Origin of the sequence: Bacillus sp. FSL R5-0447, from assembly GCF_038606125.1 — a bacterium.
In the GTDB taxonomy this organism is placed as follows: Bacteria; Bacillota; Bacilli; order Bacillales; family Bacillaceae; genus Bacillus; species Bacillus velezensis.
The window spans coordinates 1336682-1567367 of record NZ_CP152012.1; the positions used below are offsets into that span (position 1 = coordinate 1336682).

Annotated in this window: 221 protein-coding genes, 2 pseudogenes and 7 riboswitches (2 of these 230 cut by a window edge); of the genes and pseudogenes, 168 read left to right on the forward strand and 55 right to left on the reverse strand. The window is 45.8% G+C overall.

Annotation, left to right across the window (positions count from 1 at the left end):
- On the forward strand, positions 1–216 hold the 3' portion of the coding sequence (locus NYE68_RS06990) for an altronate dehydratase family protein (protein ID WP_033574555.1). It extends 1278 nt beyond the left edge of the window; the window shows 216 of its 1494 coding nt (coding positions 1279–1494); its start codon lies beyond the left edge, outside the window; the stop codon is at positions 214–216.
- Between the two features lie 33 nt (positions 217–249).
- Here NYE68_RS06990 and NYE68_RS06995 read toward each other — a convergent pair whose 3' ends face one another.
- Both NYE68_RS06995 and NYE68_RS07000 read right to left on the reverse strand, forming a co-directional pair.
- Complete coding sequence (locus NYE68_RS06995; protein WP_007610763.1) at positions 250–1014, reverse strand: sulfite exporter TauE/SafE family protein; 765 nt, start codon at positions 1012–1014, stop codon at positions 250–252.
- A gap of 144 nt (positions 1015–1158) precedes the next feature.
- Positions 1159–1626: a DinB family protein gene (locus NYE68_RS07000; protein WP_015417279.1), complete on the reverse strand. Its 468-nt coding sequence runs from the start codon at positions 1624–1626 to the stop codon at positions 1159–1161.
- A gap of 205 nt (positions 1627–1831) precedes the next feature.
- Here NYE68_RS07000 and NYE68_RS07005 point away from each other — a divergent pair, with 205 nt between their 5' ends.
- The 3 genes from NYE68_RS07005 (at position 1832) to NYE68_RS07015 (ending at position 4188) form a co-directional block, all read left to right on the forward strand.
- Positions 1832–2968: a Rap family tetratricopeptide repeat protein gene (locus tag NYE68_RS07005; RefSeq protein WP_087920760.1), complete on the forward strand. Its 1137-nt coding sequence runs from the start codon at positions 1832–1834 to the stop codon at positions 2966–2968.
- On the forward strand, positions 2958–3092 hold the full coding sequence (locus tag NYE68_RS07010; protein ID WP_003154881.1) for a PhrA family phosphatase inhibitor: 135 nt from the start codon (positions 2958–2960) through the stop codon (positions 3090–3092). Before NYE68_RS07005 ends, NYE68_RS07010 begins: the two co-directional genes overlap by 11 nt.
- 142 nt (positions 3093–3234) lie before the next feature.
- Positions 3235–4188, forward strand: a complete 954-nt coding sequence (locus NYE68_RS07015) for an N-acetylmuramoyl-L-alanine amidase (protein ID WP_015417280.1) — start codon at positions 3235–3237, stop codon at positions 4186–4188.
- Positions 4189–4225: 37 nt separating this feature from the next.
- Here NYE68_RS07015 and NYE68_RS07020 read toward each other — a convergent pair whose 3' ends face one another.
- Positions 4226–4603: a PH domain-containing protein gene (locus NYE68_RS07020; protein ID WP_007610770.1), complete on the reverse strand. Its 378-nt coding sequence runs from the start codon at positions 4601–4603 to the stop codon at positions 4226–4228.
- A gap of 109 nt (positions 4604–4712) precedes the next feature.
- On the opposite strand from NYE68_RS07020, the gene NYE68_RS07025 reads away from it, so the two are divergent.
- Together NYE68_RS07025 and NYE68_RS07030 are read left to right on the forward strand one after the other, a co-directional pair.
- Positions 4713–5315 (forward strand): poly-gamma-glutamate hydrolase family protein, encoded by a 603-nt coding sequence (locus tag NYE68_RS07025; RefSeq protein WP_015417281.1) that lies wholly within the window; start codon positions 4713–4715, stop codon positions 5313–5315.
- 70 nt (positions 5316–5385) lie between these two features.
- Complete coding sequence (locus NYE68_RS07030; RefSeq protein ID WP_015417282.1) at positions 5386–6222, forward strand: manganese catalase family protein; 837 nt, start codon at positions 5386–5388, stop codon at positions 6220–6222.
- Between the two features lie 21 nt (positions 6223–6243).
- Here the strand turns inward: NYE68_RS07030 and NYE68_RS07035 are convergent, their stop codons facing one another.
- Entirely contained in the window at positions 6244–6834 is a 591-nt protein-coding gene (locus tag NYE68_RS07035; RefSeq protein WP_032866122.1) for an ImmA/IrrE family metallo-endopeptidase, read from the reverse strand.
- Between the two features lie 148 nt (positions 6835–6982).
- A complete protein-coding gene (gene xre, locus NYE68_RS07040) occupies positions 6983–7321 on the reverse strand; it encodes an HTH-type transcriptional regulator Xre (RefSeq protein ID WP_003154871.1) in 339 nt (112 codons plus the stop codon).
- A 190-nt stretch (positions 7322–7511) separates the two neighbouring features.
- On the opposite strand from xre, the gene NYE68_RS07045 reads away from it, so the two are divergent.
- The 36 genes from NYE68_RS07045 (at position 7512) to NYE68_RS07220 (ending at position 34279) form a co-directional block, all read left to right on the forward strand.
- Complete coding sequence (locus NYE68_RS07045; protein ID WP_031378816.1) at positions 7512–7691, forward strand: hypothetical protein; 180 nt, start codon at positions 7512–7514, stop codon at positions 7689–7691.
- Positions 7681–8508, forward strand: coding sequence for a hypothetical protein (locus tag NYE68_RS07050; RefSeq protein ID WP_040238252.1), 828 nt, complete (start codon positions 7681–7683; stop codon positions 8506–8508). The genes NYE68_RS07045 and NYE68_RS07050 overlap by 11 nt, the downstream gene beginning before the upstream one ends.
- Entirely contained in the window at positions 8408–9208 is an 801-nt protein-coding gene (locus tag NYE68_RS07055; protein WP_031378815.1) for an ATP-binding protein, read from the forward strand. Before NYE68_RS07050 ends, NYE68_RS07055 begins: the two co-directional genes overlap by 101 nt.
- On the forward strand, positions 9208–9375 hold the full coding sequence (locus NYE68_RS07060; protein ID WP_095352209.1) for a hypothetical protein: 168 nt from the start codon (positions 9208–9210) through the stop codon (positions 9373–9375). The genes NYE68_RS07055 and NYE68_RS07060 overlap by 1 nt, the downstream gene beginning before the upstream one ends.
- A 96-nt stretch (positions 9376–9471) precedes the next feature.
- Positions 9472–9813: a hypothetical protein gene (locus tag NYE68_RS07065; protein WP_007407281.1), complete on the forward strand. Its 342-nt coding sequence runs from the start codon at positions 9472–9474 to the stop codon at positions 9811–9813.
- A complete protein-coding gene (locus tag NYE68_RS07070) occupies positions 9803–10006 on the forward strand; it encodes an XtrA/YqaO family protein (protein ID WP_007407280.1) in 204 nt (67 codons plus the stop codon). Before NYE68_RS07065 ends, NYE68_RS07070 begins: the two co-directional genes overlap by 11 nt.
- Before the next feature lie 113 nt (positions 10007–10119).
- On the forward strand, positions 10120–10632 hold the full coding sequence (locus NYE68_RS07075; RefSeq protein ID WP_012117362.1) for a sigma-70 family RNA polymerase sigma factor: 513 nt from the start codon (positions 10120–10122) through the stop codon (positions 10630–10632).
- Between the two features lie 112 nt (positions 10633–10744).
- The gene (locus tag NYE68_RS07080; RefSeq protein WP_053573484.1) at positions 10745–11542 is read left to right on the forward strand and encodes a terminase small subunit; all 798 of its coding nucleotides are present in this window, start codon (positions 10745–10747) and stop codon (positions 11540–11542) included.
- On the forward strand, positions 11539–12837 hold the full coding sequence (locus tag NYE68_RS07085; RefSeq protein WP_053573485.1) for a PBSX family phage terminase large subunit: 1299 nt from the start codon (positions 11539–11541) through the stop codon (positions 12835–12837). Before NYE68_RS07080 ends, NYE68_RS07085 begins: the two co-directional genes overlap by 4 nt.
- A 48-nt stretch (positions 12838–12885) precedes the next feature.
- Positions 12886–14277 carry a phage portal protein gene (locus NYE68_RS07090; protein WP_324636978.1) on the forward strand — a complete coding sequence of 464 codons (1392 nt, stop codon included), beginning with the start codon at positions 12886–12888 and terminating at the stop codon, positions 14275–14277.
- Between the two features lie 19 nt (positions 14278–14296).
- Positions 14297–15142, forward strand: a complete 846-nt coding sequence (locus NYE68_RS07095; RefSeq protein ID WP_015417286.1) for an XkdF-like putative serine protease domain-containing protein — start codon at positions 14297–14299, stop codon at positions 15140–15142.
- 26 nt (positions 15143–15168) lie between these two features.
- A complete protein-coding gene (locus tag NYE68_RS07100; RefSeq protein WP_324635929.1) occupies positions 15169–16104 on the forward strand; it encodes a phage major capsid protein in 936 nt (311 codons plus the stop codon).
- A gap of 16 nt (positions 16105–16120) precedes the next feature.
- Positions 16121–16504: a DUF3199 family protein gene (locus tag NYE68_RS07105; RefSeq protein WP_015417287.1), complete on the forward strand. Its 384-nt coding sequence runs from the start codon at positions 16121–16123 to the stop codon at positions 16502–16504.
- Positions 16501–16857 carry a DUF3599 family protein gene (locus NYE68_RS07110; RefSeq protein WP_053573486.1) on the forward strand — a complete coding sequence of 119 codons (357 nt, stop codon included), beginning with the start codon at positions 16501–16503 and terminating at the stop codon, positions 16855–16857. The genes NYE68_RS07105 and NYE68_RS07110 overlap by 4 nt, the downstream gene beginning before the upstream one ends.
- Entirely contained in the window at positions 16854–17357 is a 504-nt protein-coding gene (locus NYE68_RS07115; protein WP_015417288.1) for an HK97 gp10 family phage protein, read from the forward strand. Before NYE68_RS07110 ends, NYE68_RS07115 begins: the two co-directional genes overlap by 4 nt.
- Positions 17354–17800 (forward strand): hypothetical protein, encoded by a 447-nt coding sequence (locus tag NYE68_RS07120; RefSeq protein WP_015417289.1) that lies wholly within the window; start codon positions 17354–17356, stop codon positions 17798–17800. The genes NYE68_RS07115 and NYE68_RS07120 overlap by 4 nt, the downstream gene beginning before the upstream one ends.
- Complete coding sequence (locus NYE68_RS07125; protein ID WP_007610809.1) at positions 17797–18006, forward strand: hypothetical protein; 210 nt, start codon at positions 17797–17799, stop codon at positions 18004–18006. The genes NYE68_RS07120 and NYE68_RS07125 overlap by 4 nt, the downstream gene beginning before the upstream one ends.
- A complete protein-coding gene (locus tag NYE68_RS07130; protein ID WP_007610810.1) occupies positions 18006–19403 on the forward strand; it encodes a phage tail sheath family protein in 1398 nt (465 codons plus the stop codon). The genes NYE68_RS07125 and NYE68_RS07130 overlap by 1 nt, the downstream gene beginning before the upstream one ends.
- Before the next feature lies 1 nt (position 19404).
- A complete protein-coding gene (locus NYE68_RS07135; protein ID WP_003154837.1) occupies positions 19405–19848 on the forward strand; it encodes a phage tail tube protein in 444 nt (147 codons plus the stop codon).
- A gap of 77 nt (positions 19849–19925) precedes the next feature.
- Positions 19926–20372: a phage portal protein gene (locus NYE68_RS07140; RefSeq protein ID WP_003154836.1), complete on the forward strand. Its 447-nt coding sequence runs from the start codon at positions 19926–19928 to the stop codon at positions 20370–20372.
- 41 nt (positions 20373–20413) lie between these two features.
- A complete protein-coding gene (locus NYE68_RS07145; RefSeq protein WP_015239684.1) occupies positions 20414–20566 on the forward strand; it encodes a hypothetical protein in 153 nt (50 codons plus the stop codon).
- Positions 20554–25437 carry a transglycosylase SLT domain-containing protein gene (locus NYE68_RS07150; protein ID WP_342494074.1) on the forward strand — a complete coding sequence of 1628 codons (4884 nt, stop codon included), beginning with the start codon at positions 20554–20556 and terminating at the stop codon, positions 25435–25437. The genes NYE68_RS07145 and NYE68_RS07150 overlap by 13 nt, the downstream gene beginning before the upstream one ends.
- Positions 25430–26089, forward strand: a complete 660-nt coding sequence (locus NYE68_RS07155; RefSeq protein WP_031378812.1) for a LysM peptidoglycan-binding domain-containing protein — start codon at positions 25430–25432, stop codon at positions 26087–26089. Before NYE68_RS07150 ends, NYE68_RS07155 begins: the two co-directional genes overlap by 8 nt.
- Before the next feature lie 13 nt (positions 26090–26102).
- Positions 26103–27080 carry a hypothetical protein gene (locus NYE68_RS07160; RefSeq protein WP_015239687.1) on the forward strand — a complete coding sequence of 326 codons (978 nt, stop codon included), beginning with the start codon at positions 26103–26105 and terminating at the stop codon, positions 27078–27080.
- On the forward strand, positions 27080–27346 hold the full coding sequence (locus NYE68_RS07165; RefSeq protein ID WP_007610818.1) for a DUF2577 family protein: 267 nt from the start codon (positions 27080–27082) through the stop codon (positions 27344–27346). Before NYE68_RS07160 ends, NYE68_RS07165 begins: the two co-directional genes overlap by 1 nt.
- 103 nt (positions 27347–27449) lie before the next feature.
- A complete protein-coding gene (locus tag NYE68_RS07170; protein WP_015417292.1) occupies positions 27450–27875 on the forward strand; it encodes a DUF2634 domain-containing protein in 426 nt (141 codons plus the stop codon).
- Positions 27868–28914 (forward strand): baseplate J/gp47 family protein, encoded by a 1047-nt coding sequence (locus NYE68_RS07175; RefSeq protein ID WP_015417293.1) that lies wholly within the window; start codon positions 27868–27870, stop codon positions 28912–28914. The genes NYE68_RS07170 and NYE68_RS07175 overlap by 8 nt, the downstream gene beginning before the upstream one ends.
- Positions 28898–29476, forward strand: a complete 579-nt coding sequence (locus tag NYE68_RS07180) for a YmfQ family protein (RefSeq protein WP_324635926.1) — start codon at positions 28898–28900, stop codon at positions 29474–29476. The genes NYE68_RS07175 and NYE68_RS07180 overlap by 17 nt, the downstream gene beginning before the upstream one ends.
- Entirely contained in the window at positions 29473–29745 is a 273-nt protein-coding gene (locus NYE68_RS07185) for a hypothetical protein (protein WP_060674884.1), read from the forward strand. The genes NYE68_RS07180 and NYE68_RS07185 overlap by 4 nt, the downstream gene beginning before the upstream one ends.
- A gap of 2 nt (positions 29746–29747) precedes the next feature.
- A complete protein-coding gene (locus tag NYE68_RS07190) occupies positions 29748–31337 on the forward strand; it encodes a hypothetical protein (protein WP_053573489.1) in 1590 nt (529 codons plus the stop codon).
- 12 nt (positions 31338–31349) lie between these two features.
- The gene (locus tag NYE68_RS07195; protein WP_053573490.1) at positions 31350–31775 is read left to right on the forward strand and encodes a hypothetical protein; all 426 of its coding nucleotides are present in this window, start codon (positions 31350–31352) and stop codon (positions 31773–31775) included.
- 4 nt (positions 31776–31779) lie between these two features.
- Positions 31780–31977, forward strand: a complete 198-nt coding sequence (locus tag NYE68_RS07200; protein ID WP_012117366.1) for an XkdX family protein — start codon at positions 31780–31782, stop codon at positions 31975–31977.
- 56 nt (positions 31978–32033) lie between these two features.
- Entirely contained in the window at positions 32034–32795 is a 762-nt protein-coding gene (locus tag NYE68_RS07205; RefSeq protein WP_053573491.1) for a hypothetical protein, read from the forward strand.
- Positions 32796–32846: 51 nt separating this feature from the next.
- The gene (locus NYE68_RS07210) at positions 32847–33110 is read left to right on the forward strand and encodes a hemolysin XhlA family protein (RefSeq protein ID WP_003154815.1); all 264 of its coding nucleotides are present in this window, start codon (positions 32847–32849) and stop codon (positions 33108–33110) included.
- A gap of 13 nt (positions 33111–33123) precedes the next feature.
- The gene (locus tag NYE68_RS07215; RefSeq protein ID WP_003154813.1) at positions 33124–33387 is read left to right on the forward strand and encodes a phage holin; all 264 of its coding nucleotides are present in this window, start codon (positions 33124–33126) and stop codon (positions 33385–33387) included.
- Positions 33388–33400: 13 nt separating this feature from the next.
- Positions 33401–34279: an N-acetylmuramoyl-L-alanine amidase gene (locus tag NYE68_RS07220; RefSeq protein WP_007407257.1), complete on the forward strand. Its 879-nt coding sequence runs from the start codon at positions 33401–33403 to the stop codon at positions 34277–34279.
- 35 nt (positions 34280–34314) lie between these two features.
- Here the strand turns inward: NYE68_RS07220 and NYE68_RS07225 are convergent, their stop codons facing one another.
- The 6 genes from NYE68_RS07225 to NYE68_RS07250 all read right to left on the reverse strand — a co-directional run bounded on the left by NYE68_RS07225 (position 34315) and on the right by NYE68_RS07250 (position 38789).
- Entirely contained in the window at positions 34315–34440 is a 126-nt protein-coding gene (locus NYE68_RS07225) for a hypothetical protein (RefSeq protein ID WP_023356844.1), read from the reverse strand.
- A gap of 96 nt (positions 34441–34536) precedes the next feature.
- The gene (locus NYE68_RS07230) at positions 34537–34707 is read right to left on the reverse strand and encodes a type II toxin-antitoxin system SpoIISB family antitoxin (protein WP_003154807.1); all 171 of its coding nucleotides are present in this window, start codon (positions 34705–34707) and stop codon (positions 34537–34539) included.
- Entirely contained in the window at positions 34708–35454 is a 747-nt protein-coding gene (locus NYE68_RS07235; RefSeq protein WP_007407256.1) for a type II toxin-antitoxin system SpoIISA family toxin, read from the reverse strand.
- 104 nt (positions 35455–35558) lie between these two features.
- Positions 35559–36557, reverse strand: a complete 999-nt coding sequence (locus NYE68_RS07240) for an inorganic phosphate transporter (protein ID WP_003154805.1) — start codon at positions 36555–36557, stop codon at positions 35559–35561.
- 12 nt (positions 36558–36569) lie between these two features.
- Positions 36570–37187, reverse strand: a complete 618-nt coding sequence (locus NYE68_RS07245) for a DUF47 domain-containing protein (RefSeq protein ID WP_003154804.1) — start codon at positions 37185–37187, stop codon at positions 36570–36572.
- Between the two features lie 285 nt (positions 37188–37472).
- A complete protein-coding gene (locus NYE68_RS07250) occupies positions 37473–38789 on the reverse strand; it encodes an amino acid permease (protein WP_007610842.1) in 1317 nt (438 codons plus the stop codon).
- 322 nt (positions 38790–39111) lie between these two features.
- Here NYE68_RS07250 and NYE68_RS07255 point away from each other — a divergent pair, with 322 nt between their 5' ends.
- From NYE68_RS07255 to NYE68_RS07265, 3 genes are all read left to right on the forward strand, one after another.
- Positions 39112–40062, forward strand: coding sequence for a ring-cleaving dioxygenase (locus NYE68_RS07255; protein WP_031378808.1), 951 nt, complete (start codon positions 39112–39114; stop codon positions 40060–40062).
- 183 nt (positions 40063–40245) lie between these two features.
- On the forward strand, positions 40246–42393 hold the full coding sequence (locus NYE68_RS07260) for a glycosyltransferase family 39 protein (RefSeq protein ID WP_031378807.1): 2148 nt from the start codon (positions 40246–40248) through the stop codon (positions 42391–42393).
- Positions 42394–42404: 11 nt separating this feature from the next.
- Positions 42405–43376, forward strand: a complete 972-nt coding sequence (locus tag NYE68_RS07265; protein ID WP_007610846.1) for a glycosyltransferase family 2 protein — start codon at positions 42405–42407, stop codon at positions 43374–43376.
- A gap of 362 nt (positions 43377–43738) precedes the next feature.
- On the opposite strand, the gene NYE68_RS07270 is transcribed toward NYE68_RS07265, so the two are convergent.
- The gene (locus NYE68_RS07270; protein ID WP_152600986.1) at positions 43739–45088 is read right to left on the reverse strand and encodes a trypsin-like peptidase domain-containing protein; all 1350 of its coding nucleotides are present in this window, start codon (positions 45086–45088) and stop codon (positions 43739–43741) included.
- A gap of 286 nt (positions 45089–45374) precedes the next feature.
- Between NYE68_RS07270 and NYE68_RS07275 the strand changes: the two genes are divergently transcribed.
- The 10 genes from NYE68_RS07275 (at position 45375) to NYE68_RS07320 (ending at position 56456) form a co-directional block, all read left to right on the forward strand.
- Complete coding sequence (locus NYE68_RS07275; RefSeq protein ID WP_324635925.1) at positions 45375–46934, forward strand: MFS transporter; 1560 nt, start codon at positions 45375–45377, stop codon at positions 46932–46934.
- A gap of 155 nt (positions 46935–47089) precedes the next feature.
- A complete protein-coding gene (locus NYE68_RS07280) occupies positions 47090–47914 on the forward strand; it encodes a M55 family metallopeptidase (protein WP_007407248.1) in 825 nt (274 codons plus the stop codon).
- A 14-nt stretch (positions 47915–47928) separates the two neighbouring features.
- The gene (locus tag NYE68_RS07285; protein WP_015417304.1) at positions 47929–48855 is read left to right on the forward strand and encodes an ABC transporter permease; all 927 of its coding nucleotides are present in this window, start codon (positions 47929–47931) and stop codon (positions 48853–48855) included.
- Between the two features lie 5 nt (positions 48856–48860).
- A complete protein-coding gene (locus NYE68_RS07290) occupies positions 48861–49808 on the forward strand; it encodes an ABC transporter permease (protein ID WP_031378804.1) in 948 nt (315 codons plus the stop codon).
- A gap of 5 nt (positions 49809–49813) precedes the next feature.
- Positions 49814–50842 (forward strand): ABC transporter ATP-binding protein, encoded by a 1029-nt coding sequence (locus tag NYE68_RS07295; protein WP_324635924.1) that lies wholly within the window; start codon positions 49814–49816, stop codon positions 50840–50842.
- Positions 50839–52458, forward strand: coding sequence for a peptide ABC transporter substrate-binding protein (locus NYE68_RS07300; protein WP_031378803.1), 1620 nt, complete (start codon positions 50839–50841; stop codon positions 52456–52458). Before NYE68_RS07295 ends, NYE68_RS07300 begins: the two co-directional genes overlap by 4 nt.
- 75 nt (positions 52459–52533) lie before the next feature.
- Positions 52534–53481, forward strand: a complete 948-nt coding sequence (locus NYE68_RS07305) for an LD-carboxypeptidase (protein ID WP_254003815.1) — start codon at positions 52534–52536, stop codon at positions 53479–53481.
- Between the two features lie 6 nt (positions 53482–53487).
- The gene (locus NYE68_RS07310; RefSeq protein WP_254003678.1) at positions 53488–54585 is read left to right on the forward strand and encodes a dipeptide epimerase; all 1098 of its coding nucleotides are present in this window, start codon (positions 53488–53490) and stop codon (positions 54583–54585) included.
- On the forward strand, positions 54582–55481 hold the full coding sequence (locus NYE68_RS07315; RefSeq protein ID WP_254003679.1) for a C40 family peptidase: 900 nt from the start codon (positions 54582–54584) through the stop codon (positions 55479–55481). The genes NYE68_RS07310 and NYE68_RS07315 overlap by 4 nt, the downstream gene beginning before the upstream one ends.
- 3 nt (positions 55482–55484) lie before the next feature.
- Positions 55485–56456: an oligopeptide/dipeptide ABC transporter ATP-binding protein gene (locus NYE68_RS07320; RefSeq protein WP_007610864.1), complete on the forward strand. Its 972-nt coding sequence runs from the start codon at positions 55485–55487 to the stop codon at positions 56454–56456.
- 27 nt (positions 56457–56483) lie between these two features.
- Here NYE68_RS07320 and NYE68_RS07325 read toward each other — a convergent pair whose 3' ends face one another.
- Both NYE68_RS07325 and NYE68_RS07330 read right to left on the reverse strand, forming a co-directional pair.
- On the reverse strand, positions 56484–57533 hold the full coding sequence (locus tag NYE68_RS07325) for a lactonase family protein (RefSeq protein WP_031378799.1): 1050 nt from the start codon (positions 57531–57533) through the stop codon (positions 56484–56486).
- Positions 57534–57603: 70 nt separating this feature from the next.
- Positions 57604–58464 carry a dimethylarginine dimethylaminohydrolase family protein gene (locus NYE68_RS07330; RefSeq protein WP_254003680.1) on the reverse strand — a complete coding sequence of 287 codons (861 nt, stop codon included), beginning with the start codon at positions 58462–58464 and terminating at the stop codon, positions 57604–57606.
- A 189-nt stretch (positions 58465–58653) separates the two neighbouring features.
- Between NYE68_RS07330 and NYE68_RS07335 the strand changes: the two genes are divergently transcribed.
- The 8 genes from NYE68_RS07335 (at position 58654) to NYE68_RS07370 (ending at position 64898) form a co-directional block, all read left to right on the forward strand.
- Entirely contained in the window at positions 58654–59172 is a 519-nt protein-coding gene (locus NYE68_RS07335) for an acyl-CoA thioesterase (protein WP_007407238.1), read from the forward strand.
- Between the two features lie 99 nt (positions 59173–59271).
- On the forward strand, positions 59272–59817 hold the full coding sequence (locus NYE68_RS07340) for a GNAT family N-acetyltransferase (RefSeq protein WP_101311930.1): 546 nt from the start codon (positions 59272–59274) through the stop codon (positions 59815–59817).
- A 12-nt stretch (positions 59818–59829) separates the two neighbouring features.
- Positions 59830–59938, forward strand: a riboswitch (guanidine-I (ykkC/yxkD leader).
- A gap of 66 nt (positions 59939–60004) precedes the next feature.
- Positions 60005–60343 carry a multidrug efflux SMR transporter gene (locus tag NYE68_RS07345; protein WP_007407236.1) on the forward strand — a complete coding sequence of 113 codons (339 nt, stop codon included), beginning with the start codon at positions 60005–60007 and terminating at the stop codon, positions 60341–60343.
- Positions 60343–60657, forward strand: coding sequence for a multidrug efflux SMR transporter (locus tag NYE68_RS07350; RefSeq protein WP_007407235.1), 315 nt, complete (start codon positions 60343–60345; stop codon positions 60655–60657). The genes NYE68_RS07345 and NYE68_RS07350 overlap by 1 nt, the downstream gene beginning before the upstream one ends.
- Positions 60658–60730: 73 nt before the next feature.
- On the forward strand, positions 60731–61633 hold the full coding sequence (gene purU, locus NYE68_RS07355) for a formyltetrahydrofolate deformylase (RefSeq protein WP_007407234.1): 903 nt from the start codon (positions 60731–60733) through the stop codon (positions 61631–61633).
- Positions 61634–62002: 369 nt separating this feature from the next.
- Positions 62003–63115, forward strand: a complete 1113-nt coding sequence (gene proB / locus NYE68_RS07360) for a glutamate 5-kinase (RefSeq protein WP_095352200.1) — start codon at positions 62003–62005, stop codon at positions 63113–63115.
- Positions 63112–64359 (forward strand): glutamate-5-semialdehyde dehydrogenase, encoded by a 1248-nt coding sequence (gene proA / locus NYE68_RS07365; RefSeq protein ID WP_012117384.1) that lies wholly within the window; start codon positions 63112–63114, stop codon positions 64357–64359. Before proB ends, proA begins: the two co-directional genes overlap by 4 nt.
- A 113-nt stretch (positions 64360–64472) precedes the next feature.
- A complete protein-coding gene (locus tag NYE68_RS07370) occupies positions 64473–64898 on the forward strand; it encodes an organic hydroperoxide resistance protein (protein ID WP_039251715.1) in 426 nt (141 codons plus the stop codon).
- A gap of 27 nt (positions 64899–64925) precedes the next feature.
- On the opposite strand, the gene NYE68_RS07375 is transcribed toward NYE68_RS07370, so the two are convergent.
- Positions 64926–65435, reverse strand: coding sequence for a MarR family transcriptional regulator (locus NYE68_RS07375; protein WP_015417314.1), 510 nt, complete (start codon positions 65433–65435; stop codon positions 64926–64928).
- 75 nt (positions 65436–65510) lie between these two features.
- On the opposite strand from NYE68_RS07375, the gene NYE68_RS07380 reads away from it, so the two are divergent.
- The 4 genes from NYE68_RS07380 (at position 65511) to NYE68_RS07395 (ending at position 68261) form a co-directional block, all read left to right on the forward strand.
- Positions 65511–65921 carry an organic hydroperoxide resistance protein gene (locus NYE68_RS07380; protein WP_015417315.1) on the forward strand — a complete coding sequence of 137 codons (411 nt, stop codon included), beginning with the start codon at positions 65511–65513 and terminating at the stop codon, positions 65919–65921.
- A gap of 140 nt (positions 65922–66061) precedes the next feature.
- The gene (locus tag NYE68_RS07385) at positions 66062–66646 is read left to right on the forward strand and encodes a hypothetical protein (RefSeq protein WP_342494075.1); all 585 of its coding nucleotides are present in this window, start codon (positions 66062–66064) and stop codon (positions 66644–66646) included.
- Between the two features lie 21 nt (positions 66647–66667).
- Positions 66668–67129: a hypothetical protein gene (locus NYE68_RS07390; RefSeq protein ID WP_032866098.1), complete on the forward strand. Its 462-nt coding sequence runs from the start codon at positions 66668–66670 to the stop codon at positions 67127–67129.
- A 4-nt stretch (positions 67130–67133) separates the two neighbouring features.
- Positions 67134–68261, forward strand: a complete 1128-nt coding sequence (locus NYE68_RS07395; protein WP_020955708.1) for a glycosyltransferase — start codon at positions 67134–67136, stop codon at positions 68259–68261.
- A 20-nt stretch (positions 68262–68281) separates the two neighbouring features.
- On the opposite strand, the gene NYE68_RS07400 is transcribed toward NYE68_RS07395, so the two are convergent.
- Together NYE68_RS07400 and NYE68_RS07405 are read right to left on the reverse strand one after the other, a co-directional pair.
- Positions 68282–69307 (reverse strand): hypothetical protein, encoded by a 1026-nt coding sequence (locus NYE68_RS07400; RefSeq protein WP_064107718.1) that lies wholly within the window; start codon positions 69305–69307, stop codon positions 68282–68284.
- A 295-nt stretch (positions 69308–69602) separates the two neighbouring features.
- Positions 69603–70787, reverse strand: coding sequence for an MFS transporter (locus tag NYE68_RS07405; protein WP_015417320.1), 1185 nt, complete (start codon positions 70785–70787; stop codon positions 69603–69605).
- Positions 70788–70868: 81 nt separating this feature from the next.
- Between NYE68_RS07405 and yeiL the strand changes: the two genes are divergently transcribed.
- Positions 70869–71540: a transcriptional regulator YeiL gene (gene yeiL, locus NYE68_RS07410; RefSeq protein WP_039251696.1), complete on the forward strand. Its 672-nt coding sequence runs from the start codon at positions 70869–70871 to the stop codon at positions 71538–71540.
- A gap of 50 nt (positions 71541–71590) precedes the next feature.
- Here yeiL and metE read toward each other — a convergent pair whose 3' ends face one another.
- Positions 71591–73879, reverse strand: coding sequence for a 5-methyltetrahydropteroyltriglutamate--homocysteine S-methyltransferase (metE, locus tag NYE68_RS07415; RefSeq protein WP_324635922.1), 2289 nt, complete (start codon positions 73877–73879; stop codon positions 71591–71593).
- A gap of 83 nt (positions 73880–73962) precedes the next feature.
- A riboswitch (SAM riboswitch) is annotated at positions 73963–74117 on the reverse strand.
- 139 nt (positions 74118–74256) lie between these two features.
- The gene (locus NYE68_RS07420) at positions 74257–75216 is read right to left on the reverse strand and encodes a S8 family peptidase (RefSeq protein ID WP_042635138.1); all 960 of its coding nucleotides are present in this window, start codon (positions 75214–75216) and stop codon (positions 74257–74259) included.
- Between the two features lie 219 nt (positions 75217–75435).
- On the opposite strand from NYE68_RS07420, the gene NYE68_RS07425 reads away from it, so the two are divergent.
- Positions 75436–76269, forward strand: a complete 834-nt coding sequence (locus tag NYE68_RS07425) for an STAS domain-containing protein (protein WP_095352195.1) — start codon at positions 75436–75438, stop codon at positions 76267–76269.
- Positions 76270–76314: 45 nt separating this feature from the next.
- Here NYE68_RS07425 and NYE68_RS07430 read toward each other — a convergent pair whose 3' ends face one another.
- Genes NYE68_RS07430 through NYE68_RS07440 form a run of 3 tightly spaced genes read right to left on the reverse strand, consistent with a single transcriptional unit; the run spans position 76315 to position 79274 of the window.
- Positions 76315–77076: an energy-coupling factor transporter transmembrane component T gene (locus NYE68_RS07430; RefSeq protein ID WP_022553447.1), complete on the reverse strand. Its 762-nt coding sequence runs from the start codon at positions 77074–77076 to the stop codon at positions 76315–76317.
- Positions 77051–78688: an energy-coupling factor transporter ATPase gene (locus NYE68_RS07435; protein ID WP_324635921.1), complete on the reverse strand. Its 1638-nt coding sequence runs from the start codon at positions 78686–78688 to the stop codon at positions 77051–77053. The genes NYE68_RS07430 and NYE68_RS07435 overlap by 26 nt, the downstream gene beginning before the upstream one ends.
- On the reverse strand, positions 78675–79274 hold the full coding sequence (locus tag NYE68_RS07440; protein WP_003154744.1) for an ECF transporter S component: 600 nt from the start codon (positions 79272–79274) through the stop codon (positions 78675–78677). The genes NYE68_RS07435 and NYE68_RS07440 overlap by 14 nt, the downstream gene beginning before the upstream one ends.
- A 179-nt stretch (positions 79275–79453) precedes the next feature.
- Positions 79454–79567, reverse strand: a riboswitch (TPP riboswitch).
- A gap of 148 nt (positions 79568–79715) precedes the next feature.
- Here NYE68_RS07440 and NYE68_RS07445 point away from each other — a divergent pair.
- The 3 genes from NYE68_RS07445 (at position 79716) to mgtE (ending at position 83065) form a co-directional block, all read left to right on the forward strand.
- Entirely contained in the window at positions 79716–80978 is a 1263-nt protein-coding gene (locus NYE68_RS07445) for a glycoside hydrolase family 18 protein (protein ID WP_095352191.1), read from the forward strand.
- Positions 80979–81065: 87 nt separating this feature from the next.
- Positions 81066–81203 (forward strand): transcriptional regulator SplA domain-containing protein, encoded by a 138-nt coding sequence (locus tag NYE68_RS07450; RefSeq protein WP_003154740.1) that lies wholly within the window; start codon positions 81066–81068, stop codon positions 81201–81203.
- Positions 81204–81309: 106 nt separating this feature from the next.
- Positions 81310–81475: riboswitch (M-box (ykoK) riboswitch) on the forward strand.
- 234 nt (positions 81476–81709) lie between these two features.
- The gene (mgtE, locus tag NYE68_RS07455; RefSeq protein ID WP_012117400.1) at positions 81710–83065 is read left to right on the forward strand and encodes a magnesium transporter; all 1356 of its coding nucleotides are present in this window, start codon (positions 81710–81712) and stop codon (positions 83063–83065) included.
- 35 nt (positions 83066–83100) lie between these two features.
- Here the strand turns inward: mgtE and tnrA are convergent, their stop codons facing one another.
- The gene (gene tnrA / locus NYE68_RS07460) at positions 83101–83433 is read right to left on the reverse strand and encodes a MerR family transcriptional regulator TnrA (RefSeq protein WP_003154734.1); all 333 of its coding nucleotides are present in this window, start codon (positions 83431–83433) and stop codon (positions 83101–83103) included.
- 194 nt (positions 83434–83627) lie between these two features.
- Here tnrA and NYE68_RS07465 point away from each other — a divergent pair, with 194 nt between their 5' ends.
- The 4 genes from NYE68_RS07465 (at position 83628) to NYE68_RS07480 (ending at position 85395) form a co-directional block, all read left to right on the forward strand.
- The gene (locus NYE68_RS07465) at positions 83628–83783 is read left to right on the forward strand and encodes a hypothetical protein (RefSeq protein ID WP_003154733.1); all 156 of its coding nucleotides are present in this window, start codon (positions 83628–83630) and stop codon (positions 83781–83783) included.
- 88 nt (positions 83784–83871) lie between these two features.
- Complete coding sequence (locus tag NYE68_RS07470; RefSeq protein WP_003154731.1) at positions 83872–84054, forward strand: Fur-regulated basic protein FbpA; 183 nt, start codon at positions 83872–83874, stop codon at positions 84052–84054.
- A gap of 142 nt (positions 84055–84196) precedes the next feature.
- Entirely contained in the window at positions 84197–84661 is a 465-nt protein-coding gene (locus tag NYE68_RS07475; protein WP_007610911.1) for a MarR family transcriptional regulator, read from the forward strand.
- A 179-nt stretch (positions 84662–84840) separates the two neighbouring features.
- Positions 84841–85395 (forward strand): hypothetical protein, encoded by a 555-nt coding sequence (locus NYE68_RS07480; protein WP_015417328.1) that lies wholly within the window; start codon positions 84841–84843, stop codon positions 85393–85395.
- A 9-nt stretch (positions 85396–85404) separates the two neighbouring features.
- On the opposite strand, the gene NYE68_RS07485 is transcribed toward NYE68_RS07480, so the two are convergent.
- Positions 85405–87240: a DNA ligase D gene (locus tag NYE68_RS07485; RefSeq protein ID WP_053573374.1), complete on the reverse strand. Its 1836-nt coding sequence runs from the start codon at positions 87238–87240 to the stop codon at positions 85405–85407.
- Between the two features lie 2 nt (positions 87241–87242).
- On the reverse strand, positions 87243–88124 hold the full coding sequence (locus NYE68_RS07490) for a Ku protein (RefSeq protein WP_007610913.1): 882 nt from the start codon (positions 88122–88124) through the stop codon (positions 87243–87245).
- A gap of 533 nt (positions 88125–88657) precedes the next feature.
- Here NYE68_RS07490 and NYE68_RS07495 point away from each other — a divergent pair.
- From NYE68_RS07495 to NYE68_RS07510, 4 genes and pseudogenes are all read left to right on the forward strand, one after another.
- On the forward strand, positions 88658–89293 hold the full coding sequence (locus NYE68_RS07495; RefSeq protein WP_172437942.1) for a DedA family protein: 636 nt from the start codon (positions 88658–88660) through the stop codon (positions 89291–89293).
- A gap of 25 nt (positions 89294–89318) precedes the next feature.
- A pseudogene (locus tag NYE68_RS07500) lies at positions 89319–90321 on the forward strand (TerC family protein).
- Between the two features lie 276 nt (positions 90322–90597).
- The gene (sigI, locus tag NYE68_RS07505; RefSeq protein WP_003154719.1) at positions 90598–91353 is read left to right on the forward strand and encodes an RNA polymerase sigma factor SigI; all 756 of its coding nucleotides are present in this window, start codon (positions 90598–90600) and stop codon (positions 91351–91353) included.
- A complete protein-coding gene (locus NYE68_RS07510) occupies positions 91350–92519 on the forward strand; it encodes an anti-sigma factor domain-containing protein (RefSeq protein ID WP_007407209.1) in 1170 nt (389 codons plus the stop codon). Before sigI ends, NYE68_RS07510 begins: the two co-directional genes overlap by 4 nt.
- 6 nt (positions 92520–92525) lie before the next feature.
- Here NYE68_RS07510 and NYE68_RS07515 read toward each other — a convergent pair whose 3' ends face one another.
- Positions 92526–92720 carry an alpha/beta-type small acid-soluble spore protein gene (locus NYE68_RS07515; protein ID WP_003154717.1) on the reverse strand — a complete coding sequence of 65 codons (195 nt, stop codon included), beginning with the start codon at positions 92718–92720 and terminating at the stop codon, positions 92526–92528.
- A gap of 135 nt (positions 92721–92855) precedes the next feature.
- The gene (locus NYE68_RS07520; RefSeq protein WP_015417331.1) at positions 92856–93557 is read right to left on the reverse strand and encodes a DUF1836 domain-containing protein; all 702 of its coding nucleotides are present in this window, start codon (positions 93555–93557) and stop codon (positions 92856–92858) included.
- A 147-nt stretch (positions 93558–93704) separates the two neighbouring features.
- Between NYE68_RS07520 and htpX the strand changes: the two genes are divergently transcribed.
- From htpX to NYE68_RS07540, 4 genes are all read left to right on the forward strand, one after another.
- Positions 93705–94598 carry a protease HtpX gene (gene htpX, locus NYE68_RS07525; RefSeq protein ID WP_007407207.1) on the forward strand — a complete coding sequence of 298 codons (894 nt, stop codon included), beginning with the start codon at positions 93705–93707 and terminating at the stop codon, positions 94596–94598.
- 158 nt (positions 94599–94756) lie between these two features.
- Positions 94757–96109, forward strand: coding sequence for a TrkH family potassium uptake protein (locus NYE68_RS07530; RefSeq protein ID WP_015417332.1), 1353 nt, complete (start codon positions 94757–94759; stop codon positions 96107–96109).
- Positions 96110–96203: 94 nt separating this feature from the next.
- Positions 96204–96878, forward strand: coding sequence for a YetF domain-containing protein (locus NYE68_RS07535; RefSeq protein WP_021493789.1), 675 nt, complete (start codon positions 96204–96206; stop codon positions 96876–96878).
- 1 nt (position 96879) lies between these two features.
- Complete coding sequence (locus tag NYE68_RS07540) at positions 96880–97050, forward strand: hypothetical protein (RefSeq protein ID WP_007610936.1); 171 nt, start codon at positions 96880–96882, stop codon at positions 97048–97050.
- Positions 97051–97091: 41 nt separating this feature from the next.
- On the opposite strand, the gene NYE68_RS07545 is transcribed toward NYE68_RS07540, so the two are convergent.
- Positions 97092–98114, reverse strand: coding sequence for an acyltransferase family protein (locus NYE68_RS07545; protein ID WP_007408475.1), 1023 nt, complete (start codon positions 98112–98114; stop codon positions 97092–97094).
- A gap of 255 nt (positions 98115–98369) precedes the next feature.
- Between NYE68_RS07545 and NYE68_RS07550 the strand changes: the two genes are divergently transcribed.
- The 3 genes from NYE68_RS07550 (at position 98370) to NYE68_RS07560 (ending at position 101293) form a co-directional block, all read left to right on the forward strand.
- Positions 98370–100589, forward strand: coding sequence for a PAS domain-containing sensor histidine kinase (locus NYE68_RS07550; RefSeq protein WP_015417334.1), 2220 nt, complete (start codon positions 98370–98372; stop codon positions 100587–100589).
- The gene (locus NYE68_RS07555) at positions 100586–101083 is read left to right on the forward strand and encodes a methylated-DNA--[protein]-cysteine S-methyltransferase (RefSeq protein WP_064116113.1); all 498 of its coding nucleotides are present in this window, start codon (positions 100586–100588) and stop codon (positions 101081–101083) included. The genes NYE68_RS07550 and NYE68_RS07555 overlap by 4 nt, the downstream gene beginning before the upstream one ends.
- Positions 101084–101173: 90 nt before the next feature.
- Entirely contained in the window at positions 101174–101293 is a 120-nt protein-coding gene (locus NYE68_RS07560) for a hypothetical protein (protein WP_007408472.1), read from the forward strand.
- 31 nt (positions 101294–101324) lie between these two features.
- Here NYE68_RS07560 and mtnA read toward each other — a convergent pair whose 3' ends face one another.
- The 3 genes from mtnA to NYE68_RS07575 all read right to left on the reverse strand — a co-directional run bounded on the left by mtnA (position 101325) and on the right by NYE68_RS07575 (position 104713).
- On the reverse strand, positions 101325–102386 hold the full coding sequence (mtnA, locus tag NYE68_RS07565; protein ID WP_061861413.1) for an S-methyl-5-thioribose-1-phosphate isomerase: 1062 nt from the start codon (positions 102384–102386) through the stop codon (positions 101325–101327).
- A 6-nt stretch (positions 102387–102392) separates the two neighbouring features.
- Complete coding sequence (gene mtnK / locus NYE68_RS07570) at positions 102393–103577, reverse strand: S-methyl-5-thioribose kinase (protein ID WP_094032388.1); 1185 nt, start codon at positions 103575–103577, stop codon at positions 102393–102395.
- Between the two features lie 109 nt (positions 103578–103686).
- Positions 103687–103841: riboswitch (SAM riboswitch) on the reverse strand.
- Between the two features lie 92 nt (positions 103842–103933).
- On the reverse strand, positions 103934–104713 hold the full coding sequence (locus tag NYE68_RS07575; RefSeq protein WP_324635920.1) for a carbon-nitrogen family hydrolase: 780 nt from the start codon (positions 104711–104713) through the stop codon (positions 103934–103936).
- 91 nt (positions 104714–104804) lie between these two features.
- Here NYE68_RS07575 and NYE68_RS07580 point away from each other — a divergent pair, with 91 nt between their 5' ends.
- From NYE68_RS07580 to NYE68_RS07605, 6 genes are all read left to right on the forward strand, one after another.
- Positions 104805–106001 (forward strand): pyridoxal phosphate-dependent aminotransferase, encoded by a 1197-nt coding sequence (locus NYE68_RS07580; RefSeq protein WP_324635919.1) that lies wholly within the window; start codon positions 104805–104807, stop codon positions 105999–106001.
- 36 nt (positions 106002–106037) lie between these two features.
- Positions 106038–106137: riboswitch (SAM riboswitch) on the forward strand.
- Between the two features lie 81 nt (positions 106138–106218).
- A complete protein-coding gene (mtnW, locus tag NYE68_RS07585; protein WP_015239734.1) occupies positions 106219–107433 on the forward strand; it encodes a 2,3-diketo-5-methylthiopentyl-1-phosphate enolase in 1215 nt (404 codons plus the stop codon).
- Positions 107430–108134: a 2-hydroxy-3-keto-5-methylthiopentenyl-1-phosphate phosphatase gene (gene mtnX / locus NYE68_RS07590; RefSeq protein WP_015417340.1), complete on the forward strand. Its 705-nt coding sequence runs from the start codon at positions 107430–107432 to the stop codon at positions 108132–108134. Before mtnW ends, mtnX begins: the two co-directional genes overlap by 4 nt.
- Positions 108092–108721, forward strand: a complete 630-nt coding sequence (locus tag NYE68_RS07595; protein ID WP_031378783.1) for a methylthioribulose 1-phosphate dehydratase — start codon at positions 108092–108094, stop codon at positions 108719–108721. The genes mtnX and NYE68_RS07595 overlap by 43 nt, the downstream gene beginning before the upstream one ends.
- Before the next feature lie 15 nt (positions 108722–108736).
- Positions 108737–109273 carry a cupin domain-containing protein gene (locus tag NYE68_RS07600; RefSeq protein ID WP_007408465.1) on the forward strand — a complete coding sequence of 179 codons (537 nt, stop codon included), beginning with the start codon at positions 108737–108739 and terminating at the stop codon, positions 109271–109273.
- A 279-nt stretch (positions 109274–109552) separates the two neighbouring features.
- Positions 109553–109813: an aspartyl-phosphate phosphatase Spo0E family protein gene (locus NYE68_RS07605; RefSeq protein ID WP_003154690.1), complete on the forward strand. Its 261-nt coding sequence runs from the start codon at positions 109553–109555 to the stop codon at positions 109811–109813.
- Positions 109814–110023: 210 nt separating this feature from the next.
- On the opposite strand, the gene NYE68_RS07610 is transcribed toward NYE68_RS07605, so the two are convergent.
- The gene (locus NYE68_RS07610) at positions 110024–111541 is read right to left on the reverse strand and encodes an ATP-binding protein (protein ID WP_046559543.1); all 1518 of its coding nucleotides are present in this window, start codon (positions 111539–111541) and stop codon (positions 110024–110026) included.
- A 198-nt stretch (positions 111542–111739) separates the two neighbouring features.
- Between NYE68_RS07610 and NYE68_RS07615 the strand changes: the two genes are divergently transcribed.
- Complete coding sequence (locus NYE68_RS07615) at positions 111740–112186, forward strand: MarR family transcriptional regulator (RefSeq protein WP_003154686.1); 447 nt, start codon at positions 111740–111742, stop codon at positions 112184–112186.
- Positions 112187–112221: 35 nt separating this feature from the next.
- On the opposite strand, the gene motB is transcribed toward NYE68_RS07615, so the two are convergent.
- The 3 genes from motB to clpE form a co-directional block, all read right to left on the reverse strand.
- Positions 112222–113013, reverse strand: coding sequence for a flagellar motor protein MotB (motB, locus tag NYE68_RS07620; RefSeq protein WP_014417581.1), 792 nt, complete (start codon positions 113011–113013; stop codon positions 112222–112224).
- Entirely contained in the window at positions 112985–113800 is an 816-nt protein-coding gene (gene motA / locus NYE68_RS07625) for a flagellar motor stator protein MotA (protein ID WP_003154684.1), read from the reverse strand. Before motA ends, motB begins: the two co-directional genes overlap by 29 nt.
- 168 nt (positions 113801–113968) lie before the next feature.
- Entirely contained in the window at positions 113969–116065 is a 2097-nt protein-coding gene (clpE, locus tag NYE68_RS07630; protein ID WP_342494076.1) for an ATP-dependent protease ATP-binding subunit ClpE, read from the reverse strand.
- A gap of 401 nt (positions 116066–116466) precedes the next feature.
- On the opposite strand from clpE, the gene NYE68_RS07635 reads away from it, so the two are divergent.
- The 6 genes from NYE68_RS07635 (at position 116467) to queF (ending at position 121309) form a co-directional block, all read left to right on the forward strand.
- Positions 116467–117504 carry a hypothetical protein gene (locus NYE68_RS07635; RefSeq protein WP_109566902.1) on the forward strand — a complete coding sequence of 346 codons (1038 nt, stop codon included), beginning with the start codon at positions 116467–116469 and terminating at the stop codon, positions 117502–117504.
- A 97-nt stretch (positions 117505–117601) separates the two neighbouring features.
- A complete protein-coding gene (locus NYE68_RS07640) occupies positions 117602–118723 on the forward strand; it encodes a hypothetical protein (RefSeq protein WP_324635917.1) in 1122 nt (373 codons plus the stop codon).
- Between the two features lie 108 nt (positions 118724–118831).
- Positions 118832–118876: riboswitch (PreQ1 riboswitch) on the forward strand.
- A 96-nt stretch (positions 118877–118972) separates the two neighbouring features.
- Positions 118973–119632, forward strand: a complete 660-nt coding sequence (gene queC / locus NYE68_RS07645) for a 7-cyano-7-deazaguanine synthase QueC (protein ID WP_003154679.1) — start codon at positions 118973–118975, stop codon at positions 119630–119632.
- Entirely contained in the window at positions 119633–120073 is a 441-nt protein-coding gene (gene queD, locus NYE68_RS07650; protein WP_003154678.1) for a 6-carboxytetrahydropterin synthase QueD, read from the forward strand.
- On the forward strand, positions 120066–120797 hold the full coding sequence (queE, locus tag NYE68_RS07655; RefSeq protein WP_003154676.1) for a 7-carboxy-7-deazaguanine synthase QueE: 732 nt from the start codon (positions 120066–120068) through the stop codon (positions 120795–120797). The genes queD and queE overlap by 8 nt, the downstream gene beginning before the upstream one ends.
- A gap of 17 nt (positions 120798–120814) precedes the next feature.
- Positions 120815–121309 (forward strand): preQ(1) synthase, encoded by a 495-nt coding sequence (queF, locus tag NYE68_RS07660; protein WP_003154673.1) that lies wholly within the window; start codon positions 120815–120817, stop codon positions 121307–121309.
- Positions 121310–121728: 419 nt separating this feature from the next.
- Here the strand turns inward: queF and NYE68_RS07665 are convergent, their stop codons facing one another.
- Positions 121729–122085, reverse strand: a complete 357-nt coding sequence (locus tag NYE68_RS07665) for a winged helix-turn-helix transcriptional regulator (protein WP_015417346.1) — start codon at positions 122083–122085, stop codon at positions 121729–121731.
- A 168-nt stretch (positions 122086–122253) separates the two neighbouring features.
- On the opposite strand from NYE68_RS07665, the gene NYE68_RS07670 reads away from it, so the two are divergent.
- The 6 genes and pseudogenes from NYE68_RS07670 to NYE68_RS07695 all read left to right on the forward strand — a co-directional run bounded on the left by NYE68_RS07670 (position 122254) and on the right by NYE68_RS07695 (position 126828).
- Entirely contained in the window at positions 122254–123000 is a 747-nt protein-coding gene (locus tag NYE68_RS07670; protein WP_015417347.1) for a glucose 1-dehydrogenase, read from the forward strand.
- Between the two features lie 135 nt (positions 123001–123135).
- Positions 123136–123347 (forward strand): annotated as a pseudogene (locus NYE68_RS07675) (NADPH-dependent 7-cyano-7-deazaguanine reductase QueF); the annotation flags it as partial.
- Between the two features lie 316 nt (positions 123348–123663).
- The gene (gene ykvP / locus NYE68_RS07680; protein WP_053573382.1) at positions 123664–124863 is read left to right on the forward strand and encodes a spore protein YkvP; all 1200 of its coding nucleotides are present in this window, start codon (positions 123664–123666) and stop codon (positions 124861–124863) included.
- 15 nt (positions 124864–124878) lie between these two features.
- Complete coding sequence (locus NYE68_RS07685; protein ID WP_039062980.1) at positions 124879–125106, forward strand: LysM peptidoglycan-binding domain-containing protein; 228 nt, start codon at positions 124879–124881, stop codon at positions 125104–125106.
- Positions 125107–125202: 96 nt separating this feature from the next.
- Positions 125203–126138 carry a glycosyl hydrolase family 18 protein gene (locus tag NYE68_RS07690; protein WP_053573383.1) on the forward strand — a complete coding sequence of 312 codons (936 nt, stop codon included), beginning with the start codon at positions 125203–125205 and terminating at the stop codon, positions 126136–126138.
- A gap of 414 nt (positions 126139–126552) precedes the next feature.
- Positions 126553–126828 (forward strand): DUF3219 family protein, encoded by a 276-nt coding sequence (locus NYE68_RS07695; protein ID WP_015417351.1) that lies wholly within the window; start codon positions 126553–126555, stop codon positions 126826–126828.
- 72 nt (positions 126829–126900) lie between these two features.
- Here the strand turns inward: NYE68_RS07695 and NYE68_RS07700 are convergent, their stop codons facing one another.
- Positions 126901–127086 carry a YkvS family protein gene (locus NYE68_RS07700; protein WP_003154669.1) on the reverse strand — a complete coding sequence of 62 codons (186 nt, stop codon included), beginning with the start codon at positions 127084–127086 and terminating at the stop codon, positions 126901–126903.
- A 163-nt stretch (positions 127087–127249) separates the two neighbouring features.
- On the opposite strand from NYE68_RS07700, the gene NYE68_RS07705 reads away from it, so the two are divergent.
- The 6 genes from NYE68_RS07705 (at position 127250) to NYE68_RS07730 (ending at position 133720) form a co-directional block, all read left to right on the forward strand.
- Complete coding sequence (locus NYE68_RS07705) at positions 127250–127444, forward strand: hypothetical protein (RefSeq protein ID WP_007409591.1); 195 nt, start codon at positions 127250–127252, stop codon at positions 127442–127444.
- A 275-nt stretch (positions 127445–127719) separates the two neighbouring features.
- Positions 127720–128343: a cell wall hydrolase gene (locus NYE68_RS07710; RefSeq protein ID WP_015417352.1), complete on the forward strand. Its 624-nt coding sequence runs from the start codon at positions 127720–127722 to the stop codon at positions 128341–128343.
- Between the two features lie 115 nt (positions 128344–128458).
- Positions 128459–129799: a polysaccharide biosynthesis protein gene (locus tag NYE68_RS07715; RefSeq protein ID WP_007409593.1), complete on the forward strand. Its 1341-nt coding sequence runs from the start codon at positions 128459–128461 to the stop codon at positions 129797–129799.
- A gap of 62 nt (positions 129800–129861) precedes the next feature.
- Entirely contained in the window at positions 129862–130356 is a 495-nt protein-coding gene (gene stoA / locus NYE68_RS07720) for an endospore biogenesis thiol-disulfide oxidoreductase StoA (RefSeq protein ID WP_007409594.1), read from the forward strand.
- A gap of 242 nt (positions 130357–130598) precedes the next feature.
- Complete coding sequence (locus NYE68_RS07725) at positions 130599–132512, forward strand: heavy metal translocating P-type ATPase (protein ID WP_053573384.1); 1914 nt, start codon at positions 130599–130601, stop codon at positions 132510–132512.
- A 113-nt stretch (positions 132513–132625) separates the two neighbouring features.
- Positions 132626–133720: a Xaa-Pro peptidase family protein gene (locus tag NYE68_RS07730; RefSeq protein ID WP_324635916.1), complete on the forward strand. Its 1095-nt coding sequence runs from the start codon at positions 132626–132628 to the stop codon at positions 133718–133720.
- A gap of 57 nt (positions 133721–133777) precedes the next feature.
- Here NYE68_RS07730 and NYE68_RS07735 read toward each other — a convergent pair whose 3' ends face one another.
- Positions 133778–133903, reverse strand: a complete 126-nt coding sequence (locus NYE68_RS07735; RefSeq protein ID WP_014721086.1) for a hypothetical protein — start codon at positions 133901–133903, stop codon at positions 133778–133780.
- A 97-nt stretch (positions 133904–134000) separates the two neighbouring features.
- Here NYE68_RS07735 and NYE68_RS07740 point away from each other — a divergent pair, with 97 nt between their 5' ends.
- From NYE68_RS07740 to NYE68_RS07780, 9 genes are all read left to right on the forward strand, one after another.
- Positions 134001–134966: a LacI family DNA-binding transcriptional regulator gene (locus NYE68_RS07740; RefSeq protein WP_015417354.1), complete on the forward strand. Its 966-nt coding sequence runs from the start codon at positions 134001–134003 to the stop codon at positions 134964–134966.
- A gap of 50 nt (positions 134967–135016) precedes the next feature.
- Positions 135017–135883: a ptsGHI operon transcription antiterminator GlcT gene (gene glcT, locus NYE68_RS07745; protein WP_012117426.1), complete on the forward strand. Its 867-nt coding sequence runs from the start codon at positions 135017–135019 to the stop codon at positions 135881–135883.
- A 230-nt stretch (positions 135884–136113) separates the two neighbouring features.
- Entirely contained in the window at positions 136114–138210 is a 2097-nt protein-coding gene (ptsG, locus tag NYE68_RS07750; protein WP_007409599.1) for a glucose-specific PTS transporter subunit IIBC, read from the forward strand.
- Between the two features lie 96 nt (positions 138211–138306).
- Positions 138307–138573, forward strand: coding sequence for a phosphocarrier protein HPr (locus NYE68_RS07755; protein ID WP_003154654.1), 267 nt, complete (start codon positions 138307–138309; stop codon positions 138571–138573).
- The gene (gene ptsP, locus NYE68_RS07760) at positions 138573–140288 is read left to right on the forward strand and encodes a phosphoenolpyruvate--protein phosphotransferase (protein ID WP_015417356.1); all 1716 of its coding nucleotides are present in this window, start codon (positions 138573–138575) and stop codon (positions 140286–140288) included. The genes NYE68_RS07755 and ptsP overlap by 1 nt, the downstream gene beginning before the upstream one ends.
- A gap of 87 nt (positions 140289–140375) precedes the next feature.
- Positions 140376–140615, forward strand: a complete 240-nt coding sequence (locus tag NYE68_RS07765) for a transcriptional regulator SplA domain-containing protein (protein ID WP_003154646.1) — start codon at positions 140376–140378, stop codon at positions 140613–140615.
- Between the two features lie 84 nt (positions 140616–140699).
- Positions 140700–141728 carry a spore photoproduct lyase gene (gene splB / locus NYE68_RS07770; RefSeq protein ID WP_003154644.1) on the forward strand — a complete coding sequence of 343 codons (1029 nt, stop codon included), beginning with the start codon at positions 140700–140702 and terminating at the stop codon, positions 141726–141728.
- Positions 141729–141854: 126 nt separating this feature from the next.
- Positions 141855–143822, forward strand: coding sequence for a methyl-accepting chemotaxis protein (locus NYE68_RS07775; RefSeq protein ID WP_060675363.1), 1968 nt, complete (start codon positions 141855–141857; stop codon positions 143820–143822).
- 80 nt (positions 143823–143902) lie between these two features.
- Positions 143903–144769, forward strand: coding sequence for an NAD(P)-dependent oxidoreductase (locus tag NYE68_RS07780; RefSeq protein WP_025284653.1), 867 nt, complete (start codon positions 143903–143905; stop codon positions 144767–144769).
- Positions 144770–144804: 35 nt separating this feature from the next.
- Here the strand turns inward: NYE68_RS07780 and NYE68_RS07785 are convergent, their stop codons facing one another.
- Entirely contained in the window at positions 144805–145590 is a 786-nt protein-coding gene (locus NYE68_RS07785; protein ID WP_039251620.1) for a CAP domain-containing protein, read from the reverse strand.
- A gap of 340 nt (positions 145591–145930) precedes the next feature.
- Here NYE68_RS07785 and NYE68_RS07790 point away from each other — a divergent pair, with 340 nt between their 5' ends.
- Positions 145931–148063, forward strand: a complete 2133-nt coding sequence (locus NYE68_RS07790) for a penicillin-binding protein 2 (protein WP_324675025.1) — start codon at positions 145931–145933, stop codon at positions 148061–148063.
- 177 nt (positions 148064–148240) lie between these two features.
- Positions 148241–150061, forward strand: coding sequence for a PAS domain-containing protein (locus NYE68_RS07795; protein ID WP_094032395.1), 1821 nt, complete (start codon positions 148241–148243; stop codon positions 150059–150061).
- Between the two features lie 24 nt (positions 150062–150085).
- Here the strand turns inward: NYE68_RS07795 and NYE68_RS07800 are convergent, their stop codons facing one another.
- Together NYE68_RS07800 and NYE68_RS07805 are read right to left on the reverse strand one after the other, a co-directional pair.
- Positions 150086–151255 carry an aminotransferase A gene (locus tag NYE68_RS07800; RefSeq protein WP_015417364.1) on the reverse strand — a complete coding sequence of 390 codons (1170 nt, stop codon included), beginning with the start codon at positions 151253–151255 and terminating at the stop codon, positions 150086–150088.
- Between the two features lie 200 nt (positions 151256–151455).
- Positions 151456–151617 (reverse strand): hypothetical protein, encoded by a 162-nt coding sequence (locus NYE68_RS07805; RefSeq protein WP_324635915.1) that lies wholly within the window; start codon positions 151615–151617, stop codon positions 151456–151458.
- Positions 151618–151805: 188 nt separating this feature from the next.
- Between NYE68_RS07805 and cheV the strand changes: the two genes are divergently transcribed.
- Positions 151806–152717 carry a chemotaxis protein CheV gene (gene cheV, locus NYE68_RS07810; RefSeq protein WP_039251615.1) on the forward strand — a complete coding sequence of 304 codons (912 nt, stop codon included), beginning with the start codon at positions 151806–151808 and terminating at the stop codon, positions 152715–152717.
- A 43-nt stretch (positions 152718–152760) separates the two neighbouring features.
- On the opposite strand, the gene NYE68_RS07815 is transcribed toward cheV, so the two are convergent.
- The 4 genes from NYE68_RS07815 to NYE68_RS07830 all read right to left on the reverse strand — a co-directional run bounded on the left by NYE68_RS07815 (position 152761) and on the right by NYE68_RS07830 (position 156148).
- On the reverse strand, positions 152761–153225 hold the full coding sequence (locus tag NYE68_RS07815; RefSeq protein WP_003154622.1) for a YkyB family protein: 465 nt from the start codon (positions 153223–153225) through the stop codon (positions 152761–152763).
- Positions 153226–153347: 122 nt separating this feature from the next.
- Positions 153348–154640, reverse strand: a complete 1293-nt coding sequence (locus tag NYE68_RS07820; RefSeq protein WP_015239757.1) for an MFS transporter — start codon at positions 154638–154640, stop codon at positions 153348–153350.
- A gap of 75 nt (positions 154641–154715) precedes the next feature.
- Complete coding sequence (locus NYE68_RS07825) at positions 154716–155210, reverse strand: L,D-transpeptidase family protein (protein ID WP_095284082.1); 495 nt, start codon at positions 155208–155210, stop codon at positions 154716–154718.
- Between the two features lie 74 nt (positions 155211–155284).
- Positions 155285–156148: a metallophosphoesterase gene (locus NYE68_RS07830; RefSeq protein ID WP_324635914.1), complete on the reverse strand. Its 864-nt coding sequence runs from the start codon at positions 156146–156148 to the stop codon at positions 155285–155287.
- A gap of 144 nt (positions 156149–156292) precedes the next feature.
- Here NYE68_RS07830 and fadH point away from each other — a divergent pair, with 144 nt between their 5' ends.
- The 14 genes from fadH (at position 156293) to NYE68_RS07900 (ending at position 166587) form a co-directional block, all read left to right on the forward strand.
- Positions 156293–157057: a 2,4-dienoyl-CoA reductase gene (gene fadH, locus NYE68_RS07835; protein WP_003154618.1), complete on the forward strand. Its 765-nt coding sequence runs from the start codon at positions 156293–156295 to the stop codon at positions 157055–157057.
- A gap of 113 nt (positions 157058–157170) precedes the next feature.
- Positions 157171–157719 carry a hypothetical protein gene (locus NYE68_RS07840; protein ID WP_040238195.1) on the forward strand — a complete coding sequence of 183 codons (549 nt, stop codon included), beginning with the start codon at positions 157171–157173 and terminating at the stop codon, positions 157717–157719.
- A 141-nt stretch (positions 157720–157860) separates the two neighbouring features.
- Positions 157861–159081, forward strand: a complete 1221-nt coding sequence (locus NYE68_RS07845; RefSeq protein ID WP_007409615.1) for an EAL-associated domain-containing protein — start codon at positions 157861–157863, stop codon at positions 159079–159081.
- Between the two features lie 442 nt (positions 159082–159523).
- Positions 159524–159763: a DUF1797 family protein gene (locus NYE68_RS07850; RefSeq protein ID WP_003154613.1), complete on the forward strand. Its 240-nt coding sequence runs from the start codon at positions 159524–159526 to the stop codon at positions 159761–159763.
- Positions 159764–159885: 122 nt separating this feature from the next.
- Positions 159886–160404 carry a ribonuclease H-like YkuK family protein gene (locus NYE68_RS07855; protein ID WP_007409617.1) on the forward strand — a complete coding sequence of 173 codons (519 nt, stop codon included), beginning with the start codon at positions 159886–159888 and terminating at the stop codon, positions 160402–160404.
- Between the two features lie 140 nt (positions 160405–160544).
- The gene (abbA, locus tag NYE68_RS07860; RefSeq protein ID WP_003154609.1) at positions 160545–160736 is read left to right on the forward strand and encodes an antirepressor AbbA; all 192 of its coding nucleotides are present in this window, start codon (positions 160545–160547) and stop codon (positions 160734–160736) included.
- Between the two features lie 143 nt (positions 160737–160879).
- Positions 160880–161323: a cyclic-di-AMP-binding protein CbpB gene (gene cbpB, locus NYE68_RS07865; RefSeq protein ID WP_324635906.1), complete on the forward strand. Its 444-nt coding sequence runs from the start codon at positions 160880–160882 to the stop codon at positions 161321–161323.
- Between the two features lie 139 nt (positions 161324–161462).
- The gene (ccpC, locus tag NYE68_RS07870; RefSeq protein ID WP_007611101.1) at positions 161463–162344 is read left to right on the forward strand and encodes a transcriptional regulator CcpC; all 882 of its coding nucleotides are present in this window, start codon (positions 161463–161465) and stop codon (positions 162342–162344) included.
- A 111-nt stretch (positions 162345–162455) separates the two neighbouring features.
- On the forward strand, positions 162456–162929 hold the full coding sequence (locus NYE68_RS07875; protein ID WP_012117440.1) for a flavodoxin: 474 nt from the start codon (positions 162456–162458) through the stop codon (positions 162927–162929).
- A complete protein-coding gene (locus tag NYE68_RS07880) occupies positions 162919–163812 on the forward strand; it encodes a sialidase family protein (RefSeq protein WP_061890570.1) in 894 nt (297 codons plus the stop codon). Before NYE68_RS07875 ends, NYE68_RS07880 begins: the two co-directional genes overlap by 11 nt.
- A gap of 26 nt (positions 163813–163838) precedes the next feature.
- Entirely contained in the window at positions 163839–164294 is a 456-nt protein-coding gene (locus NYE68_RS07885; RefSeq protein WP_033574618.1) for a flavodoxin, read from the forward strand.
- A gap of 81 nt (positions 164295–164375) precedes the next feature.
- Positions 164376–165086, forward strand: coding sequence for a 2,3,4,5-tetrahydropyridine-2,6-dicarboxylate N-acetyltransferase (dapD, locus tag NYE68_RS07890; RefSeq protein WP_007409623.1), 711 nt, complete (start codon positions 164376–164378; stop codon positions 165084–165086).
- 70 nt (positions 165087–165156) lie between these two features.
- Entirely contained in the window at positions 165157–166281 is a 1125-nt protein-coding gene (locus NYE68_RS07895; RefSeq protein WP_012117444.1) for an N-acetyldiaminopimelate deacetylase, read from the forward strand.
- 60 nt (positions 166282–166341) lie between these two features.
- On the forward strand, positions 166342–166587 hold the full coding sequence (locus NYE68_RS07900; protein WP_003154596.1) for a YkuS family protein: 246 nt from the start codon (positions 166342–166344) through the stop codon (positions 166585–166587).
- A gap of 33 nt (positions 166588–166620) precedes the next feature.
- Here NYE68_RS07900 and NYE68_RS07905 read toward each other — a convergent pair whose 3' ends face one another.
- Entirely contained in the window at positions 166621–167427 is an 807-nt protein-coding gene (locus NYE68_RS07905; RefSeq protein WP_015417373.1) for a mechanosensitive ion channel family protein, read from the reverse strand.
- A 288-nt stretch (positions 167428–167715) separates the two neighbouring features.
- On the opposite strand from NYE68_RS07905, the gene NYE68_RS07910 reads away from it, so the two are divergent.
- Positions 167716–168174: a TlpA disulfide reductase family protein gene (locus tag NYE68_RS07910; RefSeq protein ID WP_060675395.1), complete on the forward strand. Its 459-nt coding sequence runs from the start codon at positions 167716–167718 to the stop codon at positions 168172–168174.
- Positions 168175–168625: 451 nt separating this feature from the next.
- Positions 168626–169222, forward strand: a complete 597-nt coding sequence (gene rok / locus NYE68_RS07915; RefSeq protein ID WP_229041455.1) for a transcriptional regulator Rok — start codon at positions 168626–168628, stop codon at positions 169220–169222.
- Positions 169223–169242: 20 nt separating this feature from the next.
- Here the strand turns inward: rok and NYE68_RS07920 are convergent, their stop codons facing one another.
- Positions 169243–170235, reverse strand: coding sequence for a hypothetical protein (locus NYE68_RS07920; protein WP_007409627.1), 993 nt, complete (start codon positions 170233–170235; stop codon positions 169243–169245).
- A gap of 145 nt (positions 170236–170380) precedes the next feature.
- Between NYE68_RS07920 and NYE68_RS07925 the strand changes: the two genes are divergently transcribed.
- From NYE68_RS07925 to lepB, 14 genes are all read left to right on the forward strand, one after another.
- Positions 170381–170983 carry a molybdenum cofactor guanylyltransferase gene (locus tag NYE68_RS07925; protein WP_225046246.1) on the forward strand — a complete coding sequence of 201 codons (603 nt, stop codon included), beginning with the start codon at positions 170381–170383 and terminating at the stop codon, positions 170981–170983.
- A gap of 51 nt (positions 170984–171034) precedes the next feature.
- Positions 171035–172054, forward strand: coding sequence for a molybdopterin-synthase adenylyltransferase MoeB (locus NYE68_RS07930; protein WP_007611113.1), 1020 nt, complete (start codon positions 171035–171037; stop codon positions 172052–172054).
- Positions 172055–172071: 17 nt separating this feature from the next.
- Positions 172072–173364 carry a gephyrin-like molybdotransferase Glp gene (glp, locus tag NYE68_RS07935; protein WP_015417375.1) on the forward strand — a complete coding sequence of 431 codons (1293 nt, stop codon included), beginning with the start codon at positions 172072–172074 and terminating at the stop codon, positions 173362–173364.
- The gene (gene mobB, locus NYE68_RS07940) at positions 173325–173846 is read left to right on the forward strand and encodes a molybdopterin-guanine dinucleotide biosynthesis protein B (RefSeq protein WP_007409631.1); all 522 of its coding nucleotides are present in this window, start codon (positions 173325–173327) and stop codon (positions 173844–173846) included. The genes glp and mobB overlap by 40 nt, the downstream gene beginning before the upstream one ends.
- The gene (locus NYE68_RS07945; RefSeq protein ID WP_007611116.1) at positions 173847–174317 is read left to right on the forward strand and encodes a molybdenum cofactor biosynthesis protein MoaE; all 471 of its coding nucleotides are present in this window, start codon (positions 173847–173849) and stop codon (positions 174315–174317) included.
- Positions 174314–174547, forward strand: a complete 234-nt coding sequence (gene moaD, locus NYE68_RS07950; RefSeq protein ID WP_007409633.1) for a molybdopterin converting factor subunit 1 — start codon at positions 174314–174316, stop codon at positions 174545–174547. Before NYE68_RS07945 ends, moaD begins: the two co-directional genes overlap by 4 nt.
- A gap of 323 nt (positions 174548–174870) precedes the next feature.
- Complete coding sequence (locus NYE68_RS07955) at positions 174871–175569, forward strand: Yip1 family protein (protein WP_015417378.1); 699 nt, start codon at positions 174871–174873, stop codon at positions 175567–175569.
- Position 175570: 1 nt separating this feature from the next.
- Positions 175571–176707, forward strand: a complete 1137-nt coding sequence (locus NYE68_RS07960) for an efflux RND transporter periplasmic adaptor subunit (protein WP_012117453.1) — start codon at positions 175571–175573, stop codon at positions 176705–176707.
- The gene (locus tag NYE68_RS07965; protein ID WP_007409637.1) at positions 176708–177400 is read left to right on the forward strand and encodes an ABC transporter ATP-binding protein; all 693 of its coding nucleotides are present in this window, start codon (positions 176708–176710) and stop codon (positions 177398–177400) included. It begins immediately after the preceding gene.
- On the forward strand, positions 177397–178590 hold the full coding sequence (locus NYE68_RS07970; protein WP_015417379.1) for an ABC transporter permease: 1194 nt from the start codon (positions 177397–177399) through the stop codon (positions 178588–178590). The genes NYE68_RS07965 and NYE68_RS07970 overlap by 4 nt, the downstream gene beginning before the upstream one ends.
- A gap of 282 nt (positions 178591–178872) precedes the next feature.
- A complete protein-coding gene (locus NYE68_RS07975) occupies positions 178873–179628 on the forward strand; it encodes a DeoR/GlpR family DNA-binding transcription regulator (protein ID WP_015417380.1) in 756 nt (251 codons plus the stop codon).
- Positions 179625–180536, forward strand: a complete 912-nt coding sequence (gene pfkB, locus NYE68_RS07980; RefSeq protein WP_003154572.1) for a 1-phosphofructokinase — start codon at positions 179625–179627, stop codon at positions 180534–180536. Before NYE68_RS07975 ends, pfkB begins: the two co-directional genes overlap by 4 nt.
- Positions 180537–180550: 14 nt before the next feature.
- A complete protein-coding gene (locus NYE68_RS07985) occupies positions 180551–182455 on the forward strand; it encodes a PTS fructose transporter subunit IIABC (RefSeq protein WP_061862145.1) in 1905 nt (634 codons plus the stop codon).
- A gap of 130 nt (positions 182456–182585) precedes the next feature.
- Positions 182586–183167: a signal peptidase I gene (gene lepB / locus NYE68_RS07990; RefSeq protein ID WP_003154568.1), complete on the forward strand. Its 582-nt coding sequence runs from the start codon at positions 182586–182588 to the stop codon at positions 183165–183167.
- Positions 183168–183204: 37 nt separating this feature from the next.
- Here lepB and NYE68_RS07995 read toward each other — a convergent pair whose 3' ends face one another.
- Complete coding sequence (locus NYE68_RS07995; protein WP_007409641.1) at positions 183205–183474, reverse strand: hypothetical protein; 270 nt, start codon at positions 183472–183474, stop codon at positions 183205–183207.
- 159 nt (positions 183475–183633) lie between these two features.
- Between NYE68_RS07995 and NYE68_RS08000 the strand changes: the two genes are divergently transcribed.
- Complete coding sequence (locus tag NYE68_RS08000) at positions 183634–185253, forward strand: ATP-binding cassette domain-containing protein (protein WP_015417383.1); 1620 nt, start codon at positions 183634–183636, stop codon at positions 185251–185253.
- Positions 185254–185365: 112 nt separating this feature from the next.
- Positions 185366–186274: a ketopantoate reductase family protein gene (locus NYE68_RS08005; protein WP_324635887.1), complete on the forward strand. Its 909-nt coding sequence runs from the start codon at positions 185366–185368 to the stop codon at positions 186272–186274.
- 31 nt (positions 186275–186305) lie between these two features.
- Here NYE68_RS08005 and NYE68_RS08010 read toward each other — a convergent pair whose 3' ends face one another.
- The 3 genes from NYE68_RS08010 to mreBH all read right to left on the reverse strand — a co-directional run bounded on the left by NYE68_RS08010 (position 186306) and on the right by mreBH (position 188852).
- Entirely contained in the window at positions 186306–187538 is a 1233-nt protein-coding gene (locus NYE68_RS08010) for an aminopeptidase (protein ID WP_007409644.1), read from the reverse strand.
- A 100-nt stretch (positions 187539–187638) separates the two neighbouring features.
- A complete protein-coding gene (locus NYE68_RS08015) occupies positions 187639–187773 on the reverse strand; it encodes a protein YkpC (RefSeq protein ID WP_003154559.1) in 135 nt (44 codons plus the stop codon).
- A 71-nt stretch (positions 187774–187844) separates the two neighbouring features.
- On the reverse strand, positions 187845–188852 hold the full coding sequence (gene mreBH / locus NYE68_RS08020) for a cell shape-determining protein MreBH (protein WP_003154558.1): 1008 nt from the start codon (positions 188850–188852) through the stop codon (positions 187845–187847).
- Between the two features lie 270 nt (positions 188853–189122).
- Between mreBH and NYE68_RS08025 the strand changes: the two genes are divergently transcribed.
- From NYE68_RS08025 to ade, 5 genes are all read left to right on the forward strand, one after another.
- Positions 189123–189407, forward strand: coding sequence for an AbrB/MazE/SpoVT family DNA-binding domain-containing protein (locus NYE68_RS08025; protein WP_003154557.1), 285 nt, complete (start codon positions 189123–189125; stop codon positions 189405–189407).
- 172 nt (positions 189408–189579) lie between these two features.
- Complete coding sequence (locus NYE68_RS08030; protein WP_064108138.1) at positions 189580–190884, forward strand: ATP-binding protein; 1305 nt, start codon at positions 189580–189582, stop codon at positions 190882–190884.
- A 1-nt stretch (position 190885) separates the two neighbouring features.
- Positions 190886–191713 (forward strand): gamma-glutamylcyclotransferase family protein, encoded by an 828-nt coding sequence (locus NYE68_RS08035; protein WP_015239773.1) that lies wholly within the window; start codon positions 190886–190888, stop codon positions 191711–191713.
- 40 nt (positions 191714–191753) lie between these two features.
- Complete coding sequence (gene ktrC, locus NYE68_RS08040) at positions 191754–192419, forward strand: Ktr system potassium transporter KtrC (protein ID WP_003154554.1); 666 nt, start codon at positions 191754–191756, stop codon at positions 192417–192419.
- Positions 192420–192567: 148 nt separating this feature from the next.
- Complete coding sequence (gene ade / locus NYE68_RS08045) at positions 192568–194301, forward strand: adenine deaminase (protein WP_061861425.1); 1734 nt, start codon at positions 192568–192570, stop codon at positions 194299–194301.
- Between the two features lie 32 nt (positions 194302–194333).
- On the opposite strand, the gene rnjA is transcribed toward ade, so the two are convergent.
- Both rnjA and NYE68_RS08055 read right to left on the reverse strand, forming a co-directional pair.
- Positions 194334–196001: a ribonuclease J1 gene (rnjA, locus tag NYE68_RS08050; RefSeq protein ID WP_003154550.1), complete on the reverse strand. Its 1668-nt coding sequence runs from the start codon at positions 195999–196001 to the stop codon at positions 194334–194336.
- A gap of 5 nt (positions 196002–196006) precedes the next feature.
- Positions 196007–196216 (reverse strand): DNA-dependent RNA polymerase subunit epsilon, encoded by a 210-nt coding sequence (locus NYE68_RS08055; RefSeq protein ID WP_003154548.1) that lies wholly within the window; start codon positions 196214–196216, stop codon positions 196007–196009.
- Positions 196217–196570: 354 nt separating this feature from the next.
- Here NYE68_RS08055 and NYE68_RS08060 point away from each other — a divergent pair, with 354 nt between their 5' ends.
- Positions 196571–197344 (forward strand): Cof-type HAD-IIB family hydrolase, encoded by a 774-nt coding sequence (locus NYE68_RS08060; RefSeq protein ID WP_324635882.1) that lies wholly within the window; start codon positions 196571–196573, stop codon positions 197342–197344.
- Between the two features lie 34 nt (positions 197345–197378).
- Here NYE68_RS08060 and def read toward each other — a convergent pair whose 3' ends face one another.
- Both def and NYE68_RS08070 read right to left on the reverse strand, forming a co-directional pair.
- A complete protein-coding gene (gene def / locus NYE68_RS08065; RefSeq protein ID WP_003154544.1) occupies positions 197379–197933 on the reverse strand; it encodes a peptide deformylase in 555 nt (184 codons plus the stop codon).
- 111 nt (positions 197934–198044) lie between these two features.
- Complete coding sequence (locus NYE68_RS08070) at positions 198045–198224, reverse strand: YjcZ family sporulation protein (RefSeq protein ID WP_007409651.1); 180 nt, start codon at positions 198222–198224, stop codon at positions 198045–198047.
- Between the two features lie 244 nt (positions 198225–198468).
- Between NYE68_RS08070 and NYE68_RS08075 the strand changes: the two genes are divergently transcribed.
- The 6 genes from NYE68_RS08075 to NYE68_RS08100 all read left to right on the forward strand — a co-directional run.
- Complete coding sequence (locus NYE68_RS08075; RefSeq protein ID WP_119001991.1) at positions 198469–199107, forward strand: YkyA family protein; 639 nt, start codon at positions 198469–198471, stop codon at positions 199105–199107.
- A 456-nt stretch (positions 199108–199563) separates the two neighbouring features.
- Positions 199564–201870, forward strand: coding sequence for an ACP S-malonyltransferase (gene fabD, locus NYE68_RS08080; protein WP_227051263.1), 2307 nt, complete (start codon positions 199564–199566; stop codon positions 201868–201870).
- Positions 201871–201891: 21 nt separating this feature from the next.
- Entirely contained in the window at positions 201892–214152 is a 12261-nt protein-coding gene (locus tag NYE68_RS08085) for an SDR family NAD(P)-dependent oxidoreductase (RefSeq protein ID WP_324635880.1), read from the forward strand.
- Positions 214152–218924 (forward strand): type I polyketide synthase, encoded by a 4773-nt coding sequence (locus NYE68_RS08090; protein ID WP_324635879.1) that lies wholly within the window; start codon positions 214152–214154, stop codon positions 218922–218924. The genes NYE68_RS08085 and NYE68_RS08090 overlap by 1 nt, the downstream gene beginning before the upstream one ends.
- 47 nt (positions 218925–218971) lie before the next feature.
- On the forward strand, positions 218972–227680 hold the full coding sequence (locus NYE68_RS08095) for a type I polyketide synthase (protein WP_324635878.1): 8709 nt from the start codon (positions 218972–218974) through the stop codon (positions 227678–227680).
- On the forward strand, positions 227673–230686 hold the 5' portion of the coding sequence (locus NYE68_RS08100; RefSeq protein ID WP_324635877.1) for an SDR family NAD(P)-dependent oxidoreductase. It continues 3991 nt past the right edge of the window; 3014 of the gene's 7005 nt are visible here — the first part of the coding sequence; the start codon lies at positions 227673–227675; the stop codon falls past the right edge of the window. Before NYE68_RS08095 ends, NYE68_RS08100 begins: the two co-directional genes overlap by 8 nt.

Sequence of the window (230686 nt, forward strand, 5' to 3'; positions counted from 1 at the left end):
ACTGTGAAAGTATCAACAAATACCGATTTATTTCAATCAAAGCCTCATTGGATTGATTACAACGCGGGGAGATTGGCGGAAGACCAAACAACAGAAGATCACATTATAAGAGATTTTATTCAATACATCATCAAAGTTGCAAGCGGAGAATTCGTCAATAACGAAAAAAACGATTTTCGGGAGCTTGCAATCTTTAAGTCCGGTGTGACGTTATAAGGGAAAAGGCGATCTGACAACAGACCGCCTTTTTTATATTAGTTTTATTCCGCTGATTAAAATAATCGCCGCCATCACAAACTGCAGGGGGCGCGGTGAGAATTTCGGCGAAAAGAAGCTGCCGAGAAGCACACCCGGCACAGAGCCGATCAACAGATTCAATACAAGCAGGTAATCGACGCTTCCAAAGCTTGCGTTTAACAGACCGGCAGCAGTTACGAGCAGAAAGGCATGTGCGATATCCGTTCCCACCACTTCTGCCGTTTTCATTCTGAACAGGTATAACATGGCGATCGCAAATAATGAGCCGGATCCAATAGATGTCAGGCCGACGATGAAGCCGAAAATGACGCCGATCAGTATCATGAGTGTCCGCTTTTCTTCAAGCGTTTTTTGCTGCCAGCGGTTCGGCCGCAGTTTTTTATCGAAAAAAAGGCGGGCGATAATGGAAATGGCGACAAGGGTCAGTACGTAGCCGAGCGCCTGTTTGATAATCTGCTCCTGATGCTGGTGAAAAGCGGGAAACAAGTGAAGAACACCGATGGCGGCTGTTGCGCTGGGAATGCTTCCGAGCGCCAAGTAACCGACAAGTTTAAATTGAACGGTGCGCTGCTTCCAATGAGAAACGACACCGAACAGTTTGGTGATGGAGTTATATAAAAGGTCAGTGCCGACGGCGATTGAGGGGTTGATCCCCAAAACGATCAGTAAAGGAGTCAAGAGCGCTGCTCCTCCCACACCCGTCAATCCGACAAGCGTTCCGACAAAGAAACCCATAAACACAATGCTTACAGTCATCTGTGTGCCTCCTGAATAATCCTACTATTTTTATCAGATTATATATGATTAAGAGGCGGTAATCAATTAAATTTTCGGAAAATTTTATGCAGAACAAAAAATCCGCCAGCCTGCTGTTATGTCGCAGACCGGCGGATGGCCGGATTATGATTTTTGCTGATAAAACGGAAGTTCCGTGTGGCCCATTTCTCTGACATACACGAAAAGATTGCCTTTATGATGAATTTCATGCTCCATGGCAAGCTGAAGGAGAGCCGCGCCGGTCACTTTTCTGCCGAAAGAGGCGGTCAGGTCAATTTCGCGGTTCAGCTGCTCTTCTGTCAGCTGTGACAGGATGTTTGTCGTTTTTTCAGTACACGTTTCAGCCAGTTTGACGAGGTCTGTTTCTGCTTCTTCTTTCGGTTTGTTCTGGATGGCTGATGCGTTTCCGTCGTTAATGACGTTTGCAAACATAAGAAAAGAATAAACCATGTGTTTTACAAGTTCCTGAGCGGACATTGATGTCTCTGCCGGCTTGTAATCGTAATGTTCGCGGCTGATTTTTTCCGCCAGCTCAATCGTTACGTTTCGATGTGACAGAAAGTGGCTGACCAACTGATTTTGTGCTGTCATGTGAAAACCCCCATTTAATACAGAATAAAAAGCTGCAAGGATATGCTATATCAACGGCACGGAAGAAACAAGCAATAAGCTTGTGACGGAGATAAATCGTTGCGGATATCCGAAATTCGACAATTGCGGTCTTTTTGCGTTCTTCTTTTTCTAGCAAATATGATAAAATATGACATATCTCGGTCATTCCAAAAGGGGGGATTTATTGAGGATGAAGCAGACTATTCCGTCCTCTTTTGTCGGGCTCAAAATTAATGAATGGTATACCCATATCCGGCAGTTTCACGTTCTTGAGGCGGAGCGCGTCAAACGTGAAGTAGAGAGAGAGATCGAGGATATGGAAGAAGATCAGGATCTGCTGCTGTATTATTCATTAATGGAATTCAGACACCGTGTCATGCTGGATTACATCAAGCCCTTAAAGGAGGACCCTTCTCAGCCTGAGTTTTCAGAATTATTGGAAGACATTGAAGGCAACCAGTATAAACTGACAGGACTGCTTGATTACTACTTTAATTTTTTTCGAGGAATGTACGAATTTAAACAGAAAATGTTCCTAAACGCCATGATGTATTACAAACGGGCTGAAAAAAACCTTGCACTCGTTTCTGATGACATCGAGAAAGCTGAGTTTGCTTTTAAAATGGCCGAGATATTTTACAACCTGAAACAAACCTACGTCTCCATGAGTTATGCCGTTCAAGCCCTTGAAACGTACCAATCGTATGAGACGTACAACGTCCGCAGAATCCAATGTGAATTCGTTATTGCAGGGAATTATGATGACATGCAGTATCCAGAAAGAGCATTGCCCCACTTAGAACTTGCTTTAGATCTTGCAAAACAAGAAGGCAATCCCCGTCTTATCAGTTCAGCCTTATATAATCTCGGAAACTGTTACGAAAAAATGGGAGACCTCTCTAAAGCAGCCGAATATTTTGAGACATCCGTTTCCATTTGCAGGTCAGAAAAGTTCGATAATCTTCCGCATTCTATTTACTCATTAACACAGGTTCTTTATAAACAGAACACTACAGCCGAAGCAGAGAAGCAATACCGTCTCGGGCTCAGTATCGCCCGCGAATACAATGATGAATTGTTTGTGAATCTGTTCCAATTTTTACATGCGTTATACGGCAAGGAAATGGATAACGCATCCGTCAGGCACACGTTTGATTTTCTGGAAGAACACATGCTGTATCCGTATGTGGAAGAATTGGCGCATGATGCTGCCAAATTTTACATGAAACACGGACAGCCTGAAAAAGCGCTCACGTTTTATGAAAAAATGGTGCACGCCCAAAAACAAATCCAGAGAGGAGATTGTCTATATGAAATCTAAACTGTTGTCAGGATTGCTGCTTGTTGCTGTCGGATTCAGCTTTACACAGGTGATCGGCCATGAAAGCCATTTGGAAAACCAAGCGGACGGCACATTCCATATTGCCGCGCGCAACCAAACATAACATAAAGACCCTTCTTTGGAAGGGTCTTATTTTTTGCATGCGTATCCATTCCATTTTTATCCGAATACAGGGTCTATGTGCTCAAGTTATCTGTCCTACGAATGCCACCTATTGATGAAAAAGGCATAAGGAGAGATGAAGAGTGGGGATTGAAGTGAAAAAACGGCTCGTATCGGCTGATAAATATGCGTTAAAATGTCCGAATCCGATGACGCCGGAGTATATTACCATTCATAACACGGCAAACGACGCATCCGCCGCTAATGAAATCAGCTATATGACGGGAAACAGCGAATCAACGAGCTATCATTTTGCGGTTGATGACAAAGAAGTGATCCAGGGAATTCCGTTGGACCGGAATGCCTGGCATTCGGGAGACGGCACGAACGGTACCGGAAACCGAAAGTCGATTGCTATAGAAATCTGTTACAGCAAGTCAGGCGGCGAACGGTACAGAGCCGCAGAAGAACTGGCGATTGCGTTCGCGGCGCAGCTTTTGAAAGAACGGGGCTGGGGGATTGACAGAATCAGAAAGCATCAGGACTGGAACGGAAAGTACTGCCCGCACCGCATTTTGTCTGAAGGCCGCTGGGATGAAGTGAAGGCGAAGATTGAAAAGAAATTAAGCGGGAGTATGCCGGCGAAAAAAGCCTCTATTGCTTCTTCCGCGTCTGAATACCATGTGAAAAAAGGCGACACCTTATCGGAAATCGCCGCATCGCACGGTGTCAGCGTAAAATCGCTGCAAAGCATCAACCATATCACCGATCCGAATCACATTACAGTCGGACAAGTGATCAAGCTCGCTCAGACGGGTTCTTCTTCAAAAAGTCAGGCTGTGTCTTCCTATCCGCTTCCATCCGGTGTGATCAAAGTGACGAAACCGCTGACGAAAGGGACAAACGTAAAACAAGTGCAAAACGCTTTATCCGCTCTTTATTTTTATCCCGATAAAGGAGCAAAAAATCATGGGGCGGACGGCGTTTACGGTCCGAAGACGGCAAATGCCGTAAAACGTTTTCAATCCGTCAGCGGATTAACGGCAGACGGAATTTACGGCCCGAAAACGAAGGCGAAAATTGAAGAAAAACTGTAATCAATAAAACGGAAGCTCCCCGGGCTTCCGTTTCTTCTTACATACAAACTGCTGCAAGGGCCTTTTGAATATCATAAATGCTTTCATCTTTTTTAAACTGCTTTGAGACAGCGGGAAGTTCCGCGCCTGAAATCCAAATTTTCAGCTCTGAATCAAGGTCAAAGCGGCCGGCGGTTTCTACGCTGAATCTGGAAATGCTCTTGTACGGAATGGATTGAATCTCCGTTTTCTTCCCCGTGAGTCCCTGTTTATCAACAAGAATAAGACGCTTATCCGTAAAGACAATGATATCCCGGACGAGCTTAAATGCGGCGTTGACATTCTCACCTTCCAGCAGAATACGAGCCAGTTCTGCTTTTGCTTCAGCCGTCGATATTGTCGACGCATTGCCCAGCAATCCATTGATGAATCCCATGATATATCCCCCCTGATACGTATTCTATCAAATCATACTATAAAAAGGTTTCCATTCCCAGATGAGTAGAGTAAACTGGTGCTGACTGGAAAAGGAGAGCATGCTACACATGAAAGATAGATATGACAATTTCGCAGCCCTTTCTGCTGCTGAATCGGAATACAGAATTATTTATGAAGAAAAAGAGGGAAGTAAATGTATCGTCCTCGCTCCCCACGGCGGCAGGATTGAGCCGGGAGTCAGTGAGCTGGTGCGGGCATTTTCTGACCAAAGCTCAATTTATTTATTTGAAGGAACGAAGCGGTGCGATAACCGTTCTCTCCATTTGACAAGCACACGCTTTGACGAACCCCTGGCTTTAGAAAAAGTGACCGCCCATCATTACGGATTGGCTTTTCATGGGTATCATGATCTGAAAAAGGCAAATACACTCGTCGGGGGCGCGGATCTGGAAAAAGCAAGACTGATTTGTGATCTGCTGCGTGAAGCGGGATTTGATGCCGAGCTGACAGAGAAGAATGATCGGCTGGCAGGTGTAAATCCCGGCAACATTGTCAATCGGACAAAAAGGAAAATGGGGCTGCAATTGGAAGTGAGCACGGCGCAGAGACACGCGCTGTTCAGCAATTTTGGCTGCCGGGGAGAAAAATATACGCCAACCGATCTGTTTTTTCGGTATGTAGAAGCCGTAAAGGCCGGTTTTTATGAGTGAAGAAACGGACTCGCACCGCCTGCCCATTCTTTCATACACTAAGATTGTTTGAAAGAATGGGGGAATGAGTATGTTTTATCATATTAAAGAGCTTCAATACCGCGCAAAGCCGTCTTGTCCTGATCCGGCTTACGCGAAAAAGCTTCAAGAAGTGCTTGGAGGGCAGTACGGTGAGATCAGCGTCATGATGCAATATTTGTTTCAAGGCTTTAACTGCCGTGCCGATGAAAAATATAGAGATTTGCTGCATGATGTCGGAACGGAAGAGATCGGGCATGTGGAAATGCTTGCGACGATGATTTCAAGGCTCTTGGACGATGCGCCGGCTGATGTGCAGGAAAACGCCTATAAAAGTGACCCGGCCGTCGCGGCTGTTATGGGGGGAATGAATCCGCAGCACGCCATTGTTGCAGGTTTAGGCGCAATGGCGGCTGACGCTGAAGGATACCCTTGGAATGCGAAATACATTATTTCCAGCGGGAATTTACTTGCAGATTTTCGGGCAAATTTAAATGCGGAATCCCAGGGACGTCTTCAGGTGACCCGGCTGTATGCGATGACTGACGATCCGGGTGTCAGGGATATGCTGTCCTTTTTAATTGCAAGAGATACGTATCATCAAAATATGTGGTATGCGGCGATAAAAGAGCTGGAAGAAAGAGAACGGGACATTGTTGTACCTGTGACGTTTCCGCGTGAACTCGAAAAGCAGGAAGTGTCGTATGACCTGTTTAACTTTTCCAGAGGAGATGAGAGTTCACAAGGAAGATGGGCCCGCGGTGAAGCCTTTGACGGACGGGGCGAGTTCAGATATATTTCGGCCCCGGTCGCGTTCGCATCTGCGCCTCATCTTAAACCAGCGCCAATGTGGCTTCACAATACTCTTCCTCCGATGTCAAAATGCTGACACTCTGCCGGCGGAGTATCGCTAATTTTCAATAAAATACGGCGTTTTTTCGTCAGCGGCATGCAAGTGTGTCTGTCCGCTTTCATAATACACATTCGGCCGCTTGTCGGATAACAGACAAGCGAGCCGCTTCTGAAATTGAATACCTGCTTTACGCCGTTCAAACAGCTCCAGCCTTTTTTCCGCAAATGATGCCGTCACCCGGAAAGCGGCTGCGATTAAAATAACGGCATGGCTTCTCCGTTGGGGAAGCTCCATGTTTAACAGCATAAAGGTCGGCACACAGAAGTGGTACATAAAATGGTTGGCCTGAAATTCCTGCAGTTCCCTGAACAGCTTGTTCATATGAAAATGGTTGCCGGTATGCTTCAGCACATGGCACAGTTCGTGCGCAAAATCCTGCCATTGCTCTTCGGGTGACTTTTTTTGATTCAGGACGATGCTGTACATGCCGTCCCGCTTCAGCATCATACTGTGCGTATCTTCAAAATGAATCCAAATGTCAAGCTCCTTGGCAATCATCTGCATATCAATATGGAGAGGGGCGGTCATTCCCATGCGGCAATATAAGTTTTTGACGTATTCCTCAAGATGTGTTAAAAAATCGCCCAATTGAATACACCCTTTCGAACATATGTTCTTTTTTAAGCGAGAAAGAAAAGCCCTGATCGGACTTTGAATCAATTCCCTTTTCTTTTAAAAATAAACATTCAGCTTTTATATCGGCTGAACGTTAAGCAATTTAAAGGAAAAGAGCGGATTATTTATGTTTCGGCCTGCGGTTTTTCTCTTTTTCTTTTAAATAATTAATGAATTCAATGGCCTGCTGCTTGCTTTCCGGGGAAAAGTCCTGCATGTCCCGATATGCGATCTGCAGGTCGGGATCGGCAAACATGTCTTCATCTGAAGGTTCTTTTCCGGTTAACAAATAATCAGTCGACACTTTGAAATAATCCGCAAGCTTTTGCAGCGTGTCGTAATCGGGTTCAGATCGGCCGTTTTCATAATGAGAATATCTGGCGCGCGAGACACCGATATGATTTGCGACTTCTTCCTGTGTTTTCTTTCCTCTGAGACTCTTTAATCTTCCGCCTATCATCCGAATGACCTCTCTTTTTTCAACACCCTAAGTTACTTATGATTATAGATACAAAATGTATCAAAATAAAGAGATGATAAAAAAAGTATCAAAAAGGTCTTGATGATACGAAAAGTATCGTATATAATCAACATCATAAGGATACGAAATGTATCAAAATACGATAAGAAATTGATCAGGAGGGTGAGAGATGAAGCCGATAATCATCCGTTTCAGCAGCAATCCGGCTGACCAGAGATGTTTAGGAAAAGCAGGCGGTTCGATATCTTTTACCGCTTGCGGACTTCCGGTATTCCGATTTGATAACCGATTGCAGTATGAACGCTATATAGGTCTGAAGAAAAACGGAGACGTCCCTTATGAGTCGTAAAAGCTACCCGTTTTTCATCTATTCCGGATTATTGAATTCAGAACATTACGACAAAATAGGATCCGCCATTTGGCTGTTTTTATGGTTCATCAGCTCAACGACAAAGGAACACGTAAAAGACGGTGTAAAGTGGGGGATCGTCCTTGGTCATAAGCCCGTAAAAGCAAGAGAGATGGCCGATGTATTTGCCGTCAGCGAAAAAACCGTCAGACGGTGGCTTGAGGTTTTGGAACAGCATGAATATATCAAAACCGTACGCGCCCCTTACGGACTCATCGTCTCCGTAAAGCACTCGAAAAGATTCACGCCGAAAAAGACATTGACCCGCCCGGAAGCAACTGACCGGACAATATCGGCGGATCACCGGGACAAAAATGTCCGGAGAGAAATAGATATAACAAAAAATCATACTGCTGAAGAAGCGATTAACGACATTGCCGCCCATTTTATCAGATTAAGGTCTGTACAGGAGGGGCGGAGCGTATACCCGTCGCCCCGGGATTATCAGGCCATCGCCCGTATTGTTTCCCTCGGTGCGTCAGCACAAGAAGCAATCAAATGGCTCGGCGAATGCTTTACCGCTTTTGAACAGCGGCGTACATCTTCAGCTGAAACGATCAAGGCTTTCAGCTATTGCGCCAAGTATATGGAAGACCGCTTGAATGCACGAATTGCGGGAAGGACAATCACAACAAAAAAAGAGAGGAATACGATACATGACAAAACGAACGATCGAGCAGATACTGGCCGACCTGAAAAACGGAAAACGTCCATTACTGGCGGACAGACCGGAAGAATCAGACGAAAGCCGCTTTGACTGTCCGCTCTGTAAAGATCAGGGCGGTTATCTCAAAAACCAGCTGGGAATGGATGTGTGGGTTAAGTGCCGCTGCGCCGCCGAACGAAAAGCAGAGCGCATCCTCAGCGCAAGTGAGATTACAGGCGCCTTTCGGAAGCTGGACTTCAAAGGATTTATCACGCGGGGCAAGCCTCAGGCAGTCGTCGACGCATATGAGTGCGCCCTTGAATATGTTGAAAACTTCGACAAGATTAAAAACTGCCGGAAAAACAGCATTGCCCTTTTAGGGCGTCCGGGGTCGGGAAAAACCCATCTTTTGACCGCTCTCAGCAATTATGTCATGAGACAGATGCAGACACCCGTGCTGTATTTTCCTTTTGTGGAGGGCTTTACGGATTTAAAAAATGATTTTGATCTGCTTGATGCAAAGCTTGGCCGTATGAAACAGGCGGATGTGCTTTTTATTGACGATCTGTTCAAACCGCTGAACGGAAAACCCCGGGCGACCGATTGGCAGATTGAACAAATGTACGCCGTCGTGAATTACCGTTATTTAAACCATAAGCCGGTTCTTATCTCGAGCGAGCTGGCCTGTGACGGGCTGGTGCAGGTTGATGAAGCCTTGGGCACAAGAATTTATGAGATGTGCAGCGATTATTTAGTCATCATTAATGGCAATTCATTTGACGTAAACCACAGATTAGAGGGGGCGAGATAATGTGTAAGCTGTGCGGGCCGAAGAAGGTCATTGTGACGGAAACGGGTTTCGGCGCTGTCTTTCACCCTTGCCCGAACTGCAAAACAGGCACTGATTTAACGCCGGTCATTAAACGTCTTGAGCGAATGGTTCAAGACGCAAAAGCGAGGCTTGATCTACGTGTATAAATATATTAAATGGCTTTTTTGCCTGCTGTTCAGGGCGAAACGGATAGAAAAGCAATTGAAGCATGGCATGAGGCTGATGGAAAGTGAGGATAACCATTGCAAGAAAAACACAGCCCCGCTCCATGGCGGGCCGTACACAGCGGAAAAGAAAAACCCATTTACATTTATTCCGCTTACAGCGAAGCGGATAAAGAGAAGTTCCCTTATTCAAACGGAAGGCTCATCGCGGCCGTTTTCAACTTAAGTTCATACTCTCAGCAGATCAACGCGGCATTGATGGCAAAAGCCCCGGAACTTTTTGAGGCGGCCGAAACGGCTCTCCGCCTGCTCCGGGGAGAAAGTTCTGAAGAAAAAGAAGCGTTCATAAATGAGCTCGGAAGCCTCATACATGAAGTAAACATCCTGAAAAAAACGGAGGACGTAAAACATGAATCCTAAAAAACTGACTGACATTGAACATACAACATTACAAAGCCAGCTGGAAGAAGGCAAGGTGCGGGTCATCATTGTAGACGGACTGAAGAAGGAAGCATGGCTCGCCGAAGCGCCGGAGCACGGCAAAACGCTTGTCGAAACGCGAAAAGGGGATCTGGCCCGGGTCGAATATGAAATCGGCTTTAAATTGAATTAATCGAAAAAAACAGAATACGTCCAAGACGGAAAGCCTGCGGACACTGATCAATCGCGTATATGCTGCGCATTGGTTGGTGTCCTTTTTTTGTTCCGAAAAAGAGGAGGATCTGCATGGAAGACTTACTATTTGAATATAAACGCACGCTGAAAGAGACGAAAAAGTGGTACAAGCAGCTGGAGGAAGCCGATGAAACGGTGCTTACTTCAGAAGAACTGAAAGATAAAAAAATCATCAGAACGATCATTACAGATGTGGAATATGTCATCGAATGGCTTGAAAAAGGCCGGCAGCCCGGCATAAGAAGAGCGATAGACCGAAGAGACGCTTATCAGAGAATGCTGATTAAAGATCCTAGAATCATAGAAACCTATTCGCAGGCGCTGATGTTTGAACCTTCCGCAAATGTGACTGAAGAAGACAGAATCAGACTGCGGGACGCATTAGCCGTTTTAACGGATAGAGAAAAAGAAATGCTGCTGCTCCACAAAGCGGAATGCTTTTCATATGAACGGATCGCCGCCTTGCTGAACGTAAAGAAATCAACCGTACAGACGACGGTCAAACGGGCGCTTCTGAAAATTCAAAAACAGCAGGAACAAAGAAATCAATCGCCTGCTTCATAAGTTGTCATACGTTTGCCACCTAGAAGTGAACAGACGATCACAAAAAGCGGCCCGATTAGAAGCCGCTTTTTATTATAGACAATCATGTCGGAGGTGGCGGTGATGCCGTAGCATGAAAAACGCAAAAAGAAAACAGGCATTTACAATCTATCAGTCTCATAAAGGCCGCATCACAAATCGCGCCCTTGCCGGCAAATCAGGCGTATCCGCAAGAACGATCGGCAGATGGAAAAAAGAAGGGCGCTGGGACGAGGCGCTTCATAAGAATGCGGAAAGCGGCGGAAAAAACAACCCGGGCGAAGGTGATGAGTTAAACGAACGCCAGCGGCTGTTTTGTCTTTATTATGTGAAAAGCTTTAACGCCACCCAATCTGCGATAAAAGCCGGGTATTCACCGGAAAGCGCGCATGTGACGGGAAGCAGGCTGTTAAAAAACGAAAAAGTCGCCAAAGAAATCAGCCGCATGAAAAAGGAAATGGTTAATAAAGTGTTTGTCGAAGCGATGGACGTTCTTCAAGTCTATGTGAAAATCGCTTTCGCCGACATTACCGATTATGTAACCTTCGGAAAAAAAGAGGTTCAGGCCTTCGGAAAATCAGGGCCGCTCTTTGACGAAAATGATCAGCCGATTATGCAGGAAATCAGCTACGTTGACGTTAAAGATTCGCACCTTCTGGACGGAACCATCGTTACAGAAGCAAAACTCGGAAAAGAGGGCATTGCAATCAAGCTTGCCGACAAGATGAAGGCTCTTGAAAAGCTGTCCTTGTACTTTGACCTTTTCCCTGATCAATTTAAACAAAAAATCGAAAATGAAAAATTAAAGCTGGCACAGCAGAAGATGGAAAAAACAGAAGACAGCCAAAAGCCGATTGACATTGTCATTACGCGGAAAGAGGAACGGTCATGATTGAAAAAGCGGTCAACCCGCGCTTTGAAGATTATTTGTTCAATTGGAATGAAACGTACCAATTTCTCGTCGGAGGCTACGGCTCGTCAAAAAGCTATCATACCGCGCTGAAAATCATCCTGAAGCTGCTTCGTGAAAAGCGGACGGCGCTTGTCGTGCGGGAAGTTTTCGATACGCACAGAGATTCTACTTTTGCCTTGTTTGAAGATATTATCGGGGAGCTTGAGCTGGGACATGCCGTAAAGGCCGTGTCTTCACCGATGCAGCTGAGATTTTCAAACGGAAGCCGGATTATGTTTAAAGGGATGGACAACCCGGCCAAATTGAAATCCATTCATCATATTTCACTGATTTGGATTGAAGAATGCTCTGAAGTGAAGTATGAAGGCTTTAAGGAGCTGATCGGGCGTCTGCGCCATCCCGAGCTTTCGCTTCATATGATATGCACCACAAATCCCGTCGGCACCTCCAATTGGACGTACCGGCATTTTTTTCGTGATGACCAAAAAAAACGGTTCGTATTGGATGATCAGACGCTGTATGAAAAAGGCACCGTCGTTAAGGGAGATACGTATTACCACCATTCCACAGCGTGCGATAATCTGTTTTTGCCGAAAAGCTATATTAAGCAGCTGGACAGTTTACGGCATTACGATCCCGATTTATACCGGATCGCCCGCAAAGGACAGTTCGGCGTCAATGGCATCCGCGTGTTTCCGCAGTTTCAGGTCATGGAGCACAACGAAGTAACGGAGCGGATTGCTTCCATCAGACGCCCCCTGTTTCGGACCGGCATGGATTTCGGATTTGAAGAGTCATACAATGCGGTCATCCGGCTTGCCGTCGATCCGGATCAAAAAGAGCTTTATATTTTCTGGGAGTATTACAAAAACAAAATGACCGATGATCAGACAGCTGAGGAGCTTCAGGAATTGGCGGAACAAAAAGAGCTGATCAAAGCGGATTCGGCTGAGCCGAAAAGCATCCAATATTTTCGCAGGCAGGGCTTTTACATGGTTGCGGCCAAAAAGTTTCCGGGCTCAAGACTTCAGTATACAAAAAAACTGAAACGGTTCAAACACATCTATTGCTCAGACAGCTGTCAACATACGATCCGCGAATTGCAGAACTTAACGTACGCAAAAAACAAAAACGGCGTTCTGTCGGAAGATGAGTTTTCAATTGATCCCCACACACTTTCAGCCATTTGGTATGCGCTGGATGACTATGACGCGGCGGATTTGAAAGATGCATCACAAAAACGGAGACGTCCGAATCGGGAAAGGAGGAGGTAGGCGTTGCCGAACTATCAAAACGTTAGAGCCACCGTCTTTAAATCAAAAATGGCCGCGCCGCAGGCAAGGCAGATGAACGAAGATCAATTTGCCGATCTGTACGGCGAAGACATCATTTCACCGCCCTATAATCTCATTGAACTGAAAACAATCGCCGAATACTCGACGATTCTTCAGCAGTGCATTGACGCGTATCGGGTCAATATTACGGGTTTTGGGTTTGATGTGGAATATACCTTTGATGTAAATAGCCCGGATTGCTCCCCGTCAAAAAAGGCCCGAGCCGAAAAAAACTGGATGAAGCTGGAGAGCTTTTACAAATGTCTTCATTTTGATGAATCGGCCGAGACGATCCTCGGATATGCGATAGAAGACCGTGAAAAAACGGGCAACGGTTTTCTCGAAGTGCTTCGGGACGGGGCGGGAAAACCGGCGGGGATTGAATATCTGGATGTGAAACATATGCGCGTGTGCGGTGTGACTGATCCTGTTGAAGTCACATTTTCATATGAAGAAAACGGCGCATCCAAAACGATTAAAAGGCAAAAACGGTTCCGTAAATATGTTCAGATGCTGAACGGTCGGAAAGTGTTTTTTAAGGAATACGGCGACCCCCGCATGATGGACATGAGAACCGGCGAATACGTAAAGACCCTGTCTGAAGAATACCGGGCAAATGAAGCCATTCACTTAAAAATCGGCAGCGGCACTTACGGAATTCCGCGCTGGGTCGGCAATATCGTCAATCTGTACGGCGCCCGGAAAGCGGAAGAACTGAATTTTATGTATTTCAAGCAGGGCCGTCACGTGCCGGCCGCCATTACGGTTGAAAACGGCATGCTGTCAGAAGCATCGTACAAAGAGCTCCAGGATTATATGAATGACCTGGAAGGGGTGGAAAACGCCCACAAGTTTCTGCTGATTGAGGCGGAAGGCATTGCGAAGGAAAAAGACCTTCACGGAGGCGAAGACATTACGCCCGTGTCTGTGAAAATTAAATCACTTGCGGAAATTCTGCAGGATGATGCGCTGTTTCTTGAATATGACGACAAAAGCAGAAATAAACTCCGTTCCGCTTTCCGTCTCCCGCCGCTTTATACGGGCGAGGCGCAGGAATACAACAAAGCCACCGCCGATACGGCACGGAAAATAACGGAGGAGCAGGTGTTTCAGCCGGAGCGGAAAACGCTGATTAATAAGCTCAACACGTTATTTTTGCCTGAACTGGGTCTCCACGATGTACAGCTCACATTAAAAGGGCCTGATTTTCGCGATCCGCTTGAAATTGCGAAGGTGCTTACGCCATTTATTTCCGCCGGCGCGGTCTCTCCTAATGACCTCCGTGATCTGGCCGGAAGAGTGCTCGGCAAGACGCTTGAGGAATGGCCTGAAGAGTACTACAGCCGGCCGGTGCTGAAAGGGAAAAAGGAGCAATCCTGAAAGGGGGTGAAAACATCTCGTGCCGAGAGAATTGAGAAATGCCGTCATCAGTTTTGTGAGCTATGTCGATAAGGCGGCGAACCAAACGGAATTCTTTTTTACAAAATCAGCCGGAGGCCTTCCGTCATTTGAAAAAAAGGTGCAGGTGTTTACAAAAAACGAATCGGATGAGCAGAAGCTTGTTTACGGCATCGTTTACGAGCCGGATGTCCCGGATGCCCATGGCGATTATATGACGGCTGAAGAGATTGAAAAGGCCGCTCACGGTTTTTTGGCGGACGCCCGCAACATCGATACAAATCATAATTTTGAAGGCGGGACCGGCGAGGTGGTGGAGTCGTACGTCGCCCCGGATGACTTTGAAATCGGGAATGCTGTGATCCGGAAAGGATCTTGGGTGCTTGTCACCAAAGCTTCCGATGAAGTATGGGATCAGATTAAAGCCGGTATCATTACGGGCTACAGCATGGCGGGAACCGCTGACGTTTACGAAGAGCCGGCAGAAAAGCAAGCCGGCTTATTCGGCGCGGTCAAGCAATTTCTCGACCGTGACCGCAAATCAAGAAACCGCAAGGGAGAGGACTTGAACAAGATGAGAAAAGAAGACGTAAGAGAATCGATTGAACACGCGCTGCACCCGCTTTTAAAGCGGCTTGACAGTTTGGACCAAAACACGGAAGACAAAGACGGGGCGGCTGCGCCGTCTGATGAAGAAAAGCTGAAAACGCTTGTTGAGGACATGCTCGCGCCGATTATTAAACGCATTGAAGCGCTTGAAAAAGTAAGAGGCGCATCAAAGCAGCCGGAAGAAGAGACGGGCGGCCAAGAGCCTGTTAAAAAATCCATTTGGAGCGGACTGCTTTAAGCCCAGTCAGAAGGAGGAACTGTAGAGTGAGAAATCAAGATATCATCAGAAAGGCGGAAATGTCACTTTCCGCTTTAAAAAGCGGCGGTTTAATGAACCCCGCACAAGCTTCAGCATTTATCCGCATGGTGCAGAACACGCCGACCATTTTCAGCGAATCGCGTGTGATTCAAATGGAAAATGACTCGCAGAAATTTGAAAAAATCGGTTTCGGCCAGCGGATTCTGCGTGCCGCTGAGGAAGGAAAAGCCTTAACTGACGATCAGCTGACCGTCCCGGCAACAAGTACGGTGCAGCTGAATACGAAAGAAGTCATTGCGGAAATTAATATCACCTATGACACGCTTGAAAACAATATAGAAAAAGACGGCCTGCAGCAGACGATCATGCAGATTTTGGCGGAGCGGGCGGCAGTCGATATTGAGGAGCTTGTCGTAAACGGCGATACATCTTCTTCTGATCCGTACTTGGCACAGCTTGACGGAATCCGTAAGCAGACTGTATCTCACGTCATTGACGGAAACGGGGAAGAGCTGTCCAGAGCCACATTTAAAAAAGGCTTAAAAGCCATTCCGGCAAAATATTTGCGCCTGCCTCAGGAATTCAGATTTTACACATCTCAAGGCATGGAGATTGAATGGAAAGACCGTGTGGCTGACCGTCAGACCAACCTGGGGGATCTTGCGGTGCAGGGCGGTTTGTCTTCAGCATTCGGCGTTCCGGTCAAAGGAGTGTCCAATCTGCAGCCGTACTCGGTCGGAGAAGGTGACTCCCAATACGATACGTCTGACATCATTTTGACTCACCCAAAAAATATCATTCTCGGTTTTTCACGGAATATCCGAATCGAAGTAGATAAAGATATTCGCAGCCGCAAATTTATTATCGTACTGACGGCTAAACTTGACAGCAAATTTGAAGAAGAAGATGCAAGCGCCAAAATCGTAAACGTTAAAGAATAAGACGGGGGTGGCAGTTATGTTAATTCAGCCGTCTGACGTTGTTTCATATTCAGTTTATGATCAAGTCAAAAACAGGCCGGAGCCGCTTCTTATACAGGACATTCTGGAGGCGGAGGCGGAAGCGGCAAGAATGGCGGGGCATTCGTTCACTGACCCTATTTACTCACCGCTTCCCGAAAAGATTAAGCTTGCGTTATTAAAGCTTTCTCAATATTTTGCGCTGATCAACCAGAATGAAGCAGCCGCTTCCGCCTATCAATCTGAAAAGATAGGCGACTACTCGTATACGGTGGCAGGTGAAGGCGGAATCCGAAAACCGGCGGTGCGCCATCTTCTCTGTGAATATATCACGCCGGGTTATTCCCCGGTTTCTGCAAACGCAAAGGTGAGACCTTTATGAGCTACGAACGGCTGCTCACTGACAGATGCGATATTTATCATGAGACGGTGTCAGTTCCGAAGGCCGGACGCTTCGGGATTCCCGCCGAAAAGCTCCAGCCTGTCTTTTCTTATCCGGAAGTGCCCGACGCTGAAGACATGCCGTGTCTGTTTGTTGAAAAACAGCAGCAGCTTATTCAGCTTGCGCCTGATCATAAGGTATATCAGCGGTTTCTCGTTCATTTTCCGAAAGAGGCCGCTGTGCGTGTCAATGACAAAATCATTTGGGAAGGACAGGCGTATATTCTGGAAATGCCGAAGAAAGCAAGACAGCACCATTGGGAGGTTATCGCTGTGAGAGATGACAGACTATGAGCATAAAAAACCTTGAACAATGGAATCGGTCGCTGCAAAAGGCATCATCCGGAGAATTTGCCCGTCAGGCAGGCGGATGGCTGGAACAGTCAGGGGAGGATTTTCTCGACATGGTAAGGGAGGAGCTTATTCATTCGGGAGGAATTGAAACAGAAAACCTGCTGTCTTCTTTCCGAAAAGGAGCGCAGGATCATGTATGGATCATTGAAAACGGGGGACTGACCCTTGAAATCGGCACCAATGTAGAGTATGCCTCATTCATAAATGACGGACATTGGACCGTCTCAGATGAAAATGTCAGATGGGTGCCCGGGTATTTTCAAGGCTCCCGGTTCATCTATGATCCGTCAGCTTCAACGGGAATGGCGCTCAAAAAACAGTGGATCAGCGGGAATGGGTTTTGGGACAAAGCCCTTCTTTTGTATGAAACACTCTTCGCCGAATCGCTGGACAAGCGTTTCAATCAGTGGCTTAACACGTTGGGGGGAGATATCGGATGAATCGCGAAACCGGTTCAATCGCCGCTTTTTTGTATCAGCAGTGCGGCGTGCCCGTATATGAAAATGAACTGCCTGAACAATTTCAGGTGCCGTCACTATACATTCCGCCCCCATTTGTTTTTGACGAAAATGATACAGTCTCCACTTATAAGAAAACGTACAGTCTGAATGTGAAGCTGTTCCATGCCGACTCGGTGCAGGCGCTCTATGCAGCCGACCGGATCGCCGATGCGGTGAGAGAATCAAGACAGCTGATTCCGCTGCTTACGGAATCAGGGGAGGATACCGGTGATTTCGTCCGCATCAGCCGTATCGAAACAAGAGTCGGAGACAAAGGCGAGGCAGTGATCACAATCCGCTGGACGAGCCGCTACTACTATCAGAAACAAACATCTCCCGCACTGCGGGATGTGGACATTAACAGCGGGGTGAAAGAAAAGTGAAACAACATAAAAAGAAAAATGCCGCAGCGGCGGAACGAGCGGTTCTTTATGACACGGCGGATTTAACAAAGCACGCGAAGGAGCTTTTCGGCGTAAAACCTGAGATTCTCCAGGGGGCTTTATTCGGCGTGAAGCAAAAACAAATGACAAAAGCGCAAGCCAAGTCTTACATTGAAGCATTTTTAACCAAGGAGGTCATGCAATAATGAACGGCGGAACATTTACGCAAGGAAAAGAAAAAGAACGTGCCGGAATCTATTTTAACTTTAAAACAACCGCCCAGGAGCGGGTATCGATCGGTGAACGCGGGATTGTCGCCCTTCCCGTCGCATCCGGCTGGGGGGAAGCGAAAACATTCGTTTCCATTTCAAGCATTGAAGATTTGAATAAAAAAGTGGGGCTCAGTATTGAAGATCCGTCACTGATTCTGCTTCGTGAGGCGAAAAAGAAAGCAAAAACCGTTTTGATGTACCGTCTGACAGAGGGAATCAGAGCGAGTGCCGATCTTTCGCAAGGTGTTAAAGCAACCGCTTTGTACGGCGGTTCAAAAGGAAATGACATCATCATCCGCATCAGTGAAAACGTCCTTGATCAGACCGCTTTCGATGTGACCACTTACATGGATGAAGCGGAAGTTGACAAACAAACGGTGAAAAAAGCCGAAGAATTAAAAGCAAACGGCTATGTCACATTTACGGGAACGGGCGAACTGTCGGCTTCCATCCCGCTGACAGGCACTGAGGAAGAATCCGGGGAAACGTTAAACCCGCAGGCAGGCATCCGTCTCGCGGGCGGAACTGATAAAGCACCGGTCAACTCAGACTATACGGATTTTTTAGCTGCGGCTGAAACGGAGAATTTCGATGTCATCGCTCTTCCTGTCGCGGAAAACGATCAGCTGAAAGCGACATTTGCCGCATTCATTAAACGCCTTCGCGATGCGCAGGGACAGAAAGTGCAAGGGGTGACCGCCCATTACAGCGGCGATTATGAAGGCATTATCAATGTGACTGAAGGTGTGCTGCTGGAAGACGGAACCGAGATTAAAGCTGAAGATGCGACCGCCTGGGTGGCAGGCGCAAGTGCCAGCGCCGCATTTAATCAATCCTTAACATTCGTTGAATACGAAGGCGCCGTCGATGTGCTGCACCGCCTGACTCATGATGAAGTGATCGAACGTCTTTCCAAAGGTGAATTCCTTTTCTCTTATGATGCCCGTGATAAGTCAGTCAGCGTTGAAAAAGATATCAACTCATTGGTGACATTTACGGCAGAGAAAAACAAAAAGTTCGCGAAAAACAAAATCGTCCGTGTGCTTGATGCGGTGAATAACGATTTGACACGTGAACTGAAAGCCTTAATTAAATCGAAAAAAGGCACGGGCAGCGATCTTCCTGCGACAAATGACGGTCTTCAATTCGTTAAAACGATGATCATTCAATATTTGACTACGCTTCAGGATGCGGGCGGCATCGCCAACTTTGATTCAGACAAAGACATTACAATCGGGCTGAATGAAGACCGCGACGGCTTTTTAATTGATCTCGCCGTACAGCCTGTGGATGCGGCAGAAAAATTCTACTTTAACGTGGAGGTAAACTAAGATGGCATTAAAAGCGCAAAACACGATTTCAGGAAAAGAAGGCCGTTTATTTCTCGACGGAGAAGAGATGGCGCATATTAAAACGTTTGAAGCAAACGTGGAAAAAAACAAATCAGAAGTAAACATCATGGGCCGCCGCATGACGGGACATAAAACAACAGGCGCCAACGGAACGGGCACGGCAACATTCTATAAGGTCACATCCAAATTCGCCGTTCTTATGATGGATTACGTCAAAAAAGGCAGCGACCCGTATTTTACGCTGCAAGCCGTTCTTGATGACAAATCATCGGGCCGCGGAACAGAACGCGTCACTCTGTATGACGTCAACTTTGATTCTGCAAAAATCGCCGGACTGGACGTAGACTCAGAAGCACTCGAAGAAGAAGTGCCGTTTACTTTTGAAGATTTCGATGTGCCGGAAAAGCTTTCTGAAACGTTTTAATTAAGATCGGTATGAGTGAAACAGGCCTTTTTACAGGCCTGTTTTTTATAAAAAAAAAGAGTAAGGGAGTTTTCATCATGAGCGAAAAAAACGAACAAGTATATGATCTGTCATTCTTTATGCCGGGTAAAACAGTCGAGGCTGAGGAGATTCGGGTTCCGCTTTCAAAGCGTTTTGTCGATAAAAAAGGAAACATCGTGCCTTTTATTTTTAAAGCCATTACGACTGAGCGCATTGATGAACTGGAGAAGGAAAGCACGACATATAAAAATGTGAAGGGCAGAGGCCGAGTAAAAGACTTAGACAGCCAGCGCTTTTATGCGCGGATCGCGGTTGAATCTACGATTTACCCTGATTTCCGGTCTAAGGAGCTCCGCGACGCTTACAAAACGGCAGATCCGGTCGAGGTGGCAAAACGCGTGCTTTCAGTCGGCGGTGAGTATGCAAATTGGCTGAATAAAGCGATTGAGATCAACGGTTTTGAAGATGAATTAGAAGATCTGGAGCAAGAAGCAAAAAACTGATAAAAGATGGGAATAAGGAAGCCGTGTATCTCTATTACGCGATGCATGAGCTTCATTATTCTCCATCAGAACTGAAAGAGTTATATGAAGCACCGAGACATTTTAAGGCGCTGTTGTACGGTTTAATCGGTTACAAGCTGGACATTCTTGAAAAACAAGCGAAGAAAGGGGGAGCGACATCATGGCAAAGCTGACCGCCCGTTTTGAATTGGAAGATCGGGTTTCAAAGAAAATAAGGAAAATCCAAAATGGCTTCAGAGCGCTTGAGAAATACAGGAAAATGACAAAACGCCAAAGTGAAATTGATATACGCAAAGAGAGTAAATCTGTTTTAAGAACAATTGACCGCATCCAGCGCTCTATGAAAAGAAAGCTGGGCGCACAAATGATCTCTATTTCAGCTGAAGACGGAGCCAGTGCCGTCATTCAAAAGGTGCAAACCCAATTAGCGGGTCTGCCTGCGTCTTTAACCATTAAAATAGGAGCAAAAGACAGCGCGACAGCGGCATTTGAGAGATTGCGGGATCTGGCTGCCGGTTTTAAAGGATTTACCGTTTCACTGTATGCGTCAGACGAAGTGACCCCTGCCATGGAACGTATCAAACGCTATATGCAATCTGCGTTAAAGAACGGGTACTCTGTCACTATACGCGTCATAGATCACGTCATGAAAACAGTCGGCCGAATTTCAGCGGGCATTGATTCGCTGACGGGAAAAAACAATGTTATTCAATTATCGTTAAACGAAAAGGTGACAGCACAGCTGGCTGCAATGCAAAAGAATATGCCGGACGTCGGAAAAGCTTCTGCATCTGCTGCTCCTGCTTCGCCGAAATACGATTTTTCAATGCTTGACTCCATTGCAGACACCTTCATGAAAAAAGTCAATGACATCGCATCCAAATTTTATCCGGAAACAATCATAGCGGAACTGGATAAATTTGCTGCAAGCTTTATGAAGAAAGCGGACGAAATTGCAAGCAAATTCAGCCCGGAGACGATTTTAGCAGAGCTGGACAAGTTCACAACGTCATTCATGGGAAAAGCGGACGAAATCGCAAGCAAATTCAGCCCGGCAACGATTTTAGCAGAGCTGGACAAGTTCACAACGTCATTCATGGGAAAAGTGGACGAAATCGCAAGCAAATTCAGTCCGGCAACGATTTTAACCGAACTGGATAAGTTCACAACGTCATTTATGGGAAAAGTGGACGAGATCGCAAGCAAATTCAGCCCGGCAACGATTTTGGCAGAGCTGGACAAGTTCACAACGTCATTCATGGGAAAAGTGGACGAGATCGCAAGCAAATTCAGCCCGGAGACGATTTTAGCAGAGCTGGATAAGTTCACAACATCATTCATGGGAAAAGTAGACGAAATCGCGAGCAAATTCAGCCCGGCAACGATATTAACCGAACTGGACAAATTCGCTGATTCGTTTATGAAAAAGGTAGACGGCGTCGTGAGTAAATTCAGTCCGGAAGCCATATTGAAAGAACTGGATAAATTCGCTGATTCATTTATGAAAAAGGTAGACGGGGTTGTGAGTAAATTCAGTCCGGAGACCATATTGAAAGAACTGGATAAATTCACTGATTCATTTATGAAAAAGATAGATGACGTTGTCAGCAAATTCAGTCCGGAGACCATATTGAAAGAGCTGGATCATTTTACTGATTCGTTTATGAAGAAAGTCGACGACGTTGCCGGTAAATTCAGTCCTGATAAGCTAATCGACCGCGCCGAACAATTTGTAAATGACACGATTGACCGAATTTCTGAGAAATTCGATTTTCTCAATCCGGATAAGATTTTGGAAAAAGTGGAGCAGTTTACATCCTCACTGTTCGGAGGCATTGATAAAAAGTTCGGCAAATTCAGTCCTGATGCGATCATCGAAAAAGCTGAGGCATTTGTTGATAAAATTGTCAGCAAGATTGCCAAGAAATTTGAGAAATTCAGCCCGGACAAAATCATCGAAAAAGCCGGGGGATTAATAGAAAAAATATTTTCAGGAATCGCTGAAAAATTAGGCAAACTCAATATCGGCGGATTATTAGGAGGCGGCACGAAAAAAGAAAAGAGTAAGGGCGGCCTTACTGCCGGCGGCTCCAACGGCCCGAAGCGTCCAGATCTGACAAAGGGTTCACAGCGCACGGTAACAGCGCCAAAATCTTCAGGAAAGTCAGCCAAAAAAACCGGCGGGGCTTTGGGGGGCTGCTGCTGCTGTACCGGAGTGACGAGGGGCAAAAGCAGTAAAGTCGAAGGGCGAAATAAATCCTCGAAAAGAGGTTCCTCCGTAAAGGAAAGCAAACAGGCATCCGTAAACACGCCGAAAACAAAAGGGGCAGGTAAAGGCATCGGCGCGCTTTTGAAAGGCTTAGGAGATTCAAAGGCGCTAAAAGGCGGTATGAAAGGGTTAAAAGGTGCCGCTAAAGGAATTCCCGGCATAGGTGAATTGTTATCACTTACTGATTTAGCCGGCATCAATAAAGATAATGCAGGAGAGAAGGTCGGCTCAGCAGGCGGCGGTCTTGCCGGAGCCGCGGCCGGAGCGGCAATCGGCAGCGTTGTTCCCGGAGTGGGCACATTAATCGGCGGCGCGGTAGGCGGCATCGCCGGCAGTTTAGGCGGTTCCAGCTTGGGAGAGGCCTTTGATTCAGGAGCTTTGAAAGACACGTGGAATGATATTTCCAAAGCGGCGCAAAGTGCTTGGACAACAATACAAGATACTTGGGGAAGCGTTTCATCCTGGTTCATGGAAAATGTATGGACGCCGGTTTCATCGGCTGTCGTCGGAGTGGCGACAAGCATCTGGTCAAATATCGTGAATGCGTGGACGACGATTCAAGGGATTTTCAGCACGGTGTCATCCTGGTTCATGGAAAATGTATGGACGCCGGTTTCATCGGCTGTCGTCGGAGTGGCAACCAGCATCTGGTCAAATATCGTGAATGCGTGGACGACGATTCAAGGTGTCTTCAGCACAGTATCCGGCTGGTTTATGAGCACGGTGTGGGGCCCCGTAAAATCGGCTGTCGTCGGAGTGGCGACGTCCATTTGGAGTAAAATCACAGGAGCTTGGGATAAAATTAAATCCGTTTTCAGTACGGTTTCCGGCTGGTTCATGGATACTGTCTGGAATCCGGTGAAAGACATGGTGAAAAATGTCGGTAAAGGAATATCAGATGCTTTCAAGACTGCTTTAGATACGGTAAAGAATATATGGAAAGGGTTAAGCGGCTGGTTTGAGAAACATATAAAAGAACCTCTTGTAAAAGTGGGAACGGCCATATCAGATGCTTTTTCTGCAGCATTCGACTGGGTGAAAAAGATTTGGGATAAAACCGGCGGCAAAATGATTTCAGGCATAATGAACTTTGTCACAGGAGGCGGCGGAGATAAAAAGAAAAAAACGGACAAAAACGCCACAGGCGGCTACATTACAAAGCCGACCATTTCCTGGATCGGTGAAGCCGGTAAGGAATTTGTCATTCCCGTCGACAACAATCGCGGACGCGGAAAGATGCTGCTTTCACAAGCTGCGTCTAAGCTCGGCATGCGTGTTGTCGATGATATGGGCGCGGCTTCGGCTCAGTCTTCTGCTGTTCCGGCGGGAGCGGGCGGTGTTTCTTCTTCTGCATCTGTATCGGCCGCAGCGTCTGTAGAGACATCCGGACTTGGCGGGACGGCTTCATCACTCGGCAAACAGTTTACTGAAGGCTTTGACAGCGGAATCAGCAAAAAAGCGGTGGATATGGACGGCTGGAAGGAAAAAAACATCGGAACGCCGTTCAATGCCCTCATTTCGTCTTCATCCGGTTACGGAAAGCAAGTCGTTGCGGGCTATGCGAAAGGTCAGAATACTTCGCCGACGGGCACCGATTCATTTTTAAAAACAAAGGTGAAAACACCTTATCAATCGGCGGTTAATCAATCGTCATCATGGGGCGCCGCAACGGTGAAAGGATATTCGGCCGGACAGAATGCAAAAGATACGGGAACGTCGCAATACGTAAGCACACATATCAATAAACCGTTTGTGCAATCAAGAGATTCCGCGAACGGCTGGGGGTCAGGCCTGATCGGACACTTCGTATCAGGGATGACTGCAAAAGGGAGCGAAGTCAAACAGGCGGCCAAAGATATGGCGAAAAAAGTCGAGGACGCATTCAGAGAAGAGCTTGATATTCATTCTCCTTCCCGTGTCATGATGAGCCTCGGGCGCTTTGCTTCAGTCGGCGTCGTCAAAGGTCTCGGCTCAGTTGACGTAAAAAAATACGCCGAAAAACAGGCAGGCTCGCTTGCAGCAGCCTTTTCCGGCATGGGTGCAGCGGGAGGAAGCGTCAAAGAGTGGCTTTTGGCCGCAATGAAAGCAACCAATACGCCGATCAGCTGGCTTCCGGGATTAATGACGATCGCACAGCATGAGTCAGGCGGCAACCCTAATTCCATTAATCTATGGGACAGCAACGCCAAAGCCGGACACCCGTCACAGGGGCTTATGCAGACGATTCCGAGCACCTTTGAAGATCACAAAGCGCCGGGCATGAATGATATCAGAAATCCAATTCACAACGCCGCTGCCGCTATCGGCTATATTAAAAGCCGATACGGCTCGATCAGCAATGTCCCCGGGATTAAAAGTATGGCTCACGGAGGCCCTTACGTCGGTTATGCCAATGGGGGTCTGATTACCAAGGAGCAGATCGCCCGTGTCGGCGAAGGGAACAAACGGGAGTGGATCATCCCTGAAGAGCGGGGCATCCGCGGCCGTTATCTGCTGCAAAAAGCCGCTCAGGCGCTCGGCATGGAAGTGTCCGATCCGTCCCAGACGGAACCGGCGGCACTTTCAGCCGGCACGGTTTCCGCAGCCGTTAAAGGCGGCGGACAAACCGTTCAAAAAACGGGAACAAAAGAAATTAAAATCGAATTCAGCGGCGATCAGCATTTCCATAACGGACAGGACGCCGACAGCCTCGCCGCCAAAATCAAACAGGCGCTGATTGATGAACTGCAAAAAGACATTTATACCGGAGCAAAGGGGGCCGTTGCTTTTGACTAAATCTGTTTACGAATTTTGGCTGTCTCAGGGGAAGGACAAGCTCCGGCTTCCCGTTCTCCCTGAAGCGATTGATATCGCAAACAGCGTGCAGAATGATTCCGTGAAAGTCACCGGACTTGGAGAGGTGACGTTTATCGAAGAACCGGGAGCGAAAGAAATTTCGTTCTCTTCTTTTTTTCCGAAACGGTACAGCCCGATTGCCGAATATCAAAGCATCCCTTCGCCGGAAAAAGCCATTTCAGCCATTGAAGCATGGATGAAAGCGAAAAAACCCGTTCAGTTTTTGATTACAGGAACAAAAATCAATGTCACATGCAGCATTGAAAGCTTTAATTACAGCGAAGGTGACAATGAAATCGGCGACCGGAATTTTGATATCGTACTAAAAGAATATAAAACCGCTTCGCCAAGAAAAATCAAACAAAAGAAAAAAACGAAAGCGAAGCGCCCGTCCAAAGCTTCACCCAAAACATATACCGTCAAAAAAGGGGATACGCTTTGGGACATCGCCGGCAAGTTTTACGGAAAACACACGGAGTGGCGGAAAATCTGGAACACGAATAAAACCGCCATGATTAAGCGCAGCAAACGGAATATCCGGCAGCCGGGGCATTGGATCTTCCCGGGGCAGAAGCTGAAGATACCGCAATGAAACGGGTGAAAAGATGATTGAACTATTTGTCATAAAAGAAACGGAGTGGCTCGAGCTTGTCACAGAAAGCGTAACGCTGGAAGGACACAGATATCAGGCGCCCCGCTCCATCGAAGCGACGATTGTCGTAAAGCAGGGCAGCCAGACGTATTACGGCGTATCAGAAGGGGATACGGTTTTGTTCAAATGGAACGGAAAAGAGCTGTTCCGCGGCGTTGTTTTTGCAAGAACGCCCGATGAGCATACCGTCGCCTTCACCGCATACGATATGCTTCAATACCTTGTGAAAAACCAGGACGTTTACGTGTTTTCCAACAAGCGCGCCGATCAAATATTAAAAAGGATCGCCAGTGATTTTCAAATTCCCGTCACATCCATTGCCAACACAGGCCATACCATTAAATCACTTGTTTTTAAAAATGATACAAGCCTTTACGATATGATGCTAAAAGCGTTAAAGCAGACAAAAAGCCAGACGGGACGCAATTATCAGCTCTATTCAGAAAAAGGCAGGCTCGGCTTGCGTGAATGGCCGGAGCCGTCTGACATATGGGTGCTGGAAACAGGAGTTAATATCACAGGGTATCAATACAGCACCTCAATTGATGACACCGCAACCCGTGTCGTCATGCGGCTGCAAAAAGACAATAAAACGATAAAGGCTTCCGCGTCAGACAGCGCGGGCATGAAAACATTCGGCGTTTTGCAGTATACCGAAACGGTTTCTGACGACATTAACGAAGCCCAGCTGAAACAGCGCGCAAAAGTGAAGCAGGCTGAGAAAAAAGGCGTTAAGAAAGAGCTGAAAAATATACAGGCGATCGGTATTCCTGGGTTGGAAAGCGGATTGCCTGTCTATATCTCAATTCCGGAAATCGGGCTGAAGAAAACCTATTATGTAGATACGGACCGCCATGAATTCCAAGGAACAAAACATACCATGACGATTGACGTCACGGAGAAAAATTCACTTCCGGAGGGGACATCCTGATGAGATTAAGTGATGCCATTAAACATTTAGCCGTCGGAGCGGTTGACGCCGAAGCACCGGTAGAGCTGATGCCGGCCGAAGTGACCTCCGTTTCGCCGCTTGAGCTGAAACTGAAAGATCACGACAAACTTTTGATTCCGTCTGATGCACTCATTGTGCCGAAGCGGCTGAGATCCGGAGAAGATGATCAGCTCCAGGCGGGAGATCGGGTGATGACCGCCGCTTTAACAGGAGGGCAGTCTTTCTTTGTACTGGACAAAATTTAACCGGCGTTCGGACGGAAATGTAAGAGAATATCAGCCTATTAAAGCCGCTTCATCATCCGAAGAGGGCTTTTTTACATGATCAAATCTAAAAGGAGCGGGTGCAATGGCCCTGACACCGGAAATCGAATTTGAAGATTTGGAGGATGCGAGTGAGGCCATTGAAACTTCACAAACCTACCGAATTGATTTTGAAAACAACCGGATTACCAATGAACTGATAAACGGACTGGACGCAATCAGACAATTCGTCTATATCGCTCTTCACACAGAACGGTATTCATATTCGGTTTTCAGCCATGATATCGGAAATGAACTGCAGGAAGTGCTTTCAGATCAGAACACGACGGATGCTTATAAAAAAATGGAGATTCCAAGACTGATAGAAGAAGCCTTGCTGTATGATGACCGTATTTTGGCTGTTACCAATTTTGAGATTGAGAAAAAAGATGATGCCTTCACCGTCTCTTTTACCGTTGAAACTGATGAGGGCATGCTTGAGATAGAGGAGGTGCTGGGTGAGGATGTTTGAAGCTCAGACGTTTGACGACATTATGGACAGAATGCTGACGCGCATTACGGCAGATATTGATACGAGAGAAGGCAGCGTCATTTACAATGCGCTCGCGCCTGCGGCCGCTGAGCTCGCAAAGTCTTATATTTGGCTTGATACCGTGCTGGAGCTCGTGTTTTCCGATACGGCTCAGGGAGAATTTCTGGACAGGCGGGCTGCTGAAGCGGGAATTGAACGAACACCTGCCACAAAAGCGGTCAGAGCCGGAGAATTCACAGCGGGCATCACCATTCCGCCAGGCTCTCGTTTCTTCGTTGATAACCTGTATTTTCAATATACGGGGGATGGAACGCTTGAATGTGAAACAGCCGGTGAAGCGGGCAATGCCGGCATTTCAGGGCAGAACCTGCTGCCGCTTGATACGATACCCGGGCTTGAGAAAGCAGTCGTGCGCGATATATTAATTCCCGGCCGTGAGGAAGAAGATGACAACAGCTTAAGGGCGCGCTATTTTACCCGTGTCCGCCGGGAAGCAGTCAGCGCAAATAAACAGCACTATAAACAATGGGCCGAAGAGGTGGACGGCGTCGGCAGGGCGAAAATCTTCCCGCTTTGGAACGGAGCCGGAACGGTGAAGGTTGTCATCACAAATGCGAATTTGGAACCGGCATCAGATATTCTGATCAAGAAAGTAAAGGATTATATTGATCCGGACGAAGGGCAGGGAGAAGGACAGGCGCCGATCGGAGCGGCAGTAACGGTGGAAAGCGCCGTATGGAAAGAAATCGAAATCTCCGCTTCCGTGCTGCCTGAGCTGAACAGCTCGATCGATGACGTGAAAGCGGAGATTGAAAAAGGCGTCCTGAATTTATTTAAGAAAATGGCCTTCGAAGAAAACACCGTCCGTTTATCACAAATTAACAACATCGTTTATAACTCGGCATCCGTCAGTGACTATGCCGATATCAAAATGAACGGTGCGGCGGAAAACCTCGTGCTCAGTGACGTGGAAATTCCTAAACTCAAAGAGGTGACAATCCTTGAGCAGACTCGATGAGATGACGGCGTACCTCCCGCCGTTTTTAACCCGATTAAAGGAAATGGCACAACTGCTTGAGGCGGAAGCTCCCGAGTTTGAGCGGCAGAATAACAATATTTTCGATTTGACAGATCAGCTCTTTATCACGACGGCGACGTGGGGGCTTGAACGCTGGGAAAAAATATTAAAAATACCGCGGGAATCAGGTGACACGGAGGATATGAGACGGCTCAGGCTGATTTCAAAGATGTCGAATATTCCGCCCATCACACATCAAGCGATCGAGCAGGCGCTAAACCGTTTTTTAAAACATCCGTCAGCTTACGTTCGGATGTTTCCGGGGCAGTATCGTTTTTATGCCGATATCGGGCTTGATGACCTGCAGCACATGAACGAGCTGATTGAAACGCTTGAAAAAATCAAACCCGCTCATTTGGCGTATACACTGAGAGCTGCATTAAACGAAACACTGGAAATCAAAGACCGTGTCATTCTCAACAATCGGAGATACCGAAAAGTCAGTGAACTGAAGGTCGGTTATTCCGTCACACTCAACAATAACGAGGTGGTCTTACCATGATATCAGCCGCTTACAGACAGCGTGCCGCAGCCGATCTGAAAAATAGGATCACAAAAGTGCTGTTAAACGGAAAAGAAACTCCGATTGCGGACATTTCCGTAAAAGAAGCCGCAGTCACCGTTCTCACACGCAGGGAAGAAGACGTCAAACACATTGAAACCGTGCAGATGCTTGACGAAACAGGAAGCGTCATTACAGAACGAAAAACAAATTTAGATCTCAGCAATAACAGAACGCTTGATTTAAGATTTACCTTTGAGGTGGTGTAACGATGGCTTACGAAGAAAAAACAGACTGGCTTCCGGACGATCCGATTAACGAAGATGACGTCAACCGCTGGGAAAAAGGCATAAATGACGCACACACGGATCTGGCGGCCCATAAAAACGACATGAACAACCCGCACAAAACGACAAAGGCGCAAATCGGCCTCGGAAACGTAGACAATGTCCAGCAGGCAGCAAAGAAAGATTTTGACCGGCACAATCAAGATCTGGACCGGCATGTGACGAAGGAAGAGCGACAGAAGTGGAATAACGGGCAGTTAACAAAGCTGACGGATGATTCAGGGAAATATTTAATAAGTATACAAGATGGCTTGGATTTTCATCAAATTGTAGACCAGCTTAATCAATCTTTTTTCTTTTACACAAATAACACGGGAGTTCATACTCCTCCGCTTTCCACCAGAGGCTTATATATCGGATTCAAGTCTTATGGTGAGGCTCTGGCAATGGATTATGAAGGAGGCACATGGAGAAAAACCCTTAAAGCTTCCGGCTGGTCTGATTGGGTTCAGTTAGAAACTTCGGAAGGCGCCCAAAAAAAAGTCGATGCCCACACAAATCAGACTGATATCCATGTAACGAAAGCTGAAAAGGATACATGGAATGCAGGGCAGCTGTTTAAAATCACCGCTGATAACGGCACGCAAAAAATCAATTTAACTTCCGGCTCGTTTTATGACTCGTTAAAAGATGTTGGTTCTGTAACTTTTTACGGAACCAATGCAGTAACAGACAACCCGTCAAATACGAGTCTCCGAGGTATGCAGTTAGTGGGGCAGCCGGGAATAGGTAATGGTTATGCTGTAGACGTGAAGGGTAATGCATGGTGGTTTTATTATAACACTAATCAAACAGCAATCAATTGGTATCCAATTGAATCCATAGCTGGAGCGCAGTCAAAGGTCGATGCACATGCGATAGATTCATCAATTCATATAAGTCCTATCGAAAGAGACAAATGGAACGGCGGCCAGTTGGCGAAATTGACAAAGGATGATGGGAAACGGACACGCTTAGAAAGCGGATCAGACATACTGGCACTGAGCTCGGGGTTTTATTATGGAATGGGTGCTCAGCTGAAAAACAATCCGGTTGAAAATGATAATTCCTTGTTTAACTATGATGTGATTGAGAGTGAGTCAGGTAGAAAGTCGATTTTGGCTTGGAGAAGTTACGATAATAATGTATGGATCGCGACTGTTCATACAGACGGTGTTTTTAAGGGGTGGAAACGTCTATTTACTGAAGAAGAATTTAATAAAATGACCTGGTATGATTTAACACTAATTAATGGGCATAAGGCTGGCGCAAGAAATCCTCAGTATGCAGTGTGGGGCAACCAAGTATTCACACGTGGTGAAGTGGTTCCCCCAGATTTCGACAGCGTTTTTGCTGTACTTCCTTCTGAAGCTCATCCTTCAACACAGAAATCAATGGCTGCCCCACTCTTTGGAACAACCGGGATAACAAAATATTATGCCGAACCAACGGGAGAACTGAGAATTAACGGGAAATATGCCAAAATAGAGGGGAATATTACAGGGATTTCAATAGATAATAATTTCACTTTGTAATGGGGGATGAATATGCAAGTCTTTTTGTATGATGAGAATTTTTATTTTCAAAGGCCTGAAATCTTAGACAGTACATCAAGTATAATGCCGCAAAACTCAACAACCATAAAACCTCCGGACGGCTTATGGAGGCCGCAGTTTGATGAAGTAAATAAAATTTGGAACGAATCTGCTGATCAAGAATATAAGGAAAATCAAAAAAACAAGTATCAGGATGTGGGGGAGCCGGATCCCATTGTGGAACAGTTGAAAGAAATCGGACAGCAACTGGCAGATGAAAAACTAGCGAGAAAACAAGCAGAACAAGCTCAAAATGCTTTAGGTGTACAATTGTCTGCCGAAGTGGTAGCAAGGGAGAAAACAGAGATGTTGAATAAAACTTTAGGTGAACAAATAGCGTCTTTAAAACTGGAACTCTTAAACGTAAAAGGAGAATGAAAAAATGAAGAGACTTAACTTTTGGGTTTACGCTTTGTTTTATAAGTGGGCCACAATAGAAATGGTAAAACAGGCTATGGGCTATGATGACTGCTCTGCCGAAGATCTGGCTGAAGGTGTGGCCGCGAAGTATATCACGCCTGAGGAATTTCAAGAAATAACGGGTGAAACATACGAAAATTATAAAAATGCTGTGTCATAAGCCAAACGGCTTTTTTTATTTGTCGTTTTTAATAAATGAGAAAAGGAGGACGGCCAATGAAAAAGCATTCATTTGAATTTCCCGCCGATCAACTTGGCAGGCCCGGCGCCGTAAAAGCTTATCGCGGTAACAAAAACGATTATGTCACACCTGTTGCTGATTTGTCCGGAATGGCAGAGCTTCTTACCAATACGCCGCTAGAAGCGATTGAAGTTTACAGCCAATTCGGACAAGACCGTTTAGGAGCCGTCTTAATAGACAGAGCACAGGGGTGGGCTTATTCGGACCGCAGCGGAACTCTTTTTATCGAAGAGAGCGAGGATAACAATTCGTGGACGGCTTCACATTCTGTCGCAGTAAAAGGCGGAGTGCTGACCGCTTCGGGTTGGGTCAGCCTGACAAAAAGATATTATCGGTTCCGTTTTGAAAATGGAAATCAAAAACAGTCCGAATTTGTTTTATACCAATCTGTCGGTTCGGGCGGTGACATGGCGTTTTCATATACAGATGTGATTTTTCATGAAAATGCAGCAGAGGCGGGCGAGGGAAGCATCTTCTCGGCGGGCGCTTGGAAAAAACTTCTCGTCGAAATCACCGGCACCGCTGAGTCGGGCCATGTCGCCTTTTGGGGGAGATCCATCTCGGGAAAAAACGTGCCGATCAGAGGAATCAAGTCTGATGACGGGACATCAGCCGCCGGTACGTCAGGCACAGAAGAAGTGTGGTCATTTGATATTGCCGGCTTTAAGGAAATCGTCATGGAAATCAAAAGCATTTCCGGCGGGAGCCTTTCTGTCAAAGGCACGGCATTTTCGTAAGAATGAAGCTTCCGAAGGGAGGTGAGAACAATGTAAGAGGGGGGAGCTGAAGTGCTTCTGGATGAACAAGCGGTGCAAAAAGAATTCGCAGGCATCAAAGGTGAACAAAAGGTGCTTGAACAGCGGGTGGCCGCATTAGAGCGGGTATCCGACCGGCAGGATCAGCAAATCATGACGCTGAATGAAAAACTGAACAAAATTGACGAAAACACAACATGGATTAAGCGGACCATTACAGGAGCGATCGTGACAGCAATCTGCACGGGCGTCATTGGCGGAGCCATCGCCATCATGTACAATCTGCTGCAAAAGTAAGGGGGAAACCGATATGAAATTCGCGGACAAAGGCACGGTCGTCAGGACGGTGCTTCTTTTGCTTGCTTTATTGAATCAAACTTTGCTGATGTTCGGCAAATCGCCGCTGAATATTCAGGAGGACCAGGTCAGCCAGCTTGCAGATACGCTGTATGCCGCCGGGTCGGCCGTTTTTACAATCATAACGACTGCCGCCGCCTGGTTTAAAAACAATTACGTTACAGCAAAAGGGAAAAAACAGCAGGCTTTATTAAAAATAAACAATTTATCGAAATAGGAGAGATGAGAATATGGTAAAAATCACACAGGATTTTATCCCGGCAGGAAACAATAACCGTCCAGGCTATGCAATGACACCGATTTACATTACGGTGCACAATACAGCCAATACCGCAGTCGGAGCTAACGCCAAAAGTCACGCAAGCTATGTGAAAAATCCCGATACACCGACAAGCTGGCATTTCACAGTCGATGATACGGAAATTTATCAGCATCTTCCGCTGAACGAAAACGGCTGGCATGCCGGTGACGGAAACGGGGACGGCAACCGTAAATCCATCGGTATTGAAATTTGTGAAAACGCAGACGGCAACTTTTCACAGGCCGTGGCAAACGCCCAATGGCTCATCCGCACATTAATGACCTCGCACGGCATCCCGCTTGCAAATGTCGTTGCGCACAAGCATTGGTCAGGAAAGCTTTGTCCGAGAAGACTGTTGGATACATGGGATGAGTTTAAAGCGGGAATCGGTTCTGGGGAAAGACAGACGTATACCGTCCAAAAAGGAGATACGCTGTCGGCGATCGCGCGGAAATTCGGCGTCAGCGTGGCCGATCTGCAGAAATGGAATAACATCGCTGACCCGAACCTGATTAAAGTCGGACAAGTACTGATCGTCAGCCCGCCGGTTGAAGCACTGTATTCTCTTCCGGACGAGGTGATTCAGCTGACAGAGCCGTACACGTCCGGCGAAAAGGTATACCAGGTGCAAAACGCGCTCGCCGCGCTTTACTTCTATCCTGAAAAAGGAGCTGTCAATAACGGCATTGACGGTATCTACGGTCCGAAAACGGCAGATGCCGTGGCCCGCTTCCAATCTGTAAACGGACTGACGTCTGATGGCGTCTACGGTCCCGCTGTAAAAGCGAAAATTCTGATGCAGCTTTAACAAAAAAAGGCTGAGTCCCGTTCACATTGCGGGATTCAGCCTTTTTTCTTTTTTAACCGGTTCAATAGCCTGAGATTCCTCGCCCGCATCCTCAGCGAATAAGCGGAAAGCCCGAAGCGTCCGTAATCCACAAACTTTACGCGCCTGACAATTTTCTTCACATCATCACCTGTCGCATCTCTTTGTTGGTTTTATTATATGAAAGATATGGAAAAAAGGAATAAGGACAAGAGCCGTGTCTCCTGTCCTTAGTGTAATCAAGCTTTTTTTTGTTTATACTTGTCAATCAGCCGCTCGTTTTCTTTGAAAATTCTGGCGGTATGAGGGCTGACCTGGTAACTTGCGATACTTGTCATTGAACGTTTTTTAAACATTTTGAACGGTTTCGCTCTTTGTTCCGGCTGCCCGTTTTGAAATGCCTGCTCCATTTAACCGTCACCTTCCTCTTCTATTGGCAGCATTAAATCATAAATGCTCGTTAGCGATGTGAAAAGCAAATAATCGAATTCCGTCAACAGGTTTTCCGACGTGAGTTTGATCACGTAATGGCGGTTCTGGACTGTAAACGGAATAAGCACAAGCCTGCCTTTTTGATCATAGTAGACGTCTTTACGGTTAAGACGGGACTGAACGTCCGCCGCATCAGGCATATGCTCCGTCAAGCGGTCCTTATCCGATTGTGCGGAATAGTCGCACAAGGAAGCCGTGACATTCATTTTTTCGGCATAAGCGGCCAGCAGTCTGCTGATGCCTTCCGCATAAGCTTCTGTACTTCCATAATATACATGGATCGGTTCATTTTTCAACAGATATTGATAGGTTTTCAGTTTTTCAAGATAGGAGTGAAGCATTTCGTTATTTTCTTCTAAAATTTCCCGCGTATCCGTCTCTAATTCATTGCCGGCGAGCTTTTTGATATACGCGCTCAAAAAGATAAACGCATCAATAAGGGCAAAGCAGACGGCAACAATCAAATATTGTCTCCATGCGGCAAAGAGCGATTCGGGATCATATGTCCAATAGACCATGGAGCCCAGTACAAATAGTAAATACCACGTTTTACGGATGGCAAACATTTTTTCTTTTACCTTTGCCTCATACCGCCAGGATGCGTACACATATAAAATGAGCGCGGCCGCCATCGTCCACACCATAATCTGAAAAAACAAAAGCATGAGCATCCCTCACAATTTGAAAAATGGTCTGCTATGTTCATTCTATGTCATGACATCATTTTCCTGTCACAAAAAAAACCGCTTCTGTAAAGAAGCGGATGTCATCAGAAAAAGAGATCTAGGATGAAAAAGGCGATGGCGCCGAGTGTACCTGCAATCGGCAGGGTGATGACCCATGTAATGAGCATCCGTTTAGCCGTTCCCCAGTTTACGCCTTTTACGCGGTGGGAAGCGCCCACACCGAGAATGGAAGACGAAATGACGTGCGTCGTGCTGACAGGGAGATGAATAAACGTGGCCCCGAAAATAATGGCTGCGCCGGTTAAGTCGGCAGATACGCCGTTTACCGGACGGATTTTCATAATTTTTCCGCCGACGGTTTTAATGATTTTCCAGCCGCCGATGGATGTGCCGAGACCCATTGCCAGGGCACAAGAGAGCTGCACCCAAAAAGGAATGGCATCACTTTTATGTAAATTGGCCGTCATAAGCGCCATCGTAATAATACCCATCGCTTTTTGCGCGTCGTTCGTTCCGTGTGTATAGGACTGAATGGCAGCCGTCAAAATCTGCACTCTGCGGAAGCGTTTATTTGTTTTCGCCAAATTGCTGTCTTTAAAAATCAGCTTCACGATCGAATATACGATAAAGCCGAGAACAAAGGCGATGATCGGTGATAAAATAAGTGCTTCGATAATTTTAATGAACCCTTTATAATTAAGCGTCGCAAAACCTGACGCTGCAATGGCCGCTCCGGCGATCGCTCCGATAATCGCATGTGAAGAGCTGCTCGGAATGCCGAAATACCATGTGATCAAGTTCCAGGCGATTGCGGCGAGTAGAGCCGCAAGAATGACAACTGACCCATTGTCTAATGTATAAGGATTCACAATGTCCTTTGTAATGGTTTTCGCCACACCGGTAAATGTCATTGCTCCGAGAAAGTTCATGATGGCGGCCATGACGATTGCGTGCCGCGGCTTCAGCGCTTTTGTCGAAACTGAGGTGGCGATTGCGTTTGCGGTATCGTGAAATCCGTTAATGAAGTCAAATACCAAAGCGCATATGACAATTAATATCGTTAAAAGTAATAGAGTATCCATTATAACCCCTCGTTACGCGTTTTTCATAATAATGGTTTCAAGGTTATTGGCAACGCTTTGGCAAGAGTCGGCAATTTCCTCAAGCGTTTCGTAAATTTCGCGGTACTGAATCACTTTAATCGGATCGGTTTCTGTGCCGAACAGATTTTTTAATGATTTACGGTGCAGGTTATCACAGCTGTGCTCGTATTCCTTAATTTTAATGGCGTGAGGGTGAATGTCCTTCAATCGGTTTTCTGCAAGCAGTTCAATCGTGATTAAAATTTCCTTCGCGCACTCTCTGATGTATCCGCTGAACTTATCGATATGCTCATCGGAAGAAGTGATCGAGAAAATCTCCATCATTGCTGAAAAATGTTCGATTCCGTCAAGCACGTCATCGAGGCTGTTTGTCAGCTCAAGGATGTCTTCACGTTCAATGGGAGTGATAAAAGCTTTGTTCAGCTCTTTAATCATGACATGAACATGATTATCTCCTTTTGTTTCAAACTCTTTTAACGTATCGGCAAATTCCTTTAAAGTCGTCTGGTTCGTCACTTTAAAGTTGACAAAATATTCTGCGGTTTCGTCTATGTTTTTTGCGATTTCTGTTAAAAGGAGTGAGAACTTATCTTTTTTTCTTTTTATCATTAAAAACCCTCCATTGTTTGAATGAGACAATGCACACATCAAATTATTATATAGCCTTTTGTCGAAAAAAAACAGATAAAGTCGAAAAAAACGCCTCTTGATTTTTTCGTAAAAACGTGTCTCATCCTGTTTTTCTTATGTTACCCACTTCGCCAAAAAAACGTAACATACTTCGAATTCAGACATCTTGCTTAAAAAGTATAACAAAAGATGTGAATTTGCTGTCAACTTTTGCACGTGATTTTGCCAGAAAAAAAACGGCTCCCGTAAAAGGAACCGTTTTTGTCAGTTTTTTCTGCCGTTTTTCAGCCAAAAATAGAGCGGCAGCCCGGCGAGGCCGATCAAGAGGGACAGCGCGCAGCTCAGTGTATCTGTAATGATCGTGCTGATCAGCACAAACAGTGAACCCGCGATGGCCAAAACAGGAATGATCGGATACAAAGGCACGCTGTAGGCGCGCGGTTTTCCGCCGCTTTTTTTTCTGAGGATAAACACGGCGAAAAAGGCCATGACGTAAAAAATATAAATCATGAAAATAGAGATTTCAGACAGCTTATCGGGATTGCTGGCGATCATAAAAATAATGGCCAGCGCGATCTGAAATGACACGGCAATCCACGGGGTGCGGAACGTCGGATGCACCCGCGAAATCTGCCCGGCAAACGGCAGCTGTTTCCGTTCCGCCATCGCAAACGAGACACGCGGAAAAGCGAGAATCTTTCCGTTTAAACAGCCGAAGATGCTGACGATGATTCCGACGCTGATCAATTTTCCTCCGATGTCGCCAAACAGCATTCCGGCAGCGGTGCCGGTCGCATTTTCACCGAGTTTGACGATGTCGGTCGCAGGAAGAATGTGCAGCAACGCAAAGTTAATGAAAAGATAAATGGCGGTGACGACCAGCAGTCCGCCCGTCATCGCTCTCGGGAGCAGCTTTTCCGGATTTTTCATTTCGCCGCCGAGTGCCGCAAGCAGAATCCATCCGTCATAAGCAAACAAGGTGGCCAGTATGGCAGCGCCGAAATTCATGTCCGACATGCTGCTTGTGACGGCTGTGAAAATATGCTGATCGCCTTTCCAAAGGCCGAACACGATCATGCAGATAATCGGAATCAATTTGCCGACAGTCGTAATTCCCTGGACGATGCCGCCATATTTCGTTCCGATAATGTTAATGATGCTTAAAAACAAAACGGCTGAAATCCCGATCAATTTAGACCAGCCGGAATCCCAATTGAACAAGTGCGCCATCAAAGAGCCGAAATACAAGCCGATTGCTCCGATAATGGCGGGGCCGTAAATGATAATTTGAACCCATCCGCACAAAAAGCCCCAAAATTCGCCGTACACTTCTTCGAGATATGTATAAAGTCCGCCCGTTTTCGGAATCTGAGTGCCGATTTCCGCAACGGTCAAGCCGCCGGCAAGCGTCAAAATGCCTCCTAACAGCCACGCGATAAGCGCGGTTTTCGCATCACCGGAGTAGGCAAGCACGGCGCCTGGTTTCATAAATACGCCGGAACCGATGATGGTGCCGATAACAAGTGAGAGGGCGATGGTAAGGCCGATCTCTTTTTTAAGTCCGTTCTCTTCAATCTGCATATCCTATCCCTCCAGATGTAAAATCGTCATGCTGAAAAAACTATTTTCCATATTGTAAACCCTAATTGCTGAAACACGAATAAAATAAATTTTCTGATTTTGTTGTTTTCCCTAAAAGATAAAGGTTTCTGCTTTTGAGAAGGAAAAAATACCGTTTTAAAAGCGAACATTAATGGTTTTTTAATATTGAAGGTTCGTTATTTGGGGAGCGGCAGTCTGCAGACCGTCTGTGAAGCAGATGGGTTGACTTTGCGATCCGGATAACATAAATTGTATATATAAAATATCTCGAAATCGAGATAATTGACTGGAGGATAACATAATGAAAGTTAATGGAATACACCATGTATCAGCATTGACGGCTGATGCGCAGAAAAATTTAGATTTTTATCGGAACATCCTGGGACTGAAGCTTGTGAAAAAGTCCGTAAACCAGGATGAACCGACGATGTATCACTTATTTTACGGTGATGAAGCAGCCAATCCGGGATCGGAATTGACGTTTTTCGAAATTCCGCGGATTGCGCCGTTTCATGCGGGAACAAACAGTATTTCTTCAATCGGCCTGCGTGTCCCGGATGCACAAGCGCTGCAATATTGGAAAAAACGATTCGAAGAGCATCAGGTCGCTCATGGCGGCATCATGACAATAGCGGGCAGAGAGACACTCGCTTTTTGGGATCATGAAGGACAGCGGCTTGTGCTGACAGCTGACGAAAAAGGAAAAGACATCGGTGAAGCGGTGAAGCAAAGCGGCATACCGGAAGAATATTCTTTCCGCGGTCTTGGTCCCGTTGAATTGACCGTCCCGTATGCAGAACCGACGCTGCGTGTGTTAACCGATGTGCTGGGCTTCACTGAAATCGGGAAAGAAACGCATGAAGACCGGGGCACGGTTACGGTGCTCGAATCCGGAAACGGAGGCGCGCGTACAGAAGTCCATCTCATTGAAAGAAACGATCTTCCGCGCGAGCGTCCGGGGAAAGGCAGCGTCCACCATGTGGCCTTCCGCGTTCAGAATGAAGAGGAGCTTGCTTTATGGCACCGCATCATTACGAAAGAAGGTTTCAGCAACTCAGGCATTGTAGAGCGTTATTATTTCAAAGCGCTGTACTTCCGGGAGCCGAACGGAATTCTGTTTGAATTGTCAACGGACGGTCCGGGATTTATGGTTGATGAAAAACCTGAAGAGCTAGGCAAAACGGTTGCGCTCCCGCCTTATCTCGAACACCGCCGTTCTGAAATAGAAGCACGGCTGAAACCGATACAGTAAATCAGAAATCATGACAGATGCCTCCCGGCTTGACGGGGGCATCTTTTTTTTGCTTTTTTACCTGTTTTGTCATTCTTTTTACCTATTTGTAAACGGCAAAATAATTGTCTTTGTTTATTAATAAATTTTTCACATTTGGTTGTTACACTTGTTCAAAGTTAAACAAAAGGAGTGAAAACACAGGTGAAAATGAAAAAACGCGAGATAGACGCAGTCTTCATTCTCATTTTACTCGCTTCCGCATTCTTGAATATGTACAACATCTGGAATGACGATACGGTGAATCCTTATTACACCGCAGCGGTAACGAGTATGCTTCAAAGCTTTCATAATTTCTTTTACGCTTCATTTGACGCAGCCGGGTTTATCACGGTAGATAAACCGCCTGTTACATACCAGATTCAAACGATCAGCGCGCTGATATTCGGTATGCACGGGTGGAGCGTCATCCTGCCTCAGGCATTGGCGGGTGTAGGTTCAGTTCTATTCATGTACTTATTAATAAAGCCGACGTTCGGAAAAACGGCGGCGCGCATCGCCTCATTTGTCATGGCGTGTACACCGATCGCAGTAGCGGTCGCGCGGACGAACAATGTCGATGCTTTACTGGTCTTTTTCCTCTTGTTCGCCACATGGCTTCTCTTTAAAGCGATCAGAAAAGGCAGACTGATCTGGCTTTTGGCGGCATTTTTTGTCGTCGGAGCAGGCTTTAACACAAAAATGCTTCAGGCTTATATGATTTTGCCGGCCTTCTTGCTGTTCTATATGATTGCGGCAAACACCACGATTAAGAAAAAAATCATTTCATTGGTAAGCGCGTTAGCCGTTTTAGCAGCCGTTTCATTGTCATGGCCGCTCATTGTTGACAATATTCCTGCCGGCAAACGGCCATATGTCGGAAGCAGCCAGACAAACTCCGTGTTGGAATTGGCTTTCGGATATAACGGGATTCAGCGGCTGACAGGGCAAAGTTCCGGCGGCGGCCAGGGCGGGCCGGACGGAAACGCATCGAAAGAGATGTCTTCTTCCGATGGTTCTTCACAAATGCAAAAACCGCCTGGCCAGTCTTCAAGCAGCAGTTCAGCAAGCGGAGACAAACCACAAAACGGCAGTATGACGGCACCTCCATCTAACGGGAAAATGCCAAGCGGCGGTCAAGGAGGTCCTCCAAGTGGCGGAGGCGGTCCCGGCGGCGGAGGAAAAAGCGGTACAGGCACCGGCTCGAAAATGCAATCAGGTTCAGGAATGTTCGGAACGGGAACTCCTGGTCCGCTGCGCCTTTTCCAATCGGAATTATCTGATCAGATCAGCTGGCTCCTGCCGTTTGCGATTTTTGGAATGGCCGGTTTATTGATCGCCGGGGCGAGAGAAAGAAGACGATTATCAGCAGAACAGAAGGAAACGATCTTTTGGGCAGCGTGGCTTGTGCCGATTGCCGGATTCTTCAGTGTGGCGGAATTTTTCCACCATTATTATCTCATTATGCTGGCGCCTCCGATCGCGGCACTTGTCGGTGCGGGATGGGTCGCACTCGTTCATCTGTACCGCAAGCAGGCGGGATGGAAAACTTGGCTATTGCCGGCCGCTATTCTTGTGACAACCGGATTTGAGCTGTTTATCCTCAGAAACTACAATGATCAAATCGGCGCAGGCTGGAGCATCGGAGCAGGCGTTCTCGGCGCAATGGCAGCAATCGCCCTGTTCGTATTCAAACAGCGCCAAAAACCGCTAAGTTATTATGTTTCACTTGCAGCCCTTCTCGTCTTGATGGTCATGCCGATTTATTGGGCGAGCACACCGCTTCTGTACGGAGGCAACAGCTCATTGCCTGAAACAGGCCCTCAGCTCGCTTCAACAAGCGGAAAAGGCATGGGAATGGATAACGCATCTGTCAATACAAAACTGATCAACTATTTAGAGAAACACAACGCCGGAGCGGACTATCTATTTGCTGCAACCGATTCCAATACGGCGGCGCCTTACATTATTAAAACGAAAAAAGCGGTCATGGCGATCGGCGGATTCAGCGGGTCTGACCCGGCCATTACGCTGACTCAATTTAAAAAGCTCGTAAAAGAAGGGAAAGTAAAATACTTCTTAACATCCGGAATGGGCAAAGGCGGAAATAACGATATTGTGCAGTGGGTTGAGAAAAACGGAAAGAAAGTATCTTCAGATAAATGGCAATCAAGCACAGATCAGAAAACGAAAAATAGTGATCCGGCTGATACAAAAAGCAGCAAGGCCGCGGGTAAAAACAGCCGAATGAGCGGCGGGCCGGGCGGAATGAATCAGTCAGCTTCACTATACGAACTTCAATCTGATGAATAGGAGGAAAAAACATGAGCAGACATATTCAATATTCAATAGTCGTCCCGGTTTATAACGAGGAACTCGTCATTCAGACAACCTATCAGCGCCTGAAAGAAGTCATGGATCAAACAAAAGAGCATTATGAATTGATCTTTGTCAATGATGGAAGCAAAGATCGCAGCATTGAGATTTTAAGAGAGCAAAGTCTGATTGATCCGAGAGTGAAAATTATTGATTTTTCCAGAAACTTCGGACATCAGATCGCGATCACGGCGGGTATGGATTATGCAGAGGGGAATGCAATCGCCGTCATTGACGCCGATTTGCAGGACCCTCCTGAATTAATCCTTGATATGATTGAGCAGTGGAAAGAAGGCTACGATGTGGTGTACGCCGTCAGAACGAAACGAAAGGGAGAAACCTTTTTCAAGAAACAGACGGCCTCTATGTTTTACCGGCTGCTGCGGAGCGTGACTGATATTGATATTCCGCTCGACACCGGAGATTTCCGCCTGCTGGACAGAAAAGTCTGTGATGAGATGAAAAGATTAAAAGAAAAAAATCCTTTTGTCAGAGGACTCGTCAGCTGGGTCGGCTTTAAGCAGACTGCTGTAGAATATGAACGTGATGAGCGGCTTGCGGGGGAAACGAAATACCCGCTTAAAAAAATGCTGAAGCTTTCCATGGACGGGATCACAACGTTCTCTCATAAACCGCTCAAGGCGGCAAGCTATGCGGGAATGATCATGTCCGGAGCGGGTTTTCTCTATATGTTTATCGTTTTATACATGAAGCTGTTTACGAACAGCACCATTACGGGCTGGTCCTCTCTGATTGTGATACAGCTGTTATTCAGCGGAATCGTTCTATTAATGCTCGGAATGATCGGCGAATATATCGGAAGGATTTATGACGAAGCAAAAGACCGTCCGCTCTATATCGTGCAAAAAGCGTATGGCATGAAAAACGAAAAGATTTATCGGGACCAGCATATGTCTTAACCGAAACACCCTGTCCGGCCAGACAGGGTGCTTTTATGTCAGAAATAAAGGCCGCGGGATGACAGAATGTCCCGCGGCTTTTTTCATTCATCTGCGGCCGGTCTGCGTGTGCAGAGAGCGCATGATCAGTCCGGTTCCCGAAAGGTTCAGTAAAATGCTTGCACCCAGCGTCATTCCCCAAGCAGCGTTTTGCTGAGGAAGCTAATGCTCAGCTGCAGCAAGATCAGTCCGGTAACGACCAGCAAAAGTCCGGTTTGTTTCATGTGTATGTATCCTCCTTTGTACACTAAGTCATACGGCTGATCCAGGCCTAAAGTTTCAGCTGTATATAAAAAATCCAAGGCGGCTGCCTTGGATTTTTGTTAAGAAGATGTTTCTTCTTTTTGAGTCAGTTTCATTTTTTTCGTCATTTCCTTGCCGTCTCTGATAATCTTCACGTCAACGGTGCTGCCGACTTTCGTATTCTTGTAGAGAATATTGCGAAGTTCGCTGCCCGTGCCGGTTTCTTTCCCTTTTAAGCTGATAATGATGTCTTCTGCTTTTAATCCGGCTTTGGCAGCAGGTGAGCCCTGCGCCACTTCGCGAATATAAACGCCTTTATTCAGCTGTTTGCCGAAAAGCCCGAGTGTGCCTTCCTGATAGTTTTGCGGCACTTGTTCCAAGTCGATCATGCTCACGCCGATATAAGGGCGCTCCACCTGTCCTTTCGTGAGAAGCTCTTCGGCGATCGGTTTTACATCGTTGCTCGGGATGGCAAAGCCGATGCCTTCTACATCACTTTCGCTTATTTTCATGCTGTTGATGCCGATGATTTTGCCGTCTGTATTCAAGAGCGGTCCGCCGCTGTTTCCGGGATTGATGGCGGCATCGGTTTGGATGACGTTGATGCTTGACTCACCGGCTGACGTAGAGATCGAGACGGTTCTGTTTAAGCCGCTCACGATGCCTTGTGTGACGGTGCGGGAAAGGTCTTTTCCGAGCGGATCACCGATGGCGATGACGGATTCACCCGTTCTGAGAGCGGATGAGCTGCCGAAGCTTGCCGTTTTTGTCACGTGTTTATCACTGATTTCTAAAACGGCCAAGTCTGTCAGAGAGTCGCTGCCGACGAGTTTAGCTGTTACATCGGTGCCGTCATATAATGACACTTTAAGGGAAGAGGCGCCTTCGACCACGTGGTTATTCGTAATGATATACGCTTTGCCGTTTGCTTTCTTAAAAATAACGCCTGAACCCGATCCGGTTTCCGCATCATCACCCGACGAATTAGAGTTTGAATCTGAGCTTGATCCGAATCCGAATAAATCGGAACTGCTTTGCTGCTTCTGCAGATTGGTGATCCCGACGATCGCCGGTGAAATGTCTTCCACCATATTCGAAATGCTGCTTGAATTTGCCGATGAGCTGTTAGCCGATTTGCCGCTGTCTGATTCAGAAGATGTCTGCTTGGCGGTTACCGATGACGTTTCCTGAGCGGGAGCCGGATTGGAAGTATCTTGAGTCTGATGGTCTCCAAGCGGCGTAAATGTATAGATGCCGAGGGCGAGCCCTCCGCCGATCACTCCGCCGAGAAGCGGTCTGAACCAGCCGAAGCTTCGTTTTTTCTTGTCCTCGTCCGGCGCGGAATATCCGGCCGGCTGCGGGTTTTCTTTTACTAAAAGGACTTCCTGTTCTTTTTGGTCTGTCCGATTTTCATCACGATAGTTATCCATCATGTTCACTCCGTTTCTCTATTTCATCATAGCATGATTTGCCTATTATTACTGACTCCATCTTAAACAAAAAGTGTGGGATAATAATGAAAAGATTGTGGGAAATTGTGAAAAAGGCGTAATCGGACGGCGGCGCTTTATATTGACAATTTCCATCGGATTTGAAATAATAAATGAGATATTATGTTCAATCCTTCACATGAAAAGATATGAAAATTCTGTCAAGCTAATGGGGGAGATCTGTTAGCTTTTTCACTTTGTCAAATAGTCAGAAAGGAGCTGTCACATGAAAGAAAAACATCACTGGATTATTTCTCTGCTCGCTGTATTGGCGGTCGGGCCGGGGCTGATGTCGAATACCGCTCTTTCGGCTGTCCAAAGCCTTGTCCGGCAGACGGTCGGCGGGGAAAACTTTGACTCTTTTCATCCGATTATTATCGGTAATATGGCATTTGCCTTATTCGTGCCGGCGGGGCCGTATTTAAGAAAAAGATTCGGCTCCCGGCCTGTCTATATGATTTCGATGGCCGCGGGTGTCATCGGAGCGCTCCTTGCTGCTGTGACAAATGATATTTATCCGCTCGCCGCGGGCCGTTTTTTACAGGGAGCTGCGGCGGGTACTATGCTGATGATTATGATTCCGATGCTGGTGCTTTCGTTTCCGATTGAGCGCCGGAATTACGCATTATTTGTGTTAATCGGCGGATTTTACGGGTCCGTTATTATGGGGACCGTTTTAGGCACGGCGGCGGCAAGCGCCGGCCATTGGCATTGGCTGTTCGGCATTTTTGGCCTGCTGTCTTTTTTCGGCCTCATTTTCAGTTATATGTGGCTGCAGGATGACGCTCATAAAAATGCTGAAAAATCTCCATTTGACGGCATCGGTTTTCTGTTAGCGGGTGTATCAGCCGTGCTGACCGCCTATACATTTATTCATCTGCCGAAATGGGGCTTTTCATCATGGCAGACATTGGCGGGATTTGGAGGAAGCATCGCCATTCTTCTCATCTTGCTGATCATGCAGTACAGAAACGAACATGCGCTGATTTCGATTAAACTTATGCTGATTCCAAAGCCGATTCTGGGTGTTTTCATGATCGCTGCGGGCAGTATTTCCATAGCGGTCAGTCTTTCTGCATTTCACGGGGAGCTTCAGACCGCATATCATATGTCACAAACTCAACTGATATTCCTTTATGCGAGCCTTTTGGGAGGCGTGGCCATCGCCGCTGTCATCAGTGCATTAGCATATGATAAAGTCGGTCCGGGCATGCTCGGCATAACAGGCTCTGTTATACTGGTGTTCGTGAATTTCCAATGGATGACGGCGGATCATCATATACCGCTTATTCTATTTGCGGGGCTTTTCGTGATGCTGGCGGCCGGGACAGGGCTTATTGTGGCAGCCGGACTGATGGGAGCCGCGTTGGGCGGACCGCTTCCGGAACTGGTGAAACGCATGACGGCAGTTCAGTTTTTGAGGCTTTTCATTTATATGGGCGCACCTGTTTTAATAGGGTATTTTACGAAAAGAGATGCTTCCGGCACGCTTCGGGGCGCGCGCGGCACACAATCACCGCATGACCTGCTGATGGGGACATACAGCGATTTGTTTCTTATTGCTTTCATCTTAAGCTTGCTTTTAGTGTGTTTATCATTTGTCATGAATGCGACCGGCATGGGACATAAGCTGGCGCATAAACCGCATGCCGTCCGTAAGCAGGCTGCTGAACAGCCTTCGCCGCAGGCTCCTGAACCGATCAGGCATCAGGTCATTCCCGATCATGAATACCGAAGTGCGGTCAGACAGTTTCAGCGTCATCATGTAAGCAAAAACAGTATGTAACTATTTCTATCAGCAAACCCTTTTCCCGGTGAAAAGGGTTTGTTTTTTCCCATAATGGCAGAATGGTATATTGCATGTTTCATCCTTTTTTAATATAATTTGTTAGAATATTCATAATTTAATATCGAAATTTTAAGTAAAAAAGGAGGCATTACATGAAACTGTATCTATCTGTGGATATGGAAGGGATTTCCGGACTGCCTGATGAAACATTTGTCAATTCCCGCATGCACAATTATGAGCGCGGCAGGGTTCTGATGACCGAAGAAGCAAACTGGTGCATCGCAGAAGCGTTTAATAACGGATGCACGGAAGTGACCGTGAATGACAGCCACTCAAAGATGAATAATCTGCTCGCTGAAAAACTTCACCCTGAGGCAGAGCTGATTACGGGGGATGTCAAGCCGTTTTCCATGATGCAGGGGCTTGATGAATCGTATTCGGGTGTGATGTTTATCGGCTATCATGCGAGAGCGTCGATGCCGGGCGTTATGTCGCACAGCATGATATTCGGCGTCCGCCACTTTTACATAAATGATAAGCCGGTCGGTGAACTGGGGTTAAATGCCTATCTCGCCGGATTTTACGATGTCCCGGTCATCATGGCTGCCGGAGATGATTGCGCCGCAAAAGAAGCGGAGGAGCTGATCCCGAATGTGACGACTGCCGCCGTCAAACAAACCATTTCAAGAACTGCGGTCAAATGCCTGTCCCCTCAAAAAGCCGGACGGCTCCTGACGGAAAAAACAGCCTATGCGCTCAAAAATAAAGATAAGGTCAAACCGCTGACTCCGCCTGAAAGACCTGTATTAGGCATTGAATTTGCCAACTACGGACAGGCTGAATGGGCCCATTTAATGCCGGGCACAGAAATCATCCCGGGAACGACAATCGTTCAATTTCAGGCAAAAGACATGCCGGAAGCCTATCAGGCCATGCTCGTCATGACAGAACTCGCCATGAGAACAACATTCTGTTAAAGGGGTGAACGGCATTGCTGCGGTATTTTATCAAACGTTTTATCGCCATGATTATGACCGTCCTCGTCATCACCACTCTGACATTTGTCATGATGAAAGTGATACCCGGCTCGCCTTTTAACGAAGAGCGGGGCACAAACGAAGCGGTCCAGCGAAATCTCGAATCCTACTACCATCTGAACGAACCTCTTATCACACAATACGCCATCTATCTAAAATCCATTCTTACCTTTGATTTCGGTCCTTCAATTAAAAAACCGTCAGACAGTGTAAACGCTATGCTTGAACGCGGGTTTCCGGTCTCATTTGAGCTTGGGATAACGGCGATCATCATCGCTGTGATTTCCGGACTCGCGCTCGGCATAATGGCCGCTCTCAGGCGCGGCGGCTTTCTCGATTATGCGGCCATGAGCCTTGCGGTGCTCGGGATTTCCATTCCGAATTTTATTATGGCTACGCTGCTGATTCAGCAATTTTCGGTTCATCTGAAATGGTTTCCGGCAGCTACCTGGACGAGTCCCGTTCACATGGTCCTGCCGACTGTTGCGCTTGCCGTCGGTCCCATGGCCATTATCGCGAGGCTGACAAGATCAAGCATGGCCGAAGTGCTGACTCAGGATTACATCCGCACGGCAAAAGCAAAGGGGCTTTCTCCCGTCAAAATTGTGATCAAACACGCATTGAAAAACGCACTTATGCCTGTTGTGACAGTACTTGGGACGCTTGCCGCAAGTATTTTAACGGGCAGTTTCGTCATCGAGAAAATTTTTGCCATACCGGGAATGGGCAAATATTTCGTAGAAAGCATCAATCAGCGAGATTACCCGGTCATCATGGGAACGACCGTATTTTACAGTGTGATTCTGATCGTCCTGCTGTTTCTGGTTGATTTGGCATACGGCCTGTTAGACCCTCGCATAAAACTTCATAAGAAAGGGTGATCCTGATGAATCTCCCGCAAGAAACGGTAAAACACACAGAAGTGCCTGATGACTGGTTTCAGCCGGGCGCGGAAAGAAAGGGTGAAACCGAGTCGGTCAAGCGTCCGAGCCTGTCTTACAGTCAGGATGCGTGGCGGCGGCTTAAAAAGAACAAATTGGCGATGGCCGGCCTTGTGATATTATGCTGCCTGTTTCTATCGGCTGTGTTCGGTCCGCTGATATCACCGCACAGCGTGACAAGGCAGACGCTCGCCGAGCAGAATCTTCCGCCGTCTTTTTCACACTGGTTCGGAACCGATGAACTTGGCCGGGACGTGTTTACAAGAACGTGGTACGGAGCGAGGATCTCTTTATTTGTCGGTGTGGTGGCGGCGCTGATCGACTTTTTGATCGGCGTCATCTACGGAGGCGTCGCCGGCTACAAAGGGGGCCGGACAGACAGCGCCATGATGAGAATCATCGAGGTTCTCTACGGATTGCCGTATCTGCTTGTTGTCATTTTGTTAATGGTGCTGATGGGGCCGGGGCTCAGTTCCATTATCGTCGCTCTGACCGTGACGGGATGGGTCGGCATGGCGCGGATTGTCAGAGGGCAGGTGCTGAGGATGAAGCATGATGAACACGTATTGGCTTCGAAAACGTTTGGAGCGAAAACATTTCGGATCATTAAGAAAAATCTGCTGCCGAATACGATGGGAGCCATTATTGTCCAAATGACGCTTACGGTGCCGGCGGCGATTTTTGCGGAATCATTTTTAAGTTTTCTCGGACTCGGCATTCAGGCGCCGTTTGCAAGCTGGGGAGTCATGGCAAACGACGGGCTGCCGGCGATTTTATCAGGCCATTGGTGGCGGCTGTTTTTCCCCGCTTTTTTCATTTCCTTGACGATGTACGCGTTTAACGTACTTGGAGACGGCTTGCAGGACGCGTTAGACCCGAAACTGAGGAGGTAGGAAAAATGGCGCAGCAAGTTCTTTCCGTTCAAAATCTGCATGTTACTTTTTCAACATACGGAGGCACTGTAAAAGCCGTCAGAGGCGTCAGCTTCGATTTATATAAAGGTGAAACGTTTGCGATCGTCGGTGAATCGGGCTGCGGAAAAAGCGTGACATCACAAGCCGTGATGGGTCTTCTTCCGAAACATTCGGCAAAGATTGAATCCGGAAGCATACAATTTAAACAGAAAAACCTTTGCCAAATGTCGGATCGGGAAATGCGGGGAATCCGGGGGCGCGATATTTCTATGATTTTTCAAGACCCGATGACGGCGCTCAATCCGACTTTGACCATAGGGAATCAGCTCTCAGAAGCGCTGTTGGAACACCGCGCCATGACAAGAAAACAAGCTGAATCCGAAGTTCTCGCCATGCTGGATCTGGTCGGTATCCCGGACTCGAAATCCCGCCTGAAGCAGTACCCCCACCAATTAAGCGGGGGCATGCGGCAGCGGATCGTGATCGCGATGGCTTTGATCTGCGAGCCGGAAATTATGATCGCCGATGAACCGACAACGGCTCTTGATGTGACGATTCAAGCACAAATCCTTGAATTATTTAAGAAGATTCAAAGAAAAACAGGCGTGTCTATTATTCTGATCACGCACGATCTCGGCGTCGTCGCTCAGACCGCCGACAGAGTCGCCGTCATGTATGCGGGGAAAATCGCCGAAATCGGCACGAGGCATGATATTTTTTACCGTCCGGCTCATCCATACACAAAGGGGCTGCTTCGTTCAGTGCCGCGGCTGGATATGGAGGATAGTGAGCTGTCGCCGATTGACGGGACGCCGCCTGATTTATTCGATCCGCCGCCGGGCTGCCCGTTTGCCGCCCGCTGCCCGGACAGGATGATCGTCTGTGAAAAGGTATACCCGGCAACAACCGTGAAATCCAAAAGCCATATCGTCAATTGCTGGCTTCAGGATCACCGTGCAGAGCGGCTGAAGCAGCAGCTGACGGCAGCAGAGGAAAAAGGGGGATTGAAATGAAAAAGAGATGGGCGATCGGTGTGATTGCTGTTGTTTCGTTTGCTCTGATGGGCTGTACAGCCAATGAACAGGCGGGGACAGAACCCGGCAAAGCAAAAGAACAGGGGGGTGAAACGGTGCTGCGGCTCAATAACGAAAATGAGCCGACCTCACTTGATCCGCCGATCGGATTTAATAATGTTTCCTGGCAGCCGCTGAATAACATCATGGAAGGATTGACGAGGCTCGGAAAAGATAATAAGCCCGAACCGGCCATGGCGGAAAGCTGGAAGGTGTCCGCTGATAAGCTGACATATACCTTCAATATCCGGGATAACGCCGAATGGACAAATGGCGATCCCGTTACGGCGGAAGACTTCGTGTACGCCTGGAAACGGATGCTCGATCCGAAAACGGGCGCATCTTCCGCTTTTCTCGGCTACATGATCAAAGGCGGGGAAGAATTTAACAGCGGAAAAGGCAAACAAGAAGACGTGAAAGTCACGGCAAAAGATAAAAAAACGCTTGTCGTCACATTGGCGGCACCGCAGGATTATTTTCTGAGCGTCGTGTCCAATCCGGCGTATTTCCCGATTAATGAGAAGGTCGCCAAGGCTGATCCGAAATGGTTCACTGAAGCAAAAACCTTTGTCGGCAACGGGCCGTTCAAACTGACGGAATGGAAGCATGACGATAGCATGACGATGGTCAAAAACGAGACGTATTGGGATAAAAAGACGGTGAAACTGGATAAAGTCACATGGGCGATGGTCAGTGACCGGAATACCGACTATCAGATGTTCCAGTCGGGGGATTTGGATACCGCCTTTGTGCCGGCAGAGCTGAGCGAGCAGCTGATGGGAGGAAAAAATGTCCGCACGTGGGATCAGGCCGGACTCTATTTCTATCGTTTTAACGTGAAAATGGAGCCGTTTCAAAATGAAAAGATCAGAAAAGCGTTCGCGGCAGCGATTGATCAGAAAGAAATCACGGATTATGTGACCAAAAACAGTGAAAAGCCGGCACATGCCTTTGTATCCCCGGGATTTACTCAGCCTGACGGGAAAGATTTCCGCGAAGCGGGCGGCAGTTTATTAAATCCGGATGATTCAGAAGCCAAAAAACTGCTGGAAAAAGGCATGGCAGAAGAGCATTATGACAAGCTGCCCGCCGTTACATTGACATACAGCACAAAACCGGAGCATAAGAAAATAGCGGAAGCGATTCAGCAGAAGCTCAAAAGTGTGCTCGGTATAGACGTTAAGCTCGCCAATATGGAATGGAACGTCTTTTTAGAAGAGCAGAAAGGACTGAAGTTCCAGTTCTCTCAAAGCTCATTTTTACCGGATTACGCAGATCCGATCAGTTTTCTAGAGGCTTTCCAGACGGATAATTCCATGAACCGCACCGGCTGGGGCAGCGCGGCATACGACGGCTACATCAAGCAGGCAAAACAGGAAGCCGATGCCAAAAAACGTTTTGCGCTCATGCATAAAGCGGAAAAACTGCTCATGAACGAGGCTCCGATCATTCCGATTTACTTTTACAATCAGGTGCATCTGCAGAACAGCGGCGTGAAGGGCATTGTCCGGCACCCCGTCGGTTACATTGATCTGAAGTGGGCGGAAAAGTCCTGATCTTACAGCGGAAACATACGCCGTTCTTTTGCCGTTAAAGGAGCGGCGTGTTTCACTTTTCAATCCGGAAAGGAGATTGAAAAAGTCATGAACCATAAACCGAAAGCACTGCAAAAAGGCGACACGGTCGGTGTGATTGCGCCCGCAAGCCCGCCTGAGAGCGGGACGCTGCAAACCGCGCTGCTGTTTTTAGAGAATGAGCTTGGCCTTCAAGTGAAACTCGGCCGGGCGCTGAAGACCCGTCACGGCTATTTGGCGGGAGAAGACCGGGCGCGTCTCGATGATCTCCATGACATGTTTAGTGATCAGAATGTCAAAGCGGTGATATGCGCGTGCGGAGGATTCGGCACTGGCCGTATTGCCGCCGACATCGATTTCGGATTAATCCGCCGCAATCCGAAAATTTTCTGGGGATACAGTGATATCACGTTTTTACATACCGCCATTCATCAAAATACGGGGCTCGTCACATTTCACGGTCCGATGCTGAGCACAGATGTCGGGCTTGAAAATGCTGATCCCCTGACAAAAGCGTCGTATCATCAGCTTTTTACAGAAACGGAATTTACCTATACGGAGGACATTTCTCCCTTAGAGGTGCTGACAGGCGGAAGGGCCGAGGGAGAGCTTGCAGGCGGCAACTTGTCGCTCATTACGTCCACACTCGGCACGCCGTTTGAAATTGATACAAAAGACAAATTGCTGTTTATCGAGGATATTGATGAGGAGCCGTATCAAATCGACAAAATGCTGAATCAATTAAAGATGGCAGGAAAACTGTCAGACGCAGCCGGAATCCTGGTCTGTGATTTTCACCAATGCGAACCGAAGCATAAAGAAAAGTCGCTTACTTTAGAGCAAGTGCTGAATGATTACATTGTCAAATCAGGGAAGCCCGCGCTCAAAGGCTTTAAAATCGGCCATTGTTCACCGAGCTTCGCCGTTCCGATCGGAGCCCGCGCGGTTATGGATACGGCGGCTAAAGCGGTAACGATTGAATCGGGGGTTTCCGGAAGGGAGTGATCAGGAGTGAGGATAACAGATATTCAAACGGGACGGATGTCCGTGCCGCTGATAAAGCCGTTTAAGACCGCTTTGCGCACGGTTTACAATGCTGAATCGGTCATTGTGAAGCTCACTTTTGACAACGGTCTGACCGGCTGGGGGGAGGCGCCGCCGACGGTTGTCATTACAGGCGACAGCGCGGCCGGTATTGAAAGCGCCGTCCACGATGTGCTGAAGCCCGTTCTCTTGGGGCGGAGCCTTTTCGGCACGGAAGCTGTTCTGTATGATATCAGCCGGCTGTTGGAAAGAAACCAAAGCGCAAAAGCCGCGGTGGATATGGCTGTATATGACGGATGGGCGCAAATGCACGGACAGCCGCTTTACCGGCTTCTCGGCGGCTATCGGAATACACTGGAAACAGATTTTACCGTCAGCGTTAATTCTCCTGAGGAGATGGCGGGGGATGCAGACCGTTATGTGAACAAAGGATTTCATATTTTAAAAATAAAAGTCGGCATAGGTGACATATCGGACGATGTTGCCCGGATTCAGGCGATCAGATCACGTGTCGGCGGAAACGTCAAACTGAGATTGGACGCCAACCAAGGATGGACGCCGAAAGAAGCCGTGACTGCGATCCGAAAGATGGAAGACGCCGGCCTGGGCATTGAGCTGGTCGAGCAGCCTGTTCATAAAGACGATATCGCCGGGCTGAAGCAGGTCACAGATGCCGTAGACACGCCGATTATGGCGGATGAGAGCGTCTTTACCCCCCGTCAGGCCTTTCACGTGCTGCAGACGAGAAGCGCCGATTTAATCAATATTAAGCTGATGAAAGCGGGCGGCATAAAGCAGGCGGAAACAATCAATGCGATGGCCGAAACGTGCGGCGTGGAATGCATGGTCGGCAGCATGATTGAGACCAAGCTCGGCATCACCGCCGCGGCTCATTTTGCCGCGGGCAAACGGAATGTGACAAGGTTTGATTTTGATGCGCCGCTTATGCTGAAAGATGATTTGATTCAAGGCGGCATCACATACAGCGGCAGTCAGATTACGATTCCCGATGAACCGGGTCTCGGCATTACCGGTGTGTCGATACAAGAGGAGGCGAAAAGATGAGAGCAGCCGTTACAGCGGCGGCAGCCAACGTATGGACGCTGCCGTCATCTCCCCGTTCGGATGATGCGCCGATGCTCGAAAACCCGCCGCAGATCAGAAAATGGTTAGTGTCTATGGGATATGAAGAGCGGCTGCAATTATGCACAGACAACCTTGTCCAAACGCAAGTGCTTTTCGGAGAAGAAGTGATCATTCTCAAAGAGGAAGGGGAATGGGCTTTTGTCGCCGTTCCCGGCCAGCCTTCAAACAAGGACGCGCGCGGATATCCGGGCTGGATGAAAAAAAGCCAGCTTTCAAAAGACGGCTTTCATACATCTTCCCCAGCCGTATGGATTACCAAACCGACAGCTATTTTATATCACACAAACGGCGAACCGGACTTGGAAGTAAGTTTCTTAACGCGTCTTCCGGCTCCAGGACGTGAAAAAGGTTTTTTCCGGGTGGTGACGCCCCTCGGAGAACGGTTCGTAAATGAAGCTGACGCAGACGAGTGCCGTCATACGGAAGGACGGGCGGCCGATGTCATCGAAACGGGCATGATGTTTCTCGGGCTTCCGTATTTATGGGGAGGACTGAGCGGTTTCGGGTTTGACTGTTCCGGGTTTATGTATTCGATATTTAAAGCAAACGGCTATACCCTTCCCCGTGATGCAAAGGACCAAGCAAAAGCCGGGTGCGGCGCGGCGGTAAACGATATCCGGCCGGCCGACCTTTTGTTTTTCGCCTATGAAGAAGGAAAAGGCGCGATCCACCATGTCGGTTTGGCGCTGGGAGACGGCCGAATGCTGCACTCCCCGAAAACGGGAAAAACAATCGAAGTGCTGTCTTTAGAAGGAACCGTCTATGAAAAAGAATTATGTACCGTACGCCGCTGTATAAGCGAAAAGGGGGAATAGAAAATGACGGCATCTCCGCTCCTTGAAGTCAGCGGGCTGAAAATGCATTTTGACGCAGGAAGAAAGAAAGCCGTAAAAGCAGTCGACGGTGTCAGCTTTCACATTAAAAGAGGGGAAACATTCGGACTTGTCGGAGAATCGGGATGCGGTAAATCGACGCTCGGAAGAGTTATTCTCCGTCTGTATGACCCGACGGCCGGTTCGGTATCATATGAAGGGACGGATATACACCGTGCCGCGGCAGAACAGCGGTCGGTCTTCTTCCGCAAGCTGCAGATGATTTTCCAAGACCCCTACGCCTCGTTAAATCCGCGCCTGACCGTAAGGGAAATTATTATGGAGCCGATGGAAATCCACAATCTTTACAATACAAGAAAAGCCCGTCTGATGATGGCGGATGAACTGCTTGAAGCTGTCGGGCTCCATCCGGATTTCGGCAGCCGGTATCCCCACGAATTCAGCGGCGGACAGAGGCAGAGAATCGGGATTGCCAGAGCGCTCTCTCTGCATCCCGAATTTATCGTGGCGGATGAGCCGATTTCCGCGCTGGATGTGTCGGTACAGGCTCAGGTCGTCAACCTTTTAAAAAGGCTTCAGAAAGAGAAAGGACTGACATTTTTATTTATCGCCCACGATTTATCAATGGTCAAGCATATCAGCGACCGGATCGGCGTGATGTATTTGGGCCGCATGATGGAAATTACAGAAAGCGCTGCGCTTTACCGGGAACCGCTTCACCCTTATACGAAGGCGCTTTTATCCTCAATCCCGATTCCTGATCCGCTTCTTGAGGACAAGCGTGAACGGATTATTCTGAAAGGGGAGCTGCCGAGCCCCCTTAACCCGCCGAGCGGCTGTGTATTCAGGACGCGGTGTCCTGAAGCGATGGAGCTCTGCGGTAAGATAACGCCTGAGCTTGAAGAAGTGAAGGCGGGGCGTTTTGTTGCCTGCCATTTATACAAAAAAGAAAGCTGACAATATAAAGTCAGCTTTCTTTTTTAATTAAACCTGATGCAGAAATGACACGCAGACCGGATACGGAACCGGAATGTCAGATTGAAGCAGAGTCAATTTGCCCGTTTCCGGGTCGCGTTCAAACAAAACCAGATTTCCCGTTTCTTCGTTTGACGCGACAAGGAATGTCTCGGAAGGGTCAAACGCGAAATCACGCGGCCAGTTGCCTTCTGTCGACACCCATTCAATAAGAGACAATTCGCCGGAATATTGGTTGATCTTATAGATGGCGATGCTGTCATGTCCGCGGTTGGCGGCATAAAGAAATCTGCCGTCTTTAGATATGCGGATCGCGCTGCCTTGCGATTTGTCCGTAAAGCCTTCAGGCAAAGCGGAAATGACCTGCAGCTCTCTGAATTCACCTAAGGTCGGGTTGTATTCAAGCGCGATGACTTCATTACTGATTTCCGTCATGACATAGGCGTATTTTTCCGCCGGATGGAAAACGATGTGGCGCGGCCCTGAACCCGGTGCGAAAGAGTGAGTTTTCACCTCTGTGAGCGAACCGTTTTTCATTTGGTAAGTATAAAGCGTATCCGTCCCTAAATCGACGGCTGCAATGTAGTTATGCTCAGGTGTATAGCCTGCGAAATGGGTATGCGGTTTCTCTTGTCTTTCATGAGGACCTGTTCCCGTATGAGCGGCTTCGGCAGCCGGCTCCCGCAGACTTCCGTCTTCATTGACGGGAAAGGCGTGCACTTTTCCGCTGTGGTAATTAGCGGTTAACACATATTCATGTTTATCATCAATGCTGACGTGGCATGGAGACGGGCCTTCAATCAGCTGGTGGTTTACAAAAGTTAATTCCCCGCTGTTCTGATGAATCTGATAGGCTGCGACGCCGCCTTTTCCGTCTGCCTTTTCAATGGAATACAGCATGCTGTTATCAGAATTCGGAGTGACGTATGTCGGGTTGCCGAGCTTTGCTGCCAGCTTCGGACGGCTGAGCCGTTTCGCTTCTGTATCAAGTTCAAAACAATAAATGCCTTCGCTTCCGCCTTTTGTATATGTTCCCGCGTATCCTATGTACTTAGCCATTCGGTTTCCCCCTTTAGAGTCTTGTCTTCTCTATATTAACGTATCTTGAAGGAAACTGCCTTGTAAATGTTTAAGATGTTCTGACAAGCGGCAAGGTGCAGCAGCGGAAGGAACCGCCTGATTTAATAATTTCGGAAAACTCGGTTTCAATGACTGTATAACCTCTTTTTCTGAGCTCGCGGTTCGTATGACGGTGCTGCGGCAGGCTGATAATTGTCTGATTGCCGAGTGACAGGATATTCGGACCGAGCGTGAATTGCTCTTCTTCAGGCACTTCTATCATCTCAAAACGTTCGGCCAGAAGATCAATTTCTTTCTGCCGCAAGCCATTTTTGCAGTATAGAGCCTCCGTTTCGGAGATCATATTAAATACACAGTCCAAATGTAAGAAATCTTCCTTGAGAGGGATCGGCACAACCGTCATCTCCGGCAGCGCCTCCCGCAGCTCCTGGACAGCCGCTTTATCCGTGCGCTTGCTCAGCCCGGCGTAAACGGTGCCGTCTGCGATCAAGATGTCGCCGCCTTCAATATTCGCTTTTTTCAGTCGCGTATAAGGGATTTTCTTATTGTCAAGCAGGTTTTGAAACACTTTTTCTTCTCCCTGCCGGACTGAAGCCGCCATGTTTGAAATAAACGCCGTCTCCCCTAAGACAAATCCGATATCCCGGGTGAATACCTGCTCAGGCAATGCGGGATCGGCAGGCAGCAGGACGACTTCAATCTGATGAGATCTTAAAATGTCAATAAACTCACTATGCTGTTTGAGGGCAACGGGTATGTTAACATTTTCTTGTTTGAAATGTTTCTGCGTTCCGTTAATAATATCCTTGATGGCCATGTGTTCCGGCCGGCATAAGATGACTGTCTGCAAAGCATCAAACTCATTGCGGCAAGCCGGTTTCCGCGTGGATTTGGGAATGGATACGTCCATGTGATATCCTCCTATCGGTATTCAATGTGCGTTTATTATTCCCGGATGTGATGAATAATAAAACATTTATGAGAGAATATCTAACCAACTTAATATTTAAAATTTTAGACAAAACGGTCAAAGTATTGTTTAATAGGGTACAGATGAATGAGTCAAAACGACCAGACACCAAAGGGGAGTTTAAATAATATGAAGTTGCCAGAATCAAGATTTTGCAAAGAAACAAGGGTTGTTAAAACAAGCAGGGTTTTTCCGCTTGATACGAATAATCACAATACGCTGTTTGGCGGAAAGCTGATGAGCTACATTGATGATATCGCTTCAATTTCCGCGGCACGCCACTGCCGGTGTGAAACAGTCACGGCCTCAATGGATTCTGTAGATTTTTTGCGCCCCATCGGCCAACAGGATTCCGTATGCCTTGAATCTTACGTCACATGGGTCGGCACATCGTCTATGGAGGTGTTTGTCAAAGTCATTAAAGAACATCTGATGACGGGCGAACGCGAGCTTGCGGCAACGTCGTTTCTGACCTTTGTCGCGCTTGATTCAAACGGGAAATCGGTACCCGTTCCGCGGATCGTGCCGGAAACTGAGGAAGAAATCATGCTTCACAATACGGCCGTTCAGCGCGCCGGAGAACGAAAAAACCGCTTAAAACACAGCAAGGCCCTGGCCGAGGCGCTCGGAACAAATAAACCTTGGTAATCGTCAAACCGCTTTTTTAAAAAGCGGTTTTTTTATGCTGAGAAAGGACTTTTCCTGCCGGATCCATAATCTATTACAGGGAAAGGAGACGTGGCGTGCATGATGAAACATAAGTCTTCCGGCACCATCCTGACAACCGGGCGTATCCGTCTGCGGACTATGCGGGATGACGATGAAGAAAATTTGTACGGGCTGTTTACCGACAGAGAGGTCATGAAATATTATCCTTCTCTTAAAAGCAGACGGGAAACGAAGGAATGGATTGCCTGGAACAAACGTTTGGCCGCAGGATACGGCGTCAGTCTTTGGATCGCAGAGGATAAAGAGACGGGCGCATTTCTCGGTCAATGCGGAATCGTTCCGCAGACGGTAAACGGAAACACTTTGATGGAAATCGGCTATATGTTTGCCCGCCGCCGCTGGGGCTACGGCTATGCGACAGAGGCGGCGAACGCCTGTCTGGACTACGGTTTTCATACGCAGCAATACGGACGCATAGCGGCGCTGATTGATCCGGAAAACGCTGCCTCCGTCCGTGTCGCGGAAAAAATCGGTATGGTGCCCGGTGAGACCGTTACCAAATGGGAGAGGCAGCTGACGGTTTTTGACATCACATCTGACGTTGAACGTTTCGGCGAAATGTAGTATGATACGAGCAGACATGTTTTCTAGGGTTCCGCATGTTCATACATGGCCTGGTCCGAGAGAAAACACATATGCGGACATATCCCGCATATGCACACGGAGGGAAAAAAGCCCGGGAGAGTCAATCTCATGTGAGACGACTATCCGGGCTTTTTTGTATTGTCCGGATACAGAAAGGGTGAAGAACATGAAATGGGGTTTAGTGGTCATAGCGGCCGTATTTGAAGTGGTATGGGTCACCGGCCTGAAACATGCTGATTCGGCACTGGCGTGGAGCGGCACGATTACGGGAATCATCATCAGTTTTTATCTATTAATCAAGGCGACAGACAGCCTGCCCGTAGGAACGGTATATGCGGTCTTTACCGGACTCGGGACAGCGGGCACCGTGCTCAGTGAAATCCTGCTTTTCAAAGAGCAGGCCGATCCGGTGAAAATCGTGCTGATCGGCGTTTTGCTGATCGGTGTCATCGGATTAAAGCTGGTCACACAGGATAAGCCTGAGACGAAGGAGGAGAAGGCGTAATGCATTGGATCAGCCTGATAGCCGCGGGTCTTTGTGAAATGCTCGGGGTCATTTTAATGAATCAATTTCAAAAAGAAAAGAAAGTCAAATGGATTCTTTTCATTATCGCCGGATTTGCGGCTTCTTTTTCCCTGCTTTCTTATGCGATGGAGACGATCGCGATGGGCACGGCCTATGCGATCTGGACCGGTATCGGCACGGCGGGCGGCGCATTAGCCGGCATTCTTTTCTACGGCGAGCAGAAGGATGCGAAGCGCATCTTTTTCATTGCGCTTATTTTATGCGCTGCCGTAGGGCTGAAAATTCTTTCGTAAATTGATTTTTATCAAATTTTCAGTATAATCTATAATAAGTTACGAATTATGAAGATACGAGGGATTAAAACAGATGAATTCATATATGACACAGCGGCTGAAAGAATACCGCCGCGGGAATGAGGAAAAAGGGCGCCTGCTTGTCAGCTGCCCCGATCAGCCGGGAATTGTATCGGCTGTGTCCGCGTTTTTGTTTGAACATGGCGCAAACATTATTGAATCAAATCAATACACGACTGACCCTGAAGGCGGACGGTTTTTTCTTAGGATCGAATTCGACTGCAAGGGCATTCGTGAGAAAAAAGAGGACTTACAGCAGGCGTTCGCCTCAATCGCCCAGACATTCGGCATGACATGGAGCCTGTCTCTGGCAAGTGAGCTGAAGCGGGTGGCGATCTTTGTATCGAAGGAGCTGCACTGCCTTCATGAACTGATTTGGGAATGGCAAAGCGGCAATATGATGGCCGAAATTGCGGTCGTCATCAGCAACCACGAAGAGGCCAAAGAAGTGGTCGAACCGCTGAATATTCCATTCCATTACATGAAAGCTAACAAAGACATCCGCGCCGAAGTGGAGCGGCGCCAGCTTGAGCTGCTGGAGCGGTATAAGATTGATGTGATCGTTCTTGCCCGCTACATGCAGATTTTGACGTCTGATTTTGTATCTGCCCATCCGAATCGGATTATTAACATCCACCATTCATTTCTGCCGGCCTTTATCGGCGCTAATCCGTATAAACGGGCTTATGAGCGCGGAGTGAAATTAATCGGCGCGACCTCTCACTATGTGACGGACGATCTTGACGAAGGGCCTATTATTGAACAGGATATTGAACGCGTCGATCACAGAGATCACGCAGAGGATCTGAAGAATATCGGCAGAACGATTGAGCGGAGCGTGTTGGCAAGAGCCGTAAAATGGCATCTGGAAGACCGCGTCATCGTTCACGGAAACAAAACGATCGTATTTAATTAATGACGGTCCGCCGGGGAGGCGGACTGTTTTTTATGGATGAAAATGTCTTGACAAGAACCTGTTTTCTTTGCATAATATAAAAAAATCATTGAGCGTTGAAGAGGATCAGTACGCAGAACTTTCTGTGACAGAGAGCAAAATGGCCCGCTGAAACATTTTGCCGCATGAAACCTGCCGAACCTGCCTTGGAGTCCTGAGGGGAAAACTCAGGCGCGATAACCTGGCGTTACAGGAAAGCGGGACGCGTGAAAAACGCGTTCAAACAAGGTGGTACCACGGAAAGCCCATTTCGTCCTTATTTTTCAGGACGGAATGGGCTTTTTTTATTGACGGGAGCCGGTTTGGATTGATTGCCACGGAGGAGAAACGATGAAAAAACAAAGAATTGTTGTGAAAATCGGGAGCAGCTCGCTCACCAACAGTAACGGAAGTATTGATGAAGCAAAAATCAAGGAACATACGGAAGCCATTTCTTTATTAAAAGAAAACGGGCATGAAGTGATCCTCATTACCTCAGGCGCGGTGGCAGCGGGTTTTTCCGCTCTCGGCTATCCGTCGCGACCCGTTACGATAAAAGGAAAGCAGGCAGCTGCCGCAGTCGGCCAGACGCTTTTAATGCAGCAATATATGGACCATTTAAAAAGATACGGTCTGACGCCGGCACAAATTTTATTAACAAGAAATGATTTCTCAAAAAGAGAGCGGTACAGAAATGCCTATGCCACTGTAATGGAACTGTTGGAGCGGGGAGTCGTGCCGATTATTAATGAAAATGATTCCACATCAGTCGAAGAGCTGACGTTCGGTGATAACGACATGCTGTCGGCGCTTGTAAGCGGTTTGATTCATGCAGACCAATTAATGATTCTCACAGACATTAACGGGCTGTACGATGCCAATCCGAATGAAAACCCGGACGCAAAGCGGTTCGACTATCTGAATGACATCACACCTGAATTGCTCGGATATGCCGGATCAGCAGGCTCAAAGGTCGGCACCGGAGGCATGAAGTCAAAACTTCTCGCCGCCCAGACCGCATTGTCGCTCGGGGTGAAGGTATTTATCGGAACCGGCTCCGGACGGGAAAAACTGATGGGAATTTTAGACGGAAAAGGCGACGGCACTTATATCGGCGATAAAGACCTGTCCTCAGTAAATAATACACGGCAATGGATCATGTTTCATTCTCCGATATCAGGGGAAATCATCATTGATGGGGGAGCGGAGCAGGCGATGATCCATAACGGGTCAAGTCTCCTCCCGGCCGGCGTCGCCGATGTCTGCGGCAGTTTTCCGAAAGGGGCCGTAGTGGAAGTCAAAGGGCCCGGCGGCATGATCGGCAAAGGGCAGACGCAGTACTCATCCGATGAAATTTTAGAAGTCAAAGGGAAGCGGAGCGACCAGCTTTCAGGAACGAAGCAGGTGGAAGTGATTCACAGAGATGATTGGGTGAATTTATTTGACGAGGGGGAACACAAATGAGTGAAGTATTGCAAAAAGCAGCCTTGGCAAAAGAAGCGGCTGCCGAAATGGTCATGAAAACGACGGCTGAAAAAAACGAAGCGCTCCAATGTATTGCAGACGGACTCAGAAATGAACGCCGGCTGATTTTAACAGAGAATCAGAAAGATATTGAAGCGGGACGGAACAGAGGACTGACACCTGACATTATTGACAGGCTGACTCTTGATGAAAAACGCCTGCTCGATATCGCGGACGCCGTGGAACTGCTGATCGGTCTTGAAGATCCCGTCGGTGAATCGCTGGAGACTATTCAAAAAGAGAATGGATTATCCATTGAAAAAATCCGCGTGCCCCTCGGAGTAGTGGGCATGATCTATGAGGCCAGACCGAACGTTACCGTAGACGCGGCCACACTCTGCCTGAAAACCGGAAACGCGGTTGTGCTCAGAGGAAGTTCTTCCGCCATCCACAGCAACATAGCGCTTGTCAGTGTGATGAAACGCGCTCTGGGGCTGTCAAAGCTTCCGATTGATGCCGTTCAGCTCATAGAAGATACAAGCAAAGAAACCGCCAAACAGCTCTTTACATTAAATGACGGGCTGGATGTATTGATCCCGCGCGGCGGTAAAAATTTAATTGATCTTGTGGTCAGGGAATCAACCGTACCCGTTTTAGAAACCGGAGCGGGCAATTGCCACGTGTACATAGATGAGTCAGCAGATCCTCAAATGGCAAGCGAGGTCGTCATCAATGCCAAAACACAGCGTCCTTCGGTCTGCAACGCGATTGAATCTCTTTTGATTCATGAAAAATGGGCCGAAGAACACGGGCGAAAGCTGCTGAATCAGCTGACAGAAAAAGGGGTGGAGCTCCGAGGAGACCAGGTGATTTGCAGACTGGAGCCTCAAGCGAAACAAGCAGAAGAAGCCGATTGGGGAGCGGAGTACCTGGCGCCGATTCTCAGTGTGAAAACGGTGCAGGACGTACAGGAGGCGGTCCGCCACATTCAGCAGTACGGCACAAACCATTCAGAAGCCATTCTGACGGAGAACGCCGAGCATGCGGCTTACTTCCAGACCGCCGTTGACGCCGCCGCCGTGTATCATAATGCTTCAACCCGGTTTACGGACGGTTTTGAATTCGGATACGGAGCCGAAATCGGCATCAGCACGCAAAAGCTTCACGCGAGAGGGCCGATGGGGCTTCCGGCGTTAACATCTACAAAAATCATCATCAAAGGAAACGGACAAATCCGCGTATAATCTTTTAAGCTTATCCTTCAAAAAGGGTAGGCTTTTTTTATGCGGAAAGATTGACGGTCTCTATTATATTGTGTAAAATTAAATTGTACACAATATAATAGAGGTGAATTCACATGACAAATCCATTATTTACTGCAACCGTATCAGCTGCCGGCGGACGTGAAGGGAAAGTTACGTCTTCTGACGGAGTGCTGAATCTTGATGTTGCCATGCCGGGAACGCCAAGAGCAAAAAAGCTCGAACATGCTACAAACCCTGAACAGCTGTTTGCCGCAGGATATTCAGCCTGCTTTGACAGCGCTCTTCAGCTCGTAGCGAGAAAAGAGCGTCTGAGTATTGAAACAGAGGTCACTGCGCATGTCAGTCTGCTGAAAGATGAAGCAGACCAAGGATATAAACTAGGCGTTACGCTTGAGGTCAAAGCATCCGGCATTGATAAACAGGAGCTTGAAGCCCTTATCCAAAAAGCGCACGGTGTCTGTCCGTATTCAAAAGCGACAGCGGGAAATATTGAAGTGAAGCTTCTGGCAGCAGAATAAAAATAAGGATGCCCATTCGGGGCATCCTTATTTTTTGCCGTGCAGCGTATTCAAAACCTCATAAAGCGACTGCTTTAACTGCTTTAATTCCTCTTTTGACCGTCCCGTCTGTTCCAGCATGGCAATGGGGATATCCGCCGCTGTTTTCTGCAAGGCCCGTCCTTCATCTGTGAGCCTGATCGTCACGGATCGCTCGTCTTCAGCCGACCGCTTTCTCATGATGATTCCGTGCTGCTCCATCCGTTTCAGCATCGGTGTCAGCGTTCCGGAATCCAGGTACAAAAGCTCACCCATCCGTTTCACATTCAGTTCTTCGTGCTCCCATAATAAAAGCAGCGCCAAATATTGGGGATAAGTTACGTTGAGCTTATCAAGCAGCGGTTTGTACCGTTTCGTCATTTCCCTTGAGCTTGCGTACAGCAAAAAACAAAGCTGATTCTCCAGTTTCATATGTTCAAAATCTTTTTCTGCCATTACTTCTTTCACCAACTCTTTGTTTGTTAACGTTACCCCTATTGTAGCCGAAAAACGGCCCATTTCCTATTCCAATCATGTTTAAAAATATGAGCAGGGGCAATATATACAGTAAGTACAATGAGGAGGCTGATAATAATGGCATTATTTACTGCAAAAGCGACCGCAGTCGGCGGACGAGCAGGACATATTAAATCCGAAGACGGGGTGCTGGATTTTGACATCATCATGCCGAATGCAAAAAAAGACGGAGAAACCGGCACAAACCCTGAACAGCTCTTTGCGGCAGGATATGCTGCCTGCTTCGGGGGAGCGCTTGAGCTCGCCGCCCAAAAACAAAAAATCGACATGACCTCTGAAATTGAAGGACAGGTCAGCCTTTTAAAAGATGAGAGTGACGGAGGTTACAAAATCGGCGTAACGCTCGTCATTGATACAAAAGATCTTGACAAAGAAACGGCGGAGAAGCTAGTGCACGCCGCTCACGAGTTCTGTCCGTATTCAAAAGCAACAAGAGGAAATGTAGACGTCAAACTTGAATTAAAATAATTCAACGAACGAATATCCCGGATTTTATATCCGGGATATTTTATTAACGAAAACATCAGTAATGATCTCTTCTCTCCCGGAATATGAATACGATATAGCACTTTTGCATAATGACACCAAGAGAAAAGAGGGAGAAATCGATGTCTCTTCCAAACATACCGAACATCACCCCCGACATTACACTCTCCAGATGTGAGACCCTGAACCTCCTTCTTTCATCCGTGGCTATGGAAGAAATCGGACTATCCCATATTCTGCAGGCGGAAGCGGAAAGGATTCAAATGTTTCTCGGCGCTTCCGGCGATCCCTCCTTGGAGGAATTGTCATCAATCAATAGAAGCACTGAACGGCTCCTGCGCACCGTCATGAAATCACAACTCCTTTTGCAGACGAAGCTTGAGGACATTATCTTCTTACAGGATTCTGAAGTCTGTATGGACCCGGACGACCCAAGCAATCCGAGTGATCCGGGCGATCCTGATGACCCGTGGAATCCGGATGATCCAAGTAATCCGAGTGATCCGGGCGATCCTGATGACCCGTGGAATCCGGACGACCCAAGCAATCCGAGTGATCCGGGCGATCCTGATGACCCGTGGAATCCAGACGATCCCAGTGATCCTGATGATCCGTGTGACGGCCTGTTTTACGGCCGCATTAGCTGCTGTGAGTGCGGGGATTGTGAGGACTGCGGTTGGAAGAAAAAAGGCGGGGATCGTTCATAAAAAAAGAGACGGGTGAAGCACATGCCGTATCCAAGCATCTCAAAAGCGAAACAGGCATCTTTTGAAGCCATGCATTGTCTCACGATGGCGCTGTTACATATATTATCTGTGACCGTGGATAAAAGAAGGGGTTCAAATTACAAAGAAGAAATCAGGCTGTTCTCCGCATTGTGCCGCTGGCAGATGGAAACAGGCGGCCGTCTGTTTTTAATGATCAGCTTGGAAGAAGAGCAGAAGCAGATGTATGAGCGGCACTTTCTTGAAATGAAGACAGTTACGGAACGAACGAAAAAATTCATTTCTGAAAGCCCGCGCGAATTCCGGGCGCATCCGATTACGAAGCGGGCTGTCAGGCAGCTTCAGGAATGGAATACGGAAACTGCCGAACCTGCCGTCAGATGGGTGCGGCCTGTCATCATCACGATGAACGGCACTCCTGAACGGCCTTGGTTCAATCAACAACTCCAACATCGGGAAAGGTGAGAAAATGAGCGGAAATGCTGAATGTAAACTGACTCTTTGCATGATTGTGAAAAACGAGGAGAGATACATCTCCCGTTGTTTATCAAGTGTACAAGACATCGCTGATGAGATCGTCATCGCAGACACCGGATCACAAGATAATACAAAAGATATCTGCAAAAGCTTTCAGGCAAGAGTGTTTGATTTCGAATGGGAGAATGATTTCGCAAAGGCCAGAAATTACGCCCTGCAGCATGCCGAAGGAGATTGGATTTTAGTGCTTGACGCGGATGAAGAGCTCGATCAGGAGACGGGCCGTTTTTTAACTTCGCTGCTTCATGACGGATTACCGAGCCGGGGCCTTTTGAAAATCATCAATTATACGGGGAAGCAGCTCGATGAAAACGAAGCGTTTGAAAGCATGCAGCCGAGACTGTTCCGCAATCATAAAGGCCTTCTGTATCAAGGCAGAATTCACGAGAATATCTCGGCTTCCAATGAGGAAGAAAACAATGCTTTTTTCACGCTCCCATGTGTGATTCATCACTACGGCTACTTGGAGCAGGAAGAAAAGATCAAGCAAAAACATAAACGGAATATCAGCATTTTAAATGAAGAGCTTTCAGAGGAAAATCCTGATCCGTGGCTTGTCTATCATTTGGCAAGTGAATGCTACAGAATCAAAGACTATGAAAAAGCATTACATCTTGTCAACGGCTCAATTTTTCAATTTTTAAGCGAAAAACGAATGCCTCCGTCTCTCCTGTATTATTTGAAATATACAATATTGCTTGAGCTCAAACGGTATGAAGAAGCCGAACAAGGGATTGAAAAAGTGCTCAAGCTATATCCTGATTACAGCAATCTTCATTATTATAAAGGCCTTGTATTATATCATTTGGAAAAGTACAGAGCGGCAATCAAAGCATTTGAATACGGAACGCAGGTTGAAGGAGAAAACGCTGATCACTTCATTTTAAAAGGTGCCGCCGATTTCAGAGCCTTTTATTATATGGCGAAATGCCATGCTGCATTAAACCATGATATGACGGCCATCGCTTACGCCAAAAAATCCGTGAAGTTCAATCCTCAATTTAAACCCGCGAAAGAACTTCTGTCTCAATTAAAAAAGGATCAGCGGACAAACGCCTGATCCTTTTTTTGCATGTTCCATTAAGATAATCGAATAATGTTTAAAGCTGCACCGACGCTTCCTCCAAGCAATGTGGCCGCACCCAATAATCCGAACAGCTGAAGCTGGATGGTGCTGCCTGCTGGCAAAGTCACAATAAAGGAGTTATTAAAGTTTGCCAAAGACGCGACCGGGGCGATAATCGAACTTGCAGGAGGAGTGCCGTTGATTAAAATACGCGAACTTACAAGCAAGCCGGCCGTTAAATTAATATGGTAGGAAATATAGTACCGTCCCGCCGGAGCAACGGTAAATATGGTATTTGCGGCATTAGCCGTAATATCTGCCGAAAGGTTTTGTTCATTCGGTAAGGAAATGGTCGTGCCGCCGACAATAACTGCGACAACACCGCCGCCCGTATTGCTCGCATAGCCGGAAGTTGCTGTCAGACTTGTTCCGGTGCTTCCGGTCGGCCCGGTACCGCCAGTAGCGCCGGTGCTTCCCGCCGCAGCTAAAAGTGTATAGTCAGCTGAGGCTCCAGGGGTTCCCGCCGGGCTGTTTACGTTGGCGACGTAAGAGCTTCCGTTATACAAGACAACCTGTCCGGTTGTGTAAGTGGGGGCAATCAGCGGATTAAAAGCAACAATCCCTTGAAGGCCCGCACCGGTGACCCCCGTAGGTCCGATCGATCCGGTTGGCCCCGTCGCTCCGGCCGGTCCGATTGCTCCCGTAGGTCCCGTCGGCCCCGTAGCACCAGTCGGTCCCGCCAGTGTAGGGATATTTGAGATACTGTCCAATTTTGAACCGAGAAGAAGCTCCTGTTTCATTAAGCTGTCAAGCGTATCCCGGACGCTCTCATTCAGGTTAAGAATATCCGCAAGACTTGACGGGGGCCCTGTTAATCCGGGAATCGCTCCGAGCGCGTATTGGATTTTTTCACCTTCCGCATTCAGAATGTGTGCCATTCCCAGCTCTTCCATAGCAATTGACGAAAGAAGAAGGTTAATGGTATCGTCTCTGGAAAGTGTAACGACAGGGGTGATATTGGGCAAATTAGGCTGTGACACAATGTCCCTCCTTATGAGTTGGCTGAAAATCATTTTATTACGAACAAAGTTCCCCGAAATGAGCGAAAGCAGTACTGTATCAGTATATTCAAGCAGTACTGTATCAGTATATTCACGGATTCTGTCCAAGTTTCTGAATGGTTTTCCTTTATAAACCAATTGAGCGGGTTATACCGCTGTTTTTGATTTCATCATATATGAAGGAAATACTTTAAATATAGAGAAAATACATCGCACAGCATTCGCAAATCGGTCAAAATGACAGCGGGACATGTGATCGTCTATAAAGCGATGGCTATATATCTTGTGCGTTTCCTGCAAAAACTCTCTTTTTCATTTCAAGTTTTCTGTATAAAAGGGCGAGAAGCATGGATGGGATCGTACAAACAATCATTCCGATAAAGGCATACCGGGGTTCAATTTCATATAAAAAACCTCCGAAAATAGTAAATACCGCAGTGCTCCAGCTGAGAGCAAGCGCTGAATATATGCCTTGGGCTTTCGGAATTTGCGCGGGTGAAATATTTTTAATTAAGTATTTCATAAATGCATAGTGTCCCATCGCGAATGAACAGGCATGCAGCGTCTGCGCAATACAGAAAATGATGACATGCGGAAAGGCAAATACGAGTATCCAGCGTACGGTAGCACCAAGCGCCGCTAGGGCGAGCAAAGAGCCTGCCGTAAATTGATGAAAGTATCGGTCAGCGATTGCAAAGAAGATAATCTCCGCGATAACGGCGATGTTGATAATGATTCCGATGGCATATGCGGGGGCATCGATTTCCTGCAAAAAGAGATAGCCGTAATTGTAATAAGACGCATGTGCCGCCTGCAGTAAGATAACGATTGCGAGCACCAGACCGAAATATTTGATGCGGAATAAAGCAAACATGCCCTCTTTTCTTGCGCTGTCTGTTTCCGGCCGTTTTGAAAGAACAGCTGGCGCATGCATAAAGCTGAGGCATGCGAATATCAGGGTGCCCAAAAGCAGTGCCCATAAAATCGCTTGATCTCCGAATATACCTGTAAAGACGGACAGGATGACGCCGGCTGAAACAAAACCCGCGGACCCCCACTGCCGGCTTGTCCCATAGGCCTTTAATTCGTTATGCTGTACAAGGACGCCGCAAGCGCTGTCTAAAGCAGGCATTAAAGCAGGATAAAACACATGCAGCACTAATGTGACAAGAAGCAGGCTTTGAAAAGAATCAGCGGGAATATAACATAAAAGTGCGAGAAACGTCCCGATTCTGGCGCCGTTTAATAAGGCTTTGCTGCTGAATTTTCCTGATAAATAAGGAAAGAAAAATAATGTGGAAATCCCTCTTGCCGCCAAGCCCAGGCTCATAATAAAACTGGCTTCGGATACGGAAACCCCTTTTATATGCACCATCCATCCCGTCCAATAGGGCAGAAAAACACCCCATGTCATAAAGAAACTAAAAAAATGCAGACTCATCCAGCGATATGCTTTCATTCCCGTTCCTCCTTTAATTGGCATGTTATCATGTAAAGACATAAAGACAATATGAGATATCTCATATTTTTGGGGTGGACGATGGAAATTTATAAAGGCGAGAAAAAGCGGCATCAGTTAAAAAAACACTCAATCGCGCATTTATTCTCTTTCCCCGCTGAAGAGTTTATGGAAGTGCGCGAATATGAGCGGGACGAATGGATTATTCAAGAGGGCAGGAGGCCTGACTTCCTGTTTTACGTGATTGAAGGAAAAGCGAAAATATATGTAACCCACCAAAACGGGAAAGTTTCTTTAATTAATTTTATCAACAAAAATGATTACATCGGAGAGATGGAACTATTACATGAAGTGTATTACACAAAAGGAATTCAAGCCTCAGCGAAGACTGTTTGTTTTGCTCTGCCTATTTACCGCTGCCGCGCGCAATTGCTGCAGGATGCGAAATTCCTGCGTGAGTTGGCTAAGTTTCTAAGTGCTAAGGCAACGCTTATGGCTTCGAAATATTCACAAAGTCTGGCGTTCCCGCTTGAATACCGGCTGGCTGATTTTATTTTGCAGACGGCTTATGAAGGGGTTTATAAAGAGAAGCACGTAACGGTCTGTGATTATTTGGGTGTATCTTACCGTCATCTCTTGCATGTGCTGACGCAATTCTGCCAAAAAGGGTATTTGCAAAAAGAAGGGCGGGGCTATCAAATTAAGCAGCATGATTCACTAAGTGAACTTGCGAAGGCGCTGAAGAATAAATAGCACGCCCAGAAAAAACAGCCACCCGCGATTTGCGGATGGCTGTTCTTTTTTTATACAAGCTGAGCTTGTTTTTTTCGTGCCTGTTTCGCGGCGTCGACCATATTTTTTAATGCCGCAACGGTTTCTTCCTGCTGTCTTGTTTTCAGTCCGCAGTCCGGGTTTACCCAGAAGCGGTCAGTCGGACACACTTCAAGCGCGTCATCAATAATTTGATAGATTTCTTCAGTTGCCGGCACACGCGGGCTGTGAATGTCGTAAACACCGAGTCCGAGGCCTTTCACGTAAGGATGTTCTTTCAAGTATTCTAAAAATCCTCCGTGGCTTCTGCTGTGTTCGATTGTAATGACATCTGCGTCAAGATCATTGATCGTATCTACGATATCTTCAAAGTTGCTGTAACACATATGCGTATGAATCTGCGTCTCATTTTGCACAGAAGACGTCGTTAACCGGAATGCTTCTGCGGCCCAAGTTAAATATTCATCCCAATCCTGCGTTTTTAACGGCAGTCCTTCGCGGAGCGCGGGTTCATCTACTTGGATAATCTGAATACCGGCATCTTCAAGCGCTTTTACTTCTTTTCTGAGGGCAAGCCCGATCTGGAAGGCGATTTCTTTTCTTGAAATATCCACACGCGGGAATGACCAGTTTAAGATAGTGACAGGTCCCGTCAGCATGCCTTTCATGTGTTTTTCCGTCAGCGATTGGGCGTAGACCGTATCTTTTACCGTCATCGGTTCGATAAATTCGACATCTCCGAAAATGACAGGCGGACGTACGCAGCGTGAACCGTAAGACTGCACCCATGCATATTTCGTAAAGGCGAATCCGGCCAGTTTTTCACCGAAGTATTCGACCATGTCCGTCCGCTCGAATTCTCCGTGAACGAGCACGTCTAAGCCGATTTCTTCCTGAATGTCAACCCAGCGCTTCGTTTCCGCATTAATAAAGGCTTGGTACTGTTCATCCGTCCAATCTTTTTTCCGCCATTTTTGCCGTGCGCTCCGCACCTCGGCAGATTGAGGGAAGCTTCCGATTGTCGTCGTCGGCAGAAGAGGAAGACCGAGTGATTCATTCTGCAGCGCCAATCGTTCTTCAAAGCTTGCCGGACGGGAGAAATCTTTTTCCGTCAGCTGATTCAGCTCTTCTTTTTGAGCTGAGTTCGCTCCTGTTGCGAATGCTTTTAAAGCCTTAAGTGCCGCTTTTGATTCTTCGATCTGCTCACTGACGGCCGCTTTGCCGGACAGAAGCCCTTCTTTTAAGACGCCGAGTTCCGCCAGTTTTTCTTTAGCGTATGACAGGCCGTTCAGCAAATCCTTTTCAAGATGCTCGTCAGGGTGTTTCGCCACCGGCACGTGCAGAAGGCTGCTTGAAGGCTGAATCCATAACTCCTCAACATCAGCGTGGCTGAGGATATCCAGAGCCGCGTCAAGGCGTTCTTCAACATCGATTTTCCAAATGTTGCGGCCGTCGACCACACCGGCTGCCAGCACTTTATCTTTCGGGAAGCCGTGCTTTTTCAGCTGATCAAGGTTTCTGCCTTTATCATGCACGAAGTCAAGCCCGATTCCCTGTACGGGATAAGAAACGAGTTCTTCATATGCATCAACCGAATCAAAGTATGTCTGCAGGAGGACATTCAGCCCTGAAAGCTCTTTTGTGATCGCTTCATAGAGTTCTTTTGCGGCACGGACGTCTTCAGAAGAAGCTGTCACAAGGGCCGGCTCATCGATCTGAACCCATTTTACGCCTTCAGCTTCAAGTTCTTTCAGCAGCTGCACATAAAGAGGAACAAGGCGTTTTTGAATCGCTTTCGCTTCTGATTCTTCGTATCCTTTCGCAAGCGTGACAAATGTATACGGACCGACGATGACAGGTTTTGTTTCCGCTCCGAATTCTTCTTTGATCCGGCGGTAGTCGTCAAGCTGTTTGTTTCTCGTCAGACGGAATTCAATGCTTTCGTCATATTCAGGGACGATGTAATGGTAGTTGGTATTAAACCATTTCGTCATTTCACTGGAAACGGCGTCTTTTACACCGCGGGCAATCGCAAAGTATGTATCAACGGGATCCGTGATGCTGCGGAATCTTTTCGGAATCCAGTTAAAGCTGACGGCTGTATCAAGCACATGGTCATAATGGGTAAAATCAGAGACCGGCACGATATCGATATGTTGGTCAAGCTGTGTTTTGACAGCTGATAAGAATAAACCGTCAAGCTCTTTAAGAAACGTTTCTTTATCAGTTTTACCTTTCCAATAAGCCTCAAGCGCTTTTTTCCATTCTCTGTTCAAGCCGATTCTCGGAAAACCGAGGTTCGAAGTTTTGATTGTTGTCATTAAGTTTCCTCCTTTAAGTGAGATGTAACAAAAAAGCCTCTTTCTCATGAGAGAAAGAGGCTTTAACTTCAAAATGCAAGCCTCTCTTATCTCTCAGATCACGTCTGATGGAATTAGCACCGTGCCTTATGAGACAGTCGTCTCGGCGCAAAAATCACGCGCCCCATTTCACAATGGAATTACGGTCGGTTGCTGTTGGGGTCAAAAGGCCAATCCCTCGCCCAACTCTCGATAAGAGAAAATATTTCAATTTTTTTGAAAAGTTACATCATTTGTTGGTTATCTTATCAGTTTATTCAGATCACTGTCAATAGAAAATCTCACATTTTAAAAATTGGTGATGTGACAAGCTGATCAATCATTATATGAGAAAAATATCAGAAAGACAGCAGCTGTGCCTGTTCGGCTCTTTCCATCAGTACTTCAGGTGCGTCTAAATACAGAAATCCGTTCCCGGCTAATGTTTTGGCGATGTCCAAAGGAAGGGTCCGCCGCACGAGCTGGGCGTAGACTTCAGCCTCAGAAAGCGTCCGCTGAAACGCGTCCTGTTCAAGCCCTTTTATTAAGGCAAGCGCTCCGCTCACATGCGGGGCGGCCATTGAAGTGCCCGTCAGTTTCCCGTATTTATGGTTGGGAAGGGTGGAGAGAATATTTTCTCCCGGAGCCACCAGGTCAATCTCTTTGTTGGCGTTTGAAAATTCAGACGATTTACGGGCGATTGAGACTGATCCGACTGCGATCACTTCGTTGTAAGCGGCCGGATACGACAGTTCCTCTGTACGCTCGTCTCCGTCGCCTTCGTTTCCTGCCGCGCAAACGACCAGAACACCGCTTTTTACCGCATTTGCGACGGCTTCTTTCAATTCTGGCACATCGCTTGGCCCGCCGAGTGACATGGAAATGATATCGGCCTTTTGTTCAACGGCGTAGTTGATGCCGTTAATGATCCATTCGTATTTGCCGCTGCCGTTTTGACCGCCGAGAACTTTAACGATTAAAAGGCTTGCTTCCGGCGCGACACCCGAAATTCCGCCGTTTGAATCATTGGCGGCAATCGTTCCGGAAACGTGTGTCCCGTGTCCGTTATAATCGGAAATCGCGTCTTCTTTGCCTTCGTCATCATCGGTGAAGTTTTTCCCGCCGACAATCCGGTCTTTCAAATCAGGATGATTGATGTCGCAGCCTGTGTCAAGCACCGCGATTTTAATATCCTTGCCTTTAAACCCTTTTGCCCACAACTCTGGCGCCTTAATCACTTTAATACCCTCTGGAAGCTCGTTCACCTCCATGATCTGTTCATCCGTGACATAAGGAATCAAATGCATTTCACCATTCATAAAAAAGCCCTCCTTTTTTATGCTTGCGAGTGGATACAAGGGTGTTGCTACTATTTTATGGCAGAGCATGCCGGCCGGAAAGAGTCATTTGAAGCATTTTCATAAAAAAGGCGTAATCTATCGTACTAAAAAATTTCAAATAAATGGATAGTTTAACAGCTTTTATTTTCATTCATGATCCGCTGACGCTATAATTGGAAATGGGAAAGGAGAAGAGATATGAAGATAAGTGAAGCATTGTACAACTATTTTTCAGAACAAGTGGATCAAATTGCGAAAGAGTGGATCGAAACGATGGAAGATTCGGATCCGAATTCGATTTATTCTTTGACAAATCCCGTCATCACAGAAGAACTGACGGAGCAGGATAAAGAATTTTACCGGCATATTAATAAAATGTATATCATGCCGGAAAAAGAATTTTTAGAAGAGTTCGAGCGGTGGGTGATTGAGCTTGCGAAAGACCAGAAGCATCTGGATACTCCCGTCCAGTATGTGGTCCGTGAATTCATGAGAAACCGGAGACTATACGTCAGTTATTATAATGCGTTTGCCGATAAACATGAATCTTCGTTTGCACAGGGGGAAAGGAAGAAATGGGAGAATTTAATTGTACAAGTATTTGATTTTACGATTTACACGTTTGTCGATCATGCCGAGCATAACTCAAAAATGCAGCTGAATGCGCAAAGAGAAATGATTTTGGAGTTAAGCTCGCCGGTTATCACGCTGAGCAAACGGACGGCGCTGCTGCCGCTTGTCGGCGATATTGACACGGAGCGCGCCAAATTCATTCTTGAAAATACGCTGAGCACATGTGCAAAACGGCTGATTGAACATCTGTTAATTGACCTGTCGGGTGTAGTGGTTGTCGATACGATGGTGGCGCATCAGATTTTTAAATTAGTTGAGGCGCTGAAATTGATCGGCGTTACGTCCACTTTATCCGGAATCAGGCCGGAAATCGCTCAAACCGCCGTACAGCTCGGCATTAATTTCTCAGATATTACGATCAAGTCCAATCTCGCTCAGGCTCTCAATTATCATCAATAACATACATAACAAAACAGGCTGCCGAATCACTCCGGCGGCCTGTTTTTATACAAACAACAATGAAATGAGCCAGCTTGCGCCGAATAACAGAAGCACGAGCAGGAAAAAGCACCAGTCGGCGCGGCGCACGGTAACAGTTCTGTAAAACGTGCGGTTTCGGCTCCCCGTAAAGCCTTTAGATTCCATCGCGATCGCCGTGCGTTCCGCCTTTCTGATTGCGCCTGCCAATAGCGGAATGGTGAAGCGCCTGAAGGCGGAGAGCTTTCCTTTCAGCCCGGAATCAGACGCCGCGCCCCTGATTCTGTGCGCCTGCCGGATAATCAGGATTTCATCTTTCAGAAGAGGGAGAAACCGGAACCCCGCGATAACGCCGTATGCAAGCTTGGGCGGCAGCTTACACTGCTGAATCAGACTGAGCATGAACAGAATCGGATCGGTTGTGAAAAGAAACATCATCGACAAAGCGGAAAAACATAAAATACGAAACGCGATAGAAATCCCGAGCGCCGCGTTATCACTGTTGACGGCAATCGGCCCGAGCTTAAACAGCAGATTGCTTCCGGTTGTCGGGACGTTTCCGAATACGGCGGCTGTCCATAAAGAACCGAAGGCCAGAATGACAAACGGAATCGTGAACAGCAGCCATTTTTTCAGCGGCACACGCCCCGCCGAGAGGACGCCTCCCGCAATGATGATATAAAACAAAGCAGGGGTGTACGGATTATAAATAAACGACAGCATAATGACGCATAACAATACAGCCGCCGCCTTTATTGACGGGTTAACAGCCTCCAGCCGCAAGTTCATTTCTCCGCCTCCTGTCGTGTTTCATCCATTCATACCGCAGCGGCAAAGCCAAATGCGCCTGCTCGGCGATCCCGGTGTTATCAGAAAATAAAGCGTCGGGAGTTCCCCGGAATACCAGTTTCGTGCCGCAGAGCACAAGGATCGTGTCGGCATAATCTGAGACGAGTTCCATATCGTGTGTCACCATCAAAACAGCCGTTCCTTCCTTTTGAATCTCACGGAGCATTTGCATACACTCCCGCGCCGTTTTGGCATCCTGTCCGAAAGTCGGTTCATCAAGCATCAAAACGTTCACATTGTGCATAAGCATCGTTGCGACGCTGAGCCGGCGTTTTTGTCCTTGGCTTAAAGAAAACGGATGCTGTGAGGCATGGCGTCTCAGGCCGAATCGGGTTAACAGCTGAAGAGCTTTCTCCTTTGCGGCTCTGCTGCTTTCAAAACCGAACATCAGCTCTTGAATGACGGAATCTGTGACAAACTGGTGTTCAGGATTTTGGAAAACATATCCGATCAGCCGCCGCAGCTCTTTTTCAGAATAGGAATCAATCGGTCTGCCGTCTATTTTGATGTCTCCGCCCAGCGGACGGATGAGCTTGGCCGCGGCAGAAAGGAGCGTTGTTTTTCCTGTTCCGTTAGGGCCGGCAATCGCGGTGATTGAACCTTTTTTTACGGAAAAGCTCACATCTTGAAAAATGACGTCTGCCCCTCTTGAGAATGACAGCTCGTGAACGCTCAGCGCGTCTTCTGCCGAAAGTGCGGCGGGCCGGGGTTCGGGCAGAGACGGTACAGATTCTTGAAACAGCTTTTCTTTACACAATGTAAAAGGAATGCTGACGTGCTCCTGCAATGAGATCACACGCGGAATCGGAATGCCGAGCTCTATCAGCTCTTCAATCTTTGTTTCAAAGATAACGTCCGTCTCTCCGTCCATCACCTTCTGACCCGTTTCGTCAAGGACAATCGTCCTGTCCATCCACGGCGCCCAATGATCAAGCTGATGTTCGATAACGAGAAGGCCGAAGCCTTTTTTTGCTTGAAGATCTTTGATCAGCCGCACTAATTCACGTGCGGAATATGGATCAAGCTGTGCCGTCGGTTCGTCCAAAATAATGAGTTCCGGTTCCATCGCAATGATACAGGCAAGCGCCACTTTTTGTTTTGAACCGCCTGACAGCGAAGCGATCGTTCGCGTTTTCAGATGAGTGATCTCTAATTTTTCTAAAACGTCATCGATGATTGCGTCCATATCTTCTTTTGTATATTGCAAATTTTCCAGGCCGAAGGCGATTTCATCTTCAACCGTCAGCATGCAAAACTGCTGGTCCGGATCTTGAAACACGACGCCGATGGCTCTGGCGGCGGGCTCTGTCAGATGTGAAAGAGGTGTTCCGTATAAAGAAACGGTTCCCGATTGAACCCCATCGCATGCTTCCGGGTACAGACCGTTTAAACAGAGAGCGAGCGAGCTTTTGCCGCATCCGCTCGGCCCGAGCAATAAAGCCCGCTCTCCTTTCCGGAGCTGAAAGGACACGTTTTGAAGAATCGGCTTTTCATCCTGATCATAAGAAAAGGTAAGACGGCCGGCCGATAGAAGGGGATCAGATACCTGCATCTTGGTTCACCTGTTTCTTTTTCTTCTTGAATTGTTTTCCGAGCGCCATGCCGTTCAGCACTCCTGTGTAAGCCAGCGCATCACTGATTGCTTTGCCGAGAAGGCCGGCAAGAAGCGCACCTGAGACCAGACGGATGAGAAGCATGACGGCTAATAAACCCGGATTCAAAACAGAGTATCCCGAAACGAACAAGTCATAAATGAAGCTCGTCACAGAAGACCCCATACCGGATAAAAGAAGCACGGGCAGGGTATACACCCGCCAGCGTGTCGCTAAAAAGACCGCTTCCGCACCAATTCCCTGTGCGATCCCGATCAGAATCACCATCGGTCCTGACGGATTTCCGAGTAAGCACTCCACAAACGCGGCGATGATTTCAGAAACGAGAGCCGCTCCCGGTTTTTGAATAATGTACGCGGCAATCACCGAGACGATAAACCAGATACCGTAAATCGGTTCGTAGCTCATCCGGCCGAAAAACCCTGCCGCTATATTGCTTGCATGAGTTGATACTAAATAAATGACAGCAAATACAACACTGATGACGGACATGACGACAATTTCTCTCATTTTCCAATTTTTCATTGTGATCTCCTGCTTTCTTATCGGATAGTGGTATGTATGAAAGAGATGATTTTACAGGCGGTTTATATTCAGTTTCATATTGCGGTGTCCTCCCCCGTTTTTTAATGAAAAATAAAAAACTGCATATCCGAGGGAATATGCAGCAGCAGAACGAAAACGCATGGGGAAAAAACCTGCGCTCCGGTCAATCTGCACTTCCCCACGCTGGTATTATCCAGATCGGGTTATAAGGGATCAAAACACGCCTGCCGCATGTTTTATCTCAGCCGATAACAGCACCCCTAGTGCGTTTCCTATACAGTTTTTTATGATGACATCATCATAGTTGATCATGTCTGATTTGTAAACAGCCTTTCTCCGAACAGAGTTTGGAATCGGACCGGATGATCATTCATAAAGATAAGAAGAGCCCTTTTGATCAAAAGGAAACGGAGGACATCTATGTTTGTTCATACAGTGCAGTCTGGTGACTCGTTATTTTCCATCAGCAGAAAGTACGGATTCCCTGTTGACAGCATCAGAAGTGTCAACGGGCTTGAGGAAACGAATATCGTTCCGGGGCAGGCGCTTTTAATCCCTCTTAATGAATATACGGTTCAGCCGAATGATACGTATGCCGTTATCGCAGGTAAGGCTTATGTGCCGCAGATGCAGCTGATGCAGGCAAACCCGGATATTCCGCCGAACCGGCTGCGGGCGGGTATAAAAGTGAAGATCCCTGATATCTCTAACTATCTTGCGGGAACCCTGCAATTTTATGTCATTCGGACGCCTGAAGCGGATAGAGAGCTAATTAATGATTTTGCGCCGTATTCTTCGGCGATTTCTTTGTTTGAATATCATTTTGGCCCGAATGGAGATATCATTAACGATTTAAACGACAGAACCGCAATAGAAACCACATGGCAGAACAGAGTGCGCCCGCTTGCCGTCATTACGAATCTGACAGAAGGGGGATTCAGTCCGGAATTAGCCCATCAAGTGCTGCAAAATCCGACGGCAAGAACGAATCTCGTCAACAATATCGTCTCCTTAACCGTAAGAAAGGGATACGGCGGTGTAAATATCGATTTTGAACGGATCAGAGAAGCTGACAGGGACCTCTTCACAGGATTTCTCCGGCAGTTAAAAACCCGGCTTTCGGAGCATCAGCTCGCGTTAACGATATCGGTTCCGGCAAAAACAAGTGATGCAGTGCCGTGGCTGAGGGGATATGATTACGGCGGAATCGGAGCCGTCGTCGATTATATGTTCATTATGGCGTACGACTGGCACCACGCCGGCAGTGAGCCGGGACCCGTGGCGCCTTTGACAGAGGTCAGGCAAACGATCAATTTTGCCATCAGCAGGGTGCCGAGAAGAAAAGTGATTCTCGGTGTTCCGCTGTACGGGTATGATTGGGTGATTCCGTACCGTCCGGGAACGATCGGATCCGCCATCTCCAATCAGCGCGCCATGGAAACGGCCATGAAGCATCAATCAGTGATCCGTTATTCCCAGCAGGAGCGTTCCCCTTACTTCCGGTATACTGATGAAAATGGAAGAACGCATGAAGTGTGGTTTGAGGATGTGCGGAGCATGAGTGAAAAAATGGTTCTCGTTCGGGAGTTCGGACTGCAGGCGATCGGCGCGTGGCAATTAACGCTCGGTTTCAAACCGGGCCCGTGGCTGCTTAGGAACTTTTTCACGATCCGAAAAATATAGCTGCATGTCCCGCTCCGCAAGTGATTTTTTTCCTATGATAACGGGTCTTCTTTTGGACAATCTAAAATTGAACAGGAGGTCTGTCATATGAAGAAAAGGGAAGAGCAGTATATCAACGAGGCTGAGTATGTACCGCATCCGACAAAAGAAGGGGAGTACGCGCTCATGCTGCATGAATCCTATCATTTCCTTTCAGAAGAGGATGAAAGCGATTTGCCGGAATAAGGGCTTTATGCCTTTATTCCGTTTATTTTATAGGCATGTGCTGAAATCACAAATTTAAGGTTGACACATTCCTTTTTTTTCTGTAATCTCAGTGTGTCAATTCAAATAAGAACTTCGTTAGGTGAGGCTCCTGTATGGAGATACGCTGCTGCCCAAAAATGTCCAAAGACGCCAATGGGTCAACAGGAATCATCGACATAAGGTGATTCTTAACGCAGCTGGATGGCTGTCCTATGCCATACAGTGCTAAAGCTCTACGATTGGAGGCCCCGCACGTTTATTTGCCGTGCTTGTTTTCGCCTTCATATCAGAAGGTTTTTTTTATGCCTCAAAACGTACACGACTGAGCATGATAAGGAGGTGCGGAGTATGGATTCTCCCCATTCGAGTATGTCAGAAGAAGTACCCATATACAGCCAGATAACCAGTGACGACATGATGAGGAGACAAACCGCCGCACTTCCCTTGACGGACGGCGCGTCTCCGTAAAGGAGGTACGAGTCCCGATGGTCCAAAACATGACCTATGACGAACTCATATTACGCATTATCATTTTATTGCGGGACGGAAAAATAAAAGAATTCCGAAACATGATAGATGAGCTTCAGCCCTATGACATGGCATTTTTGTTTAAAGAAATGCCGGAAAAGCACCGGGCCCGCTATCTGTCATATATGACGGTTGATGACATCACCGACATGATCGGAGAGCTGGAGCGGGAATTTCAGCTTGCCGTTTTGCATAAAGTCGGTAAAACGAAAGCCACTCTCGCAATGAATAAAATGGATAACGACGATCTCGCCGCATTGCTGGAAGAGATGGATGAAGAACTGAAAGAACAGCTTTTATCCAGCATGGAGGCTGAGGAATCAAAAGCCGTACAGCTTTTGATGAACTATCCGCAAGAATCGGCGGGCCGGATGATGACGAACCGCTTCGTCTGGATTCCGCAGCATTATACAGTAAAAGATGCGGTCGTGAAGCTGAAAAGCTTTGCAGAAATCGCAGAATCAATAAATTATTTGTACGTGATTAATGACAGCAAGCAGCTTGTCGGAGTGCTTTCTTACAGAGATTTAATTCTCGGCGAGCCTGAGGATAAAGTGCAGGATCTCATGTTTACACGTGTCATCTCGGCCGGGGTGCTCCAAGACCAGGAAGAAGTCGCCCGGCTGATCCAGCGGTATGACTTTTTAGCCATTCCGATCGTGGAAGAAAATCATGTGCTTGTCGGTATTGTCACTGTCGATGATATTATTGACGTCGTGATTAAAGAAGCCGATGAAGATTACGAAAAATTCGCAGCCTCCGGTAAGGCGATTACATTTGATACGAAAGCGTACGTTGCGGCGTACCGCCGTTTGCCTTGGCTCATTCTGCTATTGTTTATCGGATTGATTTCCGGAAGCATTCTGAATTATTTTGAAGATACATTGCAAAAAGTCGTCGCCCTCGCGTTTTTCATGCCGATGATCGCGGGAACGACGGGTAATACAGGCACACAGTCACTCGCCGTCGTCATCAGAGGACTGGCTAAAGAAGAAATGAATAAAAAAACCATCTTTAAACTGATTTTCCGTGAATTAAGAACCGGTATCTATATCGGCATCGTCTGTGCGATCGCGATTACGATTGTTGCAACCGTCTGGCAGAAAGACTTAACGCTCGGTTTTGTCGTCGGTTCATCGCTGCTTGCAACGTTGATTATCGGTACGATGGCCGGAACGATCGTCCCTATTATTCTTCATAAATTGAACATTGACCCGGCGATTGCATCAGGTCCGCTGATTACGACGCTGAACGATATTTTGTCCTTATTAATTTATTTCGGCATTGCAACTGCATTTCTTCATGCTTTATAAAAAAAGTCCGTCTCACAGGAGGCGGACTTTTTTGATCAGCGATTTTTATACTTAAAATGAGCATTAAGCTGTCCTTCCAGCATTTTTTTGCGGAGCTGCGGGTCGTTTTTGAGAGCCTGTTCTTTTTTTCGCATGTCTTTTAAAATCTCAGCCGTCTGCACGCCGTCTTCCCGCTTGTTGGCAATATCCATCAGCCGCTCAACGTCCGCGAAGGAATACTTTCTCGTTCCCCGTGATGAACGCTGCGGATAAATTAATTTCCGTTCTTCATAGTATCTGATCTGTCTGACTGACAATCCGGTTAATTCGCTTACAATGCCGATCGAGATTACTTTTTTATCTTTGTAAGATTGTTCGTCTGTCGTCATTTTCCCACCCCTGGATGTCTTTTACTCATATTATATAAGAAAAAAAGAGAAAAAACCTGACGCTTGTCAGGTTTTCTGACGCGGAATAGAAAATTTTAGAAAAAAAGCGGCAGAAAAATTGACAAGGTTAATGCATGGTCCTGTGCCCCGTTTTATGCTGTACTATACAGACACAATGAGGAGGAAGGATAGGAATGGAGAAAGAAAAAGCGGTTTCGCTGGCAAAAGAAATCATTGAATTAGATATGAAACGCGACGAAATGCTGGAGGCGTTCATGCAGCTTGCCGGAGAACATGCTTTTCCGCTGCTCAGAGCCGTCCAGAACGGACTTTACCGAAAAACATCATAATCTACAGAAGTTTTACAATGGCTTTATACGTCTTTGATATAAAAGCGTTATTCTGATCATAGAATAACGGAAAACAAAGGAGGCCGCCATGAGTCGTTTGCTTCAAAATGCATTGGACAAAGAGAGAAACCATTATTCCAAAAAGCTTCTGCAGATCGGAGTCTATACGAAAGAAATACTCAATTCCATGACAATTACGGAGCTGAGAAAGGAATACGCGTATTTTTTTCGGAACATTCCCTATAAAGAACGGAACCCTTATACAAATTAAATGATGTATAAGGGTATTTTTTTATATAAAAAAGAAGGAATTCTGAAAAACGGCACGAATAGAATATAAAACAAAGATCGACTCTTATGAATTGTAAGGGTTTACATTATTTTTTTATAAAAATCTTAAATACGGGGTAGATATGATGAGATTATCATTTAACGAAGAAGAAGTGATGCGTTCGATGAATTTGTACAAAGTTTTTGCAAGGGCTTTCAAGAGTGTGTCTGAACACAGCATCCGCGACAGTAAAGAACACGGTTTTAATCCGACTGAATTTGCCGTTTTGGAGCTGCTTTATACGAGAGGACCGCAAAAGCTTCAGCAAATCGGGTCGCGTCTTTTGCTTGTCAGCGGGAATGTCACCTATGTCATCGACAAGCTTGAAAGAAACGGGTTTTTGGTCAGAGAACAAGACCCGAAGGACAAACGGTCTGTTTACGCCCATTTAACTGATAAAGGAAACGAGTATTTGGATAAAATTTATCCGATTCATTCATTGAGAATTGCGAGAGCGTTTTCAGGACTTATGCCTGAGGAACAGGAACAGCTGATAGCCTTACTGAAAAAAGCGGGAATTCACAGCCAGCATTTGCTTTTCCGTTAAAAGAAAGCGGATACAGACACTCTTCTTCACGAAGAGTGTTTTTTTTCTGTTCCGGACAGTAGAGCCTGAAGCGGTTTTTGCATAAGCTGATACAGGTCGGCATCATTATTTACCAATCATAATGTGACACGCCCCATGCCAAAATATGAGGGTGCTTTGATTATAAAGAAGGTGAACATGTGAGAAGCTGTCTGCTGTCTATATGGTACTTACTTGATCCGCTTTATTTCTTCTTTACCCGGCTGACGCTGATTGATAAACGGCAATCGAATGTATTCCGCGTCCGTTTGACTAGATATAAAGGAAAAGATGTCATCCTGAGCGACGGAACCAGAATTAAAAAAAACGACGTGTTAGTTAAGATTCATCTTCATAATGTCAAACTCCTGAAAGAGCTGCAGCCTATTGAAAGCGCGGTCAGAAGGGGGATTATGCTATATCAGAAGGTATATCAATCCATGCCTCATTTAGCGGATTATATTAACCAGCATAAACGGAAAGACGAGATTAAGGGAGTCGTCGGCATTACAATGCTTCATAAAGGAGCTGCGAGACTCGGTTTTGATGTGATAAAACCGTCCAGCGGCTGCTACAGGCTGTTTAAGAAAGCGGCCCATATTCCCATTTTATACTTTACTGCAAAACAGCTCACCCTCAAAAACATTCCTTACTCCTGCTATTTATTTATTTCCAAAGAAAAATTGATGTGCACGTATCAGACTGAAAAGAGCTGACAAAAAGCGTCAGCTCTTTCTCTTGATTTGCTCAAGCACGATTGAAAGCGGGCCGTCCTGCGGGTTCCGGTAAAAATCATAAAACGGATCTCCCTCTGTCCTGACGCGGTTCACTACTGTATCGATCGTATAATCATCAGGTGTTAAAGAGGAGTTGACTTCGCTCCAATAAAGGGGAGCCGCAACCGTTCCCAATTCGTTGCCCCGGGTCGAATAGGGGGCGATAATGGTTTTCCCTTCGGCATGCTGCAAATAATCTAGGTAGAGTCTGCCGTTTCGGTTTTTGATAAACCGCTCTGTCGTAAAAAGATCCGGCCGCGTCCTGACGCAATAATCGGCGACGAGCATTGTGAACGCACGGGTTTCTTCATAGGTGAATGCTTCCGGTGAAAGCGGGATGTAGAGCTGAATGCCTTTATTTCCGGAGAGCTTCGGGAATGACGTAATGCTGAATGAGTCAAACAGCTGTTTCAGCACATGCGCAGCCTCCACTGCCATAGGAAAATCATTCCTTGACGGAGGATCAAGATCAATGACAATCTCTGCGGGCCTTTCAGAATGCACTGTCTGAAACGGAACGTGAAATTCAAGCGCCAGCTGATTAGCCAGCCATAAAAGTGACGGTATGCTGCTGCATACGATGTGCTCGTGGCTCCCGTCAAACACGCTTGAGACAAAGTCCGGCGTGTAGTCCGGTTTGTTTTTTTGAAAAAAAGATTCGCCAGGCGCGCCGTGCGGATAACGGATCACCGTGACGGCACGATCTTTAAGAAAGGGCATCAGAAAATCGCTCATTTTCACCATATAACTAAGGAAATCTGCTTTCGTTTTTTCACGTTTTTTAAAAACAATCTTATCCAGACTTGTGAACTGCAGCTTCGGCGGCAGCGTTTTAGAGTGAAGGATAAGCTGTTGATACGTGCATTCCGTCCAATCCATTTCAAACTGAAAAGACACAAAAGATACTTCACGCAGCGTGTCCTGCAATATGGTTAAATACTGCACGGTCATGCAGATAGAAGGCTCAAGTGTATACTCGCCGCTTTTTTGTTTTTTTCCGTGGGTCTCCATAATGGTTCTGACGGCGTTTTTTTCTTCCGCCTGCATGCCGTGGGAAACGGACGCGATCGGGACGGCGATGCCGTCTTTTAAAACAGAGGCCGTTACATACCCGTTCTTCGGATTAAACCCGGTTAATAGCACATGTGCCGTTTTCATATGTTTATACTTTTGCCAGTCGGGGGAGCGTTTATTTTCCGCCCAGCCGCTGGAAGCCCTTTTTGCTACGATACCTTCTCCGTCATGGCGGACGACCTTGTCCCAAAGCGCATCAAAGTCAGTGTGTTCCGGAATGTATTGAATCGCTTCTTCCGCTAAGTGATGAGGGCAGGCGGGAAGATTTGCTTCTTTAAACAGTTTGGAAAGGGCGCGCTTCCGTTTCACATACGGTAATGAGACGGTGCCGGCGCCTTCCAGAACGAGGAGATCAAATGCCAGAAAGCGGCACGGCCGTCTATCAGCGTTGCTTTCAATTGCTTCCGTCCGTTTTAAACGTCCGCGGATTTGAAGATGCTCAAAGTCCGCTCTGTACGGATTGATTAAATAGACAAGCTCTCCGTCAAGCGTAATGGGGAACCTGTCTTTCATGTGCTGAAAACACCGAGCCGCAAAAGCTGTGATTTCCGGAAATTGACTCGTCAGCGTCTGGCCGTTTCTGCTGGTTAATGTCACGCCGCTTTCGTCTATGCGGAGAAGACAGCGGAACCCGTCATACTTTACCTCATAGCGCCACTCACTGCCTTCAGGCGGTACAGAGGTCAAAATCGGCTGCATCGTCAGCACCATGATTAAGACGTTCCGGCTTTTTGTCTGGTCGTTTTCTGCTTTTTGCCTCCGCCGCCTGCTGACGCGGCGTCTTTTGTCCGCGCCGGCGCAGCCTGTTCGCGATCCGGCCGCTTCGTCCGGTCAATGCTTGCCTGAAGCGCGCTGACAAGATCGATGACATCTTCGCGCGGGCCGGCAGCAGCCGGTGTCACGCCCGCTTCCTCATGTTCGAGCTTATCGTTAATTTTAGCGAGAAGGGCTTTCCGGTACGTATCTTCGTATTGTTCCGGGTCAAACTCGGTTGTCAGCTCATTAATTAACGTAATCGCCGTCTGCAGCTCTTTTTCATTAACGGCTGTCTGCTCGGGAACACCCGGCACATGTCCGGCATTTCTGACTTCATCCGGATAATGAATGGATTCCATCACGATGCAGTTGTCATACACGCGAAGAATCGCAAGCTGCTGTTTAGAGCGGATCGTAATGGAGGCAATCCCGATTTTACCCGTCGTCCTCAGCGCTTCCCGCAGAAGTGTATAGGCTTTTGTGCCGTTATCTCCCGGCCCGACATAATATGACCGGTTAAAATAAATCGGATCAATTTCCTGCAGCTGGACAAAGTCAACAATCTCAACCGCTTTTTCTTCATGTTCCTGTTTTACGTCTTTCAAGTCTTCGTCTGTCATAATGACGTATTTCCCTTTTACATACTCATAGCCTTTCACGATTTCATCAGGCTCCAGACTTTTTTCACATCCGGTGCAGATTTTTTCGTATTTAATCGGCGCATGGTCTTCTTTATGAAGACTGCGGAATTTTATATCTTTATCTTCAGTGGCCGCAAAGAGCTTGACCGGGATATTGACGAGGCCGAAACTGATCGAACCCTTCCACATCGTGTGCATGAATAAAAACTCCTTTTTGTCTTTATTGTGGATAAACGGGTCCGTTCCATGTGTAGCAACTTATGGGTGTTGCGGCGCTTCATGGAGCGGCTGTTCCATTTCCTCAGGCGGAAATGGTCGGCTGAAAAGCAAATGAATTCTTTATTTACAATCAGTGAATCGGTAAGTTCTTTAAAGCGCTGAAGTCCCTGAAAATCATCAGCGGTAATCAAAAAGATTATACAAAATCATTCCCCGGGAAATGCCCACGCATTCCCATGTGGTGACTGAGAAAATTTCCAGCTCCCATATGAACTGAATCCGCGGTCAGCCGCCGCTTACTTTTCCGGAGATCTTAAGTGATGTAAACGCCGCCAGACAAGCAATCAGGAGACAGGCGGGACGTTGTATTGCGCATGTCATTCCCTCCCGCTATACCGATCTGAAACGACTCACATTTATAACGGGCATGTCTAAAAGATATTTCAGCCTCAAGGTTTTGTGTTAAAATCATTCTTAAGTTTCGGAATATAGACGTAAGCCGGGAGTGATAGATCATCGAAGAATTCATCATATCAATAATAGAGGCGTTTAAAAGCTTATCTTACGCCGGGATTTTTTTGGCGCTCAGTATAGAATTCATCCCGGCGGAAATTGTTCTTCCGCTAGCGGGCTATTGGGTCTCAAAAGGGGATATGACACTTGCCGGGACCGTGTTTGCCGGTTCGCTCGGCGGTGTTTCAGGTCCGCTTGTCTTATATGGAATCGGCAGGCTGGGCGGTCGGCCGTTTTTGCTGAAATATGGAAAGTATATATGGATAAAACCCGAATCCCTGCAGAAATCAGATGATTTCTTTCAGAAGCACGGAGGTTTGGTCGCGTTCAGCGGCCGTTTTATACCGGGGGTCAGGACGCTGATTTCTTTGCCGTGCGGCATTGCGAAGATGAATGTCTGGGTGTTCTCTCTATATACATATGCAGCGATGCTGCCGATTACATTTGCTTACGTATACCTCGGAATGAAACTCGGGGAAAATTGGAAAAGCGTCGGTTCCATTCTCGATCAATATATGCTGCCGCTCGGTATATTCATTGTGTTGCTTCTCATTCTTTGGATGTTTTTAAAGAGAAGAAAACAGCGGGCCAAAACAGAAAAAATTTCTCAATTTGTTAAAAAAGTTAAGCGTTGACAAATGATGAAACAGGCTTTATCATATGCGTATAAACAAATATTTCTTGAAATCCCAAAGGGGAGTAGCGTCCGGATATTCCGGAAACAAAGTCGTCAATTCATGGATTATATCCATCGGCTTTGTTGGCATGCCAATCATTCATGTCTAGCAAGACCTTTGCCTTATATCGGCAAAGGTCTTTTTTGCGTAAAAAACCGCCGGTATAAGCTCGGATGATAGAAAAAAGAAACGGAGGGAATGGATTGGACTTTGCATTATTATTGGAGTATGGATGGGTTCTTCTCGTTTTAATCGGGCTTGAAGGGATTTTGGCGGCGGATAACGCGCTGGTGATGGCTGTGATGGTGAAGCATCTTCCTGAAAAACAAAGGAAGAAGGCTTTATTTTACGGATTGGCGGGCGCATTTATTTTGCGTTTCGGGTCGCTGTTCGCCATTTCTTTTCTGGTGAATGTTTGGCAGGTCCAGGCCGTCGGCGCGTTATATCTGTTTTACATTGCGGTCAGCCATTTGCTGAAGCGGTATGTATTTAAAGATAACGCCGGTCAGAAAATGCAGAAAGAAAGCGGGTTTTGGCAGACTGTCTTGAAAGTGGAGCTCGCGGACATCGCTTTTGCCGTTGACTCCATTTTAGCGGCGGTCGCGCTTGCCGTAACGCTCCCGGGAACTCAGCTTCCTGCCATCGGCGGCTTGGACGGCGGTCAGTTTCTCGTTATTTTAGCCGGCGGCGTAATCGGTTTAATCATTATGCGTTTTGCGGCATCGATGTTCGTATCCTTACTGAAAACCAGGCCGGGCCTTGAAACGGCGGCATTTGTGATTGTCGGATGGGTAGGCGTGAAGCTCGCTCTTTATACATTGGCCCATGAGGAACTCGGTATAATTCCGGCAGATGTCATCCATTCGGCGGCCTGGAAAATCATTTTCTGGGCGGTTCTGGCTGCCATTGCGGTTTGCGGATGGTTTATGTCAGGAGCAAAACAAATAGAGTCTGACGCGGAATCGGAAAAAAGAGAACACGCGTAAAATGATCAAAAAGGGAGTCTGGCTTTTTATAAAGCAGGTTCCCTTTTTTGTTTGAAACGCTTACATTTAAGACATATGATAACAATTTTATAACAGCATTGTTACAAAAAACACAGAGAAAACCCCCTTAATTCTGCATGGGGGCACGAAATCATGTATAGTACGTCTTATTGGCTTGTCATAATTGAGACAAATGAAATCGATTTCTCTTTTTCTTCCTTTGCGAATCCCTACTAAATTAGCTATGATTATGAGTAGTTATAGGGAGGAACTGAGGTGAAACCAGTGCTTAGCCTTTTGTTTAAATTGGGAAAAAAGAAGCAAACGCTTGAAACATCTGTTGAAAAAATACAAAAAGGCGACAAAGATCTGCAGAACGATTTAATACAGCAATATAAGCCTTTTATCGCGAAGACGGTTTCATCCGTTTGTAAACGATATATAGATGAAAAAGACGACGAATTCAGCATCGGGCTGATCGCGTTTAACGAAGCCATTGAAAAATATTCGGCTGAAAAAGGTAATTCGCTGCTTGCATTTGCAGAGCTGATTATAAAAAGAAAAGTGATAGACTATATCAGAAAAGAAGCAAGAACCGCTCAGCATATCAATATGGATGTGCAGGAAGGCGACGACCAGGAATCTTCGCAGAGCCTTATCGAAGCGGAGCTTTCCATTGATGAATACCGCAAACAGATAGAACAGGAACAGCGCCGGGAAGAAATTCTTTTTTTTCAGAAGCAGCTGAAAGAATACGGCCTGTCTTTTAAAGAGCTGCTGGAACAATCGCCGAAGCATACAGATGCGAGGCAGAATGCGATTAAGGTAGCCTACACGCTTGTTGAAAATGAAGAGCTGGCGTCCATTTTGCACCAGAAAAAACAGCTTCCTGTCAAGCAGCTGGAGCAGCTCGTGTCGGTCAGCAGAAAAACGATCGAACGGAACCGAAAATATATCATCGCCATGAGTATTATTATTACCGGTGATTATATTTATTTAAAAGATTATCTTAAAGGGGTGTTGCACTCATGAGAAGAGGGATCATAGTAGAGAAAAATAAAAAATTCGTCACGTTGCTAACCCCTGACGGACAATTTTTAAAAACAAAAAATGATCACCGCACTTGTGAAATCGGAGAGGAAATTACGTTCGAAGGCGAAACGCGTATGGGAAGAAGGGCCAGCTTTTTTGATTTTCTGAAACTGCGCCCTTTTAAATTGGGAGTGTTTACGATGACTGCTATTATTTTGTTTATTTTAATTTTGCTCCCGGTTTTTTCTGATAACAAAGCTTACGCGTATATGACGCTTGACATTAATCCCAGCATTGAAATGGCTTTAAACAGCAAATATGAAGTCATTGAACTGACACCGCTGAACCATGACGCCAAACAGGTCATCAGTGACATCGGAGATTGGAAAAGCAGCGATTTTAAAGAAGTCATCAGTAATATTATTACCGATTGCAGCAAGCATGGATATGTAAAGGAATCAAAAGAGATTTTAATTTCCACGGTTTATGAAAATACGGATGACAATACATATAAAAAAGGCGTTAAAAAACAGCTGGCTGACATGACTGAAAAATATAAGGGCACCTACCAGGTCCAATCGCTTGAATCTGATATGGAAACAAGAGAAAAAGCAAAACAGGAAGGGATGTCAACAGGCAGCTACATAAGAAGAAACGAAAAGAAAACAGAAGAAAAACAGCCTGAAAAGCAAACCGACGGCAATGAAACAGATCAAAAAGATACCGAAACAGACGCTGATCAAAGCGAGCAGCCGGACACAGAAAAGCCGGCGGCTGATGAAAAGACAGCTCCTGATGAAGAAAAGGCAGCAGAGAAGCCGGGAAACAATGAAACAACGCCCGGTACGGAAGAAGCGAAGCCGGACAGTCAGGACGGCAATCAGCAAACCGAAAAAAATGCAGCTTCCGGATCAGAGGAAAACACACAGAAGGAACAAGATGGGGAAACAGAGCAGCCCCCAACACAAAATCCTCAGGAAAACGGAAATGACAAAGAGCCTAAGCAAAAGTATTACAATCATTACTGGAATCATGATCGCAATGAACATTGGGAATCCTATCGGCATCATGAAGATTCATCAGACCGAAGGAATCCGAATGGCTACCGGCACGGAAAGGAGAATGCCGATAAATATCAAAATTCGCCGAGAAGTCCCGGCGAATAAGCTGCATTATTGATTTTTCCCGTTTAATTGTGATTGAGCCTGCTGTACAAGACGTTTTGTCATTTCCCCGCCTACAGAGCCGTTTGCGCGTGCTGCTGTATCAGAGCTAAGGTTCACGCCGAATTCTTGAGCCACTTCGTATTTAAATTGGTCAAGTGCCTGCTCAGCCCCTGGAACTAAGAGTTTATTTCTGCTCGCCATCTTTTTCATCTCCTTTTCTCTGGCAAGATGTGTTTTCGCATTTTAGTTTCAAACGGAACGGTATTGATTATGCTGGCAATTGTTGTACAGCAAAAAAACCCCGGCGCAGACACCGGGGCGAAGAAGCGTTATGAATTATAATAAATGGCTGGTCATTTTGTAGGCTGAGGCTTGAATATGGAAAGTCAAAACGGAGAGCACCGTGACGGCGATTATGGATCTGATATTGTTCCATTGTCTGCCTCCGAGTTCTTTAAAGCAGCTTTTGAGCTTGTCCGTCTGCTCTTCGACGAGCTCCTGCAGGCTCGTTTCCTTCATCGGCGGGTTTGCCTTATGATGAAGATAATCAATCACTTGGGCGCAGCTTTCATAGTAGCTGATCGGGCTGATGACGTCGTCTGATCTGTCTGTGATCGTGTTAAAAGCGATTTTTAATATGCCGCGTATATGTTCGAAGTCATAAATTGATTTTAAATCACGTACAATGAGAAGGATGACAGCTTGTTCAATTGTATATTTTTTGCCGAGTAAGGGGTGGCCGATTAAATCTTTAATATCGCGCTTCACCCAGTTTTGGACGGCGGTTGATTTTAAAGACGTCAGCTCGCACAGATTTCCCAGCTCGACAATCTCGTTAGTTGAAAGCCCGTATTCCTTTTTCTCTTTTTTTCGTTCGAATCTCGTCAGAAATTCAGGGATATGCAGACGGCTTTCCGCTTCATCCAAGGTCATATCCGCTGATTGCAATAAGATTTGGAGAGGGGTTGCGTCTCCTTGGCCTTTTAGCGCGTAAAGAAGCCGGACCATATCAGTTCGGGTCAGTTTAAACGTGTTCATGGTTCACCTCTGATTGATTACGTGTTACTTTTTAATATCAATGGGAATTACATTAACATCATACGTCGAAATTGTTGCATTTTCAAACAGATCATTTATAATTTAAGTAAATAAGTTCTTTTGATCTTAAAAAAGACGGAGGTAATTATGGCGAAAAGAATATTTCTGTTTATTTTAACGAACCTTTTGGTCATTACGACAATCGGAATTGTGCTTACGATTATTACAAGCGTTACCGGTGTCGGCTCGTATATACAAAATGGCCGCATTGATCTGATGGCATTGCTCGTGTTCAGTCTTGTCGTCGGTTTTGTCGGTTCTTTTATTTCTCTCGGAATGTCCAGATGGATGGCCAAAACGATGATGGGCGTCCGGGTGTTAAATCCGAAGAAACAGTCGCTCAGCTATGAAGAACAGCAATTGGTTGACCGTGTGCACAGATTGTCCCGTGCCGCAGGGATGACGAAAATGCCTGAAGTCGGCATTTATCATTCCCCGGAGGTCAATGCTTTTGCGACCGGACCTTCTAAGCGCCGTTCGCTTGTCGCGGTTTCTTCAGGTTTATTGCAGCAGATGGATGATGCTGCGGTGGAAGGGGTCCTTGCCCATGAAGTCGCACACATCACAAACGGTGATATGGTCACGATGACGCTGCTGCAGGGAATCGTCAATACGTTCGTCGTATTCCTTTCCCGAATCGCGGCATGGGTTGCAAGCCGCTTTGTCAAAGAAGACCTCGCGCCGGTCGTTCATTTTATCGCGATGATCGTGTTTCAGATTATCTTTTCCATTCTCGGCAGTCTTGTCGTCTTCGCCTACTCGCGCCACAGAGAGTTTCACGCTGACCGCGGCGGTGCAGACCTTGCCGGCAAGGATAAAATGATTCACGCCCTGCGTACGCTGAAGTCTTATACAGGACATGTGAATGAAGAAGACCAGACGGCGGTGCAGACGTTAAAAATTAACGGCAAAAAGCATTCGTCACTGTTCTCCACACACCCTGATCTCGATGAGCGCATCCGCAGGCTGGAAGCAAAATAATCAACAAAACCTCTGACAATCGTTTCAGAGGTTTTTTGTTTAAAGATCGGCAAATTACATAAGGTAATGAAAAATCTTTCTAAAAAGCCCTTTAAAAATACTCCCAATATCATTAGAATAATTACGTACTACATTTGAGAGGCAGAAGGAACTATCTTATGAAATTAACACTGAAGAAATTCATACAGATCTTGTCGCCTGCACAGCTGATTGCATTATATTATTTTCTTGCTGTGACGGTGGCATTTATTTTGCTAAGTCTGCCGGCCGCCCACAAACAAGGGGCCAGCTGGTCGTTTATAGACGCGCTGTTTACGGCTGTCAGCTCAGTCAGTGTCACCGGTTTAACGGTCGTCAACACGGCTGATACATTCAGCACGGCCGGGATTGTCATTTTGGCTTTCGTGCTTCAATTCGGCGGAATCGGCATCATGACGCTCGGAACATTCGTCTGGCTCATTATGGGCAAACGGATCGGTCTGCGGGAACGGAAGCTCATCATGGTGGATCAGAATCAATCGCAGTTTTCCGGTATCGTCAACCTGATGAAGCAAGTACTGTTTTTGATTTTATTAATCGAGTTTTTAGGCGGCATCATCTTAGGAACATATTTTTTAACGTATTATGATTCGTTTGAACAGGCGTACTTGCACGGATTCTTTGCGAGCGTCAGCGCCACGACAAACGGCGGTTTTGATATTACGGGAAATTCACTCGTCCCGTTCAGACATGACTATTTCGTGCAGTTTATTACGATGATTCTGATTATTTTCGGTGCGATCGGTTTTCCGGTGCTCGTAGAAGTAAAGGACTTTTTGTTTTCAAAACAGCGCAGATACTCATTCACGCTGTTTACGAAAATTACGACCGTTACGTTCGGAATGCTCGTTTTGTTCGGAGCCGTGGGCATTTACGCGCTTGAAGCAAGCCATGTCATGAAAGGGAAAAGCTGGCATGATGTTTTATTTTTATGTCTCTTTCAATCAACCGCTACGCGAAGCGGCGGGCTTGCGACAATTGACATCAGCCAGCTGTCGGCGCCGACATTATTTTTCATCTGCGCCCTCATGTTCATCGGCGCATCACCGAGCTCGGTCGGCGGCGGAATCCGTACGACGACGTTTGCGCTTAACCTTCTTGCCCTGTTTCATTTTGCCCGGGGGAATAAAGCGGTCAAGGTCTTTAAACGCGAGCTTCACCAGGCTGATGTCATGAAGTCGCTGGTCGTTACGATGATGGCGATTCTGCTCGTGTTCGGATCGACGCTGATTCTGGCCGTGACGGAGACAAATCAGACGCTGCTCGGACTGCTGTTTGAAGTGTGTTCCGCATTCGGAACGACCGGCCTGTCGCTTGGGATTACTCCGCATTTAAGCGACATCGGAAAATGCGTCATCATGATTGTCATGTTTATCGGCCGGATCGGCATTTTGACGTTCCTTTATCTGATCGGCCGAAAAGAAATCGAAGCAAATTATCACTATCCGAAGGAAAGAATAATTATCGGCTGACACCGCTTTTCAGAAAGCGGTGTTTTTTATTACCGTAAAATGGATGAGTGGAAACAGTTTCTTTGGAGATTCTACTTGTAAAGAGGTGACGTCATTGTTTGCCGTATTTTGGAAGTCGGTAGTTATGATAGCGGTCGGTACCTTTTTATTGCGGATTGCCGGACGGAAATCAATCAGCCAGCTGTCGGTGACCCAGACAGTCATCATGATTTCGATCGGCTCGATTATTATTCAGCCGTTTATTGAACATAATTTATGGGAAACTATTTTCGCGGCGGCGATTTTTATTGCGGTATTAATCCTGATGGAATATTTAGAAATCAAATCAAGCTTTTTTGAGTTTTTATTTTCAGGAAAAACCGTCGCCGTTGTCAGAAACGGAAAAATCATCCCGGAAAACTTAAAAAAAATGCGTTTTACCGAAGCTCAGCTGTCAATGAGGATCAGGCAGGAAGGCCTCGGAGACATTCAAGATTTTAAATATGTGCTGCTTGAGCCGAACGGACAGATCGGCTATGAACTCATTGATGAGGCCAAAAACGTGACAGTGCGCGACTTGAAAAAAATGCTTGATGAATTCAAAACAGATTTGCTGACAGAAGGAGGAAATCAAATGAAACGCAAAGCAGCAAAGAATGAAGCTTTGACCAACAACAACACACCGACTGAGAGCATGGACAAAGATGCATACAAAACACAATATGACGGTGATCCCGGACTGAGAGGCGCAAACCGCAAATCAAAACACGGCAAACAAGGAGGCGAGTAACATGACGAAAAAAAACCGCCACAGCAAAGACATGCAAAACCATAAAAAGCCGATGGACCCTAAATTGCTTGAAGAAGAGTTTGCAAGCGAGCTCGGTGATTATAACGCCGGAAAATGGATTGAAACGCTTGAACAGACGAAGCCAAAGAAAAAAGAAGACGGCAAACAATAAAAAATACCTCTTAGGCGATAACGCTTAAGAGGTATTTTGCATTATTTCGAATAAGCACCGTTTCTTGTTCCTTTCACCGCTTCAAGCCAGCCGGTGATCCGCAGCTCAATAAACGGCTGTGCGGCCGTTTTCACCGCATTGCTGGAGAGAATGGACGTAAGAGCGGCCGTTAAAATTAAGAGCATGACTAAATTCTGATAATCAGACAAGTGATCTTCAAGCCCGATCTGCCGCAGCGTTTTTATAATGAATCCATGCAGCAGATACACGTAAAACGTTCTCGTACCCCATTTCGTAAAGAAATAACGCTTTTGCGGAACGAGCGCCAAAAAGCTGAAAGTGGCGGCAAAGGCCAAAACATACCAGCCGATGCGCGACAGACCGCTCAACAGCGACACTGTGCCGAATGTAGAATAAGGCTCCGAACCGAACAGCCACGAGTAATCAAAATCAATACACCAGCATAAGAGGAAAACAATCCCCAGTACGCCCGCGGCAATCTGCCTGCCTCTTTTAGCCCGAAGCAAATCAAAGTGCTGTTTCTTTAAATAAAACCCGACAAGAAACATCGGTAGAAAAACAAACGTCCGTGAAAGACTCAGCGTGCTGCTGATAAAATCAAGATACCCGATCATGACGGCAAGCCCGCAGCTCGCCCCAAGCGCCCACATTTTCGGCAGCTTCGTAAAGGGGTAAAGCAGCAGATTCCAAAAGAATAAGCTGACTAAAAACCAGAGAGACCACTGCGGATCAATCGGATTGACGCTTGCCATGCTTTCATCCTGAATCAAATAGTAAAAAACTGAGTAAATGCCCTGAAAAATCAAGTACGGAATAATCAGCTTCACAGCCAGCTTCTTCACATAACCTTTCCGCTTAAAGTTTTTTGCGAAATAGCCGGAAACCAGGATAAAGGCCGGCATATGAAAAGTATAAATGAATTTGTAGAGATGAAGCATAAACTCATTTCCGTTAATAAATGACCGGAGGATATGGCCGAACACCACCAGAAAAATCAAGATAAACTTGGCGTTGTCAAAGTAACTGTCTCGCGATTTTGTCATAGCATCACCTTCTCTTCAAAAATCATCCACTGCATGATTATTTCCTGTTGGTGTTCATTTTAAAATAAAAAACAAAAAATTGAAGGAGGACAAAAGGGATTGTTAGGATGATGTAATGGGGAGGTAAGGATCGTAGAAAAAGACTTTAACTTGTCATATCATTGAAATTTTCTGAAATGTATAGGGCGAATGAAGGAAGATGAGGTATTTTGTAGAAATATTGAAGGATAGGTTTTTGAAGAAGGAGTGTACTGAATGGCTGAAACTCTGGATTTGCAAACAAAAGAGTCGCTGAAAGAGCAGCTGAAGCGGATGAAAGAGGAAAATGACCGCCTGAAGAGTGATTTGAACCGGTATCACGTGATTATGAATAACACGCTTGATGCCATTTTTATATGCCGTAAGGAAATGAAAATCGTCCAGGCGAACGAGGCTGCGGCCCGGATGATGCAGATTGAGGCAGAGAACCTCATTAACCGCTCCGTCCTGGATTTTTTATATTCCGTGCCTCAGGAAGAACTGAATAAGGCCGTGAAAAAGTTTTTAAAAAAAGGCCATCTGTGGAAAGAGGTGCCGATTAAGCTTGACAGCGGCGCGACGAAATACATTGAATTCCTCGCCAGAGACGGAATTGGGGAGGATTATTTTTTTGTGGTGATGAGGGATATCTCCTCTAAAAAAATATTAGAGCGCGAATTCTCCATGAACGAGCAGCTGTTTAAAGATTTGTTTGACAGGGCTGTCGACGGCATCGTGCTGTTTGATAAGGACGGCGGGTTTATTGATGCGAACCTCTCTTTTTGCAAAAGCTTTGAGATCGGCCAGAATGAATTGTCCCATCTGTCGCTCCGCCATTTTACCGACGGAGAAAACAAAAAGCATCTGAAAGAAATCTGGGAAACCCTCCGCAGAAAAGGAAACGCCAAAGGAGAACTGCCCGTCAAGCTTCGGTCGGGCGAAGAGAAGCTGTTTGAATTTACGATTACGTCCAACTTAATCAGCGGGTTCTACATGTCCATTATGAGGGACATAACAGAGAAACGGTTGATGGAATTGAAACTTTTTAAAAGCGAAGAGCGATTCCGCGAAATTTTTGAAAACGCCATGGACGCGATTGTCATTTGGTCTGATGACGGAAAGATTGCCAAAGCAAACGAATCGGCGTGCCGCATTTTCGAACTGCCGATGGATAAGCTGGTGGAGACGAATTTATGTACGTTTATCGTTGATCCGCAGAAAAAATATAAGCAGATTAAGAAAAAATATGAAAAATACGGGGAAATCCGTGAAGAAATGCTGTTTCAGATGGCAAACGGCCAATTTAAAGAGCTGGAATTCACATCAAAACGAACCATACTTGAAGGTCAGCATTTAACCATTTTAAGAAATGTCAGCGATCGTAAGCGGATGGAAAAGGAATTGCGGGAAAGCGAGCTGAAATTCAGAAAAGTATTCAACGGCTCAATGGACGGCAAGGTCTTATTTGACAACCAATTCCGCATTATTGACGCGAATCCTCTCGCAAGCCGTATACTCGGTATGCCGGATGAGGAGCTGAGAGCGTACACCGTTCCGGATATTCTTTCTTTATTTGATATTGAAAACGCGGGTGTTCCCGCCAGAAAGATTGATTTAGAAGGAATGGATAATGAAATCCCCTTCCTGTTAAGCAGCAGCGACAGCCGCAAACTGGAATTCTCCTTCAAAAGAAATATCATTCAAAATATGAATCTGGCCATCTTTAAAGATGTCACAGAGGCCAAAGAGCTTGAAGAGAGGCTGCGGAAATCCGATACTCTTCATGTTGTAGGGGAGCTGGCGGCGGGCATCGCCCACGAAATCAGAAACCCGATGACGGCGCTGAAAGGGTTCATTCAGCTTCTTCAAGGAAGCATTGAAGGCGAATATTCTCTGTACTTTAACGTCATTACCTCAGAATTAAAACGCATCGAGTCTATCATCACTGAATTTTTAATTTTAGCGAAACCCCAGGCGATATTATATGAAGAAAAAGACGTGACGCAGATTATGAAAGACACGGCTGATCTTCTGAATGCCCAGGCCAATCTTGTCAATGTGCAGATCCATCTGAACCTGACCGGAAACATCCCGCCGATTTACTGTGAACCGAATCAATTAAAACAGGTGTTTATCAATATTTTAAAAAACGCCATTGAAGTCATGCCGGGCGGCGGCAATATCTACGTGACCATTCAGTCTTCTGATCAAGACCACATTTTGATTTCTATTCAAGATGAAGGAACAGGCATTTCCGAAGACAAATTAAAACGTCTGGGTGAACCATTTTACACGACAAAAGACAGGGGAACGGGTCTCGGTCTCATGGTCAGCTATAAAATCATCGAAGAGCATCAGGGACGCATTCATGTGGAAAGTGAAGAAGGGAAGGGCACCGTTTTTCATTTGACGCTTCCGATCCGGCAGAATACCGAAGAAAGAAGGAGCGGGGAATGATCTGTTTTACAAGTGTGAGAGCGCCGTTTGGAACCGTCATCATAACAGAGGAAGAGAGCTTTATTACCGGCCTGTTTCTCACCGGGGAAGATTTTGAGGAATGGCGGAAAGACGCGCCCGGCGTAAAGCCGTGCGAAACCGCTTTGCTGTCGGAGGCGAAACAGCAGCTGGCATCATATTTTTCAGGAGAAAGAAAGCAATTCTCTCTGCCTCTGAGACAAAAAGGCACACCCTTTCAGGAAAGGGTATGGAACGCGCTGACGATGATTCCTTACGGGGAATCCCGAAGCTACGGCGATATAGCTGAAGCGATCGGGAAACCGAAAGCGGTGCGCGCCATCGGACAAGCCAATAAACGAAACCGGCTGCCGATTTTGATCCCGTGCCATCGGGTAATCGGCAAAAACAGCGCCTTAACGGGATACGCGGGCACGAAGACGGATGTAAAAGCGGTGCTGCTGAACATCGAACAAATATCCTATAAAGAAAAATAAAGCGTATGGCACGTTCCGTTTTTTCACGTCCGACATATCATTTTATTAAGTGAAAAAAGTTGGTCTGATGAAAAAGGAGGACGAAGCCTGATGAAAATGAGCCGTCCGCAAAAGATAGCCGGTTATGCAGAGCTGTTTTTTAAAATGCATCTCATTACAGCCGTCCAAAAAGATGAAGTGATTACATTGTGCAGACAAAAAAACCGCTGACATTGCCTGAGGCAACATCATCAGCGGTTTTTCAGCTCAGCTGGCAGTCAGCGAATAATTGTTCAATTTCTTCCGTGTAAGAGCCGGTCACAATTCCTTTCTCGGTTATAATGCCGGAAATCAGGCTGCCCGGCGTGATGTCAAAGGCCGGATTGAAGACCGGCACATCTTCGGGAGCGGTGCGTATGCCGGAGATCTGTCTGACTTCATCCGGATCTCTTTCTTCAATCGGAATCTGATCGCCGTTTTCAATCTGCAAGTCAAATGTCGAAAGCGGTGCGGCAACAAAAAACGGAATTTGAAAGGCGTTTGCCAAAATAGCGAGGCCGTACGTTCCGATTTTGTTGGCCGTATCACCGTTTTTTGCAATTCTGTCAGCGCCGACAATGACCGCAGAAATATGTTTTTCCTTCATTGTATGGGCGGCCATGCTGTCCGTAATGAGCGTGACATCAATTCCGCCCTGCATCAGCTCCCACGCCGTCAGCCGTGATCCTTGGAGAACGGGTCTTGTTTCACATGCGTAGATATGAAGGCCGAGATCTTTTTGTTTCGCTAAGTAAAAGGGAGCAAGCGCCGTACCGTACCGGCTTGTGGCAATCGAGCCCGCATTGCAGATGGTCATGATCTGGTCGCCTTTTTTAAAAAGGTGCAGCGCATTCTGGCCGATCATTCGGCATGTTTCTTCATCCTCAATCTGAATTTGAATGGCTTCATGAACGAGCGTTGTCTTCGCTTCATTGATTGAGATCGCATCCCTGATGGAATCCGTCAGTCTGTCAAGCGCCCACGCAAGGTTGACGGCAGTGGGCCTTGAACTGTTTAAATATGCTTTGACATCCGCGAACTGACGTCGGAAATCTGAAAGGTCGCGGGCTTCAAACGACTTGGCGGAGAGCGCGAGTCCGAACGCCGCGGTTATACCGATGGCCGGGGCGCCCCTTACTTTCAGCGTGACAATCGCGTCGAATACATCTTCCTTTGTTTTAAGTTCCGCATATTCAGTGACGTCGGGAAGCTTTTGCTGATTTAAAATGCGGATGTAGGTTTCTTTCCATTCTACAGAACGGGGGATGGCAAATTCATTGGTCATGCTGCATCATTCCTTTACACGGAGCTTAAATTGGTCCAGAACCTCGGTGATATGCTTCAGTTTTTTTCTGTTTTCGATATAATAGGCGCCGATGTCAAGCGCCAGCTTCTTCCGTTCGATTCGTTTGTCAAACGGAGTGATTTCATCTAAGTCAGCCACATGGGCGAGTCCGATCGTGCGCCGGATCAATTCGCATCCCGCAAAACCGACCGCTTCCTCAAACGCGTTTTTCAGTGTGTCTTCCAGCAGGTGTCTGCGGGAAGGCAAGCAGTCTTTCTCCCATGCTTCACTGAATGTTTTCACAAATGTATCCCATACGGCGGCAGTATGATCATATAACGGCTGTCTGTCGTCACCGTCGCGGCTGAGGGCGTTTAACAGCAGATTGGCGATAAATTGGCCGATGTCAAACCCGATCGGTCCGAAGAAAGCAAACTCGGGATCAATCACCTTTGTTTCATGTTCATCGGCGAAAATGCTTCCCGTGTGCAGATCGCCGTGAACCAATGTTTCCGCGGAATTCAGAAAGATGGCTTTCAATTCGTCAGCGCCTTCTTTCAGCCGGGAATTGTTCCAAACTTTTTCTGCGTATGGGCGCAGCTCCTTTTCAAAATCGTTTGTCTCATGGTCGAGAAACGGTTCTGTAAACACAAGCCTTTCCGTAATATTGCAAAGCTCAGGATTTGTAAACTGCTTTGCGAGCTGCTGCTTTACTTTCGCATCAAGCGCATAATCAGATGAGTAAAACAGCGTTTTCCCTAAAAATTCACCGATATGAACCGATAAGTTCGGATAATGCTGCCCTTCCAGCAGCCCTTTTCTTGAAATTCGCAAATGCGAGAGGTCTTCCATTACCGTGACGGCCATTTCAGTATCGGAATAGTAAACGGCCGGAACGAGGTGCGGCACGTGTTCGCCCTGGCGGATGAGGGCGCTGCTTTCGATTCTCGCCCGGTCAATGGTAAGCGGCCAGCTTTCACCGACGACTTTCGCGTAAGGGATTGCCTGTTTAATAATCAGTCCTTTTTTGTTTTCTTTATCGTAAACATGAAAGACGTAATTTAAATTGCCGTCGCCGATTTCACGGCATGTCAGAGTGCTTTTGCTTTGGAATAAGCCGAGCTTGACGGCTAACGCGGCGGCGGAGCTTTCTGTTAATTGTTCATAAAGACTTGCTTTAGTTGCTGACATGGATTTACCCTCCAATTATGTAGTGGCAGTAAGAGATCGTGACGGAGAATACGCCCGAAAAAAAGCCTCCTTCTCTGAAAGAGAAGGAGGCTGAAACAGTGCAGTCCGCCTCTTATCTCTCAGATAACATCTGATGGAATTAGCACCGTGCCTTATGAGACAATCGTCTCGGCGCAAAATGTACGCGCCCCATTTCACAATGGAATTACGGTCGGTTGCTGTTGGGGTCAAAAGGCCAATCCCTCGCCCAACTCTCGATAAGAGAAAAATATATTGATTTGTATCACAATTCGGATTAATCAGTTGATGAAAATATTAGCAGGTGCCGGATATTCTTGTCAACGTTTTTTTGAAAATTAATATAAATCACGCCGTAAGTCTTGGAAAACCGGAATGGTTCCGCGAACGGCCGCGCTTTCTGACACATCGATTTCCGCTCGGACTGCGCCTTCCGTCCGGTCTCCTTCGGCTAAAATCCGGCCCCACGGGTCAATAATCAGGCTGTGGCCGGCAAATTCATTATCGGGATTGGACCCCGTGCAGTTAGAGGCTGCGACAAAACATTGGTTTTCAATTGCTCTGGCGATAAGCAGGTTTCGCCAATGATCAAGGCGGGGCAGAGGCCATTCCGCAGAGATAAACAGGACATTCGCGCCCTGGGACGTATGCTTTCTGATCCATTCGGGGAAACGGATATCATAGCAGATCAGCCCGGCGCACTTGACACCGTCAAGCTCAAAGGAACCGTCGCTGTTTCCTGCTGACAAGTAAAGGTGTTCATCCATCAGCTGAAACAGATGGGCTTTCTGATACCGCTTCACGATCTGTCCGCTGTTATCGGCGATGTACATGGTGTTATAGACATTTTCGCCTTCTTTGACCGCAAAAGATCCGGCAACGAGGTGTACGTTGTATGTTTTTGCCGTTTCTTTAAGCCATTGTTCTGAAACTTTGCCGTTTTCATCCGCCAGCTGGTCTAGACGTGTGAGATCATAGCCGGTCGTCCACAACTCAGGAAGCACGATTACATCCGCATGGCGGCTTTCTTGCTCAATCAAAGATTCTGCTTTTTTAAAGTTTTCTGAAGGATTTCCGTATGAAATATCAAATTGCAAACAGGAAACGGTCCATTTCATTTTTTAACACCTCAAGTTTCTCTTTACTTTTTTTATTTAACCATATATGATGATGGACTATCATTTCAAGACATTTTTAGAAGGTGAAAATATGAACTTTGAAATCTCAGATGTACTCAAACAGCTGCCGGAACAATTTTTCGCATCATTGGTGCAAAAAGTGAATCAAAAGCTGAAAGAAGGCAGAGACGTCATCAATTTAGGGCAGGGAAACCCTGATCAGCCGACGCCACAGCATATCGTTGAAGAAATGAAGCGCGCCGTCGAAAGGCCGGAAAATCATAAATACTCATCATTCCGGGGCGCTTACAGCTTCAAAAAAGCAGCCGCTGCATTTTATGAAAGGGAGTACGGGGTCACGCTTGATCCGGAAACGGAAGTCGCCGTGCTGTTCGGAGGCAAGGCGGGACTTGTTGAGCTTCCGCAATGTCTTTTAAACCCGGGAGATACCATTCTGGTGCCTGATCCCGGATATCCTGATTACTGGTCGGGCGTCGCCCTTGCGAAAGTGAAAATGGAAATGATGCCGCTGACGGAAGAAAGAGGGTTTCTCCCTGATTACAGCGTAATTCCTGAAAAGGTGCGGAGCGAAGCGAAGCTGCTGTATCTCAATTATCCGAATAATCCGACCGGCGCTGTGGCGACTGAGGCGTTTTTCGAGGAGACGGTCGGCTTTGCGGAGCAAAACGGCATTTGTGTCGTTCATGATTTCGCGTACGGAGCCGTCGGCTTTGACGGGCATAAACCGCTGAGCTTTTTGCAGACCGAAGGCGCAAAAGAGACGGGAATCGAAATCTATACCTTGTCCAAAACGTATAATATGGCGGGCTGGCGGGTCGGCTTTGCCGTCGGAAACGCTTCTGTCATCGAAGCGATCAACCTTTATCAGGATCATATGTTTGTCAGCCTGTTTCCCGCAGCGCAGCAGGCGGCGGCAGCCGCACTTTTAGCGGATCAGGCATGCGTCGCGGCGCAAAATGACAGATATGAATCGAGACGCAATGCATGGATTAAAGCCTGCCGCGATATCGGCTGGGATGTGACGGCTCCGGCGGGCTCTTTTTTTGCATGGCTCCCTGTGCCTGACGGTTATACGTCACAGTCGTTTTCAGACCTGCTGCTCGAGAAAGCGGATGTCGCGGTCGCTGCCGGAAACGGGTTCGGAAAATGGGGGGAAGGCTATATAAGGGTCGGTCTTCTGACAAGTGAAGAAAGACTTAAAGAAGCTGCGGAACGGATCGGGAAACTGAATCTTTTCACCCGAAAAAGCATTGACATATCTGGATAACAATGCGATAATTCAAAATACTTTATAAAATCATTATTCTTATCAAGAGCAGGCAGAGGGACGAGCCCGATGAAGCCCGGCAACCGACTGATAAAGCACGGTGCTAATTCTTGCAGCAGGAGCTGAGAGATAAGATTCGGACATAACACGAAGCCTCTTTCTGCTCATACGGAAGAGGTTTTTTTATGTTTTGCGAAAGAAAGAGAGGCGTTCACGCATGAGCGAAGTATTGGCAACATATCTTCTGACAGACACAACGGACAGTGAAAAGCGGGCGGAACAGATTGCGGCGGGGCTGACGGTAGGCTCCTGGACTGACCTGCCCCTGGTGAAGCAGGAACAGCTCAGAAAACATAAAGGGCGGGTCGTAAAAGTTGAGGAGAAAGAAGGAACCTCAGAAAACGAAACACAATCCGTCATCACCATTGCCTATCCCGAGGCGAACTTTTCAAGAGATATTCCGGCCGTCCTGACGACGGTATTCGGAAAGCTGTCACTGGACGGAAAAATAAAATTGACTGATCTTGAATTTTCCGAAGGGTTTAAACGCTCCCTTCCCGGGCCGAAATTCGGTATATACGGCATCCGCAAACTGCTGGGCGAATTTGAAAGACCGCTTCTGATGAGCATATTTAAAGGCGTGATCGGACGGGATCTCGCCGACATTAAAGAACAGCTCAGACAGCAGGCGCTCGGCGGCGTGGATCTGATTAAAGATGACGAAATTTTCTTTGAAAATGAACTGGCTCCGTTTGAAACCCGCATTATCGAAGGAAAACAAGTCCTGAAGGAAACCCGGGAGGAGACGGGGCATAAAACGCTGTATGCCGTAAACCTTACGGGAAGGACCGCTGAATTGCGGGATAAAGCGAGGCGCGCGGCAGAACTCGGGGCGGACGCGCTTTTATTGAATGTGTTCGCTTACGGTTTAGATGTGATGCAGAGCCTTGCTGAAGACAGGGAAATCCCGCTTCCGATCATGGCGCATCCGGCAGTCAGCGGCGCGTTCACATCATCTCCCGTATACGGCTTGTCGCATGCGCTTTTGCTCGGCAAGCTGAACCGCTATTGCGGCGCTGATTTCAGTTTATTTCCGTCACCTTACGGATCCGTTGCTCTTCCGAAGGAGTCCGCGCTTGCAATCCATGATGAATGTGTAAAAGACGATGTCTTTCATCCGTCGTTTGCCGTCCCGTCAGCAGGCATTCACCCCGGTATGGTGCCATTGTTGATGCGCGATTTCGGCATCGATCACATCATCAATGCCGGCGGAGGCATTCACGGCCATCCGAAAGGAGCCGAGGGCGGGGGAAAAGCGTTCCGCGCCATCATTGATGCGGTGCTTGAAGCGCAGCCGATTGAAGAAAAAGCCGCGTCGTGCAAAGATCTTCAGCTCGCATTAGACAAATGGGGAAGGGTGGAAGCCGTATGACCCGCACACCGCTGATTATTTGTGATTTCGACGGAACGGTCACCATGAACGACAACATTGTCAGCATGATGAAACAATTCGCGCCTCCTGAGTGGCTTGAATTAAAAGACGGTGTTCTGTCTAAAAGCATATCAATCCAAGAAGGAGTCGGACGGATGTTCGGACTGCTGCCGAGCAGCTTAAAAGAAGAACTGACCGGCTTTATTCTGAAGGATGCGAAAATACGGGACGGCTTTTTGGATTTTGTCTCGTTTGTCCGGTCAAATGGCCTCCCGTTTTATATCGTAAGCGGGGGAATGGACTTTTTTGTGCATCCGCTTTTGGAAGGGATCGTAGAAAAGGAGCGGATTTTCTGCAATCATGCATCCTTTGACAATGAATATATTCATATAGACTGGCCGCACGCCTGTGACGGAGACTGTACCAATCAATGCGGCTGCTGCAAACCGTCAGTCATCCGTAAGCTATCCGATCAGCAGAAATTTCTCATTATGATCGGTGATTCGGTCACGGATGTCGAGGCTGCAAAGTTGTCCGATATGTGCTTTGCGAGAGATTATCTTTTGACTGAATGCAAAGAACTCGGCCTCCGGCATCTGCCTTTTCAAGATTTTTATGAGGTGAAAACAGGCATTGAAAACATCGGGGAGGTGCAGGCATGGCTGCAAAAGAAGAACGCTGGCGCGAACTTGCCGAGGTAAAACGCGAGCTGGCCGAAAGAGACTGGTTCCCGGCAACGAGCGGGAATCTTTCCATCAAAGTATCCGACGGGCCGCTGACTTTTCTCGTTACGGCGAGCGGAAAAGACAAACGAAAAGAAACAGACGAAGATTTTCTCTTAATCGATGAGTACGGGAAGCCCGCTGAGACCGGCCATTCTTTAAAACCTTCAGCGGAAACGCTTCTCCATACTTACTTATACCAAAAGACAGACGCGGGCTGCTGTCTGCATGTCCATACCGTCAATAATAATGTCATCTCAGAGCTTTACGGGGATGAAAAACAAATCACTTTTCAGGGGCAGGAGATAATTAAGGCGCTCGGATTATGGGAGGAAAACGCGTCCGTGACCGTTCCGATCATTGACAATCCGGCGCACATCCCGGCATTGGCCGAAAACTTCGCGCACCATGCGGACGCCGGATCAGGCGCGGTGTTAATCCGCAATCACGGCATTACGGCATGGGGGCGGACCGCATTTGAAGCGAAAAGGGTGCTGGAAGCCTATGAATTTTTATTCAGCTGTCACCTCAAGCTTCTGTCACTTCGGCCGCAACTGGTAAAATAAAAGGAGGAATAGAAAATGGCGACCATCAGAATTCATGACGAAAAAAATACGCTCATTGAACATCAGGAAGAAGTAGCGCGCTTCTTAGACGAACAAGAGGTGATCTATGAGCAGTGGAACATTGAAAAACTTCCGTCTGAGCTTTCGGAAAAATACGACCTAACCGAAGATGAAAAAGAACGGATTCTCGCGGCGTTTGACACGGAGATTCAGGACATTTCAGCCCGGCGCGGATATCAGTCTCAGGATGTCATTTCTTTATCAGATACCACGCCGAATCTTGATGAATTATTAAAAAATTTCCAAAGAGAACATCACCACACGGATGATGAAGTCCGCTTTATCGTCAGCGGACACGGCATCTTCGTCATTCAAGGCAAAGACGGCACATTTTTCGACGTCCGTTTAAATCCGGGAGATTTGATTTCAGTTCCGGAGAACATCCGCCACTACTTTACGCTTCAGGAAGACCGCCGGGTCGTCGCAATCCGAATCTTCGTGACGACTGAGGGCTGGGTGCCGATTTACGAAAATGAAAGTGTGCAAAACTGATAGACGCCCGAACCTCTCATGCCCCGCCGGCATGAGAGGTTTTTTATTGTAATATAAAGTCAGCTGTGGCTGTTTTTTAAATCTTGAATATGCCGCATTCTGTTTATATCATTACCCGAATGGGTATTATTCTCGTATTCATGCTAAAGATTCCAATATGAAATGAAAAAATAAGTTATTTAGTAAAAAAATGTTTACAAATAAAGTATAATCTGTAATAATGCTCAATAACCCAATCAAACTTGTTTCCTATTCTTTTAGCGGTGAGGGGTGAAGTGAATGGGCAGTTATTCTGAACAAGAAAAATTGCTTGTATCTATTGATAAAAAAAGAAAAATGATGATAGATGCGGCTAACAGGCAAGGGTTTACAGGATATGACACGATCAGGCACAGCCAGGAACTGGACTGTCTGATGAACGCGTATCAGCAGCTGGTAAACCGTGATCGTACACATCACCAAGGAATACAGGGCCTTGTGAAGAAAATAGGCTTGTTCTCCCGCGGTGACGTCATGCCTGCATATGAAGCAAACAAATGATTGATGATAAAACAGATAACGAAGACTGAATGCGCTTCCTGATCAAGCGCTGCATCCGAAAGATGACCGCGTACAGTCAGCAGATTTTTCCGCTGGCACGGCTCACGAAGCGCCTCGTACTATCTGCCGGCTATGATGCCGTTCCTCTCGTATATCCTCTTACACATATTCTTCTTTAAATAAAAAACACCCCGATCCAGGGTGTTTTTTTCATCGAGAAGCGGCAGGGAGGGTAATGGTGACCTCTGTGCCCTTATCGACTTCGCTTTGAATGTCAATCGAACCGCCGTACATCAGCATGATTCGTTTACATACGACAAGGCCGAGGCCGGTGCCTTTTTCCTTTGACGTTACAAACGGAAGAAAAATGTGCTCAAGCATATCTTCAGAAATACCCATTCCGTTGTCGGCCACCTTAATGACTGCTTTATGATCGCGGGCTTCTAAATAGATGGACAGCCGGCCGCCTTCCTGCATGGATTCCAGCGCGTTTTTCGCGACATTTAAAATCACCTGTTTAATATGGTCTTTCGTGCAGTTGACCTTGAGCGGCCGATTGACGAGTATCTCCACATTCACTTCCACATTGTATAGATTCCCTTCAGAATAAATAATCGGCATAATCTCATCAAGAATATCCTGCAGCGAGTTCACTTCCAACCGTTCAGCAGTGGGTTTTCCAAGCACTAAAAACTCACTGACAATCTGATTGATTCGTTTAATCTCCTGCTCAATAATTGAGAAATACAGCTGATCTTCCTCCGATTTGTATTTTTTCTGCAAAAGCTGAATGAAGCCGCTGATCCCTGTAAGCGGGTTGCGGATTTCATGGGCGGTGCTGGCGGCAAGCGTTCCGATCAGCTCCAATTTCTGCGCTTCATTTTGAGCGCGCTCCAGCTGGGTCTTGCGCTTAAGCAGATAATATTGAACGAGGATGAACAGAATATTCAGCAGCACGGCAATACTGGACATCGGCAGCAGCACGCTTTTGGTCAGCTCGTTCAGCTCAACCGGTTTCGGATAAACATTGATATTCCAATTAATATCATCCAGATAGCCGCTGACCGGTTTCACACCTTCTGATTGATCAGCCCGTCCGCTGGCAAATATCACTTTATTCTGATTGGTTGCCTTGACATAAACGTCAGGGCTCAGCATATTGATCATATTTCTCAAATAATCGACTTGTATGGCGGCTACTAAATAATCCGTGACTTCCCGTTTTGCGTCTAACACCGGCACGCAGATCGTGAAGATGCGCTGGCCTGTAATTCTGCTGGAGTAGTCATTTGTGATGACCGTTTTTTTCGTCTTTTTCGCCTTCGTAAAATACGGTCTGTCGGCCAAATTCACCTTTGATTTCAGATCAGTCGTGCTTGCGATGACATCACCTTTGGAATTCAGCATATACAGTCCGCTGAATCTGGGTTCATCCTCAAAAGCCTGATCGAGAATGTCAATGATCTTTTCTTCATTGACAGGCTTATCGACAGCGATCGCAAGTGTTGTCATCCGGGCTTTTGTTTCACCGATTAAATAATTGAGCTTATTGCGGTGAAGGTTGAGCATCATACTGGCTTCCTGTATGTGTTTATCGGCTATTTTCTGCTTTTCTTTTTCATAAATGAAAAAGCTGATAATAAGTGCCGGGATGATCACCAATATGAGATAAAGCTTGATCTTTCCCCGGGCACCTTTAAATGTATTCACTCTGCATCGCTCCAACATTACACTTGAATAGAGGTATTATATCATTTTTATACTTCTTTAATAAGAAAAAATAACCAAAATGATAGAAAAACAAATTATTTTATTAAGGTCTGACAAAAAGAAGAGAAATTTTGGAAACATTTTTGTTGACATTTTTCATTTTGTTTATTAATGTTTCTCTGTAACGGTTTCTTTTGTAAAAGGATGATTGAATGTATGACGGATAAAACAGAAAACTCATTGAAATTATTTATTGTACTGTCACGTGCGTACCGATCTATTAACGACCATATGAATAAACATATTCATAAGCACGGTCTGAACCCGACGGAATTTGCGGTGCTTGAGCTGCTGTACCACAAAGGCAACCAGCCGCTTCAGCAGATCGGCGACAAAATTTTATTAGCGAGCGGAAGTATTACATACGTTGTTGACAAATTAGAGAAAAAAGAACTTCTCATCAGAAAAGCCTCGCCGACTGACAGAAGAGTGACTTTCGCACAAATTTCCGAAAAGGGAATCCGTCTTTTGGACGATATTTTCCCCGATCATGCTGAAGAAATTAAAGAAATGATCAGTGTGCTGAGTGATGAAGAGATAGAAATGTGTACGGAAATGCTGAAAAGAGTGGGGTTAAACGCTAAACATTTTCATCAGAAATAAAAAAGGAAGCCGTTTGAAAGGCTTCCTTTTTTATATTACTGATTTTGGTCAGTCGCGGCGTTTCTAGGCTGTATCAATACCTCGACGCGCCTGTTTTTGCTGCGCCCTTCAGCGGTTTTGTTCGACACGGCCGGTTTATACTCTCCGAAACCTTTGGCGCTGAATACTTTTGCGTCAAGTTTCGGGTTTTCCGTGAGAATAGCCATGAAGTTGACGGCCCGCATGACGCTTAAATGCCAGTTAGATTGATATTGTGAGTTTTTAATCGGCACATTGTCCGTATGTCCGCTGATGATAATGTTCCTTGGCGGATTCAGCACAAGGAGATTCGAGATTTCCTTCGCAAGCGGAATATCTTCCTGACGGATATCCGCCCGTCCGGAATCAAAAAAGATACTGTCTTTAATGGTAATTAAGAGTCCTTCTTTAGTCAGCTTTGTTTCCAGCTGAGTTTCAAGCTTTTTGTTTTTTATAAATTGATTGACTTGCTTTTGCACGCCTTCAAGTTCTTCGCGGTCGGCTGCTTCTCTTTCTTTCTTTTTCTGTTCTTTATCTTTTTCCTTTTCCTTGTCTTTTTTTAACTGATCAATGCCGTCTTTTTCGTTTTCAGGAGGGGTGACGCTTGAATATTCAAGAACACCCGTGCCTCCGGTAAACACGGCGTTAAATGATTTAGACAGCATTTGGAATTTCGCCGCATCGACCGAGCTCATGGCGAACAATACAATGAACAGAGCCAAAAGAAGGGTGAGCAAATCCGCGTACGGGATCAGCCAAGACTCATCCACATGCTCGTCATCATGCTTCTTCTTCTTTTTTCTCGCCATTGTTTGCCTCTCCTTCTTGTTCAGCGACTTTTGCGCGTTCATTCGCAGGAAGATACATGAGAAGTTTTTGTTCGATCACTTTCGGGGCCTGTCCTTCAAGCACTGACAGAACGCCTTCGATCATGATTTCACGCAGTTTGACTTCCTGCTTTGATTTGCGTTTCAGTTTGTTGGCGAAGGGATGCCAAAGTACATACCCTGTGAAAATCCCGAGAAGGGTGGCGACAAACGCCGCACTGATGGCATGTCCGAGCGCCTCGGTATTGTTCATGTTGGAAAGAGCGGCGATAAGGCCGATGACCGCACCCAAAACGCCGAGTGTCGGCGCATATGTGCCGGCTTGTGTAAAGATGGCTGCGCCGGCCTGGTGTCTGTCTTCCATCGCTTCAACTTCCTCAGTCATAATATCTCTGATAAATTCTGCGCTTTGTCCGTCAACCGCCATGCTCAGGCCGTTTTTCAAAAATGCGTCATCCACGTCTTCAATGCTTGCTTCTAATGCGAGCAGACCTTCACGTCTGGCGATTTGCGCCCATTGAGAGAACATAGGAATTAATTGCGCAATTGTCAGCTGTTTGTTTTCTTTAAACAGCACTTTAAAAAGGGCAGGCACTTTTTTGATTTCTTTTCCGGGGAATGCGATGATCACCGCAGAAATCGTACCGAACAAAATAATCAGAATAGCTGCCGGGTTAGCGAGTGCGCTTAAGCTGACCCCTTTCAGCACCATGCCCACGCTTAAAGCAATCACGGCGAGGATGATACCGATAATCGATGTTTTATCCATAGTTTTCACCAAATCCTTTATACTAGCTTTCTATGGTTAATATCGGTGGCAGTGCATGGAACTTTAGGGTGATTGAGAAATTGTTCCCGAATTCTTCACAGTTTCTCCCTTCCGGCATGGAGAAATAACAAAAAAGCGGCTCCCCGCGAGGAGGGAACCGCTTTTTTGTTATTGTGCCCGGACTTTGATGCCGTCCTCTTCCATTACGACATGGAAGGCTTTGATTTCATTGTCATCCAATAGAAGATCTGTCATTTCGTCCTCGATCAATTCTTGGATGGTTCTTCTGAGCGGGCGTGCTCCGAAAGCGGGGTGGTAGCCGATTTCAGCGATTTTTTCTTTCGCATCATCGGTGACGCTCAGGCTGATGCCGCGCTCTTTTAATGTGTCTTCAAGCTCTGTGAGAAGCAGGCTGACGATTTTCACGAGATGTTCTTTTTTTAGGGATTGGAATTCAATAATGCTGTCAAACCGGTTTAAAAACTCCGGTTTGAAGAACGCGCTCAGTGAATCAATCAGCGTTTGTTCTTCCATGACGCTCTCTTCAGATTGGAATCCGACTTTCACCTGTTTTTCGCCGGTTCCAGCGTTGCTAGTCATAATCAAAACGGTATCTTTGAAGCTGACCGTTCTGCCCTGGCTGTCTGTCAGACGGCCGTCCTCCATAATCTGCAGAAACATATGCTGGACATCAGGATGGGCTTTTTCAATCTCGTCGAGCAGCACGATGCTGTACGGATTGCGGCGCACTTTTTCCGTTAATTGACCGGCTTCATCGTGTCCGACATATCCCGGCGGTGAACCGATAATTTTTGATACGGCGTGTTTTTCCATGTATTCACTCATATCGAGACGGATAATGGAATCTTTTGTACCGAACAGTTCATCTGCGAGTGTCTTTGATAACTCGGTTTTTCCGACTCCGGTCGGTCCGACAAAGAGGAAGGAGCCGACAGGTCTGTTTTTGGATTTTAAGCCGGCGCGGCTTCGTCTGACCGCTTTTGCCACTTTTTTCACGGCTTTTTCCTGACCGATGACACGCTGATGAAGATGCTCTTCAAGTTCCTTCATTTTGACTTGTTCATCAGCCTGGAGTTTTCCGACCGGAATGCCTGTTTTCTGTTCAACGATGGCTTGAATATGCTCCGCACCGATTTCAGGTGAAGAGGCCGGTGTTTCATGCGCCAGCTGCTTTTCCAAAGCCGCTTCTTCATCACGCAGTTTCGCGGCAAGCTCATAATTTTCTTCATGAAGCGCTTTTGTTTTCTCCGCGTCAATTGCTTTGAGTCTCTCAGCCGCATCTTCTTCATTTACGGTATCAAGCTCCAGGTTCGCCTTAGAGCCGGCTTCATCTAATAAGTCGATCGCTTTATCCGGCAGGTGGCGGTCCTGAATGTAACGGGATGAAAGCGTAACACAGGCGTTTATTGCTTCATTGCTGAATGTGACGCCGTGGTATTTCTCGTATTTATCTTTAATGCCTTCCAGAATGCTGATGGCTTGTTCTATTGTAGGCTCGTGAACCATGACAGGCTGGAAGCGTCTTTCAAGCGCCGCATCTTTTTCAATCTGGCGGTACTCTTTCAGCGTTGTCGCCCCGATGACCTGCAGCTCGCCTCTGGCAAGCGCCGGTTTCAGGATGTTCCCGGCATCCATTGATCCCTCGGCAGAGCCGGCGCCTACGAGAAGGTGAATCTCATCAATGAACAAGATGACGTTTTTCCGTTCTTTTAATTCGTTCATTAATTGTTTCATTCTTTCTTCAAACTGGCCTCTGATCCCTGTATTGGCGACGAGAGAAGCGACGTCAAGCAGGTAAAGCTCTTTGTTTTTCAATTTGTTCGGCACATCGCCCTCAGCGATTTTAAGCGCGAGGCCTTCTGCAATAGCCGTTTTACCGACGCCCGGCTCACCGATCAGCACCGGATTGTTTTTATTCCGGCGGTTCAAAATTTCAATTACGCGCGCCACTTCATTATCGCGGCCGATCACAGGGTCAATCAGACCTGCTTTTGCGCCGTTTGTGACGTTTTGAGCGAGCTCGTCGAGCAGGCCTTTTTCAGGGCCGGACTGCTGTTTATTTTGATTGGGAGCGAAACCTTGCTCAAACGGGAATCCGAATGATTGCGGCCCCATGCTCATAGACGGTTTTCGGGTTAATTCTGTATAACATGTTTCACATAAAACGAATTGTTTTTGAATGGAATTGACTTGCATGTTCAGGCGAATCGTCGCCTCGTTTTTCTGACAATGTTGACAACGCATTTGCCAAAACCTCCTCGAAAAATGTTTGATCATCTTTGACCAAATGGATTAGAAAATAAGGCCGAAACTTTGACCTTCTTTGATTATTAGTATACTCTGACCTTCTTTGACTTTCAAGTATTTTGTTTCAAACCCCGAAAAATAAATGTTTACAGCATGATAAGTGATATTCGTGAGGTTTGATTATTTTTGACCAATATAGTCAGAAAGGAAATGGAGTGATTTGACCTTTCTTGATGAAGAGTATACGCCGGCCCTTTTTTTCTTTCAATATTTTTGCTTAGAGGAGAGAGCTGAATCTGTTTTCTCCGGGGAAGGACGATTTGTTCGTCTTTTCGGGAGACTTGTCTCATAAGCATATATAAAGGCCTGGACAAATATGCGCTTAGCCGGAGGGTGAAATGGGACAAACAAAAGGTTCTGCAAGTCAGCTTGCATTTGTATACGTAGGCACGGTTGTAGGAGCCGGTTTTGCCACGGGACGGGAAATCGTTGAGTTTTTTCTGAAGTTCGGCTGGATCGGTCTGTTCGGTATCGTGGTAAGCGGTCTGATGTTTACATATTTAGGCGCCAAAATCATGATCATCTCCAAACGGATTCATGCAGCATCTTATCAGGAATTGAACACATATTTATTCGGCCAGTCCATCGGCCGCGCCGTGAACATGTTTATGATGTTTATATTGCTGGGAGTGACCTCTGTCATGCTGTCCGGAGCTGGAGCGCTGTTTCATGAACAGCTTGGCTGGCCCGCACAAGCGGGGATCCTTCTGACGATCGTACTGAGCCTTGCCGTCATGACAAGCGGTGTTAAAGGTGTGGTCGGCGTCAATATATTGGTTGTGCCGCTTTTAATTTCTTTCTCTTTTATCGTGACAGCTGATTCATTTGTATTTACAAGCACGAGAAACGCGGACGAATGGGTATGGCCTGACAAGTGGAACTGGCTTTTGTCCGCCGTCTCTTACGGCGCGTTAAATTTATCGCTCGCCCAAGCCGTCCTTGTGCCGCTTGCGAACGAAATGTCTTCAGAGAAGGTGATCAGAAGGGGAGCTTATTTAGGCGGCGTTCTGTTGACACTGGTGCTTGCCGCGAGCTTCTTATCATTATCGGTGCTGCCGGATGTGCTGGAGTTTGACATTCCGATGGCTCAAGTCGTCTATTCGTATTCGCGTTCGCTTCATATCATTTATTTGTTTATTATTTTCGGGGAAGTGTTTACGTCGGTTATCGGCAATTTATACGGATTGGAAAAACAATTAAACAGTTTTCTTCGTATAAAAAGTACATATATTTACGGCGGCATTTTGGCGTTTGCTTTCATTATCAGCCAAATCGGTTACGGGCAGCTGATTTCCACCGTTTATCCGGTGTTTGGGTATGTGAGCCTCGCTTTCATCGGCGCATTGATTTGCAAAAAAATCCCGAAAGAAAAATAAGGATATAAGGAAAATGTCTGTATTTTTTGGGAATTCCCCTTCTTTTTTCCTGCCATTTCTGTATAATGAATTGGGAAATGATGGGGAGGAGTAAGAGATGAAGGATCGACGTGTATTATTGGGATTTATTTTTATTTGTATCGGAATTGTATTTTTTTTACAGAAGGCGGGAGTTATTCATCTATCCGCAGGTTCGGCGTGGCCGTTTCTTTTCATTATAATGTCCGCAGGATTTCACGCCGGATTTATTTTTGCGAAAAAAACGACTGAACAGGCGGGACTGCTCGTTCCCGGCGGTATGTTTCTTGTGCTGGGCTGCCTGTTTTGTTTTGAGACCGCAACGGGATGGACGTATTCAGGCGTGACGTGGCCTGTTTATATATGGGCGCCTGCTCTCGGTCTGTTTGAGCTGTGGTATTTCGGCGGGAGAAAGATCGGCGTATTGATTCCTGCTTTCATCCTGACAGCCGCGGGAGCACTATGCTTTGCCGGAATGCTGATGACGGGGCTGTGGCCGCTTTTGATCATCGCAGCCGCGCTTTTGTTTCACGCCGCTGCCTTTATGCAGCCGAAAAAAAGATCGGGCCTTCTTATTCCGGGCGGCATTTTGCTTGTGACGGGCGGCTTGTTATGGTTTGAAACGCTGACGGATTGGACATACGCAAATGTGACATCGCCTGTCTACCTCTTTGCCGTTGCATTCGGGCTGTTTGAAGCCTGGCTGTTCGGCAGAAGGCAAAGAGGGCTTTTGACTGCTGCGGCGGTTCTGTGCGCCGCGGGCATTTTCGGCATATTCACCAATGCAAATGAAGTCATCAGCGAACGCGGCTGGCCCGCTCTCATTCTGTTGCTGGGCGCCGCTTTTCACATTCCGATTTTCGGCCCGAAACCTGTCAAAAACGCGGGGCTTCTCGTACCGGGCGGCATCTTATTGATTACGGGGATCTTGTTTGTCTTTGAAACGGCAACCAATTGGTCCTACTCCGATGTGACATGGCCTGTTTACCTGTTGGCAACGGCATTCGGTTTATTTGAGCTGTGGCTGTTCGGCGGGAAACAGAAGGCGCTGCTCATTCCGGTTGCGGTGCTGACCTTGACAGCACTTTGCTTTATGATGACGTATCAGCCGATCATTCCGGTTTCTGTTTTCTGGCCTGCTTTATTTGTTCTGATCGGGATTGCGCTGATGGTATTTCCGGGGAAGAAACGCGGGGTTTAAACCCGCTTTTGCAGCCTGACACAGGGTTCAGGCTGTTTTTTTATTGTCACGGGAAACAACATTATGGTATGATAGCAAAAGTGAAAAAAGAAGAAAATCCGTATTGATGCGGGAGAGGTTCTAGCTACACCCTCTATAAAAAACTAAGGACGAGCTGTATCCTTGGATACGGTTTTTTTATGTTTTTTAGGGCGCCTTCTCCGAAAAAGGCGCTTTTTTTATGGAATGATAGATAAGGGAGAGAAAGACATGAAAAAAGAAAAAGCGGTTGTGGTGTTCAGCGGAGGCCAAGACAGCACGACTTGTTTATTATGGGCTTTGCAAAACTTTGAAGAAGTGGAAACTGTTACATTCCATTATAATCAGCGTCACCAAGAAGAAATCGATGTGGCAAAATCGATTGCCGAAAAGCTCGGTGTCAAAAACCACTTGCTTGATATGTCTCTTTTAAATCAGCTTGCGCCGAATGCGCTGACAAGAGATGATATCGAAATTGAAGCGAAGGACGGGGAATTGCCGACAACCTTTGTACCGGGACGCAACCTTGTATTTTTATCCTTTGCATCGATTCTTGCATATCAAATCGGTGCGCGCCACATTATTACCGGTGTTTGCGAGACTGATTTCAGCGGCTACCCGGACTGCCGTGACGAGTTTGTCAAATCCTGCAATGTCACCGTCAATTTGGCGATGGAAAAGCCGTTCGTCATTCATACGCCGCTTATGTGGCTGAACAAAGCAGAAACGTGGAAACTTGCGGATGAGCTCGGCGCGCTTGATTTTGTAAAGAATAATACACTGACTTGCTATAATGGCATCATTGCGGACGGATGCGGCGAATGCCCGGCATGCCTGCTCCGCAATAAAGGATATGATGAATATATGAAAATGAAAGGAGAGCGGAACTAATTGCTTTCTCAAATTTACCCGCAGGTTCAGCATCCTTATTCGTTTGAGTTAAATAAGGACATGCACATTTCAGCCGCGCACTTTATTCCCCGCGAAAGCGCAGGAGCGTGCAGCAGAGTCCACGGGCACACGTATACAGTAAATATTACCGTTGCGGGGGATGAACTGGACGATTCAGGCTTTCTCGTGAATTTCAGCGTGCTGAAGAAATTGGTGCACGGCGCTTATGACCATACATTGCTGAATGACCATGAGGAATTTTCTGATGATGACAGATATTCACTGCCGACGACCGAGGTCGTGGCCAAAACGATTTATGATAAGGTGCAGTCCTACCTCGAAACACTGGAGAATCAGCCGGTCTGCGTGCAGGTTTTTGTCAGGGAAACCCCGACAAGCTATTGCGTATACCGCCCGAAAAAAGGTGATAGGAATGGCTAAAGGAATTCCGGTATTAGAAATTTTCGGACCGACGATACAAGGGGAGGGCATGGTTATCGGCCAGAAAACCATGTTCGTCCGCACGGCGGGCTGCGACTACTCCTGCAGCTGGTGCGACTCCGCTTTTACATGGGACGGCTCAGCCAAAAAAGATATCCGCTGGATGACAGCGGAAGACATTTACCGCGAGCTGAGAGAAATCGGCGGAGACGCCTTTTCTCATGTCACCATCTCAGGAGGAAACCCGGCGCTGTTAAAGCAGCTTGACGCGCTGATTTTGCTGCTGAAAGAGCACGGGGTGCGCGCCGCTTTAGAAACGCAGGGAACGGTCTATCAGGATTGGTTCACAATGATTAACGACCTGACGATTTCACCGAAGCCGCCAAGTTCGGGGATGACAACCGATTTTGCAAAGCTCGATCACATTGTGTCTTCGCTTGATGCGGCAGAAAGGCTTAACGCGGTCAGCTTAAAGGTCGTCATTTTTAATGATGAAGATCTGCAATTTGCGAAAACCGTGCACAAGCGGTATCCGAATATTCCGTTTTACCTTCAGGTCGGAAACGATAACGTCCATACGACGGACGACCGGGCATTGATCGCACATCTGCTCGGAAAATACGAAACACTTGTTGATAAGGTTTCTGCCGATTCGGATCTGAATCTCGTCAGAGTCCTGCCTCAGCTGCATACATTGCTTTGGGGCAATAAACGGGGAGTTTAATAGAAAGGGAGATTTATATGACAAGAAAAGAATCAGAATTAGAAGGAGTTACGCTCCTGGGGAATCAAGGGACAAACTATTTATTTGAATATGCGCCGGAGGTTTTGGAATCATTTCCGAATAAACACGTGAACCGTGATTATTTCGTTAAATTCAACTGCCCGGAATTTACGTCGCTTTGTCCGAAAACGGGACAGCCGGATTTTGCAACCATCTACATCAGCTATATTCCGGACGAAAAAATGGTGGAAAGCAAATCGCTGAAGCTGTATCTTTTCAGCTTCCGCAACCACGGAGATTTCCACGAGGACTGCATGAACATCATCATGAATGATTTGATCGAATTAATGGACCCCCGCTACATTGAAGTATGGGGCAAATTTACGCCAAGAGGCGGAATCTCGATTGACCCGTATACAAACTACGGCAGACCGGGAACAAAATATGAAAAAATGGCCGAACATCGGATGATGAATCATGATATGTACCCGGAGACGATTGATAATCGGTAATTATTCCGTTGTGTGATACGGAGTGTGACCCGCACTAAGCTCAATAAAAGTGTGACCTGAGGTGCAACCTGAACTGTGACTTTTATGCAGTGGAAAATTGATAGTACAGAAGCAGATTAAGGCGTACAATTTGTACGTCTTTTCTTTTTTATCCGAAAGAAAAAATGCCTATCTAAAGATCATAGGCATTAAATATTATTATCAATATTTTCATTTATTTTTTGGCTAAGTTTCTGAACCTTCTCTTTAACATTTGAAACAGCTCTTTTTTGAATTTCATCAAAGTTTTCCTGAATATAGTCCGTGACACTTCTTATTAGAACTTCACTTTCAAAATTGAATATCTCATTTATTTCTGACTGTTCTTCATCTGTTAGGTGATGGTATTGAAGTATTTACTTCAGCAGCTACATCAATCCTCACTTTAGTTGTTCTGGTTGTACAATTTCATATTCACCTTCTGCATACTCTTGCTCCGCATAATGGCTTCCCCATTGACAGAGCTCCTGCAAGATAGGTTTAAGAGATTCTCCAAGTTCAGTGGATGAATATTCAACCTTCGGCGGTACTTGATTATACATCTTTCTGCTCACAAGTCCACTGGCTTCAAGCTCTCTAAGTGTTTGAATCAGCATTTTCTGAGTTATATTTGGGATCATGCGCTTTAATTCACTCGTTCTCTTTGGTCCATTCATTAAAAAGTATAATACAAGTCCTTTCCATTTTCCGCCAATGACTTCCTTTGTCACTTCAAACCCACAGCTAAATTTTTTCATGTCTAAAGCTCTCCATTCCACATTTATTACTTTTTAGTTACTATATCACAAAAAAGTGGGTACTTCCGATAATGTGCTTACTGAAGGATACTATATCTTGTAAGTTGTTCTTCAAGTACTTAAAGGTACTAGACATAAAATAATATGAATTCTAAAGGAGTGTTAAGTATGGGTAAATTTGAAGGTAAAATAGCGCTTGTAACGGGTGGAACAAGTGGGATTGGTCTTGCTGCAGCACAAAAATTTGTAAACGAAGGTGCATATGTTTATATCACGGGACGCAGACAAAACGAACTTGATAAAGCTGTTAACCAAATTGGCAAGAACGTAACCGGTGTTCAAGGTGATATTTCTAAGCTTGAAGACTTAGACAAACTATATGACATGATAAAGCAGGAAAAAGGTAAGTTGGACATTCTTTTTGCTAATGCAGGCATCGGCAACTTCCTTCCATTAGGTGAAATTACTGAAGAGCAGGTTGATAGAACGTTCGACATTAACGTTAAAGGAACCATCTTTACTGTTCAAAAAGCGTTATCACTATTCCCGGACAAAGTAGGTTCTATTATTGTAACGGGCTCTACTGCTGGATCAATTGGCAACCCAGCGTTTAGTGTATATGGAGCTTCTAAAGCAGCATTAAGAGCACTGGTTCGCAACTGGATTCTTGACCTAAAAGGTACTGAAATCCGTGTAAATGTGGTGAGTCCAGGAGCTATTCTTACACCTGCATACGATGAGCTTTTTGGTGATGCACTTGAAGGAGCAATGGAAAATGCCAGAAATACTGTTCCAGCTGGAAAAGTTGGGACACCTGAAGAAGTAGCAAACGCTGTATCTTTCCTTGCTTCAGACGAAAGCAGTTACTTGACGGGTGTTGAATTGTTCGTAGATGGCGGGCTAGCACAGGTATAATTTCACTGCGCAGAGATTACAAATAGTCCCCAAAAAAGGTTAAAATCAATCGTTTGGTAAGGTGTGAAATTGGTGTGACTTCATGATTAATGCTAGAGCAAGTACTTATGGGACAAGACTTTGACCTGCCTTTTCTTCCACGAGGACTGCATGAACATCATCATGAATGATTTGATCGAATTAATGGACCCCCGTTACATTGAAGTATGGGACAAATTCACGCCTAGAGGCGGAATCTCCATTGACCCGTATACAAACTACGGCAGACCGGGAACAAAATATGAAAAATGGCCGAACAACGGATGATGAATCATGATATGTATCCGGAGACGATTGATAATCGTTAATCACTATAAAAGCGTGCCTATTATGACTTTTATGCAAATAAATTGCTATTGCAGAGGTAATGTAAGACGTACAAATGTGTACGTCTTTTTCTTTTAAGCACAAAAACAATTTATTAACGAAAGTATTTTGGCAGAAAGGCTAACAAAATCAAAGGAAAATATGTTGTAGATTGCTTTCTTTTTTTGTGGGGCATCCATATCCAATCACGTTATCTTGCACTTGAACATTTTTTATAGACTGGTACCGCGACAAATTATTTCTCTTCTACATACCAATAAAGTAGACATTAAAAAGTGAAAGAGAGGGCGAAAATGTGTGAAAATTCTTTTCCTCGAGAGTCATCCCATGTGGCTCTATGGTTTACCAAATGGGTTTAGGGAAGCAGGACATACCGTAATGATTTCCGGTCCTGTAAGTCGGGAAAATATCACTGAAATGATAGACGAATTTAAACCAGATCTAATAGTATCTATGGGATGGACACCAGAGCATTCAAGGGAAAAGCAGGCCTGGATTCGCAACGCTACTAAAAAGGTGAATATCCCTCTCGTTTATTGGGCAACTGAAGACCCGCTGCACACTCAAAACTTTACTATCCCGTTAATTAAAAAGGTGAAACCAGATTTTGTTTTCACGGTTACGCCTTCTCTGTGTAAAACTTATGAAAGCATGGGGATTAAAGCAGCTCACTTAGACTTTGCATTTCACGAAAGTATACATCACCAGATTAAACCATTAGCAAAATACAGTTGTGATATAGCAGTGGTGGCTAATGCTTACCCTAATTTTCTTGAAGAACATCCGGAAGTGTTCCGTTCGTCCTCTTTAAAAACGCTTATTCGTCCTCTTATACGGAAGGGTATTCGCATTGATTTTTGGGGGAGAAACTGGGAAAAAATGAGTAAATATATAGGAAGAGAAATTCCCCGCAATTGGATCCATGGATACCTTGATTATACTGAAGCATATAAAGTCTACAGTTCAGCAAAAGTCGTTATCGGTTTGCAAAACTGTGAAAGCCAACTTACGCAACGCACCTATGAGATTCTTGGTTCCGGGGGGGTTTTATTGACATCGGATACACCAGCAGTTCGAGGTAAATTCAAACCTGGCCGCGATCTCATCGTTTCTTCCTCCTCAAAAGAAACATTGGAAAAGGTTAAATACTATTTGAATCATGATAGCGAGAGAAAAAAGATTCAGATAAACGGTAAAAAGGCTGTAAAGAATGATTCCTATCGGCATAGAGCCGAGAGAATGCTTGAGGTGCTAAAAAGCAGAGGAATTATAAGAAACTTAGGGGAAACCATTCATTATGTAGATGTTCTCAAAGAAAAATACGTGATCCATCATGTTACTCCCGGTGAAACATTATCAATAATTGCCAGGAAGTATAATGTTTCTTTGCAGCAACTCATGGAGCTTAATCATTTCAAATCAGATCAAATATATGCTGGACAAATCATTAAGATTAGAGCGAAACTGTTTAGAAATATTGATAACAAATTTTTCTAAAGGAGAGTAATATGAATGAAGGGGAAAATACCTAAAATAAGAAATCAAGCGAATAAAGTAAAAAGAACGCCTCGTTATATGGAATTTCCCGTAACATACGAAGTATATCATGTGGAATCCGGCGATACATTATGGACGATTTCTAAATCCTTCAATATCCCGGTACAACAACTTATGAATCTTAATAAGCTTTCTTCAGATAGAATTTATCCTGGACAAATTATAAAGATAAGAGAAAGATAATTTTTGAGGTTTCGGAAACGAATCAAATTGAACTGACAATCCTCATTTTTTTATTTGTGGGGAACTTGATATTTTTGGGGATGAAGGGGTTATGAGATGTTTCAAATGAGCTATTTCTATTCTGGATTAGGATGGGATTTTATTCAACACGTTGATCAAACGAACGGAGTATTAAATGTTGTGTCTCCTGATTTTTTCTATATCAGAAAAGATGGATCATTACTTCTCCGTTCAGCTAATCCCGATGTGATTAAAGCTCTTCATAGAAGAAAATTAAAAGTAGTTCCTTTTCTAAGCAATCATTGGGATCAGGATTTGGGACGATTTTCATTAATGAACCGAGTTCTTTTAGCTAAACAAATTTCTCATGCAATAGAAGAACTGGATTTGGACGGAGTTAATATCGATATAGAAAACCTTACAGAAAAAGATCGGAATTCATTTACAGATTTTGTTAGATTGGTAAGAGAAAGTATTCCTAGACATAAAGAAGTATCAGTTGCAGTGGCGGCAAATCCTTTTGGCTGGACAAAGGGCTGGCACGGATCATATGATTACGAGTATTTAGCTAAATATGCAGATTACCTTATGATTATGGCCTACGATGAAAGCCACCTTGCTGGACCTACTGCAAGTGTAGGATGGGTGGAAAAGTCCATTCAATATGCTCTGACCCAAAAAATCTCTCCTAAAAAACTAGTTTTAGGATTGCCATTCTATGGCCGCTGTTGGATGAAAGGCCAATCTGCCTCTCAAGCCATTCCCCTTTACCTTGTTGACTCATTAGTAAAAAGGCATAACGGGACAATTATTTTTGACACAAAGAGTCAATCTCCAAAAGCTATTTTTACTGTCAATCACGATAACAAGGGGCTGTTGCCTTCGGGAACATATACATTATGGTTTGAAAATGAACAGTCACTCAGAGCAAAAATAAAACTCGCTCAAAAATATAATCTGAAAGGTCTTGGCAGCTGGAGTCTTGGACAAGAGGATGCGTCAGTCTGGAATACAGTGTTTAAAAATATATAATGATTTATAGTTCAAAGCAAAATTCGAAGATAATTGCAATGAATCTCTATCCTGAATGGATGCTGGTTTATCTAAAAAACATGATGAGAATTGATTGACCACTCTCATTAAAAGATGGGGAAATTCAAGGCGCCAAGGTACGTGGAGAACCATGACTTGTTGATAATCGACCATATAGTTTCTCCTCAGAAATGAGGGGGTTTTACATAAAAAAGACGAGCGAATCCGGGGGGAATTCCACTCGCCGCTTTCTAATGAAAAGACGGGTGCTGGATGGCAGCTCGTCTGTTTCATTATAAAATAGGGAACATACGTTTGTAAAGGCCTGCGCTGTTTTTTCTCATTCGGAGCGGATCAATTGTAAAGGAATGGTCAGCATGATAGCATGTCCTGTAAAAAGAAGGAGTGTTCGTTATGGAGCCGTTAGAGTTAAACGGTGTAAGACTGAAAATGTATGATTGTAAAGAAAGTGCGGGTGAAAACGGCCGCATGATTTCATTTATATTGAAGGTGACCTCTGAAACGTATCATGATATTGCCGTCCTTTTGTATGAAAAAACATTTGACATCAAGGCACCCAAGCGTGGGCTTGAATTCCGCGGTAAAATAACCAACTACTATACATCCGTCACTAATCTTTACAATAAAGATGAGACCGATGATTTTTTTGTAGAAATGACCGAGATCTGAATTCATTTGAAAAAGCTGCCGGGCGGCAGCTTTTGTGCGGGATATGTAAATGGTTCGGATTGTTCGGGGGGGTTAATAGGAGTCTCTGATGATTTTATAATTCTTATGGTTGACGACAGTGAGGGAATCTAATTCAAGGTCACGATAATTATCCATGATGGTTACATCAACGATGACGGAGTTTTCATTTACTTTTTCAACAATACCGGTTAATCCGTTTTTAAATTCAATGACGTTTCCAACCTTAGCAATTTTCACGAGCTTCCTCTCCTTTATCATAAATCCTGTTTGAAAATATTTTGCAGTATTTTCTTTAAGAAGTAAAGCGATATGGGTATCAGCCCGCTCAATCATTGTCCCGGCGGGGGAAAGATGGTATATTGATTTTCGGGAAAAAGCCGAGAAAAGGAGGCTGTGTTCGTTGCTGCCTGAGGAAATTTCAGAATGTATCAACCAAATGCGCACCGGTGAAATCAAAGAATTCAGGGTGCAGAAAGAACATTTTCTTGCATTTCGAGCAGTTTTATCGAAGCAGGAAGATTTTAAGCATTTCCGCGGTATTGCACAGCAGGGCGGAGATGTTGTATTTCAGTATTTAGAACAGCCAAGAAGCTGACGGCTCCTCACACTTGAGGAGTCTTTTTTTTGTTTTTTGGTTTCTCATTTCATCTTGCTGTAACAGATGTAAACAAAATGTAAAATCCCTCCGATGGATACTTTTACTGCTATTTGGTTAATGTTGTGAAAATGACGGCTGTTTTCCTGCCAATAACAAGGCTGTTAACGAACTTCTTCCATCATAAAAGCTGATTGGGAGCACTGGAAAATCTTTAACCGTGAATTTGCGCACAGCTCTTGTTAAGGTAGTGAAGTATTTAAGGAGGAAATCGTATGACGACAAAATTTGCTGCCTTGGCTGTCTTTTTTCTATGTTTTATGCCTGCATCAAAAATTGAACATACAGAAGCTCTGTTTACTTTTGCGAAGAAGCCAAAGCAAGAACCCAGCACACTGGTTGCTGATTTAAATAAAAAAAGCTCGGTTCCGAAGCTTTCAAAAACGGATCATAAGCATTCTATCCAACCGATAAAGCTGTCATCTCACCAAGAGAAGAAGGCAAAACCGGAAGAGACGGCTTATCAGCCGCCGAAAAAAACGTATTCCCGCGCTGACAGACAACTTCTGTCACGTCTCGTTCACGCAGAAGCGAAAGGTGAATCTTATAAAGGGAAGGTTGCGGTAGCCAGCGTAGTGCTGAACCGTACTGAAAAAAACGGCTTCCCGGATACCATTCGGGGTGTGATCTATCAAAGGAATGCATTTGAACCGGTAGCAAACGGAAGCATTAATCAAAAGCCGGATAAGGATTCCATCGCCGCCGCAAATGAGGCGCTTGACCATCCGGGAAGAGAAACGGACGCGTTGTTTTTCTACAATCCGAAAACGGCATCTGACCACTGGATCCGTTCCCGAAAAATTATCGAACGGATCGGCAGACACGTATTTGCGATGTAAGCATAGCGGGATAAAAAATATCCCGGCTATGCTTTTTTCAATTTTGAGAAATCGAAAATATTTTCAGAACTTGTCTCATATGATGATGGAAGAACGAGAGACAAGGAGAGACACCATGAATCGATTTGTGAAAGGGATCATTCTTTTATCCATCGCCGCCTTTTTCGCGGAATGTCTGGAATTTGTCGTGAATATGATACTGGCGCGGGAGCTTGGCGAGCATGGGATGGGACTTTACATGAGCATTCTGCCCACCATTTTTTTGATTATCGTCATCGCCAGTCTGGAGCTTCCGATCTCCATTTCAAAATTCATCGCGGAATCCAATCAGAAGCTGCATGAAAGCATGCTCCGGCATGCCTTCAGAATGACCGCCGTTTTTACCGCGTTTTCAACCGCGGCCGCAAGCATCGCGCTGCCGTTCATTCCTGTATTCGATACGTATCACCCGTTTATTAAAGGGATTGTCATCGGGCTGATTCCAGTCGTCGCTTTTACATCCATCGCCAGAGGTTATTTTATGGGTGTGCAGCAAATGGGAAAAATCGCGGTTGCGAATGTCATGAAAAAAATCATTCAAGTGCTTTGTCTGTTTATCTTTTTTCAATGGTACTCTTTTGAAATTGATATGGCCGTGCTCATTTCATTATTTGTGCTGGTCGCAAGCGATGTCGTGGTGTTCGTTTACTTGTATACGCAGTTTATTTTGGCGAGGAGGGCGCTTTCCGGCCATCAGCACATTCATCTTCGCGGCAAGGACGTGCGGAAACGCCTCCTGGCCGTATCGATCCCGACAACGGGACTTCGTATATTTCATGCGGTGACGAATGCCATTGAACCCTTTTTAGTGAAAGGAGCGCTGCTGGCGTCCGGGGCAGCCGGGACAGCCGCGATTGATCAATACGGCATGCTTGCCGGTGTTGCGATGACAATCGGTTCGTTTCCCGCATTTATCGCCCATTCGCTGATGGTCGTCATGATTCCCAGCATTTCAGAAGCGTATGCGCTGTCCCAATATGATATTGTGCTGAAACGGCTGAGACAAGCGATTTTTATTACATTCGGCTACGGCATTCCGGCAGTCTGGGTCATGTTTCAGTTCGCGGGCCCGCTGACCCATTTGTTTTTTCAGTCTCCGGAAGCGCAGTATTATTTGCAGCTTTTGTGGCCGTTTTTTCTTTTTCATCTGTTTGTGATGCCGCTTCAGGCCTGTCTGATCGGTATCGGCCACGTGAAAACGGCGTTTTATCATAACGTATGGAGCAGCATTGTAGGGCTTTCGATGATGTATGTGCTCGGTTCTATGCCGGAATTGCAAATGCTCGGCATTATACTCGGCATGAATACCGGCATGATTCTTCTGACAAGTTTACATTACGCGACGATCTGCAAAGACCTCGGTGTCTCCGTGTTTTTGACGGGCGGCGGAAGAACAGCGCCCCGGATCGAAAGCTGAAAAGGCTGATACATTTCAATAAGGAAGGGCAAGCTATCCGAAACGCGTGAAAGGAAGATCATATGCATAAAAACCGCCTAATTGTATGTGCAGTCCTTTTGATAGCTGCCGCCGTCTGGATGCCTGAAGCAAAAGCCTCATCAGAAAAACAGGCAGTTCCCGCCGTGTTTCTGATGAAGACGATTGAAGGAGACGAGATATCGATTCCGAATAAAGGGCAGAAAACGATTTTGCATTTTTGGACATCGTGGTGTCCGCCGTGCAAAAAAGAACTGCCTCAGTTCCAAACGTATTATGAACAGCATCAGTCCGATGATGTAAGCCTTGTAACGGTAAATTTGATGAATGCCGAGCGAAACAAAAATACCGTTCAAAACTTTGTCAGTCAGCACCATCTCACTTTCCCGATTGTTCTTGACACGAAAGGCGAGCTTATGAAGGAATACGATGTCATGACGATTCCCACGTCATTTCTGCTGAATGAAAAAGGAGAAATCGAAAAAAAGATCGTCGGTCCGATGACCGCCTCACAATTAAAAGAATGGTCAGAGAAATAAAAAGGTGCTGGAGGAATTCCTCCAGCACCTTTTTTGCATATAATGAACAGCTGAAGAAACGCTAATGATAATTATTATCAAAAAGAAATTAAAACAATTATAATTGAAATCTTCCGCCGGCATGCTATAATAAAGAAAACACTGCGATAACACTGTGAAAATGCTGCCTGTCAGGCGGCTGTTTTGCTTTTATCGGGGAATTGAAGATGATTTGCGTTCTCAATTAGAGAGGAGAATTCATAATGAATGAACAAGTGATGACACAAACCCATTCACAACAGCACATACAAGAAGAGCGGGCGGGAAAAAAGTGGCTCCAGCATGCAGAACTCATTGCGGCGCTCGTATCCGGCGTCCTTATTCTTGCGGCCTGGTTTTTTACCGAAACAAAAGGCCTGTCCGTCACTTTGTATATCCTTGCCTTCCTGATCGGGGGATTTGCAAAAGCGAAAGAGGGAATTGAGGATACCATTGAGACGAAGGCGTTAAATGTGGAACTGCTGATGATTTTTGCGGCTGTCGGCTCCGCCCTGATCGGTTATTGGGCTGAAGGCGCTGTTCTTATCTTTATTTTTTCGTTAAGCGGCGCGCTCGAAACATATACGATGAATAAAAGCAGCCGTGATTTAACATCTTTAATGAAACTGGAACCGGAGGAAGCGACACTGCTTGCGGAGGGACGGGAAAAGCGGGTGCCGGCTGCTGAACTTAAGATCGGTGACATGATCGTCATTAAGCCGGGCGAACGCGTAGCAGCAGACGGGATCATTGAGTCTGGCGTGACGAGCCTCGATGAATCGGCGCTTACGGGTGAAGCGATGCCGGCGGAAAAAACAGCCGGAGATTCTGTGTTTACAGGGACGGTAAACGGAAACGGCTCCTTAACGGTCCGTGTGACGAAAACAAATGAACAGTCTTTATTCAGAAAAATCATCCGGCTGGTGGAATCAGCCCAAAACAGCGTGTCACCGGCTCAGGCATTTATTGAGCGGTTCGAAAGTGTCTATGTCAAAGGCGTGCTGTTAGCCGTGGCTTTGCTTTTATTCATTCCTCATTTCGCTTTAGGCTGGAGCTGGAGTGAAACCTTTTACCGGGCGATGGTGTTTATGGTGGTCGCCTCCCCGTGCGCGCTTGTCGCTTCTATTATGCCCGCTGCGCTTTCCCTTATCTCAAATGGGGCCCGCAACGGATTATTGGTTAAAGGAAGTGTGTTTTTAGAGCAGCTGGGAAGCGTACGGATGATCGCATTTGACAAAACCGGCACGGTCACTAAGGGACAGCCGGCAGTCGCGGCATTTCAAGCTGCGGAACATGTGAGTGAAGATGAGATCATGCAGGCGGTGTATGCGATGGAAAAGCAATCAAGCCACCCGCTTGCAAAAGCGATAGCTGAATTTGCCGAAAGCCGGGGCGCCGCGCCCGCAGGACATCTATCGATTGACGAGACGTCCGGATTCGGTGTTCAGGCTGAAATAGAAGGCGTCAAATGGATGGTCGGAAAAGCGGGGTTTGCAGGTGAAGATGCGGCAGATGCTTTTTTGCAAACATCGGGAAAAGAATTAAAGGATAAAGGTTTTACACTGGTCTTTGTTAAAAAAGATGACCGGATTGCGGGCTGCTTCGCCTTAAAGGATCAAATCCGACCTGAAGCCAAAGCCGTGATGGCTGAGCTTGAATCACTGGGCATTAAAACAGCCATGCTCACCGGCGATCAGTCTGAAACTGCGGCTGCCATTGCAAAAGAGGCGGGCATGACGACGGTTGTTGCCGATTGTCTGCCGGACCAAAAGGCAAAAGAAGTGAAGAAGCTGAAAGAAACGTACGGCACAATCGCCATGGTGGGGGACGGCATTAATGACGCGCCCGCTCTGAAAACCGCTGACGTCGGTATTGCGATGGGCGGGGGGACGGACGTGGCCCTTGAAACGGCTGACTTAGTCCTTATGAAAAATGATCTTCACAAGCTTGTGAAAATGTGCAGACTCTCAAGGAAAATGAACCGGATTATTAAGCAGAATATTGTTTTCTCGCTCTCGGTCATCTGCCTTTTGATCTGCGCTAACTTTCTGCAGGTGATGGAACTGCCCTTTGGCGTGATCGGGCATGAGGGGAGCACGATTCTGGTCATTCTGAACGGACTGAGATTATTAAAATAAACATGACAGCCGCACATCGGGCGGCTGTTTTTTAAATGTTCGTTCACAGCATAAACGCCAGAAAACTGATAGAATGAATAAAGAGTCACTTTGGTAAGGAGGAAAAGCAAAAAATGAACAGATTAGAACGTGTTTCATCTTGGCTGAAAAAAGAAGGACATGATGCGGCGTTTATACATACAAAGGAAAACGTATTTTATTTAACTGATTTTTACACGGATCCGCATGAGCGGTTAATGGGATTGTTCCTGTTTCAGGAACAGGAGCCGTTTTTCGTTTGTCCGGGAATGGAAGCCGGACAAGCCCGCAACGCCGGGTGGGAGCATGATATTATCGGCTACGGCGATCACGAAGATCCGTGGGAGCTGATCAAAGCCGAGCTCACAAAACGAAATGTGCGGCTTGATTCCATCGCGGTTGAAAAGGATTCGATCTCTCTTTCCCGCTCAGAACAGCTCAAACAAGCTTCAGGGGGCGCGGCATTTGTTTCGGCAGAAGAAACGCTCAACCAATTCCGTCTCGTGAAAGATGAGAAGGAAATCAGCATTCTCAGGGAAGCGGCAAAGCTCGCGGATTACGGAGTTGGAGTCGGTGTTGCGGCGCTCAAAGAGGGTGTGAGTGAAACCGAAGTACTCGCGCAGATTGAGTTTGAGCTTAAGAAAAAAGGCGTGCAGGGCATGTCATTTTCAACGATGGTGCTGTTCGGGGAAAAATCAGGCCAGCCCCATGGGAATCCGGGTGCAGACCGGTTGAAAAAAGGCGATTTCGTTCTGTTTGATCTGGGCGTTATTCTTGACGGCTACTGTTCAGACATTACGAGAACATTCGCATACCAATCAATCAGCCCGAAACAGGAAGAGATTTACGAAACGGTGCTTAAAGCTGAACAGGCGGCGCTTCAATTAAGCAAACCAGGCGTCAGAATCGGCGATCTCGATTTAAAAGCCCGCGGCATTATTGAAAAAGCCGGATACGGAGACTATTTCCCGCACCGCCTCGGCCACGGACTCGGGATTTCGGTTCACGAATATCCATCAATGAGCAGCGCGAACGACACACTCCTCAAAGAAGGCATGGTATACACGATAGAACCGGGGATTTACGTGCCGGATGTCGGCGGCGTGCGCATTGAAGACGATGTGTTCGTCACAAAAGACGGCGCCGAAGCATTAACGCAGTATCCGAAAGAATTAACGATTCTGAAATAAAAAGCTTTGTGATAAAAAAGGACGGTTCTGGTACGCAGCGTCCTTTTTTATCACCTTTTAAATGAAAAAATCATCAAAATGCTGAAATGGTTTGATGTCATGCTTTTCATTCAGGGGCCGCATGGCAAGATAACTGCCGCCGACTATGGCGAGACACAAACCGATTAAGCAAAGAATCCCCATCGCTGTTCTTCTCCTTTCAAACGAATAGGCTGTTTCTGTTTCTAGCTTACTGTATGAAACGCATTCCAGATCAAGGGAAAAAAGAAAGGGGGACGCCATGGCTACGATCAGAGACATTGCCGGCGCTGCCGGGGTTTCCGTTACAACGGTTTCAAGAGTATTAAACGATCATCCTTATGTAAGTAAGGACAAAAGAGAAAGAGTGAAAAAAGCGATGCAATCGCTCGGATATACGCGCAACATTCATGCTGTGCATTTATCCAAAGGTTTTTCCGATATGATCGGCGTTGTGCTTCCGTCGGTGAATCTTCCGTATTTTGCGGACCTTGTTGCAGGTATTGCCGAGGCTGCCGAAGCGTCAGGCGTGCATCTTTCTTTATACCAGACAGATTATCAGCAGCAAAAAGAACGTTTTGCCTTATCACAGTTACAGGAGCGCCAAGTGGACGGCCTGATTATCTGCTCCAAAGCAATTCCTGATGAACATCTGCTTACCGTGAAAGAACCGCTCATCCTCTGCCAGTACACTGATGCGGCAGGGCTTTCCTCCATCAGTAATCCGCATCGGGAAGCATTTCGGCACGGTCTGGATTATCTGATAGAAAAGGGACACCGGAAAATAGCGATCAGCCTGGCCAGAAAAAAGGGAAAAAACAGTCAAGTACGCATTGCCGCATACAAAGAGGCGCTGAAGAAGATCGGGCAGCCTTACAGGGAAGAGCTGGTTGTGGAAAAGGCGCTGACGCTGCTTGACGGGAAAGCCCTTTTTCATAGATGGAAGAGCTGGGATGACAAACCGACTGCGCTGTTTGCGGCGAATGATCAAGTATCCGCAGGTCTTTACCTTGAAGCCAAGGCAAACGGGACGCGCATCCCGGAAGAGCTTGCGATTTTGAGCATCGACAATCATGATATCAGCAAGATGTTAGGTATTTCCACAATAGATATACAAACAAAAGAAATGGGAAAGCAGGCTTTTCACATGCTTGAGAACCGGATCAGCGGCGGGCCTCCGGCAAGGAAAGTTCTTGATTACCGCCTTATTGAACGATCAACCGTCTAAAAAAAGAATTGACGCGCTTTCCGTTCGTTTTGTACGATATGAGGTATTGAATGACAAAGGAGCTGAGGATCATGAAGGGGTCCTTTACAGTTGAAAAGGTATTAAATAACAATGTGCTCATCGCAACACATGATAGATACAGTGAGGTCGTCTTAATCGGAAAAGGGATCGGCTTTGGAAAAAAACAAGCGGATGTCATTGAAGATAAAGGGTATGACAAGATGTTCATCTTAAAGGATGAAAAAGAACAAAAACAATTTAAAAAGCTCCTCGGTTATGTGGACGAGACACTTGTCGACATCTCCAATGACGTCATTTATCATATCAAGAAGCGGACAAGCCAACCGTTAAATGAGCATATCCATATTGCGCTGACTGACCATATCGCCTTTGCGGTAAAGCGGCTGCAGCAGGGTTTTGACATTAAAAACCCGTTTCTCATGGAAACCGAAACGCTTTATCCGGAAGAATTCCAAATTGCCCGTGAAGTCGTCGGCATGATTAATGAAAAGACGGGAATCTGCCTTCCGGAAGGAGAGATCGGATTTATCGCTCTGCATATCCACTCCGCCCTGACGAATCGGCCCCTTTCAGAGGTCAATCAGCATTCACAGCTGATGTCCCGGCTCGTTCAGGTGATTGAGGAATCTTTCCAGATGAAAGTGAATAAAGAAAGCGTCCACTATTTGCGGCTGATCCGGCATATCAGATTTACCATAGACAGGATTAATCGGGAAGAGCAGACAAAAGAACCAGAAAAGTTAATGTTATTATTGAAAAATGAATACCCGCTATGCTACAATACTGCTTGGAAACTGATAAAAATCTTGCAGCAAATACTGAAAAAACCAGTTCATGAGGCGGAAGCGGTTTATCTCACGCTTCATTTGTACCGATTAACCAATAAAATTTCATAATTTCAGTTGAAACCTTAAAAACGTGTCACTGATTCGATCAGGCATGAGTGATTGAGGGTAAAAAACGGGAAGAACGGTCCCGTTATTTTGCACACCCTTTTTACTCATGCCTTTTTTGTTGTGTAAAAGGGCAAATGTAAACGGTTAAACTGAAGACTTGCGCCAGTGAATTCGTTGTCATGAATTTTCGCTGTAAGGTCACACTAGCTAACAGAGGAGGTACATCTTTTATGTTTAAAGCATTATTCGGCGTTCTCCAGAAAATCGGCCGTGCTCTTATGCTTCCGGTTGCGATTTTACCGGCTGCGGGGATCTTGCTTGCGTTAGGGAATGCCATGCAGAACAAAGATATGATTCAAGTCATGCATTTCTTAAGCAATGATAACGTTCAGCTTGTGGCGAATGTCATGGAAAGCGCCGGCCAAATCGTATTTGACAACCTGCCGCTTCTTTTTGCAGTAGGGGTTGCGATCGGTCTTGCCAACGGAGACGGTGTTGCCGGAATCGCGGCTATTATCGGATACTTGGTCATGAACGTATCCATGAGCGCCGTGCTTATGGCAAACGGCAGTATTCCGTCTGACAAAATTGAACGGGCAAAGTTTTTTGCGGAAAACCATCCGGCCTATATTAACATGCTGGGGATACCCACTTTGGCGACGGGCGTGTTCGGCGGTATTATCGTCGGGGTTCTGGCCGCGTTATTGTTTAACAAGTTTTATAAAATTGAACTTCCGCAGTACCTCGGATTCTTTGCGGGTAAGCGGTTCGTCCCGATTATCACATCAATTTCCGCATTAATTCTCGGTCTTATTATGTTAGTGATCTGGCCTCCGATCCAGCACGGTCTGAATTCTTTCTCCACGGGTCTTGTGGAAGCGAATCCAACCTTGGCGGCCTTTATTTTCGGGATGATTGAGCGGTCATTGATTCCGTTCGGTCTTCATCACATTTTCTACTCGCCGTTCTGGTATGAATTTTTCAGCTATAAAGATGCGGCCGGAGACATCATCCGCGGAGATCAGCGGATTTTCATGGCTCAGATCAAAGACGGCGTACAGCTGACGGCGGGAACATTTATGACGGGGAAATATCCGTTTATGATGTTCGGTCTTCCGGCGGCAGCGCTTGCAATCTATCATGAAGCGAAGCCTGAAAAGAAAAAACTTGTAGCCGGAATCATGGGTTCTGCCGCTCTGACAAGTTTCTTAACGGGAATTACCGAGCCGCTTGAATTCTCATTCTTGTTTGTGGCTCCTATCCTGTTTGCGATTCACTGCGTATTCGCGGGGCTTTCCTTTATGGTTATGCAGCTGCTGCATGTAAAAATCGGTATGACCTTCTCAGGCGGTCTGATTGACTACTTCCTGTTCGGAATTCTGCCTAACCGGACGGCTTGGTGGCTTGTCATTCCGGTCGGCTTAGGATTAGCCGTCATTTACTACTTCGGTTTCCGGTTTGCGATCAGAAAGTTCAATCTGAAAACGCCGGGCCGTGAAGAAGAGGCTGCGGATGAAGGTGCGGGCGCCTCAGGCGAAGCCGGCGACCTTCCTTATGAAATCCTGCAGGCAATGGGTGATCAGGAAAACATTAAGCACCTTGACGCTTGTATCACGAGACTTCGCGTTACGGTCAACGACCAGAAGAAAGTGGATAAGGCCCGTCTGAAACAGCTTGGCGCCTCAGGCGTTCTTGAAGTCGGAAACAACATTCAGGCCATTTTCGGCCCGCGTTCTGACGGTTTAAAAACACAGATGCAGGATATTATCGCCGGACGCACGCCGCGCCCTGAACCGAAAGTATCCGCGCAAGAAGAAGTCAGCCAGCAGGTTGAAGAGGTTATCGCAGATCCGCTCCGAAACGAGCAGGGTGAAGAAGTGTTCGCTTCTCCGATCACCGGCGAAATCCATCCGATTACCGATGTGCCTGACCAGGTGTTCTCAGGAAAAATGATGGGTGACGGTTTTGCGATTCTTCCTGAAGAAGGAATCGTCGTATCGCCTGTCCGCGGAAAAGTGCTGAATGTTTTCCCGACAAAACATGCGATCGGCCTTCAGTCTGACGGCGGAAGAGAGATCCTGATTCATTTCGGAATCGACACAGTCAGTCTGAAAGGCGAAGGATTCACTTCTTTTGTTTCTGAGGGTGACCGGGTTGAACCGGGGCAAAAGCTGCTTGAAGTTGATCTTGAAGCGGTTAAACCTCATGTTCCTTCATTAATGACACCGATTGTCTTTACAAATCTTGCCGAGGGTGAAGCGATTTCCCTTTCGGCCGAAGGTACCGTAAAACGGGAACAAAAAGATATTGTGAAAATCGGAAAATAAGCATATAAATACGCCGTGCTTGTCAGATGACAAGTACGGCTGTATGATATAATATTGTGTAGTAAAATAGCTTTAATTTAAAGGAGAATGATAATCATGGCACAAAAAACATTTAAAGTAACAGCAGATTCCGGAATCCACGCTCGTCCTGCGACAGTTCTTGTACAGACTGCAAGCAAATACGATGCTGACGTAAACTTAGAATATAACGGCAAAACAGTAAACCTTAAGTCAATCATGGGCGTTATGTCTCTAGGTATTGCTAAAGGCGCTGAAATCACAATTTCCGCTTCAGGCGCTGACGAAAACGATGCTCTTAACGCTTTAGAAGAAACAATGAAAAGCGAAGGACTCGGCGAGTAATGCAAGAATTAAAAGGAATAGGCGCTTCAGCCGGAATTGCGATTGCGAAAGCATACCGGCTTGAAGAGCCGGACTTAACGGTTGAAAAGAAAAACATTGCTGATGCTGCGGCTGAAGTAAGCCGTTTTGATGAAGCGATTGTACGTTCTAAAGAAGAGCTTGAAAAAATTAAAGAGCATGCTTTAAAAGAACTGGGACAAGACAAAGCTGACATTTTCTCCGCGCACCTTTTAGTTCTGAGTGATCCTGAGCTGTTGAACCCGGTAAAGGAGAAAATCAGCACAGATTCAGTCAATGCTGAATTCGCTTTGAAAGAAACAGCTTCCATGTTCGTTACTATGTTTGAATCAATGGATAACGAATACATGAAAGAGCGTGCGGCGGATATCCGTGACGTAACAAAACGTGTGACGGGGCACCTGCTGGGCGTGGAAATTCCGAACCCGAGCATGATCTCAGAAGAGGTTGTTATCGTGGCTGAAGATTTGACACCGTCTGATACGGCGCAATTAAACCGCCAGTTTGTAAAAGGTTTTACAACTGATATCGGCGGACGCACTTCACACTCCGCGATCATGGCCCGTTCGCTTGAAATTCCGGCTGTTGTCGGCACAAAAGCGGCTACAGGGACAATTGAAAACGGTGTTACGGTAATCGTAGACGGCATCGATGGTGATGTGATCATCGATCCTTCCAGTGAAACGTTAAAGAAATATGAAGAAAAGCACAGTGCTTACCTGGCGCAAAAAGCTGAGTGGGCGAAGCTCGTCAATGAACCGACTGTTTCTAAAGACGGCCATCATGTAGAGCTTGCCGCAAATATCGGCACACCTGACGATGTAAAAGGCGTTCTTGAAAACGGAGGAGAAGCTGTAGGGCTTTACCGTACGGAATTCCTTTACATGGGACGCGACCAGCTTCCGACGGAAGACGAGCAGTTTGACGCTTATAAAACGGTTCTTGAGCGTATGGAAGGAAAATCAGTTGTCGTGCGGACATTGGATATCGGCGGCGACAAAGAGCTTCCTTACCTGCAGCTACCTAAAGAAATGAACCCGTTCTTAGGCTACAGAGCCATCCGCCTTTGCCTTGAAGAGCAAGAAATCTTCAGAACTCAGCTTCGTGCGCTGCTTCGTGCAAGTACATACGGAAACTTAAAAATCATGTTCCCGATGATTGCGACAGTAAACGAGTTTAAACAGGCGAAAGCGATTCTTCTCGAAGAAAAAGAAAAACTCGTCGAAGCCGGCGTAGCGGTTTCTGACGATATTGAAGTCGGTATGATGGTAGAGATTCCGTCTACAGCCGTGATCGCAGATCAGTTTGCCGCAGAAGTTGACTTCTTCAGTATCGGAACAAATGACTTGATCCAATACACGATGGCTGCTGACCGCATGAACGAGCGCGTAGCTTATCTGTATCAGCCATACAATCCGGCGATTCTCCGTCTGATCACCCTTGTTATTGAAGCCGCTCACAAAGAGGGCAAATGGGTCGGCATGTGCGGAGAAATGGCGGGAGACGAAATTGCGATTCCGATTCTTCTCGGCTTAGGCTTAGATGAGTTCTCGATGAGCGCTACATCCATCCTTCCGGCAAGAACGCAGATCAGCAAGCTTTCTAAAAAAGAAGCTGAATCATTCAAAGAAACAATCTTGTCTATGAGCACGACAGAAGAGGTTGTCGCATTCGTTAAAGAAACATTCAATAAGTAATACAACAGCCAGATGGTGTAAGCCGTCTGGTTTTTTTCATATTCGGAAAAAAGGGGGGAACAATAACTTTCAACAGGAGGGATTATCATGACAAAATCATTTGCAGCGGGGGATACGGTCTATGTGATTTACCGCAATCCGCATGCGGCCAATGTTGCCCATATTAAAGAGGCGGAGATCGTCCATCACCCGTATCATGAGGGAGAATTGTCTCTGTTTTTATACGAAACCTATCATCCGCTGGCCGAAGATGACGCGGTCTTTTCGACATATGAGGAAGCGGAAGCGCTTTACAGCGAGCTTTTTGAAGAAGACCGGTATCATTGATCAAAGGAAATGTTTACAACGCATATTCACTCTCTTTTAAACGGAAAGTAACAACATGAGAATATGTAAAGGGAGTGTCTGTCTATGCTGAAGCCGTTTGTGCCCCAGCTTGTTTATATTGAACCGAGAGCGCTCGAATACCCGTTAGGACAAGAGCTGAAGAATAAGTTTGAAAACATGGGGCTTGAGATCAGAGAAACGACATCGCATAATCAAGTCCGGAATATTCCGGGAAAAAATCATTTGCAGCAATACCGGAACGCGAAATCAACATTGGTAATCGGCGTCCGGAAAACACTGAAATTCGATTCTTCAAAGCCGTCCGCCGAATATGCCATTCCATTTGCGACGGGCTGTATGGGGCATTGCCACTATTGCTACCTGCAGACGACGATGGGGTCAAAGCCCTACATTCGGACATATGTCAATGTGGAAGAGATTCTGGATCAGGCTGATGAGTATATGAAAGAACGGGCGCCGGAATTTACAAGATTTGAAGCCTCTTGTACGTCTGATATCGTAGGAATCGATCATCTGACACATACATTAAAAAGAGCCATTGAACATTTCGGACAAAGCGAATTGGGACAGCTCAGATTCGTGACTAAATTTCACCACGTCGATCATTTGCTTGATGCAAAACATAACGGAAAGACTAGGTTCAGATTCAGCATCAATGCGGATTATGTCATTAAAAACTTTGAACCGGGAACTTCTCCGCTCGACAAACGGATAGAAGCCGCCGTCAAAGTCGCTAAAGCGGGCTATCCGCTCGGTTTCATCGTGGCGCCGATTTATATTCACGATGGCTGGGAGGAAGGCTATAAGGAACTGTTTGAGAAACTTGATGCGGCGCTTGATGAAGACGTTCGGCATGACATCACATTTGAACTGATCCAGCACCGTTTTACAAAACCGGCCAAGCGGGTGATTGAGAAGAACTATCCGAAAACAAAGCTTGAGCTTGATGAAGAAAAGCGCAGATACAAATGGGGACGCTACGGAATCGGCAAGTATATATACCAAAAAGACGAAGAGCATGCTTTAAGGGAAACACTGGAATCTTATATCGAAACCTATTTCCCGAAAGCGAAAATCGAATATTTTACGTAAGGCGGAGCTGTCGGTACGACGGCTCTTTTTTTGCTGCGCCAAATGGCGGAAATTTTTGATATTTATTTCAAGGTTTATTCATTTTCTTGGCCGAAAGACCGATATAACTCTCAGGAGGGGATGGTTATGTTTAAAAAAATGCACATCAAAATTGCTGTGTTTGTATCGGCAATGCTTATCGTAACGGTTGTTTTTTTAACGGTTTCTTCATATTTGACATTAAAGCCGATGATGACGGAGGAAGCAAAACGTACGACAGAGAATGTCACCAATTCACTCGGTCAGAACATTGAGCTTCAGCTGAAAAATGATGAGACCGTATTAATGAGATTAGCAGGCGGTGAATTGTCCCGGTCTTTTTTATCAGATGGGAACAAAGAAACCGCGCGGCTTTTTAATGATGAGTTAAAACAGATCGGACAGAATGACAAATATGTCGCGCTTGCGTATGTCGGAACCGCAAACAAACAAATGTTTACATATCCAAAGGCCGACTTTGCCAAAGACTATGATCCGACAAATAGAACGTGGTATAAGATGGCGGCCGAAAAACCCGATAAGGTTGTCTGGACTGACCCTTACAAAGATGCAGTAACGGGAGACATGATCGTGACGGCGTCAAAAGCCATTCAAAACAGCGGAACCGTCGTCGGAGTGGCGAGCTTAGATCTGAAGCTGTCCTCCATTCAGAGCATGGTCAACGAGCAAAAGGTACCGTATAAAGGATTTGCGTTTTTGGCGGATGAAAACGGCTCTCTTCTGGCGCATCCGGAAAAACAGGGAAAAAATATTTCGGAAGATCAGACGTTAAAAGACCTCACTGCGGATAAAGAAGGCATCAAAGAGCTGCAGGGGAACATGGTCGTCTACCAAACGGTAAAAGAAACGGGGTGGAAAGTCGGAACGCAGTTTGAAAAAGATCAGCTGATGGGAGTAGCCGATAAAATGAACACGGTGAGCATTTTTATGTCACTGATCGCCCTTGTGATTACGATCGGTCTCAGTTATTTCCTCGCAAAAACGATAACCGGGCCGATTCAGCAGCTGATTGCCAAAACAAATTCAGTCTCAGCGGGAGATTTAACCGTCCGCGCTCAGACGAAATCAAAAGATGAAGTAGGCGAGTTAACAAAAGACTTTAACCAAATGGTTGAAAATATGAAAGAGATGGTCGAACAGGTTAAGGCCTCCTCAGAAAATGTGTCTGATACATCTGACCAGCTAACCGTCATTTCACAAGAAACAAATGAAACGAGCGGACAAATCGCAAAAGCGATAGAGGAAGTCGCCGCCGGAGCGACAGAGCAAGCGTCAGAGGTTGAGACGATCAATGAAAAATCAGAAAATCTCTCGGTCAAAATAAAAGGAATCGCAGATCGCGCAGGCAGCATAAAACAACTCTCAAAATCTTCAGAGGATGCCAGCTACAAAGGATTGGACGCGCTCGGGCAGCTGCTGATGAAGTCAAACGAAGCCAATTCAGAAACGAAAAAAGTAGAGGCAATGCTGAATGACCTGGAAGAACAAACGAAAAACATAGAAGAAGTCGTGACGGCAATATCCGCCATTTCAGACCAGACGAACCTCTTGGCGCTGAATGCGAGCATTGAAGCCGCAAGAGCGGGAGAAAGCGGCCGGGGCTTTGCCGTCGTCGCGGAAGAAGTCCGCAAGCTTGCTGAACAATCAGCTCTTTCTTCCGGCCATATCAGTGAGACGGTCCGTCTGATTCAATCAGAGACAAAAGAAGCGTCACACGCGATGATTGAGGCAAGCAGAATGAATGATGAACAAAACAGCGCCATTCATGAAACGGGTGAGGTCCTCAATCTGATTACGACGGAAATGCAGTCTCTCGTTCAAGGTATAGATCATATTTACAATGACATTCAAAAAATGAGTGAAGAACAAGCCGCGATTCAAGAAGCGATTCAAAGCATCTCCGCCATTTCTCAAGAATCTGCGGCAGCGGCGGAAGAAGTGAATGCTTCTACTGATGAACAGCTCGTTACGCTTGAAAAAGTAAAGCAATCGACTGATATGTTAAAGAGCGCGAGCGAAGATCTGATCAGCGCCATTTCTAAATTCACCTTGTAACGCGGACTCTATCAGCCTATAATATGGTAATATAGACATGAAAGAGTGATATATGTATCGCATCAGGGGAGGGAAGCGCAGTGAACAAAACGGTCGGATTTATCGGTTTGGGCGTCATGGGAAACAGTATGGCATCGCACATTTTAGAAGCGGGCTATCCTGTTTTAGTCTACACGCGGACGAAACAAAAAGCGGAAGAGATTCTGAATAAGGGAGCGGTCTGGCAGGAGACGGTCAAAGACCTTTCAGAGAAAGCTGACATTATTATTACTATGGTCGGCTATCCGAGTGATGTCGAGGACATCTATCTCGGCGAAAACGGCATTCTCCGGCACGCAAAAGAAGGGGCGTTTGTCATTGATATGACGACATCAAAACCGTCTCTGGCGAAAAAGATTGCGGAGCAGGCCAAAGAAAAATCCATTCACGCTCTGGATGCACCCGTTTCCGGCGGAGACATCGGCGCGCGGAACGGAACGCTTGCCATTATGGCCGGAGGAGAAAAAGAAGCGTTTGAAGCATGCCTGCCGCTTTTCTCCGTTATGGGGGAAAACATTCAGTATCAAGGTCCGGCCGGCAGCGGCCAGCATACGAAAATGTGCAATCAGATCGCGATTGCAGCGGGAATGGTCGGAGTGGCTGAAGCGATGGCTTACGCTGAAAAATCCGGTCTGAACCCGGAACAAGTGCTGAAAAGCATTACAACCGGAGCGGCTGGCAGCTGGTCATTGTCAAATCTTGCTCCCCGTATGCTGAAAGGTGATTTTGCGCCCGGATTCTACGTGAAACACTTTATTAAAGACATGGGAATCGCCCTTGAAGAAGCGGAGCTCATGGGAGAAGAGATGCCCGGATTGGCGCTCGCCAAATCATTATACGACAAGCTTTCCGCGCAAGGTGAAGAAAACAGCGGAACTCAAAGCATTTATAAGCTTTGGGTGAAATAAAAAAGATTGCCCGCAGGGGCAATCTTTTTTATTATTTATTTTCCGATAAATTGCTGTGTCCAGATGTTTCCTGATTCTACGTAACCGACACCGATTTGAGTGAACTCAGGATTCATGATGTTCTTTCTGTGGCCTTCACTGTTCATCCAAGCTTTGACAACGGCTTCAGGAGTCGGCTGGCCTTTGGCGATATTTTCACCGGCGGTTTTATAAGTGATTCCGAAAGATTTCATCATATCGAAAGGTGAGCCGTAAGTCGGGCTTTGGTGATCGAAATAGTTTTTGTCTTTCATATCTTGTGATTTTGCGTGAGCTGATTTGCTTAGTTTATCATCAATCTGCAGAGGTTTTAAGCCTTGCTTTTGTCTCTCTGCATTTGTCAATTCAACGACTTTCTTTTCGTACGCACTGACAGATGAAGGAGTTTTCTCGCTGCTGTTGTTTGTGTTATCTGTCTGCTTTGCATTGTCAGCAGCCTGGTTTTGCTGGTTTTGATCGGCTTTCGGTTTTTCAGCAGCTGCCGGAGCCGTTTTTGCCGGTGTTTCTTTTTGAACGTCTTTAACTGTCATATCAGAATGCTTTGCGTGTTTTTGCAGCTGCTGTTTCAGTTCTTTCTCATTTTTAACGTTCAGCTTTTTCACGCTCGTTTTCATATGTAGTTTTTCAACAGCCTCTTGAAGAGTCAGATGCTGTACGGTGTTTCCTTTTTTTACGGTAACGACGTGCTGGCATGACAGCTCTTTGGCAGATGCCTGCTGAATGCCTCCGAATGTAATTAAACTGACTGCCGCGGCGGCAGATAAGAGAAATGCTTTTTTCATAAGTTTATAGCCTCCCAGAGAAGTTGTTTTTTTCTACATGAAAAATCTTATCACAGCTTTTTTGTCATAATGCAGGCAGCCATTTCCTTTGACAACAAACGTTTGTCATAATTGTAATTGAGCACAGAAAAATGGCTTTATATCAGGAAAAACGATCTGTATTTATTTTTTAAAATCCGTTACATCTCTTCAAATTATTTGAAGTGTTAGATATATTTTAAGATAATTTGATCTTGACAGTTTTTTTTACCCGTTTTTGCTGTAACAACTTTTACAAAAATGTTACAATTAAAATCTGTTTATGTAAATATATTCAATGATTTGAGAGGTGTAACAGAAAGTGGCTGAAGTCGCGCGCGAACCAAAGAAAAAAACGAAACGTTACAGAGCGCTGAGAATGAATCTCTATTTTTTGATTGTTTTTCTTCTCTTTACGGCACTGATTTTTAAACTCGGCATCGTCCAGATTGTCGAAGGGGATAAACACCGCCAGGATGCGGAGAAGGCAAATGCAAAAACCGCCTATTATCCGACACCGCGGGGAAAGATGTATGACAAGCGGAACAGAGTGGCGGTTGATAACCAGGCTGTGCCTGAAATTGTATATGTTTCTACCTCAAAAACCTCGGCTAAGGACAAATTGAAAACGGCAAAAAATCTCGCCGCACTGATTCATATTGATACTGAATTTATGAAGGATCGAAATATCATTGATTACTGGCTTGCCGCACATCCGAAGAAGGCGGAAAAGCTTATGAAGGATTCAGAAAACAGCCTGAAATCCCAAGAAGTATACAAACGCCAGATTGAACGCGTTCCGAAGCAGGAGATTGACGCGATCAAAAAAAATAAAAAAGAGCTGGAAATCGCGGCGATTTATACGCGTTTTTCAAGCGGCAACGCCTATCAGCCGCAAGTCGTCAAATCAATGGACCCGAATAAGCTGAACGGAAACGGAAACAGCGGTTCACTGCTTGACGAGCATGAAAACAACAAGCAAAAACCGAAAAGCGACCTGACATATGAAGAAGTTTCCGTCGTATCCGAGCACCTGAAAGAGCTCCCCGGCATTGACGTGATCAATGACTGGACGCGGAAATATCCATACGACAAAACGCTGTACTCTCTGTTCGGCGGTGTGACGACACCGGAACAGGGATTGTTGGGCGAACGGAAAGATTATTATGTCACAAGAGGCTACTCACTGAATGACCGGGTGGGAAAAAGCTACATTGAATATCAGTATGAAGACTATTTAAACGCACATAAAGAAAAAGTAGAGTATGTGGAAAACAGCAAAGGTGAAGTCGTCAGCCAAAAGCCCGTCGATGAAGGCAGCAGAGGCTACGATCTGCAGCTCTCGCTCGATATGGAATTACAGTCGAAAGTCGAAAAAGTCATTGAAAAAGAGCTGAGAAGAAGCCGCGCTGCAGGCAACTATATGGTTGACAGAGGATTTGCCGTCATGATGGACCCGAACAACGGGGATATTCTCTCAATGGCGGGGAAACGCATCGATCTCGAAACAAATAAAACACAGGATTTTGCGATCGGAGCATTTACGACCCAATATGAGATGGGCTCTTCTGTTAAAGGAGCGACTGTTCTCGCGGGTTACCAAAGCGGCCTCCCGCATTATAAAACGTTTGTCGATGCACCGCTTGTATTTAAAGGCGACACGAAAAAACAATCGTGGACACAAATGGGAGCCATTACTGAGCTGACTGCGCTGCAAAGAAGTTCAAACGTGTATATGTTTCATGTGGCCATGCATATCGCCGGCATTACTTACGTCCCGCACGGTACGCTGCCTGCCGGATTAGACGATATTAAAAAAATGCGCAACTACTACGCCCAATTCGGTTTGGGTGTGAAGACCGGGATTGATCTTCCGCAGGAATCAGCGGGCATGCAGTCAAATCCGCAAATGGTCGGGGGATTGCTGCTTGACTTTGCGATCGGACAGTTTGATACGTATACGCCGCTTCAAATGGCTCAATATATTTCAGCCATCGCAAACGGCGGGTATCGCGTCCAGCCGCGGATCGTCACAAGCATTCATGAACCGGACAGCAAAAACAAGATTGGAAAAGCGATTGAACAGCGAGATATTAAAATTTTGAACAAAGTAAATAACAGTCCGAGCGATTTTGATCAGGTTCATAAAGGAATGAAATTGGTCACAAGCTCACCTCAAGGAACGGCTTATTCAACATTCCAAGGTTCCGGCGCTGATGTTTCCGGAAAAACGGGAACCGCGGAGACGCACTATTACGGCACGAACAAAAACTGGTGGGGGAAGTACACGTATAACCTGACCTTTGTTGGCTATTATCCGTCAGAACATCCAAGAGTGGCATTCAGCGTCGTCGTTCCGTCTGTTCGAAATGATAAAGATCATGTAAGCAAAAACATTGCCAAGGGAGCAATTGACGCTTACAAAGAACTTGAAAAGAAATACAATAAAAAATAACAAATGAAAGGGCGGCCGAACATTTCGTGCGCCCTTTCTTTCATTCAGGAAAATTGACGTTCACAATAAGAATAGAAGGAGAATGCTCATTTTTTAGCGAATCAATCTAGTGGAATTTCTTTTTATATCAGTCCGTGTCCAGCCTGCAGTGCGAGTATAATGCAAAGGAGGGATTCTGTGGAACAGGATACTCAGCATGTCAAACAGTTTCAATCGAAAACCGATCTTCATGCCGTTTTGACGTCTAACGGGCGTATTATGTATATTTCTGCAAACTGCAAGTCGTACTTCAGTTATTCTCAGGAAGAGATGATCGGGTCATTTCTCAAAACGTTCCTGCATGAAGAAGATCAATTTTTGGTTGAAAGTTACTTCTATAATGAGCATCATTTGATGCCTTGCACCTTTCGTCTTATTAAAAAAGATCATACCATCGTATGGCTTGAAGCGGGTGTGGAAATTGTCACACCGCAAATGGAGGGGACGGATCGGGAAATCATCCTCAAAATCAAGGTGCTTGAGGAGAAGACGCCCCGCCGGCCTTATATGTATGAACAAAAGAAGCAAAAGGCAGAACAACAGTCGGAAGATGCGGCTGGAAACGGCGAATTCGAGCGTCTTGTCGAAATGCTGCCGAATCCTTTATATGTCAGCATCAACGGCACAATCGCCTACGCCAACAACGCGATGCTTGCCATGCTGGGAGCCGAAAGCAAAGACGAGGTAATCGGCAGGCGCTCTTATGAGTTTATTGAAGAAGAGTATCACGACATTGTGAAAAACCGAATTGTGCGGATGCAAAAAGGAATGGAAGTCGGAATGATCGAACAGACGTGGAGAAGGCTCGACGGCACGCCCGTTCATTTAGAAGTAAAGGCGGCACCGACGACATATAAAAATCAGCGGGCGGAATTGCTGCTTCTGATTGATATTTCTTCACGGAAAAAATTCCAAACGATTCTGCAAAAAAGCAGAGAGCGTTATCAGCTCCTCATTCAGAATTCAATTGATACGATCGCCGTGATTCACAATGATAAATGGGTATTCATGAATGAGTCGGGCATTTCGCTGTTTGAGGCTGAAACCTATGAAGATTTAATCGGGAAAAACGTCTATGATCAGCTTCATCCCTGCGATCATGACGGCGTGAAACAGCGGATCCAAAATATTATCAACCGAAAGACCGAGTCAGAAATCATTAAGCAGTCGTGGTTTACCTTTAAAAACCGGCTGATCTACACGGAAATGGTCTGCATTCCGACGACGTTTTTCGGAGAAACGGCCGTGCAGGTCATTCTGCGTGACATTTCTGAGCGGAAGCAGACGGAGGAATTAATGCTGAAATCAGAAAAGCTGTCTATTGCAGGGCAGCTGGCGGCGGGAATCGCTCACGAAATCCGCAATCCGCTGACGGCGATCAAAGGATTTTTACAGCTCATGAAGCCGACGATGGAGGAAAACGAACATTACTTTGAAATTGTGTTTTCTGAATTGAGCAGAATTGAATTAATTTTAAGTGAGCTTTTAATGCTTGCCAAACCTCAGCAAAACGCCGTGAAAGAGCGTGTAAACTTAAAGAAAATTATAAGTGAAGTGACCGCTCTTTTAGAGACGCAGGCAAATCTTAAAGGGATTTTTATCAAAACGGATTACGAAAATGACAGCATGTATATTAACGGTGATCAAAATCAGCTGAAACAGGTGTTTATCAATCTGATTAAAAATGCCGTTGAGTCGATGCCGGATGGGGGAACGGTTCACATCATCATGACAGAAGATGAGTATTCCGTTAATGTGACGGTGAAAGACGAGGGTGACGGGATACCGGAAAACGTGCTGAAACGAATAGGCGAACCGTTTTTGACAACGAAAGAAAAAGGAACCGGCCTGGGGCTGATGGTCACATTCAACCTTATTAAAAACCACCAGGGAGCTATCCAAGTAGACAGCAAACCGGATAGAGGCACGGCCTTTCATATTACATTCCCGAAACAATAAAAAACAACGGCGTTATGCCGTTGTTTAAATAGTCTGCATGGATTCTCTCGTTTTTAAAATAAATGCTTCCAGCCGGTCCAAGCCTTCTCTCAATGTATCCAGTGAATATGCGAATGACAGCCTCACATACCCTTCACCCAACTTTGAAAACGAGCTGCCGGGCACAAGAGCCACACCTGCATCCTCTAAAAGAGCCATACTAAAATCAAACGATGACATTCCGAATGACTTAATGGAAGGGAAGATATAAAATGCGCCTGACGGCTTTACGACGTCAAGCCCCATTGAAACAAGACGGTCATATACATAGTCAAGCCGCTTTTTATACTGTTCTCTCATAATAAGCGCATCATCAACACCGTTTGTCACCGCTTCAAGAGCCGCTTTCTGAGAGATTGAAGACGCGCATGTCACACTGTATTGGTGAACTTTTAAGATGTGCTTGGCAATTTCTTTCGGTGCGAAAATGAAACCGATTCTCCAGCCCGTCATGCTGTGTGATTTTGACAGGCCGTTGATGACGATCGTCTGGTCTCTCAAATAAGACGCGATCGAATAATGCGGTCTGTCATAGGTTAATTCGCTGTAAATCTCATCAGACAGGACAAAAACATTTCTGCCCTTCAGGACGGCTGCGATGTTTTGCAGCTCTTCCTCAGACAATGTCACTCCGGTCGGATTTGACGGATAAGGAAGAATGACGCATTTTGTTTTTGGTGTCAGCGATTCTTCAATGAGCCGCGCCGTCAGCTTAAATCCGTGTGTCGTCGTATCCACATGGACCGGAACGGCGCCCGACATGCGGATGATCGGTTCGTAGCCCGGATATATCGGTCCGGGGAGAATAACTTCATCGCCCGGAGATAAAATCGTCCGCAAAGACGCGTCAATCGCTTGGCTTGCCCCGGTTGTGACGATGATTTCAGTTTCAGCTTCATAATTCAAATCAGCTTTTTTCTTCATATAAAGCTGTACGGCCTGTCTCAGCTCAAGGCCGCCCGCATTCGGAGTATATGCCGTTGCGTTATCGTCGATTGCCTTTTTGGCAGCCGCTTTGACATGGTGCGGCGTGAAGAAATCCGGCTGACCGATCGTAAGCGAAATGACATTGTCGTGCTGAGCTACAAGATTTGAGAATTTGCGAATTCCTGAAATTTCAATTTCTTTTACATTCGGATTAAGCAAATGTTCCATAATTCATCACCTTATACTATATATTGAGTTTCTCCTATTTTACCACTAGCTGAGCATTTGTCATCTTTTTATTGAACTATCCCGAGTATATGTCCGATATGTGAAAACATACCTTCTTTCAGAAAAAAATAAGACAACCAGCTGAAATGATTGTCTTCATTGTATCATGATCTATCTATTGTGATATGTGGCGAATGTCATTAATACCCGTATTCAAAGCTGACGTCTTCCCGCCATAAGATGTATGGAGCGGGCTTGTCGGGACGCTCTTTCGTCTCTTTTTTCATTTGCAGGTAAGCCGTTTTGCTGATATCTTCTAACACCGTCATTTGATCTTGGTCGAATATGACTACTGTACCCATTTATTACACCCTTCTTCCTGAAAAATCCTTGACTATTTTACCACTCGATGTCAAAAAGTCAATGGGATATCAGAAAAAAGCATTTTTTTATAAAGAGTTCATGGCCAGTTGGACCGAATACATTCACTTTTTCCGTTTCCAGCCGATATATACAGTACAATACTGAATGCGGATAGCGAGGGATTGAATTGTCTTTACAACAATACGATATTTTATTGGATTCAGGCACAAACGAATTAGAAATCGTCAAATTTGAAGTAGGCGTCAATACATTTGGCATAAATGTGATGAAAGTCCGGGAAATCATTCAGCCGGTAGATGTCACATCTGTGCCTCAGTCTCATAAAGACGTAGAAGGGATGATTAAGCTGAGAGGCGAAATTCTTCCCGTCATCAGTCTGTATACCTTTTTCGGCGTTGATGCCGAAGGAGCAAAAGACGATAAATATATCGTAACGGAATTCAACAAGCGGAAAATCGTCTTTCACGTCGGTTCCGTTTCACAAATCCACAGGGTGTCCTGGGAGGCGATTGAAAAGCCGACTTCCTTGAACCAGGGCATGGAGCGGCATTTAACGGGAATCATCAAACTGGAAGAGACGATGATCTTTCTGCCTGATTATGAAAAGATCATTTACGATATTGAATCGGCATCCGGAGTTGAGACTTATCATGTCCATCAGGAAGGATTTGATGAAAGACGGGCGGGTAAAAAACTGATCATCGTTGAAGATTCTCCGCTTCTGATGCGTCTTTTGACGGATGAGCTGACTGAGGCGGGGTACAGTGAAATCGTTACGTTTGAAAACGGAAAAGAAGCGTATGATTACGTCGTGGAACTGACGGATAACGGAGCAAACCTGTCAGACCATATTGACATGATCATCAGTGACATTGAGATGCCGAAAATGGACGGGCATCGTTTGACGAAGCTCCTTAAGGATAACCCGCAAAGCTCTGATGTGCCGATTATGATTTTCTCGTCCCTGATTACGGACGACCTGCGCCACCGGGGCGAAGTCGTCGGAGCGGATGAACAGATCAGCAAGCCTGAAATCAGCGAGCTCATTAAAAAAGTGGATACGTACGTGATTGAATAGAAAAAAGCCGATGCATGACGCATCGGCTTTTTTTGCGGCGGAATTAAAAATAACTCTCACCAAGTTTTTTAAATACGGGTTTATGATAAGCGGGCTGCTGCCTGTTGGCGGCAAGCGGTTTTTCCTTTAAGCCCACATATTTTTGCAATACGTTTTTCGCTTTTGTCAAAGACATTTGTGCTTTAGGATTGCGGTACGATTGATTTAACGTACCTAAATGCGGAAGATGCTGGAAGTCTTCTTTTGTTGGAGGCATGTGAAAATAGTAGTCTCCGATAGAGATAAGTACGTCTGACTGCTGTTGGCTAAACCTGGGATTATTTGAAAAGTGAAGCCCTATTTTTTTCCCTTTGCCTTCTTTCACAAGCTTTTGTAATGCCCGTTTTTTCAGCAGATAAAGGTATTTAGGGTTGGGGGCGGTTTTTGCATGGCGGTTCACAGTATAAACAGCTTTTGAAAGATTCTCGATGGTTGGCTGCAGCTCTTTCGAATAAGCGTGGTCGTCCATTATTTCTCTCCTTTGCATTGATCAAGTTCATATATAGATTATACTTTTTTAGCGTTGAAATGCAAATATTGATTATAAAAATACGCCTTTTTCTGATGAAAAGGGCGCATCTTTTTCCTTTATTAGACAGGTTTCGCATGTTTTTCAGAATCAGCCTTTAATGATTGCTGCACATCGATCTCTGCTGCCTCGGCGCTGTATTTCGGAAGAGCGATAAAATAGAACACAAATACCGCTAAAATCACGATTCCCATGCCGTAATAAAGGTAATCAATATTGGTAACGAATTTCGGAAACAACAGGGCGACCAGTCCGAGTGTAATCGATTGGGCAAACATCATAAAAGGATCCTGCCAGCCGCTGACCCGGCCCATTATTTTCGGATGAACGATTTTCGGCATCCAGCCGCCGATGGCGATATTGACAGGGCCGATGCACATGCCGAGGACGAAAGCCGCCGCATAATAAATCCACAGCTTATCCGTATAGCCGAGGACAAAAATGAGCAGTCCGGCTGCCAAAATAGGAATCGACATCAAATGATGCGGTTTGACTTTTTTTGCGATCATCGTTCCGATCACACTTCCTGCAAGCAGGCCGAAGCCGAGTGCGACGGTGAAGATGGAAGTATGTGATTCGTAATGATCAGGCGCAAGTCCGTATTTCATCGTAAACATCGGCAGTACGGCAAAGCCGCCGTTGACAAAACCAAAGATAAAAAAGCCGAAAATAAGGGAAGCAAGCAATTTGTTTTTAACAATATATACGATCCCTTCCTTAAAATCAGCGACCGAGTCTTTCAGAAACGAATCTCCCCATTTAAAAGGGCCGTTCGGCTGACGGGCTTCTTTCGGAATGCGGCACGCGCGGATCAGAAAGCCTGATACAATAAAGCTGACAAAATCAAGGATAATGGCTCCGTGAATACCGATCGTTTTATACATAAACGCGCCTATACCGACGCCGAATACCATGAAGATGCTGAACAGGATCTGGTTAAGTCCCGCCGCTTTCGCGTAATGCTCCTTAGGCAGAATAGCTTGTACAAGGCTGGCTTCCGCCGGGAAAAAGAACTTGGTCACGGCGCTTCTGATGAACAAAATACAGAACACGAGAGGGATGCTCCCGGTGTATAATGCGGCAAACAATACGATCGTCAGTCCGGCTCTGATCCAGTCACAATTCTCTGCGACTTTTTTTCTGTCAAGCCGGTCAGCTGCGACACCGACAATCAGAAATACGAAAACTGTCGGCAGTGAATACATCAGCTCAGCCAAAGTCGTGTATGCCGGCTGGTTTGAAAAATGGTCCAGCAAGTAAAAAGCGAAAGCCATATTACCTACAGTCGTTCCCATTTGAGAAGCGAGTGCTGCGAAAAAGAGACGGACAAAATTGCGATTTTTAAATATATCCATAAACACGCTCCTTACCCTAAAGGTCCCACTGTAATATATTATCATCAGCTCGTTCCATTAACAAATAAGATCTTTCTATCTTATAATAGTCACCCTTGTTCCATTAGGAACGGCAGCGGCAAGTTCAGTGACGTCCTGATTGTACATCCGGATGCATCCTTTTGATACCGCTTTGCCGATGGAGGAAGGATTATTTGTTCCGTGAATGCCGTAATGAATTTTAGAGAGGCTGAGCCAATAAGCGCCGAACGGGCCGCCGGGCTTAGGCTGGCGGTTCACGATGTAAAATTCTCCGGTCGGCGTGGTCGTCAATATTTTTCCGACTGCGATGGGGTACGTACGGATGAGCCTGCCAAGGCGGTATAACTCCAGTTTCTTCGCTCCGATATACACGATGATGGAGTAGGGAATGGTGGATGGGTCGGGAAGATTCGGTATGATAATATGCTGTCCCGCGTATATGACCGATTGGATTGAGGGATTTGCCTGAAGGAGAGCAGCAGTGCTTATTCTGAAGTCTTGCGCAATGCTTGAGATGGTTTCTCCTTGTTTCACTTGATATGTCAGCAGTTTCATCACCCTCCTTTTTGCTCTTTTCCATATACATATTACGGAGGGGGTGTCTGTGCATCAGGATAAAAGTCTTATTTTTGTACGGTTTTTAATGTGAACAGCGTGATTTCCGGTCTGGCTAAAAATCGATACGGCAGTCTTGTCGTACCGAGCCCGCGATTGACGTAAACGGCTGTGTCATGCAGCGTATACATGCCGTCGGTATACGTTTTTCCGTAAGGAGGCGTAATGAGAGGGCCGAAAAACGGGAGCTGGACCTGGCCGCCGTGAGTGTGTCCCGACAGCTGGAGGTTTACGGGATATCCGCCTATCTTGAGAGCGGCATCAGGCTCGTGGACGATTAAAATGGAAAACGCATCTTCGGAAAGGCGTGACAGGGTGCCTTCATAATCGGGTTTTCCGAGCATTACATCATCCAAAAACGCGAATTCAATCCGACTTCCGTCTGTCAGCTGCACCTGACGGTAGCCGTTTCGAAGCACTTGAAAATCAGCCGCTTCCATCAGAGCCTTGTACGTGTTCGTACCGTAGCCTCCGTGGTCATGGTTTCCGTAAACACAAAGTTTGCCGAAGGGAGCTTCAAGATTTTGCAGCACGGCGAGTGCATGCTGGTGATCATTAAATAAATGCGGCTTATCAATTAAATCTCCCGTAAAGATGAGCAGATCGGGTTTCAGCTGATTGATCTTTTCCGCTGCTTTATTCAAGTCACCGGATGTAAACACATCACTGAGATGCGTATCGCTGAATTGAACGATTTTAAAATTGTCAAAACCGCGGGGGATCAGGCGGCTGGTGATTGTATGCCGGGTGATCTCAATCATGCGCGGTTCAATATACCGGGCATAGCCGTAACCTCCGCAAGCCATTGCGAGAGCTGCACCCAAAATGCCGAATCCTCTTTTTAAAAATGTTCTTCTGGTCATTTTCTCCATATGTAAAACCAACCTTTGTCAGAGTTGTTCTATTATATCATCAGCTTGGCTGAAAAATCCCTTCTCAGCATGTAATGACGCGGAAAGACATCTATGATAAAATTATGAATGATTATTCATTCAATTTAAAGGGGTGGGTTTGTTATGGATAAGAAAGCGGTAATCATTACAGGCGGTTCAAGCGGCATGGGAAAAGCAATGGCGAAAAAACAGGCTGAATTAGGATGGCATGTCATGGTGACAGGGAGGAACCATGAAGCACTTGAGGAAACAAAAAAAGAAATTGAGACCTTTGAGGGGCAGGTCGCCTGTTTTCAAATGGATGTCCGTTCTGATTCCGCCGCTTCAGACATGATTACAGAAGCGAAAAAAGTCTTTGGCCGGCTCGATGCGCTGATTAACAATGCGGCCGGCAACTTTATTTGCCCGGCAGAGAAGCTGACGCCCAATGGATGGAAAGCTGTTATTGAGATTGTTTTAAACGGCACATTTTTCTGCAGCCAAGCAGCGGCAAGGCATTGGATCGAGCAGGAGCAGAAGGGCGTCATCTTAAATATGGCCGCTACATACGCATGGGGAGCGGGAGCGGGTGTCGTTCATTCCGCTGCAGCCAAAGCGGGGGTATTGTCACTGACAAGAACGCTGGCCGTTGAATGGGGGAGCAAATACGGCATCCGCACAAACGCGATAGCCCCAGGCCCGATTGAACGGACAGGGGGTGCGGAGAAGCTGTTTGAATCGGAAAAAGCGGTGTCCCGCACTATGAACAGTGTGCCGCTCGGCCGGCTGGGCACACCGGAAGAAATCGCCGCGTTGGCAGCGTTTTTGCTATCTGATGAAGCGTCCTACATAAACGGGGATTGTATCACAATGGACGGGGGGCAATGGCTGAATCCTTATCCGTTTTAATTTTTCATATATTGATTATTTTGCAAAACAAGCGAACGTTAAAGCCGCCGTTCGCTTGTTTTATTTTCTATTCAAAATTATGATATAATTTTGAAAGATTAAGGGGCGATTAATTGAAGAAATTATTAAAATGGTTCGTTGTACTATTTGTAAGCAGTTTCGTTATCATCTTTAATATTTGGTACTTTATTATTTGTGCTTTTACTCCGGAGTATTATCAAAATACCAATCTTACATCTGATGAAATAATCAGATTTGAAAAGCTATATCACATCGATTTTCCTGATGAAACGAAATTTATTAAAGCCAGGGAGTATTTGAGTGGGCTCGGAGGCGATACATCGGCTGTATTATATGTGTCTCTGCCAGCCAAGCTGGCGGAAACAATTTTATCTGATTATACGTATATGCCAATACATCATACTGATCATGCGGGTTCAATGTATGGAGTTGACGTTTCCGAGAGTGTTGGCGGGTTAACAACTCTTACATTTGGCACTTTAGATAAAAAAGGAACTTTCTTTCAGTTGGAACATGTGGATGATTGGATATATAACAGAACTGATTGGAGCCATTATTTTTGGACAGCTGCCGGTTATAATGCTCTTATATTTATCCTTTTATTTGTGATTGTGAAACAAATGAATAACGTCCTTAATTAACCGGTCTGAAGAGTGATCTTAAAAATGTCCCCCTTTTATACTAAGCTGCGGCCATACTGCCTCCTTTTCCCCTAATCTAAACATTTGTGGTGCTGATATAATTGTGTATAATCAGACAAAGATAGAGAAGCAGGTGATAACATGTTGGACCCACTTGATATACTGACGAATATTGATGATGTCATTCCGTATTACCAAGCGATTTTTAACGCTGAGGAACAAAGAGTCGTAGGCTACGAAGTGCTTGGGCGGATTTTGGCAGATGCGGAGATTGAGAGCCTCGGGCCGTTTTTCTTAGATTCCGGCATTCCGGAAGAATATAAGCTTGAGGTCGATGACAGAGTCATCAGGCAGGCGCTGGAGCGGTTTAAAGAAGCTGACCGTGATCTGTTGATTTTTATCAATCAGGATGCGAATGTATTGATGCTTGACCACGGCGAAAGCTTTCTTGAGCTTTTAAAAGAATACGAAGAGCAGGGCATTGAATTGAACCGTATTGTGCTTGAGATCACCGAGCACAATTTCGAAGGCGACATTGAACAGCTGTACCATATGCTTGCCTACTATCGTACATACGGCATTAAAATCGCGGTGGACAATATAGGTAAGGAGAGCAGCAACCTGGACAGAATCGCGCTCCTTTCACCGGACCTTCTGAAAATCGATTTGCAGGCGCTGAAGGTATCTCAGCCGTCACCATCATATGAGCATGTGCTGTACAGCATTTCATTGCTGGCGAGAAAAATCGGAGCCGCGCTGCTGTATGAAGATATAGAAGCTGATTTCCAGCTCCAGTACGCATGGAGAAACGGAGGCCGATTTTTTCAAGGCTATTATCTGCAGGCGCCGAGCGGCGATTTTATAGACCGGAGCCTGTTAAAAGCACGCTTGAAAACGGAGTTTCAGCAATTTATCACGAGAGAAAAAAAGAAGCTGGAAACGGTATATGAACACTCTGAGAATTTTTATAAGCGGGTCAATCAGGCAGTTTCCGAGCTGAAGAAAACCCATCAGGCCGACGATGAGTTTATTAAAAAACTGGCGGAAAACCTGACCGACTGCTGCTTCAGAATTTATATGTGTGATGAAGAAGGCTATCAGCTGACGGGAAATGTGTTCAAGCAGTCCGGCGAATGGCTTTATCAGCCTGAATACATGGAGAAAAACTGGAGCTGGCGTCCGTACTTTTTAGAAAACATCATGAAGATGCGGAATTCAAGAAAAGGTTTTTTCAGTGACCTGTACAGTGATATTGAAACAGGTGAGATGATCAGAACCTTTTCATACCCGATGGATGACAATATGTATTTATTTATCGATCTGCCTTACTCTTATTTATATGAACAGGACGGGTTACTTTAAAGCGGCTGTGTATGCCGCTTTTTTTGTTCATTCGAAAAAAGTTTTAAAAAACGATTGACAATGATACTGATAATCATTATCATTTAGTTATAGAGAGAAGTTACTCTCTGTTCCCCAACCCCTCTATCAGATCAAGATCCGAAAAAAACTTGGCGCTACCCCCGCCAAGTTTTTTTATGCCGTCTCGCATAAAAAGGCTTCTCCTTACATACATCTGATAATGGCGGCTCAAAAAGCGAAAAATTATTTTTGAAAGGTGTATGACATTCCGAAAAAAGCTTCAAACTATTCGAAAACACGGTTTTCCCGTTTATTTCTTTTTGAAAATCCAGCGGGAAAATGCCATCCCGGTCTACTTTATGGTATGATGCTCTGTAGAACTTGTATTATAATAAATACTTGTTGATTTGAAGTTGTTTTTTGAAAGGAGTCTTTTTTTAGAATGTCACAATTAATGGGTATCATCACGCGGCTGCAAAGTCTGCAAGAAACAGCGGAAGCGGCTAACGAGCCGATGCAGCGTTATTTTGAAGTTAACGGCGAAAAAATTTGCAGTGTTAAATATTTCGAAAAAAATCAAACGTTTGAACTGACGGTTTTCCAAAAAGGTGAAAAACCTAACACATATCCGTTTGATAACATTGACATGATTTCTATTGAAATTTTTGAGCTCCTTCAGTAATTTGATTTGATTTTTCAGGCTGACCAAGCTTCCGGTCTTCCGCAAGCGGAGCTTTATAAAATTATGCAAAGGAACGTGCTTGTTCGTTTGGTTGTAGACTCTGGAAAGAGGAGTGTCCGTACATGGCTGATTCTTTTCTGTTTTATAATCTTTCTGAGGCACAGATGACCTTTCAAGACGTGACGGAGCGGCTGAAACGCTTTGTCAATAAAGACCCCCGTTCAGCATACGTGCTGTCTGTAGGGACTGATTCACAAGTTTACCGCGACTTCACAAAGTTTATTACAGCTATACACTTGCACCGTACAGGCAAGGGAGCTTGGGGCTGTTTGAAAAATCATGATCTTGCAAGACCGATACATAGCCTTCGCGAAAAAATTTCGCTGGAAACCGCGTTCAGCCAGGAGATGGCTGCGCATATCCTCGACGGCCGTCTTATGGAACTGACAGATTTGCTCTTGCCTTTTACGGATGAAGGGGCGGATCTTTCATTTGAAGTGCATCTGGATATCGGTCAAAAAGGACTGACAAAAGAATTGATACAAGAAATGACCGGCCGCATTACCTCGATGGGCATTGAAGCGAAAATCAAGCCCGATTCCTGCACAGCATTCAGTTATGCCAATCGTTACACAAAATAATATTTCATACAGAATCCGCAAAATGTCGAATTATGCGGTTGACGATTTTTTTCTGTTTACTTATTCTAGCGGTAGAGCTGAAAGCAAATTTCACATTGCTTTCAGAGGTATTCAGTTAAAAATAGGGGGCCTGATTACGTATGAGTCTTATCAGTGAACGATTTACGGAAGAAGAACAGAAACTTCTGCTGAATATCCTGATCAATCAAGAATATGCCATTGAGCTTTTGACCAGCGAAATCAATGATATAGAAGCAGGGTCAAAAAGCGTTGATGGAACCACTTATAAAAAACTCGTAACGCTCTATGACCGTTTTCGGAACGAAAATTAATCAGCGGCCTATAAATTGATACTCGATTGCAAAGAGTATCTTTTTTATTGACGGAAACTTTTCGACAAAAAATGATAATGTTTATATTATTGCAATATAGGGAATACATGCTTTGATGAAAAATGTAAAGGGGTCGAAGTGACATGATTAGCTTACAATCAGATCAGCTTCTTGATGCAACAGTCGGACAATTTATGATCGAGGCGGATAAAGTGGCGCACGTTCAAGTCGGAAACAACCTTGAACATGCTCTATTAGTGCTGACGAAAACCGGCTATACCGCCATTCCCGTCCTCGACGCTTCGTACCGTCTGCACGGTTTGATCGGGACAAATATGATTATGAACAGCATTTTCGGACTTGAACGGATCGAGTTTGAGAAGCTGGACCAAATTACGGTTGAGGAAGTCATGCTGAAAGACATTCCCCGTCTCCACATCAATGATCCGATTATCAAAGGGTTCAGCATGGTCATTAACAACGGCTTTGTCTGCGTTGAAAATGATAAAGGCGTCTTTGAAGGCATTTTCACGAGAAGAGTCGTGTTAAAACAGTTGAGCAGTCATATCAGATCATTGAATAAGTAGGCTCGCACGATCAGCCTATTTGTTCTTTTGCATGCCGGAAAAAGAAAACGCATACATATGAGTGGCGCTTGCCTCGGCAGCCTTTATTTTATTAGAATGGTAGATAAGAAATACGAAAGGCATTGAAAAGGAGGACGACATGCAGCTTCAAGAGCTTCATATGCTCGTAGTTTTAGCTGAGGAATTAAACATGAGGAAGGCTGCCGAACGGTTATTCGTGTCACAGCCGGCTCTGTCCCAGCGATTGCAGACCATTGAAAAAGCCTGGGGAACAAAGATCTTTCTAAGATCTCAAAAAGGACTTACGGTAACGCCGGCAGGAGAAAAAATCATACAATTTGCAAATGACGTCACGGATCGGCAAGAAAGAATCAGAGAAAACATTGATGAACTTGAGGGTGAGATTCACGGCACATTAAAGCTTGCCGTCGCCTCCATTATCGGGCAGCACTGGCTTCCGAAAGTGTTAAAAACATATGTGGAACGATATCCGAATGCAAAGGTCTCTCTCATTACAGGGTGGAGCAGCGAAATGCTGAAAAGTCTGTATGAAGATCAGGTACATATCGGCATTATCCGGGGAAATCCTGAATGGAAAGGCCGGAAAGATTATTTAATGACCGATCATTTATATTTGGTTGATACGGAAATTTCCTGTATTGATGATATAGCCCATACCGATCGGCCGTTTATCCAATTCAAAAGTGACAGTACATATTTTCAGGAAATTCAGCATTGGTGGCATCAAAAATTCAAAACCTCGCCGAAACAGACCATCCTTGTCGATCAGATTGAAACGTGCAAGCAGATGGCGCTGCACGGGATCGGTTATGCCATTCTGCCGTCAGTCACCTTGGAAGAGGAAGATAAAGTAAATAAAATGCCCCTGCTTGATACAAAGGACCATCCGATCGGCCGTGACACATGGCTGCTCGGTTATGAGCCGGCATTTGAATTAAAACAGGTGCAGGCTTTTGTTTCTGTCATTAAAGATATGCTGAAGCAGGAACGCCCATTTTAGAAAGACAGCAATCATGCTGTCTTTTTTTATTTTTTATTGACAATGAAAATCATTATCATTTAAAGTGTTATATATGTTAATGAAAATCATTATCAATTAAGAGGTGGTCATATGCAGAAAGCATTAATGATATACGCAAGCATGTCGGGGAATACAGAGGATATTGCCGGCATTATAAAAGAAACACTGAGCGGGCATCAGATAGCAGTTGACTGTCTCGACATGGACGAAGCAGATGCGGATTCTCTCGAAGCGTATGATTATGTTTTTGTCGGCACGTACACATGGGGGGACGGTGATCTTCCTTACGAAGCGGAAGATTTTTACGAAGATATCCTGCACAGCCAGCTCAACGGACTGAAAACGGCCTGTTTCGGTTCAGGCGATCACGCCTACCCGAAGTTTTGCGAAGCGGTGACACTGTTTTGCGATGCGTTTGAACAGGCCGGAGCCAATTTATATCCGGAAACGCTGAAAATTGAGCTGGCGCCCGAGACGGCTGAAGATCAAGAATGCTGCAAAGAATTTGTCCGCGGTTTTCTTGCATGGGCCGCTCACCACGGAGACCGGTGCCATGTTTCATAAAGGCGCGACGGCTGTCATGGCATCAGTATCTTCGGGATTTTTTGTCGCAGTGAAAGGCGAAGGTATTTTTCATTTTTCCGCAGAAGAAGGCTGGAAAAGACTGTTCCGAGTGAAAAGCAGAATTCATGTGCTGACTTACATAGGACCTTACATATTCGCGGCTGGAGAAAAAGGCGCCGTCCTCAGATCAGCCGATCAGGGAAAGACTTGGACGGCCTCCCGGTTTCCGACCAGCGCCTCCGTATGGGCCGTTGCCGGGCGGAATGACGGGTTTGTCTGTGCGCACGGCACATACTGCCTCTACTTATCTGATGATTTCGGCGTCACTTGGCATGTGGCTAAGCCCTTTTCACAATTAAAGGAGCCGCCTGTCATCCGTTCGCTTTGTTTACACGGTCAGACGATTTATATCGGCACCCGGATTCATATGAATCATGGCGGCATTTGGGCGTATGATCTGACGGAAGAACGCATCCGGCGTATAAGCCGCGAAAGGCAGCGCATGACGGCTTCAATGATGATGTATCAGAATGACTGGCTCATTGCAGCAAAGGGCGCGGCAAAGGGAGAACGGGGCGAGGTTGCCGTCCGAAACGTACGGACGCAAGAGGAGTTTGCCATTACAGCCGGGACCGCCGTACGGGAAAAATCATTTCTCGACGTTTCTGAGGATAACGGGATTATTTATGTCACATCGTCACAGGACGAAAACGGATTTTCGCGTATTTATCAAGCTGATCTCGCCGCCGGTGAATTAAAGTGGTTTGATACGATCCGCGGTCACGGATGGCGGGTGGCCAACCGGGAAGAAAACTTTTTTTGCGCGGGCCTTTACGAAAGTAAGTTTGTCAGACCGTATGAGGCGGTTCGGCTCGCACATTAGTTTTTATGCATAAAGGAGAGACGAAGATGGGGAATGTATTGCTTGTTTACGCCACAATGTCAGGAAACACCGAGGCGATGGCGGATTTAATTGAAAAAGGGCTGATCGAAGCACAAGCATCCGTAGACAGATATGAAGCGATGGATCTTCATGCCGAACTTTTTAATGATTACGAGTATATTTTATTAGGCACATATACGTGGGGAGACGGGGATCTTCCTGATGAAATGCTCGATATTGCTGAAGATATGGAAAACCTGGAGTTTACGGGAAAAACATTTGCTTTGTTCGGTTCCGGAGATACGTCCTATGAGTTTTTTTGCGGGGCGGTTGACGAATTGGAAAAAGTAATCAAAACCCGCGGCGGGCGGGTGGTGCTGCCGTCGGTCAAAATTGAAAACAACCCTGAGGGCAGTGAGGAAGAAGAGCTCCGGGAATTCGGAAGACAGTTTGCCGCGCTGTGCAGCCAGCCGGCAGAATAAAGGCTTGTTCCTTTTTTTCTTGTCTTTGTATCCTTCCTTTGTTACAGTAATGAGGTAGAAAATCAGAGGAGGACAATACATATGAAAATGATGGATGCAAATGAAATTATTTCATTTATTCAAAATAGTACAAAATCAACGCCTGTAAAAGTGTATGTAAAAGGCGATCTTGAAGGAATCAGCTTTGGCGATTCCGCTAAAACATTCCTGAACGGCCAATCCGGCGTCGTTTTTGGCGAGTGGGCTGAAATTAAAAGCGCAATCGAAGAAAACAAAGACAAAATTGAGGATTACGTCATTGAAAATGACCGCCGCAACTCTGCGATCCCGATGCTTGATTTAAAAGATGTTAAAGCGAGAATCGAGCCCGGCGCTATTATCCGCGACCAAGTCGAAATCGGCGACAATGCCGTTATCATGATGGGTGCGTCTATTAATATCGGTTCAGTCATCGGCGAAGGTACGATGATTGATATGAACGTTGTTCTCGGCGGACGTGCGACTGTCGGCAAAAACTGCCACATCGGAGCGGGTTCTGTATTAGCGGGCGTTATTGAGCCGCCTAGCGCTAAGCCTGTAGTCGTGGAAGACGACGTTGTGATTGGCGCAAATGCGGTTGTGCTTGAAGGCGTAACAATCGGTAAAGGCGCGGTTGTCGCTGCCGGAGCCATCGTTGTAAATGACGTCGAGCCATATACCGTTGTAGCGGGAACACCTGCGAAAAAAATCAAAGATATTGATGAAAAAACAAAAGGCAAAACAGAAATCAAACAGGAATTACGCCAGCTGTAAGGAATGGTTTGATAGAATGGGCGTGGATGATAAAATCCACGCCTTATTCTTATCTCAAGGAGGAATACATATGGAAAAAGAGCGGCTCATTGCCATCCGAAGAGATCTGCACCGCATTCCGGAGATCGGCTTTCAGGAATATAAAACCCAACAGTACCTGCTGAATCTATTGAACCAATATCCGGAGGAAAGAATTGAAATCGAAACTTGGAGAACCGGCATCTTTGTCAAAGTCAACGGCACGGCTCCGGAAAAAATGCTCGCCTACAGAGCGGATATAGACGCTCTGTCGATTGAAGAGCAGACGGGGCTTCCGTTTGCATCTGAACACCCTGGTTTTATGCACGCATGCGGCCACGATATGCACATGACCATTGCGCTCGGCATTATTGATCATTTTGTCCATCATCCCGTCAAACATGATCTGCTCTTTTTATTCCAGCCGGCTGAAGAAGGACCGGGCGGAGCGGAACCGATGCTTGAAAGCGATGTGCTGAAAAAATGGACGCCGGATTTGATTACCGCTCTCCATATAGCACCTGAGCTTCCTGTAGGCACAATTTCCACCAAAAGCGGATTGCTGTTTGCCAATACGAGCGAACTCGTCATCGATCTTGAGGGGAAAGGCGGGCATGCGGCATATCCGCATACAGCAGACGACATGGTCGTCGCCGCGAGCACGCTTGTCACGCAGCTGCAAACGGTCATATCCAGAAATACGGATCCGCTTGACAGCGCTGTGATAACTGTCGGAACGATTACGGGGGGCACGGCGCAAAATATCATCGCAGAGCATGCTCATCTGGAGGGAACTATCCGGACGCTTTCCGAGGAATCAATGCGTATGGTGAAAAAGCGGATTGAAGAGCTTGTCAAAGGAATTGAAATCGGCTTCCGATGCAAAGGAAAAGTCACGTATCCGTCCGTTTATCATCAAGTTTATAATACAAGCGGCCTGACCGAAGAATTTATGCAATTTGTCAGCGATCATCAGCTTGCTGACGTGAGAACGGCGAAAGAAGCGATGACCGGAGAAGATTTCGGATATATGCTGAAAAAATATCCCGGCTTTATGTTCTGGCTGGGGGCCGATTCATCCCACGGGCTTCATCACGCCAAGCTGAACCCGGATGAAGATGCGATGGAAACCGCGGTAAATGTCATGGTCGGATATTTTTCGAAGTATGCCAATTAAATCCGAAAAGAAGAATAATCTAACAAAAATTGAGCATTCTACATAACGGAGGTGTTCAATATGACGAAAAAAATTGGAATTGAACAATCTTTATCGGATGTAGAACAGGCGTTAAAACAAAAGGGATATGACGTAGTGATGATGAAGACTCCTGAGGATGCGAAGAATTGTGACTGCTGTGTCGTAACCGGACTTGACAGCAATGTCCAAGGAATTGCCGATACGTCAACTCAGGCTCCCGTCATTACGGCTTCCGGAATGACCGCCGACGAAATCTGCAGCGAAGTGGAAAAAAAATTTCATTGAAAAGAAAAAACCGAAGCTTACGCTTCGGTTTTTCTATTCGGCGGAAGCGGCGTTTTTAAAACGGTCGAGCGCGATTTTCATTTCTCTCCGCAGTACGCGTTCAACCCGCCATTGCTCCATATTTTCTGTTTTGGCAATGATTCTGATCACCATTTCTGACGAGCTTAAATCCTGAACCCCGATGACGTCCGGCCCTTCCTTAATCTGCGGGAGCTCAGCGGCTGCTTTGTCACACGCGGTTTGCAGGATTTGAATGGTTTCATCAAGATTTTTTTCAAGCGGCACTTTAATATCGACAAGCGCCTGCATCGTTCCGCGGGAATGGTTGCTCACATTCGTAATGCCCCGGTTGGGAAGATAGTGAAGCGTGCCGTCAAAGCTCCGGATTTGCGTCGTACGGAGACCGACCTGCTCGACAATGCCGCTGTAGCCGGCAACCGTAATATAATCGCCGACGTCGATCTGTTTTTCCAAAAGGATAAAAAATCCGGTGACGATGTCACTGACAAGCCCCTGAGCCCCAAAGCCGACTGCGAGACCGACCACGCCGGCGCCGGCAATGAGAGCGCTCGGATTGTAGTGAAATAAATCCAAAATCATTACGATAAAAACGAAAATCAGGATGTATCCATATACATTAAGCGCGAGGCTTCGCAAAGTATAAGCGCGGCCTGTGGAGAGGTTGTTTTGTTGCTCGAATTTCTGAAACAGATGCTTGATCAGCTTTTTTCCTGCCGCCCGGAAAATAAAGTACGCTAAAATAATGAGAGCCAGCTTTATGATGAAAATCCCGGCAGATGTGAGAAGCCCGGCCCAATCAAAGTGTTTTAAATCAATCATAGTGATGTCTTCCTTTCAAGTCTTTTGCGGAAAAAGCTAAAAGTCATATACCCGTTTTTAAAATAAGATAAACCTTTTAATAGAAACCAGTTAATTCATTTATGATTTGTTCATATTGCCCGGTTTCAATATCATCATTTTTGTGAAGATATGAACTAAGGAATCGCCACACTCATTTTAACATGGTGATTCAGCCAAATCATATCCTTTGGAGGGAAAACAGGAGAACGTTGCCCGGCGAAACTGAAAGCCCCGGCAAAAAACCTTTTTCATAAGGAGGGAAATAAGATGAAATTACGTCAGCAAATGCCTGAATTGACAGGCGCTAAAGCATGGATTAACAGAGAAGTCACGAAGGAACAGCTGGTCGGCGGAAAGCCGGCACTGATTCACTTCTGGTCCGCCAGCTGCCGCATGTGTAAAGAAGCGATGCCTGAGATGAACGAATTTCGTGATAAATATAAAGATCAGCTGAATGTGGTGGCCGTTCACATGCCCCGTTCCGAAGACGATCTTGACCTTGAGAAAATCAAGGAAACAGCGGCTGAACACGATATCTCTCAGCCGATTTACGTCGACAGCGATCATACGCTGACTGAAGCATTTGAAAATGAATATGTGCCGGCTTATTACCTTTTCGATAAAACCGGACAGCTCCGCCATTTTCAAGCGGGAGGAGGCGGGATGAAAATGCTTGAAAAACGCGTCAGCCGAGTACTTTTAGAAACGGAGCAGGCTTCTGAGTAATCGGGACAATCTCCGCCGGACTATTGTCTCGGTTCTGCAAACCCTTTGCCGTTTAGGTAACAGGGTTTTTTTGTGCCTATTGGATAAAAAATTCCAATATGACATGTGCGGCTTTAAAATAAGAGAAACAGCCGTAAACACGCTGTACCGCTTGTTTTATCGATATCATTATCTTTTACATATTATAGTCGAAAATTGTAGATATCACGCTAATTTTCATTAAACAAGTAATTTCAAGTTATATTTTGAAATGGTTGAATAAATTGGAACTTTGTCCAGAATCCCCTATATGATAAGGGATTTTTGTATATAAAGTACCATTTTCAGAAAATAAGCAATTTTTCATAGAGTAAATAAAATAGTAAAATGATAAAATAATAGTTGATAAAATTACTTTTGTAATCTAATATCTTAATAAAAGCGTTTAAATTTTTGACAGGGGGTTTTACACATGTTTAATGAAAGAGAAGCGCTGCGCTTACGTTTAGAACAATTGAACGAAGCAGAGGTAAAAGTCATTCGTGAATATCAAATAGAACGTGATAAAATATATGCAAAACTGAGAGAATTAGACAATACAGGCAGCCTGTCCGATACAAAAAAAGAGTTTCGTCCGGAGAAAAAAAGTGACTCTCTCCCGGTGCTTGCAGAGCTTGCAGCACAGGAAATGAGAAGCTATCAAAAGCCGCAGGCACAGCCTCAATCCTCCCAGCCGCAGATGCAGTCTATTACGTCTCTTCCTGCCGGCATTCCAGACGGTTCTACAAGAAGAAGAAGAGGGACGGCGAGACCGGGATCAAAAGCGGCAAAACTGCGCGAAGCAGCGATTAAAACATTGAAACGCCACAATGCAGCGATCAAAAGTTCCGAACTGCAAAAGGAAATTGAAAAGGAAAGCGGCCTTGAAATTCCTAATATGACAACATTTATGCAAAGCTTAATTAAAATGTATCCGGAAGTGAAAAAACCATACCGCGGCCAATATATTCTTGAGGGAGAAATTTCTCAGGAAACACCAGAAACGGCAAATGATACGGCTGCTGAATAAAACAGTAAAAACTGCTTGCGTTACTCAAGCAGTTTTTTTGCGCTTTCCCGCTTATTCTGCGGAAGTGACGCATCTTTTCCAGGCTTTTTTTCAAGCTTGACGACATATTTTTGGAAAGGCTTTTCGCCGTCAGCACGTTCTTTCAACGCATCCAGTTTTTCATCAAACGACTGATCGCGGGACTCTGATTGTACAAATTGTTTTTGCAGGGAGATGACTTGTTCGGTAACGGCTTTAAGCAAGTCTTCTGCCTGAACAGTCTCTTTGGAAACAGAAGGGATTTCCAGAGCTTGTTCCGCCGGTTCCGCCGTGCGGCTGTCAATATCAGCAAAATGGCCGGCAATCCAAGCATCACTTTCGTCCAGCTGCCGTTTATACGAAAGAATGGTTTCTTGAAATAACTTTTCTTTCGTTTTTTCTATTTCTACAAGCCGTTCTTTTGTTTCTAGTATTCGATCTCTCATATGATTAATTTCTATTTTAATATGTTTGAGCTGGTATTCTTTTTCTATCATTTGTGTTTGGAGCCGGGTATTTTCGTCTGCAGCGGCATGATAACGCTGTTTCATATCTTCGTGAGAAGTCCGTTCAGTTTGAATGGCGGTCTCAAGTGAGCGGATGCGGGTATGTAAGTTTTTATTTTCTTCTTCAAATTTTACATTTGTAAGATGCAGACGGTGCTTTTCTTCCATCTCATTTTTCCGCCGAAACGTTTCCTGCTGAAGCAGTTCTTGCAGAATGACGATTTTATCGAGCAGCCCGGCTCTGATTTCATGCAAAGAACGTTCCGTGTCACTTGTCTGTTTGTGTTTTTGAGCCATGGCTTCCAATTCGTCAGAAAGCTTGTGAAGCCGCTCTTTAATATTGGCGTTTTCCTCCTGAAGCTTATTATTTTTCTGATGGAAGTAGCTTGCTTCAAATTCTGAAATTAATTTTCTGCATCTGGAAAGTTCGGATTTCAAGTAAAGGTTCTCTTGAGAAGTGTCGTGGAAAAACGGACCGGATATTTTCATAAGAACCATCTCCCTCATGATGTTAACACTACAATATGGGAAAGGATCAACGGCTATTCCTCTTAATTAAACAGACAAGCACCGTAATATTGTATTTCGGCTGAGGCGTTTGCTATGCTTTTATATAGAATGGGAGAGAGATGACATGAAACGGGTGAATGTAATATTAGCAGGGGGAGCTTCCCGAAGATTCGGAGAACCGAAAGCTTTTGCAAAGTGGAAGGGCGGCATGTTTTATGAACAGGCGAAAAAAGCCTTCGGCGGCGGAGAAACGGTAATTATCAGCCGCCCTGAGCATATAAAAAAGTTCTTATCAAACAGAGAGCGGCATGTTTGGGCCGATGAGCCGCGGTTTCGGGGAATGGGCCCGCTTGCCGGCATATATACGGCAATGAAACAAACGGAAGGCGAAACATATACGGTCATATCCTGTGACACGCCGCTCGTGACAAGAAAAACGATGGCTGCGCTTGAAATGAAGCTGACGGGAAATCTGGACGCTGTCATACCGGTTTGTAAAAACAGAGAGCAGCCCCTCTTGGCTGTTTACCATAAACGGGTGCAGGATGTGCTTTTTGATCAGCTGACACAAAACAAACTGAAAATGACAGACACGCTGAAACGGCTGTCTGTCTGTTATGTGCAGGCTGAAGACATCGGCGCCGGGCCGGAGGAGTTCGCTAATATCAACACACAGGATGATTACACCAGACTTTTGGCGCATGTCGAGTCTTCAAATCAGGACTGATCGGGAAGAAACATGGTATGATGGAAATAAAAATGCAAGGGGACAACACAGATGGAAGAGCGCTATTCGCGGCAGACAAGATTTAAGCCGATAGGGGAAAAAGGGCAGCAGGCGCTGGCTGACAGCAGTGTCCTGATTGTCGGAGCCGGAGCCCTCGGAACAGCCGCGGCAGAGGGTTTGGCAAGAGCCGGAGCGGGCCGTATGGCGATTATTGACCGGGATTATGTGGAATGGAGCAATTTACAAAGACAGCAGCTGTATACAGAAGAAGACGCGAGACAGCGCCTGCCGAAAGCAATGGCGGCCAAGGCGCGTCTTTTGGCGGTAAACAGTGATATACATATCGATGCTTACGCGGCGGAAGGTACGGCGGAAACGCTCGAACCGCTGATCGAACAAGCGGATTGCATCGTGGATGCGACAGATAATTTTGAAACGAGAATGGTCATCAATGATCTGGCGCTGAAAACGAAAACACCTTGGATTTACGGTGCCTGTGTCAGCAGTCAGGGAATGTGCATGACGATTATTCCGGGGGTTACGCCGTGTTTATCCTGCCTGTTTGAGCAAATGCCCGTGGGCGGAGCGACATGTGATACAGCAGGTATCATACCTCCGGCGGTTCATATCGTCTCTGCTTATCAGCAGGCTGAGGCGCTGAAATTGCTGACAGGAAATCATGCGGCGGTAAATCGGCGCTTTTTCACGTTTGACGTGTGGAATAACACCAATATGAGCATAAATGTGGATCAGATCAAACGGGATCATTGCCCTTCCTGCGGCGCGGAGCCCGTATATCCGTATCTGCAGCCTGAAAACAGGCCGAAAGCAAGCGTGCTGTGCGGAAGAGACACCGTTCAAATCAGATCGGAAGCCTTAAAGAGGCTGGATAAAGAAGAGCTTGTCAAACGTCTGAAGCAGATCGGTAAAGTGGAAGCAAATGAATTTCTGCTGCACATGGCGTATGAGCGCTTCAGGATCGTTATTTTTCAGGACGGACGGGCTTTGATTCATGGTACAAACGATATAAAAGAAGCAAATTCAGTTCTGGCCAGGGTGATCGGACTGTAGGAAGGGGAGATATTGCTATGCTTGAAAAAAGAACGCCGATTCAGGTGGACGAAGCAGTCCGCCGGGTGAGCCGGTATAAAAAACAGGGGGATACCGAATGGGTGGCGCTTGAGGACAGTCTCCACCGCTATTTGGCGGAGGATGTTAAGGCGGATCATGATGTGCCGGCCTTTAACCGTTCCCCGTATGACGGGTTTGCCATCAGGGCGAGCGATTCAAAAACGGCTTCCCGTGACAATGCCGTCACCTTTGAAGTCATTGACCATATCGGAGCCGGCGCCGTATCGGAAAAAAAACTCGGTCCTTATGAAGCGGTCCGCATTATGACGGGGGCGCAGATTCCAAAAGGCGCGGATGCCGTAGTGATGCTTGAGCTGACAAAAACGTTTTCTGAAAACGGGACGAATTACATGTCAGTGAAACGCCCTTTCCATGCGGGCGATAATATTTCATATCAAGGAGAAGATGCGAAAAAGGGCAGCTCGCTATTAAAAAAAGGGACGAAAATCACGCCGGGCGTAACCGCTCTTTTAGCAACCTTCGGCTATGCTTCCGTTCCCGTGGTCAGAAAGCCGGTTGTCGGCATTATCGCAACGGGGACCGAGCTTCTTCATGTCAGCGATCCGCTTGAGCCGGGGAAAATCCGCAACAGCAACGCTGCGATGGTGTATGCCCAGGTCATTGAAGCGGGCGCGGTGCCGCTGAACTTAGGGAAAATCTCCGATGATTTTGATGACAGCTATGATGCGGTGAAGGAAGCTATGAAAAAAGTTGATTTTCTGATCACGACCGGCGGCGTGTCAGTCGGCGATTTTGATTTTCTTCCAGACATTTATAATAAGCTCGGAGCGGAAGTTCTTTTTAACAAAGTGGCAATGCGCCCGGGAAGCGTGACAACTGTCGCCCGGGCCGATGACATGCTGCTGTTCGGCCTTTCAGGCAATCCGTCCGCATGTTATGTCGGATTCACCCTGTTTGTCAAACCGATGATTCAGACGTGGCTTCTGAATGAAAAACCTCATTCCGGATGGGCGGAAGCCGTGTTAACAAACGACTTTCCGAAACCGAATCCGTTTACGAGATTTGTGAGGGCATTTGTTTATCATAAGGACGGAAAGATGATGGCGTCACCGGTCGGTCTCGACAAATCAAGCTCAGTCACATCTCTAGCCGAAGCAAACGCGTTTATCCTTCTGCCGGGAGGAACGAGGGGATATGAAGCGGGCCGGACGGTTCACGTGCTCCTCATCCGTGATGAGAATGGAAGTGAATGGCCGTGGTCAATTCTTTCCCGATCGTCCAGATCGTAGGTTTTCAAAATAGCGGTAAAACAACGTTTATTGAACGTGTGCTGAAAGCGGCGCCGAAAGAGTGCGATATTGGATGTTTAAAACATCACGGACACGGCGGAGAACCGGAACCTTTTTCTGACGGAAAAGACTCGGAGCGTTTTTCAAAAGCCGGAGCCGCGGTTACGGCAGTAGAAGGGGACGGCGTCCTGCAGCTTACGGCGCGAAAAAAATGGGATCTGGCGGGTTTGATCAGTCTGTATGAATGTCTGGGAATTGACGGTCTTCTCATAGAGGGATTTAAACATGCGCCGCATCCGAAAATCATTATGATCAAAGACAGCGAAGATTGGCAAAAGCTGAAGCATTTGGAGCGCGTGATCGCGGTTGTCAGCAGAAATACGGAGCATATGCCGGCAGATGCAGGCATGCCCGTATTCCATGCGGACGATCCGGCTGCCATGATGTTTGTGCTTTCGCAGCTGAAAGGGGAATCTGCATAAATGGAACGTTTTCAAATTACAAGGGAACCTATCATTGCGGAAAATATCGTAAAAAAAGTTGAAAAGCGTGAAGCCGGCGCCATCACAACGTTTATCGGCACGGTCAGAGAGTGGACTGCCGGACGGCGGACGGTGCGTCTCGAATATGAAGCGTATGAACCGATGGCTGTTCAAATGCTTTCTCAAATCGGCGATGAAATCAGCGCGAAATGGGAAGGAGCCGAAGCTGCAATCACTCACCGTGTCGGCGTCCTTGATATCGGAGAAGCAGCGGTCGTAATCGCCGTGTCTTCACCGCACAGAAAGGCGGCATATGAGGCGAATGAATATGCAATTGAACGGATAAAACAGATTGTGCCGATATGGAAAAAAGAAATCTGGGAAGACGGCGAAGAATGGATAGGCGATCAGCTGGAAACAACGCCCTATCCGAACGGAAAACCGGATTTGGATAAAGGGGAATCGCGATGATTAAAGTATTATTGTTTGCCGGGCTTGCGGAGCAGGCGGGAACACCGGTCATTGAACTTGACGAAAAAGAGACGGCGGCGTCTGCTGTAAAAACACTGTTAAAGGAACGGTACGGACTTCAGACGATTGACAATGCCATGATCGCAATCAATGAAACATATGTAAAAGACAACAGCATCGTAACAGAAGGTGATACCATTGCCTTTATCCCTCCTGTAAGCGGAGGGTGAAAAAAGAGCCGGATGTGCATCATTGCCATCCGGCTTTTTTGTATATAGGCGCTGAATTCCAGAGAATATTTAAATGGGATTTAAAGGGATTTGCGATTGAGCTGGTTTTGACTGCATGAATAGGCTGAAGACAGTGCCTTCACAAGGCATTGAACCTCCCGTCATACCGGTCTGACAATGCTTTTTTTTACATAATTATGGAACGTAAAGCTGAGAATTTGTGTTACAATTTAGCATAAATACGCAAACGGCAAAAAAATTGAAACTTCTCTCAGCCTAAAGCGTACGTATAAACAGAATAATACATAGGAGGCATCAGCAATATGGAACCAAACCTGGAAAAAAGCAATACGGCCGTAACGGAAAAGCCGTCAATTTTCGGCGTCATTACAAGTCCTGTTGTGCAGTTTAAAAGATTAAAAGAAAAGCCGGTCATCGGCATTCCTCTCCTGATTGTCATCATTCTTATCGCGGCCGGCAGTATTTTGCGCGGGCTTGGGATGAATTATGAAGAAGTGCTGAACAGCTCATCTCTTGACGGTTTGACGGATGATCAGATTGAAATGACCAAAACCTTCGCTAAATTCGGCTCGATGTTCGGAGGAATCTTCGGGGGCATTATCGCTCTGTTTATCGTTCCGCTCATTTACTGGCTGTGCGTTAAAATTTCAGGCGGCGTGACAACTTACAAAAAAATGCTCTCACTCAGCCTGTTTACGGCATTTATTACCAATATCGGCTTAGTTATTAACGGTCTTGTCACTTATTTTACCGGTGCGGGCTCATTGTATGCCGTTACATCTTTGGCGAGTGTCATACCGGCCGGAGACGGCGTCGCGGTCTTTTTAAGCGCGTTCGACATTTTCAGCATCTGGAGCTATATTCTGCTCGCTTTGGGACTTCGCTATACAGGCGGCATTTCGAAAAAAGCGGCCTGGACTTCCGCGATTGTCCTGTTTGTTATTATGCTTTTAGTTTCGGCAGTCGGAGGACTGTTAAGTTCAGTGACAGCAGGTGTATAACATGAAAAAAATTTGGATCGGAATCGGCATCGCCGTAATTGTTGCAGTATTCATCGGTATCAATATTTATAAGTCTGCCGCTCCCGCGGGCGGCAGCGCCGGGAAAAAAATCGAAACCGGAACCATGGAAAACAGAGAAATCTCCTCTACGGTTATGGTTCCGGGAACACTTAAATTCTCTAAAGAACAGTATGTTTTTTATGAAGCGGATAAAGGAACTCTTGATAAAGTGAAAGTAAAAGAAGGCGACAAAGTAAAAAAAGGGTCGTCGTTAGTCACATATACAAATGAGCAGCTCAATCTTGATAAAGAACAAAATGAGTTGACAGAACAATCAAAACGGATGCAAATCGAACAAGTTGAAGAAAAACTCAGAGCATTAAACAGCAAGGAACAAGATCTGGCAAAACAAGTGGGAGAAGCGGAAGCCAAAAAACAAATTGAATCCGAACGGACTGATCTGCAGCTTCAGCAAAAAACGGCGGAAATCGAATTAAAGCAATCTGATTTGCAAAAGCAGTCTCTTGAAAATCAGGTGGCGAATCTCAATGTTAAGAGTGAGATGGACGGGACGGTAATCTCGGTAAATCAAGAAGCGGCTTCTAAAAAATCGGATATTCAAGAACCGGTTATACATATAGGAGACCCGGAACACCTGATCGTTGCCGGCAATTTGTCCGAATACGACACGCTGAAAGTGAAAAAGGGACAAAGCGTTACAATTACCTCAGACGCCATTCCAGGTAAAACGTGGAAAGGGAGAGTGGCGGCTGTCGGCCTCGTTCCTGATCAAAAGTCAAGCGCTGCTTCGGGGGAAAGCACGGAACAAGCCGTCCAGTATCCGTTTCAGGTTAAGCTGATCGGAAACCTTCCGGAAGGCAAACCGGGATTTAAATTAATTATGAACATTGAAACCGACAAACGGAAAGCCGATACGCTGCCGTCCTCCGCAGTCAAAAAAGACGGAGATGAGCACTGGGTCTTTACGGTAAAAGACGGGAAGGCCAAACGCGTGAAAGTTAAAGTCGGCGATACCGCAAATCAGCTTACGGAGATAAAAGAGGGGCTTTCAAAGGATGATAAAGTCATTCTGAATCCGGCTGACGGTTTGACTGACGGAACGGATGTGAAAGCATAGATGATTCAGCTTTCAAAGGTGAAAAAAAGCTATCAGATCGGCAAGGAGACGTTTGATGTTCTCCGTTCAATCGACTTGACGATTGAAGAAGGAGAATATGTGTCAATTATGGGACCGTCGGGATCGGGAAAATCTACGATCATGAATATCATCGGCTGTCTGGACAGACCGACGTCCGGCAGTTACAGGCTTGCGGGCGAAGATGTTTCTTCATGCACTGAAAAAGAGCTTGCGGCGGTCCGGAACAAATCAATCGGATTTGTCTTTCAGCAGTTTCAGCTGCTGCCGCGATTGAATGCAAGAAAAAATGTCGAACTCCCCATGATCTACGCCGGTATCGGCAAAAAAGAGCGTGAGGAACGGGCTGAGCATGCGCTGGAAAAAGTCGGTTTGGCGGATCGGATGCGTCACATGCCGAATGAGCTGTCAGGCGGCCAGAAGCAGCGTGTCGCGATTGCAAGAGCCATCGTGAACGAACCGAAGCTCATTTTAGCTGATGAACCGACCGGCGCACTGGATACGAAAACAAGCATTTCCATTATGGAGCAGTTCACAGAGCTTAATGCAGAGGGCGTGACCGTGGTGCTCGTCACTCATGAGCCTGAAGTGGCGGACTGTACAAACAGAGTGATTTTCGTCCGTGACGGCATGATCGTTTCCCGCGATGCTGAGCAGAGGAGAGTGGGGGAATGAGCCTGTTAGAAAATCTCCGGATGGCCCTCAGTTCCGTAAGAGCTCACAAGCTGAGATCGATTCTGACAATGCTCGGAATCATTATCGGCGTCGGTTCAGTAATTGTTGTTGTGGCTGTCGGCCAGGGCGGAGAGCAAATGCTGAAGCAATCCATCAGCGGGCCGGGCAATACGATTGAATTGTTTTACATGCCCAGTGATGAAGAATTAACAGCCAATCCGAACGCCTTACAGGAAGCGAGTTTTACAGAAGAAGATATTAATGGATTAAAAGGAGTGGACGGCGTAAAGCAGGTTGTCGCTTCCGCGGTAAAATCCATGACGGCCCGTTACCATGAAGAAGACACGGATATTACGCTGAACGGCATTAACAGCGGCTACATGGACGTAAAAAAGCTGGACGTTCAAGATGGACGGACATTTACGGATAATGATTTTCTTTCCGGGAAAAGAGCAGGAATCATCTCGAAAAAAATGGCTGAAAAGCTGTTCGGGAAAACGTCTCCGCTCGGAAAAATCGTCTGGGCCGGCGGACAGCCCGTTGAAGTAATCGGCGTACTGAAAGAAGAGAGCGGCTTTTTATCGTTAGGACTCAGTGAAATGTATGTGCCGTTCAACATGCTGAAAACGTCTTTCGGTACTAACGACTACAGCAACGTTTCCGTTCAGACGGAGTCAGCTGATCAAATCAAATCAACAGGAAAAGAAGCGGCCCGTCTCTTAAATGACAATCACGGTACAAAAGAGGCCTATCAAGTCATGAATATGGAAGAAATCGCGGCGGGAATCGGCCAGGTCACGACCGTCATGACGACGATCATCGGTTCGATCGCCGGTATTTCTCTCGTTGTCGGCGGGATCGGGGTCATGAATATTATGCTCGTATCAGTGACGGAACGGACAAGAGAAATCGGCATCCGCAAATCGCTCGGTGCCACGAGAGGACAGATTCTGACACAATTCTTAATTGAATCTGTTGTGCTTACATTAATCGGCGGCTTAATCGGAATCTGTCTCGGCTACGGGGGAGCATCACTCGTTTCCCTTATCGCAGGCTGGCCGTCGCTCGTTTCCTGGCAGGTGGTTTGTATCGGTGTGCTGTTCAGTATGCTGATCGGTGTCATTTTCGGCATGCTGCCCGCCAACAAAGCATCTCGCTTAGATCCGATTGAAGCGTTACGGTATGAATAACCGGCACCCCATGCAGTCTGCATGGGGTTTTTTTGTGTTTTAATGATTGCATGAATATAATAGACTTTTTTCATTTATGATAAAAAGAAAATGTCATACAATTGTCCCCCTTTTTGTCGAATTTACAGTTTACAAACCCTATGTACATACGTTAATATGAACAAATGTGAAAGATTTTGATAGTTATTGAATGAATTTGAGTGATTTTAGTTGCTAGAAGTAAAAAAAGCGTTTACAATTATCTTGCAGCCGAAATGAATACGTTTCCAAAGGAGGCGGAATATGCTCACTCCTGAAAGGTATCAGCTGATTATTGATCAGATTGAAAAGCGTGATGTGGTGAAGATTCAAGAGCTGATAAGCATGACAAATGCTTCTGAATCAACGATCAGAAGAGATTTATCAACACTCGAAGAGCGCGGATTTTTAAAGCGCGTTCACGGCGGGGCGTCTAAACTTTCCAACAGCAGGCAAGAACCCGATATGCTTGAAAAATCCTCCAAAAACCTTCAGGGTAAACTGAAGATCGCAGAAGAAGCGGCATCTTTATTAGAAGAAGGTGACTGTATTTATCTTGATGCGGGAACAACTACATTGCACATGATTGATTTTATAGATCCATCTAAGGACATTGTGGTTGTCACAAACGGAGTTATGCATATCGACGCTTTAATAAGGAAAGGGATTCCCTTTTATCTTCTCGGAGGATATGTGAAGCATAGAACAGGTGCGATGATCGGCGGCGCCTCATTAACCGCGGTCAGCCAGTACCGTTTTGACAAAAGCTTCCTCGGGGTGAACGGCGTGCACATTGAAGCCGGCTTTACAACACCCGATCCGGATGAGGCTCTTCTGAAGACAAAGGCTGTGAGACAGGCGAAAAATGCGTATGTTTTAGCCGATCCTTCTAAATTCGGAGAGATTTCTTTCGCAGCGTTCGCCGCCTTGGGCGATGCCGCTATCATTACCACTGAAGCTGAAGAACTTGCATTCGATAATTACCAAGAAAAAACTGTCGTAAAGGTAGTGAAACCATGATTTACACTGTAACCCTCAATCCGTCTGTTGACTATATCGTTCACGTTGAAGATTTTGCCGTAGGCGGTTTAAACCGTTCCAGCTATGACACGAAGTATCCCGGCGGAAAAGGCATCAACGTTTCGAGATTACTGAAAAGACACCATGTGCCGTCAAAAGCATTGGGGTTTGTCGGCGGATTTACCGGAAATTATATCACGTCATTTTTGCAGCAGGAAGGTCTGGAAACGGCTTTTTCTGAGGTGGATGAAGACACGCGTATAAATGTAAAACTGAAAACGGGCGATGAAACGGAAATTAACGGACAGGGCCCGACGATTTCAGACGAAGTGTTCAATGCCTTTTTAGAACAGTTCTCCGCTCTGGAAGAGGGAGACATCGTCGTTTTAGCGGGAAGCATTCCTTCTTCCCTGCCGCATAATACGTATGAAAAAATTGCTGAGGCATGCAGAAAGCAGAATGCCCGGGTAGTGGTGGACATCTCCGGTGAAGCGCTGATGAAAGCGACAGAAATGAAACCGTTTTTGATGAAGCCGAATCATCATGAGCTTGGGGAAATGTTCAATACGGTCATTGATTCAGCCGAAGCTGCCGTTCCTTACGGTAAAAAATTGATTGAACAAGGCGCTGAACATGCGATTGTTTCGATGGCTGGCGACGGTGCGCTTTTATTTACGAAAGAGGCGGTTTTCCTCGCCAATGTTCCTAAAGGAAAGCTTGTCAATTCGGTAGGCGCGGGTGATTCCGTCGTCGCGGGATTCCTTGCGGGAATTTCAAAACAGCTGCCTTTGGAAGATGCGTTCCGTTTAGGAGTTGCTTCCGGAAGCGCGACGGCATTTTCTGAAGAACTCGGAACTGAAGAGTTTGTACAGCAGCTTCTTCCTGAAGTTAAAGTCACACGTCTATAGAGGAGGAAAGAAAAGTGAAGATAACTGAGCTGTTAACAAGAGATACAATTCATCTCAATATAGAAAGCAAAGAGAAAGAAAACGTTATCGATGAAATGGTGACAGTGCTTGACAAAGCCGGCAGATTAAATGACAGAGAGGCTTACAAAGCAGCCATTTTAAATCGTGAAAGCCAAAGCTCGACGGGAATCGGCGAAGGCATTGCCATTCCTCATGCGAAGACGGCGAGCGTCATTAACCCGGCCATCGCATTCGGCCGTTCAAAAGATGGTGTGGATTATGAATCATTAGACGGTCAGCCGGCACACCTGGTCTTTATGATTGCGGCAACCGAAGGAGCGAATAATACGCACCTTGAGGCATTATCAAGACTTTCAACGCTTCTCATGCGTGAGGAAATCCGCAAACAGCTTCTTGAAGCTGAATCAGAAGATGCGATCATTGACATCATCAATCAGCATGACAAAGATGACGATGAGGAAGAAGAAGAGCAGGAAGAACAGGCAGCGCCGTCAGGAAAGGGCAAAATCCTTGCCGTTACGGCATGTCCGACAGGTATCGCCCATACGTTCATGGCAGCTGACGCACTGAAGGAAAAAGCGAAAGAGCTCGGCGTTGACATTAAAGTCGAGACAAACGGCTCAAGCGGTATCAAACATAAGCTGACGGCTCAAGAAATTGAAGACGCGCCTGCGATTATCGTGGCGGCTGATAAACAGGTTGAAATGGAACGCTTTAAAGGCAAACATGTTCTTCAAGTGCCTGTAACGGCCGGTATCAGACGTCCTCAGGAACTGATTGAAAAAGCCGTTAACCAAGATGCGCCGATTTACGAGGGCAGCGGCGGAGGATCTTCCGCTTCAAATGAAGACGGCCCGAAACAGAAATCAGGCACAAGCATCGGAAGTACTTTCTATAAACACTTAATGAGCGGTGTCAGCAACATGCTGCCATTTGTCGTCGGCGGCGGAATTCTCGTTGCGATTTCATTCTTCTGGGGAATTCATTCAGCTGATCCGAAAGACCCGACATACAACACGTTTGCTGCAGCACTGAACTTTATCGGCAGCGATAATGCGTTAAAACTGATCGTTGCCGTTCTTGCCGGATTCATTGCAATGAGTATTGCGGACCGTCCGGGATTTGCGCCGGGTATGGTCGGCGGATTTATGGCTACGCAGGCGAATGCCGGATTCTTGGGCGGACTGATTGCCGGATTCTTAGCAGGTTATGTCGTCATCCTGCTGAAAAAGCTGTTTGTCTTTATCCCTCAATCTCTTGACGGATTAAAACCTGTATTGATTTATCCGCTGCTCGGTATTTTTATCACAGGAGTTCTGATGCAATTTGTCATAAACACACCTGTCGCAGCGTTCATGAATTTCTTAACAAATTGGCTTGAGAGCCTTGGAACTGGAAACCTTGTTTTAATGGGTATTATTTTAGGCGGTATGATGGCTATCGACATGGGCGGCCCGCTTAATAAAGCGGCGTTCACTTTCGGAATTGCGATGATCGATGCCGGAAACTATGCACCGCATGCGGCCATCATGGCGGGCGGAATGGCTCCGCCGCTTGGAATCGCACTGGCGACAACATTCTTTAAACACAAATTCTCTAAACGTGACCGTGAAGCCGGTATTACGTGCTACTTCATGGGAGCAGCTTTCGTTACAGAAGGCGCCATCCCGTTTGCAGCGGCTGATCCGCTTCGCGTCATCCCTGCAGCCGTTGTCGGTTCTGCGGTAGCGGGCGGGTTGACAGAGTTTTTCCGGGTAACGCTTCCTGCACCGCACGGAGGAATATTCGTTGCATTCATTACGAACCATCCGCTGCTGTACTTAATGAGCATCGTGATCGGAGCGATTGTAACGGCGGTTATCTTGGGAATCGTCAAAAAACCGGTTGCAGAGAAATAAACAAAAAGCGTCCTTTACGGGCGCTTTTTTCAATCATGTACGCATAGAAGCGTTATGTATTTTATGATGAGTTATGATAAAGTAAAGATGGTACATGAACTGAAACAGTGATCGTCTAGGAGGAACCACGTTGACTGAAGAACAAAAACCTACTTCTGAAAAATCGGTAAAAAGAAAATCCAACACATATTGGGAATGGGGAAAGGCCATCATCATAGCAGTCGCACTTGCGCTGTTAATCCGCCATTTCCTGTTTGAACCGTACTTAGTGGAAGGATCATCAATGTACCCGACATTACATGACGGTGAAAGGCTGTTTGTCAACAAAAGCGTCAATTATATCGGAGAAATCGAGCGGGGGGACATCGTCATTATTAACGGCGATACATCGAAAGTCCATTATGTAAAGCGGCTCATCGGAAAACCTGGAGAAACGGTGGAAATGAAAAATGACACGCTTTATATAAACGGCAAAAAAATCGCAGAACCGTACCTCGCGAGCAATAAAAAAGAAGCGAAAAAACTGGGAGTCAACCTGACGGGAGATTTCGGCCCCGTAAAGGTTCCGAAAGGCAAATACTTCGTCATGGGCGACAATCGGCTGAACTCAATGGACAGCCGGAACGGACTCGGTTTAATTGCCGAAAACCGGATCGTCGGCACCTCGAAGTTTGTGTTCTTCCCGTTTCATGATATGCGTCAGACAAAATAAAAACGCCGCGCTGCCCGATTTGGACAGCAGGCGTTTTTTATTTGGCAAACGAGGCGGCGACGGCGATGAACATTACCGTGGCCAGCACTGATCCGACAATGGCCAGAACGCTGAAAAAAAGATTCACCTGCTGCTTCTCTTTGCCGCGTTTTTCAAGCATCCGTTTTGAAAAGAGATGCGAAAACGTATAAATGAGGGCGATTCCGACGTACAAGCCGATGTCACGTGCCGTAAAGCCTGTGACGGCCAGAAAAACCCCGGTAAAGAAAATCATAAGACAATATTCTGTGAGTGTTAAAAGCTTCAACTTGTTCCTCCGTGATGAATATGTATATATATCTATTGTATCACAGCGCTCCGGGTTTGCCTGCATCTTTTCAAACCCGTATATTCGCAGGGAAACATTTCTCTTCCCCTTTATTCATGGTATACTTTTAATGATGATAGACACGATGGAGGATTCTAAATGATTGCTGTAAATAATGTGAGCTTGCGTTTTGCGGATCGCAAGTTATTTGAAGATGTCAATATTAAATTTACGCCGGGCAACTGCTACGGATTAATAGGCGCAAACGGTGCCGGAAAATCAACATTTTTGAAAATTTTATCCGGTGAGCTGGAGCCGCAGACCGGCGATGTCCATATGAGCCCGGGCGAACGTCTTGCCATTCTGAAGCAGAACCACTTTGAATATGAAGACTTCGAAGTGCTGAAAGTCGTCATTATGGGACATAAACGTTTATACGAAGTCATGCAGGAAAAAGACGCGATTTATATGAAGCCTGATTTTTCAGATGAAGACGGCATCCGCGCCGCTGAGCTTGAAGGAGAGTTTGCGGAATTAAATGGATGGGAAGCTGAAAGTGAAGCCGCTATTTTGTTAAAGGGCCTGGGCATCTCTGAAGACCTGCATACGAAGAAAATGGCTGACTTAGGCGGTTCAGAAAAGGTGAAAGTGCTTTTGGCACAGGCGCTGTTCGGCAAGCCGGACGTTCTGCTGCTTGATGAACCGACCAACCACTTGGATCTGAAAGCGATTCAGTGGCTGGAAGAGTTTTTAATCAACTTTGAGAACACAGTCATCGTCGTATCCCATGACCGTCACTTTTTAAATAAAGTGTGCACGCACATCGCCGATCTTGATTTTAATAAAATTCAAGTGTACGTCGGCAACTATGATTTCTGGTATGAATCCAGCCAGCTTGCTTTAAAGCTTTCTCAGGAAGCCAACAAGAAAAAAGAAGAGCAGATTAAACAGCTTCAGGAGTTCGTGGCCAGATTCAGCGCCAACGCCTCTAAATCAAAGCAGGCGACATCAAGAAAGAAACTCCTTGATAAAATCACGCTTGATGATATCAAACCGTCATCACGTCGTTATCCTTATGTCAATTTCACGCCGGAACGTGAGATCGGAAATGACGTGCTGCGGGTTGAAGGCTTAACAAAAACGATTGACGGGGTTAAGGTGCTTGATAACGTCAGCTTTATTATGAACAGAGAAGATAAAATCGCTTTTACGGGCCGAAACGAACTTGCCGTTACGACATTGTTTAAAATCATTTCCGGGGAAATGGAAGCAGACAGCGGCACATTTAAATGGGGTGTGACCACTTCTCAGGCGTACTTCCCTAAAGACAACAGCGAATATTTTGACGGCAGCGACGCGAACCTTGTTGACTGGCTCCGCCAGTACTCGCCGCATGACCAAAGCGAAAGCTTTCTGCGCGGTTTCTTAGGACGCATGCTGTTCTCAGGAGAAGAAGTCAACAAAAAATCAAACGTCCTTTCCGGAGGAGAAAAAGTGCGCTGCATGCTTTCAAAAGCGATGCTTTCCGGCGCGAACATTTTAATTCTGGATGAACCGACAAACCACTTAGATTTGGAATCCATTACGGCGCTTAACAACGGCTTAATCAGCTTTAAAGGCGCTATGCTGTTTTCATCTCATGACCATCAGTTTGTACAGACAATTGCCAACCGCATCATTGAATTAACGCCCAAAGGCATTGTTGACAAACAAATGTCTTATGACGAATTTCTTGAAAACACGGATGTACAGAAAAAGCTTGAAGAGCTATACGCGTAATAAAGAAGCAGGGGAGACTCTGCTTTTTTATTTATGAAAAACGTTTTCAATCTTCTGACTTCCCGTTACAATAAATGAATACATAACTTGAAAAGAGACGGAGGAATGCATCATGAAGTTTTTAGTTGTCGGAGCTGGGGGAGTGGGCGGATATATCGGCGCGCGTCTTGCAGAAAAGGGAAATGACGTGACGTTTCTCGTCCGCAAGAAACGGGCGGAACAATTACAAGAGACGGGATTGACCGTCAAAAGTGAAAAAGGTGATGTTTCAATCAAGCCGAAATTAATCATGGCGGGCGAAGAAGGAGCATTTGACGCGGTTATCATCGCTTCAAAAGCGTATTCTTTGCAGGACGTCATTCGGGATGTCAAACCGTTTGTCAAACCTTCGTCGGTCATTATTCCTTTTTTAAACGGATACAGGCACTATAACCAGCTGTTTGAAGCTTTTTCAAAACGGCAGGTGCTGGGCGGCCTCTGCTTTATTGAGAGCGCCCTTAACGACAAAGGGGACATTCTTCATACGAGCGCTGCCCACCGCTTTGTTTTCGGTGAATGGAACGGGGAACGCACAGAACGTATGAATGAGCTGGAAAACGCATTTGCAGGTGTGAAAGCGGATGTCATCATCAGCCGGGATATTGAAAAGGACATTTGGAAAAAATATATGTTTATTGCCGCGCAGGCGGGAGTGACCACTCTGTTTCAACAGCCGGTCGGACCGATTTTAGAAACAGAAGGCGGCCGCAACACGGCAAAGCGCCTCTTTGCTGAAATCGGCGCCATTTTCAAGGCTGCCGGCATCCCGAAAGATCCTGATCTGGAAGAAGAGAGTTATCGCACATTGACAAGCATGTCTTTCCATATGAAATCGTCGATGCTGAGAGATATGGAAAAGGGCAGGGTGACGGAAGGTGATCATTTACACGGATTTTTGCTTGAGAAAGCGAAAGGCTTGTCAGTTGATACACCTGTTTTGGAAACCGTCTGCGCCAACTTGCAAATGTATGAAGCGAAATAAAAAAAGGAGGCCTGATCGCCTCCTTTTTTTATTAAAATGCCCAGTTTCCGTTTCTGAAGATCGGTTCTCTTTTGCCGTCCGCGGTAATGCCGTCGATATTCATGTCTTTGGAACCGACCATAAAATCTACGTGTGTAATGCTTTCATTTAAGCCCTCTTTGACAAGCTCTTCCCGTGTCATTTGTTTGCCGCCCTCAATATTAAAGGCATACGCACTGCCGATCGCCAAGTGGTTAGAGGCGTTTTCATCGTACAGTGTGTTGTAAAATAGAATATTTGATTGTGAAATCGGTGAATCGTACGGCACTAAGGCCACTTCACCGAGATAGTGTGAGCCTTCATCGGTTTCGACGATGCCTTTTAAAATCTCCTCGCCTTTTTCAGCTTTCACATCGACAATGCGGCCGTTTTCAAAGGTAAGAGTGAAGTTATCAATAATGTTGCCGCCGTAGCTCAGCGGTTTCGTGCTGGAAACCGTGCCGTTCACCCCGTCACGCTGCGGGAGGGTGAAAACCTCTTCTGTCGGCATGTTGGCCATGAATTCGTGCCCGCTCTCATTCACGCTTCCCGCGCCTGCCCATACATGTTTTTTCGGCAGTTCAATGGTTAAGTCTGTTCCTTCAGCCTGATAATGCAGGGCGCTGTAATGTTTTTTGTTTAAGTGTTCCACTTTTTCATGAAGGTTTTGATCATGTTTTTTCCATGCTTCCACAGGGTTTTCTTCATTTACGCGGGTCGTTTTGAAAATTTCTTCCCATAAAAGCTGAACGGCTGTTTCTTCCGGCTGATCCGGGAACACTTTTTTCGCCCAGCCTGTTGAAGCCGCTCCGATCACCGTCCAGCTGACCTTATCTGATTGAATATATTGTCTGTATGTATGCAATGCTTTTCCGGCGGCTTTTTGGAACGCTGCAATCCGTTTGCCGTCAGTGCCTTTTAACAGGTCGGGGTCGGATGAGACGACAGAAATAAACGCAGCCCCTTTTTTCGCGAGCTCTTCTTTTCCTTTTGCTTCCCATTCAGGATACTCTTCAAACGCTTCAAAAGGTGCCATCTCGTATTTTAATCTGGACAGTTCATCGTCCTGCCAATTTACGGTGACGTTTTTAGCGCCTTTTTCATAAGAATGTTTGGCAAGCAGTCTGACAAGTTCCCTGACATCAGTTGAGGCATTGATTACGACATGCTGTCCTTTTTGGACATTGACGCCGACTTCTACCGCCAGCTGAGCATATGTATGTAACTTTTCAGTAAACGAACTCATCGTTCATTCCTCCTCATCGGTTTTTCTCATCATATCAAATATCGCCTCATAAAGGAAAGAAAGGAGCACAAACGAAAAAGACACAGCTTTTGCTGCGTCTTTACGGGTGATTCAGTTTTACGGCGCCGCCGGCCGGAGAATGGGGCATATTGGCCAGTGAAATGCTCATACCCCCCAAAATAATTCCGCTTAAAATGACGGCTACTGCTACGCGTCTTCCCACATCTCTAAGCATATGCTTCCTCCTTAATGTTTCTCCAGTTCTCACAATATGAGCCGGCCGGAGAAAAAAGAAGCACAATCTTATTATTTAATCGCTTTTTGCAGTTTGTCGATGACGTCTAATGAACGCCCCGTGCCGATAGCCACTGATTCAAGCGGATTCGCCGCCAAATGAACGGGAACGACGATTTCATCTGTCAGCCATTCTTTCATCCCGTTTAAAAGGGAGCCTCCGCCGGTTAACACGACGCCGCGGTCAACGATATCACCGCTGAGCTCCGGCGGACAATCTTCAAGTGTCGCTCTGATCGCTTCAAGAATATGCAGGAGCGACTCACGCATCGCGTGCTGAATTTCATTAGACTGCAGTCTGATTGTCTTCGGCAGACCGGTTACAAGGTCACGCCCGCGGATTTCCATCGTTTCCGGCACATGTTCGATCAATGCAAATCCGATTTCCATTTTCACTTGTTCTGCCGTACGCTCCCCGATCAGCAGGTTGTATTTTTTTCTGACGAACGAGGCGATATCTTCATCAAGCTGGTCGCCGCCGATTCTGATCGAATGGCAGGATACGACGCCCCCGAATGAGATGATGGCGACTTCAGTCGTACCGCCGCCGATATCTACGACGACGTTTGCGACCGGCTCGTCAACAGGGAGGTCGGCCCCGATTGCAGCGGCTACGGGTTCTTCAATCAAGTGAACGTTTTTCGCTCCGCAGTTTTTGACAGCGTCACTGATGGCGCGTCGTTCAACGGCTGTTGAGCCTGAAGGCGTGCAGACGACGACATTCGGTTTGCGGAAAGTCATTCCGATTTTTTTTCCGGCTTTTTTCATAATGTGTTTTAATAAGTCAGTTGTCATATCATAATCAGCAATGACACCGTCTTTCATCGGCCGAACGGCGACGATTTTCCCCGGCGTCTTTCCGATCATGCTTTTGGCATCCGTTCCGATGGCAAGCACCGCTTTCGTTGTTGTATCTACAGCGACAACGGAAGGCTCGTTTAAAATAATTCCTTTATTTTTACTGTAAACAAGTATATTAGCGGTTCCTAAGTCGATTCCGATCTCAGTTGATTGAAACATGTTTTCACCCAATCCCTATCCTGATTTAATTGATTCTACATTTAAAGTTTCTGAGAAAAACCACGATTTTTGGGGGTTTCCGCCGGGAATGAAATGTTTTTGTAAAAAAGGAGGGAAAGTCTGTATCCCATATTTCAAAAGGATTTTCTTTTGTAAAAAAACATTCAGTTCCGGATGCTGAGAAACTTTTGCTCCGTTCCTTTCGTCTACGTTTATGAAGGATTTTCCTTGGACATAAAGAAGAGACATTAAAGGAAGTAGGGGATTTCTATGAAATCAATTGGTGTAGTAAGAAAAGTAGACGAACTCGGGCGTATTGTCATGCCGATTGAATTGAGAAGAGCATTGGATATCGCTATTAAAGATAGTATTGAATTTTTCGTTGACGGAGACAAAATTGTCTTGAAAAAATACAAGCCGCACGGCATTTGCTTAATGACGGGGGAAATTACTCCCGAAAATCAGGAGTACGGCAACGGCAAAATTATTTTAAGTCCTGAAGGAGCGAAAATGCTGCTTGAGGAAATCGAGGAAGCGTTAAAAGATAGATCATAATCAGCAAAAAGGGCGGAGCATCATTCCGTCCTTTTATTATGAACTTGTGCAAAAACTCACGGGAAAAGTAAGCGAACCTGCTCAATTAATTGGGAATAGTTATCATTTTTTAGTCAATAATGCAGTCAACAATGTTACAATATATGTAGAAATGCTAGCGGCAGGTGGGACTATGGGAAAATATCAAGCGCGTATCATTTCCTTAATCTTGGCAATGATTTTTATTATGTTTTGGGATTATTTATTTTATATGATTGAACGGAATCCGATTAACTGGCCAGTTGACATCACCTTTACCGCCGTCACATTAATCAGCGTCTGGCTGCTGGCTTATTATGTGGATAATAAAAAGCAGCTGCTGACGGAGCTGAAGGACAGCGAGCAGAAAGCAAAGGCGCTTTCAGATGAGAAAAACCGGATCATGGACAATTTGCAGGAAATCGTTTTTCAGACGGATGCTCAAGGGAATATTACATATTTGAATCAGGCCTGGACGGCGATTACGGGCCACTCCATCAGCGAATGTATGGGCACGATGTATAATGATTATTTTATAAAAGAAAAACATATTATTGATTATATTATCTCCCAAATCAAGCAGCAGTCCCCGTCAGGAATGTTTACGGCCAAATATATTAAAAGAGACGGCTCGATCTTTTGGGGAGAAGTCCATTATAAGCTGTATTATGACCGCAGACAGAAATTTGTCGGAAGCCTGGGGACGATGTCTGATATCAGTGAACGGAAAAAAGCGGTCGACGAGCTTCTGGAAACGAACGAACGCCTTGCCATGCAATCTCAAAAGCTGGCCATTGCCGGGGAGCTTGCGGCAGGAATCGCCCATGAAGTAAGAAATCCTTTAACATCAGTCAGCGGCTTTCTCCAGCTGATGAAAGCCCAGTATCCGGAAAGAACGGATTATTTTGATATTATTTTTTCGGAGATTAAAAGGATTGACCTCGTGCTGGGGGAGCTGCTTCTGCTCGCCAAGCCGCAGACCGTGACGTTTACCGCTCATCATCTCAACCATATTTTACGGCAGGTGGCGACGCTTCTTGACACGAACGCGGTGCTGTCGAACACTGTGATTGAGAAGGATTTCAGGCAGACTGAGTCCTGTATGGTCAACGGTGACGAAAACCAGCTGAAACAGGTATTTATCAATATTATTAAAAATGCGATTGAAGCGATGCCTGACGGCGGGAATATTCATATTTATACAAAACGGGATGAAGAATACGCGGTGATCAGCATACAGGATGAAGGAAACGGCATGTCGAAAGAAAAGCTTGAAAACATCGGGAAACCGTTTTTCTCAACAAAAGATCAGGGAACGGGTCTCGGGCTTCCGATTTGTTTACGAATTCTGAAGGAGCATAATGGTAAACTTAACATTAAGAGCAAAAATGGAGAAGGCAGTACGTTTCAGGTGATTCTGCCGTTAGAAGCGGCTGCTGTCCAAAAGGAGGAAAAATAACTTGCTTCTTTTTGTATACGGTTTGTTACGGAAGCGTGAAGAAAATCATGAACTGCTGAAAGGCGCTCCGTGTGTGTGCGAGCAGGCTGCGATAAACGGCGTGCTGTACGAAACGGATAAAGGTCAGCCTGCGGCGTCTTTAGCAGAAACAGCTTTTGTGTACGGGGAATTGTATGAAACAGATCATCAGATGATCCGTAAGCTGGATGCGTATTATGCTGATTTTGATCGAAAAGAGGTTGCCGTGACGACGGATGCCGGGAATAAAACCGCCTTCGCATATGTCGTAAAGCCCGACCAGTGTGCCTCATTCAGCCGTATCAAGAGCGGAGACTGGAAAGAATACCGTTTTATGAAACGGGAGGATGACAGTCCGGTTTATTATTTCGCATACGGCTCCTGTATGGACAATGCCCGGTTTAAACAGGCGGGGGTCGACCACTTTTTTGCCGAGCCGGTCGGAGGGGCGGTTGTTGAAGGGTATTCGACGAGATTCACATTAAGGCGTCCTGACGGTTCCAGAGCCGATCTTGTTGAAGACGGGGGACGAACTGAAGGCGTGCTGTACAAGCTCCCGTTTGAAGCGGCAACCTATCTGTACAAAAGAGAAGGTGTTGATAACCACACATACCGTCCCGCGTTCATAGAAGTGTGTGCCGGCGGCCGTGTATACAGAGGCGTCCTGACATTTCTCGTTCTTGATAAAGCTGAGGAAATTGCGCCTCCGGGTCACTATCAGGAAGAAATCGAACGCGGAGCGGATTTGTATTTATCGCCGGCCTTTTCAGAAAAGCTTAAACGCTATATGAACTCATTGCCGAAAATGTGATACTATTCCTATTAGAGATATTGTTTAAAGGAGTACTGTTATGAGAAAAGAGTTTGCCGTTATCGGTCTCGGACGCTTCGGCGGAAGTATTTGCAAAGCATTAAGTGAAGAAGGCCTTGAGGTCATGGCGATGGATATTGATGAAGATAAAGTAAATGAATACGCCAAAATCGCATCACACGCGGTCATCGGCGATTCAACCGATGAATCAGTGCTGAAAAACTTAGGGCTGCGCAACTTTGACCACGTCATTGTGGCAATCGGCGAAAATATACAGGCGAGCATTTTAACGACGCTGATCTTAAAGGAACTCGGCGTGAACACGATCACGGTTAAAGCGCAGAACGATTATCATGAGAAAGTGCTTGCGAAAATCGGGGCCGACCACATCGTCCACCCTGAACGTGACATGGCAAAACGCATCGCCCACAACATCGTATCAAATAATGTGCTTGATTATTTGGAGCTGTCCGACGAACACAGCATTGTGGAGATCGTGGCCAACAGCAGGCTTGCGGGCAACACACTGCTTGATCTGGACATCCGGGCGAAGTACGGCATTAATATCGTGGCCATCAAGAGAGAAAAAGAAGTGATCGTATCTCCGCTGGCGACTGAAATGATCCAAAAAGAAGATATTCTCATCGTTATCGGCTCTCTTACGGACATTTCCCGATTTGAAAAAAGAGTGCTTCACACAAAGTGAAAAGCCGTCCGTAAAAGGACGGTCTTTTATTATGTCAGAATAGAAAGACATTTATCATGTAAGCGGTATATTCTGCAATTTTTATTGACTATGATCAGGCGATCCGATAGCATATTGTACCATATAAAGAAAAAGAGGAGGCCTCATTTTGAACAAAGAAACACTGGCTGAACGGCTGAATGTATCAGCCGGCAGACAAAAAGCCGATACCGTCATTAAAAACGGAAAAATCATGGATGTATTTAACCAGGAATGGATTTCTGCAGATATCGCCATTACGGGCGGAGTGATCGTCGGGCTGGGCGAATATGAAGGGGAAGAAGTCATTGATGCAGAAGGTCAAATGATCGTTCCGGGGTTTATTGACGGACATGTTCATATCGAGTCCTCTATGGTTACTCCGATTGAATTTGCTAAAGCCGTCCTCCCACACGGAGTGACTACTGTCATTACTGATCCTCACGAAATTGCGAACGTTTCCGGAGCAAAAGGCATTTCTTTTATGATAGAGCAGGCGAAAAAGGCGCCGCTGAACATCCGTTTCATGCTTCCTTCCTGTGTTCCCGCCGCTAGCTTTGAACGCTCAGGAGCCGTATTAAAAGCCGAGGATTTAAAGCCTTTTTATCAGGAGAAAGAGGTGCTCGGGCTTGCGGAAGTAATGGATTATGTATCTGTTGCGGAAGGTGAAGAGGATATGCTTCAGAAACTGCTTGATGCCAAGCGTCACGGAAAACGGATCGACGGGCATTTAGCCGGACTGTCTTCAGATATCATCAATATATACAGAACCGCAATGGTGTCAAATGATCATGAAGTGACGACAAAAGAAGAAGCGCTGGACAGAATCAGACGGGGAATGTACGTCATGCTGCGCGAAGGATCGGTGGCAAAAAATACGCTCAATGTGCTGCCGGCGGTGAATGAAAAAAACGCGCGGCGCTTTTTCTTTTGCACGGATGATAAGCATGTAGATGATCTGCTTTCAGAAGGAAGTGTGAACCACCAAGTCAAAATGGCGATAAAGGCGGGACTTGATCCATTCCTTGCGTATCAACTCGCCAGTTTAAATGCGGCTGAGTGCTACGGTCTTGAAACAAAAGGGGCGGTAGCGCCGGGTTTTGACGCAGATCTGCTGTTCATTTCAGATGTACGGGAGGCTGCCGTCACGAAGACCATGGTCGCCGGCCGGACCGTTGCCGAGAACGGACGCACGGTTTATGAACAGTCTGCCGGTTCCTATTCGCCGGACCAGGCGCTGTTGGATACAGTGCGGCTGAAAGCGCCGCTGACTGAATCGGATTTTCATATACCGATTCAAGAGGGCAAGAAAATGAATGTAATCGAAATGATACCGAATCATTTGGAGACGAGAAAAAAAGAAGTGCCTGCACCGTCTGCTGACGCGTTTTGTTCTGATACAGAAAATGATTTATTAAAAATCGCCGTCACAGAGCGGCACAGCGGCGAAAAAATGATAGGACTCGGGATTGTACAAGGGTTCGGGTTAAAAGAAGGCGCCATCGCCACAACCATTTCTCACGATTCCCATAATATCATCGCCGTCGGTACAAACGATGCCGATTTGGCAAAAGCAATCAACAAGCTCCGTGACACTGGAGGAGGATTAACAGCCGTGAAAAACGGAGAATTGCTTCACTCCGTTCCGCTTCCGATCGCCGGGCTTTTGTCTGATAAGTCGGCGGAATGGGTCAATGACAGCTTGGGCGTGCTTCATGAAAAGCTTCCTCTGCTCGGATTCACCGGTGATTTCAATCCGTTTCTCACATTATCGTTTTTAGCGCTTCCGGTGATTCCGGATATTAAAATGACAGCAGCCGGTCTGTTTGATGTCAAAGCCTTTCAGCATATTCCGCTGCAATAAAAAAACTGCACTCATTACGAGTGCAGTTTTTTTTAGACCTCCATAATGATCGGAAGGATCATCGGGCGGCGTTTTGTTTTTTCGTATAGGAACGGAGCAAGTGTATCGGTAATTTCGTTTTTAATTTCGGACCACTGCGTTGTTTTCCGATCCATAACTTTCTCCAAATGGTTCGAAATCAGCTGCTGCGCGTCATTGATCAAATCACCGGATTCTCTCATGTATACAAAACCTCTTGAGATTAAATCAGGCCCCGCCGAAACCTTAAAGTCATCCATATTGATGCTGACAACAACGATAACAAGGCCTTCTTCTGAAAGAATGCGGCGGTCGCGGAGCACGATATTGCCGATATCACCGATTCCGCTTCCGTCAATGTAAACGGAGCCGGACGGAATTTTGCCTGCCACAGCGGCTTCTTCGCCTTTGAGGGCCAGCACTTCGCCATTATCCATGATAAAGCAGTTTTCTTCGGGTATGCCGCAATCAGTCGCGAGTTTGACGTGCATTTTCTGCATTCTGTACTCACCGTGAATCGGCATAAAGAACTTCGGTTTGATCAGGCGGAGCATTAATTTCTGCTCTTCCTGTCCGCCGTGTCCGGATGTATGAATGTCATTCAATGAACCGTGAATGACTTCTGCGCCCGCACGGTACAGCTGGTTGATGGTGCGGCTTACGCTGATTGTGTTTCCGGGAATCGGAGAGGAAGAAAAGACGACCGTATCTCCGGGATTAATGGAAATCTGCCGGTGCGTCCCGTTAGCGATACGTGATAACGCCGCCATCGGTTCACCTTGGCTTCCCGTACATAAAATCGTTACCTTATTGGCAGGCATACGATTGATTTCGTTATGCTCAATAAACGTATTTTTAGGACAGGTAATGTAACCGAGATTTTGTCCGATTTCAATAGCCGATTCCATACTGCGTCCGAATACGGCAACTTTTCTGCCGTTTAAAACGGCTGCTTCAATCACCTGCTGAAGACGGTGTATATTCGAAGCGAATGTCGCAAATATAATTCTGCCGTCCACTTTCCGGAAAATATCGTGAATGCTTTCGCCTACGCGGCGTTCTGACATGGTGAAATCAGGAACCTCACTGTTTGTACTGTCAGAAAGCAGGCATAAAACGCCTTCTTTCCCGATTTCAGCCATCTTTGTCAAGTTTGCCGGTTCGCCTACCGGTGTGAAATCGAACTTAAAGTCCCCGGTATGTACGATATTGCCCGGCGGTGTTTTGACGACGATTCCGTATGAATCCGGAATGCTGTGTGTCGTTCTGAAGAAGGATACTGACGTCTTGCGGAACTTCACGATGTCGTCTTCACCGATGATATTTAATTTGGTCTGTCTTAACAGCCCGTGCTCTTCAAGTTTATTCCGAAGTAAGCCGATCGCGAGTTTACCGCCGTAAACGGGAATATTTACTTGTCTGAGCAGGTACGGAATACCGCCGATATGGTCTTCGTGACCGTGGGTGATAAACAGACCTTTAATTTTATCTTCATTTTTTACTAAATACGTGTAATCGGGGATTACGTAATCGATGCCGAGAAGTTCATCTTCCGGGAACTTGATTCCCGCATCAATCAGTACAATTTCATCCTGAAACTGCACCCCGTACGTATTTTTCCCGATCTCGCCCAATCCGCCGAGGGCGAAAACGGCAGTCTGGTCATTTTTTACAAATTTCATTCCGCTCATAACTCCAATACTTTAAAATTTTCGCTCTGCTTCTCATATTCTAAAAAAGCACCGTCCACAGGCTGAACAAATTCAATGTTGTATTTCTGATCTTTCAGTTTCGTTCTGACGTCCCGTTCTGAAACGCCCTCAATGTAAAGTGAATCTGTTTTTTCCCGAACAGGTACTTCGTCAGCCTTCTCTTGATAAAATACCTTATAAATCATCCAAATCTCTCCTTAAATGCCGTATGTTAGACTCGCTTATTCTATTATATTCGAAAACGGATTATAAGGAAAGTCTCGAGCAAAAAAGGGACTTTCAAAAAACGAAAGATCCCTTCTACGCGATGACTTTTTTCCGGAGCATTCCGCCCCACTGTCTTCTGAGTTTCTTCCGTAATCGGCGCAGCATCGTATACCTCCTTTAAAGCCCTTTATAGCAGTAGTATGCGGAAAAAATGAATTTGTTTTCGTGGGTAAAACTGGAATTTCATCAAGGCGGTTTTCCGGAAGAAAAACTTTCTGTATGATGATATTGAAAAAGACACGACTGATAAACGGGAAAAAGGAGAAATTGACATGAAACCAAAATTGATCTTTTTTGATATTGACGGCACGATCTATGACCATGATAAACATATTCCCGATAGCGCAAGAAACGCCGTGAAGGCGCTTAAAGAAGCTGGCCATCACGTTTTTATCGCCAGCGGAAGGTCCCCGTTTATGGTAAAACCGATTCTGGAAGAGCTTGAGATTGAATCATTTATTTCATACAACGGCCAGTATGTCGTATTTGAAGGTGAGGTCATTTATAAAAATCCGCTTCTTGAAGATGCGGTTGCGCGTTTATTAAAGCAGGCGGCAGAAGGGGAGCACCCCGTCGTATTTATGGCGGAAGACACGATGAAAACGACCGTCCCCGGACATCCGCACGTCTCGGAAGGAATCGGCAGTCTGAAAGCGCCTTATCCCGAAGTTGATGAAACATTTTATAAAGGAAAAGAAATTTATCAGCTGCTTTTATTCTGCCGCGGACATGAAGAAAAAGCATATGCCGCTTTTCCGGAGTTTGATTATGTCCGCTGGCATGAATTGTCAACGGATGTGCTTCCGAAAGGCGGTTCAAAAGCGGAAGGCATTAAAAGAGTGCTTGAGCGGCTTCCGTACGGCGTAAGTGACACTTATGCATTCGGCGACGGACTAAATGATCTTGAGATGATCCGTTTTGTCGGCACCGGGGTGGCGATGGGAAATGCGGTTCCGGAATTAAAAGCTGCCGCTGATTTCGTCACAAAGCCGGTGGATGAGGAAGGAATCAGCTGGGCCGTCAAAGAACTGGGCCTTTTGAAATAAAGAAAACCGGCACTTTGGGAAGTGCCGGTTATTTTTAACGGTCAATGGCAATGGCGTTTTCAGGTTCTTTGAACGGATTTTCTTTATCAATATGGTCGTAAAACATCACGCCGTTCAGATGATCGATTTCGTGCTGAAACACGATGGCCGGAAAACCTTTGAGGCGGATGTCAATCTGTTCTCCTTCAAGCGTCACCGCCTTTACGCGGATGCGGGCGTAGCGCGGCACATAGCCGGGAATGGGTTCGTCTACCGACAGGCAGCCTTCTCCGCTCGTCAAGTAGCTTTTTTCCACTGAGTGGCTGACGATCTTAGGGTTAAAAAGAGCATAGCTGTATAAAGTGCCTTTCGCATCTTCTGCATGGACGGCGATCATCCGTTTTTTTACGTCTGTTTGGGGAGCGGCAAGACCGACGCCCGGACGAAGCTTGTATTTCTCGGCTAATTCAGGATTTTGGCTGTTTTTCACAAACTCAATCATATCAGCAAGATGCTGTTTTTCTTCGTCAGAAGCGGGAAGCTGTACCTCTTCAGCGATCTCTCTGAGCGCGGGATGTCCGTCTCGTACAATATTTTCCATAGTAATCAAGAAACTTCACTCCTAAAGCTTAATATGTAAATTATAGCGAATTTCTTTATCGCGGCGCAATGAAACAATTGGCCGGCCATAGCAGGCCGGCCGATGTCATGGTGTATAATGTCAGCAGCCGCAGCCTAAATAAGCGGCACCGACGATGATTAATAAGATAAACAATACGACGATTAATGCGAATGTGCGGCCGTATCCGCCGCCGCAGCCGTAACCGTAACCGCCGCCATAACCATATCCGCCGCCGCAACAACCGCCGCCAAATCCGCCGCCAAATCCATATCCGTACATAAAAAAACCTCCTCTTTTAATTACGCTGACCCTCTGTCAGCAGGGCCGGCGTCTACTATAAACTATGTAAAAGCCAAAAAGATGTATGGTCATCCGCCCTGTTTTCTCAATTTTTTACGCAAGTATTCTTTGAAAGCACCGTAAGCGTCTTTACACGGTCACGCCAATTACAGCTCAGCTATTGTCAAAAAGCGTTCGGGCTTCTATAGTGGAAATTGTCAAGATTGGGGGATTTTAAGTGAATATGATTCAAAAAAAGGTATTAGCAGGAATCGGAGCGCTCGGCGCCGCAAGTATGCTTCTTGCCGGCTGCGGGGGAAAAGATCCGGTTGAATCGCTTCATGACTCGATGGAAAAAGCCGTTCAAGCGGAAAAACCGTTTCAAAAAGAGCAGAAAACATTAGAAAAATTGGAGAAAAAAGAGCATAAGCTATACGACAGCGCGGTTAAACTGAATATGGATGATTACCAGAAAATTGTCACACTGTCTGATCAGGCTCTGAGCAATGCAAATCAGCGAAAAAAACATCTGAAAGCAGAAAAAGACAGTATTGATGATTCAAAAAAAGCGTTTGAATCCGCAAAAAAAACTTCTCAAGAAATAAAGGATAAGAAAGTAAAAGAAAAAGCCGGGCATGCTGTCGCTTTAATGGGGAAAAGGTATGCATCTTATGATCTTTTGTACAAAAAGTACGAAAAAGCCATATCACTTGATAAGGACCTTTATAAGCTGATTAAAGATAAAAAGCTCACATTAGCGCAGCTGGAAGAGCAAATCAGCAAAGTAAACTCAGTTTACGAAAAGGTGCATAAACAAGCAGATGAGTTCAATCAATTTACTAAAGACTACAACAAAGAGAAAGAACTATTATTCCGCAAATAGTATAGTGAAGGCATATCGGCATGGGCTGATGAACTGATAACAACCGAGTTCAGCCGCCTGTAAAAAGGCGGCTGAAGAATTGGTATATACGTGTGTTTCCCATTGACAACAAGTAAATCATGGTATAATATTTATTTAGGGAAATATTCACATAAAACCAATCGTTGTTTCGGCACGTTGGAATGTTTTTATTATATTGATATATATAAAACAGAATGAAAATGTGATTTTAATTATCAGAAAATTCTATCTATTTATATTTACGGCGATATGATATTTGTACATGCTTTTTGCTTTTAAACCTTTATCCGGCATAAAGGTTTTTTTATTTTGCTTAGTAATGCTTATTAAGTAAGGGTGCTGAGAGTAAACGACAATTTTAAAATTGAAGTGAAAAACGTTAATCAAAATCGGAACGAAAAGAAACGGCAGAAATACGGAACAGGAGGAAAACAAATGCTTGCTTACGTCTTTCCCGGACAGGGAGCGCAGTTTAAAGGAATGGGCAGAGACTTATTCGATGAATTCAGTGAGCTCATTAAAAAGGCAGATCATATTTTAGGATACTCCATAAAGGATTTATGCCTTTCAGATGAAAAAGAGAGGCTGACTGATACGAAGTATACACAGCCTGCAATTTATACAGTGAGCGCACTGCAATATTTAAAGGGTTTAAAAGAAGGTCATACCCGCCCTGATGCTGTTGCAGGACATAGTCTTGGTGAATATACTGCGCTTTTTGCGGCCGGCGTTTTTAATTTTGAAACAGGTCTCCGGCTGGTTGCTAAAAGAGGCGAGTTAATGAGTGAGGCTTCCGAGGGCGGAATGGCTGCCGTGATCGGACTGGATGAGCATCACATAAAAAAAATACTTCAAAAGTATGAACTCGGCCAAATAGATATCGCCAATTACAATACATCTTCACAAATTGTGATAGCAGGGGCTGCAGAAGAGATAAAGCGGGCAGCCTCTTTTTTTGAAAAAGAAGGGGCGAAAGCTTATATCGTATTGCAAGTCGGCGGAGCTTTTCATTCTCGTTTCATGGAAAGTGCACAGCGTGAATTTGCGGAATTTATCGAGGAGTTTCATTTTTCTGAATTGAATTTCCCGGTCATTTCCAACTATACGGCAAGACCTTATAAACAAGAAGATATCAAACGGAATTTAATTGAACAAATAACAAACTCGGTAAAATGGACTGAAAGCATCAGGTATCTAATGGGACAAGGCGTCACTCTGTTTGAAGAGATCGGTCCTGGAAACATTCTGACTAAATTAATTCAAACCATACAAAGAGATGAGGAACCGCTTACTATCAGTGCGCCGGAAGACAGTCTCTTTTTTTCTGAAGGGAACAAGGACAATTCGGAAAGCGGGAAAGAGCATAGCCTCTTGGCCGAAAATATAGAGAGCGGTGCAGCTTCACCGGTGTCCCGATTGGGTGATCAATCTTTCAAAGAAGATTACGGTTTGACATACGCGTATTTGGCAGGTGCGATGAATAGGGGGATCTCTTCTGCTGAAATGCTGATCCGCCTCGGGAAGAAAGGAATGCTGGGGTTCTTTGGCACAGCGGATTTACCTATAAGGGAAATTGAACAGGCCGTTATTTCTATTAAGAAGACACTCAAAAATGGCCAGCCCTACGGAATGAATCTGCGATTTGAGCCGGATCATCAAGATAGAGAAAAGGAATTGATAGATTTATATATCAAGCATGACGTACGAGTAATAGAAGCGTCTTCGTATCTTTCCGTCAGCGCACCATTAATTTATTACAAAGCGCATCAGTTGAAGATAGACAAAAGCGGCAGGGTCATACCTCATAATCGGATCATTGCCAAAGTTTCACGGCCGGAAGTTGCGGCCGCATTTCTGAGTCCGCCTCCTCCAAGTATCGTAAAGAGAATGTGTCAGCACGGTATGCTGACGGAAGAGCAGGCGGAGTGGCTCAGCCGTATTCCGGCAGCAGACGATATCATTATTGAAGCAGATTGCGGAAGTAATACTGAACAGGGCTCATTGACGGCGATGCTGCCGTTTTTTGTTAACCTGCGGGATGAAATGATGGAAACACACAAATACGCAAGGAAGATAAGGATCGGGGCTGCGGGAGGAATCGGGACTCCCGAGTCTGCCGCGTCTGCTTTTTTAATGGGCGCTGATTTTATTATGACGGGATCCATTAATCAATGTACAGTTGAAGCCGAAACAAGCGGTTTTGTTAAAGAAATGCTGAGTGAGACAGGAATATGCGATACTGCTTATGCGCCTTCGGAGACTCTGTTTGAGTTCGGAACAAAGGTTCAGGTGCTGAAAAAGGGCACGCTGTTTCCGGTCAGGGCAAATAAATTATTTCAAATCTACCAACAATATGAGTCGTTGAGTGAGATAGATGAAAAGACAAAGATTCAGCTCGAAAATGATTATTTTAACAAGACTTTTGATGAAATCTACGAAAGCATATTAGAAAAACAGCCGAACCTGGCCCAAAAAGCTGAGCGCAATCAAAAATATAAGATGCTGTTACTATTTAAGTGGTATTTGCAGAGAGGATGTCTGCTTGCTTTGGAAGGGCAGGAAGAACAAAAGGTGAATTTCCAAGTTCATTGCGGCCCGTCTTTAGGCGCTTTTAATCATTGGGTAAAGGGCACGGATTTGGAATCATGGAGAAACAGACATGTCGATGACATTGGTGAAAAATTGATGAATGAGACCGAAAGTCTGCTAAGGCGCAGATTGGATACGTTATTTCTACACTAAAGAAGGAGCGGGTGGAGGCCAATGGTTCATTTGAATAAACAGAGTGCGGATATCGCGATAATCGGGGTTGCTTGCAGATTCCCCGATGCAGATCATTATCATGAATTCTGGGAAAACATAAATAGCGGCAAAGATTCCATCCGGGAAGTGCCGATTGAACGGTGGGATCCCGATCTTTATTATTCAGCTGATATCAGTATACCGAACAAAACAATCAGCAAGTGGGGAGGTTTTATTCATAAAGCTGACCATTTCGACCATAAGTTTTTTAATATCTCTCCCCGGGAAGCGAAAAACATGGATCCTGAGCAAAGAATCCTTTTAGAAGAAACTTGGCGGTGCATCGAAGATTCCGGGGTTTCTTTGCAGGATCTCCAGCGTAAAACCACTTCTGTTTTTGCGGGTATTATGAATTCTGACTACCGGCAGACAGGTCATGCTGAATCGGAAATCGACAGTTATGCCTGTTTAGGAAGTTTCGAAGCTATGCTTTCCAACCGGCTTTCATACACATTCGGTTTGACCGGAAAAAGCATGTCTGTAAATGCCGCTTGTGCATCATCGCTTGTTGCTTTACATGAAGCGGTTAAGTCATTGCGGACAAAAGAAAGCGATTATGCAATCGCATCGGGAGTAAACTTGAATTTCCAACCCGGAAAATATATTTCTTTTTCTAAAGCCAGAATGCTGAGTCCTGACGGCAAATGTAAAACTTTTGACGCAGCGGCGAACGGGTACGTTCCCGGAGAAGGGGCAGGCGTTGTATTGCTGCAGCGCCTTGGTGATGCAGTAAAAGCCGGTCACCATATATACGGGATCATAAAAGGGACAGCTGTTAATCATGGCGGTAAAACCCGTTCCATAACCGCTCCCAGAGCAGAAGCGCAGTGCCGGGTCATCTCAGAAGCTTTACACAACGCTGCTGTCGATGCTGCGACGGTTTCTTATGTAGAAGCACATGGCACAGGTACATCTCTGGGCGATCCGATAGAAATAGAAGCATTGACAAAAGCGTATCGGCAATATACTGAGGATACTCAATATTGCAGGATCGGAAGTGTGAAAACAAATATCGGTCATACAGAAGCAGCGGCGGGAATGGCCGGATTGATAAAAGTTCTAATGATGATGAAACACCGGAGGGTGCCGAAAAGCCTGAATGTACATACGGTAAACCCAATTATACAGTTTGAAAAAACACCGTTTAGGCCGGCGCTTGATTCAAGTGATTGGAAGGCGGCAGACGGGGCTCCGCTCAGGGCGGGAATCAGCTCCTTCGGTTTTGGGGGTGTCAACTCTCACGTCATCATCGAAGAATTTATACATACAAAAGACGAATCTGACAGAAAAGGAAGGGTACCCTTCCTTTTTTCCGCTAAAAGTGAAGAAAGCATGAAACAAATGATACATCATTGGAGAACCTTTGCTGACGATTCTGAGGAATTTTGCAAAATATCAAATGAAGTGATCAGCAGCACCCTTTTAACAAGGACATCGTTTGATTACAGGGCTGGTTTATTGGCAGGCAGCAAGGAGGAATTTAAAAATCAGCTTAAAGAGGGATTAAGTTTTCGGAGGAAACAAGATTCTGAATGGGCGCTTGCCATCGGTGACTTCAAATGGGAAAGTTATAAACAATTTGCCGTTTTGAAACGGGTGTTCCCTGATTTAGAAAAGAACGTAAGGCCGGTGCTGAAGGGTATACCAACATTGCACAGTTCATTTAAAAGAAAATGGACGCCTGAGAAAATCCGCTTGTATTCTTTAGTTATCAATACGGAAATCATAAAAAGTATCCTGGCATCCGGTTTTAAGCCAAGCCTCATTACAGGCGCCGGAGACGGATATTACGTCGCTCTTGCAGCAGCGGATATCATCAAAATTGAAAAGGCCATTTCTGTCATCACAGGCGCTGAAAAACCTTCGCACATATCCTGTGAGCCGCCGTCCATGCCATTTGTCAATCCGTACACTTCAAAAACGTACCCGCCGGTTCGATTAAATGAAGAATATGTAAGGGTGCTGCTGAACGGTCTGAGCTTCCCGGCTGATTTTGCAGACCGCCTGTACGGGAAAACACGGCTGCTTCTTGAGCACCAATATACGTTTAAAGGGTTTTTAGAAGAGTGGGATAAAGCGGGGAAGACTCAGGAAATCGAGATTTTATCTTATATTGTGAATCGCACGGCGGATAAAAGAAACGCATTGCCGGCTGATGAGGAAGCAGCGATCATGGCTATCCTTGCCTCTATGAGAAGACTGTATAAGAGATGGGATTTAACAGATTATGATGGATTCTTTAATAATGATTATGTTCTGGAAATATTAAATTTACTGGATGAAGGAATCTTGTCTAAAGAACTTTTTCTGAGCATTTTATTGAAAAAGCAAGACGGAATTAAACAGGCTGTTGCTTGTATTAATGAGCAGCCGGCAGGTTTTTATGATAAAACTCGTTTTCCGTTGATGACAGAATACAATCAAATGGATGCCGTGTCTCAGGAGATAGCTGACCATATGCCGCTTCACACGGAAGAAAAGGGAACGGAGCCGGATGTGAATATTTCTGATTTTTCAGTTTTTCAATTCGGATCGCTCCCTCCATCAGCAAAACTAAACAAAGCGGCTGCTTTTGAAGCGGACAAACCAGCCGATGAGGCTCTATATCATTCATTTATGCAAATGTGGCTTTCAGGAGAAGAGATTGAATGGGCGAAACTAGGTGATGATCATAAAAGAAAAGCCCCGCTTCCGCCTTATCCGTTTGAGCGCTCTCAATTTTCTTTAAACCCTCAGCCGGTAAAATCAGACGCGGCTTTTTCAGAAAAGAAGAATCAGGCACTTTATACGCCGGTATGGAAAGAAACCGCAATTGAGAATGAAGCGGGCAGCCGACAAGCTTGTACTATTTTGTTGTTCTCCGGGAATAAAGACTATTTTGAAGAGCTGAAAAAAAGAGAGAATACGTCCGCATATCTTATTATGCCCGGTGAGCGTTTAGAGCAGATAAGCGACAGTGTTTTCACGATCAACAGGCAGCGTCCCGAAGATTATCAAGGTGTCATTCGTCTGTTAAAGGAAAAAGGCGCAGCGCCCGATGCAATTTTGCATACGTGGTCTGAAAAACAGCCTGAACTGGAAGACACACTCGAATCAGGAATTTATTCCGTGTTTTATCTGACTAAGGCTTTAATCAGCGAGAACCTTATAAATAAAGTAACGTTCATTTATACATTCAGCGCGAATCAAAAAGAAAAATTGCCGTATTTTGAAGGTATGAACGGTTTTTTAAATTCGGTAAAACAAGAATACCCGCAGCTGCATTGTAAGACGGTTTGCTTTGAACATGATTCTGCATCCGTTTCATTTTCAGAGAAGGCTGACATTCTTTATAAAGAAATAAATACAGCGCCTGATCGGCATCTTTATATCAAGTACAGAGGCTGCGTAAGATATGCACGGATGTTAGTGAAGCAGAGAGAAACAAACAGAAAGACCGTTCAATACCCTGAAAAAGATAAAGTGTATTTAATTACAGGGGGATTCGGGGGGATTGGCAGTAAAGTCGCTGAATATTGCGCGAAAACTGAAAGATCCACCATTATTCTATCGGGGCGATCTGCTTTAAACGGAGATAAGCAGAAACATTTAGAATACCTGAACAGCTTTAAAGCAAAGGTTTATTATATACAGGCGAATATATCCGATAAAGAAGCGGTAAAAAAAATGATTGACGGTATTACCGTTCAGCATGCAGGTCTTCATGGCATCATTCATTGTGCAGGAGTTATCAGAGACTCGCTGCTTTTTCGAAAAACAAAGCAGGAACTTTCAGAGGTGATTGCTCCGAAAGTTCATGGTGCATTGAATCTTGATCATGCAACGAAGTCGCTGGAATTAGATTTTTTCGCCGTTTTTTCTTCAGTCGTCTCTATTGCAGGGAACGAAGGCCAGTGTGATTATGCATATGCAAACGGCTTTTTAGATCATTTTGCCGAATATCGGGAACAGAAACGGCAAAATTCTCTGCGCAGCGGCCGCACGCTGACAATCAATTGGCCTTTATGGCAAGACATCGGAATGGGGGCGAACCTGTCAGGTCAAGGGCGGACGTCTCTTTTTCATGGTTCCGGGCTCGAAGAACTTCCTGCTGAAGACGGAACGCAATGGTTTTCGCGGATTGTAACTTCGGGTCAGCTGCATAATATTGCAGTCTGCGGTGATCATGAGCGCTTTGAACAATTTATGCGGCAGAGATTTTTGACGGACGAAACAGAGACAGGCAGTGCCATTCCTTTGGCTCAAGGCGATATTTTGGATCAGACAGTTTTGTTTTTAACCAATATCATCTCCTCTGAGGTCGGTGCAGAACGGGAAGAGATCGATCAAGATGTGCATCTGGCTGAATATGGAATGGATTCGGTTATGATTCATCAATGCAACACAAAGCTGGAGCAGTCACTGGGAGCAATTTCGAAAACGCTTTTATTTGAATTTCATACAATCAGAGATTTAGCGGATCATCTTATAAAGGAATATCCGGATCGGCTGGGGCGTTTATTTTCACGGGAGGAAAAAGGAAAACAGATTCAGAGCATTACCCCCGCCAGGCCGGAACAAAACATCACTGCACCTGCGGCGGAGGAAAAAGAACATCTTGACGGGATAGCGGTAATCGGTATCAGCGGCCGTTATCCCGGGGCTGAAAATATTGAAGAATTGTGGGAGCTTCTATCAAAAGAGAGAACCGCAATCACAGAAATTCCGAAAGAACGATGGAATTATGAGACCTACTATGATCCAGACCCCGCTAAAGCGCATGAGGGGAAAATTTATTGCAAATGGGGCGGATTTTTAAAGAATGCTGAATCATTTGATTCTTTGTTTTTCCAAATATCGCCGAGAGAAGCAGAAGCGATGGATCCTCAGGAACGAATATTTCTCGAAACCGTGTGGAAAGCATTTGAAGATTCGGGATATACCATTGAAGGGTTGAGAAAGCAGACCGAAAAACATGTCGGTGTATTTGCGGGAGTGACGACCAATTCTTACAAGCTGCTCGGCGAAAGAATACCGACGGACAAAAACGATGTACTTCCAAATTCGTTCCCATGGTCTCTCGCGAACAGAGTGTCTTACACATTTGACTTTACAGGTCCCAGTGTCCCTGTAGATACGGCTTGTTCTTCATCCTTAACGGCAATTCACATGGCTTGCCAAAGTTTAACAAAGGGTGAGTGCTCGGTTGCGGTTGCGGGAGGAGTAAATTTGTATCTTCATCCTTCTGACTATTTATACCGATGTCAGATGGGAATGCTTTCAAAATCGGGAAAATGCAGAAGTTTTGGAGAAGGCGGCGACGGTTTCGTGCCCGGGGAAGGTGTAGGGGCCGTTATTCTTAAACCGCTTAAAGATGCCATACGTGATAAAGATACTGTGTACGCAGTCATTAAAGGAACGGCAATTAATCATGGCGGAAAGACAAATGGCTATACGGTGCCTAATCCTGCCGCACAGGCGGATTTAATTCAAGGAGCTCTTAAAGCGGCCGGTTGGAGCGCCAGAAGTGTCAGCTTTATTGAAGCCCACGGCACGGGAACGCCGCTGGGTGACCCGATTGAAGTCCGAGGCCTAACCAAGGCGTTTAGAGCTTATACCGAAGATGTTTCATATTGCTCTCTCGGATCGATTAAATCTAACATCGGCCACCTGGAAGCGGCCGCGGGTATTGCCGGCCTGACAAAGATTATCTTACAAATGAAGTATAAAAAAATAGCCGCAACACTGCATGCTGAACGGGTGCATCCGGATCTTTATCTGGAAGAGACACCTTTTTGCCTTCAGCAGGAAACCGCCGACTGGATAAAACCCGCGAATGAAAAACATTCTGACAGCAAATATCCGCGGCGCGCGGGATTAAGTTCTTTCGGAGCGGGCGGGGCAAATGCTCATATCCTTGTGGAAGAGTATGAGTCTGCTGCTGACTGTCATACGAGGCGTGAGGAAAGTGAGGAACTTATCGTACTCTCAGCCAAGCATTCACTGAGTTTACGGGAATCAGCAAAACAGCTGGAGGAATATCTTCAAAAGGCCCGTCATAAGCAGGGCGAGTTTTTACAGCAAGCGGGAACAAACAAGCCGCTTCACCTTTCTGATATTGCGTATACCCTTCTTGAAGGGCGTGAAGCCATGCCGGAAAGGCTTGCTGTCATTTCAAATAATATCGATGATCTCATGTTGAAATTAAATCACTTTTATAATGGAATTGACGATCACGAAATATTTAGAGGGAAAAAACTGAATCATAAACGCGGACAGCGGCAATCGGATCTTCCGCTCAAATCCGGCAGCACCACATTAGCCGAAATGGCTGAATTCTGGGTATCAGGAGGCAATTTAAGCTGGGATGACTTCCGCACCGGCAGAAAACCGGCAAAAATTGCCCTGCCGACTTACCCTTTCTTAAAAAACAGACTGTGGGTGTCAAATAAGGCGCAAACAACATCAGCAGCCGGTACAGCTCCTTTATTTGATTTTTCAGCAGGTGAGTGCCGATTTTATAAAACGCTTTCAGATTCTGAATATTATGTAAAAGACCATGTTGTGCATGGGAATATGGTTCTGCCCGGAGCGGCAATCATCGAAGCGGCCAGAGAAGCGGGAGAGAGGCTGTACGGAAAATCAGTTATAAAACTGAGTCAGGTTGTATGGGCGGTTCCGATAACCGTTGAAAAAGAAAAGACGATAATGATAGATCTGCTGCCGAATCAAAAAGACGGCAGATTTGTGGTGAAAACCGATATGCAACCTGAAGCGGCAGTTCACTGCCAAGGAAACATTATCACATGCGGAGATCAAGATGCCTCTCATACAGAGCATTTTCAATTGGACAGCTGGTTAACCGGACAGAAAAGATTAATCAGCGGCGCTGAGTGTTATAGGACCTTCCGGCAGAGCGGTTTGGACTATGGAACCAGTTTTCAGGTAATAAAACAGCTGTTTATTCATGAAAATGCTGTTCTTGCACGAATATCACTTCCTGAGAGCATTCATAAAAAATCCGGCACGCTGCTGGAACCGTGTTTATTGGATGGCATTTTTCAATCCACAACAGGGTTTACGTCCGGTCAGGAAGACGATCACACCGCATATTTGCCTTTTGAATTAGGTGAGCTGGAGATTCTTCACGCACCTTCGGCAAACGGCTATGCTTACATTACAGCTGCCGATGAAAGACAACATGATGATGTCAAAAGGTTTCATATACTATTTATGGATGAAAACGGATCTGTAAGTCTTAAAATAAAAAACTTAGCGTTGAAGACATTAAGGGCTGCACCGCAGACTCAGGATGAGCGGCATTCAGTTAAGTATTACACTGATATGTGGAAGCGGGCCCCTCTGCTTCACCAGCCTGAAGCCAGCGGTTTAAACAGCTGCCTTGTGATTTCGCTCCGTCGGGATATATCAGAACCGCTGATCCGCCAGGCATATAAAGATATCGGCCTGAACATGATCTTTGTCCGCCATGGCGGCAGTTTTCAAGAAAAAGAAGCTGATTCCTTTGAATTGAACAGCGTCAAAATTGACGGCTATCAGAAATTGCTGGCGATTCTTAAAGAAAGACAAGTGACAATTGACCGCGTCATTTTAATCGGGATGAGCCCTGAAACGGGAATTGAGCAGAACATTCGTGAAAAGCTGGAAGAGGCTGTTTTGCCGGTTTTCAATGTAACGAAAGCTCTGTTAGCAACAATCCCAAGACATAAAATCCTGATATCACATGTATTTTTCACAAGGGAAAATCAAATCTTACCTTATCAAATGGCAATCAGCGGCTTTTTTAGGTCGCTTCATTTAGAACATCCTATGTTGTCCGGTAAAAATATTGAAATACACAGCGACGAAATTCAGTTACAGCTGAACGCCGGTCTGCCTGAATTAAAAAACCTTGTGAAAGAAACAATCATCAGCGATGAAACTTCAGAAATCAGATACAGAGATGGAATCAGGCAGGTAAAGCACTCTGCAGAAATTGAAAGTGCCGAGCCCCCCGAAAAGACGGAAGTAAAAGAAGGGGGAGTTTACCTCATTACAGGAGGAACAGGCGGTCTGGGACTGATTTTCGCCAGACATCTTGTGCGAAAAGGGAGAATAAAACTTGTCCTTATCGGCAGGTCAGAGCTTTCTGAGGAAGCCGTAAGCAATGTAAAAGAGCTCGAAAAAAACGGATCAGAGGTTTTTTATGTAAGAACCGATATTTCTGATAAGGAAAATGTCAATAAACTGATACAACTCGTCAAAAACAAATTAGGTCCTGTTAAAGGAATTATTCACAGCGCCGGTGTGATAAAAGATTCATTACTCATCAATAAGCGTGAAGAGGATCTCGATTCAGTTTTGGCCAGCAAGGTTTACGGAACAATATGGCTTGACCGGTATACAGACAGAGAACCTCTGGACTTTTTTGTTATGTTTTCATCTATCAGCGCAATAATCGGGAATGCCGGACAAACTGATTATGCTTATGCAAACCGGTTTATGGATTATTTTGCGGAAATGAGAGCGGCGGAAAATAAACCTGGAAAAACAGTCTCGATTAATTGGCCTTTATGGAAAGAAGGCGGTATGCAAATTGATATTCATTCAGAGAAGTTCCTTTATGACCGTTTCGGAATGCTGCCTCTGGGAAAACGGGAAGGCCTTGCAGCATTTGATCAAGCAATGACAGGGTGTGAACATCAAATAATGGTATTTAGCGGTAATGAATTAAAGCTGGAACGAATGATAACGATTGACAGCGGAAAAAGTGATCCGGCAATCGCCGACGAAAATCACGAACCGAAAGAGCTGTCAATAACTGAATCTTTAAAAAGCACTTTGACGCGCATCATCACCGGCGTATTAAAAATTGAAGAACGGGAATTTGATTTTGAACTGCCGATAAGTGAATACGGATTTGATTCAATTATGTTTACAATGCTGGGCAACGAATTAAACGAAACTTTAGGAATATCAATGATGCCGTCAGATTTTTTCGGTCTTACTGATTTTAATGAACTTCTTGAGTTTTTAAAGAGTGAGTATTCCGAGGAGCTTCATCTCTGCGGTTCTTTTTCTTCAGATGAATCTGCGGCGAAAGACCGGAGAGAAAATCTGATTGAGGGCATCGCAAAGATGATGTCAAGTATTTTGAAGATTGACAGAAAGGAAATAGAAGAAGAGACTTCATTCGGCGAGTACGGATTTGATTCGATTACGTTTACCAGACTCGGAAATGAAATCAATCAACAATATGGTACGGAATTATTGCCGTCCATTTTCTTTGAATGCAATTCACTGGCTGAAATAACTGATTATGTAATCGAGCAATACGGAGAAATTCTTTTTGCTGAGACAGAATCTTTTTCTGCAGCTGACGAAAAAACATTGTACAGCACGCCTCCGCCGGAAACCTATGAACATTCCCTTGAGCCTGAAAGCAAAAACAGGCAAGAGGAAAGACATATGAATGAACCGGTTGCAATAGTGGGAATAAGCGGCCGTTTCCCCCAAACAGATTCGCTGGAAGACTTTTGGGAAGGAATTGAAAAAGGGCGGGATATGATTACAGACATTCCTGAAGATCGTTGGGACTGGAAAGAGTTTGACGGCGATCCGATCAGGGACGTCAATAGAACAAAAATAAAAAAAGGCGGATTTATCAAAGGCGCGGACAGTTTTGATCCGTTGTTTTTCGGGATTTCTCCCGCCGAAGCAGAATTAATGGATCCCCAGCAAAGAATTTTTATGGAGACTGTATGGAAAACAATAGAAGATGCGGGCTATAAGCCGTCTGATTTGGCAGGGACGAAAACCGCGGTGTTTGCAGGGGTCGCCACAACGGATTATGCTGAACGTCTGAATGAAAATGGCGTCTCTGTTCAGGCGCAGACCGCAACCGGTTTAAATCATTGTATATTGGCAAATCGTATTTCTTACCAGCTGAACCTGACGGGTCCGAGCGAACCGATTGACACTGCCTGTTCAAGTTCGTTAGTTGCACTCCATCGTGCGGCTGAGGGGATTCAAAGAGGCGATTTTGAAATGGCGATTGCAGGCGGAGTGCATATTATGACAAGCCCTACTCTGTTTATAGCTTTTGATAAAGCAGGTATGCTTTCCAAAGACGGAAAGTGCAAAACGTTCGATAAAAGCGCTGACGGCTATGTAAGAAGTGAAGGGGCGGCTGCAGTATTGCTTAAGCCGCTCAGCAAAGCACAGGCAGACGGTGATCATATATATGGTTTGATTAAAGGGTCAGCTGTAAATCACGGCGGCCGCGCCAATTCTTTGACTGCTCCGAATCCGAACGCACAGGCGGACTTATTAACCGAAGCTTGGCGGAAGGCGGGGGTCAGCCCTGCCACTGCGGGATATATAGAAGCGCATGGCACAGGGACAAGTCTTGGCGATCCGATTGAAGTAAACAGCATCATAAAGGCATTTAAAACGTTATATCTAGAATGGGACATTCCTTTTGCGAAACAGAAATGCTGCGGAATCGGGTCTGTGAAAACAAACATCGGCCATCTCGAAACCGCTGCCGGAATAGCCGGAGTGATGAAAGTGTTACTGGCATTTAAATATCGCAAACTTCCGGGACTCGCCCATTTTTCAGAACTCAATCCATACATCAAACTGGAAAATACGCCATTTTATATCACAGAAACCGCTCAAAAGTGGAATCCGATAAAAGATAAAGAGAACAACGATCTGCCGAGGAGAGCGGGTGTCAGCTCATTCGGATTCGGCGGTGTGAACGCGCATATTGTTTTAGAGGAATATAGGGAACCTCAAAAAGAAGTGCCGGAAAACAACGGTAACACACATATTTTTGTTTTATCTGCGAAAAACAAAGATCAATTACTTGAGTATATCCGGCATATGGTTCAGTACTTGGATCGCGTGATTGCCGGTGAGATGACCGTTAATGCCAGTGACATGGAATTTACATTGCAAAACGGCCGGGAAGCAATGAACGAAAGAATTGCCGTATGTGCAGCGAGTCTGACTGAGCTGAGAGATAAATACGTCAGCTTTCTTGATGACAGCAGGGTGCAAAAAGGCGTATTTATAAGCGAAAACACTGAAGAGCCCACAGCTGTTTCTGAATATATGATTGAGGAGGCTCTTCATAGCGGAAAAGAGGAGCTGCTCGCACAATGGTGGGCCAATGGAGCCGAGTTTGAATGGAAGACAATCGGCAATAAGAAATTGAATAGAGTGCCGCTGCCAACTTATCCGTTTGCAAAAGAGAGTTATTGGTTCACCCCGAAAAAGAACAAAAGCGAGGTTAAGGTTAATAGCAAAAGTCTTCACCCATTAATCAGCGAGAATGTCTCAACATTAAAGAAACAAGCATTTAAAACTGTTATTTCCGGAACTGAATTTTTCGTCACTGATCATCTTGTTTCAGGAGACTATGTGCTGCCAGGAGCCGCTTCGCTTGAAATGGCTCTTGTTTGTGCGGAAATAAGCGGAGAAAGTGAAGTATATAAAATAAAAGACGTGATGTGGAACAGACCTATATTATATAAAGGAAAAACGCTGCACATTTATACCGACTTGGAAATGAAACAAGATAAGTTGAACGTAACGATATGTAAAGAGGGTCCGGATGGCGTGCAGCAAATCTGCACACAAAGTGAAACAGTATTCGGGGACATAAACAACAATGCTGAGTATGTCGATATTGATAAGTTCAAACGCAGCAGTAAGGCTGTCATAAGCCGGGAAGAGTGTTATCACCGCTTCAGTCGTATGGGCCTGACATATCATAGCAGTTTTCAAACGTTGAAAGCCGTATATCGCGGTGATATGGAGTTAATGGCAGAATTGGAGCTTCCGGCTCATTTAGCGAACGGGTTTTCACATTTTACACTTCATCCTTCATTAATTGACGGCGGTTTTCAAGCGGCGGCATTTTTGTTAAGAGATAATGAGAAAGACGGCTTATTTGTTCCATATTCACTTAGAGAGCTTCACATTAAGAGGGCGCTTACTGCCCGATGCCATGTCTCGGTGAGAGAAACCGGTTTTTATACGTATAACATTGATTTTATTAACGAGAGCGGCGAAATAGCCGTGAGCATGAAAGACTTTTCTGTCAGAAAAGTGACCGGGGGAGAATTAACCGCAGGACGTAAAAATGAAGATCAGGAAATTCTCTTCTTATTAGAACAATTGAAAAACGGTGAACTTTCTGCTGACCAAGTTTATCAGCTGCTGGAGGGAAAATAGTGCAGATCAAACAAATACTTTCCTTAATTGAAGAACAGCAAATGTCTCCTGATGCAGGACTGGAGCTAATTCGCACTTACAGAAAAGAACAAATGGAAAAAAAGGCGGAGCCGGAATCACAAGCTCCGTCCCCAACCATTTTCTTTAAGAACGATTGGGTAAGAACAAATAACATTGATATGCCGAATCAGCAGGCACCGGGGAATATGCTGATTTTTGATCAGGATAACCGTCTTTTTCAGCATGCCGAGATGATGATTGGAGATCATAACCGTGTCATTCTCGTTACGCCAGATTCTGATTATAGAATTGAACGGAATAGATGCACAATCAATCCTTCTGATGAAAATCATGTCGAAATGCTGCTGTCTGATTTGGCTGAAAACGGATTTACACCTGATGTCGTGCTTTATTTATGGAACGGAGAAATCAGAGAATTCACTGAAAAATCCGTTAATGAAACTCTTCGCAGAGGGATCAACTCGCTCTTTTTATTATCAAAAGCTATAATGCGGAGAAACGAACCTGTTACGTTATTGCATATTTATTGGACAAGCGGTCCGAATCAGCCGTTTCATGAAGCTGTCGGAGGGTTCATGAAAACGGTAAACATGGAAAGCTCTAAGCTTAAAGCGAAAACCATACAGATACGCCATGAGGATTCTGACAAAAATCCTCCGGTTTCCGAGATGTGGGATGCTGCAATCAGTGAAATACAGCGCTTTCAAACGGATGAATGTGAGATTTTAATAGACTCACATACTCGTTATGTGAAAGGGCTGCGGCCTATTGATATTCCGGAACACGATCACGGATCTGTAACGTATCAAAAAGGCGGCATATATATCATTACCGGAGGAGCCGGAAAACTCGGGCTGCTGTTTGCGGAACACATCGCTAATGAAAACCAAGCCGTGATTATACTTACAGGCCGTTCTGTTTTAACCGCTGATCAAAAAGAACGGATCAGTAAGCTTAATGAGAGCGGCTCTATTGTTGAATATCAGCGGACGGACATCACAGATCGAACAGAGGCAGAGCGATTCATTTTCGGCGTTAAACAGCGGTACGGCAGCATAAACGGGATCATTCATGCTGCCGGCATCCTTCGTGACTCATTTCTTGTAAATAAAAGTCTCAGTGATTTTACGGACGTACTGAAACCGAAAGTTTACGGGACAATCTGGCTGGATGAGCTGACAAAAGACGAAGATCTTGATTTTTTTGTTCTCTTTTCTTCTTTTTCCGCTTATGGAAATGCCGGCCAAAGTGACTATGCGTACGCAAATCATTTTATGGACAGTTTTGCAGTGCTTCGATCTCAGCTCTCCCGAAACGGAAAAACCCTTTCAATCAATTGGCCGTTATTGAAAGATGGCGGGATGAGTCTCGACAGCAGTGGAATCAACCAAATAAAAGAAAAATACGGAATGACTCCGATGCGAACTTCCTCTGTTTTGGAAGCGTTTCTGAAAATGCTGCGGTCTTCATTTACCAGCTTAATGCCTGCAGAAGGAAAGCGGGATAAAATGATAAAAGCGCTTTCGATTCAAAGAAATACAGCTGCAGCAGATCAAGATACACTCACGGCGGAACACGATGAAGAAGAGGAACATGCTGCGAAAGAAAAAGTAAATGACTATTTAATCAAGATCATCAGCGGTGTCTTGAAAATCCAAGCTCATAAAATAAATGCGAAAGACTCTTTTGAGAAATTCGGAATCAATTCACTTATGATCATGTCACTTATTTCAAAGCTTGAAGATACTTTCGGGGATCTTCCCAAAACAATCTTTTTTGAATATCAGAACATTGAAGAGCTTTCAAACTTCTTCCTAACATCTTTTAAAGAAAAAGTGCTTAAGGCCGCAGGGGCAGCTCCGGTAACAAGAGTGCCGAAGAAAAGAGAAAATCTGAGTAAAAAACAGCACCGGCAGCAGAGGGTTGCATCTGCACCGAGCATGGTTCAGCCGGGTGAGGATATTGCCATTATCGGTGTGAGCGGAAGATATCCGAATTCGGATACTCTTGAGGAGTTCTGGGAAAACATTGCCGGAGGGAAAAACTGTATTATTGAAATCCCCGAGGAACGTTGGGATTTCAGATCGAATTACAGTCCTGACAAAATGGAGAAGGGAAAAATCAACAGTAAGTGGGGCGGTTTTATCAGCGGTGTTGATCAATTCGATCCGCTGTTTTTCCACATTTCTCATAAAGAAGCTGAGCTGATGGACCCTCAGGAGCGAATTTTTCTCGAAACCTCCTGGCATACGTTTGAAGATTCTGGATATACAAAAGAGAAGCTTGACGGTATGAAAGCCGGTGTGTTTGTCGGAGCCATGTACGGACAATATCAATTATTCGGCGCAGAAGAAACTGCGCGGGGCAATCCGATTGCGCTCAGTTCCTTCTTTTCATCTATTGCGAACAGGGTTTCATACTTTTTTAATCTCTCTGGTCCGAGCATTGCACTGGATACGATGTGTTCATCATCGCTGACGGCCATTCACTTGGCATGTGAGAGCATTAAAAGAGGGGAAAGTGAAATTGCGCTTGCGGGCGGCGTTAATGTGTCCATACATCCCAGCAAATACCTTTGGCTGAGTCAAGGTAATTTTGTTTCCACCGAAGGATTGTGCAGAAGTTTCGGAGAGGGCGGAGACGGCTATGTCCCGGGAGAAGGTTCGGGCGCCGTCCTTTTGAAACCTTTGGAAAAAGCAATTGCTGATCAGGATCATATATACGGAGTAATTAAAGGAACATCTGTAAATCATGGCGGAAAAACCAATGGATTTACGGTTCCGAATCCGAATGCACAAGCTGAGCTGATTGCTGAAAATTTCAAGAAATCGGGCATCAGTCCGCGTTCCGTCAGCTACTTGGAAGCACACGGAACGGGTACCTCGCTCGGAGATCCGATTGAGATCGCAGGATTGACAAAAGCGTTTGAGAAATTTACGGACGATAAACAATTTTGTGCAATAGGCTCAGTGAAGTCTAACATCGGACATTTGGAGTCTGCTGCAGGAATAGCAGCCCTTACAAAAGTTCTTTTACAATTTAAGCATCAGAAATTGGCGCCATCCATTCACTCGGAACAGCTGAACCAAAATATCCGATTTGAAAAGACGCCTTTTTACGTTCAGCAGAAAGAAGAAGAGTGGCGGAAAGAATCAGGCGCCTCCAACAGGAGAGCAGCAATCAGTTCGTTCGGAGCGGGCGGAGCAAATGCCCATGTCATTGTGGAAGAATATCAAAACCATGCGGACACACAAACAATAAGCGGTCCGTTTGCCGCAGTTCTCTCTGCCAAAAATGAAGACAGGCTGAAAGAATACGCCCGGCGCCTTCTGCAATTCACAGAGCGGGAGACAAAGGTCTCGGCAGCTGATATCGCTTTTACATTGCAGACATGCAGGGAACCGATGGAAGACAGACTTGCTGTTGTAGCTTCCGATTTGCCGGAACTAAAGGAGAAACTGAGAACTTTCTGTACTGAAGGAACAATTGGGGAGGGCGTATACAAAGGGAATGTTACGAAAGATTTTGATAAAGTCTTTATCTTTCATGATCAAAAGATGAAAGATAAATTCCTCGAGGTGATGATGGAGACAAAGGACTTGAATCTTCTTGCAAAATTATGGTCTTTCGGGGCTGATATTCAATGGAGAGAGTTATATGAAGAATATACCCCGCAAAAGGTCAAGCTTCCTTTATATCCATTTGCTGAGGAGTCTTACTGGGTGCCTCGAAACCAAAGTGCAACATTTCCGGAAATATTGCCGCGGCAGTCTTCACTGCACCCGCTTCTGGATTCGAATGAATCTACTCTGGAACAGCAGTTTTTTAAAACGACATTAAGAGAAAAAGAGATTTGGTTAAAAGACCACATCGTAAAAAACAAGAGCATTCTCCCGGCAGCTGCTTTTCTTGAAATGGCATGCGCAGCGGGAACGCGGTCATATCGAAAGAAAAAGGTCACTCGTTTAAAAAACGTGATATTTGCCAGACCGGCCATGCTTTTGCAAGAGAGCCTGACCATTTACACTCACATTTCCGTAAAAGACGGCAGCATATTATTTAACATCTCACCTGATGAGGATGCTGCTGTAAGGACTGGATTTGTGACGGGGGAATTAGATTATGATCATCATTACAGTGATAATGATATAGAGAACATCGACAGACAAGAGATGATAAACAGAAGTGCTTTTGTCCGTGAACAAGATGAATGTTACGAGTATTTTCGGGAAAACGGGTTCCTGTATGGGCGCGCTTTTCAGCCGATTCAACGTTTATGGGTCGGAAAAACAGAAGCGGTTGCACACTTATTGCTGCCAAAAGAAGCCGCATATGCTCTTGAACATTATACATTGCATCCGTCTTTAATTGATGGGGCTCTGCAATCTTTGTTCGGCATTACGGACGGAAGAGAAGAGGCATCTGTTTATGTTCCTTTTTCAATAGGAGAGATTACGATTCGGAAAAAAGTTTCAGCAGAATGCTGGGCTCATGCGCGTAAAACAGGCCAAAAAGGTCAATCCGAGCTTATTTACGATATTCAGCTGCTTAATGAACAAGGAGAAAGACTTGCAGGTTTGAAGGATGTAACCATTCGTAAAAAAGAAACGTTTTCCGCGGAGGCACAGACTCGTGCAACAGCGGATTCCAATGGAAAGAACGAGAGAGTAAAAGAGCTCCTCAGACAATTAAAAGCGGGCGAACTGACTGCGGAGGAAGCAGATTATGCGCTGGAACGTATGCAGGATTAGTTTATCATTTTGCGGCAGTGCCATTTGTAAAGGGGATGAAGATTTTTATGAAAGAAGCCCGTCATATTAGAAAAAAAGTACTTTCTGACATAGAAAGCGGCATCATTTCTTTGGAAGAAGGAGTAAAGCGGATACAGCAGCTTGGTTCTCATTCCGCAGGGGGTAACGGACAGGCGATATATTATCAGACGGTCTGGCAGCGGACAGATCTCAGCATTCATGTAAAAGGCGGCCGACGTGAGGGCAGCCTTTTATTATTTGATAAAAATGAAGATGTGAGTAAAGAACTTGCTGCATTGCATGATACAAGGGTTATCTTGGTTAAGCCGGGGAAAGAGTTTCGAAAAACCGGGGACGGTGTATTTGAAATCGACCCCCGCTCTGAAAGAGATTACATAAACCTGTTAGGATGGCTTATAGAAGAAGAGAAGTCAGATATACGGGAAGCGGTGCATTTGTGGTCAGACATGCCGTTTGAAAAGACAGAGAGAGCGATTCGTGAACAATGCGACAGCGGAGTCTATTCTTTGTTTTTACTACAACAGGCGCTCTTCAAAAATAACTGCCGCAAACCGATCAAACTGTTATATGGATATTTTTCGCATCTTTCTGGAGAACAGCCTCTTTACGCGGCGGCAAGCGGATTTTTGCGGACATTGCAGCTGGAAAATCCGTTAATCTCAGCAAAAAGCATTGAGATGGAGCAGTCAATAGCAGCTGTTCACGCAGCTGATATCATACGCAATGAGCTGAGTGATTTCCAGCCTTCAGATGTAGAGATTCGTTATAAAGACATGCAGCGTTATGTCAAACAGCTCAAAACGTATGAACCCGAAAAAAATTCCCGAAGCGGAGATGTGCCGCTGAGAGAAAATGGAGTATATATTATCGCGGGCGGCGCGGGCGGATTAGGATTTACCTTTGCGGAATATTTGGCTTTTCAAACAAAATGCTGCCTTGTTTTAACGGGGAGATCTCCGCTTTCAGATCATATAAGAAAACAGCTGAGACGATTAGAGGATGCCGGTTCGTCAGCTGTTTATGTTCAGGCTGATATTACCAATAAGGAAGAAGCCGAATATGTAGTCAAAACAGCCAAAACTTCTTATGGAAAAGTAAACGGGGTCATTCAGGGCGCGGGAATCATCCGTGACTCTTTCCTTCTTAACAAGTCACGAGAGGAATTCGATCAGGTAATCAGACCGAAAGTATTGGGTACGATGTGGCTGAATGATGCTGTTGAGAAAGAAAATCCTGACTTTTTCATTTGCTTCTCCTCTACTTCCGCAGTGTTGGGAAATGTCGGGCAATCTGATTACGCGTTCGGAAACAGTTATATGGATCATTTCATGAATATGCGTTCTGCCCAGGATTCTGATACGATTTCTCTCTCTCTGAACTGGCCGCTGTGGAAAGAAGTCGGCATGCAAGTGGATGAGCGCACGGTAGAGACAATGAAAAAGGCGGGTTTTTATCCTTTAGAAAAAGAGGAAGGTAAAGAAGCGTTTGCAGTCGCATTGTCCTCCGGTTTTTCGCAATTTACTGTATTTTACGGAGATGAGCAAATTGACAATCATGTTCAGCAATTATATGAACGAAAAGACAATATTCAGGCAGATGAAGGAACAGGGAGAAATATCGAATCATTTGATTCAGAGAAACTGAAAGCTGAAACATCTGATTTCATCATAAAAGTGATTGCTGCAGAATTCAGGATGCCTGCGGACAAAATAGATGCAGAAGAGGCATTGGAAAAATACGGACTTGATTCCGTTATGATTATCAATATGACGAATGAGCTTGAAAAACATTTCGGCGCGCTCTCAAAAACGCTGTTATTCGAATATCAGACTGCGGCAGAATTGTCACAGTATTTCGTTGAGGAGCACAGGGATACTCTTCTTCATAAACTCCGGTTAGGAGAAAACGGGAGCAGCACCCCATCTCAGAAGAAAAAAGATCATGAACAGACAGCCGAAGTTAACGGGAAACAGAAAATCCAGATGAAAAATCAGGTGCAGCAGGAGAAGTATCATGACAATGATATCGCGATTATCGGTATCAGCGGACGTTACCCGATGGCAAATGATCTTGATACTCTGTGGGAAAACTTATTGAACGGTAAAGACTGTATAACTGAGATACCTGAGGATCGGTGGGATTCGGGGCTGCACTATCAGCCTGCGGCGGGCGACGAAGTAAAAAACCAAAGCAAATGGGGGGGATTTATTGACGATGTGTATCATTTTGATCCGTTGTTCTTTAATATTTCTCCTGCCGAAGCTGAATTAATTGATCCGCAGGAGAGACTGTTTTTAGAGACGGTTTGGCACACCATAGAAGATGCGGGGTACGCAAAGAAAACGCTTGAACGAAAAAACGTCGGTGTTTTTGCAGGGGTTATGTACGGCCACTATCAGCTGTACAGCGTTGGTCACGAAGCGGCCGTTTCTTCCTCATATGCATCAATCGCCAACCGGGTATCGTACTTCTTTAATTTCAGCGGACCAAGTATTGCTTTGGACACGATGTGTTCCTCATCATTAACGGCTGTTCATTTTGCCTGTGAAAGTTTAATCAGGAATGAATGTGAAATTGCAATTGCAGGAGGCGTCAATTTATCCATTCATCCTCATAAATATGAACTCCTGACTCAAGGCGGATTTTTATCCAGTGATGGCCGGTGCAGAAGCTTCGGTTCCGGAGGAGACGGCTATGTGCCGGGAGAAGGGACAGGTGCCGTGCTGCTGAAACCTGTAAAAAAGGCTATTGCGGACGGTGATCAGATTTATTCAGTTATTAAGGCAACAGCCATCAACCACGGTGCTAAGACGAATGGGTATACCGTGCCGAATCCCAAAGCTCAAAGTGAGGTCATTACGAGAGCCTTAAAAAAAGGATTTATTGATCCAAAAAGCATCAGCTATATAGAAGCTCACGGAACAGGCACCGCCTTAGGAGATCCGATTGAAATCACCGGTCTGACCAGAGCATTTTCAGATGCCGAACGCGATAAGAAAACATGCGCGATCGGATCGATTAAATCAAATATCGGACATCTTGAGGCTGCTGCAGGCATAGCGGGCATTACGAAAGTTATTCTTCAAATGAAACATAAAACGATTGTTCCGTCACTGACTCATTCTGCTGAATTGAATGAAAATATACCGTTTCAAAAAACACCTTTTTATGTACCGGACAGTGCCGAAAAATGGGAGTCATCCGTTCCCAGGCGTGCCGGAATCAGTTCTTTCGGGGCAGGAGGAGCTAATGCCCATGTTATTTTAGAAGAATTTGCGGATGAAGCTATCTCTCCTCTCGCGGCTGAAGAACCTGAACAGCTTTTATTTGTTTTTTCTGCAAAAAATGCCGACAGGCTGGCAGAATATGCAAAACGCGCAAAAGAACATATAGCAGCCAGAGATTATCCATTAGAAACACTTAGAAATACAGCATTTACTTTACAAACCGGCAGAGAAGAAATGCCGCACAGATTGGCTGTTATCGCCTCCACAAGAGATGAATTGCTTAAAAGACTGACAGATTATATTCTCGGAAACGCGACGGATCATATTTTTACAAGCGGCAAAGACACAACAGAAGCTCAAAGGATGAATAAAACTGAGATTGAAGAAGCAGCCGCAAACAGGGATCTTGTGAAGATTGCTGAATACTGGGTTGGCGGTAACGGGATAGATTGGCCGTCACTTTATAAAGATGCCACTCTGAGACGGGTATCAGCACCCGGATATCCATTTGCCAAAGAGCTGTGCAGAATAGATGCGCAAAATATGGTTAGCCGCCGGATGAACGTTAATAACGATCTGCACCCTTACATTTCATGCAATATATCTGATTTTAAAGCACAGAAGTTTCTTATCAATGTAAGCGATACCGGTTTGTATATAAAAACAAAGTATCAAGACAAGGAAATGTTTCCGTTTCTCAGCCAGATTGAAATGGCGAGAGCTGCCGGAGCGATGGCTTCAGGGAATCCGATTATTAAATTAACAGAGCTCTCCTTTAGAGAACCGATGTTACAAAGCGGAAGCAATGAGCAGATCCGGATTGTATTAACCCCGGATAATCAGGGTGCATCGTATTCTATAGAAAAACAGAGCGACTCATCCATTTATTCCTCAGGGCGGCTCGAATTAGAAGGCGGGGCGTACGAGAACGGAAATATTCATCTTGAGCCGATTCTGTCTCAGCGCGCAGACCGCATACCGTATGAAGCGTTTTATCAGCGGCTTGCCGAATTCGGATACAGCTGCAGTGACAGTCTGAAAGCGGCAGAGCAATGCGTCAGCAGGAACGGACAGGTGCTTTTAAAAATAAAAGCAAAGGCCGGGCCGAAAGGGTGCATAATCAAACCGGAAGTGATTGAGAGCGTATATCAAGCCGTCATATACCTTGCGGGGGAAAATGCCGGAGAGCTCCCGGAAAACATTAAAGAATGTACGATTTTTGATCATGAGACTGAACCCGTTTATGTATATGCAGAACAAACTGGAGAAAGCGATTCGGCTTATGATGTGTATGTATTAGACAATGCCGGCGGGATTTTGATGGAACTGAGCGGGCTGGTTTTTGGCGAAAAGCCTAATAAAAATGTACGTTTTTATGAGCATAAGTGGGATCAAAAAAACCCTCTGATTGAAAAGAAAGATAGGGAGCCAAAAACAATTCTGGTCTTTGCAAAAGCTGAAGCATTGGCTGGGGCTCTGAAAAATCAATCAGACAGCCGTGTCATTCTCGTCACGCCGGATCAGCGGCAGACCGATCAAAATCTGCTGACATTCTGTGTAAACCCGGAAGTGACATCAGATTACATTCGTTTATTCGAAGAACTGGATAAAAAAGGGTTTTCTCCTGATGTCATCTTGCACACGGGAGAAACATTTTACGCGGGTGACCACCTTCTCAGCGGCCTGGAATCAATTTTTTATTTATTAAAAGCCCTGAGCGCCCGCAGTGACGCCTCTCTTTATCTTCATTCTCTGCTTCTTGTTCACTCTTTTAAAGAAGGCGTGAATGATCCGTATACGGGCGCTCTTGCAGGCTGTTTAAAAACGGCGAATATGTTGGTGCCATCCGCAGAAAATGTGAAGTCAATCGGTTTTTCAGAACGTATATCAATTGAAAAAATGGCTGAATTTTGTCTTAACGAAATGGTTTCAGGCATGGAACGGCAGGCGGAAGAAGTTAAATATATAAATGACAAGAGGTTTGTTAAGACATTAAAGGAGTATGTATTCAATCATACAGAGCACTCTCATCAGCTGAAACAGGAAGGGATTTACCTCATAACGGGCGGTTTGGGCGGTCTGGGCCTGATTTTCGCAAAATATTTGGCCTCTCAATATCAAGCAAAATTAGTATTGACGGGAAGGTCACCGTTAACTGCTGATAAACGCCATAACATGGACCGGCTGCAGGCGCTTGGAGGAGATGCGGTATATTATCAAGCTGATGCCGCAGATCAAAAGACGATGGGACGGGTCATAGAAGAAACGAAACGGACTTGGGGCTCCATTCAAGGCGTTATTCATTCAGCTGGTCATGCCGATGATCGGTTATTTACAGAGATGAATCTGGATGATTTTTCAGATGGCATGACTGCTAAAATTGAAGGCACGGTATGTTTAGATGAATTAACGAAAGATGAGCCGCTTGATTTCTTTATCGTATTTTCTTCTATTTCTTCGGTCTTCGGAGATTTTGGACAGGTTAACTATGCGTTGGGCAATTATTTTCAAGATCAATATATAAATTGGAGATCCGAACAGAGCCGCCGGCAAGAGAGACAAGGCAAGAGCATTTCGATTAACTGGCCGTTGTGGCGTAAAGGCGGAATGCATTTAAACAAAGAAGCTGAAGAAGCATATCTTTCCGCATCCGGGTTTGATTATTTGGAAACGGAAGAAGGGATAGCGGCTTTTGAGACGATTTTGGCAAGTGACTGCCCGCAAATTTCGGTTGTTACCGGGGATGCCGAAACGACACCAGCAAGAAAAGATCTGCCGCATCAAAAAGTAAATACGCTTCCGGTTCGTCAAGAGGAAATTTCTTATACAGCACCGGCTTATACAGACAATGTCCTGGAAGAACTGAAGCAAATGGTGTCGGAATTATTGAAAATTAACATTGAACAGCTGGATACGGCAGAGAATTTCGGCAATCTCGGCTTTGATTCTATCAGTTTGAAAACATTAGCTGTCCGACTGAATAAAAAATACAAGCTTAAGCTGACACCTGCCGTTTTCTTTACTTACAGCCATATAAAGTCTCTTTCAGAATTTCTAAACAGTGAACTGCGTACTGTTGCAAAAGGGAATACAGATGCAGAAAAAAACATTTCTGAAAAAAGGAAAGTAGTGCACGCTGGGAAAACCACCGGGAAAACCGTGAAGCCGCCGCGAAGTTTTCCGTTTGAAAAAAAGACAACAAGACAGGCTGACCATCATCCGGAGAAGCAGCCGGTTGCCATTATCGGGATGAGTTGTGTTTTTCCGGGATCAAAAAATGCAGATGAGTTTTGGATCAATTTAATCAATGAAAAAGATTTGATTCAGGAAATTCCCCCGGATCGCTGGGATTGGAAAAAATACGCCGAAGGCAAAGGAAACAGCGAAGTACATTCGAAATGGGGCGGCTTTATCACAGATGCCGATAAATTCGATGAGGCGTTTTTCAATATTAATCCGCGGGAAGCAGAACTCATGGATCCTCAGCACAGAATTTATTTGCAGGAAACCTGGAAAGCGATAGAAGATGCGGGTTACAAAGCTTCAAAGCTGTCTGGCAAAAATATCGGGGTGTTTACGGGCATTCAATTTAATGATTACCGCCAGCTGCTGATGAGGCATTCGGACGGGGCGCATGCGTTTGCGGGAACTGGAAACAGCCAGGCGCTCATCAGCAATCGTGTATCCCACTATTTTAATTTCAGAGGTCCGAGTGAGTCCATTGATACAGCCTGCTCAAGCAGTCTTGTAGCAATCCACAGAGCTGTGCGCTCGATTCAAAATGGTGAAAGTGAGCTGGCGGTAGCAGGCGGGGTTTCGCTGCTTTTAGATCCAGTCACGCATATGTATACTGATAAACTCGGTATTTTGTCTAGAGACGGCCGGTGTAAGACATTTGATAAACTTGCCGACGGTTATGTCCGCGGTGAAGGTGCAGCTGTTCTGTTATTGAAACCATTGCAAGCGGCAATGAATGACAGAGACAATATTTACGGAGTTCTGAGAGGAACCGGAGCAAATCACGGAGGAAGATCTGCTTCATTGACCGCTCCGAACCCGGAAGCTCAGGCAGAACTGTTAACGTCTGTTTACAAAAATGCCGATATTCCTGTTGATACGATATCTTACATTGAAGCACACGGAACCGGGACAGAACTGGGAGATCCGATTGAGATTGAAGGCTTGAAAAAAGCGTTTGGATCTTTTGAGCCGCATCCAGGAAAGAATCATGATCAATATTGCGGCATCGGTTCAGTAAAAACGAATATCGGTCATTTAGAGCCCGCCTCTGGAATGCCGGGGCTGATTAAAGTATTACTATCCATGAAGTATAAAACACTGCCTGCCACACTACATGTCAATGAACTGAACCCTTACATTCAATTAAGCGGAACACCGTTTCATATTGTCAATAAAACTATGAAGTGGGCCAGATTAAAAGATCGAAAAGGAAATGAAATTCCGCGCCGCGCCGGAGTCAGTTCCTTTGGATTCGGCGGGGCAAATGCTCATGTCATCGTGGAAGAATTCGAATACGGACAAGATAAAGCAGTAACTGGCGAGCGGGAACAAATCATTGTTCTATCGGCCAAAACAAAGGAAAGACTGATGGTTAAAGCCAAAGAGTTAACAACGTTTTTACATGAAGAACTATCAGTTCAATTCAGTCAGCAAGAGGTGCAGGAACGTGATTTGCAAGAGGCGGTTCGGGAAGCGGCAGCGGGTATCCTGCGTTTAAATACCGCAGATATAGATGCAAAGACACCTCTTTCGGAATTCGGATTTGATCCGTTGGCTTATTCCGAATTAATCTCTTTTATAAACCAAATGTACGGCACAGAAATATCACTTGACATATTTCAGGAATTAAAGACACTGAGCGAGCTGTGCCGCTATATCAGCAGCATTCGGAATCGATCAGCTGATAAACCGCATAACGGCAATTTTAGAGAAAAGTCCGGAATCGGTCTTGAAGAAATAGCATATACACTGCAAACCGGAAGGGAACCATTTGAATGCCGCCTTGCGATCACTTGCTCGAATACCGGAGATCTTCTTGAAAAATTAAACGGTTACATCCAGGGGAGCAGGCTGCAAGGTGTTTATGAAGGAAATGTAACGGATTTTGATAGTCTGCACGCTCCTTTATTCGGCGGCCCCGAAGGTCATGCATATGTTCAATCACTGATTCAGCAAAACAAGCCGGCCAAACTGGCTCAGTTGTGGACGATCGGTTGTGAAATCAGCTGGGAAGACTTGTATGAGGAGGAACTCAAACCGGTTAAACTGTCTCTTCCTCTCTATCCTTTCAGCAAGAACAGACATTGGATTCATTTAAATAAAGATGAAGCGCAGAAGGCTGAGGCTTTCTCGAACACTGAGCTTCACAACTCAAATAAAGATACAGCAGATGGAGAAATCATGTCGCTTCTTGAAAAAGCACAAACAGGTGAGATGAATACGAAAGAGACGTCAGAGCTGATAGAGGAGTTGCTTTTCCATGAATGAAAAAACGATGCAAATTGAGCAAATCGTGAAAAAGGTGAAAGAATGCAGCCTGACACCTGAAGAAGGGCTGGAATTAATTAAGAGCTTGGGGAAAACCCATCTATATGAAATGGTATGGGATAGATATGAATTTAAAGGCAGTAAAAAATTCCCGCATACGAAAGAGCCAATTTTATTTTTTGGCGAAGACGACAGCATGTATACCGTAATGAAGAGACAGCTTGAAGGTTATGAGGCGCCTTTCATTTACGTGACTTCCGGCGAGCGTTTCGAAGATTGCCGGAACGGTCGTTTTACAATGAACTTTGCAAAAGATGAGGATTATGATGCGTTATGCGGGGTTCTGCGTTCTCAAAATATAAGACCCCGCCATATTATTCATTTTTTAGCTGCCGGGCTCTTCAAAAATACAGAAGATGCAATGAGAAAGCAGCTCAATAAAAGTCTGTATTCCTTGTTTCAAATGTTTCAGGCCTTCATGGCGAACAAACTTTGTCCGAAAGCAGAAATTTTGTATCTGTATGAAAATGCCGAGGGCGAGGTTCAGCCGATTTATAACGCGGTTGAAAGTTTTCTTAAGACCGTACAGGCCGAAAATCCGAATTTCACATGTAAGGCTGCAGAGCTGAAATCAATGTTTGACGAGCCGTTTACAAAGCAGCATATTGCAGATGTCATCTCTTTTGAATGGAACAATCAATGTAAAACGGACCACTTTACCTGCTATGAGCCGAGGCATTATTATAAAAGGCAGCTTCAAAAAGTAAAAAAAGAAGATGGGGAGAAACATAGTTTCAGTGTAAAAAAGAACGGTGTGTATTTAATTACGGGAGGAGCCGGCGGTCTCGGGTATCTGTTTGCTGAATATCTGGCGAAACAGGCAGAAGTCAAGCTGATATTAACCGGGCGTTCCCCGGCCTCCCGTGAAACGGCGCAAAAATTATGCGCTCTTGAAAATCTCGGCGCTGAAGCCTTATATGTCCCGGCAGATATTTCAAATGAAAAAGAGACGAACGCTTTGATTAAGCACATTAAGCAGACATTCGGAGAATTAAACGGAATTTTGCACAGTGCCGGACTTGTTAAGGATGCATTTATCATAAAAAAAACGAAAGAAAGCATAGAAGAAGTTATAGCGCCTAAAGTATTCGGAACCGTTTGGCTGGATAAAGCAGCTGAAGAAGAGCCTCTAGATTTCTTCGTTATGTTTTCATCCCTTTCGGCCGTTCTGCCTAATGCGGGTCAAAGCGACTACGCCTTCGCTAACGGATGTATGGACGGATTCACCCAGTATCGAAGCATTAAGGGACGTCCCGGGAAAACACTTTCTATTAATTGGCCGTTATGGGATGCGGGCAATATGACAGTCGGGCCGGGAGAGCTGCAGGCTTTAAGACATGCAGGGCTGGAACTTTTATCCGCCCAAGCAGGGCTTGCCGCTTTTCAGGACAGTATGAGCCGCTCTGCTTCTCGGCTGGCTGTTATCAGCGGAGACAAAGATAGAATAAGTGAATTACTCTCAACTAATCATAAAGAAATAGAGACTGTGCCTGAAAACAACAGTAACCTGCCGCAATTACATGAAAAAGATCTGAAAAAGCAAACGGTCCGTCTTTTAACAGAGATCGTCGGAGCGGAAACGGGAAGACCGGCGGACAGTATTTTACCCGAGGATACGTTTGACCGTTACGGAATTGATTCTCTAACGATTTTAGGTCTTAACTCCCGTCTGGAAAAATATTTTGGAAGAGTGTCTAAGACTCTTTTCTTTGAATACAGCAGTGTTGAAGAGCTGTCAGAGTATTTTCTTGAACACTATCAGCATGAGTTGCAGAAGGCGTTTTTACCGGCAGCCGAACAGCGAATTGATCATTCGGCGCCGGCGAAACGGGAGAAGCTTTCCGTTTCCCGCACACCATCCGCACCTTCCGAGGAAGATATTGCGATTATCGGTATAGCCGGCCGCTACCCGATGGCGAAAGATGTGGAACAGTTTTGGGAAAATATTTCTTCCGGAAAAGATTGTATAACGGAAATACCGAAAGAGCGCTGGGATTTTCGGAAATATTATCACACAGGTGACAATGCCCGTCATGACAGCAAATGGGGAGGTTTTATAAAAGACGCTGATAAATTCGATCCGCTGTTCTTCTCAATTTCGCCCCGTGATGCCGAGTTAATTGATCCTCAGGAACGGTTATTTTTAGAGACAGCATGGCACACGTTTGAAGATGCGGGTTACACAAAGAAAAAGTTGAAACGGCATAAGACAGGTGTATTTGTCGGTGTCACCTACAGCCACTATCAGTTATTTGCAGCCGGTGCTTCAGATGATGAGGAACGTCAGGCGCTCTTGTCTTCTTATTCGTCTATCGCAAACCGGGTATCATATTTCTTTGATCTGCACGGGCCCAGCCTTGCAATTGATACAATGTGTTCTTCTTCACTTTGTGCTGTTCATTTTGCATGTGAAAGTATAAAAAGGGGAGAATCCACCCTCGCTATTGCCGGAGGAGTGAATTTATCCTTACACCCGGATAAATATACTTTGCTTTCACAAAATCATTTTGTTTCAAGCGATGGGCGTTGCAGAAGCTTTGGAGCGGGAGGAGACGGATATGTGCCGGGAGAAGGAGTCGGGGCCGTTCTTTTGAAATCGCTTTCTGCCGCGAAGGCTGACGGGGACAGGATTTACGGTGTGATTAAGGGAACATCTGTAAATCACGGCGGAAAAACAAACGGATACACTGTGCCAAATCCAGGCGAGCAGGCAAACGTCATCAGTGAAACTCTTGATAAGGCGGGGATTGATGCAGACAGCATAAGTTATATTGAAGCGCATGGCACCGGGACATCTTTGGGAGACCCGATTGAAATTTCAGGTTTAACCAAAGCTTTGCACAGCTCGAAAAGCGATTATCGTTGTGCAATTGGTTCGGTTAAGTCAAATATCGGACACCTAGAGGCTGCGGCGGGAATTGCTTCTATCACAAAAGTGCTGATGCA

Excerpts from the sequence above, each read along its gene's own strand:
- glp (WP_015417375.1), top strand. The coding sequence starts at position 172,072 with ATGCTTGAAAAAAGAACGCCGATTCAGGTGGACGAAGCAGTCCGCCGG.
- NYE68_RS07070 (WP_007407280.1), top strand. The coding sequence starts at position 9,803 with ATGAATCCTAAAAAACTGACTGACATTGAACATACAACATTACAAAGC.
- NYE68_RS07925 (WP_225046246.1), top strand. The coding sequence starts at position 170,381 with ATGAAACGGGTGAATGTAATATTAGCAGGGGGAGCTTCCCGAAGATTC.
- rok (WP_229041455.1), top strand. The coding sequence starts at position 168,626 with ATGTTTAATGAAAGAGAAGCGCTGCGCTTACGTTTAGAACAATTGAAC.
- NYE68_RS07385 (WP_342494075.1), top strand. The coding sequence starts at position 66,062 with ATGTCTCTTCCAAACATACCGAACATCACCCCCGACATTACACTCTCC.
- NYE68_RS07970 (WP_015417379.1), top strand. The coding sequence starts at position 177,397 with ATGAGCCTGTTAGAAAATCTCCGGATGGCCCTCAGTTCCGTAAGAGCT.
- NYE68_RS07390 (WP_032866098.1), top strand. The coding sequence starts at position 66,668 with ATGCCGTATCCAAGCATCTCAAAAGCGAAACAGGCATCTTTTGAAGCC.
- NYE68_RS07105 (WP_015417287.1), top strand. The coding sequence starts at position 16,121 with ATGTTAATTCAGCCGTCTGACGTTGTTTCATATTCAGTTTATGATCAA.
- NYE68_RS07370 (WP_039251715.1), top strand. The coding sequence starts at position 64,473 with ATGACAAATCCATTATTTACTGCAACCGTATCAGCTGCCGGCGGACGT.
- NYE68_RS08025 (WP_003154557.1), top strand. The coding sequence starts at position 189,123 with ATGAAATCAATTGGTGTAGTAAGAAAAGTAGACGAACTCGGGCGTATT.
- NYE68_RS08095 (WP_324635878.1), top strand. The coding sequence starts at position 218,972 with ATGAAAGAAGCCCGTCATATTAGAAAAAAAGTACTTTCTGACATAGAA.
- NYE68_RS07235 (WP_007407256.1), bottom strand. The coding sequence starts at position 35,454 with ATGCTTTTGTTTTTTCAGATTATGGTGTGGACGATGGCGGCCGCGCTC.
- NYE68_RS07450 (WP_003154740.1), top strand. The coding sequence starts at position 81,066 with ATGAAGAAAAGGGAAGAGCAGTATATCAACGAGGCTGAGTATGTACCG.
- NYE68_RS08060 (WP_324635882.1), top strand. The coding sequence starts at position 196,571 with ATGAAACCAAAATTGATCTTTTTTGATATTGACGGCACGATCTATGAC.
- NYE68_RS07735 (WP_014721086.1), bottom strand. The coding sequence starts at position 133,903 with ATGGGGATTCTTTGCTTAATCGGTTTGTGTCTCGCCATAGTCGGCGGC.
- xre (WP_003154871.1), bottom strand. The coding sequence starts at position 7,321 with ATGATAGGCGGAAGATTAAAGAGTCTCAGAGGAAAGAAAACACAGGAA.
- NYE68_RS07470 (WP_003154731.1), top strand. The coding sequence starts at position 83,872 with ATGAGTCGTTTGCTTCAAAATGCATTGGACAAAGAGAGAAACCATTAT.
- NYE68_RS07275 (WP_324635925.1), top strand. The coding sequence starts at position 45,375 with ATGAAAGAAAAACATCACTGGATTATTTCTCTGCTCGCTGTATTGGCG.
- ptsG (WP_007409599.1), top strand. The coding sequence starts at position 136,114 with ATGTTTAAAGCATTATTCGGCGTTCTCCAGAAAATCGGCCGTGCTCTT.
- NYE68_RS08075 (WP_119001991.1), top strand. The coding sequence starts at position 198,469 with ATGATTCAAAAAAAGGTATTAGCAGGAATCGGAGCGCTCGGCGCCGCA.
- NYE68_RS07485 (WP_053573374.1), bottom strand. The coding sequence starts at position 87,240 with ATGGTGCTGACGATGCAGCCGATTTTGACCTCTGTACCGCCTGAAGGC.
- NYE68_RS07900 (WP_003154596.1), top strand. The coding sequence starts at position 166,342 with ATGACGAAAAAAATTGGAATTGAACAATCTTTATCGGATGTAGAACAG.
- NYE68_RS07575 (WP_324635920.1), bottom strand. The coding sequence starts at position 104,713 with ATGAAATGGACCGTTTCCTGTTTGCAATTTGATATTTCATACGGAAAT.
- tnrA (WP_003154734.1), bottom strand. The coding sequence starts at position 83,433 with ATGACGACAGACGAACAATCTTACAAAGATAAAAAAGTAATCTCGATC.
- NYE68_RS07030 (WP_015417282.1), top strand. The coding sequence starts at position 5,386 with ATGTTTTATCATATTAAAGAGCTTCAATACCGCGCAAAGCCGTCTTGT.
- NYE68_RS07345 (WP_007407236.1), top strand. The coding sequence starts at position 60,005 with ATGAAATGGGGTTTAGTGGTCATAGCGGCCGTATTTGAAGTGGTATGG.
- NYE68_RS07340 (WP_101311930.1), top strand. The coding sequence starts at position 59,272 with ATGATGAAACATAAGTCTTCCGGCACCATCCTGACAACCGGGCGTATC.
- NYE68_RS07580 (WP_324635919.1), top strand. The coding sequence starts at position 104,805 with ATGAACTTTGAAATCTCAGATGTACTCAAACAGCTGCCGGAACAATTT.
- NYE68_RS07755 (WP_003154654.1), top strand. The coding sequence starts at position 138,307 with ATGGCACAAAAAACATTTAAAGTAACAGCAGATTCCGGAATCCACGCT.
- NYE68_RS07875 (WP_012117440.1), top strand. The coding sequence starts at position 162,456 with ATGCAGAAAGCATTAATGATATACGCAAGCATGTCGGGGAATACAGAG.
- NYE68_RS07220 (WP_007407257.1), top strand. The coding sequence starts at position 33,401 with ATGGTAAAAATCACACAGGATTTTATCCCGGCAGGAAACAATAACCGT.
- NYE68_RS07855 (WP_007409617.1), top strand. The coding sequence starts at position 159,886 with ATGGCTGATTCTTTTCTGTTTTATAATCTTTCTGAGGCACAGATGACC.
- NYE68_RS07075 (WP_012117362.1), top strand. The coding sequence starts at position 10,120 with ATGGAAGACTTACTATTTGAATATAAACGCACGCTGAAAGAGACGAAA.
- NYE68_RS07695 (WP_015417351.1), top strand. The coding sequence starts at position 126,553 with ATGGAGCCGTTAGAGTTAAACGGTGTAAGACTGAAAATGTATGATTGT.
- NYE68_RS07250 (WP_007610842.1), bottom strand. The coding sequence starts at position 38,789 with ATGCAGATTGAAGAGAACGGACTTAAAAAAGAGATCGGCCTTACCATC.
- NYE68_RS07475 (WP_007610911.1), top strand. The coding sequence starts at position 84,197 with ATGATGAGATTATCATTTAACGAAGAAGAAGTGATGCGTTCGATGAAT.
- queF (WP_003154673.1), top strand. The coding sequence starts at position 120,815 with ATGACAAGAAAAGAATCAGAATTAGAAGGAGTTACGCTCCTGGGGAAT.
- NYE68_RS08010 (WP_007409644.1), bottom strand. The coding sequence starts at position 187,538 with ATGAGTTCGTTTACTGAAAAGTTACATACATATGCTCAGCTGGCGGTA.
- NYE68_RS07170 (WP_015417292.1), top strand. The coding sequence starts at position 27,450 with ATGGCCCTGACACCGGAAATCGAATTTGAAGATTTGGAGGATGCGAGT.
- moaD (WP_007409633.1), top strand. The coding sequence starts at position 174,314 with ATGATTAAAGTATTATTGTTTGCCGGGCTTGCGGAGCAGGCGGGAACA.
- NYE68_RS07610 (WP_046559543.1), bottom strand. The coding sequence starts at position 111,541 with ATGTTGGAGCGATGCAGAGTGAATACATTTAAAGGTGCCCGGGGAAAG.
- NYE68_RS07280 (WP_007407248.1), top strand. The coding sequence starts at position 47,090 with ATGAAACTGTATCTATCTGTGGATATGGAAGGGATTTCCGGACTGCCT.
- mgtE (WP_012117400.1), top strand. The coding sequence starts at position 81,710 with ATGGTCCAAAACATGACCTATGACGAACTCATATTACGCATTATCATT.
- NYE68_RS08000 (WP_015417383.1), top strand. The coding sequence starts at position 183,634 with ATGATTGCTGTAAATAATGTGAGCTTGCGTTTTGCGGATCGCAAGTTA.
- NYE68_RS07885 (WP_033574618.1), top strand. The coding sequence starts at position 163,839 with ATGGGGAATGTATTGCTTGTTTACGCCACAATGTCAGGAAACACCGAG.
- NYE68_RS07945 (WP_007611116.1), top strand. The coding sequence starts at position 173,847 with ATGGAACGTTTTCAAATTACAAGGGAACCTATCATTGCGGAAAATATC.
- NYE68_RS07135 (WP_003154837.1), top strand. The coding sequence starts at position 19,405 with ATGGCATTAAAAGCGCAAAACACGATTTCAGGAAAAGAAGGCCGTTTA.
- NYE68_RS07060 (WP_095352209.1), top strand. The coding sequence starts at position 9,208 with ATGTGTAAGCTGTGCGGGCCGAAGAAGGTCATTGTGACGGAAACGGGT.
- NYE68_RS07785 (WP_039251620.1), bottom strand. The coding sequence starts at position 145,590 with ATGAAAAAAGCATTTCTCTTATCTGCCGCCGCGGCAGTCAGTTTAATT.
- NYE68_RS07115 (WP_015417288.1), top strand. The coding sequence starts at position 16,854 with ATGAGCATAAAAAACCTTGAACAATGGAATCGGTCGCTGCAAAAGGCA.
- NYE68_RS07730 (WP_324635916.1), top strand. The coding sequence starts at position 132,626 with ATGAACAGATTAGAACGTGTTTCATCTTGGCTGAAAAAAGAAGGACAT.
- NYE68_RS07245 (WP_003154804.1), bottom strand. The coding sequence starts at position 37,187 with ATGATAAAAAGAAAAAAAGATAAGTTCTCACTCCTTTTAACAGAAATC.
- NYE68_RS07555 (WP_064116113.1), top strand. The coding sequence starts at position 100,586 with ATGATCTGTTTTACAAGTGTGAGAGCGCCGTTTGGAACCGTCATCATA.
- ccpC (WP_007611101.1), top strand. The coding sequence starts at position 161,463 with ATGCAGCTTCAAGAGCTTCATATGCTCGTAGTTTTAGCTGAGGAATTA.
- NYE68_RS07440 (WP_003154744.1), bottom strand. The coding sequence starts at position 79,274 with ATGAAAAATTGGAAAATGAGAGAAATTGTCGTCATGTCCGTCATCAGT.
- NYE68_RS07120 (WP_015417289.1), top strand. The coding sequence starts at position 17,354 with ATGAATCGCGAAACCGGTTCAATCGCCGCTTTTTTGTATCAGCAGTGC.
- NYE68_RS07800 (WP_015417364.1), bottom strand. The coding sequence starts at position 151,255 with ATGGAACATTTGCTTAATCCGAATGTAAAAGAAATTGAAATTTCAGGA.
- NYE68_RS07435 (WP_324635921.1), bottom strand. The coding sequence starts at position 78,688 with ATGCAGGTATCTGATCCCCTTCTATCGGCCGGCCGTCTTACCTTTTCT.
- NYE68_RS07050 (WP_040238252.1), top strand. The coding sequence starts at position 7,681 with ATGAGTCGTAAAAGCTACCCGTTTTTCATCTATTCCGGATTATTGAAT.
- rnjA (WP_003154550.1), bottom strand. The coding sequence starts at position 196,001 with ATGAAATTTGTAAAAAATGACCAGACTGCCGTTTTCGCCCTCGGCGGA.
- NYE68_RS07895 (WP_012117444.1), top strand. The coding sequence starts at position 165,157 with ATGGAAAAAGAGCGGCTCATTGCCATCCGAAGAGATCTGCACCGCATT.
- metE (WP_324635922.1), bottom strand. The coding sequence starts at position 73,879 with ATGACAACAATCAAAACTTCGAACCTCGGTTTTCCGAGAATCGGCTTG.
- fabD (WP_227051263.1), top strand. The coding sequence starts at position 199,564 with ATGCTTGCTTACGTCTTTCCCGGACAGGGAGCGCAGTTTAAAGGAATG.
- NYE68_RS07775 (WP_060675363.1), top strand. The coding sequence starts at position 141,855 with ATGTTTAAAAAAATGCACATCAAAATTGCTGTGTTTGTATCGGCAATG.
- NYE68_RS07195 (WP_053573490.1), top strand. The coding sequence starts at position 31,350 with ATGCAAGTCTTTTTGTATGATGAGAATTTTTATTTTCAAAGGCCTGAA.
- proA (WP_012117384.1), top strand. The coding sequence starts at position 63,112 with ATGAGTGAAGTATTGCAAAAAGCAGCCTTGGCAAAAGAAGCGGCTGCC.
- motA (WP_003154684.1), bottom strand. The coding sequence starts at position 113,800 with ATGGATAAAACATCGATTATCGGTATCATCCTCGCCGTGATTGCTTTA.
- NYE68_RS07025 (WP_015417281.1), top strand. The coding sequence starts at position 4,713 with ATGAAAGATAGATATGACAATTTCGCAGCCCTTTCTGCTGCTGAATCG.
- NYE68_RS07320 (WP_007610864.1), top strand. The coding sequence starts at position 55,485 with ATGACGGCATCTCCGCTCCTTGAAGTCAGCGGGCTGAAAATGCATTTT.
- NYE68_RS07090 (WP_324636978.1), top strand. The coding sequence starts at position 12,886 with ATGGCCGCGCCGCAGGCAAGGCAGATGAACGAAGATCAATTTGCCGAT.
- NYE68_RS07020 (WP_007610770.1), bottom strand. The coding sequence starts at position 4,603 with ATGGGATTCATCAATGGATTGCTGGGCAATGCGTCGACAATATCGACG.
- NYE68_RS07055 (WP_031378815.1), top strand. The coding sequence starts at position 8,408 with ATGACAAAACGAACGATCGAGCAGATACTGGCCGACCTGAAAAACGGA.
- dapD (WP_007409623.1), top strand. The coding sequence starts at position 164,376 with ATGAAAATGATGGATGCAAATGAAATTATTTCATTTATTCAAAATAGT.
- NYE68_RS07010 (WP_003154881.1), top strand. The coding sequence starts at position 2,958 with ATGAAATCTAAACTGTTGTCAGGATTGCTGCTTGTTGCTGTCGGATTC.
- NYE68_RS07205 (WP_053573491.1), top strand. The coding sequence starts at position 32,034 with ATGAAAAAGCATTCATTTGAATTTCCCGCCGATCAACTTGGCAGGCCC.
- NYE68_RS07000 (WP_015417279.1), bottom strand. The coding sequence starts at position 1,626 with ATGACAGCACAAAATCAGTTGGTCAGCCACTTTCTGTCACATCGAAAC.
- NYE68_RS07325 (WP_031378799.1), bottom strand. The coding sequence starts at position 57,533 with ATGGCTAAGTACATAGGATACGCGGGAACATATACAAAAGGCGGAAGC.
- NYE68_RS07265 (WP_007610846.1), top strand. The coding sequence starts at position 42,405 with ATGAGCAGACATATTCAATATTCAATAGTCGTCCCGGTTTATAACGAG.
- mtnA (WP_061861413.1), bottom strand. The coding sequence starts at position 102,386 with ATGACCAATGAATTTGCCATCCCCCGTTCTGTAGAATGGAAAGAAACC.
- NYE68_RS08005 (WP_324635887.1), top strand. The coding sequence starts at position 185,366 with ATGAAGTTTTTAGTTGTCGGAGCTGGGGGAGTGGGCGGATATATCGGC.
- NYE68_RS07295 (WP_324635924.1), top strand. The coding sequence starts at position 49,814 with ATGGCGCAGCAAGTTCTTTCCGTTCAAAATCTGCATGTTACTTTTTCA.
- NYE68_RS07300 (WP_031378803.1), top strand. The coding sequence starts at position 50,839 with ATGAAAAAGAGATGGGCGATCGGTGTGATTGCTGTTGTTTCGTTTGCT.
- NYE68_RS07510 (WP_007407209.1), top strand. The coding sequence starts at position 91,350 with ATGAGAAGAGGGATCATAGTAGAGAAAAATAAAAAATTCGTCACGTTG.
- NYE68_RS07715 (WP_007409593.1), top strand. The coding sequence starts at position 128,459 with ATGAATCGATTTGTGAAAGGGATCATTCTTTTATCCATCGCCGCCTTT.
- NYE68_RS07530 (WP_015417332.1), top strand. The coding sequence starts at position 94,757 with ATGAAATTAACACTGAAGAAATTCATACAGATCTTGTCGCCTGCACAG.
- NYE68_RS07920 (WP_007409627.1), bottom strand. The coding sequence starts at position 170,235 with ATGAAAATATCCGGTCCGTTTTTCCACGACACTTCTCAAGAGAACCTT.
- NYE68_RS07595 (WP_031378783.1), top strand. The coding sequence starts at position 108,092 with ATGGCTGCAAAAGAAGAACGCTGGCGCGAACTTGCCGAGGTAAAACGC.
- NYE68_RS07560 (WP_007408472.1), top strand. The coding sequence starts at position 101,174 with ATGAAAATGAGCCGTCCGCAAAAGATAGCCGGTTATGCAGAGCTGTTT.
- NYE68_RS07330 (WP_254003680.1), bottom strand. The coding sequence starts at position 58,464 with ATGGACGTATCCATTCCCAAATCCACGCGGAAACCGGCTTGCCGCAAT.
- stoA (WP_007409594.1), top strand. The coding sequence starts at position 129,862 with ATGCATAAAAACCGCCTAATTGTATGTGCAGTCCTTTTGATAGCTGCC.
- clpE (WP_342494076.1), bottom strand. The coding sequence starts at position 116,065 with ATGCGTTGTCAACATTGTCAGAAAAACGAGGCGACGATTCGCCTGAAC.
- NYE68_RS07515 (WP_003154717.1), bottom strand. The coding sequence starts at position 92,720 with ATGGCGAGCAGAAATAAACTCTTAGTTCCAGGGGCTGAGCAGGCACTT.
- NYE68_RS07960 (WP_012117453.1), top strand. The coding sequence starts at position 175,571 with ATGAAAAAAATTTGGATCGGAATCGGCATCGCCGTAATTGTTGCAGTA.
- pfkB (WP_003154572.1), top strand. The coding sequence starts at position 179,625 with ATGATTTACACTGTAACCCTCAATCCGTCTGTTGACTATATCGTTCAC.
- NYE68_RS07665 (WP_015417346.1), bottom strand. The coding sequence starts at position 122,085 with ATGAAAAAATTTAGCTGTGGGTTTGAAGTGACAAAGGAAGTCATTGGC.
- glcT (WP_012117426.1), top strand. The coding sequence starts at position 135,017 with ATGACAAAGGAGCTGAGGATCATGAAGGGGTCCTTTACAGTTGAAAAG.
- NYE68_RS07465 (WP_003154733.1), top strand. The coding sequence starts at position 83,628 with ATGGAGAAAGAAAAAGCGGTTTCGCTGGCAAAAGAAATCATTGAATTA.
- NYE68_RS07405 (WP_015417320.1), bottom strand. The coding sequence starts at position 70,787 with ATGAAAGCATATCGCTGGATGAGTCTGCATTTTTTTAGTTTCTTTATG.
- NYE68_RS07930 (WP_007611113.1), top strand. The coding sequence starts at position 171,035 with ATGGAAGAGCGCTATTCGCGGCAGACAAGATTTAAGCCGATAGGGGAA.
- NYE68_RS07815 (WP_003154622.1), bottom strand. The coding sequence starts at position 153,225 with ATGGACGACCACGCTTATTCGAAAGAGCTGCAGCCAACCATCGAGAAT.
- purU (WP_007407234.1), top strand. The coding sequence starts at position 60,731 with ATGAATTCATATATGACACAGCGGCTGAAAGAATACCGCCGCGGGAAT.
- NYE68_RS07165 (WP_007610818.1), top strand. The coding sequence starts at position 27,080 with ATGAGATTAAGTGATGCCATTAAACATTTAGCCGTCGGAGCGGTTGAC.
- NYE68_RS07230 (WP_003154807.1), bottom strand. The coding sequence starts at position 34,707 with ATGGAGCAGGCATTTCAAAACGGGCAGCCGGAACAAAGAGCGAAACCG.
- NYE68_RS07690 (WP_053573383.1), top strand. The coding sequence starts at position 125,203 with ATGTTTCAAATGAGCTATTTCTATTCTGGATTAGGATGGGATTTTATT.
- motB (WP_014417581.1), bottom strand. The coding sequence starts at position 113,013 with ATGGCGAGAAAAAAGAAGAAGAAGCATGATGACGAGCATGTGGATGAG.
- NYE68_RS07130 (WP_007610810.1), top strand. The coding sequence starts at position 18,006 with ATGAACGGCGGAACATTTACGCAAGGAAAAGAAAAAGAACGTGCCGGA.
- NYE68_RS07045 (WP_031378816.1), top strand. The coding sequence starts at position 7,512 with ATGAAGCCGATAATCATCCGTTTCAGCAGCAATCCGGCTGACCAGAGA.
- NYE68_RS07550 (WP_015417334.1), top strand. The coding sequence starts at position 98,370 with ATGGCTGAAACTCTGGATTTGCAAACAAAAGAGTCGCTGAAAGAGCAG.
- NYE68_RS07290 (WP_031378804.1), top strand. The coding sequence starts at position 48,861 with ATGAATCTCCCGCAAGAAACGGTAAAACACACAGAAGTGCCTGATGAC.
- fadH (WP_003154618.1), top strand. The coding sequence starts at position 156,293 with ATGGATAAGAAAGCGGTAATCATTACAGGCGGTTCAAGCGGCATGGGA.
- NYE68_RS07955 (WP_015417378.1), top strand. The coding sequence starts at position 174,871 with ATGGAACCAAACCTGGAAAAAAGCAATACGGCCGTAACGGAAAAGCCG.
- ktrC (WP_003154554.1), top strand. The coding sequence starts at position 191,754 with ATGAGAAAAGAGTTTGCCGTTATCGGTCTCGGACGCTTCGGCGGAAGT.
- NYE68_RS07185 (WP_060674884.1), top strand. The coding sequence starts at position 29,473 with ATGATATCAGCCGCTTACAGACAGCGTGCCGCAGCCGATCTGAAAAAT.
- NYE68_RS07350 (WP_007407235.1), top strand. The coding sequence starts at position 60,343 with ATGCATTGGATCAGCCTGATAGCCGCGGGTCTTTGTGAAATGCTCGGG.
- yeiL (WP_039251696.1), top strand. The coding sequence starts at position 70,869 with ATGGAAATTTATAAAGGCGAGAAAAAGCGGCATCAGTTAAAAAAACAC.
- NYE68_RS08070 (WP_007409651.1), bottom strand. The coding sequence starts at position 198,224 with ATGTACGGATATGGATTTGGCGGCGGATTTGGCGGCGGTTGTTGCGGC.
- NYE68_RS07420 (WP_042635138.1), bottom strand. The coding sequence starts at position 75,216 with ATGAATGGTGAAATGCATTTGATTCCTTATGTCACGGATGAACAGATC.
- NYE68_RS07150 (WP_342494074.1), top strand. The coding sequence starts at position 20,554 with ATGGCAAAGCTGACCGCCCGTTTTGAATTGGAAGATCGGGTTTCAAAG.
- NYE68_RS07910 (WP_060675395.1), top strand. The coding sequence starts at position 167,716 with ATGAAATTACGTCAGCAAATGCCTGAATTGACAGGCGCTAAAGCATGG.
- NYE68_RS07820 (WP_015239757.1), bottom strand. The coding sequence starts at position 154,640 with ATGGATATATTTAAAAATCGCAATTTTGTCCGTCTCTTTTTCGCAGCA.
- NYE68_RS07380 (WP_015417315.1), top strand. The coding sequence starts at position 65,511 with ATGGCATTATTTACTGCAAAAGCGACCGCAGTCGGCGGACGAGCAGGA.
- NYE68_RS07110 (WP_053573486.1), top strand. The coding sequence starts at position 16,501 with ATGAGCTACGAACGGCTGCTCACTGACAGATGCGATATTTATCATGAG.
- NYE68_RS07540 (WP_007610936.1), top strand. The coding sequence starts at position 96,880 with ATGACGAAAAAAAACCGCCACAGCAAAGACATGCAAAACCATAAAAAG.
- NYE68_RS07640 (WP_324635917.1), top strand. The coding sequence starts at position 117,602 with ATGAAGGATCGACGTGTATTATTGGGATTTATTTTTATTTGTATCGGA.
- NYE68_RS07845 (WP_007409615.1), top strand. The coding sequence starts at position 157,861 with ATGTTGGACCCACTTGATATACTGACGAATATTGATGATGTCATTCCG.
- NYE68_RS07765 (WP_003154646.1), top strand. The coding sequence starts at position 140,376 with ATGACAAAATCATTTGCAGCGGGGGATACGGTCTATGTGATTTACCGC.
- NYE68_RS07600 (WP_007408465.1), top strand. The coding sequence starts at position 108,737 with ATGGCGACCATCAGAATTCATGACGAAAAAAATACGCTCATTGAACAT.
- htpX (WP_007407207.1), top strand. The coding sequence starts at position 93,705 with ATGGCGAAAAGAATATTTCTGTTTATTTTAACGAACCTTTTGGTCATT.
- ptsP (WP_015417356.1), top strand. The coding sequence starts at position 138,573 with ATGCAAGAATTAAAAGGAATAGGCGCTTCAGCCGGAATTGCGATTGCG.
- queC (WP_003154679.1), top strand. The coding sequence starts at position 118,973 with ATGAAAAAAGAAAAAGCGGTTGTGGTGTTCAGCGGAGGCCAAGACAGC.
- NYE68_RS07335 (WP_007407238.1), top strand. The coding sequence starts at position 58,654 with ATGAAGTTGCCAGAATCAAGATTTTGCAAAGAAACAAGGGTTGTTAAA.
- queE (WP_003154676.1), top strand. The coding sequence starts at position 120,066 with ATGGCTAAAGGAATTCCGGTATTAGAAATTTTCGGACCGACGATACAA.
- NYE68_RS07395 (WP_020955708.1), top strand. The coding sequence starts at position 67,134 with ATGAGCGGAAATGCTGAATGTAAACTGACTCTTTGCATGATTGTGAAA.
- cbpB (WP_324635906.1), top strand. The coding sequence starts at position 160,880 with ATGATTAGCTTACAATCAGATCAGCTTCTTGATGCAACAGTCGGACAA.
- NYE68_RS07085 (WP_053573485.1), top strand. The coding sequence starts at position 11,539 with ATGATTGAAAAAGCGGTCAACCCGCGCTTTGAAGATTATTTGTTCAAT.
- NYE68_RS07615 (WP_003154686.1), top strand. The coding sequence starts at position 111,740 with ATGACGGATAAAACAGAAAACTCATTGAAATTATTTATTGTACTGTCA.
- mreBH (WP_003154558.1), bottom strand. The coding sequence starts at position 188,852 with ATGTTTCAATCAACTGAGATCGGAATCGACTTAGGAACCGCTAATATA.
- NYE68_RS07145 (WP_015239684.1), top strand. The coding sequence starts at position 20,414 with ATGCATGAGCTTCATTATTCTCCATCAGAACTGAAAGAGTTATATGAA.
- proB (WP_095352200.1), top strand. The coding sequence starts at position 62,003 with ATGAAAAAACAAAGAATTGTTGTGAAAATCGGGAGCAGCTCGCTCACC.
- NYE68_RS07175 (WP_015417293.1), top strand. The coding sequence starts at position 27,868 with ATGTTTGAAGCTCAGACGTTTGACGACATTATGGACAGAATGCTGACG.
- NYE68_RS07905 (WP_015417373.1), bottom strand. The coding sequence starts at position 167,427 with ATGATTGATTTAAAACACTTTGATTGGGCCGGGCTTCTCACATCTGCC.
- NYE68_RS07740 (WP_015417354.1), top strand. The coding sequence starts at position 134,001 with ATGGCTACGATCAGAGACATTGCCGGCGCTGCCGGGGTTTCCGTTACA.
- NYE68_RS07830 (WP_324635914.1), bottom strand. The coding sequence starts at position 156,148 with ATGGAGAAAATGACCAGAAGAACATTTTTAAAAAGAGGATTCGGCATT.
- mobB (WP_007409631.1), top strand. The coding sequence starts at position 173,325 with ATGGCCGTGGTCAATTCTTTCCCGATCGTCCAGATCGTAGGTTTTCAA.
- NYE68_RS07240 (WP_003154805.1), bottom strand. The coding sequence starts at position 36,557 with ATGGATACTCTATTACTTTTAACGATATTAATTGTCATATGCGCTTTG.
- NYE68_RS07670 (WP_015417347.1), top strand. The coding sequence starts at position 122,254 with ATGGGTAAATTTGAAGGTAAAATAGCGCTTGTAACGGGTGGAACAAGT.
- NYE68_RS07605 (WP_003154690.1), top strand. The coding sequence starts at position 109,553 with ATGGGCAGTTATTCTGAACAAGAAAAATTGCTTGTATCTATTGATAAA.
- mtnX (WP_015417340.1), top strand. The coding sequence starts at position 107,430 with ATGACCCGCACACCGCTGATTATTTGTGATTTCGACGGAACGGTCACC.
- NYE68_RS07975 (WP_015417380.1), top strand. The coding sequence starts at position 178,873 with ATGCTCACTCCTGAAAGGTATCAGCTGATTATTGATCAGATTGAAAAG.
- NYE68_RS08055 (WP_003154548.1), bottom strand. The coding sequence starts at position 196,216 with ATGATTTATAAGGTATTTTATCAAGAGAAGGCTGACGAAGTACCTGTT.
- NYE68_RS07080 (WP_053573484.1), top strand. The coding sequence starts at position 10,745 with ATGAAAAACGCAAAAAGAAAACAGGCATTTACAATCTATCAGTCTCAT.
- NYE68_RS07850 (WP_003154613.1), top strand. The coding sequence starts at position 159,524 with ATGTCACAATTAATGGGTATCATCACGCGGCTGCAAAGTCTGCAAGAA.
- NYE68_RS07425 (WP_095352195.1), top strand. The coding sequence starts at position 75,436 with ATGAAGATAAGTGAAGCATTGTACAACTATTTTTCAGAACAAGTGGAT.
- splB (WP_003154644.1), top strand. The coding sequence starts at position 140,700 with ATGCTGAAGCCGTTTGTGCCCCAGCTTGTTTATATTGAACCGAGAGCG.
- NYE68_RS07255 (WP_031378808.1), top strand. The coding sequence starts at position 39,112 with ATGAAAGTTAATGGAATACACCATGTATCAGCATTGACGGCTGATGCG.
- NYE68_RS07805 (WP_324635915.1), bottom strand. The coding sequence starts at position 151,617 with ATGGGTACAGTAGTCATATTCGACCAAGATCAAATGACGGTGTTAGAA.
- NYE68_RS07315 (WP_254003679.1), top strand. The coding sequence starts at position 54,582 with ATGAGAGCAGCCGTTACAGCGGCGGCAGCCAACGTATGGACGCTGCCG.
- NYE68_RS08030 (WP_064108138.1), top strand. The coding sequence starts at position 189,580 with ATGGGAAAATATCAAGCGCGTATCATTTCCTTAATCTTGGCAATGATT.
- NYE68_RS07270 (WP_152600986.1), bottom strand. The coding sequence starts at position 45,088 with ATGGATAACTATCGTGATGAAAATCGGACAGACCAAAAAGAACAGGAA.
- NYE68_RS07490 (WP_007610913.1), bottom strand. The coding sequence starts at position 88,124 with ATGCACACGATGTGGAAGGGTTCGATCAGTTTCGGCCTCGTCAATATC.
- NYE68_RS07200 (WP_012117366.1), top strand. The coding sequence starts at position 31,780 with ATGAAGAGACTTAACTTTTGGGTTTACGCTTTGTTTTATAAGTGGGCC.
- NYE68_RS07725 (WP_053573384.1), top strand. The coding sequence starts at position 130,599 with ATGAATGAACAAGTGATGACACAAACCCATTCACAACAGCACATACAA.
- NYE68_RS08085 (WP_324635880.1), top strand. The coding sequence starts at position 201,892 with ATGGTTCATTTGAATAAACAGAGTGCGGATATCGCGATAATCGGGGTT.
- NYE68_RS07375 (WP_015417314.1), bottom strand. The coding sequence starts at position 65,435 with ATGGGCCGTTTTTCGGCTACAATAGGGGTAACGTTAACAAACAAAGAG.
- mtnW (WP_015239734.1), top strand. The coding sequence starts at position 106,219 with ATGAGCGAAGTATTGGCAACATATCTTCTGACAGACACAACGGACAGT.
- NYE68_RS07520 (WP_015417331.1), bottom strand. The coding sequence starts at position 93,557 with ATGAACACGTTTAAACTGACCCGAACTGATATGGTCCGGCTTCTTTAC.
- NYE68_RS07635 (WP_109566902.1), top strand. The coding sequence starts at position 116,467 with ATGGGACAAACAAAAGGTTCTGCAAGTCAGCTTGCATTTGTATACGTA.
- NYE68_RS07710 (WP_015417352.1), top strand. The coding sequence starts at position 127,720 with ATGACGACAAAATTTGCTGCCTTGGCTGTCTTTTTTCTATGTTTTATG.
- NYE68_RS07880 (WP_061890570.1), top strand. The coding sequence starts at position 162,919 with ATGTTTCATAAAGGCGCGACGGCTGTCATGGCATCAGTATCTTCGGGA.
- NYE68_RS07965 (WP_007409637.1), top strand. The coding sequence starts at position 176,708 with ATGATTCAGCTTTCAAAGGTGAAAAAAAGCTATCAGATCGGCAAGGAG.
- NYE68_RS07685 (WP_039062980.1), top strand. The coding sequence starts at position 124,879 with ATGAAGGGGAAAATACCTAAAATAAGAAATCAAGCGAATAAAGTAAAA.
- NYE68_RS07445 (WP_095352191.1), top strand. The coding sequence starts at position 79,716 with ATGTTTGTTCATACAGTGCAGTCTGGTGACTCGTTATTTTCCATCAGC.
- NYE68_RS07190 (WP_053573489.1), top strand. The coding sequence starts at position 29,748 with ATGGCTTACGAAGAAAAAACAGACTGGCTTCCGGACGATCCGATTAAC.
- abbA (WP_003154609.1), top strand. The coding sequence starts at position 160,545 with ATGAGTCTTATCAGTGAACGATTTACGGAAGAAGAACAGAAACTTCTG.
- NYE68_RS07140 (WP_003154836.1), top strand. The coding sequence starts at position 19,926 with ATGAGCGAAAAAAACGAACAAGTATATGATCTGTCATTCTTTATGCCG.
- NYE68_RS07215 (WP_003154813.1), top strand. The coding sequence starts at position 33,124 with ATGAAATTCGCGGACAAAGGCACGGTCGTCAGGACGGTGCTTCTTTTG.
- NYE68_RS08015 (WP_003154559.1), bottom strand. The coding sequence starts at position 187,773 with ATGCTTAGAGATGTGGGAAGACGCGTAGCAGTAGCCGTCATTTTAAGC.
- mtnK (WP_094032388.1), bottom strand. The coding sequence starts at position 103,577 with ATGTCAGCAACTAAAGCAAGTCTTTATGAACAATTAACAGAAAGCTCC.
- NYE68_RS07160 (WP_015239687.1), top strand. The coding sequence starts at position 26,103 with ATGATTGAACTATTTGTCATAAAAGAAACGGAGTGGCTCGAGCTTGTC.
- NYE68_RS07430 (WP_022553447.1), bottom strand. The coding sequence starts at position 77,076 with ATGAACTTGCGGCTGGAGGCTGTTAACCCGTCAATAAAGGCGGCGGCT.
- NYE68_RS07545 (WP_007408475.1), bottom strand. The coding sequence starts at position 98,114 with ATGACAAAATCGCGAGACAGTTACTTTGACAACGCCAAGTTTATCTTG.
- NYE68_RS06995 (WP_007610763.1), bottom strand. The coding sequence starts at position 1,014 with ATGACTGTAAGCATTGTGTTTATGGGTTTCTTTGTCGGAACGCTTGTC.